Here is a 230,686-nt window from a genome sequence, read left to right as displayed (position 1 = left end):
TTCTAGTGTGGATCTACCAAGCACAGTTTAAAAAGGAAAAACAGGAGTTTGTCGCACGTAAACTGGATGGCAAGGGTTGGACCAAGTATCTTTCTATTAGTGTTCTTTGGTGGTTGGCCTTTGGGTTTATTTATCAGTCTATCGGAGCTAATCGTCCCTATCGTGATTCTATCACTGATGCGACCAATGGGGTTGGGCAAATCCTCATGACAGCTGTTTACCGTGAACAATGGATATTCTGGGCAGCTACCAATGTTTTTTTATCTATCTCTGGTGGGGAGAAAGCCTGCAAATTCAAGGGAAATACCTGATTTACCTGATCAATAGTCTAGTTGGGTGGTATCAGTGGAGCAAGGCAGCAAAGAGTGTTTAAAAAGTAAAAAAGGATCGGATGATCCTTTTTTATGTTAGAGCAAAATGAATAATACCGTAATGATAATAGCGCTCGTTATACGAACGATGTGGTGCGATATATGTTGGTTTTCTTGCTGTCGTCCGTTCCAGTAGGCACCATAGCAGACGATACTCGAACCCACAATCCATAGTAGAATGGTTGCCAGTGGGACGAAGTAAAAGATAGCTAGAGCCAGAGAAGTGATGCAACTGCCGACCAAGATGCACGTGTTTCCCAAACTGTAGTTCTTTTGTTTCATGGCTGCGAAAGCAGCAGCGAGATGGAGAAGTGAAAAACCGAGAGCTAGTACAATCGTCAGTATTCCTAGGATAATAGAATTTAACATGGTTGATTCCTTTCTTCGTAACAGGATTAAATCTCGAGTGATTTTGTAGAAGTCATCTCAATCACATCTAAGTAAAATCTCACTACTTGGTCTTCTGTATAAGATTTTCCTTTTTTTAGCCACCAGGTCAGGGTTTCGATAAAATTAGTTACTACAAAATGTTTGAGGTAGGAGGATGGTATGTTCGGATAGGCCACTTGCAAATCCTCCGCTACCATGGGGTAAACATGGTGTTCAAGTTCCTTGTGTAGTTGGCGGAGAAAGTAGTCGTTTTTTGAAAAAAGAAGACTAGTGACATGGTCCTGGTTTTTCTGAAAATGTAAAAAGATATGTGCGAGGTAGTCCTCGGTAGTAAAGTGTCCTTCCCTTTCAAAGAGATGATGAAAGAGGTAGCGACAGAGTTCATCTAAAAGCAGCTCCTTGCTCTCGTAGTGACAGTAAAAGGTCGAGCGCCCAACATCTGCCAAGTCAATGATATCTTGGACAGTAGTAGCATCATAGCCCTTGTCGTTCAAAACTTGTAGAAAAGCTTGATAAATGGCTTTTTTCGTCTTGCTAACCCGACGATCTCTTTTTTGCATATAGACACTTGAGGCTAACTGTTCAGAACTGAATAAGACTGACAGTTTGCTTCTATCCTTTCTTTGGATTTTATTAGATAATACAAATGAAAGAAGTATGTATATACCCATTATACCAAAGGAGGGAGAGAAATGAGTTCTAAAACATCTATCTGGCTAGCCTTTTTCTTGAATCTATCATTTTCTGTTGTCGAATTTATTTTTGGGGTCATCTTCAATTCAAGCGCTGTATTAGCGGATGCGGTTCATGATTTGGGTGATGCCCTTGCCATAGGCGTATCAGCTTGCTTGGAAACTATTTCCAATCGTCAGGAAGACAAACGTTACACTCTTGGTTACAAACGTTTCAGCCTGCTAGGTGCCATGCTGACTGCCTTGATCCTTTTGACAGGATCTGTCATGGTGCTCTTGGAGAATATTCCTCGCCTCCTATCCCCACAACCTGTCAACTACCAAGGGATGCTGTGGTTGGGGATTATCGCGATTTTTATCAATCTCTTGGCTAGTTTGGTCGTTCGTAAGGGTCAGACCAAGAACGAAGCTATCCTGACCTTACATTTTCTAGAAGATATTCTAGGTTGGCTAGCGGTCATTCTGGTTGCTTGTGTTTTGTATGTCGCTGACTGGTACTTTCTTGATCCGCTTTTATCGCTCTTGATTTCTTGCTTTATTCTCTGGAAAGCCATTCCTCGCTTTTGGTCTACTCTTAAGATTTTCTTAGATGCTGTACCTGAAGGTATCGAGACTGCTAAGCTAGAGAAAGAGTTAGCAAGGCTAACTAATGTTAAAAGTGTAAATCAACTCAGTATTTGGTCCATGGATGGTCTGGAAAATGACGCCATTATTCACCTCTGTATCGAGGACTGGGAGCAGATGATGGAAACCAAAGAAGCAGTCCGTCAATTTTTAGAAGAGAGAGGCGTGCAGAATATTACTATCGAAGTGGATGCTAGTCAAAGCAACCATGCGCAACATAAGCGGAGGGTAACAGCCTTAGAGCAGAACCATGGGCATCATCATTAGAAAAGACGACCTCTTATTGAGGTCGTTTTGATATCCTATTCATTCCGTGTACTTTCTCTCAGAGTCAGTCTAGTTCCCAGCATAGTCAGACTAGGAATTTTCCGACCGTGGAGAACCTCCTTATTAAGAATATCCATACCGGCTCGGCCCATTTCTTCGGTATAGACGGTAATGCTAGAAAGAGGAGGATAGACCTGCTTGGTCAGGCTAGTATCGTTAAAAGAAATGAGACTGACACGGTTTGGTAGGCTGATTCCAGCTTCTTGGAGGGCACGGAGGGCACCGATGGCTAAACTATCGCTGGCTGCGAAAAATGCTGGAGGGAGCTGATCCCCCAACTTGTGAATAGCCTCCTTCATCAAGTCATAGCCAGACTGGGCAGTAAAGCTACCTTGAAAGACCAGTTTATCATTGTAGATACCTTTTGATAGAGAGTAGTTTTTAAAATGTTCTAGACGTTTATCCTCAATGATTTCTTCTTGGTCGGTTGTTTCCTCAAGGCCTGTGAGAATTCCGATACGGTTCATACCTTGGCTGAGGAAATGGTCTACAACTTGTTTCACAGCAGTGTAAAAGTCCGTGATAATACAGGTATGGCCTAGTGAGAGGGTATCGCTGTCTATAAAGACTAAAGGTTTTTGGTATTCTTCAAAGGCAGAAATCTGTGCTCGGCTGAACTTTCCGATGCAGAGAATGCCTATCACTTCCTCGCTCAGAGTAAAAGGGTGGTCGTTGAAGTAGCGCAAGATATCATAGTCCAACTCTTGGGCTCTTTTTTCAATACCGAGACGAATCTGATAGTAGTAGAGGTCGTCTAGCTCCCCCTGCTCGCTGACCCATTGGATAATGGCAATCTTTTGCTTGGGTTTGTGGGATTCGCCTGTCTTGAGGTGCTTGGTGTAGCCCAGTTCTTCAGCGACAGTTAAAATACGGTGTCTGGTTTCTTCTGTGACAGATAGACTCTGGTCGCGATTGAGGACACGGGATACGGTCGCGATAGAGACAGAGGCTAGCTGTGCAATGTCTTTTAAGGTAGCCATAAATCCTCCTCCTTTCAAGTTAGTATATCATATTTTTCTTCTTTTTACCGATAGTTTAGTAAAACTTTAGTAAAAAGGATTGACCTTGGTAAAAGCCTTGGATACAATAGAAGAAAACGATTACACGTTAAGATGACTTAACGGACAGTCAAAGGAGAATTCATATGACACAACATCTTACTGCTGAAGCCCTTCGCAAAGACTTTCTTGCCGTTTTTGGTCAAGAAGCAGACCAAACCTTCTTTTCACCAGGCCGTATCAACTTGATTGGGGAACACACAGACTACAACGGTGGACATGTTTTCCCTGCAGCCATTTCCTTGGGAACTTATGGGGCGGCTCGCAAGCGTGACGATCAAGTTTTGCGTTTCTACTCAGCCAACTTTGAGGACAAGGGCATTATAGAAGTTCCTCTAGCTGACCTCAAATTTGAAAAAGAGCACAACTGGACCAACTATCCAAAAGGTGTCCTTCATTTCTTGCAAGAAGCAGGCCATGTCATTGACAAAGGTTTTGATTTCTATGTCTTTGGGAATATCCCAAATGGTGCTGGCTTGTCATCATCAGCATCATTGGAACTCTTGACAGGGGTCGTGGCAGAGCATCTCTTTGATTTAAAACTAGACCGTTTGGATTTGGTTAAAATCGGAAAACAAACAGAAAACAACTTTATCGGAGTCAACTCTGGTATCATGGATCAGTTTGCTATCGGTATGGGTGCAGACCAACGTGCTATTTACCTAGATACCAACACTCTGGAATACGACTTGGTGCCACTTGATTTAAAAGACAATGTCGTTGTTATTATGAACACCAATAAACGTCGTGAATTGGCAGATTCCAAATACAATGAACGCCGTTCTGAGTGTGAAAAAGCTGTGGAAGAATTGCAAGTTTCCTTGGATATTCAGACCTTGGGTGAACTAGACGAGTGGACCTTTGATCAATACAGCTACCTGATTAAAGACGAAAATCGTTTGAAACGAGCTCGCCATGCTGTGCTTGAAAACCAACGTACCCTTAAAGCTCAAGCAGCCCTTCAAGCAGGTGATTTGGAAACATTTGGTCGCTTGATGAATGCGTCACACGTTTCTCTTGAGCATGATTATGAAGTAACTGGCTTGGAATTGGATACTCTTGTTCACACAGCTTGGGATCAAGAAGGTGTTCTCGGTGCTCGTATGACAGGAGCAGGTTTTGGTGGCTGTGCCATTGCCTTGGTGCAAAAAGATACTGTTGAGGCCTTTAAAGAAGCTGTAGGCAAGCATTACGAGGAAGTAGTTGGATACGCTCCAAGCTTCTATATCGCTGAAGTTGCAGGTGGCACTCGCGTCCTTGATTAGTCAAAAGGAGGCTCTATAGTGACCTTAGTAGATAAATTTGTAACACATGTCATTCCTGAAAGTTCATTTGAAGAAATGGATCGAATCTACCTGACCAATCGTGTCTTAGCACGAGTAGGCGAAGGTGTTTTAGAAGTTGAGACCAATCTGGATAAAGTGATTGACCTCAAGGACCAACTGGTAGAGGAGGCTGTTCGATTAGAAACGATTGAGGATAGTCAGACAGCGCGTGAAATCCTTGGTGCTGAACTGATGGACTTGATAACGCCTTGTCCAAGTCAGGTCAATCGTGACTTTTGGACAACCTATGCCCACTCTCCTGAGCAAGCGATAGATGATTTTTACCAACTTAGTCAGAAGAATGATTATATCAAACTAAATGCTATTGCAAAGAATATTGCTTATCGTGTACCGTCTGACTATGGAGAGCTTGAGATTACCATCAATCTCTCTAAGCCTGAAAAGGATCCAAAGGAGATTGCGGCAGCCAAGTTGGTTCAAGCTAGCAATTATCCCCAGTGTCAACTCTGTCTAGAGAATGAGGGCTACCATGGTCGGGTCAACCATCCAGCTCGCAGCAACCACCGTATTATTCGTTTTGAAATGGCTGGTCAGGAGTGGGGTTTCCAGTATTCACCCTATGCTTATTTTAATGAGCACTGTATTTTCTTAGATGGTCAGCATCGTCCGATGGCGATTAGTCGGCAGAGCTTTGAGCGTTTGTTGGCCATCGTAGAGCAGTTTCCAGGCTATTTTGCAGGGTCTAATGCGGACCTGCCAATCGTCGGTGGTTCTATCCTAACCCATGACCACTATCAGGGAGGGCGTCATATCTTTCCTATGGAATTGGCTCCTCTGCAAAAGGCCTTCCGATTTACTGGTTTTGAACAGGTCAAGGCTGGGATTGTCAAGTGGCCAATGTCAGTGCTCCGTTTGACTTCGGATTCCAAGGAGGATTTGATCAACTTGGCGGACAAGATTTTGCAGGAATGGCGCCAGTATTCAGATCCTAGTGTGCAGATTTTAGCAGAGACAGACGGGAGACCGCATCACACTATCACACCCATTGCGCGTAGGCGAGATGGACAGTTTGAGTTGGACTTGGTTTTGCGGGACAATCAGACATCCTCAGAGCATCCTGATGGTATCTATCATCCTCACAAGGATGTCCAACATATCAAGAAGGAAAATATCGGCTTGATTGAGGTCATGGGCTTGGCTATCCTTCCACCACGTCTGAAAGAAGAAGTGGAGCAAGTCGCTAACTACCTAGTCGGAGAAGATGTCTCAGTTGCCGCTTATCATCAGGAATGGGCAGACCAACTCAAAGTCCAACATCCAGATCTGACGGATAAAGAAAAAGCCCTTGAAATCGTTAAGGACTCTGTGGGTACTATCTTTGCCCGTGTACTTGAGGATGCAGGAGTCTACAAGCAAACGGAACAGGGACAAGCATCCTTTATGCGCTTTGTAGAACAAGTCGGAATTTTACCAGACTAAGAATTTTTTCTTGCCTAGTCTTGTAAAAAGTAGTAGTATGATATAGTGTTTGAAATTTAGGAGGAAAATATGAAAGATTTTCATTTTGACGCTATATCAGCTTTTGAAAATTATGAAATTAAAGAGATGAAAGATGGCCACGTTGAGGTGACGACCAAAGTAGTGGACTCGTCGCTCAACTACTATGGCAATGCCCATGGTGGCTATCTCTTTACCCTCTGTGATCAGATTAGTGGATTGGTGCTCATCTCGCTAGGACTAGACGTAGTGACGCTCCAATCCTCCATCAACTACCTCAAGGCAGGGAAACGCGAAGATGTGTTGACCATAAAAGGAGAATGTGTCCATCAAGGCCGTACAACCTGTGTCGTGGATGTAGATATCAGCAATCAAGAGGGTAAAAATGTCTGTAAGGCAACCTTTACCATGTTTGTCACAGGCAAGCGGTCAGATGAGAGACAGGTAAGGATATAGATAAACAAAAAAGAGGCTCACACCTCTTTTTTGTTTATTTCTTTTTCCGATTTAATACGGCATTGAGAACAATGGCGAGTAGGCTGGCTACGACAATTCCATTTGAGAAGAACATTTGGAAGGCTGTTGGCATGCTGACAAAGAGATTACTGTTATTTAGACCTACACCAGCGGCGATTGATACAGCTGCGATAAGGAAGTTGTGTTCATTGTTAGCAAAATCAACGCGCGCTAGGATTTGCATCCCTTGAAGGGAAACAAAACCAAACATGACTAGCATGGCACCACCAAGGACAGGACTCGGAATGATTTGGGCAAGGGCACCAAACTTAGGAAGGAGCCCAAGAAGGACTAGGAAACCAGCTGCATAATAGATTGGCAGACGGGTCTTGATACCAGACAATTTGACCAAGCCAACGTTTTGTGAAAATCCTGTGTAAGGGAAGGTGTTAAAGATTCCTCCGAGAAGTACGGCCAAACCTTCTGCGCGGTAACCGTTGCGCAGGCGCGTGCTGTCGATTGGGTCATTGGTAATATCTGACAAAGCTAGGTAAACACCAGTCGACTCCACCATGGAAACCGTTGCGATGATACACATCATGACGATAGAAGAGATTTCAAAGGTTGGCATCCCAAAGTAGAGGGGAGTAGGAACATGGACAAGTGGTGCTGCCGCAACAGGGGAGAAATCAACCAAGCCCATGGTAGCGGCAATAGCAGTCCCAACGACCAAGCCAATCAAAATAGAGATAGATTTGATAAATCCTTTGGTAAAGATGTTGATCAAGAGGATGATCAGAACAGTGATAGCTGCAAGCAAGAGACTTTGACCAGTTGGCTCTGGAACATTATTTCCCATATTTCCGATAGCGACAGGAATCAAAGTTAGTCCGATGGTCGTAATAACAGATCCTGTTACGATAGATGGGAAGAGATTGGCCACTTTTGAGAAGATGCCTGAAATCAGAACCACATAGATTCCTGATACGATAAGGGCACCAAACATGGCCCCACTACCGTGGCTCTGACCAATCATAATCAAAGGAGCGACTGACTGGAAAGCAACTCCAAGAACGACTGGTAGTCCAACACCAAAGTGTTTGTTGAGTTGGAGTTGGAGGAAGGTGGCTACCCCACACATGAAGATATCTGTGGAGATTAGGTAGGTCAACTGTTCAGCTGAATAGCCAAGAGCTGTCGCAATCATGATAGGAACTAGGATAGATCCTGAGTACATGGCTAGTAAGTGCTGCAAGCCAAGAACGGCTGCTTGTGAGTGTTTTTCTTGTTGTTGCATTAGAGATCTGCCTCCTTAAATACGACCTGACCGTTTTCAAAACGTTCCAAACGAGCGAGTGATAGAACTGGATAGCCAGCTTTCTCAAGCAAATCACGACCATCCTGGAAGGATTTTTCGATAACAATACCGATGGCTTCGACTTTAGCTCCGGCCTGTTCGATGATGTGGATCAAGCCTTTGGCAGCTTGTCCATTGGCTAGGAAATCATCGATAATCAAGACCTTGTCCTCAGGTGAGAGGAATTTTCCAGCGATGGAAACCGTGCTGGTCACTTGTTTGGTAAAGGAGTAAACCTCAGCAGTTAAGATGCCTTCGTTCATGGTGATGTTTTTAGCTTTCTTTGCGAAAATCATGGGAACGTCTAAGGCTTCAGCTGTAAAAACAGCTGGGGCGATCCCTGAAGCTTCAATCGTTACAACCTTGGTAATTCCAGCAGATGCGAATTTTTCCGCAAAAACTTTACCAATCTCCCGCATCAAACGATAGTCAACTTGGTGGGTTAAAAAGGAATCTACCTTGAGGATGTTGTCACCCAAGATATGCCCATCCTGAAGGATGCGCTCTTCTAATAATTTCATAAGACCTCCTGAAGTCTAAACTCTTTTGTGTTTTTCTATCGCCTTTATCATCTCAAAAAGGGCTAGAAAAAAGGACCTACTTAACAGATAAGCAAGCCCTCAAAATAGGTATGTCTAAAAACATACCCTCAACAGACTTACTCATTGTTAGGTGTTCCGGCACCTTGTAGAAACGTCGTGCCAATTCACGACATAAACAAGTGAAATGATATTCAATTTTAAATAGGCTGTTGCCAATGTTTTTATTTTACACCAATTAACTTTATAAATCAAATATTTTGTTAGTAAATAGATCATAAAAGCGAACGAATAAAAGGCTGCAACGCTAGAAAGTATTGTAGCCTTTTGTTCTTCTATTCGCTAAATCTTAAAAAATAGCCATCGGGATCCAAGACTGCAAATTCATGAGGATAGATGTAATGATCCCCAACACGAAATGTTCTCTTGGTCAGCGGACGATGGATAGGATAGTCAGCTTCCAGCAGTTTTTGGTGGAGCTGAGGGACATCTTCAATGCCAAAGGAAATATTGACACCGCGCCCGAAAGGATAGGTTAGTTGGGCTAATTCTTCTGTGCTGCCTTCTTCTAGCATAAGTTGGCAGTCTTCAAGCGAGAGGAAGAGAAATTTCTCCTCTGGACGCTCGTATTCGATAGAAAATCCCAGCAAGTCGCAGTAGAAGTGGCGTGACTTTTCGAGGTCAGATACTACAAATTCAGGAATGACAGCTTGATAGTCCATTTGTTTTCTCCTTAGAGTTCAATCTCCATGACAATCGGCGTGTGGTCTTGACGAGCACCTGAGTTAATCATGTCAGACTTGGTCACCTTGTCAGCCACGCGGTTGCTAGTGAGCCAGTAGTCGATTCTCCAGCCTGTATTGTTGATTTTAGAAGTCTTGCTGCGCTGTGCCCACCACGTGTAACGCTCAGGGACATCACCGTGAATGTGGCGGAAGGTGTCGGTAAATCCAGTTGCCAAAAGGTTGGTAAACCCAGCACGTTCCTCGTCTGTAAATCCAGGTGAACGGTGATTGCTGGCAGGATTTGCAAGGTCGATTTCCTTGTGGGCTACGTTGTAGTCACCCGTCGCAAGGACTGGTTTTTGTTGATCTAGTGTTGCCAAGTATTCAGCGTATTTAGCGTCCCAGACTTGACGATCATCCAAGCGTTTGAGTCCATCACCAGCATTAGGTGTATAGACCTGAGTGACGAAGAAGTCGTCAAATTCCAGCGTAATGATGCGACCTTCGACATCCATGGTTGATGGAGCGCCGATTTCTGGGAAAGTTATGGTTGGTGTCAGCTCTTTTTTATAGAGGAACATGGTTCCAGCATAGCCTTTGCGGGCAGGTTCTTGGGAAGAACGCCAAGTATTTTCATACCCTGGAAAGAGTTCTTCGAGAACTTCCAGATGTTTTTTTGTAGGACCCTTGGCAGAAAGTTTGGTTTCTTGGATAGCGATAATATCGGCATTTTCAGCTACTAAGGTTTGTAGAACTTCCTGTGACAGTTTGGCGCGAGCAGAGTCGCTCGTTAGGGCTGCGTTGAGGGAATCAATATTCCATGAGATGAGTTTCATAACATTACCTTTTTCATTGAGATTATAGACTATATTATACCAAAAAAAGCTCTATTTCCCCAACGTATGGTTTGAAAAATTACTCTCTTTCGTTTATAATGAAGAATGATTTTATGAAAGGGAGTGAAAATACATGAAATTCTATTCTTATGACTATGTACTCAGCCAAATCAGTCAGCAAAATGGGATCATGATTGGCTTTGGAATCGTCTTATTAGCTGTTACAGGATTTTTTGCTTTTAAGGCTTACCATGATAAAAAGGGCACCAAGTTTCGTGAGTTGGTCATGATTTCAGCCTTGACCTTACTGGCTCTCCTTTTGATTAGTATCTCGACTTACCAAAACAATCAAGTTTCTAACAATAAATTTCAGGCTTCACTTCATTTCATCGAGGTTGTTTCCAAAGACTTGGGAGTAGACAAGTCAGAGGTCTATGTCAATACTTCTGCAGACACGGATGGAGCACTCCTCAAGGTGGGAGATCGCTATTATCGTGCCCTAAACGGAAGTGAGCCAGACAAGTATCTCTTAGAGAAAGTCGAATTGTATAAAACAGATGCGATTGAACTGGTGGAGGTGAACAAATGACACTCAATTATATGGAAATTTTAATCAAACTAGTCTTGGGTCTCTTTTCGCTGGTTTTCGTGATCAATGTGACCGGAAAGGGCAATCTAGCGCCTAACTCAGCGATAGATCAAATCCAGAACTATGTACTCGGGGGCATCATCGGTGGGGTGATTTACAATAGCTCCATCAGTATCCTTCAGTATGCAGTTATCCTGATTATATGGACCATTCTGGTCTTGACTCTTAAATGGCTCAACAACAATGTTCACTTTGTGAAACGCTTGATTGATGGGAAACCAACCCTGCTCATCAAAAATGGGAAGATTGATCCAGAAGCCTGTCGTTCGGTTGGTTTATCTGCAGCGGACGTAGCTCTTAAGCTCCGTAGCCAAGGAATTTTCCAAATGAAACAAGTCAAACGCGCTATGCAGGAGCAGAACGGTCAACTCATCGTAGTCCAAATGGGAGATGAGAATCCCAAGTATCCTGTTGTCACAGACGGTGTGATCCAAGTCGAAGTTTTGGAATCAATAGGCCGTAGTGAGGAATGGCTGCTTGATAACCTCAGCAAACAAGGTCATGACAATGTTGCCAATATCTTTATCGCTGAGTATGACAAGGGTGCCGTCACAGTCGTCACCTACGAATAAGAAAAACCTGAGGTCTTGTACTCTTCAAAAATCAAATTCAAACTGCGTCAACGTCGCCTTGCCGTATGTAGGTTACTGACTTCGTCAGTTCTATCTACAACCTCAAAGCAGTGCTTTGAGCAGCCTGCGGCTAGTTTCCTAGTTTGCTCTTTGATTTTCATTGAGTCTTGGCCTCAGGTTTCCATTTGCAATCAGAAAGGGATTTTATGTCCATTATTCAAAAACTTTGGTGGTTTTTCAAGTTAGAAAAACGCCGTTATCTAGTCGGAATTGTGGCCTTGGTCTTGGTTTCCGTCCTCAACCTTATTCCCCCCATGGTCATGGGACGGGTGATTGATGCCATTACATCAGGGCGATTAACCCAGCAGGACCTCCTTCTTAATCTATTTTATCTACTGCTGGCAGCCTTTGGGATGTACTATCTGCGCTATGTTTGGCGCATGTATATCCTTGGAACTTCCTATCGTTTGGGGCAGATCATGCGGTCTCGCTTGTTTAAGCATTTCACAAAAATGTCGCCAGCCTTTTATCAGACCTATCGGACCGGGGACTTGATGGCACACGCCACCAATGATATCAATGCTTTAACTCGTCTTGCAGGTGGAGGAGTCATGTCAGCAGTGGATGCTTCCATCACGGCGCTGGTGACTTTGCTGACCATGCTTTTTAGCATTTCGTGGCAGATGACTCTGGTTGCTATTCTTCCCTTGCCTTTTATGGCTTATGCGACCAGTCGTCTAGGGAGAAAGACTCATAAGGCTTTCGGAGAATCCCAAGCAGCCTTTTCTGAACTCAATAATAAGGTACAGGAGTCTGTATCAGGTATCAAAGTAACCAAGTCTTTCGGTTATCAGGCGGATGAGTTGAAGTCCTTTCAAGCAGTAAATGAATTGACCTTCCAAAAGAATCTCCAAACCATGAAGTACGATAGTCTCTTTGACCCCATGGTTCTCTTGTTTGTTGGTTCCTCCTATGTTTTAACCCTTTTGGTCGGTTCCTTGATGGTTCAGGAGGGGCAGATTACAGTTGGGAATCTGGTCACCTTTATCAGCTACTTGGATATGCTGGTCTGGCCTCTTATGGCTATTGGTTTCCTCTTTAATATCACTCAGCGAGGAAAGGTTTCTTACCAGCGAATTGAGGAACTCTTGTCTCAGGAATCACTTGTACAGGACCCTGAGTTTCCTCTGGACAGTATTGAAAATGGGCGCTTGGAATATGCTATTGACAGCTTTGCCTTTGAAAATGAAGAAACACTGACGGATATTCATTTTAGCTTGGAAAAAGGACAAACTCTGGGCTTGGTAGGACAGACAGGCTCTGGGAAAACGTCCTTGATCAAACTTCTTCTACGTGAATACGATGTGGATAAGGGAGCCATTTATCTAAACGGGCATGACATTCGGAACTATCGTCTGACAGACCTTCGCAGTCTCATGGGCTATGTTCCTCAGGATCAGTTTCTCTTTGCGACCTCTATCTTAGACAATATCCGTTTCGGCAATCCGAACTTGCCCCTTTCAGCAGTCGAGGAAGCCACCAAACTAGCCCAAGTTTACCAAGATATTGTTGACATGCCTCAGGGATTTGATACGTTGATTGGTGAAAAAGGAGTCAGTCTCTCAGGTGGTCAAAAGCAACGTCTGGCCATGAGTCGGGCGATGATTTTAGACCCTGATATCTTGATTCTAGATGATTCCTTGTCCGCCGTGGATGCCAAGACAGAGTATACGATTATTGACAATCTCAAGGAGACGCGGAAGGACAAGACAACTATTATTACGGCTCATCGTCTCAGTGCGGTTGTCCATGCAGATCTAATCTTGGTTCTGCAAAATGGTCAAATTATCGAACGGGGTAGACACGAAGACCTGCTAGCTATGGATGGCTGGTATGCCCAAACCTATCAGTCTCAGCAGTTGGAAATGAAAGGAGAAGAAGATGCAGAATAAGCAAGAACAATGGGCTGTGCTGAAACGCTTGATGTCCTATCTCAAGCCTTATGGCCTCCTGACCTTTTTGGCACTTAGTTTTCTCCTTGCGACTACGGTCATTAAAAGTGTCATTCCCCTCATGGCTTCCCACTTTATCGACCAGTACCTCAGCAATCTTAACCAACTGGCCGTTACCGTTTTGCTGGCCTACTATGGTCTTTATATCCTGCAAACTCTGGTCCAGTATGTCGGCAATCTTCTCTTTGCGAGGGTGTCCTACAGTATTGTCAGAGATATTCGTCGCGATGCCTTTGCCAATATGGAGAAGTTAGGCATGTCTTATTTTGATAAGACACCAGCTGGCTCTATCGTCTCTCGTTTGACCAATGACACCGAGACCATCAGCGAAATGTTTTCAGGGATTTTATCCAGTTTTATCTCAGCAGTTTTTATCTTTCTGACAACCCTTTATACCATGTTGGTGTTGGATTTTCGTTTGACAGCTTTGGTCTTGCTCTTTCTTCCTTTGATTGTCCTTTTGGTCAATCTCTATCGGAAAAAGTCAGTTAATATTATTGAGAAAACTAGAAGTCTCTTATCAGATATCAATAGTAAGCTAGCAGAAAGTATCGAAGGAATCAGAATTATTCAAGCCTTTAATCAAGAGAAGCGCCTGCAGGCAGAATTTGATGAAATCAACCAAGAACACTTGGTCTATGCCAACCGTTCTGTAGCCTTGGATGCCCTCTTTTTGAGACCTGCCATGAGTTTGCTGAAACTCCTAGGCTACGCCGTTTTGATGGCCTACTTTGGTTACCGTGGGCTTTATCTGGGAATAACAGCAGGAACTATGTATGCCTTTATCCAGTACATCAACCGTCTCTTTGATCCCTTGATTGAGGTGACGCAAAACTTTTCAACCCTTCAAACTTCTATGGTTTCTGCAGGCCGTGTTTTTGCCTTGATTGATGAGAGGACCTATGAACCCCTTCAAAAGGATAGCCAAGCAAATATTACAGAAGGCAATATTCGGTTTGAACATGTGTGTTTCTCATATGATGGCAAACACCAGATTCTGGATGATATTTCCTTTTCTGTTAACAAGGGCGAAACCATTGCCTTTGTAGGTCATACAGGTTCCGGGAAATCTTCGATTATCAATGTCCTCACGCGCTTTTATGAATTTCAGTCAGGCCGCGTTCTCTTGGATGGTGTGGATATCAGGAACTACAGTCAGGAAGAGCTGAGAAAAAATATCGGTCTGGTATTGCAGGATCCCTTTCTCTATCACGGGACTATCAAGTCCAATATCGCCATGTACCAAGTTCTCAGTGATGAAGAGGTCCAGGCTGCGGCTGCCTTTGTTGATGCAGATTCCTTTATTCAGGACCTTCCGCAGGGCTATGATGCCCCCGTTTCTGAGCGTGGTTCGAGCTTTTCTACTGGCCAGCGTCAGCTTCTTGCCTTTGCCAGAACAGTCGCCAGTCAGCCTAAAATCCTGATTTTGGATGAAGCGACAGCCAATATTGACTCGGAGACAGAAAGTCTGGTTCAGGATTCTCTGGCTAAAATGAGAAAAGGACGGACAACCATTGCCATCGCTCATCGTCTTTCAACTATTCAAGATGCCAACTGTATCTACGTTTTGGACAAGGGGCGTATCATTGAGAGTGGAACCCATGAGGAACTCTTGGCCTTGGGAGGAACCTATCACAAGATGTATAGCTTGCAGGCAGGGGCCATGTCATAAAGAAGAATTCCTCTAAATAACAGATTTCTTGCACCGCCTTTTCTATTTTGTGGTATAATGAAAAATGTTGACAAATAGTATACTAAAAACAAAGGAGAAACAGCATGCTGAAATGGGAAGACTTACCCGTGGAAATGCAATCAAGCGAGGTTGAGTCTTACTACCAGCTTGTCTCTAAAAGGAAGGGTTCGCTGATTTTCAAGCGTTGCCTGGACTGGGTTCTGGCCTTGTTTTTGCTAGTTTTGACTTCTCCCATCTTTCTTATCTTGAGCATTTGGATCAAGTTGGATAGCAAGGGACCTGTCATTTACAAGCAAGAGCGCGTGACCCAGTACAACCGTCCGTTCAAGATTTGGAAGTTCCGTACTATGGTGACGGATGCGGATAAAAAAGGAAGTCTGGTGACTTCTGCTAACGACAGCCGCATTACCAAAGTGGGGAATTTCATCCGCCGTGTGCGCTTGGACGAACTGCCTCAGTTGGTCAATGTCCTTAAAGGTGAAATGTCCTTTGTCGGTACAAGACCTGAAGTGCCGCGCTATACAGAGCAATATAGTCCTGAAATGATGGCGACCTTGCTCTTACCCGCAGGGATTACCTCTCCAGCAAGTATCAACTACAAGGATGAGGACACGATCATCAGTCAAATGACGGAGAAAGGCCTATCGGTTGACCAAGCCTATGTCGAACATGTCCTCCCTGAAAAGATGCGCTATAACCTCGCCTATCTCCGAGAGTTTAGTTTCCTTGGAGATATCAAAATCATGTTTCAAACCGTGTTTGAGGTACTAAAATAAAGTAGTCATGAGAAAATGAGTACAGATAAAAGGAGCAAATCAATGCCAAATTACAATATTCCATTTTCACCACCTGATATCACAGAAGCAGAAATTGCTGAAGTAGCAGATACCCTGCGTTCTGGTTGGATCACAACAGGTCCTAAGACAAAAGAACTGGAGCGCCGCTTGTCTCTTTACACACAGACACCTAAGACTGTCTGCCTCAACTCTGCGACAGCCGCTCTTGAGTTGATTTTACGTGTTTTGGAAGTGGGACCAGGTGATGAAGTTATCGTTCCAGCTATGACCTATACAGCTTCTTGTAGTGTTATCACTCACGTAGGAGCAACCCCTGTCATGGTGGATATTCAAGCAGATACGTTTGAGATGGACTATGACTTGCTTGAGCAAGCCATTACTGAAAAGACTAAGGTGATTATTCCAGTAGAGCTTGCAGGGATTGTTTGCGACTATGACCGTTTGTTCCAAGTCGTGGAGAAAAAACGTGACCTCTTTACAGCTGCTAGCAAGTGGCAAAAGGCCTTTAACCGTATCGTGATTGTCTCTGATAGTGCCCATGCTTTGGGATCTACTTACAAAGGACAACCAGCTGGTTCTATCGCTGACTTTACTTCCTTCTCATTCCATGCCGTTAAGAACTTTACAACAGCTGAGGGAGGAAGTGCGACTTGGAAAGCCAATCCAGCGATTGACGACGAAGAAATGTACAAGGAATTCCAAATCCTTTCCCTTCACGGGCAAACTAAAGATGCTCTTGCCAAGATGCAACTGGGCTCATGGGAATACGATATCGTTACACCAGCCTACAAGTGCAACATGACGGATATCATGGCTTCCCTTGGTTTGGTACAATTGGATCGTTACCCAGCTTTGCTACAACGTCGTAAGGACATCGTGGACCGCTATGATCGTGGTTTTGCGGGTACTCGTATTCACCCACTGGCACACAAGACTGATAGTGTCGAATCTTCACGCCACCTCTATATCACCCATGTAGAAGGAGCAAGTTTAGAAGAACGCAACCTCATTATCCAAGAATTGGCCAAAGCAGGAATTGCAAGTAATGTACACTACAAACCGCTTCCTCTCCTGACAGCCTATAAGAACCTTGGTTTCGATATGGCAGATTATCCAAGATCCTATGCCTTCTTTGAAAATGAAATTACGCTTCCTCTTCACACTAAATTAAGCGATGAAGAAGTTGATTACATCGTTAAGACTTTGGTGAGAATTTCCGAAGAAATCCTCGGTTCTGGAAAAAAATCATAAAAAAATCTTGACAAAGATAGAACAATAACATATAATATTCTCAATAAATCAGAAAAGTAACTATATTTGATCTTCAGGGAGCCTGTGGGAATTGTGAACAGGTGGTTGGAAGTAGTGAAAGTGGGCTGATTTTAAAAATGAATTTGAAACAATGAAAATTCGGTGTGCACACCTTACAGTGCAACTTGTTGTTAGACAAGGCAGAGATGTAAAGGGGAATAGTCCCTTTATAATTGAGGTGGCACCGCGTTACCAACGCCCTCACACAGATTGTTTTCTGTGTGTGGGCTTTTTTCATATCTTTAAATTAATACTGAAAGAGGAAAAATTTATGACAACTAAAGGTTATTTTGGACAATTTGGTGGTAGTTTTGTACCGGAGCCGATTCAGGCTTTGTTGGATGAGTTGGAAGTGACATTTGACAAGTACAAGGATGATCCAGAATTTTTGGCAGAATTTCGTCATTACTTGAAGGATTATTCTGGTCGCGAAACACCGCTTTATTTTGCGGAAAGTTTGACAGACCACCTAGGTGGAGCTAAGATATATCTCAAGCGCGAAGATCTTAACCACCTTGGTTCTCACAAGCTCAACAACGTTTTAGGACAAATCCTTCTTGCCAAACGTATGGGCAAAAAACGAGTGATCGCAGAAACAGGAGCTGGTCAGCACGGTGTTGCGACAGCAGCAGCTGCAGCCAAGTTTGGTATGGCCTGTGATGTCTACATGGGGGCAGAAGATGTAGAGCGTCAACGTCTCAATGTTTTCCGTATGGAGATGATGGGAGCGACCGTTCACGCAGTTGAAACGGGGACACGAACTCTTAAGGATGCGGTTGATGCAGCCTTTGGAGCATGGATGAATGACCTTGAAGCCTTCTACGTTTTGGGATCTGCTGTAGGCCCTCATCCTTATCCTACAATTGTTCATGAATTCCAAAAGGTTATCAGTGAAGAATCTCGTCGTCAAATCTTAGAAAAAGAAGGCCGTTTGCCAGACTACGTTATTGCCTGTGTAGGTGGTGGTTCCAATGCCATCGGTGCCTTTTCACAGTATGTAGCTGATGAAGAAGTCAAATTGGTTGGGGTAGAAGCCGCTGGTCATGGACTGGATACAGACAAGCATGCAGCCACTATGACAAAAGGTAGTGTCGGAATTGTCGATGGTATGAAGACCTATGCAGTCTTTAAGGAAGACGGAGAGCTGGCGCCAGTTTACTCTATCTCAGCTGGTTTGGACTATCCAGGGGTTGGTCCAGAACACGCCTACTTTAAAGATTCTGGCCGCGTAGAATATGTGGCAGCTACAGATGAAGAAGCGGTTCAAGCCTTGCTCCTTCTTAGTAAGACAGAAGGGATTATCCCAGCGATCGAAAGTTCGCACGCTATCGCAGAAGCGGTTAAACGTGCACCGAAACTAAGTAAAGATGAGGTTATCATCATCAATGTCTCTGGTCGTGGAGACAAGGACGTAGCTGCTATTGCAGACTACCTAGAAGCTAAAAAATAAGAGATGGAAAAATTACAGTCTTTTCTTTCCCAGAGAGCTTGTGGTTGCTGGAAACAAGCAGAGAAAGCTGTAAGGTTGGGTCCATCTGAAACGAGAGAAGAAAACATAATTCTCAAGGGAGTGCCCTTTATCGCACAGCCTGTTACAGGAAGGTTCTGAGACAGGAATGAGAGATAGGAGAAATCCTATAATTGAGGTGGCACCGCGAATTTCGTCCTCACGCAAGTTATTTTGCGTGGGGATTTTTCATACAATCGCCACGGACTAGAAGTAGAACTGAAAGGGAAATTACAATGGAACGAATCATTCATGGAGATGTTTTATCACCAATCTTGGCTTATATGCGTCTAAAGGGGCAACACAAGGTTATTTTAGAGAGTATTCCGAGAGACAAGGAAACCGCTCGTTTTTCTATCCTAGCCTATAATCCTGTTTTTGAGATTCAGTTTGAAAATGGAGTCCTTTATCAAAATGGTCAAGTGATTGATCGGGATCCCTTGGATTTTCTTTATGAAGTGACTCATAAGAGCCAGCACCACTCAGATCTACCTTTTGGTGGGGGAGCCATTGGCTTTGTGGGTTACGATATGATTTCGCTCTATGAAGAAATTGGTCAAATCCCTCAAGATACCATTGGGACGCCAGACATGCATTTCTTTGTCTATGAGAGCTATATGGTCTTTGACCACAAGAAGGAAAAAATCCATGTCATCGAGGATGCTCTCTATAGCGAGCGCAGTCCAGAAGATTTGGAAGAAACCTTGAACCAAGTGCTTGAGGAATTACGCATTCCTGCTTCAAATGAATTTGAAGACTTGGATCTATCTCCGCTGGACTTCAAACCCCATATCGCTCCTCGGAAGTTTGAGCAAATGGTCGAAACCGCTCGCGACTTGATTCGTAATGGCGATATGTTCCAATGCGTGCTCAGCCAGCGTTTCTCAGCAGAAGTTACTGGAAATCCATTTGACTTCTACAGAAATCTCCGCGTGACCAATCCTTCTAATTACCTCTATTTCTATGACTTTGGTGATTATCAGATCATCGGCGCCAGTCCAGAAAGTTTGGTTTCTGTAAAAAATGGCATCGTGACAACCAATCCGATTGCGGGTACACGACCAAGAGGAGCTACAGATGAAGAGGACAAGGCCTTAGCGACAGACTTGCTTTCGGATGAAAAGGAAACGGCAGAACACCGAATGTTGGTGGACTTGGGACGAAATGATATCGGTAGAATGGCTGAAACAGCAAGTGTTCAAGTAACCAAGTATATGGAAGTGGAGCTCTTCCGCTATGTCATGCATTTGACCAGCGTGGTCAAGGGACGTTTGCTTCCCGAACTCACTGCCATGGATGCCTTGAAAGCTACACTTCCAGCTGGAACAGTTTCAGGAGCTCCAAAGATTCGAGCTATGAGACGCATCTATGAACTGGAAACAGAAAAACGTGGTGTATACGCAGGAGCAATCGGCTACTTGTCTGCGACGGGCGATATGGATTTGGCCATTGCCATCCGAACTATGATTCTCAAGAATCAAACAGCCTATGTGCAGGCTGGGGCAGGGATTGTCTACGACTCCATCGCCCAAAACGAATACCAAGAAACCATTAACAAGGCTAAATCTATGACTAGAATTGGAGAACTAAGACCATGATTTTATTGATTGATAACTATGATTCTTTTACTTATAACTTGGCGCAGTACATTGGGAATTTCGCAGAAGTGCAGGTCTTGAGAAATGATGATCCCAAGCTGTATGAAGAAGCTGAAAAAGCAGATGGTCTGGTCTTTTCTCCCGGTCCTGGTTGGCCAGTTGATGCGGGAAAGATGGAAGATATGATTCGAGACTTTGCAGGGAAGAAGCCAATTCTAGGTATTTGTTTGGGTCACCAAGCTATCGCAGAAGTCTTTGGTGGGAAGCTAGGCTTGGCACCAAAAGTTATGCACGGGAAACAAAGCCATATCAGCTTTGAAGCGCCATCTGTTTTGTATCAAGGCATTGAGGATGGTCGTCCAGTCATGCGTTATCACAGTATTTTGATTGAAGAAATGCCAGAAGGCTTTGAAGTGACAGCTCGTTCGACTGATGACCAGGCTATTATGGGAATTCAACACAAAACCCTTCCAATTTATGGCTTCCAGTACCATCCAGAAAGTATCGGAACGCCAGATGGCTTGTCTTCTATTCGGAATTTTATCGAGAAGGTTGTAAAGTGAGGAAACTAGGATGAAAGAGATTATTGAAAAACTAGCAAAATTTGAAAATTTATCAGGTGTGGAAATGACGGATGTCATCGAGCGTATCGTAACTGGGCGTGTAACCGAAGCGCAGATTGCTTCTCTCCTCTTGGCACTTAAGATGAAGGGGGAAACACCTGAAGAACGCACAGCCATTGCACAAGTCATGAGAGGCCATGCCCAACACATACCTACAGAGATTCATGACGCCATGGACAACTGTGGTACAGGTGGAGACAAGTCCTTCAGCTTTAATATCTCAACAACTGCAGCCTTTGTCTTGGCTGGTGGCGGCATTCATATGGCAAAACACGGTAACCGCTCGATTTCTTCTAAATCGGGTTCGGCAGATGTCCTTCAAGCCTTGGGCATCAACCTAGATCTCAAACCAGCTGAACTCGGTAAGGTTTTCGATAAAACTGGAATCGTTTTTCTCTTTGCTAAAAATATGCACCCAGCAATGAAATACATCATGCCAGCTCGTTTGGAGTTGGGAATTCCAACGATTATGAACTTGACTGGTCCACTGATTCATCCAATGGCCTTGGAAACACAGTTGCTTGGAATTAGTCGTCCAGAACTGCTAGAAAGTACCGCTCAGGTTTTGAAAAATATGGGTCGCAAACGTGCTATCGTGGTTGCTGGACCAGAAGGGCTAGATGAAGCTGGCTTGAACGGAACAACCAAGATTGCTCTTCTTGAAAATGGTGAAATCACCTTATCAAGCTTCACTCCAGAGAATTTAGGAATGGAACGCATTGCTATTGAAGACATTCGAGGAGGAAACGCTCAGGAAAATGCAGAAATTTTGCTTAGTGTTCTTAAAAATGAACCAAGTCCATTCTTGGAAACTACAGTTTTAAATGCTGGTCTTGGTTTCTATGCTAATGGTAAGGTAGATAATATCAAGGAAGGAGTTGCTTTGGCTCGCGAAGTCATTGCTAGTGGCAAGGCCCTTGAAAAACTTAGACTGTTACAGGAGTACCAAAAATGAGTCAGGAATTTTTAGCACGAATTTTAGAGCAGAAGGCGCATGAAGTCGAGCAAATGGAGCTGGAGGAAATCCAGCCCTTGCGCCAGACCTATCGCTTATCTGACTATTTAAAACAACATCAAGACCGTTTGCAGGTAATCGCTGAGGTCAAGAAGGCTAGCCCTAGTCTGGGAGATATCAATCTCGATGTGGATATTGTGCAACAGGCCCAGACTTATGAAGCAAACGGCGCAGTGATGATTTCGGTGTTGACAGATGAAGTTTTCTTTAAAGGGCATTTGGATTATCTGCGTGAGATTTCCAGTCAGGTAAACATTCCAACGCTCAACAAGGACTTTATCATCGATGAAAAGCAAATCATCCGAGCTCGGAATGCAGGGGCGACAGTTATCTTGCTCATTGTGGCAGCCTTGTCAGAAGAACGCCTCAAAGAACTGTACGACTATGCGACAGAGCTTGGTCTGGAAGTCTTGGTGGAGACTCACAATCTAGCTGAACTAGAGGTGGCCCACAGACTGGGTGCTGAGTTTATTGGGGTTAACAACCGCAACTTGACCACCTTTGAAGTCGACTTGCAGACCAGTGTAGACTTGGCCCAGCACTTTAAGGAAGATCGTTATTACATTTCTGAATCTGCTATTTTCACAGGGAAGGATGCAAAACGCGTTGCACCATACTTTAACGGAATTTTGGTTGGGACAGCTCTCATGCAGGCAGAAGATGTAGCCCAGAGAATCAAGGAGTTGCAGATTGACAAAGGTTAAAATTTGTGGACTATTGACCAAAGAAGCGGTTGAGACAGCCGTTTCAGCAGGGGCAGACTACATCGGTTTTGTCTTCGCACCCAGTAAGAGACAGGTGACCTTGGAAGAGGCTACTGAGCTGGCAAAACTCATTCCTTCCGATGTAAAAAAGGTTGGCGTATTTGTTTCACCAAGTCGGGCAGAATTGCTAAAAGCGATTGACAAAGTTGGCTTGGACTTGGTACAAGTTCATGGTCAGGTAGGGGATGATTTGTTTGAGGATTTACCTTGTGCCAGCATTCAGGCCGTGCAGGTGGATGGAGAGGGGCATGTACCCAATTCTCAGGCAGACTATCTACTCTTTGATGCCCCTGTGGCTGGGAGTGGCCAGACCTTTGACTGGGGACGATTGGATACGACAGGACTAGCTCAGCCCTTCTTTATCGCAGGTGGCCTTAATGAAGATAATGTAGTAAAAGCAATTCAACACTTTACTCCCTATGCAGTAGATGTATCGAGTGGAGTGGAGACAGATGGACAAAAAGATCATGAAAAGATTAGAAGATTTATAGAGAGGGTAAAGCATGGCATATCAGGAACCAAATAAAGATGGATTTTACGGAAGATTTGGCGGACGTTTCGTCCCAGAAACACTGATGACAGCAGTTTTGGAGTTGGAGAAGGCCTACCGTGAAAGTCAGGCAGACCCAAGTTTCCAAGAGGAATTAAATCAGCTCTTGCGCCAGTATGTAGGGCGTGAAACTCCCCTTTACTATGCAAAAAACTTGACTCAGCATATCGGCGGAGCCAAGATTTACCTCAAACGGGAAGACCTCAACCATACAGGGGCCCACAAGATTAACAATGCCTTAGGACAAGTTCTTCTGGCTAAACGCATGGGCAAAAAGAAAATTATCGCTGAAACTGGTGCTGGTCAGCACGGTGTGGCAACTGCAACAGCTGCGGCCCTCTTCAACATGGAATGTACCATCTATATGGGTGAGGAAGATGTCAAACGCCAAGCCCTTAATGTCTTTCGTATGGAGCTTTTGGGAGCAAAGGTTGAAGCCGTGACAGATGGTTCGCGCGTGCTTAAGGATGCGGTCAATGCAGCCCTTCGTTCATGGGTGGCAAATATCGATGATACCCACTATATCCTTGGTTCTGCCTTGGGGCCTCATCCTTTCCCAGAAATCGTTCGTGACTTCCAAAGTGTCATCGGTCGAGAGGCTAAACAACAGTACCGTGACTTGACAGGTCAAGATTTGCCAGATGCCCTAGTAGCCTGTGTTGGTGGTGGTTCTAATGCCATCGGTCTCTTCCATCCCTTTGTAGAAGATGAGTCTGTAGCCATGTATGGGGCTGAAGCAGCTGGACTTGGTGTGGATACAGAGCACCATGCAGCTACCTTGACCAAGGGGCGTCCGGGTGTCCTTCACGGTTCCCTCATGGATGTGCTCCAAGATGCTCATGGTCAAATTCTTGAAGCTTTCTCTATCTCAGCAGGTTTGGACTATCCTGGTATCGGTCCAGAACATTCTCACTACCACGATATCAAACGTGCCAGCTATGTTCCTGTGACGGACGAGGAAGCCTTGGAAGGATTCCAGCTCTTGTCTCGTGTGGAAGGGATTATCCCAGCCTTGGAATCTAGCCACGCTATCGCCTTCGCAGTGAAATTGGCCAAAGAACTTGGACCAGACAAGTCTATGATTGTCTGCCTATCTGGACGTGGGGACAAGGATGTGGTTCAAGTCAAAGACCGCTTGGAAGCAGATGCAGCAAAGAAGGGAGAAGCTCATGCCTAAGACATTAACAGAAAAATTAAATGCTATAAAAGCGACTGGAAAGGGAATTTTCGTTCCTTATATCATGGCTGGGGACCATGAGAAAGGTTTGGATGGTCTCGCTGAAACAATCCACTTTTTAGAAGATTTGGGTGTTTCAGCTATTGAAGTGGGCATTCCCTTTTCAGACCCTGTTGCTGATGGACCTGTGATCGAAGAAGCAGGCTTGCGAAGTCTAGCTCATGGGACTTCTACCCGGGCTTTGGTTGAAACCTTGAAAACCATTCAGACTGAGGTGCCACTGGTCATCATGACCTACTTCAACCCCCTCTTTCAGTACGGTGTGGAGAAATTTGTCAAAGATTTGGCAGATACAGCAGTTAAGGGCTTGATTATCCCAGACCTGCCTCATGAGCATGCCAACTTTATAGAGCCCTTTTTGGTAGACACAGATATTGCCTTGATTCCCCTAGTTAGTTTGACCACAGGACTTGAACGTCAGAAAGAGTTGATCAAGGGAGCGGAAGGCTTTGTCTATGCCGTTGCCATCAATGGGGTGACAGGGAAATCTGGCAATTACCGCGCAGACTTGGACAAGCACCTGGCACAATTGCACCAAGTAGCAGACATCCCAGTCTTGACAGGCTTTGGCGTATCTAGTCAAGTCGATGTAGAACGTTTCAATGCGGTGTCAGATGGCGTTATCGTCGGTTCAAAAATTGTAAAAGCTCTCCACCAGGGAGAGCCGATTGAGGACTTTATCAAACAAGCAGTAGCTTACCAAAAATAATCAAACAAGCAGCAAGTAAGAGGAAAGGGACAAAAGGAAGTCTTTCCTTTTTCTTTTGAGGGTATAAGTTCATGAATGACAGTTGAATATTAGTTTGGGTATTGCTTATGAATGGTATCTATATAGTTGGTGAAATGTTTCAGGAAATACTTAGGAGATATAACAGTGATGTATTTTCCAAAAGCAAGCAAGGTATTGTATCCCCAATCATTGTCGTTTAACGGATAAGTAATCTCGTAAATATCGCTATTAATAGGTTTTATGGCATTATAGCCTAAGAGTTCCACAAATCGATCAAGAACAATTTTCTGGACGTGCAGGATGACAGGTACTTTGTTTTCATTCATCCAAGCACCACCATCATAGGGAAGTGGAGTAAAATGTCTTTTTGAAAAAGTATCGGAGAGAGTAAGTTCACTAATTCTAGCAACTTTAAAAACAGAAAAACGCGCTTTATCAGTATCGTAGGCATCCATATACCAACTCCGGTCCTTATAGACAATACGATAAGGCTCACAATTTTTTTGACTCATCAGTCCTTGTGAATTAATATAGGAAAATTTTATTTTTACTCTACCTCTGATAGCTTCCAATAACTTAAAAATCAAAGTTCGTATTTCCAAGTTCCCTTGAGATAGAGATAAATCAATTTCGAAATCAGAGTATGTATTGGTAGCATTTAATTTCAATATAGCATTGAAAGTAGAGGCATCTTCCAATACTTGATAACGGCTTTTTAAACCAGATTCGATCGAAAGCCTTTCGGATTGAGTCAGGGGAGGTTTATCAGTTTGGAAGTCTTCCATAAGAAAAATGCCTCCATTCTTTCCTTTCATTACATAGAGAGGAATGCCTGCAAGAGATAAATCATCAATATCTCTCATAATAGTTCGTGTGCTGACTTTAAAAAGTTCTGATAATTCTTTAGCTGTTGTTTTTCGTTTATTTACTAAATGAGAAATAATCCCCATTTGACGGTCGATTTTCATAATTTTCTCCTAAAATATGACAGATAGTTGTCATATTACTTTTGTTATGATTATACCATAAAGAAAGGAGTTCATATAATGAAACATCAAACTAAACCATCGTTTACCTTAGTTGGCAAGAGTATTTTGATAGAAGGAACTACAGTTCATGAACATCACTATTCTAAAGAGAAAACGGCATTCTATACTCAGTTATTTAAAGAAGGAATGCTAGGAAAATTGATGCCCCATTCCATAGATAAAAGAGGCTATGCTTTGATAGTTCCTCATAAAGATGGTATACAATACTACGCAGGAGTTGCGGCAAATAATGCTGTGGCATGTTACGAAAGCATTCTTGTCCCAGAAAAAGATTATTTAGTAAGTTCAGCCAGTGGTGATAAATCAAGACTATTGTTTGATAAATTGGAGGATAACTTTTTTGAGGGAGAATATAGCTCGCTTTACAATGATGGAATTATCTTAGAAATACTTTTAAACGGTAATCCTATGGATGCAGAAGTTGAGCTTTGGGTTCCCAATTCAACAAACTAATAAGAACTGATAGAAAATTATTATAGTCGCAGCAAGTAAGAGGAAAGGCACAAAAGGAAGTCTTTCCTTTTTCTTTTGGAGGAGAAAGGCTAGGATCCCCGTCGCAGAAGCGAACTGGATCAAAATCAGTAATTCTGTCGCGCTAAAGATGAGAGCACAAGAAGCCAGAAAGAGAAAATCCCCTGCTCCCATGCGGATATTGATAAAATGGGCCATGATTCCAAGAGTAAGAAAGAAGACCATAACCAGATTCCAGCCAGAGCAGGCCATGAGGATTAGGTGGAAAGTTAGCCAAACCATTAAGGGATATTCCTGATGGCGAAAGTCATAGATTCCCAAGGTCAAGCCAGCAGTGATTAGGATGACTTGCCCCAAGGAAATAAAGCCCCAAGACCAAGACAGAAAAAGTAACCCCAAGCCCAATTCAAAGAGGGCATACCAGAATGGATAGCGAACCTTGCAGTAGCGACAGCGAAAGCGACCAATCACTTGAGAGATAATCGGAATCAAATCTAAGGGACGCAAGCGAGTCTGACAGGAATCGCAGTGGCTAGCTGGTCGAATAATGGATTGCTCAGGGAAACGGTCAATGACCAAACCGAGAAAGGAAGCGAGAATGCTCCCAACAAGAAAAAAATAAAGATCAATCATACTTATCTATTCGTAAAAAATAGGAGAAGTAGTATAATGGAGAAACATAGATAAGATGGTGAGGAAAATATGACAATTCGTTTTGAAGAAAAGGTGAGTATAGAAAACGCTCAATTCGTATGCCAATGGTCCAACTCCCTTGGCAAATCTTTTCAAGAACAATGGATGGGACCAATGATTCCTTTTCCCTTGACAATTCAAGTCTTGCAAGATTTGGAAGGGATCTTTTCAATCTTTGATGGACAAGAGTTTGTGGGGCTTATCCAGAAAATCAGGCTAGAAGACAGGAATCTTCATATCGGGAGATTTTTTATCAACCCCCAGAAGCAGGGGCAAGGCTTAGGTAGCCAGGCTTTAAGGAAATTTGTTAGTTTGGCATTTGAAAATGAAGACATAGATACTGTCTCTCTAAATGTCTACGAGGCAAATCAAAAAGCTTACAATCTTTACCAAAAAGAAGGATTTGAAATCGTTCAAATGGTTGAAAAACCTATACGAAAATACATCATGAAAAAGGGTAGATAGCAGTCACTTGAGTTAGAGTTCCAAGGATATCCGGGGATAAAACAGTTACCTTTCAAAGTTGGAAACAAGATTATTATGATTTCTTAGATAGAGGAGATAAACATGTCGAAATGTAGAAAAATACGAATCTTGCTCGCTTCTGTACTTGCCTTAGTTGTTGGTATCACTCTTTATTTTCAGTATCAAAGCCACCAAAACAGTTCCAACTAAAGGCTTCCTTTGAAGAAAAGGATAATATAGCAGTCTTACAACATTTAATGGCGTCAGAAAAATATGCGTCTGACATGCGAAAAGCAGGCTATATTGTTCCTCCCGACGGTGCTATCCGCTTGGATGGAGGGATTGACTCCGTAGGGATAAAAGGAGACATCGATTTGGATATCTCAAATCCGGGACGGAATGGGGTAACTGCTTATTTTAGAATAGAGATAGATGGTAAAATAACTAGTGTACTATATGAATTGGATAAGAACTTTGATTTAGTTTCTAGTAGCTACTTTCAAGTTAATGAAAACAATATAAAAGAAAGTGTGACCGTCTCTCAAGCCGAAGAAGAACGCCTATTAAAGATTGTTCGAAAAGAGTTGAAAGCTTTTCTAGATAAGATGTATCAGACTTTGTATGGTTGATGTTACCAGTGAGAAATGAACACGAGACCTTGTTCAGGATGTCAACGATGATGAGAAAGGAGGGACAAGAATGTTTACAGAATTGCTCTTTATTGTCTCTTTTGTCTTACTTTTACGTTTGTTTAAAAGTAGGCGCTCACGAATAATTATAGGAGTCTTGTATAGTTTGCTGCTAGTCTGGTTTGTCTTTTCCGTTTTGAACTATGGCAAATACACTCTTCAACCAGGTCAATCCGTCAACTTAAGAGTAAATCCCAGAACACAAGATTTGGAATACTATTCACTCTTCATCTTGAAGAAAAACGATTCAAGTAAAATTAAATTAACTGACTCTAGTGTTTGGAGTGAGAGTAATGGAGATGTTTACTATGAAGTAGAGGGACAAAAAATTATAAAAAGCCATGGTTTGGACGAGGAGGATGAAGAACTTCCAAACAAGCAACCAGATATTTATTTAGTAAAAGATGGAGTTGTTTTGAGTTACCAAGGTGAAAAAGTCTTTGATGCACCAATAACAAGCCCTACACGATCACCATTACCAATGTAGACAAGAAACCAGCCCAATTTGAAGCTCAGGTGGTGGATAAATAAGCCAGTCTAGTAGTGTGTAACCTTTTCAATTTTGTTTCTTTTAAAAGGGAGCTATTATTTTAAACAAGCAAAAAGCCCTGAAAACAGAGCTTTTCCTGTTAAGAATTTCTTTTAACGAAAATTGGGAAGCGTGTTTAGAATCCGATGTACAAAAAAAGAGGACATTTACGGTCCTCTTTTTGACTACTATAGATAAAAAGGTCAATTAACGTTTAGCCTTATTTTTCATCTTTGTGAAGCATGTTTTTCACACCTTCAATAGCGCCTTCGACAGCATCTTTAGCATCTTCAGCAACTTCTTTTACTTTAGAAACAACTTTTTCAGCTGCTCCTTCTTTTTCCATTTTTTCATCGCCGATCATTTTGCCGACACCTTCTTTAATGGAACCTTTTGCTTGGTTTAATTTTTCTTCTGTTGACATGATTCTGCCTCCTTTAAATTGATTGATTTTGATCAGATGAATTAGTGTACGCGAGCATTTTCCTTTGCTTCGCCCTTAACGGCTTCAACACCTTCGCCTACTTTTTCTTGAACAGCAGCAACACCTGAACCGATACCAGATTTCACTTTTTCAAATTGTTCTGAAGCAAATTCTCCTGTTGAAGAAGCCACGTCAGTTACTCGGTCTTGGAGGCTTACTGAATCTGCTTCATGCTGTTCTTTCGTTTTGATATCAACAACATTCACATTGACTTCAACAACTTCTAGATCAGTCATTTTTGTAACTTGTGATACGACAACATCTTTGATTTCTTTGTACAAAGCAGGGACATTCTTTTGGTATTCAACAACAATGTTCAAGTCAACTGCAACTTGCTCTTTCCCAACTTCAACATTGACACCATGAGTGACATTATCTGTATTGATAATTTTTTCTGTTAGATTAGAGAAGAATCCTCCATCCACATCCAAAAGTCCAGGTACTTTTTCAAGTGAAAGACCAATGATTTTTTGGATTACTTTATCCTCATAAGTGAGTTCCCCTTTAACATCTTGAGAAACAACAGCAATATCTTTTTTTTCTACATTTTTATCTACGTTTGACATACGAGACTCCTTTATTTATTTAAATATTTTTCCTTAACATAGTATCCAGCAAATGCTCCTAGGGCTCCACAAATTAGTACAAATAGTGTTTTGAAAAAGCCAAAGGATAGGATAAAGCAAGCGAGAATGACACCTACTAAACCTGCAATGATTGGATACTGATATTTTTTAAACCATTCCATTTTTACTTCCTTACTTTACACGACTAACAGTCTTTTTGGTCGTTTTTCGAGGTTCAAATTCTTTTACTTTAACTTCAAGTTTTACCTCACGTTCAATACCAAAGAACTGCTTTAATCCATGAGTTATTTCATTCTGAATGACTAGACATCGATTTGAGATGTTGTCTGAAGGAAGAATTTTCCCTTCTACAGTAACGAAACATTTATTTTTGCGGCTATTTACATGGACCGTTGGTTCTTTCATCAACTGATGATCAATAACCAAACATCGAACAAAGCCTTCGATAGCTGAATTTTTTAGTTTTAATGTATCTTCTTGAGTTTCTAATTGAATCTCTAGATATTGTTTAGGATAAAAGAGTATCACTAACATTGAAATTAAAACTAAAACAGATAGGACAAGTGTCCCCCAAAAGACATATCTAGCAATCAGGAATTCAGCGTAGAGTTCTCTCCAACTGAATAAGTGGATCCCTAAATCACTGACCTGATGATAATCTATGAGAATAGGAAGGAAAATAGTCAAGATTAAGATACAGAAAATAAGTAACAATATTTTCTTTGATTTTGACATATTAAATCCTTTCAATTGAAAAGCTTTAAACCATAATTTTACCCGTCTACAGTATTCAAAATTATGGCTTATCACTTTTAATTTCTTATTAGGTAATGCTTATTTTTTACCAAATAGAAATGAAACGACTGCAACAACAATCACAGCACCAACGATTGACGGAATAATAGCCATTCCAGCCAATGAAGGTCCCCAGCTTCCTAGAAGTGATTGCCCTACAGACGAACCGATAAGACCTGCAAAGATATTTGCAATCAATCCCATTGAACCACCTTTTTTAGTGATTGCACCTGCGATGAGACCAATAAGACCTCCTACAATAATGGACCACAACATAGTGTATCCTCCTTTTCTATTTCTAAATCAAAGAGTCAATTTCTTTGATTGAACTAATTATATAGTATTTCAACTTGGAAACATAATAGTTCGTCTTAAAAACCGTACTGTAAACATGTACTTTAGATACAAATAAATAAGAAAATCTTGAAGCTACTGGGTTTCTAAGGGATTAGACTAGTCTTTTTATGACAAGCAAAAGTCGTTGTAAGAGGATAAATACACTCCATGTGGTATAATTGCATGAAGATTGAAAGACAATCCTTCAGTTTATTATAAAGAAAGAAAAGCTATCCATGAGAGATTTATTATCGAAAAAAAGTCACAGACAATTAGAATTATTAGAATTACTATTTGAAAACAAACGCTGGTTTCATATTTCAGAACTAGCAGAATTATTGCACTGTACAGAACGTTCTGTAAAAGATGACTTGTCCCATGTCAGGTCTTCTTTTCCTGACTTGATATTTCATTCCTCAACAAACGGCATCCGTATCATTAATACTGATGATAGTGATATTGAGATGGTCTATCATCATTTTTTTAAGCATTCAACCCACTTTTCAATTTTAGAATTTATCTTTTTTAATGAAGGATGTGATACTGATAGTATTTGCAAAGAGTTTTATATCAGTTCTTCCTCACTTTACCGTATCATCAGTCATATTAATAAAATTATTAAGAAGCAATATCGTTTTGAAATTAGCCTCAATCCAGTTCAAATCACTGGAAATGAAATCGATATCCGTTACTTTTTTGCCCAGTATTTTTCAGAGAAATATTATTTCCTTGAATGGCCCTTTGAAGATTTTTCTGTAGAACCTTTGTGTAAACTGTTGGCACTGGTCTATAAAGAAACTGCATTTCCTGTCAATTTCGCCACTCAACGAATGTTAAAGTTACTCCTCGTAACAAATTTATACCGAATAAAGTTTGGTCATTTTATGGAAGTTGAGAAAAATTCTTTTAACAATCAATTGTTAGAGTCTTTCATGCAGGCAGAAGGCATCGAAGAGATTGTAGCGAGCTTTGATTCTGAATATCGTATCTCTCTGAATAAAGAAGTGATAGGTCAACTGTTTGTATCCTATTTTCAAAAAATGTTTTTCATAGATGAAGAAGTATTCTTGAACCATGCAAAAACAGACAGCTATGTAAAAAAATCGTATCAGTTATTGGGAGATTTAGTGGATCAGGTATCAAGAGACTATAATCTTCAAGTAGACAATAAAGACAATCTGATTTGGCATCTGCATAATACGGCACATCTGCATCGCCAGGAATTATCGACAGAGTTTATCCTATTTGATCAAAAGGGCAATACAATCAAGAACTTTCAAAATATTTTCCCTCGCTTCGTTTCAGAGGTGAAGGAAGGGATTGAACACTATCTAGAGGCTTTGGATATGGATCGTAATTCAATGAAAGTCAATCATTTGTCCTATACTTTTATCACTCATAGCAAACACTTGGTGTTAAATCTTTTACAAAATCAACCTAAATTAAAGGTTTTGGTCATGAGTAATTTTGATCAGTATCATGCAAAATCAGTAGCTGAGACACTTTCTTACTATTGCAGTAACAATTTTGAACTGGAAGTTTGGAGTGAATTAGAGTTATCACTTGATGCTCTAAAAGAATCACCTTACGACATCATTATTTCTAATTTTATTATTCCGCCTATTGAAAATAAGAGACTGATCTATTCCAATAATGTCAATACAGTCGCTCTCATCTCTTTGCTTAACGCAATGATGTTTATTCGATTAGACGAGTAACTAAGAATAACAAAAAACGCTAGATAGCGTTTTTTCTTATAAGAAAAGAATTTCATATATATTAGACTCAGAATATCCTAACAATCCTGTCATTTTTTAGTTCAGAACAACAAAAAGCCTTGGTTCCCAAAGCTTTTTTTATGTTATAAACTCATTAAAATAACTCCCAGTTAGATGTGGAATATTTTTTATTCTGTGTCATATAAAAATAAATAAAATGAATGGCTATAGCTAGAGCTAAAATGGTTGTTATACTCACTACTATTATAGGATTAGAAGCAAAGATTAAAGAGAGAATCAAGGCAGCCAGATAGAGTGTCGCTTGGACACAGTAGTAACTTTTCGAATAGCGAAGATAGTGTTTGTTATAGGGCCCATTTACTAGGACAGCAACTTGGAAGAGGCCAAATCCGATATAAGAGAAGCTGGTTGCAAAAAGAAGATTAGCTTCAGGATTCAGAAGAAAACTCATCGAAACAGTCATCATCATAAGTCCAATGAAAATAGGATAGTGACTGTAAATTAGAAATAGTCCCTTTTGATTAGATTTTTCATCAATAGCATGGTCGAATTGACCAAAATAAAACATGAACAGAGAAAGTATAATAATGAAATAAAGAACCGAATAAATCGAGAAATTCTCGATTGTAAAGAAGTTAGCTAGCCCCATAATCACCTCTCCAAACGTAATAATGACAAGAAGGGAGATGCGCTCGATTAAATGGGGGAGATTTACCTGGAAATGCTCATCTTTACTAAGCGAGATAATTGGCATAATAAATGTTAGCAGAGTACTAGCAATAAAGATATAGACTCCAACGTAAATAGGAAGAAGAGCTGCTAGATAGACTCCTAAACTTCCTAGACCTGTTATCCATAGAAAACCTTTGATACTTTTCCGATTAACATTATCGGTTGATTTTCTAAAAAATTCAACCAAATATTGAAAAAATAAGGTAAGGGTTAATGTACCAATAGCCCAACAGAAATAATGAAAATATTGTTGCCAACCATGTCCAATCATATTGGATACAAAGAGTAAAAGTCCCATGTTGATAAACATGATTAGCATGTTAAATAAAGAGTTCTTTCCATAGCGATTGGTATAAACGGTTTGAATCATCCAGGAATTGATGATAACCAAGACAGATATGAAAAAATCAAGTAAAGAATTCCAAGTCAAAATACCGTTATGAAGATGGTGAATTAAAGCAGTTGCTTTTGAAATTGCAAAAACAAAAACTAGGTCATAAAAAAGTTCTGAAAATTCTACACGTTTATGTTTAATAAGAGTTGTCATCTTAAGGCCTTTCTACTTTAGAAGTACAATTTATTATAACAGAAAATGGTAATGAGAGAAAAGGAGATGCTTAAATGACTTCATGTGGCGCGAATTGTCAAAACCTTGACTTCTTTTGTCATTACTTGTCGGTTTCTGTTTTGTAAAATAGTCTCATAAATCAAATGAAATAAAGAGTAAATCATTATGTCAAATAAAAGTCACTCAAATTCGTGCGAGTGAATACCAAAGAATTATGAATAAGTATGGACAAACAGTTGGTAGAAATTTTCTTAGTAGATTGAATACTGGGATTCATCAGAGCATCCAAATGGCAATTGTCGACAAAGTTCTAATAGATGATTTTACACAACATGTCGAGTTATTTTCATCCAAAGAACAACAGATGACAGAAGAGAAATATTTACATACAGAAAAGGACTATCTGGATTTACTTTTAGCAGTAAGGAGAAAATTTTTGAAGAATTTAATCAAATTAGAGATGTCTGGAAAGATTGCTCATAAAAAATGTGGGGCAAATCAGTTATAGACAAGCAAAAAAGCCTTGGTTCCAAGGCTTTTCCTGTTGTATTTAGATGCCCCCTGCAGGGCTCGAACCTGCGACCCATAGATTAAGAGTCTACTGCTCTACCAACTGAGCTAAGAAGGCAAATAAAAAGCTGTATTGGTGCCGAAACTTCACGGTTTGTATTGAACCCGCGCAATTAAGCAGGTGGGCAACTCGCTCTAACTGAAGCTGTTTCCGTGTGAGACGGCCTACATGCTGTTAGAAGACTTTTGTTTCCCTAATAATACAAAAAATAGTCGGTCAACACTTAAGTGTGAAGTCGTACACCACAGCGTTTCTATATTTATATGATACCACTTTTTTAAAAAAATTCAAGAGGAAAAATTATTTTTTTTGAAAAGGATTTCACAAGTTTCTTAATTTATCAATGGTTTCCTTGCGTTGCGCCAAAGCCCGTTCGTACTTGCCAGTATCTTCCGGAGTGAAGTAGCGCTGGTCTTTGATTTTTTCTGGCAGATAGTCTTGCTTGACCCAGTTTCCAGGATAGTTGTGCGGATAGAGATAGTTTTGCGCATTCCCTAGTTCCTTGCTTCCACTGTAGTGGCCATCGCGCAGGTGTCGAGGGATAGGCAAATGCCCTGATGTTTTGAGATCAGCAAGGGCCTTGTCCATGGCCACATAGGCTGAGTTGGATTTTGGAGAAAGGGCCAAGTCAATCACGACATTGGCAATGAGAATGCGAGCTTCTGGGAAGCCAATCTTTTGAGCAGCATCTAGAGCAGTTACAGTATGGATCTGAGCTTCAGGATTGGCCAAACCGATATCTTCATAAGCGATGACGGTCAAACGACGAGCGAGACTAGGAAGATCCCCAGCCTCAATCAAGCGGGCCACGTAGTGGAGACTGGCATCGACATCCGAGCCACGGATAGACTTTTGCAGGGCTGAGAGGACATCGTAGTGCCCATCCCCGTCCTTGTCCATAGTAATATAGCTTCGCTGGAGGCTATTTTCCATAATATCAAGCGTGATATGGCGAATGCCCTTGTCATTTTCGGGAGTAGAGAGAACAGCCAAATCTAGTGAATTAAAGGCAGAACGGAGGTCTCCATTGGTAGAGGTTGCGATGAAATCCAGCGCATCCTCATCTAGCTCAACTGGGAAATCAAAACCACGCTCAGGGTCAGTTAGAGCGATCTGAATCGCCTCTTTGACGTCTTGATTGGACAAGGGTTCTAACTCAAAAATCTGAACACGGCTACGAATGGCAGGAGTGACAGAAAAGAAGGGATTTTCAGTCGTAGCGCCAATCATGACAACCAGACCACTTTCCAAGAGTGGCAGAAGAAAGTCTTGCTTTGTTTTATCCAGACGATGAATCTCGTCCAGTAACAGGACTAATCCTCCAGAGAATTTCGCCTCTTCCGCGATTTCTTGGAGACGTTTTTTGCTATCAACAGTGGCATTAAAGGTCCGAAAGGCATACTTGGTCGTTCCAGCGATGGCAGAGGCGATACTGGTTTTGCCGATTCCTGGAGGTCCGTAGAGAATCATGGAGGACAGGCGGTTGGCCTCCACCATGCGGCGGATGATTTTTCCAGGTCCGACCAGATGTTCCTGACCGATGACCTGGTCAATGGTTTTTGGGCGCATGCGAAGCGCGAGATTGTCAGGCATAGCAGTCCTTTCTAACATGGATTTTCTGATGTATATGTGGTAAGATGGTAGTATCTATTTTAGCATAATTTCGAGTAATCGGGGCGATTTAAGAGTCGCATAGAAAGAGGACAAAATGGCAACATACGGATTTTTAGATGTTTTAGAGGAAGAATTGGACAAGAACTTTCCCTTTGACTTTGAGATTAGCTGGGACAAGCGCAACCACGCGGTTGAAGTGAGTTTTTTATTGGAAGCACAAAATGCTGCGGGAGTAGAGATGCTGGACGAGGACGGAGAGGTCTCATCAGACGACATTCTCTTCGAGGAAGCAGTCCTTTTCTACAATCCTGCCAAGTCAACAGTCAATGAGGAAGACTATTTGACAGCTATCCCTTACCTACCTAAAAAAGGTTTTTCTCGTGAGTTTTTAGCTTATTTTGCTCTATTCCTCAAAGACACTGCAGAGGTTGGGCTAGATGCACTCATGGACTTTTTGGAAGACCCAGAAGCAGAAGAATTTGTCATGGAATGGAACCAAGAAGTCTTTGAAGAAGGAAAAGTTGGCTTGGAGGAAGGGGAGTTTTATCCTTATCCGAGGTATTAGAAACTAGCGAGGAAGTATATGAAGAAAATAGGTTTGTATCTTATTTCTGGTCTGTCCTTTGTTTTTTTGATGCTAGGATTTGCTTTTGGAACAATTGCCTTTAAAGAGTTAGATTTTTCGTTTGTCTTTGTTCCAGGCTACCTATTTACTTTTTTCAGCATCTATCTGATATTTATCCTTCATGAGCTGGGACACGCATTTTGCGGTTACCTGACAGGCTATCGCCTGGTGGCTTTTGGATTAGGGAATTTTCTTCTAACCAAAAAGTCAGGCAAGTTTTCTCTTAGCCGAACAGCTGTTCTGAAAAATGTTGGCGCCCAGTATATTGGATTGAAAGAAGATGAAAGCGACCAAAGAATCATCCTGATGCTTGCAGGCGGCTTGATAGTTCATCTTAGCTTGATTTTATTGGCGATATTGTATGGATTTTTGACAAGAAGCTGGTATTTTGCGGCTACTTGGATTTGTCTAAATCTATCTTTTCTTCTCATCAATGCTAAGCCAGTTGGGATTACCGATGGAGCGAAAATCTGGGAATTGCTACACCACCCTAAAAATACCAAATACGCCTACTTGGTGTTGAGGCATTCTGCCCAGACCTTGCTAGCTCCTCAAGAATATGATTTGAAAGACTTTATCATGCCTGTTGCTGAAGATGCGAGAGGGAGTTTTGCAGAAAGTGTTCAGACTCTTCAGGGCTTGGTATTCCTATTGGATGATAATATAGAGCTTGCAAAGCAACAGTTTCAGTCTATGCTAGAGAAAACAGATAATCCAATGTCTAAAACTATTTCTCAATTATACCTTCTTCACATTGCCTTGCTAGAAGGAGATCATGAAAAAGCGGAGGAGTATGCAAGTAATCGAGGAGTTAAATCCTTTTTGTCTCTAAAAATGGCAGACATGCAGATCATTCAAGCCTGGTATCAATTTAAGGTAAGGAAAGACATGGCTCAAACTCGCAAGGCTATAAAGATTGCTAGACAGAAAATGAATACTAGTCGAATGTTGCGAGATGAGAAAGGCTACTATGCAAACTGGTTAGAGGAGCTGGAGAAGGCATTAGCTGAAGGAGTTTGATATGGAAATAGAAATTTCTGATTTTACAGGTTGCAAAATTGCCCTCTTTTGTGGTGATAAGCTCTTAACTATCTTACGTGATGACAAATTAAACATTCCATACCCTAATACCTGGGAATTGCCAGGTGGCGGACGAGAGGGTGATGAAAGTCCTTTTGAGTGCGTGGCGCGTGAAGTTTATGAAGAACTAGGCATTCATCTGACTGAGGATTGTCTGCTTTGGAGTAAGGTGTACCCAAGTATGCTTTTTGAGGGGAAGGAATCCGTCTTTCTAGTTGGCAAGTTAAGGCAGGAACAGTTTGATAGTATCGTCTTTGGCGATGAAGGGCAGGGCTATAAACTGATGAGAATTGAGGAGTTTCTTGGCTCAGATAGGGTTGTACCCCAGTTGCAAGATAGAGTGAGAGATTATTTGGAGAGTAACTATGATTAGACTAGAACGAGCAGGAGCAGAGGATTTAGAAGCGATTATTGCGATTCAAAGAGCCAGTTTTAAGGCAGTCTATGAGAAATACCAAGATGAGTATGATCCTTATCTGGAGGACCGCGAACGAATCAAGTGGAAATTGGTTGAGCGTCCTAATAGCTATTACTACTTTGTAAAAGAAAAGGACGAAATTATCGGTTTTTTACGAATTCAGACCAATAAAGAGTTGACGGAGGCTTGGTTGGGAACGGCAGCGATTTTGCCTCAGCATCAAGGAAAAGGTTATGGTTCTGAAGGATTGAGATTGCTGGAAAAGGAATTTCTGACGATTAAGCAGTGGGATTTGTGTACGGTATTACAGGATGCGGGGATGGTCGCCTTTTATGAGAAAAATGGTTACCATCAAACCCATATCGAGCCTGAAAAAGAAGGCATGGATATGGTATACATGAAAAAATGCATAGAGGAATAGAAAGGATAGTTCAGTTACATTTCTAAACTGAACCCGCCCTAAACACTGTGCCAAAAAGATAAACTTCTCTTAGACACAAGCGTCTTCAGAGAGTTTCCTATTTTGACTTTGTGTTTTACGGGCTTGGTATCTTAATTATGGAAACATGGCAAGAGTTAAAAGTTACAGTTAAGCGCGAGGGGGAGGAGTTGGTTTCCAACCTCTTGATTGAACTAGGAGCGCAAGGTGTTGCGATCGAAGACAGTATGGACTATGTGGGGAATGTCGACCGTTTTGGTGAAATTTTTCCTGAGGTTGAACAGCAGGAAGAAATCGTGGTGACAGCCTATTATCCCGAAACGATTGATGTAGCGGCAGTTGAGGCAGATTTACAGGCTCGTCTCCTAGAATTAACAGATTTTATGGACTTAGGAGAAGTCAAGATGGGGACGACTGCCTTGGCTGAGGAAGACTGGGCAGACAACTGGAAGAAATATTACGAACCAGCTCGCATCACTCATGATTTGACCATTGTACCGTCCTGGACGGACTATGAGGCGACTGCGGGAGAAAAGATTATCAAGCTAGATCCTGGTATGGCCTTCGGAACTGGAACCCATCCAACCACTAAGATGAGCCTTTTTGCTTTGGAGCAGGTCCTTCGTGGTGGAGAAACAGTATTAGATGTGGGTACTGGTTCAGGAGTACTTTCCATTGCTAGCTCTCTTCTTGGTGCCAAGGAAATTTTCGCCTATGATCTTGATGATGTGGCGGTTCGTGTGGCTCAGGAAAATATTGAGCTCAACCCTGGCATGGAAAACATCCACGTTGCTGCTGGAGATTTGCTCAAGGGTGTTGAGATTGAGGCAGATGTGATTGTGGCTAATATCTTAGCGGATATTCTCATTCATCTGACGGATGATGCTTATCGCTTGGTCAAGGATGAAGGCTACCTGATCATGAGTGGCATTATCAAGGACAAGTGGGACATGGTGCGCGAGTCGGCTGAGTCAGCTGGATTTTTCCTTGAAACTCACATGATTCAAGGGGAATGGAATGCCTGTATCTTTAAGAAAACCAAGGATATTTCAGGTGTGATTGGAGGCTAGCATGCAGCAGTATTTTGTCAAGGGTAATGCTACCTCGCCAGTCACCATTGAGGACAAGGAAACCAGCAAGCATATGTTTCAGGTTATGCGCTTGAAAGAAGGTGATGAGATTACTTTGGTCTTTGATGATGGAATTAAGCGCTTGGCGCGCGTGTTGGATGTGGAAACTCGTCAGTTTGAGTTGGTTCAAGAATTGGCTGACAATGTGGAACTACCTGTCCAAGTGACCACCGCATCAGGCTTTCCCAAGGGAGACAAGCTGGAGTTTATTACTCAAAAAGTGACCGAACTGGGTGCTAGCCAAATCTGGGCCTTTCCTGCTGATTGGTCGGTCGCCAAGTGGGATGGCAAGAAATTGGGCAAAAAGGTTGAAAAACTAGAAAAAATCGCCCTTGGAGCAGCCGAGCAAAGCAAACGAAATCTGGTGCCGAGTGTCAAACTTTTTGAGAAAAAAGCAGATTTTCTAGCTCAGTTTGACCAGTTTGACTCAATTGTGGTGGCTTATGAAGAATCAGCAAAAGAGGGAGAAGCCGCTGCTCTCATACAAGCTGTAAGTGGTCTTGAAAAGGGAAGCAAAGTTCTCTTTATCTTTGGTCCAGAAGGCGGTCTTTCACCAGCAGAAATCAAAAGTTTTGAAGCTAAAGGAGCCGTCTTGGCAGGCCTAGGCCCTCGCATTCTAAGAGCAGAAACAGCGCCACTTTACGCCGTATCAGCCCTTAGTGTTTTATTAGAATTAGAGAAATAAGAGGAAGAAAATGGAACAAAAACACCGTTCAGAATTTCCAGAAAAGGAACTTTGGGATTTAACCGCCCTATACCAAGACCGTGAGGATTTTTTGCGTGCAATCGAGAAAGCTCGCGAAGACATTAACCAATTTAGCCGTGACTACAAGGGCAATCTTCACACTTTTGAGGATTTTGAGAAGGCCTTTGCGGAATTGGAGCAAATCTATATCCAGATGAGTCATATCGGCAATTATGCCTTTATGCCTCAGACGACAGACTATAGCAATGAAGATTTTGCCAACATTGCCCAAGCTGGAATGGAATTTGAAACAGATGCCAGTGTAGCCTTGACCTTCTTTGACGACGCCTTGGTGGCAGCAGACGAGGAAGTCTTGGATCGTTTGGGTGAATTGCCTCACTTGACGGCAGCTATTCGTCAGGCCAAAATCAAAAAAGCCCACTATCTTGGGGCAGATGTGGAGAAGACCTTGACCAATCTCGGTGAAGTTTTCTACAGTCCACAGGACATTTATACTAAGATGAGAGCTGGGGATTTTGAAATGGATGATTTTGAAGCCCATGGCAAGACCTACAAAAACAGCTTTGTTACCTATGAGAATTTCTACCAAAACCACGAGGATGCGGAGGTACGTGAAAAATCCTTCCGTTCTTTCTCAGAAGGACTCCGTAAGCACCAGAATACGGCAGCTGCAGCCTATCTAGCTCAAGTCAAGTCTGAAAAACTACTGGCAGATATGAAGGGCTACGACTCAGTTTTTGATTATCTTTTAGCTGAGCAGGAAGTAGACCGTGCCATGTTTGATCGTCAGATCGACCTCATCATGAAGGACTTTGCGCCAGTAGCTCAGAGATACCTCAAGCATGTTGCCAAGGTCAATGGTCTTGAAAAGATGACTTTTGCAGACTGGAAGCTAGACTTGGACAGTGCCCTCAATCCTGAAGTGAGCATTGATGATGCCTACGATTTGGTCATGAAGTCAGTAGAACCTTTGGGAAAAGAATATTGTCAGGAAGTTGCTCGCTATCAAGAAGAACGCTGGGTGGACTTCGCTGCCAATAGTGGCAAGGATTCTGGTGGTTATGCGGCGGATCCATATCGCGTGCATCCATATGTCCTCATGAGCTGGACAGGTCGTTTGAGCGATGTTTATACCTTGATTCATGAGATCGGGCATTCTGGTCAATTTATCTTTTCTGACAATCATCAGAGTTACTTTAATGCCCACATGTCTACTTACTATGTCGAAGCGCCATCAACCTTCAATGAATTGCTTTTAAGTGATTATTTGGAGCACCAGTCTGACGACCCTCGTCAGAAACGCTTCGCTCTTGCTCATCGTCTGACAGACACCTACTTCCATAACTTTATCACCCACCTCTTGGAAGCAGCCTTCCAGCGTAAGGTTTATACATTGATTGAAGAAGGAGAAACCTTCGGAGCAAGCAAGCTCAACAGCATTATGAAGGAAGTCTTGACGGATTTCTGGGGAGATGCCATTGAAATTGACGACGATGCGGCTTTGACTTGGATGCGTCAAGCTCACTACTATATGGGCTTGTATAGTTACACCTACTCAGCTGGACTAGTCATCTCGACAGCGGGTTACCTTCATCTGAAACATTCAGAAACTGGAGCTGAAGATTGGCTCAATCTCCTCAAATCAGGTGGCAGTAAGACACCGCTCGAGTCAGCCATGATTATCGGAGCCAATATTTCAACAGACAAACCACTCCGTGATACTATCCAATTCTTGTCTGATACAGTTGACCAGATTATCGCCTACAGTGCTGAGTTGGGAGAATAAATTAAAAGAGTCTGGGACAAAAGTCTAACCTTAAATATAAAAAGCGAACAAAACGAGTTATCTGACACTCAGAATACTGTCTTGTTCGCTTTTTTTCTAATCTATCGATTTTAAAAATTTATAATAAAGAATTCCTAAAATCAAAATTTTTTGTCCCGGCCTCTTAAATTATCCCCAAAAGCTATCTTCTTCAGCTTGATCTGAAGAGAAGAGCCAAACTTCTTTGATTTTTCCGTCTTCAATACGGAAGAGGTCAATCCCGTTCATATTGAGTTCAGTACCATCAGCACGTGTTCCGAGAAAAGTAACATTAGCTGCGATTAAATCCTTATTGTCAGAAACCCAATTTGTTATCACCTTAAAGGTTCCATTAGTTTTCTCAGCAAATGTAGCTAGGTGAGTTCCTAGCTTGTCCTTACCAACAACTGTACCAGATATACTATGAGTACCAGGTTGATGCCAGATAATATCGTTTGCCATCGTTTCAAAGACACCAGGAAAGTCACCAGCAATTAAAGCTTGGTTATAAGCATTAAAAATTTCTAAGTTTGTTGACATATCTATTCTCCATTTCTTTTTTATGATATAATTGTAACAGTTACAATCTAAAAAACAAGTAGACACTTTTTCGATAGCTGGTATCAAAACTAGTACTATTGTTGCTACTAAAAGATAAATTTTTTTTAAAAAAATAGAAAGAAGATATTTTATGCCAAATAAAGTGAGTGAGTATGGTATTTGTCCATTTGCGACAACGCAGAGGGTTTTAACAGGGAAATGGGCACTGGTAATCATTTATCAGTTGAGTACGGGTACAAAACGATTTAAAGAATTGCAGAGATTATTGCCTGGGATTACTCAAACTATTTTGACCCGTCATCTCCGTCAATTAGAAAAGGATAAGATTGTTCAACGAAAGGTCTATGCCGAAGTTCCCCCACGAGTTGAGTACAGCTTAACCGAAATGGGGCAGAAATTCAGAGTTGTTTTAGATGCTGTCGAAAACTGGGGTCTGGATTATATTAAGTTGCTAAATGCTAATGAGATAGGCAACTGATAAGTCCCATAGAGGGAATGTATTTTTTATCGAATCCCTCAATTAAAAGACAGTAAGGCAAACCAGTAAATTTCCAATCAATTTTCTTGAAACCCTTTCCTTCTTTTGATAGACTAATACGTAGTTTAAAAAAAGGAGACTTATCATGAAAAAATTTGTTGCTGAATTAATCGGTACATTTATGCTTGTGTTCATCGGAACAGGAGCTGTTGTTTTTGGGAATGGTGTTGAAGGTCTTGGACACCTTGGAATTGCTTTTGCCTTTGGTTTGGCAATTGTAGTCGCAGCTTTCTCAATCGGAACTGTTTCAGGTGCTCACTTGAACCCAGCTGTTTCGATCGCTATGTTTGTAAACAAACGTTTGTCATCTTCAGAACTTGTAAACTACATCCTTGGACAAGTAGTTGGAGCTTTCCTTGCGTCAGCTGCGGTATTCTTCCTCTTGTCTAACTCAGGCATGTCAACTGCTAGTCTTGGTGAAAATGCCTTGGCAAACGGTGTCACTGTCTTTGGTGGATTCTTGTTTGAAGTCATCGCAACTTTCTTGTTTGTCTTGGTTATTATGACTGTAACATCAGCAAGCAAAGGAAATGGCGCGATTGCTGGTTTGGTAATCGGTTTGTCCTTGATGGCTATGATCCTTGTAGGATTGAACATCACTGGACTTTCAGTAAACCCAGCTCGTAGTTTGGCTCCAGCTGTCTTGGTTGGTGGCGCAGCTCTTGAACAAGTTTGGATTTTTATCCTTGCTCCAATCGTTGGTGGTGTACTTGCAGCTCTTGTTGCAAAAAACTGCCTTGGAACAGAAGAATAAGAAACGAAAAAAGAGTCCTGTTCTCAGTTTGAGGAACAGGGCTTTTTCTATGCAAACAAAAAAGCACTCCCTTTTTGAATGGGAGTGTTTCGTGATTAGCTCAATTCAGCAACGATAGCCTTGATTTGTTCTGCAGTGTGTACTCCAGCAACCTGTTTCACAACTTGGCCATCTTTTTTGAAGAGAAGGGTTGGGATAGACATGATTCCAAAAGCACGAGCTGTGTTTGGATTTTCATCAACGTCCATTTTAACGATTTTCAAGACATCTTCTGAAAGTTCTTCAGACAATTTGTCCAAGATTGGACCTTGCATACGACATGGACCACACCAAGTTGCCCAGAAGTCTACCAAGACCAAACCGTCTTTTGTTTCTTGTTCAAATGTTGCATCTGTAATTGCTTTTGCCATTGTATTTCTCCTTTTTTAGTTATATTGGCTTAAATCTTGTTTCATGAGATAGAAGAAGACATCTCCATAAGTCCCATGGTAGTCCAAATCATGACCATTGTAGGTTAATTTTTGGACAGTATAGTAATCCGCGACGCCGATAAGGCAGGCGTGTTGAGAACGTTCAAAGTCTTGGTAAGACTCGAAAGTCATGGTTCTCTCTTGCTTGCTGGCATCTAGGTAGGTAATTTCGATCATATAAAACTCCTTTGTTGTTTGATCTTGACTTTATTGTACTCCTTGGAAAGAGGAATGTCAAGAAAAATGATTGCGCACGCAACTTTTTTAAAAAATCTGATTACGAAATGAATTCAAGACTCGTTTCCAGTCTTTCTTCGACAGCCTTTTGCAGGTAAGCTAGAGTTGTCTGTCCCTCGTCAGTCAGGCAGATAAAGCTAGCCCGTCTATCCTGATCGCAACATCGGCGACTAAGCAGACCACAGTTTTTCTCTTCTAGGCGAGCCACCATTCGAGAAACAGCGCTCGGGCTGAGATGGAGTTTATCTGGCAGGTCAATCTGTCGTAAAGATTTTTCATCAGCTAGGTCCAGATAGTAGAGCAGGTAAAACTCCTTCAAGGTCAACCTTTGTTCACTCTGCTGGGCGATGGTTTCTTCTAACAAGGCTTCCATTTCTTTTTGACGGCGGTTGTAGTCAAACCACTTTTCCAGATAGGTCATTGCTTTCTCCTTTCTTTTCAAAGTAAAAATAGCAAAGTCATGACTGACTGTTCTTGCAACACAAGATGATTGCGCATGCAATGATTATACTACTTTTAACTAATCCTTGCAAGCAAGAAGAATTCCAATATTTCCTTGAAATTTTCTGAAAAAAGAGTAAACTGGTATGCAAGAAGTCTATTTCATGGAGTTTAGGATGAAATTATATGTTCAATTAATGATTCTCTTTGTGATTTCTCTAATCGGAGAGGGAATTTCTAGTTTCTTTCATCTGCCCATCCCAGGCAGTATTATCGGGTTGATTATTCTCTTTCTAGCCCTACAGTTCAAGTGGCTACGGATCAGGCATGTCAATATGGTGGGGAATTTTCTGCTGGCCAATATGACCATTCTCTTTTTGCCGCCAGCAGTGGGAATCATGGAAAAGTTTGATGTCATTGCCCCCTATCTCTTGCCCATTGTCTTGATTGTCTTTTTTGCGGCTGTTATCAATATTATCCTTATAGCCCTAGTGGTTCAGTTCATCAAACGACGGTTTGAGGGAGATTATGAGAAAGGAGACGCCAAATGAGTGAATTTGTTTCCAATCCCCTATTTGGGATTGCATTATCTATCCTAGCTTATCTAGTAGGGATGTTGATTTACAGACGTTTTCCCCATCCTTTGACAACGCCCTTGCTTTTGTCAGCTGTTTTTATCATTATTTTTCTCAAGGTGACTGGTATTTCTTACCAAGACTACTATCAAGGTGGGGTTTATCTGAACAACTTGATAGTCCCATCGACCGTGGCTCTAGGGATTCCGCTTTATAAGAGTTTTCACCTGATGAAGCACCATGCTCGGAGTATTCTCTTTGGTAGTCTGTTAGCAGTAGTTGTCAATACTTGCTTTACTGCCATAGTAGCGAAAATATTTGGTATGGACTTTTTCCTAGCCATTTCTCTCTTTCCCAAGTCAGTAACAACCGCCATGGCAGTGGGGATCACAGAAAAATTGCAAGGTTTGACGACTGTGACCTTGGTCGTCGTAGTGGCGACTGGGATTTTGACCAGTGTTATCGGACCAACCATTTTGAAGTGGTTGAAAATTGATGATCCAGTTGCGGTGGGACTTTCCCTCGGTGGGACAGGTCATGCTGTCGGAACAGGAACGGCCCTTCGCTACGGCTCTGTAGCAGGAGCTATGGGTGGCTTAGCTATCGGTATCACTGGTATTCTTTATGTCTTTGTCAGCCCCCTTGTAGCCAGCTTGATATTGAGTTAAAGAAAAACCCAGCTTTCTAGCTGGGCATTTTTTATTGCAAGTTAACCTTGTTTTTCAAGATATAGTAGGTTCCGAGATAGTAGATAGCTGATAAAAAGAGATTGCGCAGAATTTCTGTACCAGCTATCACGTTAAAGTCATTGTCAACTCTGAAGAAGAAAGTGATATAACCAATAACGATGGAAATGACGATATAGGCCAGAATTCCCATAGCTGTTCGATACTCATTAAAGAGTTGCCCGATTGAGATTGCGAGGTAAATGGACAAGATCCAGGAGATCGAGCTGACAAGTAGTGAGACCGCATAAAGTCCACCGTGGCTGAGGTAAGGAGAAATGAAGTTATAGAGGGAAGTGAAGTCTTTTTCTATTGGTGTTAAGAAAATGATAATCAATATACTTAAGATAAAGACGATATAGCTTAAGATGGACCAGACAAGGGCACTGAAGAGTTTTGCAGTAATAATTTGGTGTTCAGAGACAGGCAAAGTCAAGGTCAAGTATCCTTGGCGGTCATAGACACTACCCTTAAATCTTCGGATGATTAAAAAGATTGTTGCAATCCAAAGAGTGACGCTGAGTCCCCCGAAGACTAAAATCAAAAAGAAAATGAGATAGCCTGTATTATCAGGGTTGTAACTAGGACTAAGACTGCTAATAAAAATTCCAATCAAAACTGAAATTGCAAGCACAGCACCGTAGAGTGCCAGATACCATTTATTGATATTTTTAAATTCATAGCGAACTAAATTCCAAAACATAATAATCTCCTTTAACTAAGCCTTGAACACTTGACGGAAGAGCTGGTCAATGGATTCACCTGACTCGTAACGAATATCATCAACATTGCCTTGGCGGACGACTTTTCCGTCTTTGAGGAAGATAATCTCATCCAAGATTGGTTCAATATCTGAAATTAAGTGGGTTGAAATCAGTACCGTTGAGGTTGGTGAGTAGTTGTTGATGATGGTATTGAGGATATAATCACGGGCAGCTGGATCCACTCCACCGATCGGTTCATCGAGGACATAAAGACGAGCTTCGCGGCTCATAACCAGGATGAGTTGAACTTTTTCCTTGTTCCCTTTTGATAGTTTCTTGAGGCGGTTGTTCTCATCAATGCCAAGATCAGCTAACAGGTGTTGGGCTCTTTCGAGATTGAAATCTTGATAGAAGGTTTTAAAATAGGTTAGAGCATCCTTAACCTTCATCTCTTCATTGAGATAAGTTGTGTCAGGCAGATAAGAGACAATCGCCTTGGTGGCTGGACTTGGATCCTGTCCGTTAATGAGAACACGTCCTTTATCAGGCTGAAGGAGGCCATTGATCAGTTTGATTAAGGTCGTTTTTCCAGATCCATTTGGGCCGAGGAGACCAACAATTTTGCCAGCCGAAATCTCAAGTGAGATATTTTCAAGAGCAATAGTGCCTCCATAAGATTTTGATACATTCTCAAGTGCTAATAATGTCATAGTCTTAAACTCCTTTGATATAATCACTTAATACATTTGGCAGTTCTTCTTTTTTGTAGCCAAATTGAAGCATACAAGAGACGAAGTGTTGCAGTTGCTCCTCGGAAAGTTGTTTGCGGGACTGAACAATGAGGTCCAAATCCTCGGTGACAAAACGACCAGTTGTTCGCTTGCTGTATACAAATCCTTCACGTTCAAGGTCAGATAAGGCGCGCTGGATGGTATTGGGATTGACCCCAGCCTGGCTCGCCAGTTCTCTCACGGTTGGGAGCTGTTGGTTGGGTTCCAGTTCATGGGAAACAATCTGTAATTTGATTTTTTCCATAATCTGTAAATAAATCGGTTTTGTATTATCAAATGACCAGGACATCATAGTCTCCTTTCTTTGCCTTTATTGTTCTAATTAAATAATACAATAAAACAAAAAACTTGTCAAGTAAAAATAAGAATTGTTTTGGGAATTGCTCAAAAAATGGTATAATGAAAAGAAAACGACAAGGAGGGAAATGCATGCGTTGTCCAAAATGTGGGGCTACCAAGTCTAGTGTTGTTGATAGTCGACAAGCCGAAGAAGGAAATACCATCCGTCGAAGACGTGAGTGCGATGAGTGTCAGCATCGTTTTACAACCTATGAACGAGTAGAAGAAAGAACGCTGGTTGTCGTCAAAAAAGACGGTACGCGAGAGCAGTTTTCGAGAGATAAAATCTTTAATGGGATTATCCGCTCAGCCCAGAAACGCCCTGTTTCGAGTGATGAAATCGGCATGGTGGTCAATCGCATCGAGCAAAAACTCCGTAGTCGCAGTGAGAATGAGATCCAAAGTGAGTATATTGGGTCTTTAGTCATGGAAGAATTGGCAGAGCTTGATGAGATTACCTATGTTCGTTTTGCCAGTGTTTATCGTAGCTTTAAGGATGTGAGTGAGTTGGAGAGCCTGCTCCAGCAGATCACCCAGTCCTCTAAGAAGAAAAAGGAAAAATAGATGAAGCCAAATGACCGTTTTTCTTTTCTAAAGAATAATCGGGTGTCGCAAGATACCTCTTCTCTGGTGCAGTGCTACCTCCCGATTATCGGTCAGGAGGCACTGAGCCTCTATCTATATGCCATTACCTTTTGGGATGGTGGACAAAAGGAATATCTCTTTTCCCACATCCTCAACCACTTAAACTTTGGCATGCCGACCTTGCTCCAATCCTTCAAAGTCTTATCTGCTTTGGATTTGTTGACCCTTTATCAGAAGGGAGAAACCTATGAATTGCAGCTTCATTCTCCCCTCTCCAGTCAGGAATTTCTAAGTCATTCTGTCTATAGCAGATTATTAGAGAAAAAGATAGGGGATACAGCTGTTTCTGTTATGAAACAGGCACCAAGTGAGGGAGAAGCCCTCTCTGTTTCTTTGAGTCAAGTCTTTCCAACCCTGACTGAAGAAGTGACACCAAGCGAGTCTAAAAGCAAGTTAAAAAATGATTTTGACTTGGAACATTTCCAGCGTCTGATGGCTCGAGATGGCTTGCGTTTTGAAGACGAGCAGGTGGATGTTTTAGAATTGTTCGCCATCGCAGATGAAAAAAAATGGACCTGGTTTGAAACCTATCAATTAGCTAAGGCGACAGCGGTGGCTCAGGTTATTTCAGTCAAACGCATGCGTGAAAAGATTGCGCAAAAGCCAGCATCTTCTGACTTTAGCCCCAAAGAAATGACCATTATCAGGGAAGCCAAAAATAAAACTCCCCTAGAATTTTTAGCCGAAATCAAGCAAACGCGCAAGGGGAACATCACCCAAAGTGAAAGAGAACTCCTTCACCAGATGGCGTCTTTAGGCTTGTTGGACGAAGTCATCAATATCGTCTTACTTTTAACCTTTAACAAGGTTGATTCGGCCAATGTCAATGAAAAATATGCTATGAAAGTCGCAAACGACTATGCCTATCGCAAGATTCGGACAGCAGAGGAAGCCGTGCTTCGGATTCGAGAGCGTCAGCAAAAAGGTCAGGAAGAACAGAAATCGAAAACTAGCTCGACTAAGACAAATGTTCCTAAGTGGAGTAATCCAGAATACAAGAATCAAACCAGTGAGGAAACTCGTCTGGAACTAGAACGCAAAAAACAAGAAATGTTAGCCCGATTAGAAGAAGGAGGAGACTAGATGGAAAGTGTTGGCGACGTTATCAAGCGTCAGACAAGTCGTTTTCAGTATCAGGACCTAGTCCAGCAGATCATGAAGGACCCAGATGTAGCGGCTTTTATCCAGAAAGAATCCCTCAGTCCAGAGGAATTAAATCGTAGTATCTCCAAGTTTAACCAATATATCACAGAGCGGGATAAGTTTCTTCGTGGGGATGCTGACTATATAGCGCGTGGTTACAAGCCTATCTTGGTCATGAATCACGGCTATGCAGATGTATCTTATGAAGAAACTCCAGAACTAATCGCGGCTGAAAAAGAGGCGGCTATCAAGAATCGTCTCAAGTTGATCAACCTACCAGCAAGTCTCAAGAAAGCGAAATTGGCTCAGATTGACCTAGATGATCTAGGTCGTTTGCCGATTTTTGAGAGACTCTATGCCTTTGTTGACCTTTACCCAAGTATCCGAAAAGGTCTCTATCTTTACGGAGATTTTGGTGTCGGTAAGAGTTTTATGATGGCAGCTTTGGCTCACGACCTATCTGAAAAACGTGGGGCATCAACGACGATTCTCCACTATCCAAGTTTTGTCATTGATGTGAAAAATGCTATCGGTGAAGGATCTGTCAAGACCTTGGTGGATGACATCAAGTTAGCAGAAGTCTTGGTCTTGGATGATATTGGTGCAGAGCAGTCGACCCCTTGGGTGCGTGATGAGATTCTCCAAGTTATTCTCCAGTATCGTATGCAGGAAGATTTGCCGACCTTCTTTACTTCCAACTTTAATTTCCAAGATTTGGAAAAACATTTTGCCAAAGGAAAGAATGGAAATGATGAGACTTGGGAAGCTAGACGGGTCATGGAACGAATCCGTTATTTGGCTGAGGAGACAAGACTAGAAGGAGAAAATCGCCGATGACAGAAACCATTAAACTGATGAAAGCTCATACTTCAGTTCGTCGCTTTAAGGAGCAAGAAATTCCTAAGGCAGACTTGGAAGAGATTTTGACTGCTGGACAAATGGCGTCATCTTGGAAAAATTTCCAATCCTACTCTGTGATTCTTGTACGTAGTCAAGAGAAGAAAGATGCCTTATATGAATTGGTTCCTCAGGAAGCCATTCGCCAGTCAGCTGCTTTCCTGCTTTTTGTTGGTGATTTGAACCGAGCTGAAAAGGGAGCAAACCTTCATACGGACACTTTCCAACCCCAAGGAGTGGAAGGTCTCCTCATCACGTCTGTCGACGCTGCGCTTGCTGGACAAAATACCTTGCTTGCGGCTGAGAGTCTGGGATATGGTGGTGTGATTATCGGTTTGGTTCGTTACAAGTCGGAAGAAGTGGCAGCGCTTTTTAACTTGCCTGACTATACCTACCCTGTTTTTGGGATTGCCCTTGGCGTACCAGATCAACAACATGATGTCAAACCAAGACTGCCTTTGAAGCAAGTGGTATTTGAAGAAGAATACCAAGAACAGCCAGTTGAAGCGATTTTGGACTATGACCAAGTACAGGCAGACTATGCTGGTGCACGTGCGACGACCTCTTGGAGTCAGCGTTTGGCAGAGCAGTTTGGCCAAGCCGAACCTAGTTCAACTCGGAAGAATCTAGAACAGAAAAAGTTATTTTAGAAAGTGAGAAAACATGGCCTTACCAACTGTTGCCATTGTAGGGCGTCCCAATGTTGGGAAATCGACCCTCTTTAACCGAATCGCTGGTGAGCGAATCTCAATCGTAGAAGATGTCGAGGGTGTGACACGTGACCGTATCTATGCAACGGGTGAGTGGCTCAACCGTTCTTTCAGTATGATTGATACTGGAGGGATTGACGACGTCGATGCTCCCTTCATGGAGCAAATCAAACACCAGGCAGAAATTGCCATGGAAGAAGCAGATGTCATCGTCTTTGTGGTGTCTGGTAAAGAAGGGATTACAGATGCGGATGAGTACGTAGCTCGCAAACTCTATAAAACCCTTAAGCCTGTTATCCTAGCAGTTAACAAGGTTGACAATCCTGAGATGCGAAATGATATCTTTGATTTCTATGCACTAGGCTTAGGTGAACCGTTGCCAATTTCATCTGTCCACGGTATTGGTACGGGTGATGTACTGGATGCCATCGTGGAAAATCTACCACATGAAGTCGAAGAAGAAAATCCAGACGTCATTAAATTCAGCTTAATTGGTCGTCCAAACGTTGGAAAATCAAGTTTGATCAACGCCATTTTGGGAGAAGACCGTGTGATTGCTAGTCCAGTAGCTGGAACAACGCGCGATGCCATTGACACTCATTTTACAGATGCTGATGGACAAGAGTTTACCATGATTGATACAGCTGGTATGCGTAAGTCTGGTAAAGTCTATGAAAATACAGAAAAATATTCTGTCATGCGTGCCATGCGTGCCATTGACCGTTCTGACGTGGTTTTGATGGTCCTCAATGCAGAAGAAGGTATCCGTGAGTATGACAAACGTATCGCAGGATTTGCCCACGAAGCTGGTAAAGGAATGATCATCGTGGTCAACAAGTGGGATACTCTTGAGAAAGACAATCATACCATGAAGAACTGGGAAGAAGACATCCGTGAGCAGTTCCAATACCTGCCTTACGCACCGATTGTCTTTGTTTCAGCTTTGACCAAGCAACGTCTTCACAAACTGCCTGAGATGATCAAGCAAATTAGCGAAAGTCAAAACACGCGTATTCCGTCTGCGGTGCTCAACGATGTCATCATGGATGCCATCGCTATCAATCCAACACCGACAGATAAAGGGAAACGACTCAAGATTTTCTACGCAACCCAAGTGGCAACCAAGCCACCAACCTTTGTCATCTTTGTCAACGAAGAAGAACTCATGCACTTCTCTTACCTGCGTTTCTTGGAAAATCAAATCCGCAAGGCCTTTGTCTTTGAAGGAACACCGATTCATTTGATTGCAAGAAAACGCAAGTAAACCTTGCTTATTTTTCAATAAGAATAACTGAAAAGAAGACTGGTATGTCTTCTTTTTTCTATAAAATAGGTGAAAAAATCCTGTTAAAACGAAGGAAAAATCTGTCATCAAAATTCAATCATTTTCCTAGCTTTTGTAATCTATTTGTAATGAAAATGCACTTTTTTTGTAAAAATCAAAATGCTATAATTCCTTAAATCAATTTTCCTTTATCAGGGAGGTTATTATGAAAAGAAGCAGATTATTTAAACATAGTTTGTTGGTTCGCTTGCTTGGGTTGCTGATGGTTTTTCTCTTCTTGTCAGCATTCACAGCACCTGAAAAACCTGAGTACGGGATCTATGACCCGGATCATTATTTAACGGATGAGACTATAAGTCAGATTTGGGAATTGAATAATGTCAATAGTAAAAAATCAGAAAAATTCCAGATGGGTGTTTACGTTGTGAAAAACCTAGATGGAGAAACAATCGAAACAGTCGCCAATGAAACAGCTAGAGCTTGGAAGATTGGCTACTCGGGAGACAAAAACGGCGCCTTGATTGTGGTTGCTGTTGAGGATAGAAAATCACGGATTGAAACCAGTAATAATGTGGCCAGTAAGATCACTGACTATCAGACTCACAGGTTCTTGACAACAGCACGCCCTTACTTTAAAAATGGTGACTATAACAAGGGAGTTCTCTCGATAGTAAACAATCTCAACTACATGTTCTATAGTGGATCGAGTACGACTGCTTCAAGTTCTAAAAGTAGTTACGACTATACCACCAACTCCAGTCGCTTAAGGGAACTTGAAAGGTATGCTGGTGAGAGCAGTTCTTCGAGACGTCATCGAAAAAGCAGTTCGAGTGACGGAGTTATCGGATTTGGAATTCTCATTTACTTCATCGTGATGATCATTGGATTTATATCTGGAGGCCGTGGTGGCGGTTCACATGGAGATGATTCTGGCGGTGGCTGGTGGGGCGGTGACTCATCAGATTCAGGATCCTCTTGGTCTGACTCGGGCTCCGATTCATCTGGAGGCTGGGACGGCGGTGGCTTTGATGGCGGCGGTTCGTCTGATAGCTGGTAACTCATCACAGATAGATACGAATAGGATGAGGTTACTCTAAAGTTGGCACAACTGATTCTTTAATCAAGAGTAAGATACTAAACCTTTGGGAAATTGATTTAAAATAGGAAACTAGTCTTAAGAGATCTAGTTTGAGTCTTCTGAGATAGGATTTAATTGAGTTAATTCTCAGAAAAGTTGATAAAAGAAAGTGTTAAGGTTTTGATATGAAACAAAATAAAGTAATTCTCTCAATAGTGGCGATTATCTTTGGACTACTAGTTCTGGGAAGTTGTTCCGCAGTGACGACCTATAACGGTTTGGTAGCTGAGCAAACCAAGGTGGAGCAGGCACAGGCAGATGTCTCGACAGCCCTTCAACGTCGTTCAGATTTGATTGGTAACTTGGTGGAGTCCGTTAAAGGACAAATGAATCATGAAACTGAAGTCTTTACCAAGATTGCGGATGCTAGAGCTAAAATCGGTAGTAGCTCAGTAACTTCGGAAGAAAACCAAAAGGCTCAGGGAGAATTGAGCTCCGCTCTTTCCCGCTTGATTTCCTTGACGGAGAATTATCCAGAACTCAAGAGCAATCAAAATGTTGAGCAACTAATGGTCGAACTTTCAGGAAGTGAAAATCGAATATTTGTAGCACGTAAGGATTATAACAAGGTCGCAGCCGAGTACAATCAAAAACTGAGAAGTTTTCCAACTGTGCTCTTTGCGAATATGATGAACTTTAAAGAAGCTGAAACCTTCAAAGAAACAGAAGAAGCCAAGACAGTTCCTAAGGTCGATTTTGGAACATCTTCATCTAGCCAATAAAGTGAATCAGTCTATGAATAAAGGGATTTCTCTAGCATGACTAGTGATTTCAAACTCAAACCTGGAAAGCCTTTTCCAGGTTTTTTTGGTATAATAAAATAAAATGAAATCTTGGAGAAAGCTATGCTAGAAAGACTTTTTCAACTTTTGGTCTTGTCACCATACTTTTATTTTTTTCATTGGATTGAGAAGGCGGATAAAGATAGTAAATATTTCGTGTTTTTCTATTACTTTTATTGGATTTATCTCCCTTTTTGGGCTTTATTCAGTATCGCTTTTACAATTTTTTCTTTGTTGATTTTCAATTTTATCTTGAAAAATCCCATGGATCTAACAAGATGGGGGATATGGATTCTTTTAGTCTTTTTGTCTCTTGTGAATGACTGGAAAGTCTATGTCTGCCTGAAGAGAATGTTCAAGCTGAGACAGATCAATAACAGAGACTCATCACAGAATAGCTAATTTTTAGAGGAGGTTTAAGATGTCAAAGGTAAGGCAGTTTATGTATAGCTATTACAAAATCTACATTCTTACGTTTTGCATCCTCTGGTTGCTCGTATTTTTTCTTCCTTGGAGTTGGCAAATAGCAGGGGTTTCGGTATATTATTTCGTTATGAAAAAACTCTTCGTGGTCTTTGGTGTTTTATCCATTCTATACTCCATACTTATTAAAAAGATCAGTCTCTTTATCTTTGGAGTCCTATTTTGCATGGCCTTCTGGATCAATCTCTTTTTGTACTTTGGTTTATTGCCAGCATTTTTGGGAAATTAAACATTAAAAATTGGTGGACTAGACGAGCTTCTAGTCCTTTTTACTTTCTTGACAAAATAGTTTGAGAAGTGAAAATGATTTTGTTGATGGGCTATCTGTATGATATAATAAGTCCCGTAAAAAGAAGATTAAGGGATTTAAAAAATGGCGAAAAAAGTAAAGGATTATTATGACTTGGCTTATGCTAGGGATTTGAGTCGACGGTTGCAAGAAGCGTCCCCTGCCTTTGATGGACAAAAATTCAGCTTGTTGCTAGAAAAAGACTTGGAAGAGTTGGAGTTTAGCCAGCGTCAAGAACTCTTGGCTAAAAGCATCAAAGAATCTCTCCCCCTATCTTATCAGGACTCTCTCAAGGTTTTTGAGAAAATTTTAGGTCCTGAGCTAGAGGGTGGTTTAGGCATGTTTTCAGAAGGGTATTGGCTTTGGCCAATCGGCAAATATGTAGAGCTATATGGAGACAAGGAATTTGAATTGAGCGCGGCCTTTAGTAAGGAACTCACCAAGCGGTTTACGGGAGAATTTTCCATGAGGCCCTTACTGGCTCGCTATCCTAAGGCTACAATGGCCTTGCTGTTAGAATGGAGTCAGGATGAAAATTTGCGCGTTCGCAGACTTGCCAGCGAATGTATGCGTATCCGTCTACCTTGGGCTAAGAGACAAACCGTGGTGTTAGATTATCTTGAGGATTTCACCACGATTCTGACCAATCTAAAGGATGATGGAGACAAGTCCATTCAAAAAAGCGTAGCCAATAATTTAAATGATTTATACAAGGAAGCTCCTGATAAGTTTGAAAGGATACTTCAAACTTGGCAGAAGGAGGATGTAAGCTCAGGTTGTGCCTGGATCATCAAGCATGCCTCACGAACAAAAAACAAAAAAATAGCAACAGAAGATTTATGCAAAAAAAGCTGAATTTTGACTGGTCTTTTCCGTTGTAAATTAAGGATTCTTTCTTGAAAAATAATGGTAAATATGCTAAAATTAAAAGAACATTCTAAAATATTCAGAATAAAAAGTAAGGAAAATCATGGCTAATATTTTAAAAACGATTATTGAAAATGATAAAGGAGAACTTCGTCGTCTGGAAAAGATGGCTGATAAGGTTCTTAACTATGAGAGCCAAATGGCTGCAATGTCAGACGAAGAACTAAAAGCGAAAACTGACGAATTTAAAGAACGATACAACAAGGGTGAATCACTTGATTCATTGCTATATGAGGCTTTTGCGGTAGTTCGTGAAGCTGCAAAACGTGTCCTTGGACTTTTCCCTTATAAGGTTCAGGTCATGGGTGGGATTGTTCTTCACCATGGTGACGTTCCAGAGATGCGTACCGGTGAAGGGAAGACCTTGACAGCGACCATGCCAGTGTACCTCAATGCCCTTGCAGGTAAAGGGGTTCACGTAGTTACAGTCAACGAATACCTAACAGAACGTGACGCGACTGAAATGGGTGAATTGTACTCATGGCTCGGTCTGTCAGTAGGGATTAACTTGGCAGCTAAATCTCCAATGGAGAAAAAAGAGGCTTACCTTTGTGATATTACCTACTCAACCAACTCAGAGATTGGTTTCGACTACCTTCGTGACAACATGGTCGTTCGTGCAGAAAACATGGTGCAACGTCCACTCAATTATGCCTTGGTCGATGAGGTTGACTCAATTTTGATCGACGAAGCTCGTACACCATTGATTGTTTCAGGTGCCAACGCAGTTGAAACAAGCCAACTCTACCATATGGCGGATCACTTCGTGAAATCCTTGGACAAGGACGACTATATTATTGACGTTCAGTCTAAGACAATCGGTTTGTCAGACTCTGGTATTGACAAGGCTGAAAGCTACTTCAAACTAGAAAATCTCTATGACATTGAAAATGTAGCTCTTACTCACTTTATCGACAATGCCCTCCGTGCCAACTATATCATGATTCTCGATATCGACTATGTGGTTAGTGAAGAGCAGGAAATCTTGATTGTCGACCAATTTACGGGTCGTACCATGGAAGGTCGTCGTTACTCTGATGGCTTGCACCAAGCGATTGAAGCAAAAGAAGGTGTGCCAATCCAAGACGAGACCAAGACTTCAGCTTCTATTACCTACCAAAACCTCTTCCGTATGTATAAGAAATTGGCAGGGATGACAGGTACTGGTAAAACAGAAGAAGAAGAATTCCGTGAAATCTATAACATTCGTGTTATCCCAATCCCTACTAACCGTCCAATCCAACGTATTGACCATTCAGACCTTCTCTATGCAAGTATCGATGCCAAATTCAAGGCTGTTATTGAGGATGTGAAGGCGCGTTACCAAAAAGGTCAACCAGTCTTGGTTGGTACTGTTGCCGTTGAAACCAGTGATTATATTTCTAAGAAATTGGTAGCAGCAGGCGTTCCTCACGAAGTCTTGAATGCGAAAAACCACTATAGAGAAGCTCAAATTATCATGAACGCTGGTCAACGTGGTGCGGTTACTATTGCAACCAACATGGCCGGTCGTGGTACCGATATCAAGCTTGGTGAAGGGGTTCGTGAACTTGGTGGGCTTTGCGTCATCGGTACTGAGCGTCACGAAAGTCGCCGTATTGATAACCAGCTTCGTGGACGTTCAGGACGTCAAGGAGATCCAGGTGAGTCACAATTCTACTTGTCTCTTGAAGATGATTTGATGAAACGTTTCGGTTCAGAACGTTTGAAAGGTGTCTTTGAACGCCTCAATATGTCTGACGAAGCCATCGAATCTCGCATGTTAACGCGTCAGGTTGAAGCAGCTCAAAAACGTGTCGAAGGAAATAACTACGACACTCGTAAACAAGTCCTTCAATACGATGACGTTATGCGAGAACAACGTGAGATCATCTATGCACAACGTTATGATGTCATTACTGCAGATCGTGACTTGGCACCTGAAATCCATGCTATGATCCGTCGTACCATTGGCCGTATCGTGGATGCACATGCTCGTTCGAAAGAAGATGAAAAATTGGAAGCAATCTTGAACTTTGCTAAGTATAACTTGCTTCCAGAAGATTCAATTAGCCGTTCAGATCTTGCAGGTCTGTCAGACCAAGCTATCAAAGATGAACTTTTCCAACGCGCCTTGAAAGTCTATGACAGCCAGGTTGCTAAGCTTCGTGACGAAGATGCAGTGAAAGAATTCCAAAAAGTTTTGATTCTACGTGTTGTAGACAACAAGTGGACAGACCATATCGATGCTCTTGATCAGTTGCGAAATGCTGTTGGTCTTCGTGGATATGCCCAAAACAACCCTGTTGTAGAATATCAAGCAGAAGGTTTCCGCATGTTTAACGACATGATTGGATCAATCGAATTCGATGTGACCCGCTTGATGATGAAAGCACAAATCCATGAACAAGAACGTCCGCAAGTTGAACACAATATCAGTACAACTGCGACTCGTAATATCGCAGCTCAGCAGGCAAATCTTCCAGAAGATTTGGACTTGAGCCAAATCGGACGAAACGACCAATGTCCATGTGGATCTGGTAAGAAATTCAAGAACTGTCATGGTAAGAGACAATAATATGAGATAAGATACAGGCGGATACCTGGTGAAAATCATTTTTTACTTGGTGTCCGTTTGCTTTATAAGGAGATGAATCATGGTATTTACAGCTAAAAGCCCCAAAATTAATATTGAAGAAGTTCGTGCCTTGTCAAAACTAGATGATTTGGCTTATGAGAAAAAATACCAACGTGATCAAGAACTAGAAGCCATCATCCGTGGAGAAGACCAGCGTATTCTTTTGGTGATTGGACCATGTTCATCTGATAATGAGGAGGCAGTCCTCGAGTATGCCAAGCGTCTATCTGCTTTGCAAGAAGAAGTCAAAGATCGTATCTTTATGGTCATGCGGGTCTATACAGCCAAACCTCGTACCAATGGAGATGGCTATAAGGGCTTGATTCACCAGCCAAACGCGACAGAAGCCCCTAGTTTGATCAATGGAATCAAGGCTGTTCGCCAACTGCACTATCGTGTAATTACCGAGACGGGAATGACAACTGCTGATGAGATGCTCTACCCAGAAAACCTTCCTTTGGTGGATGATTTGATTTCTTATATGGCTGTTGGGGCTCGTTCAGTTGAGGACCAGCAACACCGTTTTGTAGCGAGTGGAGCAGGGTTTTCGACAGGTTTTAAAAATCCAACATCTGGAAATCTCAATGTTATGTTTAACGGGATTTATGCAGCGCAAAATAAACAGAGTTTCCTTTTCCTCGGTAAAGAGGTGGAAACAACAGGGAATCCATTGTCCCATGCCATTCTTCGTGGAGCCTTGAATGAATACGGGAAAAATATTCCCAACTACTACTATGACAATTTAGTGGATACCATTGATCAGTATGAAAAGATGGGCTTGGAAAATCCCTTTATCATCATTGATACAAATCATGACAATTCAGGCAAGCAGTACATGGATCAAATCCGTATCGTTCGCCAGACCTTGATCAACCGTGACTGGAATGAGAAAATCAAGAAATACGTTCGTGGTTTTATGATTGAGTCCTATCTAGAAGATGGACGTCAAAATGAGCCAGAAGTTTTTGGCAAGTCTATCACGGACCCTTGTCTAGGCTGGGACAATACGGAAGCACTTGTTCGCGAAATCTACCAAACGCTAGGAGAATAAGATGGCATTTATCGAAAAAGGTCAAGAAATAGATATTGAAGCAATCAAGGCTGCAACTCAGCTGTCACCTGAAGTCTTGCGTTATAAGGAAGCGCGAGATCGAGAGTTGGCAGCTATCATCTCGGGTGAGGACGACCGAATTCTTTTGGTGATGGGACCTTGCTCTTCTGACAACGAAGAGGCTGTTTTGGAATATGCCCGCCGTTTAGCTGACTTGCAGAAAAAAGTTGCGGATAAAATCTTTATCGTCATGCGAGTCTATACAGCTAAACCTCGCACCAATGGAGATGGCTATAAGGGCTTGATTCACCAGCCAAATGCTAGCGAGGCTCCTAGTCTCATCAATGGTTTGCAAGCTGTTCGTCAGCTGCACTACCGTGTGATTACCGAAACGGGCTTGACGACTGCTGATGAGATGCTCTATCCGTCAAATCTCATTTTGGTCGATGACCTGGTCAGCTATCATGCGGTTGGAGCTCGCTCAGTGGAAGACCAGGAACATCGCTTTGTAGCCTCTGGGATTGATGCTCCAGTTGGGATGAAAAATCCGACATCAGGCAACCTTGGGGTCATGTTTAATGCTATCTATGCAGCTCAAAACAAGCAAACCTTCCTTTACCATGGCCAAGAAGTGGAGACTTCAGGAAATCCCTTGGCCCACGTGATCCTTCGTGGTGCCATGAATGAATACGGAAAAAATGAACCCAACTTCTACTATGAGACCCTCTTAAACGCTATCAACCGTTATGAGACCATGGGACTTGAAAATCCCTTTATCATTATCGATACCAATCATGACAATTCGGGCAAGCAGTATATGGAACAAATCCGCATTGTTCGTCAAGCCTTGCTGAATCGTGATTGGAATGAAAAGATTAAAAAGACGGTTCGAGGCTTTATGATCGAATCTTACCTAGCAGATGGTCGCCAAAACCAACCAGAGGTCTTTGGTTGCTCTATTACTGACCCTTGTCTAGGTTGGGAAAATACAGTGGCCTTGGTAGACGAAATTTATACTACCTTAACAAAATAAGTGAAAAGGATGGAGTTGGGGGAATCTCAACTCCTTTTGATGAAAATGATAGTTGGACATGGAATTGACATCGAAGAGTTGGCTTCGATAGAACGCGCAGTTACACGGCATACAGGATTTGCCAAGCGGGTGCTGACCACTAAGGAAATGGAGCGATTTACCAGTCTCAATGGTCGCAGACAAATCGAATATTTGGCAGGTCGTTGGTCGGCTAAGGAAGCCTTTTCCAAGGCTCTGGGAACGGGTATTGGCAAACTGGCCTTTCAGGATTTGGAAGTCTTGAACAATGAAAAAGGGGCTCCCTATTTTAGTCAGGCACCATTTTCAGGAAAGATTTGGCTATCGATCAGCCACACAGATCAGTTTGTGACAGCCAGTGTCATTTTGGAGGAAAATCATGAAAGCTAGTCCACATAGACCGACCAAGGCTCTGATTCATCTGGGAGCTATTCGAAAAAATATCCAACAGATGGGGAATCATATCCCTAAAGGGACGCTCAAGTGGGCAGTGGTCAAGGCCAATGCCTATGGACATGGTGCTGTAGCTGTTGCGACAGCTATCCAAGACGATGTCGACGGCTTTTGCGTTTCCAATATTGATGAAGCTATTGAACTTCGTCAGGCTGGAGTTAGCAAGAAAATCCTTATCTTAGGAGTTTCTGAAATAGAAGCTATTGACCTAGCTAAAGATTACGACATCACTTTGACGGTGGCTGGACTGGAGTGGATTCGAGTATTGCTTGCCACTGGGGCTGATTTATCTGGCTTATCGGTTCACCTCAAGATTGACTCAGGAATGGGACGAATTGGTTTTCGAGAAGCTAGTGAAGCTGAAGAGGCTCAAGACTTGCTCAAGCAAGAGGGTGCTCGTGTTGAGGGAATCTTTACCCACTTTGCAACTGCAGATGAAGCTTCAGACACCTACTTTAATGCCCAGTTGGAACGATTTAAGACTATTCTGTCAAGCATGAAGGAAGTGCCAGAGCTGATCCATGCCAGTAATTCTGCCACGACCCTCTGGCATGCAGAGACTATTTTCAATGCAGTCCGTATGGGAGATGCCATGTATGGCCTGAATCCTAGTGGAGAGGTCTTGGACTTGCCCTATGATTTGACACCAGCCTTGAGTTTGGAGTCTGCCCTTGTTCATGTCAAAACAGTGCCAGCTGGAGCTTGCATGGGCTATGGAGCAACTTATCAGACGGATAGCGAACAAATCATCGCCACTGTGCCAATCGGCTATGCGGATGGTTGGACACGAGACATGCAGAATTTCTCCGTCTTGGTGGATGGGCAAGCTTGCCCAATTGTTGGGCGGGTTTCGATGGACCAAATCACTATTCGCTTGCCTAAGGTTTACCCGCTAGGGACCAAGGTAACCTTGATTGGCTCCGACGGAGATAAGGAAATCACAGCAACTCAGGTAGCGACCTACCGTGGAACCATTAACTATGAGGTGGTTTGTCTCCTCAGCGACCGCATTCCGAGAGAGTATGATTAAAACAAAGAAAGGAGGGGGAGCATGAATCTACATCAACCCTTGCATGTCTTGCCTGGTGTGGGACCGAAGTCAGCAGAGAAATATGCCAAACTAGGAATTGAAAATTTGCAAGACCTCTTGCTCTACTTTCCTTTCCGTTATGAAGATTTCAAGACCAAGCAAGTATTGGAACTAGAAGATGGCGAAAAGGCTGTCCTGTCTGGTCAGGTAGTGACTCCTGCCAGTGTCCAGTATTATGGTTTTAAGCGTAATCGTCTACGCTTTAGTCTCAAACAGGGAGAAGTCGTTTTTGCGGTGAACTTCTTTAACCAGCCTTATCTAGCAGATAAGATAGAATTGGGAGCAACGCTTGCCGTTTTTGGCAAATGGGATCGTGCTAAGGCCAGTCTGACTGGGATGAAGGTTCTTGCTCAGGTGGAAGATGACCTCCAACCTGTCTATCGTCTGGCTCAAGGAATCAGTCAGGCAGGGCTGGTCAAGGTCATCAAGACAGCCTTTGATCAGGGACTGGACCTCTTGATAGAGGAAAATCTTCCCCAGTCTTTGCTGGACAAATACAAACTCATGTCCCGTTGCCAGGCAGTTCGTGCTATGCATTTTCCTAAGGATTTGGCAGAATACAAGCAGGCCCTTCGTCGTATCAAGTTTGAGGAACTTTTTTACTTCCAAATGCAGTTGCAGACGCTCAAGTCTGAAAATAGAGTTCAGGGAAGCGGTCTGGTTCTGAATTGGTCCCAGGAAAAAGTGACAGTCGTTAAAGAAAATCTGCCTTTTGCCCTGACCCAAGCTCAAGAAAAGAGTTTGCAGGAAATTTTAACTGATATGAAGTCCGACCATCACATGAATCGTCTCCTGCAAGGAGATGTGGGTAGCGGAAAAACGGTGGTCGCTGGCTTAGCCATGTTTGCGGCGGTGACGGCTGGCTACCAGGCAGCTCTCATGGTGCCAACAGAAATCCTTGCTGAGCAACACTTTGAGAGTTTGCAGAACCTTTTTCCAGACTTGAAACTAGCTCTCTTAACAGGTTCTTTAAAAGCTTCAGAAAAGAGAGAAGTTTTAGAGACCATTGCCAAGGGTGAGGCTGATTTGATTATCGGAACCCATGCTCTGATTCAAGATGGGGTTGATTATGCTCGTCTTGGTTTGATTATCATCGATGAGCAGCACCGTTTTGGTGTGGGCCAAAGGCGTATTTTACGGGAAAAAGGGGACAATCCTGACGTTCTCATGATGACAGCGACGCCCATTCCGCGAACACTGGCTATCACAGTCTTTGGAGATATGGATGTTTCCATTATTGACCAGATGCCAGCAGGGCGGAAGCCTATTGTGACTCGCTGGATTAAGCATGAGCAGCTGCCTCGGGTCTTGACTTGGTTAGAGGGAGAAATTCAAAAAGGTTCGCAAGCCTATGTCATCTCTCCCTTGATTGAAGAATCTGAAGCTCTGGATCTGAAAAATGCCATTGCCTTATCAGAGGAGTTGACGGCTCATTTTGCCGGCAAGGCTGAAGTAGCTCTTCTACATGGTAAGATGAAGAGTGACGAAAAAGACCAGATTATGCAGGATTTCAAAGAGAGAAAAACAGATATTCTGGTTTCGACAACGGTTATCGAGGTTGGGGTCAATGTTCCCAATGCGACTGTCATGATTATCATGGATGCCGATCGCTTCGGTCTCAGCCAACTTCACCAACTCAGAGGTCGTGTGGGTCGGGGGGATAAGCAGTCCTATGCGGTTCTCGTTGCTAATCCCAAGACTGACTCTGGGAAGGACCGCATGCGTATCATGACAGAAACTACAAATGGATTTGTCCTCGCTGAGGAAGATTTGAAAATGCGAGGTTCTGGTGAGATTTTTGGAACCAGACAATCAGGACTACCAGAGTTTCAAGTGGCTGATGTTATCGAAGATTTTCCGATTTTAGAAGAAGCCAGGAAGGTTGCCAGCTACATTAGTTCGATAGAAGGTTGGAAAGAGGATCCAGAATGGCGCATGATTGTTCTTCATCTAGAAAAGAGAGAACATCTAGATTAAGCCTTTCCTAAGAAATCTATAAGCTAGCTTTTAGGTTTGGGTCTTATACTAGAGTCATCAAAAAGAAACGAGGATTCTTATATGACGATTAAAGTAACCTACCAAAAGAAATTCCAAACCGTCAAACTAGAGAAAGGAGCTAGAACCTATTGATACACAAAGAGCGGAAACGCTCTTTTTATTTTTATAAAATGGTCGGCTATAAATCAAACTTAGTCGAGTGATAAAAAGATATTAGTCTCCAAGCCTATTTACTCTTTGACTGAAGCTTGATATAATTGCCCCATCTGAGTAAGGAGGAGTGAAAAGAATGTTAGAAACCAGAACGATTGCTATCCAAGATAGGTATGGAGAACGATTTCAGCATTGTTGGGGATGTGGTCCCAAGAATGATTTAGGCTTACATTTAAAAACCTATCCAAGTATAGATGGAAAGAGTTGTATTAGTCGGATAAAGCTTGAAAATGCTTATACTGGTGGAGTTCCATCAAATGTCTTTGGAGGAATGATAGCCACTATTTTTGATTGCCATGGCACGGCCTCAGCAGCTTGGTTTGCCCATCATCAAAAAGGGTTGGAACTGACGGAATCTACTGTGATAGGACGTTTTATTACAGCTCGCTTGGAAATTGATTACCTTAGTCCTAGTCCAATTGAAGATGAAATTGTGGTCACTTCTACTCTGGAGGAATTAGGGGAAAGAAAAGCAATTATTGCTATGGAGATGACAGTGGCTACTAAAGTCCGTGCCAAAGCCAAAATGGTAGCAGTTGCTGTGAAGGATCATATGTAAAACGGAAGATTAGAAGTTTAAGATTTTAAAACTACTTTCAGACGATCGGTTTGAGGGAGGAGAATCTAAAATCACTTTCTGTTTATACTCAATGAAAATCAAAGAGCAAACTAGGAAGCTAGCCGCAGGCTGTACTTGAGTACGGCAAGGCGAAGCTGACGTAGTTTGAATTTGATTTTCGAAGAGTATTACCCTTCTTTCTTGCATTGCTTTCCCAGATATGCTACAGTTATGATAGCGATTACAAATCAAAAGGAGCATGCTATGAAAAATCCAGCTTTGCTAGAAGAAATCAAGACTTATAAAGGAAGGGATGAGGTTCCAGAAGACTTTGATGCTTTTTGGGATGAAGAGGTCAAAAAAGTTTCAGTCCTTCCTACCTACCAGCTGGAGGAAAGAGATTTCCATATTCCTCAAGTCAAGTGTTATGAGCTGACCTTTGAAGGAAGGAATGAAGGCAAGGTCTATGCACGCGTCGTCCTTCCAAAGACTGAGGAGAAGGTTCCGCTAATCTTCCATTTCCATGGATACATGGGGCGTGGTTGGGATTGGGCTGACATGCTGGCCTATACTGTGGCTGGTTACGGCGTTGTTTCTATGGACGTTCGAGGCCAGTCGGGCTATTCACAAGATGGCTTGCGCTCTCCTTTGGGAAATACCGTTAAGGGCCATATCATCCGTGGTGTTGTGGAAGGTCGAGACCAGCTCTTTTATAAGGATGTCTATCTGGATATTTACCAGTTGATCGAAATTGTTGCTAGTCTGCCACAAGTAGATGAGGAAAGACTTTCTAGCTATGGTGCCTCACAAGGAGGAGCTTTAGCTCTGGTTGCAGCAGCGCTCAATCCTCGGATTCAGAGAACAGTTGCCATCTATCCCTTCTTGTCTGACTTTAGAAGAGTGCTTGAGATTGGCAATACCAGTGAAGCCTATGACGAACTTTTCCGTTATTTCAAGTTTCACGATCCCTTCCATGAAACAGAGGAGGAAATTATGGCGACCCTTGCCTATATCGATGTGAAGAACCTTGCCCATCGTATCAAGGGAGAGGTCAAGATGATTACGGGCTTGGATGACGATGTTTGCTATCCCATTACCCAGTTTGCGATATACAACCGTTTGACTTGCGACAAGGCCTATCGCATCATGCCAGAGTATGCTCACGAAGCCATGAATGTTTTTGTAAATGACCAGGTTTATAACTGGCTCTGTGGAAGTGAGATTCCTTTTTCTTATGTAAAAAAATAACTTTGAGAGGGCAGTAGCTCTCTTTTTTGTCACAAAATTCTGAAAGTACTTTCAGAAAATTTAAAATATTAAAATATTCTTGAAATTGAAATCTATTCTGTGGTAACATAGATATAAATATAAGACTTTATTGTATAATAAAGGAAAAGTCACTTATGAAAGGAGGGAGATGGCTACTGGGTGATTAAAGGTATGACCTAGTAGAAAATGAGAGAGGAACGGGAGCTCTCATTTAGTTGTTACTTTCTTGTTAAATCTTGTCTCTCTTAAGAGGCAATAAAAATTTTTAAAGAAAAAAGAAAGCGCTTTATTTTATGAAAAATGAAAGGACAAACATGAATTACAACTCTTTACATCGGAAACAGCGATACGGAATTCGAAAATTTGCAGTCGGTGCGGCATCGGTAGTGATTGGTACAGTAGTATTTGGAGCAAATCCAGTCTTAGCCCAAGAGCAAGCCAATGCAGCAGGGGCCAGTACAGAAACTGTCGAACCTGGTCAAGGATTATCAGAATTGCCAAAAGAAGTGTCCTCGGGAGATCTTGCTCATTTGGATAAGGATTTGGCTGGTAAATTGGCAGCAGCTCAAGACAATGGCGTTGAGGTGGACCAAGATCATTTGAAAAAAAATGAGAGTGCAGAATCAGAAACCCCATCCTCTACGGAAACCCCTGCAGAAGAAGCAAATAAGGAAGAGGAATCAGAGGATCAGGGAGCGCTTCCTCGTGACTATTACTCAAGAGATTTAAAAAATGCTAATCCTGTCCTTGAAAAAGAAGATGTTGAAACCAATGCAGCAAATGGTCAGAGAGTCGATTTATCAAATGAACTAGATAAACTAAAGCAACTAAAAAATGCTACAGTTCACATGGAATTCAAACCGGATGCATCAGCTCCACGCTTTTACAATCTCTTCTCTGTATCCAGTGACACCAAGGAAAATGAGTATTTTACTATGTCGGTCCTTGATAATACAGCTCTTATTGAGGGGCGTGGCGCTAAAGGGGAGCAGTTCTATGATAAGTATACAGATGCTCCTTTGAAAGTTCGCCCTGGACAATGGAATTCCGTGACCTTTACTGTCGAACAACCGACAGCGGAGTTACCTCATGGTCGAGTTCGTCTCTATGTGAACGGTGTCTTATCCCGAACAAGTCTAAAATCTGGTAACTTTATCAAAGATATGCCAGATGTTAATCAAGCTCAACTTGGAGCAACCAAACGGGGCAATAAAACAGTTTGGGCATCAAACCTACAAGTCCGAAACTTAACCGTTTACGATCGTGCTTTAAGCCCAGATGAAGTTCAAACACGGAGTCAACTATTTGAAAGAGGTGATTTGGAGAAGAAACTTCCAGAAGGTGCAAAAATCTCTGAGAAAGAAGACGTCTTTGAAGGCGGAATGCATAACCAACCAAACAAAGATGGTATCAAGAGTTATCGTATTCCAGCTCTGCTCAAGACAGATAAAGGAACTTTAATCGCTGGTGCAGATGAACGCCGTCTCCATTCAAGTGACTGGGGAGATATCGGTATGGTCATCAGACGTAGTGAAGATAATGGTAAAACTTGGGGTGACCGAGTAACCATTACTAACTTACGTGACAATCCAAAAGCTTCTGACCCATCAATCGGTTCACCAGTGAATATCGATATGGTCTTGACCCAGGATCCTGAAACCAAACGGATTTTTGCCGTGTATGACATGTTCCCAGAAGGGAAAGGAATCTTTGGAATGTCTTCTGAAAAAGAAGAAGCCTATAAAGAAATCGATGGCAAAACCTATCAAATCCTCTACCGAGAAGGAGAACGAGAAGCCTATACTATTCGAGAAAATGGTACAGTTTACACTCCAGATGGCAAGGCAACGGAATACCGCGTTGTTGTAGATCCTGTCAAACCAGCTTACAGCGACAAGGGTGATCTATACAAGGGTGACCAGCTACTAGGCAATATCTACTTCACAACAAACAAAACTTCTCCATTTAGAATTGCCAAGGATAGTTATCTATGGATGTCCTACAGTGATGATGACGGGAAGACTTGGTCAGCTCCTCAAGATATTACTCCAATGGTCAAAGCCGATTGGATGAAATTCCTAGGAGTAGGTCCTGGAGTGGGGATTACCCTTCGTACCGGACCACATAAAGGTCGAATCGTCGTTCCTGTCTATACAACTAACCGTACCAACCACCTCAACGGTTCCCAATCATCTCGAATCATCTACTCAGACGACCATGGTAAGACTTGGCATATGGGCGGTGGTGTCAACGACAATCGTACACTTTATGATGGTACAGTGGTTGATTCAAGCACCATGAACAACTATTATGCTCAAAATACAGAGGCTTCTGTTGTTCAGTTGAACAATGGGGATCTCAAACTATTTATGCGTGGTTTGACAGGTGATCTACAGGTTGCAACCAGTCATGATGGTGGTCTAACTTGGGATAATAACGTTGAACGCTACGATGTGCCAGATGTTTATGTTCAAATGGCTGCGACTCATACAGTTCAAAATGGTAAAGAGTATATTCTCTTGGCGAATGCGAACGGTCCAGGTCGTAAAAATGGTTATATTCGAGTGGCTCGTGTTGAAGAAGATGGCCAGTTAACTTGGTTGCACCATCATTTGATTCAGGAAGGAGAATATGCTTATAACTCTCTCCAACAAATTGGACCAGATGAATTTGGACTTTTATATGAGCACCATGCTCCTGGAGGTGTTCCATATACACTTTCCTTCAAGAAATTCAACTGGGATTTCTTGACCAAGGAAAGAATTTCTCCTAAAGAAGCAAAAGTAAAATATGCTATTCAAAAATGGCCAGGTATTATTGCCATGGAGTTTGATTCGGAAGTATTGGTAAATAAGGCTCCGACCCTTCAGTTGGCAAATGGTAAAACAGCAACCTTCATGACCCAGTACGATACAAAAACTCTCTTATTTACAGTGGATCCAGAAGATATGGGTCAAAGGATTACAGGTCTAGCTGAGGGTGCAATTGAAAGTATGCACAATTTACCAGTCTCTTTAGCTGGATCTAAATTAAGCGATGGTATTAATGGTAGTGAAGCTGCTATCCATGAGGTTCCGGAGTACACAGGTGGTGTCAATGCTGAGGAAACAGCAGTTCATGAAGTTCCGGAGTATACAGGTCCTTTGGCAACAGTGGGTGAAGAAGCGGCTCCAACGGTTGAAAAACCTGAATTTACAGGTGGTGTTAATGCTGAGGAAGCCCCAGTGGCAGAAATCCCAGAGTACACAGGTCCTTTGGCAACAGTAGGCGAAGAAGCAGCTCCAACGGTTGAAAAACCTGAATTTACAGGTGGGGTCAACGCTGTTGAAGCGGCAGTCCATGAACTGCCAGAGTTTAAAGGTGGCGTTAATGCGGTTCTAGCTGCATCTAACGAGCTTCCTGAATATACTGGAGGCGCTAACTTTGTCTTAGCAGCTTCAAATGACCTACCAGAGTACGTAGGTGGCGTCAATGGCGCTGAGGCGGCAATCCATGAACTTCCAGAGTATAAGGGAGAAATCAAACCAGTCTTAGCGGCTGCAAGTGACAAACTATCTCTAGGAAAAGATGTTACCTATCAAGCTCCAGCAGTTAAACAAACGGGTCTACCAAATACTGGAAGCAAGGAAACAAGCTCACTGATTTCCCTTGGTCTTGCAGGTATTCTTTTATCCTTGTTTGCATTTGGCAAGAAGAGAAAAGAATCGTAAGTAAAAGTATTTGAATAAGTCTCAGAAGAGATAGCAGGTTTTTCAGCCTGCTATCTTTCTTTATTACATTCAGGTTGATTCGAAATCATAAGAAGTCTGAAACTACTTTCAGGATAGTCTGTTCTATAAAATAGTTTTGAAACTGAAATCTATTCTATCACAATCTATTGAAAGCGCTTAACAAATGATATATAATAAGCCCATAGAAGAAAGAAAGGGAGGAAAGAGGATGCCACAGATCAGCAAAGAAGCCTTGATTGAACAGATCAAAGATGGAATCATTGTCTCTTGCCAGGCACTTCCTCACGAACCGCTTTATACAGAAGCGGGAGGGGTTATCCCCTTGCTAGTCAAAGCGGCTGAGCAAGGTGGAGCAGTCGGTATCCGAGCAAACAGTGTTCGTGATATCAAGGAGATCAAGGAGGTTACGAAACTACCGATTATCGGGATCATCAAACGTGACTATCCACCACAGGAGCCATTCATTACAGCGACTATGAAAGAAGTTGATGAGTTGGCTGAACTAGACATTGAGGTTATTGCTCTGGATTGTACCAAACGTGAACGTTACGACGGTTTGGAAATTCAGGACTTCATCCGACAAGTCAAAGAAAAGTATCCAGATCAACTCTTAATGGCTGATACTAGCACTTTTGAAGAAGGAATAGAAGCAGTCGAAGCAGGGATTGATTTTGTGGGAACAACCCTATCAGGTTACACTTCTTATAGTCCAAAAGTAGATGGTCCAGACTTTGAACTAATCAAAAAACTTTGTGAAGCAGGAGTGGATGTCATCGCTGAAGGGAAAATTCATACACCAGAACAAGCCAAACAAATCCTTGAATATGGGGTACGAGGCATCGTTGTTGGTGGAGCAATTACTAGACCAAAAGAGATTACGGAGCGCTTTGTTGCCGGTCTTAAATAACACAATCTCAAAACAGAGGAGAGTGGTTGATGCGTCGGAGAAAATGAAAACGTATACAAATATAAACTTGCTCATTATCCAATATGGATACGCTTATCAATTAGGAGAATACAAATGAAATTTAGAAAACTAGCTTGTACAGTACTTGCAGGTGCTGCGATTCTTGGCCTTGCTGCTTGTGGTAACTCTGGTGGAAGTAAAGATGCTGCAAATTCTGGTAGCGATAGCGGAAAAACAGAAATCACTTGGTGGGCATTCCCAGTCTTCACACAAGAAAAAACTGGTGACGGTGTTGGAACTTATGAAAAATCAATCATCGAAGCTTTTGAAAAAGCAAATCCAGATGTAAAAGTGAAATTGGAAACCATCGACTTTAAGTCAGGTCCAGAAAAGATCACAACAGCTATCGAAGCAGGAACAGCGCCAGACGTACTCTTTGACGCACCAGGACGTATCATCCAATACGGTAAAAATGGTAAATTGGCTGAGTTGAACGACCTCTTCACAGACGAATTCGTCAAAGATGTTAATAACGAAAACATCGTACAAGCAAGTAAGGCTGGAGACAAAGCTTACATGTATCCAATCAGTTCAGCTCCATTCTACATGGCTATGAACAAGAAAATGTTGGAAGATGCTGGAGTTGCAAACCTTGTAAAAGAAGGTTGGACAACTGATGACTTTGAAAAAGTTTTGAAAGCGCTTAAAGATAAAGGCTATACACCAGGTTCATTGTTCAGTTCTGGTCAAGGGGGAGACCAAGGAACACGTGCCTTCATCGCAAACCTTTATGGCGGTTCTGTAACAGACAAAGACGTAACCAAATATACAACAGACGATCCTAAATTCGTCAAAGGTCTTGAAAAAGCTGCTAGCTGGATCAAAGACGGTTTGTTGAACAATGGTTCACAATTTGACGGTGGAGCTGACATCCAAAACTTTGCTAACGGTCAAACTTCATACACAATCCTTTGGGCACCAGCTCAAAACGGTATCCAAGCGAAACTCTTGGAAGCAAGTAAGGTAGATGTGGTAGAAGTACCATTCCCATCAGACTCTGGTAAACCATCTCTTGAATACCTTGTAAACGGATTTGCAGTATTCAACAACAAAGACGATAAGAAAATCGCAGCTGCTAAGAAATTCGTTCAATTCATCGCTGACGACAAAGAATGGGGTCCTAAAGACGTTGTTCGTACAGGTGCCTTCCCAGTTCGTACTTCATTTGGCAAACTTTATGAAGACAAACGTATGGAAACAATCAGTGGTTGGACTAAATACTACTCACCTTACTACAACACAATTGACGGTTTTGCTGAAATGAGAACACTTTGGTTCCCAATGTTGCAATCTGTATCTAATGGTGACGAAAAACCAGCGGATGCTTTGAAAACCTTCACTGAAAAAGCTAACGAAACAATCAAAAAAGCTACAAAACAATAAGCACTAAGTCAGATTGATTCCCCCTTTTCCCTGTGCACTAAGGTGTAAGAAAAGGGGGACTTTTATTTGAAATGGTAGGAACTGTCACGAAATTAAAATGAAGTTCTTACATAAGCGAATCTTAAAAAATTTCATTTTGATTTTAAAACAGTTTAAGAAAATCAAAAAATATTCTATTTGAAAGAGAGGTGCCGACTGTGAAAGTCAATAAAATTCGCATGCGGGAAACAGTGATTTCCTATGCTTTCCTAGCACCAGTATTATTCTTCTTTGTGATCTTTGTCTTGGCTCCTATGATTATGGGATTCATTACAAGTTTCTTTAACTACTCCATGACGAAATTTGAGTTTGTAGGCTTGGACAACTACATTCGTATGTTTAAAGATCCTGTCTTTACCAAGTCTTTGATCAATACCGTTATCCTGGTTATTGGATCTGTTCCGATTGTAGTTCTCTTCTCGCTCTTTGTAGCATCTCAAACCTATCATCAAAATGCCATTGCCCGTTCTTTCTATCGTTTCGTCTTCTTCCTACCAGTTGTAACAGGTAGTGTTGCCGTAACGGTTGTATGGAAATGGATCTATGACCCCCTATCAGGGATTCTAAACTTTGTCCTTAAGTCAAGTCATATCATCAGCCAAAACATTTCTTGGTTGGGTGATAAAAACTGGGCCTTGCTAGCGATTATGATCATCCTTTTGACAACATCTGTTGGTCAACCGATTATCCTTTATATCGCTGCCATGGGGAATATTGACAACTCACTTGTTGAAGCAGCGCGTGTTGATGGTGCGACTGAATTTCAAGTCTTCTGGAAAATCAAATGGCCTAGCCTTCTTCCAACAACTCTTTACATCGCAATTATTACGACTATCAACTCATTCCAATGTTTCGCCTTGATTCAGCTCTTGACATCTGGTGGTCCAAACTACTCTACAAGTACTCTCATGTACTACCTTTACGAAAAAGCCTTCCAATTGACAGAATACGGCTATGCAAACACTATCGGTGTCTTCTTGGCAATTATGATTGCGATCGTAAGTTTTGTTCAATTTAAAGTACTTGGAAACGACGTAGAATACTAAAGAAAGGAGACAGCTATGCAATCTACACAAAAGAAACCCTTAACAGCTTTCACTGTTATTTCAACGATTATCTTGCTCTTGTTGACCGTGCTGTTCATCTTTCCATTCTACTGGATTTTGACAGGGGCCTTCAAATCACAACCGGATACCATTATGATCCCACCACAATGGTTCCCTAAAGCTCCAACAATGGAAAACTTCCAACAACTCATGGTGCAAAACCCTGCCATGCAGTGGATGTGGAACTCTGTATTTATTTCATTGGTAACTATGTTCTTGGTTTGTGCAACCTCTTCTCTAGCAGGTTACGTACTAGCTAAAAAACGTTTCTATGGTCAGCGTATTCTCTTTGCAGTCTTTATCGCTGCCATGGCTCTTCCAAAACAAGTTGTCCTTGTACCATTGGTACGTATCGTCAACTTCATGGGAATTCACGATACTCTTTGGGCAGTTATCCTGCCTTTGATTGGATGGCCATTCGGGGTCTTCCTCATGAAACAGTTCAGTGAAAATATTCCAACAGAATTGCTTGAATCAGCTAAAATCGACGGTTGTGGTGAAATTCGTACTTTCTGGAGCGTAGCCTTCCCTATTGTGAAGCCAGGATTTGCAGCCCTTGCAATCTTTACCTTCATCAATACTTGGAACGACTACTTCATGCAGTTGGTTATGTTGACTTCACGTCAAAACTTGACCATCTCACTCGGGGTTGCGACCATGCAGGCCGAAATGGCAACCAACTATGGTTTGATCATGGCTGGTGCAGCTCTTGCAGCCGTACCAATCGTAACAGTCTTCCTTGTCTTCCAAAAATCCTTCACTCAGGGTATCACTATGGGAGCTGTTAAAGGATAATACTCTGCGAAAATCGAATTCAGACAATGTCAGCATCACCTTGCCATACTTAAGTATTGCCTGCGGTTAGCTTCCTAGTTTGTTCTTCGATTTTCATTGAGTATAAGAGAATACAGAGTTATAAGTGTCTACAAAATGTTGGGTATTTGTATGCCATAGAGATTTTGTCAGACACTTATGAACTTAAGAATGAACTCTTTTCATGATACTAGTTAGAGTAGGTTCGTTTTATGGTATCTATTTCCCGCTTTAGTGGTATCTAAGATAAGCAACTTACGCTTTATCTTAGACGGAATTTTTGAGACTGACGATGAAAGAGCAACAGGCTCAAAAATTAGGAATGAAATTCCTAAGGAATTTGCTTCCGTCCGCACTATTACAGGGAAATAGAAAAAGGAACATTCGGAACTGAAAAACAGTAACTATCAGAAACGAAGGAAACAGTATGATTTTTGACGATTTGAAAAACATCGCCTTTTACAAGGGTATACATCCCAATCTAGACAAGGCTATCGACTATCTCTATCAGCACCGTAAGGATTCTTTCGAACTCGGTAAGTATGAGATTGACGGGGACAAGGTCTTTCTAGTTGTGCAGGAAAATGTCCTCAATCAAGCTGAAAATGATCAGTTTGAGCACCATAAACACTATGCAGATTTGCATTTACTGGTAGAAGGACATGAATATTCGAGCTACGGTTCACGTATCAAAGACGAAGCGGTAGCATTCGATGAAGCGAGTGACATTGGTTTTGTCCATTGTCATGAACGCTACCCACTCTTGTTGGGTTATCACAATTTTGCGATTTTCTTCCCAGGAGAACCGCACCAGCCAAATGGCTATGCAGGTATGGAAGAGAAGGTTCGCAAATATCTCTTTAAAATTTTGATTGATTAAAAGAATCAGGAGGAGCAAACATGGCACAAAAAGGAGTAAGCCTGATCAAGGCAGCATTTGATACAGATAATTTTCTCATGCGTTTCAGTGAGAAGGTCTTGGATATCGTGACAGCCAATCTTCTTTTTGTTGTCTCTTGTTTGCCTATCGTGACGATTGGAGTGGCAAAAATCAGTCTCTATGAGACTATGTTTGAGATTAAGAGAAGCAGACGGGTACCAGTCTTTAGAACTTATATAAGGGCCTTCAAGCAAAATCTGAAACTGGGTTTCCAGTTAGGTTTGCTAGAGTTGGGCATTGTTTTGCTGAGTCTTTTAGACCTCTATCTTTTTTGGGGCCAGACAGCTTTACCTTTCCAGATTGTGAAAGCTATTTGTTTGGGGATTCTCATCTTCCTCACTCTTGTGATGTTGGCTAGTTATCCCATCGCTGCGCGCTATGATTTGTCTTGGAAAGAAGTGCTGCAAAAAGGGCTTATCTTGGCAAGTTTTAACTTTCCGTGGTTCTTCCTCATGTTAGCCATTCTCTTTCTCATTGTGATGGTTCTTTATCTATCCGCCTTCACTCTCCTATTGGGTGGATCAGCTTTTATCCTCTTTGGTTTTGGTTTGCTAGTCTTTCTCCAAGCAGGTTTGATGGAGAAAATCTTCGCCAAATACCAGTAGGATGAGGTGTTTCTGAAACTACTTTCAATCGTTACAGTTTCTAAAATACAAGTAGAAACTAAAATCTAAGTGTATACAAGATATTGAAAGCGATTTTCACAAGGTGTATACTAAACTTGTAAAAAATAGAACTGCTCTCAGCAGAAAAAAGAAATCTTAGGAGAAAATCTATGTCAGATTTGAAAAAATATGAAGGTGTCATTCCAGCCTTCTACGCATGTTATGATGATCAAGGAGAAGTCAGTCCAGAGCGTACGCGCGTCTTGGTTCAATACTTCATTGATAAGGGAGTTCAAGGCCTCTATGTCAACGGTTCTTCTGGTGAATGTATCTACCAAAGTGTAGAGGACCGCAAGTTGATTTTAGAAGAAGTCATGGCAGTTGCTAAGGGTAAATTGACTATCATCGCTCACGTAGCTTGCAACAATACTAAAGACAGTATGGAACTTGCTCGCCATGCGGAAAGCTTGGGAGTAGATGCCATTGCAACGATTCCACCGATTTACTTCCGTTTGCCTGAGTACTCAGTTGCTAAATACTGGAATGACATTAGTGCTGCAGCACCAAACACAGACTATGTGATCTACAACATTCCTCAACTAGCAGGAGTTGCTTTGACCCCAAGTCTTTACACTGAAATGTTGAAGAATCCTCGTGTTATCGGTGTTAAGAACTCTTCTATGCCAGTTCAAGATATCCAAACCTTTGTCAGCCTTGGAGGAGAAGACCGTATCGTCTTTAACGGTCCAGATGAACAGTTCCTAGGAGGACGCCTCATGGGTGCTAAAGCTGGTATCGGTGGTACTTATGGTGCTATGCCAGAACTCTTCTTGAAACTTAATGAGTTGATTGCTGAGAAAGACTTGGAAACAGCTCGTGAATTGCAATACGCTATCAATGCAATCATTGGTAAATTGACTGCTGCACATGGAAATATGTACGGTGTCATCAAAGAAGTTTTGAAGATCAATGAAGGTTTGAACATTGGTTCAGTTCGTTCACCATTGACACCAGTAACCGAAGAAGATCGCCCAGTTGTAGAAGCAGCAGCGCAATTGATTCGTGAAACCAAGGAGCGCTTCCTCTAATCCATAAGGAGGTATTTATGACACACTACGTTGCAATTGATATTGGCGGAACCAACATCAAATATGGTTTGATTGACCAAGAAGGCCAACTTGTTGAATCGCATGAAATGCCAACTGAGGCGCATAAGGGTGGACCTCATATCTTACAAAAGACCAAAGATATCGTAGCTAGTTATTTAGAAAAAAGCCCAGTAGCAGGTGTTGCTATCTCTTCTGCAGGAATGGTGGATCCTGACAAGGGTGAGATTTTCTATGCTGGCCCGCAAATCCCTAACTATGCAGGAACCCAGTTCAAGAAGGAAATCGAGACTAGCTTTGCGATTCCTTGCGAAATTGAAAATGATGTCAACTGCGCAGGTCTTGCTGAGGCAGTATCTGGTTCTGGAAAGGGAGCGAGTGTGACACTCTGCTTGACCATTGGAACAGGTATCGGTGGTTGCTTGATTATGGATGGGAAAGTTTTCCATGGATATAGCAATTCTGCCTGTGAGGTGGGTTATATGCATATGCAGGATGGGGCTTTCCAAGATTTGGCTTCTACGACATCCTTGGTAGAGTATGTAGCAGCAGCTCATGGAGATCCAGTTGATCAGTGGAATGGGCGACGCATTTTCAAGGAAGCTACTGAAGGAAACAAAATCTGTATGGCTGGCATTGACCGCATGGTAGATTATCTTGGAAAAGGTTTGGCAAATATTTGCTACGTTGCCAATCCAGAAGTAGTCATTCTCGGTGGCGGTATCATGGGACAAGAGGCTATCCTCAAACCAAAGATCCGCACAGCCTTGAAGGCAGCCTTGGTACCAAGTCTAGCTGAAAAGACACGATTAGAATTTGCCCATCACCAAAATACAGCAGGTATGTTGGGAGCTTATTATCATTTTATACTCAATGAAAATCAAAGAGCAAAGTAGGAAGCAAGCCGTAGGCAGTACTTGAGTACGGCAAGGTGAAGCTGACGTGGTTTGAATTTGATTTTCGAAGAGCATCAAAACAAAACAATCCTAGTTTGGAACTATAGAATTAAGAAGAACACTTAATCACTAGTCGAGTGAAAAATGTTCTGCTTAATTCTTTTTTTGATGATAGAAAAACTGTCCAGTATATGAAAACTAGCGGAAAGACAAATATGAATTACAAAAAAAGTAGGATAGGAGGAGAATTCCTACCATCGAAAAATATATGAGAGGAGATAGCTCTAGAAGACGGTACAAGCACTCTACTTTGTTTCTAAATACTAAACCCAAGCCAAGAAGAAAAAAGTGATATAATGGGATGGATGAGAAATTGATAAAATAGAAGTTGTAGCGGTGAGAAAAATGTAATGGCAGCTCATCCAACTTAAATCGAATAGTATAACATTACGAGGAGATTATCAGATGAACAATTATATAAAATGTAATCAAGATAGATGGAATAATGTAAAAAATGATTATACTGAGCCGTTGACACATGAAGAATTAGAAGAAGCTAGAAAGCATCCAATTTCTGTTGCCTTAACTGTTGGGAAAAAAGTGCCCACAGAATGGTTTGAAAAAGCCAAGGGAAAAAAGATATTAGGGTTAGCTTGTGGTGGTGGACAGCAGGGTCCCGTTTTTGCTACAAAAGGTTATGATGTCACCATTATGGATTTTTCTAAATCACAATTAGAAAGAGATGAGTTGGTTGCTAAAAGAGAAGGTTTAAAAATCACTACCGTTCAAGGTGATCTGACAAAACCATTCCCATTTGAAGATGAAATCTTTGATATTATTTTTAATCCGGTTTCAAATGTATACATAGAGGATTTAGAGAACATGTATAAAGAAGCCTCTCGCGTATTGAAAAAGGGTGGACTCTTAATGGTCGGATTTATGAATCCTCGGATATACATGTATGATGCTGACATTGTATGGGACAAACCCAATGATGAATTACTGATACAGTTTTCACTACCTTTTAATTCAAGAGAGCTTGAAGCGGAAGGCAAAATAACCATAGATCCAGAGTATGGCTATGAATTTAGTCATACCTTAGAAACTCAGATTAGAGGACAACTGAAGAATGGTCTCGCTATGATCGATTTTTATGAATCATGTGATAAAAGAAATAGATTATCGCGTTATGGAAATGACTATATAGCTACACTTTGCATTAAACTATAATGTTAAAGAACATACTTCAGGAGAGTAGCTCGTTTCATTTTCCTGAAGGGTTAAAATCTAAATCCCAGTTTGTCGAAGTAAAACAATTAAATAAAATTAGAGAAAGGAAGTAAAAACAGATAGCCGATACTTCCTTTTTGTTGTCAAAAATTCAAAAACGGAAAGGAGACTTTATAGAAAAGTTGAAAAACATAGATAAAAAGCATTGGTGCAAAGAGACAGATAGGAAAGACCACCTATGAGCCTATTATCATTTTATACTCAATGAAAATCAAAGAGCAAAGTAGGAAGCGAGCCGTAGGTTGCTGAAAGCACAGCTTCGAGGTTGCAGATAAAACTGACGAAGTCAGTTACATACGTACGGCAAGGTGAAGCTGACGTGGTTTGAAGAGATTTTCGAAGAGTATTAAAACAAAACAATCCTAGTTTGGTTGGACCAAACTAGGATTTTCTAGCGCGTTTTTGTCTACGATAGCCGTTGAGTTTTTTATTTTCCCAATAGCTATTAAAGATTTTTTCTTTGCTCTCACGATTGATTTCTAAAAAGTAGGCATAAATCAAATCTGTTAAAAAGAGCATAGGGAGTTGAGCGGAAATACGCTGGATGTAAGAAGATTGGCTATGACTTGCGACTAGGACTGTTTCGGTGTAGGCCTGACAGTCTTTGCTAGGAGAACTGGTAAAGAGAATAGTCTTGGCCCCCATATCCTTGGCATCAAGCAAACTATCTAGAACGGATTGGGTAGTGCCAGACAGGGAAAAACCTAGGACCAAACAGTTTTCATCCATGATACTGGTCGTCCAAGCAAAGCCATCCTGATCGGTCAAAGCTTCACAGACAACACCTAGACGCATAAAGCGCAGTTTCATCTCACGGGCAATCAGACCAGAACTTCCCGTCCCAAAAAAGTAAACCCGTTCCGCATCATCGATTAGCTGGGCAACTCGTTCAAGCTGCGCTTCATCAATCAAATCCTGCGTGTGTTCTCGCATGATGCTGTAGCTTCGCAAAACACGTTTGGTCAAGGGACTGTGTTTGTGTGAATGGATGTCCTGTTTACTAGCTTGGTGTTGGTATTGAAAAACAAATTCTCGGTAGCCTGTAAAACCACACTTTTTGGCAAAGCGAGTCAGAGCTGCTTGGGAGATATGTAATTTTTGGGTAACTTGCTGAGAAGAAAGATCATCTTGGATCGTATCAGACTGCAAAAAATAGCGAGCGATTTCTTGCTCGAGCTCAGTTAATTCTTCAAAATGGAGGTCGATTATGGTTGCGATATCTGGCTTGTTCATGAGGCTCCTTTTTATGAGTCAAAGTCTTAAAAGTTGACGCTTCCTTAACTATTACTATCATTATATCATAGAAGGTAGGATAACCAAATAAAAAGGCGCTTTGGATGAAATCTCAAAAAAGAGATAGACTTTTCCAAGAGTTTCTCCATAAAATATGGTACAATGAAAAGTACTGGTCTTCGGTCAAATCCTAGCAATTTTTAGCTGAAATTTATCCGGAAGATCTGCAATTTTCTAGAAAAGAGTCTTAGTTGTATGAGAAAATTCAATAGCCATTCGATTCCGATTCGGCTTAATTTACTGTTTGCGATTGTCATTCTGCTCTTTATGGCCATTATTGGTCGATTGTTATACATGCAGGTACTGAATAAAGACTTCTATGAGGCAAAGTTGGCATCAGCCAGCCAGACTAGGGTGACAACCAGTTCGGCTCGTGGCCAAATCTACGATGCAACAGGCAAACCCTTGGTAGAAAACACACTCAAGCAAGTTGTTTCTTTCACACGAAACAATAAGATGACGGCAGCAGAGTTAAAGGAGACGGCTAAAAAACTGCTGACGTATGTGAATGTCACTTCCCCTGAACTCACAGACCGTCAGATTGCGGACTACTACTTGGCGGACCAGGATATTTACAAAAAAACAGTCGAATCCTTACCAAGCGACAAACGCCTGGATTCAGATGGAAATCGCTTATCAGAAGCGACCCTCTATAATAATGCGGTTGAAAGTATCAACGTGAGTCAACTCAATTATACAGATGAGCAAAAAAAGGAAATCTATCTGTTTAGCCAGCTCAATGCAGTTGGAAATTTCGCAACTGGAACCATTTCAACAGATGCCTTGGATGATACGCAAGTTGCACTTGTAGCTTCTGCGTCCAAGGAATTACCGGGCATTAGCATTTCAACCTCATGGGACCGAAAAGTACTGGACACTTCTTTATCGTCTATCGTCGGTAGTGTTTCCAGTGAAAAGTCAGGTCTTCCAGCAGAGGAAGTTGACGCTTATCTCAAGAAAGGATACTCTCTCAATGACCGAGTGGGGACTTCCTATCTTGAAAAGCAATATGAAGACGTCCTTCAAGGCAAACGCTCCGTCAAGGAAATCCACCTCGACAAGCACGGAAATATGGAAAGTGTGGAAAATGTCGAAGAAGGAAGCAAAGGAAACAATATCAAGTTAACGATTGACCTAGCTTTCCAGAATAGTGTGGATGACCTACTCAAGAGCTACTTCAACTCAGAGTTGGGTAACGGTGGAGCCAAATATTCTGAAGGAGTCTACGCTGTAGCCCTCAATCCTAAAACCGGTGCAGTTCTGGCGATGTCAGGTGTCAAGCATGATGTCGAATCCGGGAAATTAAGTTCAGATTCGCTTGGAACGATAACCAATGTCTTTGTACCAGGATCTGTTGTTAAAGCAGCGACCATCAGCTCTGGTTGGGAAAATGGAGTCTTGTCAGGCAATCAAACCTTGACAGACCAGCCGATTGTTTTCCAAGGTTCGGCCCCTATCAATTCATGGTACACCTTGTCCTATGGCTCTTTCCCGATCACAGCAGTTGAGGCTCTAGAGTACTCTTCTAATACCTACATGGTTCAAACCGCGCTAGGAATCATGGGACAGACCTACACGCCAAACATGGTGGCTGCAACGGGACAGTTAGAGACTGCAATGGGCAAATTGCGATCAACCTTTGGGGAATACGGACTCGGAGCTTCAACAGGGATTGACCTCCCAGATGAATCCACAGGATTCACGCCAAAAGAATTTGATTTGGGGAACTATATCAATAATTCCTTTGGTCAGTTTGATAACTACACACCGATGCAGTTAGCCCAGTATGTCGCAACCATTGCAAACAATGGTGTGCGTTTAGCTCCTCACATCGTTGAAGGAATCTATGGCAACAATGACCAAGGTGGCTTAGGCAGTCTAGTTCAGGAAACAGCTGCCAAGGAAATGAACAAGGTCAATATCTCAGAAGCCGATATGGCTATCTTGCACCAAGGTTTCTATCAAGTTTCGCATGGAACGAGTGCCCTTACGACAGGTCGTGCCTTTTCAAATGGCGCAGCCGTATCCATCAGTGGGAAAACGGGTACTGCCGAAAGTTACGTTAATGGCGGTCAAAAAGCTAATAACACCAATGCCGTCGCCTATGCACCGTCGGATAATCCCCAAATTGCGGTCGCAGTCGTCTTTCCTCATAACACCAATCTAACAAACGGTGTTGGACCTTCCATTGCGCGCGACATTATCAACCTTTATAACCAACACCATCCAATGAATTAGAAAGGAACTTATGCTGTATCCAACACCTATTGCCAAGCTGATTGATAGCTATTCCAAGCTTCCGGGTATCGGGATCAAAACGGCTACCCGCCTCGCCTTCTATACCATTGGAATGTCTGATGACGATGTCAATGAATTTGCCAAGAATCTCCTATCTGCCAAGCGGGAATTAACCTATTGTTCCATCTGTGGCCGTTTGACCGATGATGATCCTTGCTCGATCTGTACGGATCCGACTCGAGACCAGACAACCATCTTAGTGCTAGAAGATAGTCGCGATGTGGCTGCTATGGAAAACATCCAAGAATACCACGGACTCTATCATGTCTTGCATGGACTCATTTCTCCGATGAATGGCATTAGCCCAGATGATATCAATCTCAAGAGTCTCATGACTCGTCTCATGGATAACGAGGTTTCAGAGGTTATTGTGGCAACCAATGCTACGGCAGATGGGGAAGCGACCTCTATGTATCTCTCTCGTCTCCTCAAGCCAGCTGGTATTAAGGTCACTCGCCTGGCACGAGGCCTGGCCGTGGGGGCAGATATCGAATATGCGGATGAAGTCACACTCTTACGAGCCATTGAAAATCGGACAGAGTTGTAAGTTTGGACAAATTTACGAACTTCAATTCATTTAGTTAAAAACCAAGGAGACCGAATTTGATGTTAACGGTCTCTTTTTATCTCTCTGAAATTCTAGTACCATGTTCAAGTTTCAAAAAAGAAGCAAATATGATATACTAAAGAACGAGTATTCTATTAGAATTAGGACAAGCAATATGAAACAAACGATTATTCTTTTATACGGTGGACGAAGTGCAGAGCGTGAAGTCTCTGTCCTTTCAGCTGAGAGTGTGATGCGTGCGGTCAACTACGATCGTTTCACAGTCAAGACTTTCTTTATCAGTCAGTCAGGTGACTTTATCAAAACGCAAGAATTTAGCCAGACTCCAGGTCAAGAGGATCGTCTTATGACCAATGCGACCATTGACTGGGACAAGAAAATCGCGCCAAGTGCTATCTACGAAGAAGGCGCTGTGGTTTTTCCAGTTTTGCATGGTCCGATGGGAGAAGACGGTTCTGTTCAAGGATTTTTAGAAGTTTTGAAAATGCCTTATGTCGGTTGCAATATCTTGTCATCCAGCCTTGCCATGGATAAAATCACAACCAAGCGTGTGTTAGAATCTGTTGGGATTGCTCAAGTTCCTTATGTGGCTATCGTCGAAGGGGATGATGTGACTGCTAAAATCGCTGAAGTTGAAGAAAAATTGACTTATCCAGTCTTCACTAAGCCGTCAAACATGGGTTCAAGTGTCGGTATTTCTAAGTCTGAAAACCATGAGGAACTCCGTCAAGCTTTGGAACTTGCCTTCCAATATGACAGCCGTGTCTTGGTAGAACAAGGGGTGAATGCGCGTGAAATTGAGGTTGGTCTCTTAGGTAACTATGATGTTAAGAGCACTTTGCCAGGTGAAGTGGTCAAGGATGTTGCCTTCTATGACTACGATGCCAAATATATCGATAACAAGATTACCATGGACATCCCAGCCAAGATTAGTGATGATGTAGTAGCTGTCATGCGTCATAATGCAGAAACTGCCTTCCGTGCGATCGGTGGCCTCGGTCTGTCTCGTTGTGATTTCTTCTATACAGATAAGGGCGAGATTTTCCTAAACGAGCTTAACACCATGCCAGGTTTTACCCAGTGGTCTATGTATCCACTACTTTGGGACAATATGGGAATCAGCTACCCAGACCTAATCGAGCGTTTGGTTGACCTTGCCAAGGAAAGCTTTGACAAGCGCGAAGCCCATTTGCTATAAAAATGAAAGAGAGGGTAGGAGTTAGAACCATCACTGTTAGGTGAGTCGAGTTCGTGGACTTCACCCCTTTTTAAAGGAGTAGAAATGAAATTAACAATTCATGAAGTGGCACAAGCTGTTGGGGCTAAAAATGATGTCAGCATCTTTGAGGACACCCAGATAGAAAAAGCTGAGTTTGATAGTCGCTTGATTGCGAAGGGAGATTTGTTTGTTCCGCTCAAGGGAGCGCGTGACGGTCATGACTTTATCGAAACAGCTTTTGAAAATGGTGCAGTTGTAACCTTGACTGAGAAAGAGGTTGCAAATCATCCCTACATTCTAGTAGACGACGTGCTGTCTGCCTTTCAAGCCCTCGCAGCCTACTATCTTGAAAAAACGGCTGTTAATGTCTTTGCTGTTACGGGTTCAAATGGTAAGACAACGACCAAGGATATGCTGGCGCATTTACTGTCAACAAGATACAAGACCTACAAAACACAAGGCAACTACAATAACGAGATCGGGCTTCCTTATACAGTTCTTCATATGCCTGATGATACTGAAAAGTTGGTCTTGGAGATGGGGCAGGATCACTTGGGAGATATCCATCTCTTGTCTGAATTAGCTCACCCCAAGACAGCCATCGTGACCTTGGTTGGAGAGGCTCATTTGGCCTTTTTCAAAGACCGTTCGGAAATCGCTAAAGGGAAAATGCAAATTGCAGACGGTATGGCTTCAGGTTCTTTGCTTTTGGCACCAGCAGACCCGATTGTAGAGGCCTACTTGCCAGCTGATAAAAAGGTGGTTCGTTTTGGGCAAGGAGCAGAGCTGGAAATCACCGACTTGATTGAGCGCAAGGACAGTCTGACCTTTAATGCTAATTTCTTGGAACAAGACCTTGATTTGCCAGTGACTGGCAAGTACAATGCAACCAATGCTATGATTGCTGCTTATGTGGCTCTACAAGAAGGAGTTTCAGAGGAACAAATTCGTTTAGCCTTCCAAAATCTTGAATTGACGCGTAACCGTACCGAGTGGAAGAAAGCAGCCAATGGAGCAGATATTCTGTCTGACGTATACAATGCCAATCCAACTGCTATGAAGTTGATTTTGGAGACTTTTTCGGCTATTCCAGCCAACAAAGGAGGCAAGAAAATCGCTGTCTTGGCAGACATGAAGGAACTCGGCGACCAGTCAGTCCAACTCCATAACCAGATGATTTTAAGCCTATCGCCAGATGTGCTGGATACCGTTATTTTCTACGGAGAAGATATTGCGGAATTAAGCCAGCTGGCTAGTCAAATGTTTCCAATCGGCCACGTTTTCTACTTCAAGAAAACAGCTGACGAGGACCAATTTGAAGACCTAGTCAAGCAGGTTAAGGAAAGCCTCGGTGCCAATGACCAAATCTTGCTCAAAGGCTCTAACTCCATGAATCTAGCCAAGTTGGTAGAAAGCCTAATGTAGTTTAGTGATTTCCATATGAAACTGTAGATTTCAAATCAGTGCATTTCTACAATACAAATGATATAATAGGTTGCGAATTTAAGACGCAAGTATTCTATGCATGGCATGGAATCAAGTTTTTCAAAAAATTTAAAAGCTGGGGAAAGTGAATTTTTTACTGCCTCTAGCTAGATGAACGAGGAATAGAATATGAATTTGTGGGATAAATTATTTACCACACAGATATCAGAACCGCCCCAGTTTGAACTCCACTGGTACATTGGTTTGTTAAGTTTACTGGCTCTTACTTTCTATGCTTCTTATCGTTTTCGCGATAAAGTGGCTTACCAGCGTTTTATTCAGATCCTTCAGTCTGTTCAACTGATTGTTCTGTATAGCTGGTATTGTGGCAATCTCATGCCTCTGTCAGAAAGTTTGCCCTTCTATCATTGCCGTATCGCCATGTTTGTGATGCTCTTGATTCCAGGGACATCCAAGTACAAACAGTACTTTGCCCTTTTAGGAACTTTTGGAGCAACAGCAGCACTGGCTTACCCACTCTTTGATCCTTACCCATTTCCACACGTGACCATTTTGTCCTTCATTATCGGACATGTTGCCCTTTTAGGAAATGCGCTCCTATACTTGTTTAGGAACTATCAACCTTCTCTTCTTGATTTGAAGAATGTGGCGGTGATTACCTTTGCCTTAAATGGCTTGATATGGGTTGTCAACTTAGTTGTAGGTGGGGATTATGGCTTTTTAAACAAACCACCACTTGTTGGAAGTTTCGGCCAGCCCTTAAATTATCTCATTGTTTCGACTGTTATCGTGATAGCAATTCGCTTAACAGGGAAATTAGTAGAAAATTTTTTACAACAAAAATCAGAAGAATTTATTCAAGAGAAGATCTAAAATGATCTTCTCTTTTTTGGATTTTTAAGAAACAAAAAGGAAATTGTGAACGTTAACTTCAAATAATCTCTTAGAAGAAGAATTTTTCTAGAATTTTCTCAAAAAACATGCAGGAATTTTATCAAAAACTAAGCACGATTGGATTTTTTGTGTTATAATATTCTTTGAATAGCTATGCCCAAACATAGTTATTAAATAGAAGTGAGAAACTTGGAAGACAGAGAGGATGCGATGTAATGACTAGAGATGGTTTTTTTACAGGCTTAGATATCGGAACTAGCTCGATTAAAGTGCTAGTAGCTGAGCATAGAGATGGCGAAGTAAATGTAATTGGTGTAAGTAACGCCAAAAGTAAAGGTGTCAAAGACGGAATTATTGTTGATATTGAAGCAGCTGCTTCAGCGATCAAATCCGCAATCACACAGGCAGAAGAGAAAGCTGGTATTTCTATTAAGTCTGTTAACGTTGGACTTCCAGCAAACCTCTTGCAGGTCGAACCAACACAAGGAATGATTCCTGTTACTTCAGATACCAAAGAAATCACAGACCAGGATGTTGAGAATGTTGTCAAATCAGCTTTGACAAAGAGCATGACCCCTGATCGTGAAGTGATTACCTTTATTCCAGAAGAATTCATCGTGGATGGATTCCAAGGCATCCGTGACCCTCGTGGTATGATGGGTGTCCGTTTGGAAATGCGTGGTCTGCTTTACACAGGACCTCGTACAATTCTACACAATCTCCGCAAGACAGTGGAGCGTGTAGGTATCCATGTTGACAATGTGATTATCTCACCATTGGCAATCGTAAACTCAGTTCTCAATGAAGGTGAACGTGAATTTGGTGCGACTGTCATCGATATGGGTGGAGGTCAAACTACTGTAGCGACTATCCGTAACCAGGAATTGCAATTCACCAACATCTACCAAGAAGGTGGAGATTACGTTACAAAAGACATTTCTAAAGTCTTGAAAACATCTCAAAAAATTGCTGAAAGTTTGAAACTGAACTATGGTGAAGCTTATGTTCCACTAGCAAGTAACGAAACTTTCCAAGTTGAAGTAATTGGTGAAGTAGAGCCTGTTGAAGTGACAGAAAGCTACTTGGCAGAAATTATTTCAGCACGCATCAAACATATCTTTGACCAAATCAAACAAGAGTTGGAAAGAAGACACTTGTTAGATTTGCCAGGTGGTATCGTCCTTATCGGTGGAAATGCAATTTTGCCAGGAATTGTTGAATTAGCCCAAGAAGTATTTGGTGTTCGAGTAAAACTTCACGTACCAAACCAAGTGGGAATTCGCAACCCTGCATTTGCTCATGTGATTAGTTTGTCTGAGTTTGCTGGTAAATTGACAGAAGTGAATCTTCTTGCTCAAAAAGCGGTTAAAGGAGATGAATTTCTTCGTCAAAAACCAATCAACTTTGGTATTCCAAATCAACGTTTGAATCCAGTAGCGCAACCAAGTCCAACACAAGCAGCTCCAGCTGAAACTGTGACGGAAGCTCCAGTTGCTCCTAAGGAAGAATTCCAAGCAAGTTCTCAAAGTAAACCGAAGCTAACAGAACGTTTCCGTGGTTTGATCGGAAGCATGTTTGATGAATAAAAGAGGATAAGAAATTATGACATTTTCATTTGATACAGCAGCAGCTCAAGGCGCAATTATTAAAGTAATTGGTGTCGGTGGCGGTGGTGGTAATGCCATCAACCGCATGGTTGACGAAGGTGTTGCTGGTGTAGAATTTATCGCAGCCAACACTGATGTACAAGCTCTTAGCAGTACGAAAGCAGAAACAGTTATCCAACTTGGTCCAAAATTGACTCGTGGTTTGGGTGCTGGAGGTCGTCCAGAAGTTGGACGTAAGGCTGCAGAAGAAAGCGAAGAAGCTCTGACTGAAGCAATCAGCGGTGCAGACATGGTCTTCATCACTGCTGGTATGGGTGGAGGATCTGGAACAGGTGCTGCCCCAGTGATCGCACGTATTGCTAAAGATCTTGGTGCCCTTACAGTTGGTGTTGTGACTCGTCCTTTCGGATTTGAAGGAAGCAAACGTGGTCAGTACGCTGTAGAAGGAATCAACGAACTTCGCGAGCATGTTGATACTTTGTTGATTATCTCAAACAACAACTTGCTAGAGATTGTTGACAAGAAAACGCCACTTCTTGAAGCACTTAGTGAAGCAGATAACGTTCTTCGCCAAGGTGTTCAAGGAATTACAGACTTGATTACTAACCCAGGATTGATTAACCTTGACTTTGCTGACGTGAAAACTGTAATGGCAAACAAAGGAAATGCCCTTATGGGTATCGGTATTGGTAGTGGTGAAGAGCGTGTCGTCGAAGCGGCTCGTAAAGCGATTTACTCACCACTTCTTGAAACAACTATTGACGGTGCTGAAGATGTCATCGTTAACGTTACGGGTGGTCTTGACTTGACTTTGATTGAAGCGGAAGAAGCTTCAGAAATCGTCAACCAAGCAGCTGGTCAAGGAGTGAACATCTGGCTTGGAACATCAATCGACGAAAGCATGAAGGATGAAATCCGTGTAACCGTTGTAGCTACAGGTGTTCGTCAAGATCGAGTTGAAAAAGTAGTTGGTTCTCATGCGCCATACACAACAGGTCGTCCATCAGCTAAAACTCCACAGTCTCATACTTTTGACCGTCAATTCGATTTGGAGGAAACAGCAGAATTGCCTAAATCAAGTCCACGTCGCTTTGAAACGAACCAAGCTTCTGCTTTTGGAGACTGGGACTTGCGTCGTGAGTCTATTGTTCGCCAAACAGATTCAGTAGTTTCTCCGGTAGAACGTTTTGAGACACCAGTTTCACAGGATGAGGATGAGTTGGATACTCCACCATTCTTCAAAAATCGTTAATCAATGAATTTGAAAAAAAATACTGAATTAGTATTTCAGCAGATTGCTGATGCTAGTCTAGAAGCAAACCGTGCTTTAGATGCTGTTTCAGTTATTGCAGTGACAAAATATGTAGACATACAAACAGCGGAAGCCTTGCTTCCGCTTGGTGTCCGTCATATAGGTGAAAATCGAGTTGATAAATTCTTAGAAAAATATCAGGCCTTGAAAGATTATCCAGTCACTTGGCATTTAATAGGAACACTACAAAGACGGAAAGTAAAAGAAGTAATCCCATATGTGGATTACTTTCATGCTTTAGACTCCCTGAAGTTAGCCCAGGAAATTCAAAAGAGAACAGATCATGTTATCAAGTGTTTCTTGCAGGTCAATATTTCTGGGGAAAAAAGCAAGCATGGGTTTTCAAAAGAAGAATTGCTAGAACTTTTGCCAGAATTGGCTAAGTTAGATCAGATTGAGTATGTTGGTTTAATGACCATGGCTCCTTTTGAGGCAGATAGTGAGAAATTGAAAGAAATTTTCAAAGAAACACAAGCTCTGCAGGCAGAAATTAGAGAAAAACAAATCCCTAATATGCCGATGACAGAACTCAGCATGGGAATGAGTCGTGATTTCAAAGAAGCTATTCAGTTCGGCTCGACCTTTGTTCGAATCGGTACAGCATTTTTTAAATAGGAGAGAGCTATGTCTTTAAAAGATAAATTCGATAAATTTATAGATTATTTCACAGAAGATGGAGAGGAAACAACTAACTACCAGCCTCAACAAGAGGAAACAGTTCGTCCGGCCGTCTCAACTTCTAAGGAATTACCAGCACCTGCTCAGTCAGGACCAGCAAAAGATGCAAACATTACTCGCTTACATGCTCGTCAACAAGAATTGGCAATGCAAAGCCATCGTTCTGATGAGAAAGTGACAATCGACGTTCGCTATCCAAGAAAATATGAAGATGCAACTGAAATTGTAGATTTGTTGGCTGGAAATGAAAGTATCTTGATCGATTTCCAATATATGACAGAAGTACAAGCCCGTCGTTGCCTTGATTACTTGGATGGAGCTCGTCATGTCTTGGCTGGAAATATGAAAAAAGTTGCGAGCACAATGTATCTATTGACTCCTGTTAATGTCATTGTGAATATTGAAGATATCAAACTTCCAGATGAATCACAAAGCGCTGAGTTTGGTTTTGATATTAAACGAAATAGAGCAAAATAATGATTTTCTTAATCCGTTTAATCCAAAATGCGGTTAGCATTTACTCTATCATTCTCGTTGCATTTGCTCTTCTTTCATGGTTTCCAAATGCTTATGAAAGTCAACTAGGTCGCTTAGTTATCAGACTTGCTCGTCCAGTTATCGAGCCTCTTCGTAAGCTCAATTTGCAATTTGCGGGGCTTGATTTTACTGTTTGGGCTGCGCTTATTCTAATCCAGTTTGTTGGAAATCTCTTAACACGACTAGTCCTATTACTATGACAGCAAATCGAGCCATTTATCAGCATTTTTCCCATGAAGATATTCCTTTTATTGATAAAGGATTGGAGTGGATCAAGCGGGTGGAAGATACCTATGCACCGGTGCTTAGCCCTTTTATCAATCCCCATCAAGAACAGATCTTGAGGGTGCTGGCTGGGACACATGGACTGAGTTGTCAAAGTAGTGGTGATTTTTTTCCGACTGAGTCGGTTCGTGTTCTTCTCTATCCAGATTACTTTGAACCGGAAATATCAGATTTTGAAATGACCTTGTTAGAAATTTGCTATCCGAGTAAGTTTGAACAACTGAGTCATGGAAAAATATTGGGAACAATCATCAACCAGCTAGGAATTGACCGTAAATTATTTGGTGATATCTTGGTAGATGAAAAGAGAGCACAGATTTTTGTCAATCGTGATTTTATTCCTCTTTTTCAAGATGGGATAATAAAAATTGGCAGACTTCCTGTATCGCTGGAGGAACGTCCTTTTACCGATAGGATTAAATCTAAAATTGACTATAGAGAACGAGAAATTTTAGTTTCGAGTTTTCGATTGGATGCCCTCTTATCAAGTGCCTTGAAATTATCTAGAAATCAAACTAGTCAACTGATTGAGAAAAAATCTGTCCAGGTAAATTATCATGTGGTTGAAAAAACTGATTACCAGGTCGCAGTTGGAGATTTGATCAGTGTGAGAAAGTTTGGTCGTTTGAAAGTTGTCAAAGACAATGGTCAGACCAAAAAGGATAAGAAAAAACTAACAGTCCGGCTACTTTTAAGCAAGTGAGAAAAAATATGTCGATTACACCACAAGAAATAAGTGATAAAGCTTTCTCAAGAACATTCAGAGGCTACAATCAGGAAGAAGTTGACCTCTTTCTTGATAAGATTTACTTTGAATTAGAGGAGATGATTCGATACAAAGATGAAACTGAACTCTATATCAAAAAACTAGAAGAGCGTCTTTCCTATTATACGAATGATATTCCTAAGAGAACAGTAACAAGCGAGCAAGAACCAGAAGCAATTAATGATTCTATTTTTTATTAAGTAAGTGAGGAAAAGTATGCCAATTACATCGTTAGAAATTAAAGATAAAACCTTTGGTACAAGATTTAGAGGTTTTGACCCAGAAGAAGTAGACGAGTTTCTTGATATCGTTGTTCGTGATTATGAAGACTTGGTTCGTAGCAATCACGAAAAAGAAACACGCATCAAGAATTTGGAAGAACGTTTGTCTTACTTTGATGAAATGAAGGATTCCTTGAGCCAATCAGTTTTGATTGCACAGGATACTGCTGAACGTGTCAAACAAGCTGCTCAAGAACGTTCAAACAATATTATTCAACAAGCTGAACAAGACGCTCAGCGTTTGCTCGAAGAAGCGAAATACAAGGCAAACGAAATTCTTCGTCAGGCTACAGATAATGCTAAGAAAGTTGCTGTTGAAACTGAAGAATTGAAGAACAAGAGCCGTGTATTCCATCAGCGTCTTAAATCAACGATTGAAAGTCAGTTAGCTATTGTCGAGTCATCTGATTGGGAAGATATTCTTCGCCCGACAGCTACTTATCTTCAAACAAGTGATGAAGCCTTTAAAGAAGTAGTTGGTGAAGTTCTTGGTGAATCCGTATCTTTACAACCAGAGGAAGAACCAATTGATATGACTCGTCAATTCACTCCAGAAGAGGTAGCAGAGTTGCAAGCTCGTATCGAGGCTGGCAATAAAGAATTGGCTGAATTTGAAGCCCAACAAAATCAACATACAGAAGAACTTGTCCAGCATGAAGAGTCAGTTGAATTAGAAGCTACTGCAGCAACTGAGGAAGATGCAAACAAAGAATCTGTTCTTATCCTATAAGAAAATGTGAGAACAAGATCGAACCAACTATATTTTCAGCGAGCGGGAGATGGTGAGAGTCCTGCAATCCCTAGTGGTTAGATTATCCTCTCAAGCAATCCAGTCTGAAAGCAGTAAGACTGGACGTTCCCCACGTTACGGGAAAAGAGGAAAAGAGACGCTGTCTTTTTTCGAACAAAGGTGGTACCACGATTTTCGTCCTTTTTTGCGAGTCGTGGTTTTTATTTTGTCTATATAATAAAGGAGATATAATGAAACTCAAAGATACCCTTAATCTTGGAAAAACAGACTTTCCTATGCGTGCTGGTCTTCCAACTAAAGAACCAGTTTGGCAAAAAGAATGGGAAGAAGCAAAACTTTACCAACGTCGTCAAGAATTGAACCAAGGAAAACCGCATTTCACCTTGCATGATGGACCTCCGTATGCAAACGGAAATATCCACGTTGGACATGCCATGAACAAGATTTCCAAAGATATCATTGTTCGTTCTAAGTCTATGTCAGGTTTTTATGCACCTTATATCCCAGGTTGGGACACTCATGGTTTGCCAATCGAGCAAGTCTTGGCAAAACAAGGTGTCAAACGCAAAGAAATGGACTTGGTTGAGTACTTGAAACTTTGCCGCGAGTACGCTCTTTCCCAAGTTGATAAACAACGTGAAGACTTTAAACGTTTGGGTGTTTCTGGTGACTGGGAAAATCCTTATGTGACTTTGACTCCAGGCTATGAAGCAGCTCAAATCCGTGTCTTTGGTGAAATGGCTAAGAAAGGCTACATCTATCGTGGGGCCAAGCCAGTTTACTGGTCATGGTCATCTGAGTCAGCTCTTGCAGAAGCGGAAATTGAATACCATGACTTGATTTCAACTTCCCTTTACTATGCTAACCGTGTCAAAGATGGAAAAGGTGTCCTAGATACAGATACGTACATCGTTGTTTGGACAACAACTCCATTCACCATCACTGCTTCTCGTGGGTTGACTGTTGGTGCAGATATTGATTACGTAGTCGTACAACCTGCTGGTGAATCTCGTAAGTTTGTGGTTGCTTCAGAATTGTTGAACAGTTTGTCTGAGAAATTTGGCTGGGCTGATGTTCAGGTCTTGGCGACTTATCGTGGGCAAAAATTGAATCACATCGTAACAGTCCACCCATGGGATACGGCTGTAGATGAGTTGGTAATCCTTGGTGACCACGTTACGACTGACTCTGGTACTGGTATTGTCCATACAGCCCCTGGTTTTGGTGAGGACGACTACAATGTTGGTGTTGCCAACGGCCTTGAAGTTGCTGTAACAGTCAACGAACGCGGTATTATGATGGCCAATGCAGGTGCTGAGTTCGAAGGTCAATTCTACGACAAGGTGGTACCAACTGTTATCGAAAAACTTGGTAATCTTCTCCTTGCTCAAGAAGAAATCTCTCACTCATACCCATTTGACTGGCGTACCAAGAAACCAATCATCTGGCGTGCAGTGCCACAATGGTTTGCCTCTGTATCTAAATTCCGCCAAGAAATCTTGGATGAAATTGAAAAAGTGAAGTTCCACTCAGAATGGGGTAAAGTTCGTCTTTACAACATGATTCGCGACCGTGGCGACTGGGTTATCTCTCGTCAACGTGCTTGGGGAGTTCCCCTTCCTATCTTCTATGCTGAAGACGGAACACCAATCATGACAGCTGAAACGATTGAGCACGTGGCTCAACTCTTTGAGGAACACGGTTCTATCATCTGGTGGGAACGTGATGCCAAAGACCTCTTGCCAGAAGGATTTAGCCACCCAGGTTCACCAAATGGCGAGTTCAAGAAAGAAACAGACATCATGGACGTATGGTTTGACTCAGGTTCATCATGGAATGGCGTAGTGGTCAACCGTCCAGAGCTCAAATATCCAGCAGACCTCTACCTAGAAGGTTCTGACCAGTACCGTGGTTGGTTCAACTCATCACTTATCACATCTGTTGCCAACCATGGCGTAGCGCCATACAAACAAATCTTGTCACAAGGTTTTGCCCTTGATGGTAAGGGTGAGAAGATGTCTAAATCTCTTGGAAATACCATTGCACCAAGCGATGTTGAAAAACAATTTGGTGCGGAAATCTTGCGCCTCTGGGTAACAAGTGTTGACTCAAGCAACGACGTGCGTATCTCTATGGATATCTTGAGCCAAGTCTCTGAAACTTACCGTAAGATTCGTAACACACTTCGTTTCTTAATTGCCAATACATCTGACTTTAACCCAGCTCAAGATGCAGTCGCTTACGATGAACTTCGTTCAGTTGATAAGTACATGACCATTCGCTTTAACCAGCTTGTGAAGACAATTCGTGATGCCTATGCGAACTTTGAATTCTTAACCATCTACAAGGCCTTGGTGAACTTTATCAACGTTGACTTGTCAGCCTTCTACCTTGACTTTGCTAAAGACGTTGTCTACATCGAAGGTGCCAAATCACTCGAACGCCGTCAAATGCAGACTGTCTTCTATGACATTCTTGTTAAAATCACCAAACTCTTGACACCAATCCTTCCTCACACAGCAGAGGAAATCTGGTCCTATCTTGAGTTTGAAGCTGAAGACTTCGTTCAATTGTCAGAATTACCAGAAGCTCAAACCTTTGCTAACCAAGAAGAAATCTTGGATACCTGGGCAGCCTTCATGGACTTCCGTGGACAAGCTCAAAAAGCCTTGGAAGAAGCTCGTAATGCAAAAGTTATCGGGAAATCGCTCGAAGCCCATTTGACAGTTTATCCAAATGAAGTGGTGAGAACGCTTCTTGGAGCATTGGATAGCAATGTGGCTCAACTTTTGATCGTGTCAGAATTGACCATCGCTGATGGTACAGCTCCAGAGAGTGCAGTAAGCTTTGAAGATGTAGCCTTTACAGTTGAACGCGCTGCAGGTGAAGTTTGTGACCGTTGCCGTCGTATCGATCCAACTACTGCAGAACGTAGTTACCATGCAGTTATCTGTGACCACTGTGCAAGCATCGTAGAAGAAAACTTTGCGGATGCAGTTACAGAAGGATTTGAAGCTAAATAATCAGATTAGAAATATGTCTTCTCATAGTTTAAGATGAGATGAAAAGGAAAAAGAGAGGAAATCATTTCTCTCTTTTTTGCTGGATTCTAGTCTTCTTATATCTGAAATAGAATTGCATGAAATACGATTTTAAGTATATTTTTGGAATTTTTTATAATAATCATGAAAATCTTTAGTGCTTGATAAAAATGCTTTTAGAAGCATTGGTTTCCTTAAAAATTGTGACAAATAAATTGAATAATCTAGTAAATTTCGGTAGAATAGAGGGGATTCAAATCATGATGAAGGAAAGATTAGGAATGAAAAGAAGTTATTTAGGAGAAAAGCACCAGCGTTTTTCACTGAGAAAAGTTTCGGTTGGTTTAGTTTCTGCTCTGGTAGGGACTTTCTACCTTTTTAGTGGAGGAGGTTCTCTTGTAAGTGTAGCAGCTAGTGAACAGACAACATCCGTCACAAAACAGATCCACTATAAGTACGTGACAGAGAGTGAACTCACGGACCAAGAAAAGCAGTTGGTAGTCAAAGAATTGCCACAGTTTGCTGAGGAAACAGATGATACTTACTATTTGATTTATCGTCCGACGAGACAGTTGCCTGCAACTGGTCATAGCCAACTCATTAGCTCAATTGCAGCGGGGGCAGGCATAGTTTTACTGGTCGTAGCAATTAAACTGGGCAGAGATGATCGCAAGAAACTAGCTTCATTTATGCTTTTGACCAGTTTAGGAAGTCAGCTGATTGCGCCAACTTCCTTGGCTTTGACAAATCAAATGCTGGCAGACTATAATCAGGAATTGACTGTACAGGTTGGAGAAGCATTGCAATCACCTCTTGCGATTGAAGGTTACCAATATGTAGGGTATTTGAAATCTCAAAAAGCAGTAAAATCTCCAGTTGATGGCAAGAAAGAGTTGAATCATTCGGCTCCTATTGATACTCCAGTTCAAACTTCAAACGGAAGTCAAGCGCAGGAAGAGTATCGTGCTCAGAAACCAAGTGATGCTCCTGTATTTGAACAACCAGAGTTAAAGGTTGATAGTAAAGATACGAGTCGTACAGAGATCATTCCTTTCCAAGTGGAGGAAGTAGAGGCAGCTGATTTGCCACAAGGTCAAACTGAGGTGATTCAGGCAGGGAAAAATGGTAGTCGTACCATTGTGACCCGCAGCTACATTTTAAATGGTCAGGTAATCCATACAGAGGAGGTTTCCAATCAGGTAACGACTGAGCCGACTTCTGAGATTAGAAAAGTCGGAAGCAAGGTCCTTTCTCCTACAAAACCAAACACAGGGGAGTCCGTTAGTGAAAAACCAACAAACGCTCCAATAAATGAAGTTCCAAGCTTAAACGTTGAAGAAAAAGATGTTACCACAACGATAGCAGAACCCTACACTCGAGAACGAGTAGAGAGTGATAGTTTGCCAGTTGGCCAAACCAAGATAACCCAAGCTGGTCAAGATGGAGTGCGTACGATTGTCACCCGTCAGTACATGGTGGATGGCAAAGTAGAGAGAAGCCAGGAAATCTCCAACGAAGTGACAACTCCAGCAGTCTCAGAGATCGTAACAGTCGGAACAGGTCCTGTTAGTGACAAACCAACAGACGCTCCTGTAAATGAAGTTCCAAGCTTAAAGGTTGAAGAAAAAGATGTTACCACGACGGTAGCAGAACCCTACACTCGAGAACGAGTAGAGAGTGATAGTTTGCCAGTTGGCCAGACCAAGATAACACAAGCTGGTCAAGATGGCGTGCGTACGATTGTTACCCGTCAGTACATGGTAGATGGCAAAGTAGAGAGAAGCCAGGAAATCTCTAACGAAGTGACAACTCCAGCAGTCTCAGAGATCGTAACAGTCGGAACAGGTCCTGTTAGCGAGAAACCAACAGACGCTCCAATAAATGAAGTTCCGAGCTTAAACGTTGAAGAAAAGGAAGTTACCACAACAGTTGCCGAACCCTATCCAACCAAGGAAGTGGAAAGTGCAGAACTGCCTTTGGGGCAAAGGGAAGTTAGCCAAGCTGGTCAAGATGGAGTGCGTACGATCGTCACCCGTCAGTACATGGTAGATGGAAAAATTGAAAATACAGAGGAAATCTCTAACACTATCACAAAAGAAGCGGTTCCTCAGATTATCAAAGTCGGTACAAAACCAATTTCTACAAATGCGGATCACGCTCCTGTGGAACCAGAAAAAGGAACACTCGACCTCGAACCCTTACACCAATTAGTGGAAGAGGCCGATAGCATTCAGAAAACGCATCAGTATTTCAATGATACTACTGCAGATCAAGAGTCTTATAAACAGGCAGTCGCAAATGCCCAAGCTCTCTTTGAGGCATCTCATGCTAGTCAAGAACAGGTTGATTCTTTGAAAAAGGCCCTTGAAACTGCTAAGAAAAACCTAGACGGCCAACCTGTTGATAAGAAAACTCTCGGAGTTGAATTTGAGATGAAGGATGTGACTCAGTCTACAGTTGCTTACCAGTATGCTGATGAACAAGCCAAACTCCGCTATCGCCGTGCTCTAGATCAGGCCAAGCTCGTTTTGGACAATCCTTTCGCCAATCAAGCCTTGGTCGATCAAGTTCGGACGGATCTCGAGGCAGCTCGTCAAGCTCTGGATGGTGTCAAGAGAAAACCAACCCTCTCTCTAGTCCGTGTCGAGAAGGAAGAAGACAAACGCCAAGTTTCTCTTAGATATCACTTGACGGATGCTACAGCTAGCTATCAATCAGCCAAAGTGCAGCTATACAAGGGTGAAACGTTAATTAAGGAAGTCGACCTTGTGGACCTCACTCAAAAATTGACGCTTGATGACTTGGACTACTATACTCCTTATACCCTCAAAACTGTCATGAAATATGACCTGGGTCAAGGGGAACAAACTAGTATAGAGGATCAACGCCTAGTTCAGCTAGATTATAAGAAGGTTGAAATCAAAGACATCGACCGCATCGAACTGTACGGTAAAGATGGTAGTCACTACCGACGTTACCTATCCTTGTCAGAAGTGCCGTCTGATTTGGACAACTACTATGTCCGCATTCAGTCAGACAAGTTCAAGGATATGCTCTTGCCTGTTTCTAAGATTACAGATAAGGGCAATGCCTACTCCGTAACAGTATCAGCCGATCAGCTCGTTGAGGGAGAAGGGGACCATTATCGTCCAGATTACTCCTTTGATCTTCCGAAAACGCCTCTTAGCCAAGAAGGTGTCTATACGTCCTTCAAAGCGCTCGTAGAGGCCATGAAGTTAAACCCGACTGGAAACTTCAAACTAGGAGCGGATGTTTCAGCAGATGAACTCCAGTTAGAACATTCTGCGACAAGCTATGTACCAGAAGAATTTTCAGGTAGCTTAACGAGTCGAGTGGATGGCAAAGATTATACCATCTACAACTTGGCAAAACCACTCTTTGCAACCTTGAAAAATGCCACCATCCAGCAACTGACCTTGAAATCTGCTAAAGTTTCAGGTAAGGAATCTATTGGGGCCTTGGCTAGCAACGCTCAGAATGCAACGATTACGGATGTTTCTGTAAGTGGTAGTCTATCTGGTAACAAGCATATCGGTGGACTCGTAGGAGTTGCCCAAAACACAAAACTAACCAATGTTGCCTTTAAAGGGTCCATCACCAGCACCCAAGATGGGGGGCAGGAGTACAATATTGGTGGCCTGGTCGGTAATTTCAACGGGAACCAATCACTGGCGCAGAAGAGTCAGGCGGATGTATCTATCCAAGTAACGGGTCGAAATGGAGACCAGCGTGTTGGAGGCTTGATTGGTCGCATTCAGAATGGAGCTAGATTAGAAACTTCTTACGTGTCTGGTTCTATCCAAAATACTGGTCATTCTGGCCAAGTCGGTGGAGCGATCGGGTCTACTTGGAACAATGGACAGGTCCGAAATGTCTTGACCAGTGTCAAGGTTCAAAATGGTCATGCCATGACAGGAGATCCCTATCCGGAGGCTTCTGTTCGGGATTCACATGTTCTTGAAGGGACTACAGCAAATCGAAAAGACGAGCGTTTTGTCCGTTCTATCTCAGAGGTAGATGGACAAGCCAAACGTCAGTCTTTTGGAATCACTTCGAACTTGACGGACCAGGACCCATTGCAGCAAGCTTACCAGCATCAAACAGACTATAGTCGAGTGAGGGGAGCCCAAGAGTCCAGAAAGCAAGCCTACGAAAATGTAGAAAAACTATTACCATTCTACAACAAAGACTTTATCGTTCATACAGCTAACCAAATAGCTGAAGACGATAAACTCAACAAAGTAGCCTTGCTAGATGTGGTTCCGATGAAAGATGGGACACTGATAACGGATGTCAATAGCCATAAGGGTGAAATCAATAGACTGATGCTGCATTATGCAGATAAGACCATTGCTTATCTTGATTTGACCTACAAGGGAGATTTTGCCAATGGTCAGATTGCTGAATATAGCATCGCTGATAAGAATTTGCTCTATACACCAGAGGCCTTTCTATCGGACTATCAGACCATTAAAGAGAGTGTCTTGGATGAACTCAAAGCTGTGACTTATGACTCAGCTGCTGTTCGTAAGGTACTGGGAATTGGTGAAACAGCTTCCTTAGATGATCTTTATCTGGAAAAAGCCTTTGAACAAATCAAAGCTGACCTAGGTCAGGAGCTCCTCAAGGTACTTTCAGTTGATAAGTCGATTAACACTCTAGGTTCTGCCGTAGCGGATGCGATTAGCCAAAAGATTCTGAAGAACAAAGAGGCTTTCATGCTTGGTCTGACCTATCTCAATCGTTGGTACAATGTCAACTATGGAACGTTCAACACCAAGGATCTTAATGCCTATAAGTTTGATTTCTTTGGTAATCAAGCTGCTTCGACACTTGATACCATTATCGCTCTCGGTAACTCTGGAATGGGCAATCTTCGAGCACAAAACAACTTCAATACTTACCGACAATCTCTAGCCAAGGAAAAAGGCAAAGGGGACCTCTTTGCTTACTTAGAAAGTCTGCGTGAACTCTTTTTGCCACACAAAACCAATAGTGAATGGTTTAAGGAAAATACCAAGGCTTATATCGTAGAAGCTCGTTCAAGTCTGCCAGAAATTCAGGCTAAGCAGGACAATGCAGATCGTAAGAGTAAGTATACAATCAAGGTCTACGACAGACTGACTCAGGGAGATTGGGGCTTCAAGCAAATGGTCCTCCAACTTCTGACCTTACCTGAAAGAGATGTCTTTATCATCAGCAATATGTCGACCATTGCCTTTGGTAGCTTTGGAAGCTACAGGAAAGAAGGTGGCAGAGTTCTCTCAGGCGAGGAACTCCATCGACACGTTGAAAAACTTGTGGATCAATCAGCTGAATGGCAACGAAACCACTATGATATGTGGTACAACATTCTAAGTCCAAACAGGAAAGACACTCTATTCAGACGGGTGATCGTTACAGACGGTTTCTTTGTTTACAATGATAAAGGCCAGCAATATTGGGCTCCGCGTAATGATAAGACATCTGTTGCTATGTACAATTTCTTTGGCCCTGCTGGCAAGTATCACGGAGACAATGGACTAGGGGCCTTTGCTAATGGTTATGAAGTCTTTTACGTCTATGACCAGATGCTGGGAGCTTCTGGAACCATGGTCTATACCCATGAAATGACCCACAACTCGGATGGTTCTGTCTATTTTGAAGGACATGGTCGTCGTGAGGGTGAAGGACCTGAGAGCTTTGCTACAGGAATGTTAGAGTCTGTAACCAATGTTAGCGAAAAAGGTCTCGTTCTCAATAGCTTCTATCAGGGAGATAAAGATTCGACCTCGCGTTACCATACCTATGATCCTGTTGCCCGATTCTCCTCAGCAGACGCTTTGCGGGAATACATGCATGGAGTCTTTGATGTGCTAAATCTTCTGGATTATGTTGAAGGGGATATTGTTACTGGTGTCCTAACTGATCAGCAGAAAATGAAATGGTACCGTAAGGCTGAAAATTATAAATTTGAGAATACGTCTTATGGTAAGAAAGCCCATGCTGATGATCGAATTGTACCAATAACAGCCGAAGAAGCAGCTAAACTAAAATCCGTTGAAGACCTTGTTGATCATAATATCATTGGTCGTCGCGATGGTTGGGATACAGCTAGCTTTGGACGAAATGGCTACTATGTCATCAATATGTTTGCTTCCTTCTATGCAGCTCTGGACAATCCAACTGGTGCACCTGGGGGACTTATGTTCCGCCGTAGAGCCTATGAATTGCTCGGAGACAAGGGTTACCAGCAAGGATTTGTCCCATATGTATCTGGTCAATACTCTGGCCAAGCGCTTAAAGAAGGTAATAAGACCTACTCAATCTGGAACAGAGGAGATGTCGGTGTAGTTGGAGATGATCTGGTTTTCAAAAATCTCTATGGTAGCCAGTATGAATCATGGAAGGATTTGAAGAAAGCTATGTTGAATGAGCGATACAACAAGGCTCAAAACTTCCTTCGTCCTATCACCATCGAGTTTGAAGCCGGAAAACTAGATAGCAAACGACAAATTACGATTTCTTCTTATGAGGAATTGCAAGATTATATGTACTTAGCAGTACAAGCGGATGCTTCAGCTAAGAACATCGATCGGGCCTTATCAGACAGCTCTAAGAGTAGTGTCGCCCAGCTCAAGTATCGTATTTTCAACGCTTATCTTCGCGCTACAGATGACTTCAGACAGTCCATCTTTGAAAAATAAACTTCTTACAAAGATAGATACGAAAAAAGAAGATCCAAGTGATCTTCTTTTTCTATGAAAATTGCTAGCTTACTACTAAAAACGAATGGATTTACAAACCAATCTGTAGATTTTTTTATTTCCTTCTTAGCATGTTTAGATAGAAATTTGAAATCATTCATCGTCTAGTATCCTCATTTTGAAATTTCTTTTGTTTTTCATGAAAATATGATAAAATGATAGCTATACAAATTTTTAAGGAGATTCGGATGAAAACAAATACACTTGCTCGCGTAAATGCGATTTTTGGTCTTATTTCAGGTATTGTCTTGCTGTTGGCTCCAGTTGTTATGTTTATGATAGCTGTCGGTGCTGCTGCGGCAACGGAGGACTCAGATGCAACAGTTGGGGTATTGACGATTTTTTCAATTATTTTATCATTGGTGAAAATTGCAATCTTGGTTTTAGGAATTGTAGCTATTGTTTATTACAAGGATGATGAGCGTGTGACTCCTGCACCGTCTGTCTTGTTTATCGTGGGTGGTGCTGTTGGATTGATCCCATTCTTGGGCTGGGTAGGAGGAATTTTGACAATCATTGGTGGCTCCCTCTACTTTGGACTTTTGAAAAAATTCGATGTTCAAGAATAATGACTTTTTGTTAGGAATATTTTTAAATAAGAGAAGGCGATTAGCCTTCTTTTTTCTTACCAAGTAAGGGATAAATTTAACAGGATAAATAAACTTTCAAATTCGTAAAATCAAAGCATTTATTTGAGACAAGGAACTCTTTTTATAGTATAATGATGAATGTAAATTACCTATATCAAAATATAATTCTAGTTATTTTCTTGATAGAGGTTAAAAAGCGAGAGGATTTAGAATGAAAAAGATTTTTGGAGAGAAGCAGCATCGTTTTTCCTTACGAAAATTAGCAATTGGTCTTGTATCAGCTTCGATTTCAAGCCTATTTTTTGTGTCCATTGCGAGCAGTGGAACTGTATTTGCTCAAGAAAATGTAGCTGTTCACTACAAATATGTGACGGATACGGAGTTGAGTGGGCAAGAGAAAGATTTGATTGTAAAGGACATTCCTAAAATTGCTGAAGATAGTGAGAGCACCTATTATCTAGTCTACCGTATGGATGAGAAAGCTCAGCTAGGTCAGTTGCCCAATACAGGTGGACAGAATAGCATTACTAGTGTTTTAACTGGTGGAGCCCTGGCTTCGATTGGTCTCCTTATTTTTGTTGTATCCAAAAAGAAAGGCAAAAAGAAAGCCCTCTTGAATCTTATTTTAGTAACAGGGATGAGCAGTGGTTTGGCTTCTTCGGTTCAGGCTATTGAAAATCAGCTTTTGCTACAATACAATCAGGAATACCAATTATCCCAAGGAGATAGTCTGCCTTTGCCACGCACCCTATCGGGTTATACCTACCTAGGCTATATTAAGCAAGACAAGGACGCCAGTCTGCAAGAAACTGCTGCTAGGGATCAGAAACTTGACTACACGGTTCAACCTCGTTTTCAGACCAATGAAGGTGGGCAAAAGGTAGGAGATGAGCAGAAAACTCCGTCTCCAACAAGCCCTGCTGACAAGCCAATCCCATCTCAAGATTCATCCAATCAAAAACCATCTGGTATTTCTAGTGTAGATCCTCAAGACGAAGTCTTGGCAGGTCGCGTGAACAAACCAGAGCTCCTATACAAAGACCAAGAGATTGTAACCAAACTAGATGTTTCAGAAGTGGTTCAGGAAAATCCCGAACTAGCAGAGGGGACCATCCATGTCAAACAAGAAGGTCGTCCTGGGAAGAAGGTTGAAGTCGTTCGCATTTTCACTGTTGAAAACCAAGAAATTTCCCGAGAAGTTCTCTCAACCAAGGTAGAAGAAGCCTTGCCACGTATAGTAGAAAAAGGGACTAAGAAGGCAGTTGTACCGAGTGAGGCACCTCAGTCTGCAAGAAAAGGAGAGCCTGAGACTCAGGCTCCATTACCAGAATACAATGGGAATCAAGCGGGAGCGATTGTAGCCCCAGAGACAGCTGAAAAACCAGAATATACTGGCACCCAAGCTGGAGCAGTCGTTGAACCCGAGCAAGTATCTCCATTACCTGAGTATCAGGGGACTCAAGCTGGTGCCATCGTCGAGCCAGAACAAGTTGAGCCAGAGGTTGGGGGTGTCCAGTCTGGTGCTTTGGTGGAACCAGAAACGGCTGAGAAACCATCCTATACAGGCGAGCAGTCTGGAGCAATCGTAGAGCCTGAACAGGTGCCACCGACACCAGAGTATACAGGAACTCAAGCGGGAGCGATTGTAGCCCCTGAGACAAGCGAAAAACCAGAATATACAGATACTCAATCAGGTGCCATAGTGGAACCAGAGCAAGTCGCTCCACAAGCTGAGTATCAGGGCACCCAGGCTGGTGCTATCGTTGAACCAGAAATCCAGTCTTCCCTTCCAGAGTATAAAGGCACCCAATCTGGAGCCATTGTTGAACCCGAACAAATTGCTCCTCTTCCAGAGTATACGGGTAATACCGAGCAAGTAAAACCGGAAACTCCAACAGAAAAACCAAAAGAAAAAGATCCAGAGAAGACGCTTGAGCTAAGAAATGTTTCGGATCTGGAGTTGTATAGTCAGATCAATGGCACTTACAAACAACATGTTTCTTTAGACAGTGTTCCAAAGAATACAGAAACTTACTTTGTCAAAGTCAAATCTTCGTCATTTAAAGATGTCTATCTACCAGTCGCTTCAATAACGGCTGAAACGAAAGATGGTCAGTCAGTTTATAAAATTACAGCCAAGGCCGAGAAACTCCAGCAAGAGCTAGAAAATAAATATGCTGACAATTTCACCTTCTACCTAGCTAAGAAGGCTAGAGAGGAAACGACAACCTTTACTTCCTTCAGCAACCTGGTCAATGCTATCAAGCAGAATCTCTCTGGAACCTATCATTTAGCAGCTAGCTTGAACGCCAACGAAGTAGAGTTGGGTCCTGATGAAAGATCCTATATCAAAGGCACCTTTACTGGTCAGTTGATCGGTCAAAAAGATGGCAAGCAGTATGCTATTTATAACTTGAAAAAGCCTCTGTTTGAAACCTTGAGTAGTGCCACAGTAGAAAAATTGAGTCTGAAAAATGTCACCATTTCTGGAAAGGATGATATCGGTGCACTGGCATATGAAGCCCAGAATAACACAAAGATTCAGCAAGTTCATGTCGATGGTGTTCTAGCAGGTGAACGTGGTATCGGTGGTTTGCTGGCAAAGGCTGAGCAATCAAGTATCACAGAGAGCAGTTTCAAGGGAAGAATTATCAACACTTATGAAACGACTGCTGCTTACAATATCGGTGGTCTGGTCGGTCATTTGACAGGTGACAAGGCTTTACTTACTAAGTCAAAAGCGACAGTAGCCATTTCATCCAACACAAATAGTTCAGATCAGACTGTGGGTGGTCTTGCAGGTCTAGTAGACCGAGATGCGAAAATCCAGCATAGCTATGCTGAGGGGGATATCAACAATTTCAAGCACTTTGGTAGAGTCGCGGGAGTAGCAGGCTATTTGTGGGACCGAACTTCTAATCTAGAAAAGCATGCTGGAAGTTTGACCAATGTTCTCAGCGATGTTAATGTAACCAACGGAAATGCCATCACTGGTTACCACTATAACGGAATGAAGGTGAAGGACACATTCAGCAGCAAGGCCAACAGAGTCTACAATGTCACCTTGGTTAAGGATGAGGTCGTCAGCAAGGAATCCTTTGAAGAAAGAGGAACCATGCTAGATGCTTCTCAAATTGCAAGCAAGAAAGCAGCAATCAATCCTCTCGCTCTACCAACAGTGGAGCCACTCTCAACAAGTGGCAAAAAAGACAGTGATTTTTCTAAGGTTGCCCATTATCAAGCTAAGCGCGCCTTGGCTTATAAAAATATTGAAAAATTGCTACCTTTCTACAACAAGGCAACTATCGTCAAATACGGAAATCTGGTCAATGAGAACAGCCTTTTATATCAAAAAGAACTCTTGTCAGCAGTCATGATGAAGGATAACCAAGTCATCACAGACATTGTTTCCAACAAAGAGACTGCAAACAAACTCTTGCTTCACTACAAGGACCATTCATCTGAGAAACTGGATCTCAAGTACCAGGCTGATTTTGCCAAATTAGCAGAATATAGTCTAGGAAATACTGGACTTCTCTATACGCCAAACCAATTCCTGTATGACCAATCTTCTATCATCAAGCAAGTCTTACCTGACTTACAAAAGGTTGACTATCATTCAGAAGCCATCAGAAAGACGCTGGGTATTTCTCCAAACGTCAAGCAAACTGAGCTCTATCTAGAAGACCAGTTCGCCAAAACAAAACAACAACTGGAAGACAGTTTGAAAAAGCTCTTGTCAGCAGATGCTGGACTTGCCGGTGATAACCCAGTCACCAAGGGCTATCTTGTAGATAAAATCAAGCACAACAAGGAAGCCTTGCTACTTGGCTTGACCTATCTGGAGCGTTGGTACAACTTCAGCTATGGTCAAATAAACGTCAAAGACCTGGTTCTGTACCATCTGGACTTCTTTGGTAAGGGAAATGCTTCACCACTAGATACTCTGATTGAGTTGGGTAAATCTGGCTTTAACAATCTTCTAGCTAAGAATAATGTCGATACTTATGGTATCAGTCTTGCCAGCCATCATGGAACGACAGATTTGTTTAGCACGCTGGAACATTACCGAAAAGTCTTTTTACCAAATACAAGTAACAATGACTGGTTTAAATCACAAACCAAGGCTTACATTGTCGAAGAAAAATCCACTATCGAAGAGGTGAAAACGAAGCAAGGACAAGTTGGGACTAAGTATTCTATCGGTGTCTATGACCGCATCACTAGTTCCACATGGAAATACCGCAATATGGTCTTGCCACTCCTAACCTTGCCAGAAAGATCAGTATTTGTCATCTCAACTATATCTAGTCTAGGATTTGGAGCTTATGATCGCTACCGCAATAGCGAGCATAAAGCGGGCAAGGCTCTCAATGATTTTGTAGAAGAAAATGCACGTGAAACAGCCAAACGTCAGCGTGATCACTACGATTATTGGTATCGTATTTTAGATAATGAGGGACGTGAAAAACTCTATCGTACGATTCTCCTTTATGATGCTTATAAGTTTGGCGATGATACAACATCTGGAAAAGCTACAGTGGAGGCTAAGTTTGATAGCTCCAATCCAGCTATGAAGAACTTCTTTGGCCCAGTTGGCAATAAGGTAGTACACAACCAGCATGGAGCCTACGCAACAGGGGATGGCGTCTACTATATGTCTTACCGTATGCTGGACAAGGATGGAGCCATTACTTATACCCATGAAATGACCCATGATTCCGATCAGGATATCTACCTTGGCGGCTATGGTCGAAGAAGTGGTTTGGGACCAGAGTTCTTCGCAAAAGGCTTATTGCAAGCCCCTGACCAACCAAGTGACGCAACCCTCACCATCAACTCCATCTTGAAACACTCAAAATCAGATAGTACAGAGGACTCCCGTCTGCAAGTCTTGGATCCGACAGAGAGATTCCAAAACGCTGCAGATCTTCAGAACTATGTCCATAATATGTTTGACCTCATCTACATGCTGGAATATCTCGAAGGGCAGTCAATTGTTAAGAAACTGAATGTTTACCAGAAAATGGCGGCTCTCAGAAAAATTGAGAACAAGTATGTAAAAGATCCAGCAGATGGAAATGAGGTTTATGCCACTAACGTAGTCAAAGAATTGACAGCAGAAGAGGCCCAAAAATTGACCAGCTTTGAGAGTTTGATTGACCATAACATCTTGTCAGCTCGTGAGTACCAGTCTGGCGACTATGAACGAAATGGCTACTATACCATTAAACTCTTTGCCCCAATCTATTCAGCTCTCAGCAGTGAGAAAGGAACGCCAGGTGACCTTATGGGACGTAGGATCGCTTATGAACTTTTGGCTGCCAAAGGCTTTAAGGATGGAATGGTACCTTATATCTCAAACCAATACGAAGAAGCTGCCAAACAAAAAGGTAAAACCATCAATCTCTATGGTAAAGAACGCGGATTGGTGACAGATGAACTTGTATTGGACAAGGTATTTGAAGGCAAGTATTCATCTTGGGCTGCCTTCAAGAAAGCCATGTATAAAGAACGTGTGGATCAGTTTGGGAACTTGAAGCAGGTGACCTTTAAAGATCCGACAAAACCATGGCCAAGCTATGCGACAAAGACCATCAATAGTGTGACTGAATTGCAAGCCCTCATGGACCAAGCTGTTCTCAAGGATGCTGAAGGTCCACGTTGGAGTAATTATGATCCAGAAATCGACAGTGCCGTTCATAAGTTGAAGAGAGCAATCTTTAAGGCTTATCTTGACCAAACAAAAGACTTCAGAACCTCTATTTTTAAGAAATAAGGGTTAGAAAATGAAAAGGGAGGATCAGCAGATCTTCTCTTTTTATGTCCGGCTGTCTGAAAGCTGGTAGGCGATTTGTTTGTGACGGAGTAGGTCTTTTGTTTCTGGAGCAAATATGGTAGAATGATAGCTACGAGAGAAGGAGGTTTTTATGGAGAGAGATAGATTGGTTCGACTCAATTGGAGACTGGGCATGGTGGCAGGAGCGACCTTACTTTTGGGACCTGTCCTACGATTTTTGCTATCCTATACTGGGGCTCTCATCTATAAAGATCCTTCAAAGATGTTGGTCGTCACGGTTGCCTTTTCCCTGCTCCTGACATTTTTTAAAATTCTGGTAATCGCATTAGGCACTTTTATGCTAATCTATTTCGAAGAAGATCAACAACTTCGAAAGTTGCCTTCTATTTTATATATCATTGGTGGCGTGATGGGATTTCTTTCAGCGACCGAGTGGATAGGAGGATTGCTAATCATTAAAGGAGCTGTTTCTTTTGCCAAATTTTTGAAAGAAGTCTATGGCCTTGTCTGATAATTTAGTGAAACAATCCGTTGGAGGGTTGTTTTTTTCATTTAAAGAATTATCTGGTGAAAGAATATGTTGGCAAAATGCTTTTTTTATAAGAAAACATAATGTAACTAAGAATACTGATCGTTTAATTGATGCTTTAAATAACAAATAATTGCAATCGTTTCTTGATTGAATATCGCGAATTAATAATAACTAGATGAGAGGACACTGTTCTCTCTTTTTAGTTGATTTTAACTAGCTTTTTTGTGAAAAATTGTGTAAAATAGAATAGATAAACGAGGGAAACCTCAAAAAATAAAAGGAGAATCCATCTAATGGTAAAATTGGTTTTTGCTCGCCACGGTGAGTCTGAATGGAACAAAGCTAACCTTTTCACTGGTTGGGCTGATGTTGATTTGTCTGAAAAAGGAACACAACAAGCGATTGACGCTGGTAAATTGATCAAAGAAGCTGGTATCGAATTTGACCAAGCTTACACTTCAGTATTGAAACGTGCGATCAAAACAACAAACTTGGCTCTTGAAGCGGCTGACCAATTGTGGGTTCCAGTTGAAAAATCTTGGCGCTTGAACGAACGTCACTACGGTGGTTTGACTGGTAAAAATAAAGCTGAAGCTGCTGAACAATTTGGTGATGAGCAGGTTCACATCTGGCGTCGTTCATACGATGTATTGCCTCCTGCAATGCCTCGTGATGACGAATACTCAGCACATACTGACCGTCGTTACGCTTCACTTGACGACTCAGTTATTCCAGATGCTGAAAACTTGAAAGTGACTTTGGAACGTGCCCTTCCATTCTGGGAAGACAAAATCGCTCCAGCACTTAAAGATGGTAAAAACGTATTCGTAGGAGCTCACGGTAACTCAATCCGTGCCCTTGTAAAACACATCAAACGCTTGTCAGACGACGAAATCATGGACGTGGAAATCCCTAACTTCCCACCATTGGTATTCGAATTCGACGAAAAATTGAACGTCGTTTCTGAATACTACCTTGGAAAATAATCTATAAACAGAAAGCCTAGGATTCCTAGGCTTTTTTGTATCTAAGTTTAAAAAAAGGCAATTTAGCTAATTGAAAAAGTATAAAATGAGAGGATAGAGCTTATGCTGTAGTGGGTTGTATGAATTAATCCTCTTTTGATGCGTAGCTCCAGTATTCGTAGTTATAGGTTGATAAGATTATATCCGTGATTTCTTCCGGTTCTTCTTGAGCTCCCCCTGCAATCCAAAGAGAAATAATCCCCTCAATACTTGATAAGAAGATTTCCAAAGCATATTTGTGAGGAATTTGGAAGTTTTCTGATAAGAAATGGCGAGTCGTTTCTTTTTTATTTTCATTCAGAATAATGCTACTTAGAAATTCACGAATTGCACCACGAAAGTCTATGTAATGACTTTGGGACAAGGCGTTGATAAGGCGTTCGTTCGAACGTAATATATAGAAATTTGCTGACATAACCTTTCTAGGCGATTCTCTTTCTTTTTCTAAAAAAATGTAGAGCTGGGAAATGATTTCACTTTTAAAACTGTCAATCATTTGATATTTGTCTTCATAGTGTAGATAGAAAGTTCCCCTATTAATTCCTGCCCGTTTACAGAGCTTACTAATTGATATATTTTCAAATTTCTCCTCTGATAGCAACTGAATCAAAGCTTCCTTGATGTCTTCCTTAGTAGTAGTTTTTCGTTTCTGAACCATTTTATCTTCCTTTTTATTAAATCAACACTTTGTTGATTTTTGATTATTGCTTTTTGACTTAGTCCATTATATAATATTTGTGATTTAGAATCAACATCTTGTTGATTTAAGAAAACGAGCTTTGAAAAGGAGATAAACGATATGGCTTATATTGAAATGAAACACAGCTACAAGCGTTACCAGGTTGGAGATACGGAGATTGTGGCTAATCGTGATGTGAATTTTGAAATTGAAAAGGGGGAGTTGGTCATTATCCTTGGTGCTTCAGGTGCTGGAAAATCAACCATTCTCAATCTCCTAGGAGGTATGGATACCAATGATGAGGGGGAGATTTGGATTGATGGTGTTAATATCGCTGACTACAATTCCCACCAACGAACAAACTATCGTCGAGATGATGTGGGGTTTGTTTTTCAATTTTACAATCTGGTCTCCAATCTGACAGCCAAGGAAAATGTGGAACTGGCTTCAGAAATCGTGACAGGTGCCTTAGAACCTGAGCAGGTCTTGACAGATGTAGGTTTGGCTCATCGCCTCAATAACTTTCCAGCCCAGCTTTCTGGAGGGGAGCAACAGCGAGTGTCCATTGCACGCGCTGTAGCCAAGAATCCTAAAATTCTCCTTTGTGATGAACCGACAGGTGCCTTGGATTACCAGACAGGGAAGCAAGTCTTGAAAATTCTCCAAGACATGTCTCGTCAAAAAGGAGCGACGGTGATTATCGTGACCCACAATGGCGCGCTAGCCCCTATTGCAGATCGCGTGATTCATATGCGTGATGCAACGGTTAAGAGTGTGACGATTAATGAGAATCCACAGGACATCGATATATTGGAGTATTAGAATGAAAAAAACATATCGGAAAGACCTATTTCAGTCAGTGACGACTTCAAAGGGACGCTTTGTTTCTATCTTGACCTTGATGATGCTGGGTTCTTTAGCCCTAGTAGGTCTTAAAGTAGCCAGTCCAAACATGGAACGCACGGCAGGGGATTATCTCCGTAAAGCCAATACCCTGGATCTGGCCGTAATAGCTGATTATGGCTTGGACAAAGAAGATCAGGACGAACTAAAGACCCTTCAAGGAGCAAGTGTTGAGTTTGGCTATATGGCAGACCTAACCGTTGAAAAAAGTGAAGAAGCAATTCGACTTTATTCCAAACCAGAGAGCATTTCAACCTTCCAAGTGATAGAAGGGCGACTTCCAGAGGCTGATGGGGAAATTGCCTTAGCTGATTTCTGGAAAGACCGCTATCAGATTGGACAGACAATCACCTTTAGCAAGAAAGAAGAAAAGTCCATCGTAAAATCTCAAACTTTTACAATTACTGGATTTGTTCAGTCGGGTGAGATTCTTTCTAAAGAAGATTTAGGAAGTGCTAGTAGTGGAAATGGAAGTTTGGCTGGCTATGGAGTGCTTGTAGCCAGTCGGTTTGATACAGAAGTGTATAGTATTGCGCGTGTGCGCTATGATGATTTAAAAAATCTGGATACTTTTTCATCAGACTATAAGACCAAACGAGCCCAACATCAGGAAGAGTTGCAAGACTTACTTGCTGATAATGGTCAAAAAAGATTGGCAAGTATCAAATCAAATGGGCAAAAGAGCTTGGAAGAGGGCAAAGAACAGCTCCAAACTGCTGAAAGCAACCTTGAAAATGGCAAGAGTCAGTTAGAGCAGGCTGAAAGTCGCTTGAAAACGCAAGAAGAACAAGCGACCGCTTTACCAGAACCGCAAAAGAGTCAAATCGAGGGACAGCTGATAAAAGCTAAGGAAGAATTGGCTACAGAAAAAGAAAAACTGGCTCAGACAGAGAGTAATCTAGCCAAGGAAAAAGAGAAGCTTGAACAGCGTCAGAAAGACCTTGATGAAGTGGCAGAGCCGAAATACCACGTATACAATCGCCAAACCATGCCAGGTGGTCAAGGCTATCTCATGTACAGTAACGCTTCAGCAAGCATTCGTTCTGTTGGGAATATCTTCCCCGTGGTGCTTTATATGGTTGCTGCAATGGTGACCTTTACAACGATGACTCGCTTTGTGGATGAAGAACGCACCAATGCAGGTATTTTTAAGGCCTTGGGTTACAGGAACCGAGATATAGTTGCAAAGTTTGTCCTCTATGGTTTTCTTGCAGGAACTGTGGGAACCATTATAGGAACGCTTCTTGGACATTATCTCCTTGCAGGCGTCATTTCGGATGTTATAACAGCTGGAATGGTCGTTGGGAAAAGCCAGGAGTTTTTTTACTGGTCTTATAGCCTCCTTGCCCTAGCCTTGAGTTGGGTATCCAGTGTCTTGCCAGCTTATCTGGTGGCGCGGAGGGAATTACACGATGAAGCAGCCCAACTTTTGCTTCCCAAACCTCCCGTTAAGGGATCAAAGATTTTGCTGGAACGCCTGAGCTTTATTTGGAATCGTCTGAGCTTTACTCATAAGGTTACGGCAAGAAATATTTTCCGTTATAAGCAACGGATGTTGATGACCATTTTTGGAGTTGCAGGTTCGATGGCTCTCTTATTTGCCGGTCTTGGCATTCAGTCTTCTGTAGGAGGAGTTTCCGAGCGCCAATTTGAACAAATCCAGCAATACCAGATGATTGTAGCAGAAAAGAGCAGTGCGAGTGAGCAAGAAAAAGCAGATTTAGAAAGTGCCTTGCAAGCTGAATCGATCCATGCTTATCAAAAGATTTACTCTAAAACCATTGAAAAAGATTTCAAAGGAAAAGCAGGACTTCAGACTATCACCATAATGGTCACAAGAAGAGAAGACTTCAAACCTTTTATCGCATTAGAGGAAAATAGGCGAGAGTTGCAGGTCACTGATGGAGCGGTCGTGAGTCAAAAATTAGCTCAACTAGCAGGTGTTACGATTGGAGACAAGTTGGAGCTTGATGGGAAGGAAATCAAGGTCGCGGCTATTTCTGAAAACTATGTTGGGCACTTTGTTTATCTCAACCGAGCGACATACGAACAAGTCTACGGTACCAGTCCGAAAGACAATACCTACCTAGTAAAATTAAAAGAGCCAACACCATCCAATACGGAGAAAGAAGCTGCGGCCTTTATGAAAAAAACTGCTGTTTCTGGGGTGGTCCAAAATGCAACGGCTATCCACCTCTTTGAATCTGTAGCCAATTCTCTCAATAAAACCATGGCAATCCTTGTCCTTGTTTCCGTCTTACTAGCCATTGTCATTCTTTACAATCTCACTAATATCAATGTAGCAGAACGTATCCGTGAACTTTCCACTATCAAGGTTCTCGGTTTCCACAATAAAGAAGTGACCCTCTATATCTACCGCGAGACCATAGTGCTATCCCTTGTGGGGATTGTTCTCGGTTTGGTAGCAGGCTACTATTTACATCAATTTTTGATACAAATGATTTCACCTGCCACCATACTTTTTTATCCACGAGTCAGCTGGGAAGTCTATGCTCTTCCAATCGTCGCAGTGACTGTAATCTTAGCCTTACTGGGCCTCTTTGTCAATCACCACTTGAGAAAAGTGGATATGCTCGAATCCCTGAAATCAGTAGAGTAATTCACGGTTTTAAACAGTAAATCAGTTGACAAAGTCTCTGCTTCTTGGTAGAATAAGAACTGTCGTAAAGACAAATAACTTCTTCTTGGTTGCAGGCATGCCAACCTGTCACTCGGATGAAGCCAAATAAAAAGGAGAAACATCATGGCAATCTCAAAAGAGAAAAAAAATGAAATCATTGCACAATATGCACGTCACGAAGGTGATACAGGTTCAGTAGAGGTTCAAGTTGCTGTCCTTACTTGGGAAATCAACCACCTTAACGAACACATCAAACAACACAAAAAAGACCACGCTACTTACCGTGGATTGATGAAGAAAATCGGTCGCCGTCGTAACTTGCTTGCATACTTGCGTAAAAACGATGTTAACCGTTACCGTGAGTTGATCAACTCTCTAGGACTTCGTCGTTAATCTTGCGTCTAAAACGTTTCTATACTTCGTTGGCTTCGGCTCGATGTACCATTAGTACAATCTTTGCCTCGTCGCCTAGTCTATAAACGTTTTATCCAGCAAGAATTATGATGCTAAGGGCTCCAAAAATCCGTATGAAAATAGGGAAAGGAAACAGTGTTCGATGAACACAAGGAGTTTCATCTTTTTCACTAGGATTTTAGCCCGAGCTCAAATCAGCTCTCTGACTTCAGAGAGCTTTTTTATTGAGGTTTTATCGGTCACAATTTTGGAGACTACAAAAACTAATCTTATTTTGTGGAAATACAGTAACAGGTTTTATCGGTCACAATTTTGGAGACTACAAAAACTTATGATCATCTCATAAATCTGTGGCGCGTGTTTTATCGGTCATAATTTTGGAGACTACAAAAACTTGCTAGTGTTGGGCTTGTCACGAAAGCTGATTTTATCGGTCATAATTTTGGAGACTACAAAAACTAGTTCTTGAGCTACTTTGCTGAATTTTTCGTTTTATCGGTCATAATTTTGGAGACTACAAAAACTTCAGAGACAGAAACAACTACTGAGACTATGTTTTATCGGTCATAATTTTGGAGACTACAAAAACCTTCTTGGACCTGACCTTGAAGGCCTTCTGGTTTTATCGGTCATAATTTTGGAGACTACAAAAACCCATCTGACGAATGCCATCAGATAAGTTCTGTTTTATCGGTCATAATTTTGGAGACTACAAAAACCTCAAATGGTATCAGCTAATGACACCATGAAGGTGCGCAGTTACTCGGCTTTTCAAGCCGAGTAACTGTCTGCAAGCCCCCTCGGAGAGCCCACACTTTACGAAGTAAAGTATAGTATGTTATACTTTACATGGAAGTAGTCACCGAATTCCAGTTAGAAATTACTTTGTAACTACGTTTTGAGGAGGAGTAAAATGCTTTCCTACGTTCGACATTACCCACTAGCGATAGCTAAATTAATGTGTCTGTGCTCTCCTAAAATCTACTGATTTATTACTGACTAATACAGGAGGTTTTTATGGGACAGACAATCATATCTGCTATTGGTGTTTATATTTCCACCAGTATCGATTATTTAATTATTTTAATTATTTTATTTGCACAGCTATCACAGAATAAACAGAAATGGCATATTTATGCGGGGCAATATCTAGGAACAGGCTTACTTGTAGGGGCGAGTTTAGTTGCTGCTTATGTCGTTAATTTCGTGCCTGAAGAATGGATGGTTGGATTGCTTGGTTTAATCCCTATCTATTTAGGGATTCGCTTTGCAATTGTTGGAGAAGGTGAGGAAGAAGAGGAAGAAATTATTGAAAGATTAGAACAAAGCAAGGCAAATCAACTGTTTTGGACAGTTACATTGCTGACAATTGCGTCTGGCGGAGATAATTTAGGTATCTATATACCTTATTTTGCTTCGTTAGATTGGTCACAGACCCTCGTGGCGTTGCTTGTGTTTGTAATCGGCATAATTATCTTTTGCGAGATTAGTCGGATGTTATCCTCTATTCCGTTAATATTCGAGACAATTGAAAAATACGAGCGAATCATTGTGCCCATAGTATTCATTCTACTTGGACTATACATCATGTATGAAAATGGCACGATAGAGACTTTTCTGATCGTGTAGATTTTTTTGTTTCACTAGGATTTTAGCCCGAGCTCAAATCAAGCTCTCTGATATTCAGAGAGCTTTTTTACTTTTGTCACCCTACCTCGATATACTCAAGTATAATCTTTGGTTACGGTTCCTAGCACTGTAAGGTAAAATAAACCAGATCATCTCCCTTCGTGTAGATTTTTTGTTTCACTAGGATTCTGGCTCTAGTTCAAATCAGCTCTCTGTTATCAGAGGGATTTTTCTATATATGTCCCTATCCTTGTTCATTTAATAGAAATATGGTATACTTTTTATGAGAATTTTCTAAATTTTTAATTTTGTATAAGGAGGTTTTCATGCTTTCCAAATTTTCTGGAAGCCGACAAGATTTGCAATTTGTGTTGTTTTTGGTTATTTTGCTAAGTGTTTTAGGGATTTCACTTTTTCTAGCTGTTTCTATGGGGTCCGTAGCGATTGACTTAGGAGATACCTATCGGATCATTTTGAGTAGGTTGGGTTTTCCTCTTGAGATAGGAGAGGTTTCCAAGTCTACTCTTGCCATTGTATGGAACATGAGATTCCCCCGAGTATTGTTAGGTCTGATAGTAGGAGCTGGTCTTTCTATGTGTGGTAGCGTGATGCAGTCTACAGTGAACAATCCCATAGCAGAGCCTTATGTCTTAGGAATTTCTGCGGGTGCAACTCTAGGGGCAACCTTGAGCATCATTCTTGGTTTAAAAGTGGTGATTAGCCTTGGAGCTTTTCTTGGAGCTATTTTGGCAACCATTGCTGTCCTCATCATTGCCTCTATGCAGGGAAGGATGACGACTTCTAGTCTGATCTTATCAGGAACGGTGGTCAATGCTCTCTTTCTAGCTTTTTCCAATTTTATTATCTCAGTCGGAGCTAATGCGGACAGTGTGATGACCATTAAGTTTTGGACCATGGGCTCGCTTGCAGGGACTACTTGGTCTGACTTAGTCCTGCCAACTATAGTAGTAGGATTGGCCTTTCTATTTTTCGCTACCCAGTATCGTGTTTTTAATGCGATGATGATGGGAGATGAGGCTGCTTTAACTTTGGGAATTCCCTTACGCTTCTATTGGTATCTTTACGTGACCGTGGTGGCTGTGCTGACAGCTGTCTTGGTGGCGACTTGTGGGATTATTGGATTTGTTGGTCTCATTACTCCTCACTTAGCTCGAGGGTTAGTAGGAACGAATTACAGGAGGCTTTTTCCTATTGCGACCTTACTGGGTGCCCTCTTTGTGGTCTGGGCAGATGTACTCTCTCGTATCATCATTCCAAACGCTGAGTTGCCGATTGGCATTTTCACAGCCTTAGTAGGTGCTCCCTTCTTTATCTACATTGTTGGAGGTAGGCGAAGGGAGGTGAGGGCCTGATATGGACTTGATTTGTCAGGATGTCCACTTTGGACTAGGAGAGAAAAAAATCCTCAAAGGAGTTTCTCTTAAGGTTGAGGGGCATCAATTTCACACGATACTAGGGCCAAATGGAAGTGGAAAAACCAGCCTGCTTAAACTCCTCTATCGTCAGGAAAAGGCGGACAAAGGCTTGATAAGCCTAGATGGAAAGTCTCTGGAGCATTGGTCACTCAAAGAAACAGCCAAGCAAATGGCAGTTGTAACCCAGTTTAATCAATTGCAGTTTGATTGTACAGTTGAGGAAATCGTCTTGCTGGGAAGAACTCCCCACCTCTCTTTTTTACAGAAGGAAAAGGAAAGAGATTATGCCCTCGTTCAAGATGCTCTCGTCAAGGTGGATATGCTTGAGAAGAAAACTCGTCTCTATTCGTCTCTGTCAGGGGGGGAGAAACAACGAGTCTTATTAGCCCGCGCCTTGGCGCAAGAACCGACTCTCTTGCTCCTGGATGAACCTACCAATCACCTGGATATCAAGTATCAGCTAGACTTGTTGGCCATTGTGAAGAATCTCAAGGTCAATGTTCTAGCTGTCCTGCATGATATTCAACTTGCTTGTCGCTATTCGGATTATCTCTATCTGATGAAGGAGGGGGAAATCCTTTACCAAGGTACTCCAAAGGAGACCATCACCCCTGAGTCATTGCAAACTGTATACGGAGTTCAAAGTCAGGTGACTTGGACCGAGGATCAGCAAGCTATGATTCACTATTTATAAGAAAGAAAAGGAAATCAAAATGAAAAAAACACTCAGTATTTTACTCGTAACAGTAGCTACCCTAACCATGGCAGCTTGTGGCAACACTACCACTGAAAAAGCTACCTCACAATCTAGTACAGAAACAAGTCAAAAGGCCAGCACAGAGACGACTTATCCGTTAACGGTCAAAACCTATGACGCTAAAGGGAATGAAGTCGAACAAGTCTTTGACAAGGCACCTGAAAAAGTTATCACTAACAATCTGTCAACCACTGAAATCTTATTGGAGTTAGGCTTGAAGGATAAAATTGCTGGCATGCTTAACCCTGATAATGCTGTGACGGACAAATACAAGGACGCGATTGCGACGATTCCTCAAATTGGGGACAAAAAAACAGTCTCACAAGAGACAGTTCTTTCTTATGAGCCGGACGCAGTAATGGGTCGAAATATGATGTTTTCTGAAAAATCCTTGGGGACAGTTAGCACTTGGAATGAAAATAAAATCCCAGTCTATACACAAAAAGCATCTCTTTCAACGATTCAGCAAGATTTGGGAAATATCGTAGAAGATGTCAAAAATCTTGGAATGATTTTTAATGTGCAGGACAAGGCTAATGAATACGCAGCCCAATTGCAAGCTAAAATTGATGCTGTTAAGAAAGCAAACCCAGCAAGCCAAGGTGAAAAGAAAAAGGCTTTGATTATGGTTGCTTATAATGACGAAACCTTCGGTGCTTACAAGTCTGCTTTGCAAGAGAGCTTGTTGAATCAACTTGGTTATACAAATGTTGCAACAGGAACATCAGGCTTGACCTTGGAAAATCTCGTGTCAATGGATCCTGAGTTGATTATCTATGTAACCAGCGACCGCAATAAAAAATTGGATGCCAATGCAGTAGAGTTGATGAAGGCAAATGAAGTTTTAGAAAACGTTCCTGCAATTAAGAATCAAAAAATCATGACCATCTCTTACGATGAGTTGATGGACTATGGTCCAGCAGTGATTGATTCCCTTGAGAAAATCAATGACTTTATCAATAAATAATGAGTTTGATTGGGAAGGGATCCAAGTCAAGATCAGCCTTCCTTCGACCTATGATCCCAATCAAACCTATCCAGCGATTCTCTTGAATGATGGAAACTTGGATTTTCTATCTTCCCTTTCAGAATCTGTGATTTTAGTGGGCTTGACCTCTAAAAATCGCCTAGATGACTACACTCCATGGAAGGCCTCTGCTCTGAGAGATGGAGCTCCAGATTTTGGTGGTCAGGCAAATGTCTATCATGGTCATTTATTTGGAGGTCTTTTAGACAAGTTGCAGGCGCTTTATCGCCTGGACAAAAATCGCCTTGCCTATGGAGGTTACTCACTAGGTGGTTTGGCGGCCGTTTACAGTCTTTTCCGTTTTGATAAGGTCTCTTGTATCTTCTCTATCTGTGGTTCCTTTTGGTATCCTGATTTTGTGACTTATTGCAGGGAAGAAAAGGTGAAAAATTGGGACTGTTTGCTGTATTTACAGAACGGTCAAACAGAAGGAGCCCATCATACCAATCGCTTGGCTCAAGCACCAGTCTATGCTGAGCAGGTTCATACCAGCCTTCAGCAACGCTATCCAACTGGTCAGTTTGTCTTTGACCCTTACGGACATCATGAGCAAGTGGCTGAGCGCTTTCTAGCCTTTTCCAACTGGTTAGCCCAAAAATGGCAAATCGAATAAAAGAATTATCCCTTGGAAAAAGCCAAGGGATAATTGTATTTCTTAACCAAGAGACTCTCTCTTCTTATCTGGATTCCAGATAAAGCTTGCGATGAAGGTAAAGATAATCGTTAGGATACCAACAATCACAGCAAGGAAGAGGGCAGGGATGCGGACAAACCACCAGAGTGGATTTGGTTTTTTATCATTGTGCCATTGCTTGGTTTCTTCGTCCAAACGTTGGAATTCTGCTTGGATACGGTCTGCAACCATTTCAATCCCTTCATCATTCATTTTCTTGATGTCTGAGATATCGATAGGATTTCCAAAGTTCATATCCACACGTTCACGGCTAACCAAACCCTTCAAGGTCATGGGACCTGTGTAGGTGACAGGCATGATACGGACCTTAGCCATTTTGGCAATCAGAGCAACTCCGCCTTTGACATCTGTCGAGTGACGGCTCCCACTTGGAAACATGATGAGAGAGCGGTCGCTTTTTTTGAGGACGTTGATAGGGTACTTGATGGCAGAGGCACTAGGTTTTTCCCGGTCAATAGGAAAGGCGCCACACATACGGATCCACCAGCCAAAGATGCGGTTGTTAAACAGCTCTTTTTTGGCCATAAAGATGAACTGTTTTGGTTTGGTCGCAAAAGCCATGTAAACTGGATCCCACCAGGTACGATGAGGTGCGACCAGGATATAGTTTTCATCTTTACTAGGGATTTTATCCGTATTGTGATAGTGGGCATTGCCATTGATGGACCACAAGATCAGCATGACTAGTCCACGCAAATAAGTATAAAACATGAGAACTCCTTCGATTGTATTGCTTTTATTATTATACCTTATCGAAAGACTACTGGCAAACTTTTTCAGTTGACAGTGGACAGTTTTAGATGGGATTAGAATTCTTTAAAAAAAAATGATATGATAGAATTTATGGATAAAAAAAGATAATGGGATTAACCCAAAGAGAAGTCAAGGAAAGACAGGCTCAAGGTTTGGTCAATGACTTTACCGCATCAGCCAGTACTAGTTCTTGGCAAATCATCAAACGAAATGTTTTTACACTTTTTAACGCGTTGAACTTTGCCATTGCCTTGGCGCTAGCTTTTGTGCAGGCTTGGAGCAATTTGCTCTTCTTTGCTGTTATCTGCTTTAACGCTTTTTCTGGAATTGTGACCGAACTACGGGCCAAACACATGGTGGACAAGCTCAATCTCATGACCAAGGAAAAGGTCAAAACCATCCGTGAGGGTCAGGAAATTGCCATCAATCCAGAAGAATTGGTCCTAGGAGATGTGATTCGTCTGTCGGCTGGAGAGCAGATTCCTAGTGATGCGCGGGTTCTGGAAGGATTTGCGGAAGTCAATGAAGCCATGTTGACGGGGGAGAGTGATTTAGTACAAAAGGAAGTGGATGCCTTGCTTTTATCAGGGAGTTTCCTAGCCAGTGGCGCAGTTTTGGCTCAAGTCCACCATGTCGGGGCAGAAAACTATGCTTCCAAACTCATGCTGGAGGCCAAGACCGTTAAACCCATCAACTCTCGCATTATGAAATCGCTGGACAAGCTAGCAGGTTTTACTGGGAAGATTATCATTCCCTTTGGTCTGGCCCTCTTGCTAGAAGCCTTGCTTTTAAAAGGCTTGCCCCTCAAGTCATCCGTTGTAAATTCGTCAACAGCCCTTTTGGGAATGTTGCCCAAGGGAATTGCTCTTTTGACCATCACTTCGCTCTTGACTGCGGTGATTAAGCTGGGCTTGAAAAAGGTCTTGGTTCAGGAGATGTACTCTGTTGAGACCTTGGCGCGCGTGGATATGCTCTGTCTGGACAAGACGGGAACCATCACCCAAGGAAAGATGCAGGTGGAGGCGGTTCTTCCTTTGACCGAAGAGTATGGTGAACATACGATTGCCAGCATTTTGACCAGCTACATAGCTCACAGTGAGGATAAAAATCCAACAGCCCAGGCTATTCGCCAACGTTTTGTGGGAGAAGTTGCTCATCCTATGATTTCCAATCTGCCTTTTTCTAGCGACCGCAAGTGGGGGGCTATGGAGTTGGAAGGGCTAGGGACAGTTTTCTTAGGGGCGCCTGAGATGTTGTTGGACTCTGAAGTACCAGAAGCCAGAGAGGCCTTGGAGAGAGGGTCACGTGTCTTGGTCTTGGCACTCAGTCAGGAGAAACTAGACCACCACAAACCACAGAAACCATCTGATATTCAAGCCTTGGCACTGCTGGAGATCTTGGATCCGATTCGAGAGGGAGCAGCAGAGACGCTAGACTATCTCCGTTCTCAGGAAGTGGGGCTCAAAATCATTTCTGGGGATAATCCGGTCACTGTATCCAGCATTGCCCAGAAAGCTGGATTTGCAGACTATCAAAGCTATGTTGATTGCTCAAAAATCACAGATGAGGAATTGGTTGCCATGGCGGAGGAGACTGCGATTTTCGGACGTGTTTCTCCTCATCAAAAGAAACTACTGATCCAAACCCTGAAAAAAGCGGGTCATACAACAGCGATGACAGGGGACGGAGTCAATGATATCCTGGCCCTTCGTGAGGCGGATTGTTCTATCGTGATGGCTGAGGGAGATCCGGCGACGCGTCAGATTGCCAATCTGGTTCTCTTGAACTCAGACTTTAATGATGTTCCTGAGATTCTCTTTGAAGGTCGTCGTGTGGTCAATAACATTGCCCATATTGCCCCGATTTTCTTGATTAAGACCATCTATTCCTTCTTGCTCGCAGTCATCTGTATCGCCAGTGTTCTGCTGGGACGGTCTGAGTGGATTTTGATTTTCCCTTTCATTCCGATTCAGATTACCATGATCGACCAGTTCGTGGAAGGTTTCCCGCCATTCGTTCTGACTTTTGAGCGAAATATCAAACCTGTTGAGCCAAATTTCCTCAGAAGATCCATGCTTCGTGCCCTACCAAGTGCCCTTATGATCGTCTTCAGCGTTCTTTTTGTCAAAATCTTTGGGGCTAGCCAAGGTTGGTCAGAGTTAGAAATCTCAACCCTCCTCTATTATCTCCTTGGGTCTATCGGTTTCTTATCCGTATTTAGAGCCTGCATGCCATTTACCCTCTGGCGTGTCCTCTTGATTGTTTGGTCAGTAGGAGGTTTCCTAGCTACAGCTCTCTTCCCAAGAATCCAGAAACTGCTTGAAATTTCGACACTTACAGGACAAACATTCCCTGTTTACCTTGTCATGATGGCTGTCTTTACTGTGATATTTATCTTAACCAGTCGTTATCAAGCTAGAAAATAAAGAAAGGCTGCAATCTGTCGATTGTGGTCTTTTTAGGTGCAAGATTGCCAGCTGAAATATGGTATAATAAGAGGTAACAGAGTTTTGGAAAGTGAGAGAAGATGATTTCAAAGAGATTAGAATTGGTGGCGTCCTTTGTGACACAGGGAGCCATTTTACTTGATGTGGGGAGTGACCATGCTTATCTGCCTATCGAGTTGGTCGAGAGAGGTCAAATTGAAGGCGCCATTGCAGGCGAGGTGGTGGATGGTCCCTACCAGTCTGCGCTTAAGAATGTTGAAGCTCATGGTCTAAAGGAGAAAATCCAAGTCCGTTTAGCCAATGGCTTGGCAGCCTTTGAAGAGGAAGACCAAGTGTCGGTTATCACCATTGCTGGTATGGGAGGGCGTTTGATTGCGACCATATTAGAAGAAGGCTTGGACAAGTTGTCTGATGTAGAACGTTTAATCCTCCAGCCCAATAATCGTGAAGACGACTTGCGTCTCTGGTTACAAGAGCACGGATTTCAGATTGTAGCCGAAAGCATCCTAGAAGAAGCTGGCAAGTTTTATGAAATTCTAGTGGTGGAAGCAGGACAAATGAAGTTATCAGCCAGTGATGTCCGCTTTGGTCCTTTCTTGTCCAAAGAAGTCAGCCCAGTCTTTATCAAAAAATGGCAAAAAGAAGCTGTTAAGCTAGAGTTCGCTCTTAGCCAAATCCCAGAAAAAAATCTGGAGGAACGTCAAGTTCTAGTAGATAAAATTCAAGCCATCAAGGAGGTGCTCCATGTTAGCAAGTGAAGTGATTAAACGTTATGAAGACTTTTGCCCTCAAGAATTTTCCATGGAGGGGGACAGTCGTGGCCTGCAAATCGGGACTCTAGACAAGGATATCCAAAGGGTCATGGTTGCTCTGGATATTCGTGAAGAAACGGTGGCGGAAGCCATTGAAAAGGGTGTGGATTTGATTATTGTTAAGCACGCGCCCATTTTCCGTCCGATTAAGGATTTGGTAGCCAGCCGTCCGCAAAATCAGATTTACATTGATTTGATTAAGCATGATATCGCAGTTTATGTCAGCCATACCAATATTGATATTGTTGAGAACGGCCTTAATGATTGGTTCTGCCAGATGCTAGGCATTGAGGAGACGACTTATCTGCAGGAAACAGGCCCTGAACGTGGGATTGGGCGGATTGGGAATATTCAGCCTCAGACTTTTGGGGTATTGGCCCAGCATGTTAAGCAAGTCTTTGGTCTAGATAGCCTTCGAATGGTGCATTATCAAGAAAGTGATTTGCAGAAGGAAATTTCAAGAGTTGCCATTTGCGGTGGTAGTGGTCAGTCTTTCTATCCTGATGCTTTAGCTAAGGGGGCAGATGTCTATATTACTGGTGACATTTACTACCACACAGCTCAGGATATGTTGTCTGATGGTCTGATGGCATTGGATCCAGGACATTATATCGAAGTGCTTTTTGTCGAAAAAATTGCTGACCTCCTTAATCAATGGAAGGCAGAAAAGGATTGGACCATTGATATCATACCTAGTCAAGCATTAACCAATCCTTTCCACCATATCTAGTTAGGAAGTGAAGACAATGAAAAAAGTTGCCATTATTGGAGCAGGGATTGTAGGGGCAACTGCTGCCTACTACCTCTCGAAAGAAAGTGACCTAGAGGTGACCGTTTTTGATCATGAACAGGGTCAGGCAACCAAGGCAGCAGCGGGAATTATCAGTCCTTGGTTTTCCAAACGCCGTAATAAAGCCTGGTACAAGATGGCGCGCTTGGGAGCTGACTTTTATGTGGGTTTGTTGGCTGATTTAGAAAAGTCTGGTCAGGAAATCGACTTTTACCAACGCTCAGGAGTTTTTCTCTTGAAAAAGGATGAATCAAAGCTGGAGGAGTTCTATCAACTAGCTCTTCAGCGCAGAGAAGAATCTCCCTTGATAGGCCAGTTAGCTATTCTGGATCAAGCATCTGCTAATAACTACTTTCCTGGTCTGCAAGGGTTTGACCGCTTGCTCTATGCTTCTGGTGGAGCGAGAGTAGATGGTCAACTCTTAGTGACTCGTTTGCTGGAAGCCAGTCAAGTCAAGCAGGTCAAAGAAAAAGTGAGTCTGACTCCTGTATCATCAGGCTACCAGATTGGTGAAGAGGTGTTTGAACAGGTTATTTTGGCGACGGGAGCTTGGTTGGGGAACATTTTGAAACCTTTAGGATATGAGGTAGATGTTCGTCCTCAGAAAGGGCAACTCCGAGATTATCAACTTACCCTAGATATGGAATCTTACCCTGTTGTTATGCCTGAGGGTGAGTGGGATTTGATTCCTTTTGCAGGTGGGAAATTGTCCCTAGGTGCTACCCATGAAAATGATATGGGATTTGACTTGACGGTGGATGAAACCTTGCTCCAACAAATGGAGGAGGCAGCCTTACCCCACTACCCAGCCTTGGCTGAAGCTACTATAAGAGGTGAGCGTGTGGGAATTCGCGCCTATACCAGTGATTTTTCACCATTTTTCGGTCAAGTCCCAGGCTTAGCAGGTGTCTATGCGGCTAGCGGACTAGGGTCATCAGGTCTGACAACGGGGCCTATCATTGGTTACCACTTAGCTCAACTAATCCAAGACAAGGAGTTGACCTTGGACCCAATAAATTATCCAATTGCAAACTATGTCAAACAAGTAAAAAGAGAATAGAATTTTACTGAAATTTTAGCCTTCCCTCTAGGATGGCAAATGACATTCCCTATCAAAAATGGTAAAATAAGAAAAAATAATCCGAGAATCGAGGAAAAAAGATGCAAGAAAAGATTTTGGTAACTGGCGGTGCCGGATTTATCGGAACCCACACTGTTATTGAATTGATCCAAGCAGGTCATCAAGTGGTTGTGGTGGATAATCTTGTCAACAGCAATCGTAAGAGTTTAGAAGTTGTTGAAAAAATTACAGGAGTTGAGATTCCTTTCTATGAGGCAGATATCCGTGACACAGATACCCTCAGAGATATTTTAAAGCAGGAAGAGCCGACTGGTGTCATTCACTTTGCGGGTTTGAAGGCTGTTGGCGAATCAACCCGTATCCCTCTTGCCTACTATGACAACAATATCGCTGGAACTGTCAGCCTTCTAAAAGCCATGGAAGAAAACAACTGTAAGAACATCATCTTCAGTTCTTCTGCGACAGTTTACGGAGATCCTCATACAGTGCCAATCCTAGAAGATTTCCCACTTTCAGTGACCAATCCATATGGCCGTACCAAGCTCATGCTAGAGGAAATTTTGACCGATATCTACAAGGCAGACTCAGAATGGAACGTGGTCTTGCTTCGTTACTTCAACCCAATCGGAGCACATGAGAGCGGTGACTTGGGAGAAAATCCTAATGGAATTCCAAACAACCTCTTGCCTTATGTTGCACAAGTAGCCGTTGGTAAGCTAGAGCAAGTGCAAGTTTTCGGTGATGACTATGAAACTGAGGACGGAACAGGTGTTCGTGACTATATCCACGTTGTAGACCTAGCCAAAGGTCACGTTGCAGCTCTACAAAAGATCCAAAAAGGTTCAGGCCTTAACATTTACAACCTTGGAACAGGTAAGGGCTACTCAGTTCTTGAAATTATCCAAAACATGGAAAAAGCGGTGGGACGTCCCATTCCTTACCGCATCGTAGAACGCCGCCCAGGTGATATCGCTGCCTGCTACTCAGACCCTGCAAAAGCTAAAGCAGAACTGGGCTGGGAAGCAGAACTCAGTATCACGCAAATGTGTGAAGACGCATGGCGTTGGCAAAGCAAGCATCCAAATGGATTTGAAGACTAAGATGATGATCTCAATCATTGTCCCATGTTTAAACGAAGAGGAAGTACTTCCTCTTTTTTATCAGTCTGTTGAAGCACTGCTTCCAGAATTGGGAGCAGAGATCGAGTATGTCTTTGTAGACGATGGCTCAAGTGATGGGACCTTGGAGCTTTTGAAGACCTATCGGATGCAAAATCCTGCGGTACATTACATTTCTTTCTCACGAAATTTTGGGAAAGAGGCGGCCTTATACGCAGGTTTGCAGCATGCAAGTGGAGACTTGGTGGTCGTGATGGATGCAGACCTTCAGGATCCTCCTAGTATGCTACTTGAGATGAAAGCCTTACTAGACCAGAATGTAGACTTGGACTGTGTTGGGACACGGAGAACTAGTCGGGAGGGAGAACCCTTTTTCCGTAGTTTCTGTGCGGACCTCTTTTACCGCCTTATGAAAAAAATTAGCCCAGTGGCTCTACCCTCGGGTGTCCGTGATTTTCGGATGATGAGAAGGTCTGTGGTGGATGCTATTTTAGCCTTGACCGAATCCAATCGTTTTTCTAAGGGTCTCTTTGCCTGGGTTGGTTTTCGAACGCACTATCTTGACTATCCAAATGTCGAAAGACAGGCTGGCAAGACCAGTTGGAGTTTTAGGCAGCTCTTTTTCTACTCGATTGAAGGGATTCTCAACTTTTCAGATTTTCCCTTAAGTATAGCCTTTGTAGCGGGACTCCTATCTTGTTTTATTTCTTTTATGATGACTGTTTTTGTGGTGTTTCGGACTCTTATTCTGGGAAATCCGACATCTGGCTGGACCTCTCTGATGGCTGTCATTCTCTTTCTTGGAGGGATTCAACTCCTGACCATTGGGATTCTAGGCAAGTATATTAGTAAGATTTATTTAGAGACCAAAAAAAGACCACTCTATCTGGTCAAAGAAAAAAGTGATCTTTCTATTTTTGAAGGAAAAAATAACCGGAAAAGACTATAATTTTACCTAGAAATATGCTAAACTAGTAGATGAAGGGATTAAAGTGATAAAAAGAATCTACAATATCAATCTCCCTTTTAAACTATGACCGATCTTTTAGAAGTGCACGTGTAGGACAATTTTTGATGGCCTCCAGAACATCGCTGGTCTCAGTGATTTCTCTTTGTAATTCAACTGGATCATCATAAAAGCGAACGATTCCATTATCGTGATAATCAAAGAGTTCAGAATAGGTTTGGCAAAGCCCACAGGCGATGCATCGTTCAGGTATAAGTGTGAGTTTCATATTTATATTGTAATAAGAAAGTTTAAAAAATACAAGGAGTAAGGTATGGAAAAAGAACCATGGCAAGAAGATATTTATGAAAACAATGAGGAAGAATCAAGATCGGAACGTCGTCACCGTAAACAAAAGGGAAAAGGCGTTGTTGCCAATCGTGTCTTGACAGTTCTAGCTAGCCTCTTCTTTGTAATCGTTGTAGCAATGGTTGTCGTATTGATTTACCTTTCTACTGGAGGAAGCAACCGTACGGCTGCCTTGAAGGATTTTTATGATCCTTCAGCACCTGCTAGCAGTTCCACTTCAAAAGTGGAAGAATCATCCTCTTCAAGTAGCAAGGTAGAGGAAACAGCTTCTTCTGAATCAACACCTTCACAGAGCAGTTCGGAAGAACATACTACAGAGGGTGAAGGAACACTTACAGTACAGCCTGGAGAGGGAGAAGCAGCTCTTGCACAACGTGCAGGGATTTCCATTGCCCAGTTGGAAGCTTTGAATCCTTCTCATATGTCATCGGGCTCTTGGTTTGCTAATCCAGGTGATGTCATCAAGACAAGATAGGAGTCGGGAATGAAGACAATTCAAATTGCTATTGATGGTCCAGCTTCCAGTGGTAAGAGTACGGTCGCAAAGATTATTGCTAAGGATTTTGGTTACACTTATCTCGATACAGGTGCCATGTATCGTGCTGCGACTTATATAGCACTCAAGCACCAGTTGGATGCAGGAAAAGTAGAGCAACTTTTGGAATTGCTTGATCAACATCCCATTAGTTTTGGACGTTCAGAAACAGGTGATCAACTTGTTTTTGTAGGGGATGTGGATATCACTCATCCTATTCGTGAAAATGAAGTGACCAACCAGGTTTCAAGCATTGCGGCTATTCCAGAAGTGCGTGAGAAACTGGTCTCTCTCCAACAGAAGATTGCTCAGCAAGGTGGCATCGTGATGGATGGGCGTGATATCGGGACAGTTGTTTTACCACAAGCTGAACTTAAGATTTTCCTAGTAGCTTCTGTTGAAGAAAGAGCAGAGCGTCGTTATAAGGAAAATATTGCTAAAGGGATTGAAACAGACCTTGAAACGCTGAAAGAAGAGATTGCGGCGCGTGACTACAAGGATAGTCATCGTGAAACCTCACCTCTCAAACAGGCTGAGGATGCAGTTTACCTTGACACAACTGGACTAAGTATCCAAGAAGTAGTCGAAAGAATTGAATCAGAAGCAAAAAAATATATGTCCTAGGGACGAGAGGAGCAGGCTAAATGAAGCCTGCTCCTTTTCTCTCTTTTGCGCGCGTTTCAAAACAGCCTTTTTGGGAGAATTTTGATAAAATAGTAGTATCAATAAAAAGGATGGAAGCATGACAAAGAAAATCGTAGCCATTTGGGCCCAAGATGAAAAAGGTGTGATTGGTAAAGAAGACCGTCTTCCTTGGCATTTGCCAGCAGAATTACAACATTTTAAGGAAACAACTTTGAACCACGCCATCTTGATGGGACGAGTGACTTTTGATGGAATGGGGCGTCGTCTGCTTCCCAAACGCCAAACCTTGATTTTGACACGAAACAGTGACGAAGTCGTGGATGGTGCGCTAGTGTTTCAAGATGTGAAATCTGTTTTAGCTTGGTATCAGAGTCAGGAAAAAAATCTCTATATCATTGGTGGGAAACAGATTTTTCAGGCTTTTGAGCCCTATTTAGATGAAATCATCGTGACGCAGATTCATGCTCAGGTGGAGGGAGATACCTATTTCCCTGAGGAGTTTGACTTGTCTCCTTTTGAGACAGTAGCAAGAAAATCTTATGAGCGAGATGAGAAAAACGACTATGATTTTACCATCGAATACCGAGATAGAAAGGAAGTCTAATGGAGCGCAGTATATTTGGATTTTTTACAGCCTTTTTGTGTGTAATCTGTATTTTGGCGGGAGCACAGGCTTTTCGTAAGAAGCGCTATGGACTGTCTGCCTTACTCTGGTTGAATGCTTTTACCAATCTAGTAAACAGCGTCCATGCTTTTTATATGACCTTATTTTAGATAGAATGAAAATATAGAACGGAAGGAAATCATGCCTACAAATAGGAAAAATGATATGATGGTTTATTGCTCATTTTGTGGCAAAAGCCAAGAAGAAGTAAAGAAAATAATCGCTGGGAACAACGCTTTTATCTGTAATGAATGTGTGGAGTTGGCCCAGGAAATCATTCGGGAGGAGTTGGCTGAGGAAGTCTTGGCAGACTTGTCTGAAGTACCAAAACCAATCGAGCTCCTCAATATCTTGAACCACTATGTTATCGGTCAAGATCGTGCCAAACGTGCCTTGGCAGTAGCTGTATACAACCACTACAAACGCATCAATTTCCACGATACGCGTGAAGAGTCAGAAGATGTGGATTTGCAGAAGTCAAATATCTTGATGATTGGTCCAACTGGTTCTGGGAAAACTTTCTTGGCTCAGACTTTGGCTAAGAGCTTGAATGTACCTTTTGCTATTGCAGATGCGACAGCTCTTACTGAGGCTGGGTATGTGGGTGAGGACGTGGAAAATATCCTCCTCAAACTCTTGCAGGCCGCTGACTTTAACATCGAACGTGCAGAACGTGGGATTATCTACGTAGATGAAATTGACAAGATTGCCAAGAAGAGCGAGAACGTGTCTATCACACGTGACGTTTCTGGTGAAGGAGTGCAACAAGCCCTTCTTAAAATCATCGAAGGAACCGTAGCTAGTGTACCGCCTCAAGGTGGACGCAAACATCCACAACAAGAGATGATTCAGGTAGATACCAAGAATATCCTCTTCATCGTGGGTGGTGCTTTTGATGGCATTGAAGAGATCGTTAAACAACGTTTGGGTGAAAAAGTCATCGGTTTCGGACAAAATAACAAGGCGATTGATGAAAATAGCTCCTACATGCAAGAAATCATCGCGGAAGACATTCAAAAATTCGGTATTATTCCAGAGTTGATTGGACGCTTGCCTGTCTTTGCGGCTCTCGAGCAATTGACGGTCGATGACTTGGTTCGCATCCTGAAAGAACCAAGAAATGCCTTGGTCAAACAATACCAAACCTTGCTTTCTTATGACGATGTTGAGTTGGAATTTGACGATGAAGCCCTTCAAGAAATTGCCAATAAGGCCATCGAACGCAAAACGGGTGCGCGTGGTCTTCGCTCCATCATTGAAGAAACCATGCTGGATGTTATGTTTGAGGTACCGAGTCAGGAAAATGTGAAATTGGTCCGCATCACTAAAGAAGCTGTTGATGGAACGGATAAACCGATCCTAGAAACAGCCTAGAGGTGACTATGGAAATCAATACACATAATGCAGAAATCTTGCTCAGTGCGGCCAACAAGTCCCACTATCCGCAGGATGACCTGCCAGAGATTGCCCTTGCAGGGCGCTCCAATGTTGGGAAGTCCAGCTTTATCAACACCATGCTCAACCGCAAAAATCTTGCCCGTACATCAGGGAAACCTGGGAAGACCCAGCTCCTTAACTTTTTTAACATTGATGACAAGATGCGCTTTGTGGATGTGCCTGGGTATGGCTATGCCCGCGTTTCCAAAAAGGAACGTGAAAAGTGGGGCCGCATGATTGAGGAGTACCTGACAACTCGGGAAAATCTCCGTGCAGTGGTCAGTCTGGTTGACCTCCGTCATGACCCATCAGCAGATGATGTGCAGATGTACGAATTTCTCAAGTATTATGAGATTCCGGTCATCATTGTTGCAACTAAGGCAGATAAGATTCCTCGTGGTAAGTGGAACAAGCACGAATCTGCAATCAAAAAGAAATTAAACTTTGATCCAAGTGACGACTTCATCCTCTTTTCATCAGTCAGCAAGGCAGGGATGGATCAGGCTTGGGATGCTATTTTAGAAAAATTGTGAGGGAAAGAAATGGCAAAAACAATTCATACAGACAAAGCTCCAAAAGCAATCGGACCTTATGTTCAAGGGAAAATCGTTGGCAATCTTTTGTTTGCTAGCGGTCAAGTTCCTCTATCTCCTGAAACTGGAGAAATTGTAGGAGAAACGATCCAAGAACAGACAGAACAAGTTTTGAAAAATATCGGTGCTATTTTGGCAGAAGCGGGAACGGATTTTGATCACGTTGTCAAAACAACTTGCTTCTTGAGCGATATGAACGACTTTGTTCCTTTTAACGAGGTTTACCAGACTGCCTTTAAAGAGGAATTTCCAGCTCGTTCAGCTGTGGAAGTTGCACGTCTTCCTCGTGATGTAAAAGTCGAAATTGAAGTGATCGCAGAGATTGGATAAGCTAGTTGAAGTTTGGCTCTGCCAAACTTTTTTTGATATAAGGAGAGATAGATGACAAAGAAACAACTTCACCTGGTGATTGTGACAGGTATGAGTGGTGCAGGGAAAACGGTAGCCATTCAGTCCTTCGAGGATTTGGGATATTTCACTATTGACAACATGCCACCAGCCCTCTTGCCAAAGTTCTTGCAGTTGGTAGAGACCAAGGATGATGACCATAAGTTAGCTCTGGTGGTGGATATGCGGAGCCGTTCCTTCTTTTCAGAGATTCAGGCCGTTTTGGATGAATTGGAAAACCAAGATGATTTGGATTTCAAAATCCTCTTTTTAGACGCAGCAGATAAGGAATTGGTGGCACGCTATAAGGAAACTAGAAGAAGTCACCCTCTAGCAGCGGATGGTCGGATTTTAGACGGCATCAAGCTGGAGCGTGAACTCTTGGCACCTTTGAAAAACATGAGCCAAAATGTGGTGGATACGACAGAACTCACTCCGCGTGAATTGCGTAAAACCATTGCTGAGCAGTTTTCGGACCAAGAACAAGCACAGTCTTTCCGTATCGAGGTCATGTCTTTTGGATTCAAGTATGGGATCCCTATCGATGCAGACTTGGTCTTTGATGTCCGTTTCTTGCCAAATCCCTATTACCTACCAGAACTGCGCAATCAAACGGGAATGGATGAGCCTGTCTACAACTATGTCATGAAACATGCAGAATCGGAAAGTTTCTATCAGCACTTACTCGCTTTGATTGAACCCATTTTGCCAAGTTACAAAAAAGAAGGCAAGTCCGTCTTGACCATTGCAGTAGGATGTACAGGTGGACAGCACCGTAGTGTTGCCTTTGCCAAACGAATCGCAGAGGACCTTGCTAAAAATTGGCCTGTCAATGAAAGCCATCGTGACAAAGACAGAAGAAAGGAAACGGTAAACCGTTCATGAGAAAACCAAAGATAACGGTGATTGGTGGAGGAACGGGTATCCCCGTCATTTTGAAAAGTTTGCGAGAAAAGGATGTTGATATCGCAGCCATCGTAACGGTAGCTGATGATGGTGGCTCTTCTGGTGAACTAAGAAAGAATATCCAACAGCTGACACCACCAGGTGATCTTCGTAATGTCCTGGTAGCCATGTCGGATATGCCTAAGTTTTATGAGAAGGTTTTTCAGTACCGTTTTTCAGAAGACGCTGGTGCTTTTGCGGGTCATCCTCTAGGAAATATCATTATAGCAGGGCTTTCTGAAATGCAAGGGTCCACTTATAATGCCATGCAGTTGCTAAGTCTCTTTTTCCACACAACAGGAAAAATCTACCCATCAAGCGATCAGCCTTTGACACTGCATGCAGTCTTTAAAGACGGTTCTGAGGTGGCAGGTGAGAGCCACATTGCTGATCATCCAGGCATGATCGACCATGTCTATGTGACCAATACCTTGGATGATGAAACACCACAAGCCAGCCGTCGAGTAGTCACTACTATTCTCGAGAGTGACATGATCGTCTTGGGTCCTGGTTCCCTCTTTACATCGATTTTACCCAATATCGTGATCGAAGAGATTGGACAAGCTCTCTTGGAGACCAAGGCAGAGATAGCCTATGTCTGCAATATCATGACCCAGCGTGGGGAAACAGAGCACTTTTCAGACAGTGACCATGTGGAAGTCCTCCATCGCCATCTAGGTCGGCCTTTTATTGATACGGTCTTGGTCAATATTGAGAAGGTTCCTAGAGAATACATGGATACCAACCGTTTCGATGAATATTTGGTACAGGTAGAGCATGACTTTGCTGGTCTTTGCAAGCAGGTTCCTCGTGTGATTTCATCCAACTTCCTTCGTTTGGAAAATGGAGGAGCCTTCCACGATGGGGATTTGATTGTGGATGAATTGATGCGAATTATACAGGTGCGAAAATGAGTTTTACAGTTGCAGTAAAAGAAGAAATTCTTGGTCAGCACCATCTCAGTCGCCATGAACTATCAGCCATCATCAAGATGTCTGGCAGTATTGGTCTCTCGACTTCGGGTTTGACCTTGTCTGTTGTGACTGAAAATGCCAAGTTAGCTCGGCACCTTTATGAGTCCTTTCTCCATTTTTATGAAATTAAGTCAGAGATTCGTCACCATCAGAGAAGCAATCTTCGCAAGAACCGTGTCTATACGGTCTACACTGATGAGAGGGTACAGGAGCTTTTAGCTGATTTGCGGCTTGCGGATTCCTTCTTTGGTTTGGAGACGGGCATCGATCCTGATATTTTAGCAGATGAAGAAGCAGGTCGTGCTTATTTATGTGGGGCCTTTCTGGCAAATGGAAGTATCCGGGATCCTGAGTCTGGCAAATACCAGTTGGAGATTAGTTCCGTTTATCTGGACCACGCCCAAGGACTGGCCTCTCTCCTCCAGCAATTTTTACTGGATGCCAAGGTTATTGAGCGAAAGAAAGGTGCGGTTACCTATCTCCAGCGTGCAGAGGACATCATGGATTTCTTGATTGTGATTGGGGCCATGCAGGCGCGTGATAATTTTGAGCGCGTCAAGATTTTGCGTGAAACACGTAACGATCTCAATCGAGCCAATAACGCTGAAACAGCCAATATTGCTCGAACGGTTTCTGCTAGTATGAAGACTATCAATAATATCAGTAAAATCAAAGATAGGATGGGCTTGGAAAATTTACCAGTGGATTTGCAGGAGGTGGCTCGCTTGCGGATCCAACACCCAGACTACTCTATCCAGCAGTTGGCAGATAGCCTCAGCAATCCCCTGACCAAAAGTGGTGTCAACCACAGACTGAGGAAAATTAACAAAATTGCAGATGAATTATGAAGAGAGCACATAAGATAAGCGGATTTTAAGCTTCTATATATGCTTACGGGTATGAATTTGATAAAGAAGGGTGTACTCATGTTTTGAATTCTGGGGATATGAAAATAGTTGTAAAACCCTTTAATTCTTGGTACAATAGAACTAAATAAGTAGGTAGTAGTTTACGAGTGAAAACGTGGTATAGAACCTTTGAAAGAAGATGGATTTAGCGAGGATACACTGAGTATAGTAGTATCTAGCTATTGAAGCTTGTGCTATTATCAAGACGACGGTTGAAATCCGTCCACCTATAATGATTAGCCTCAATTTAATGTTGGGGCTTTTGTCTTAATTCAGTCTTTTTTTCTACAATCAAATTAGCCTTTATAATATTTCTAGAGGATTTACACGTTGCGAATAATATAATTCCATTATAAAACCACGAATCAGTTGATTCGTGGTTTCTTTCTTATAAACTGGTCGAGTGTTTGGGTTGTACTTTTTGGTCAGGGTCGATGTAGTTTATGGCATTGTTAACAGCTGTTGGAGCTTCACCTAGTCCAGTAGCAATCAAATCAATCTTCCCTTCATAGTAGCAGCAGTCTCCGATAGCATAGATACCTGCTTGGCTAGATTCTTGCTTGCTATTGACGATAATCTTGTGGCGGTTGAGATCCAGACCCCAATTTTTAAGATTGCCAACAGATGATTTGAAACCATAGTTGACAAAGAGGTGGTCTACTTCGATAGTTTCGGTTTCATCTGCTTTGACTTTGGTGATTTCTAGTTTGTCGAGTGTTTTTCCATCTCCGATAAGTTGGCTAGGAACGAACGGTGTCTTGATGGTTACAGATGATTCTTGTAGAGCCTGCACACTATGTTCCAAGGCGCGGAAGTTATCTCTGCGGTGAACGAGAGTAGTTGGGGCAATCTTTTCAAAAGCCAGAGCCCAATCCACTGCTGAGTCCCCGCCACCAAGGATGGTCACTTTCTTGCCAGAGTATTGCTGAATGTTGGAAACGTGGTAGTGGATATTTTCATAATTTTCGACGTCATCTAGTTCGAGCGGACGCGGTTTAAAGGCACCGCCACCCATGGCAATGATGACTGTTTTAGTCAGGTGTCTTCCCTTGTTGGTTGTAATGGTAAAACCTTGATCTTGTTTCTCAATCTCAAGAACTGTTTCATTGAGATGAATAGGGGTATCAAAGCCGTTTAGCTGTTCAATCAAGCGATTGGTCAATTCTTCTCCAGTTAAGTTTGGGAAACCTGGCACATCAAGGATTTGCTTTTCAGGGTAGAGGATGGCAGGCTGACCACCGAGCTGGGGAAGAGAGTCGATGATTTGAACCTTGGCTTGGCGTAGGTGGGCGTAAAAGGCAGCAAAGAGCCCGACTGGACCACCGCCTACAATGGTAATATCATAGAGTTGAGACATGATTTCTCCTTCGTTTTTTCTAGTCAGTTTATTTTATCATATTTTTGCTTAATTTAAAATGAAGTAGGATGGGGAAAAAATGAGCAGAAAATGGTATAATAGTACGGAAAGTGTTTTGACAGGGAGGAGGCCAGGGATGAATTTTCAACAATTATCCAATTTGCAATACTGGACGAGTTTGTTTTCAAGTCCTTGGACGATAGTCATCAATCTGATTGATATTTTGATTGTGACTTATATTTTGTATCATTTTACCAAAGCGATTGCAGGGACCAAAATCATGATCTTGGTGCGGGGAGTTTTGGTCTTTATTCTAGGTCAGATTCTGTCCAATATGATTGGCTTAACGACCATTTCATGGTTGATCAATCAGATTATCACCTACGGGGTCATCGCTGCGGTGGTTATCTTCTCACCAGAGATTCGGACTGGTTTGGAGAGATTGGGTCGAGCTACTGATTTCTTCTACAATGCCCCTATTAGTGCGGAAGAGCAAATGGTTCGTTCCTTTGTCAAATCAGTCGAGTACATGAGTCCGCGTAAGATTGGTGCTCTGGTTGCTGTTCAGCGAGTGAGAACCTTGCAGGAATATATCTCAACTGGGATTCCTCTAGATGCGAAAATCTCCTCTGAGTTATTGATTAATATCTTTATCCCCAATACTCCCTTACACGATGGAGCGGTCATTGTCAGAGAAGATCGGATTGCCGTAACTTCAGCCTACCTACCCCTGACTGAAAATACTGGAATTTCCAAGGAGTTTGGAACACGTCATAGGGCGGCGATTGGTTTGTCAGAAGTATCGGATGCTCTTACCTTTGTGGTTTCTGAGGAAACAGGTGGAATCTCAATCACCTATAATGGAGTCTTTAAGCATGATTTGACCTTGGAAGAGTTTGAATCGGAGTTAAGAAGAATCTTGCTTCCAGCATCAGAGAAAAAACAAGGTATGAAAGAGCGTTTGCTAGGAGGATTGAAACATGAGAAAAAATAGTCTTTATATTATTTCTTCCTTCTTTTTCGCCTGCATCCTCTTTATCTATGCGACTTCAACAAACTATCAGAATAGCAACAGTGCCAGACAAGTGCGGACAGAAACTTATACCAACACGGTCCTTAATGTCCCAATCGATATTCAGTATGACAGTGATCAGTATTTTATCAGTGGTTTTACATCTGAAGTTACTGTCTTCCTAACTGGATCAAATAGAGTTGCATTAGCGAGCGAGATGCAGGAAAGCACTCGAAAATTCAAGGTCAAAGCTGACTTAACCAATGCCAGTGTAGGGACCATCGAAGTTCCTCTAACCATTGAAAATTTACCGAGTGGTTTGACGGCTGTTGCAACTCCGCAAAAGATAACAGTCAAGGTCGGTAAAAAAGCAAAACGAGATAATGTAATCGTTGTGCCAGAGATTGATCCTAGCCAGATTGATTCTCGTGTGAAAATTGATACAGTAACTGTTTCAGATGAAAAAGTAACGGTTATTAGTGACGAGGAGACTCTCTCTAGAGTAGATCGTGTCATTGCCATCTTGCCGACAAGTGAACGGATAACAGGTAACTACTCGGCCTCTGTTCCACTACAAGCAGTTGATAAAAATGGGAATGTCTTGCCAAGCGTCATTATGCCATTTGACACTACAATGAAAATCACAACCAAAACATTATCGTCTAGCTCGAGTTCTTCGTCAACGACCTCATCAACAGGATCCTCGACTAGCAGCTCGTCTTCAACGAGTTCAGAAACAAAACCAGACTCGTCTAAACAAGAATAAATAAAAAAGTAGAAAAGGATGATTAACAAAATGGGTAAATATTTTGGGACCGATGGAGTCCGTGGAGAAGCAAACGTAGAACTGACACCAGAATTGGCCTTTAAATTGGGACGTTTTGGTGGTTATGTTCTTAGCCAACATGAAACGGAAGCCCCTAAAGTCTTTGTAGGACGTGATACACGTATCTCAGGAGAAATGCTAGAATCTGCCTTGGTGGCAGGTCTTCTATCAGTAGGGATTCACGTCTACAAACTCGGTGTCCTTGCAACACCAGCAGTAGCTTATTTGGTTAAAACTGAGGGAGCTAGTGCGGGTGTCATGATTTCAGCGAGTCACAACCCAGCCCTTGATAATGGAATTAAGTTCTTTGGTGGGGATGGTTTCAAACTTGATGATGAAAAAGAAGCAGAAATCGAAGCCTTGCTAGATGCTACAGAAGACACTCTTCCTCGTCCAAGTGCCGAAGGCTTGGGAACCTTAGTGGACTATCCAGAAGGCTTACGTAAGTATGAAGGCTACCTTGTTTCAACTGGAACTCCTCTTGAAGGCATGAAAGTGGCCTTGGATACAGCTAATGGTGCAGCGTCTACAAGTGCTCGTCAGATTTTCGCTGATCTGGGTGCTCAATTGACTGTTATCGGGGAAACACCAGATGGTCTTAACATCAACCTAAATGTTGGTTCAACTCACCCAGAAGCTCTCCAAGAACTAGTCAAAGAAACCCAGTCAGCTATTGGTTTGGCCTTTGACGGTGATAGTGATCGCTTGATTGCTGTTGATGAAAATGGCGATATCGTCGATGGTGATAAGATCATGTACATCATCGGGAAATACCTTTCTGAAAAAGGCCAGTTGGCTCAAAACACCATCGTGACAACGGTTATGTCTAACCTTGGCTTCCATAAGGCTTTGGAGAGTGCTGGCATTAACAAAGCAGTCACTGCAGTTGGAGATCGATATGTTGTCGAAGAAATGAGAAAATCAGGCTACAACCTTGGTGGTGAACAGTCTGGTCACGTTATCTTGATGGATTACAATACAACTGGTGATGGTCAATTATCAGCTGTCCAATTGACCAAAATCATGAAAGAAACAGGTAAGAGCTTGTCTCAACTGGCATCAGAAGTGACGATTTACCCACAAAAATTGGTCAATATCCGAGTGGAAAATGCCATGAAAGAAAAGGCCATGGAAGTACCAGCAATCAAGACAATCATCGAAAAGATGGAAGAAGAGATGGCAGGCAACGGCCGTATCCTTGTCCGCCCAAGTGGAACAGAACCCCTCTTACGTGTCATGGCAGAAGCACCTACAACAGAAGAAGTCAACTACTATGTAGATACGATTGCTGCTGTGGTTAAAGATGAAATCGGAATTGACTAAGGCCTAGAAAAACTAGATGAAATGATAAAAATGTGGTACAATTGCATAGTAAATTGTAGCAAAGGGAGAGAAAAATGAATCTTAAAAGAGAACAAGAATTTGTTAGTCAGTATCACTTTGATGCTCGTAACTTTGAATGGGAAAATGAAAATGGCGCTCCTGAAACCAAGGTAGACGTGAACTTTCAGTTACTCCAACACGACCAAGAAAACCAAGTGACTTCTTTAGTCGTTATCTTGAGCTTTATGATTGTCTTTGACAAATTTGTCATCAGCGGGACGATTTCTCAAGTGAACCACGTGGAAGGTCGTATTGTCAACGAACCAAGCGAATTTAACCAAGAAGAAGTCGAAACCTTGGCACGTCCATGCTTGAACATGCTCAACCGTTTGACATATGAAGTAACAGAAATCGCCTTGGATCTTCCAGGGATCAATTTGGAGTTTTAGTCATGAAATTAGCTGTCATTACAGATTCTTCCGCCTATTTAGAGGAGAAGACGCTGCAAAGAGAGAATCTATTTATCTTGGATATTCCTGTCAATATTGATGGGGAAGAGTATGTCGAAGGTGTCAATCTGACTGCTGAGGAATTTTATCAAAAAATGGCTCAGTCTGCTGAATCGCCTAAGACCAGTCAACCAAGTATTGCCAAATTGGATGAGACTCTAAGTTCCTTGAAAGAAAAGGGCTATACCCATGTCTTGGGACTCTTTCTTTCGTCAGGAATTTCAGGTTTTTATCAGAATATCCAATACATGTTGGACGAGTATGAAGGTTTGACTATTGCCTTTCCAGATACCCATATCACAAGTTCTCCTCTAGGATTTATGGTAGAGAGTGCCTTTGAATGGGCAGAACAGGGCGATGATTTTGCTCAGATTCAGGAGAAATTGGCTATCCAAATCGCTGATAATTCAGCCTTTATCATAGTAGATGACCTTGATCACTTGGTTAAGGGAGGACGTCTGTCAAATGGTGCAGCCATCCTAGGAAATCTTCTCAGTATCAAGCCCATTCTTTACTTCAATGACCAAGGTGTGATTGAAGTTTACGAAAAAGTTCGTACAGAGAAAAAAGCAACCAAACGTTTGGTGGAAATCATCAAAGAGTTGACAAAAGATGGGGACTACCGTATTACAGTCATTCATGGGAACGCTCCTCAAAAGGCGGCAGATTTGCGCCAACTTTTAATTGAGAGTGGTGTGACTGCTGAGATTCCAATTGTCAGCTTTGGTAGTGTCATTGGGACCCACCTTGGAGAAGGTAGTATCGCCTTGAGCTATACGCCAGTTGTCTAGATTGTTCTGGGCAGGCTTTGTATCTTAGAAATTGAACATGGACTACCTGCCTCTTGAAAAAAGATGCCTGTCTTGCCTTTCATGGAAAGTCAGCGCCATTCCCTATTTTTCATGGGCAGCTAACGTCCTTTGTATCTTAGTCAGGAGTAGTGATGAGTATTCGAGTGATTATTGCTGGGTTTAAGGGAAAGATGGGCCAAGCTGCTTGTCAGATGGTCTTGGCTGATCCAGACTTGGACTTGGTGGCAGTTTTGGATCCTTTTGAGTCTGAATCAGAATGGCAGGGAATTCCTGTCTTCAATGATAAGGCTGCCTTGGCTGGTTTTGAAGCGGATGTCTGGGTAGACTTTACTACACCAGCTGTTGCCTACGAAAATACGCGCTTTGCCCTTGAAAATGGCTTTGCTCCTGTCGTAGGAACAACAGGCTTCACTAGTGAAGAAATTGCAGAACTAAAAGCATTTTCCCGTGAACAAGATTTGGGTGGCTTGATTGCCCCTAACTTTGCCTTGGGAGCTGTCTTGCTTATGCAATTTGCGTCCCAGGCTGCCAAATATTTCCCAAATGTGGAGATCATCGAGCTTCATCATGACAAGAAAAAAGATGCTCCGAGTGGAACAGCCATTAAAACAGCTGAGTTGATGGCAGAAGTTCGAGAGTCTATCCAGCAAGGTGCGCTAGATGAGGAAGAGTTGATTGCAGGAGCTCGTGGTGCTAATTTTGATGGCATGCGCATCCATTCAGTCCGTCTACCAGGCTTGGTAGCCCATCAGGAAGTCATCTTTGGCAATCAGGGAGAAGGATTGACCCTCCGTCATGACTCCTATGATCGCAGCTCCTTCATGACAGGGGTGAATTTGGGAATTAAAGAAGTTGTCAAGCGTCATGAGCTTGTCTATGGATTAGAATACTTATTATGAGATTAACGCAAATGCCTTCTGAATTTCAGAAGGCTTTACCAGTATTAGAAAAAATTAAAGAAGCAGGCTTTGAAGCCTATTTTGTTGGGGGTTCCGTCAGAGATGCTCTACTCAATCGTCCCATCCACGATGTGGATATTGCGACTTCTTCTTATCCAGAAGAGACCAAGCAGATTTTCTCTCGTACAGCCGATATCGGAATCGAGCACGGAACCGTCCTGGTTTTAGATGGAGACGAGGAGTATGAGGTAACCACTTTTCGGACAGAGGATGTCTATGTAGACTATCGCAGACCCAGTGCGGTTTCCTTTGTGCGTTCGCTAGAAGAAGACCTCAAACGCCGTGATTTCACAGTCAACGCTTTTGCCTTGGATGAGACAGGTGAAATTATTGATTTGTTCCATGGTCTCAAGGACTTGGAAAACCAAGTTTTGCGAGCAGTTGGAGTGGCTAGTGAGCGTTTCAACGAAGACGCTCTGCGTATTATGCGTGGTTTTCGTTTTCAGGCCAGTCTCGGTTTTGAACTTGAGCAAGAAACATTTGAAGCGATGAAGACTTTGACACCACTCTTGGAGAAAATCTCTGTGGAACGCACCTTCGTTGAGTTTGACAAACTCTTGCGGGCACCTTTTTGGCGAGTTGGTCTGTCTTCCATGATTGAGAGTCAAGCTTATGATTACCTCCCTGATATGGCAGACAGTCGAGAAAAGCTCCAAAAATTGTTTGATTTAGAGGCGGATTTCACCTTTGAGTCTTCTGAACAAGCCTGGGCGGATCTCTTGTGGGCTTTGGAGATTAAGGATGCACAGTCATTTTTGAAGCATTGGAAAACCTCACGTCAATTTGCCAAGCAGGTTCAGGATTTACTGACTATTTTGGCTTTGCGAGAAGAAGGAGAGTTGAGCAAGCGTGATTGTTACCGTTTTGACTTGGATTCCCTTCTACAAGCTGAACGTCTTCGTCAAGCCCAAGGAAAAGAGGTCAACCCCCAACTTATCACAGAAACTTACCAGAGTTTGACCATTCATGACAAGAAAGAAATCCAGATTAACGGTGGTATTTTAATCAAGGAATATGGTTACCAGCCAGGTCCAGATTTGGGAGATATTTTAACTGAGATTGAGTTTGCCATTGTCGATGGTGACTTGGAGAATGACCGTGATGCCATTCATACTTACCTGAGGGAGAAAAAATGAGTGATTTTATCGTTGAAAAACTAAGTAAATCCGTTGGTGACAAGACCGTTTTTAAGGATATTTCTTTTATCATCCATGATTTGGACAGAATCGGTCTGATTGGTGTCAATGGAACGGGAAAGACCACCCTTTTAGATGTTTTATCAGGTGTTTCAGGCTTTGATGGGGATGTCAGTCCTTTTTTGGCTAAGAATGATTACCAGATTGGCTACTTGACCCAGGATCCAGAGTTCGATGATAGCAAGACAGTTTTGGATACGGTCCTATCCAGCGACCTCAAGGAAATCCAGTTGATTCGTGAGTATGAACTCCTCATGCTAAACTATAGCGAGGACAAGCAGGCTCGTTTGGAACGAGTCATGGCTGAGATGGATTCTCTCCAAGCGTGGGAAATCGAAAGTCAGGTCAAGACCGTTCTCAGCAAGTTGGGTATTCAGGATTTGTCAACTCCAGTTGGTGAATTGTCAGGTGGTCTGAGAAGACGGGTTCAGTTGGCGCAAGTTCTCCTAGGAAACCACGACCTCTTGTTACTGGATGAGCCGACCAACCATCTGGACATTGCGACCATCGAGTGGCTGACCCTCTTTTTGAAAAATTCCAAGAAGACGGTTCTCTTTATCACCCATGATCGCTATTTCCTAGATGCACTGTCAACGCGGATTTTCGAGTTGGACCGCGCAGGCTTGACCGAGTATCAAGGCAATTATCAGGACTATGTTCGCCTCAAGGCCGAACAAGATGAACGCGATGCCGCTCTCCTTCACAAAAAAGAACAACTCTACAAACAAGAACTGGCCTGGATGCGCAGACAACCGCAAGCGCGTGCGACCAAGCAACAGGCTCGTATCAATCGTTTCCATGACTTGAAAAAAGAAGTTTCGGGTGGCGTTGCTGAAACAGACTTAACCATGAACTTTGAAACTAGCCGTATTGGAAAGAAGGTCATCGAGTTTAAAGATGTTTCCTTCGCTTATGAGAACAAGCCCATTTTACAAGATTTTAATCTCTTGGTGCAAGCTAAAGACCGTATCGGTATCGTTGGGGACAACGGTGTTGGGAAGTCAACCCTGCTTAACCTCATCGCAGGAAGTCTTGAGCCGACTGAAGGTCGAGTTATCATCGGTGAGACTGTTCGCATCGCCTATTTCTCTCAACAAATCGAAGGCTTGGATGAAAGCAAGCGCGTTATCAATTACCTGCAGGAAGTAGCAGAAGAGGTTAAGACCAGTGGTGGTTCTACAACTTCCATCGCTGAGTTGCTAGAGCAATTCCTCTTTCCACGTTCGACGCATGGAACCTTGATTGAGAAATTGTCTGGTGGAGAGAAAAAACGCCTCTATCTCCTCAAACTGCTCTTGGAAAAACCAAATGTTCTCCTTTTGGACGAGCCAACCAATGATCTGGATATTGCGACCTTGACAGTTTTGGAGAATTTCTTGCAAGGCTTTGCGGGGCCTGTCTTGACAGTTAGCCATGATCGTTATTTTCTGGATAAGGTAGCGACTAAGATTCTCGCCTTTGAGGATGGTAAGATTCGTCCTTTCTTTGGCCATTACACTGATTACCTTGACGAAAAAGCTTTTGAAGCAGAAACAGCAAGTCAAGTTCAAAAGGCAGAAAAAGAGAAAGTGGTCAAAGTCCGTGAAGACAAGAAGCGAATGACCTATCAAGAAAAGCAGGAGTGGGCAAGCATTGAAGGCGATATTGAAGCCTTGGAAAATCGTATCGCTGCTATTGAAGAAGAAATGCAGGCAAATGGCTCCGACTTTGGTAAACTAGCGACTCTTCAAAAAGAGCTAGACGAGAGAAACGAAGAACTTCTTGAAAAATACGAACGCTATGAATACCTAAGTGAGTTGGCATGATGGAAGAAAAAGTCATTAAACGTAGTCCCAAGAAAATCATTTGGAATGCCTTGTTTGGCCTAGCTTCGGTGCTTTTCTTCTTGTTACCTCTCTATTATCTCCATTCGTATTCGCAAAAGGGGCCGGGACTTCATACGATAAGTCTTTTGTTGATGCTGCTTGTACTTTTTTGCGCTGGAATAGTCATTTATCAGACATACAGACTGTTAAGTTCCGATAAGGAATATTTGAGATGTACAGTTAAGGGGTTTTACTACAAACCGAATCCAAAGAAACCCAGTCATTTCTACGCTTGGGCTGATGTAGAGGAATTTTCCTTCTCTCGGATTCGAGGGAAGTATAGGGATTCCTATCGGATTGAAGTTTATTTTAAAAACAAGGAAAATGCGAAATCCCAATCACCTCTAGCCCTACTGAAGAGAAGGTGTTTCCCTTTTCATCAGTCAGCAGATTTGATCATCCCTATCTTTCTACTAGATGTAGGTCTTCCTGAAAGGGTATACGAGACCATGAAGTACTATGAAAGAGAATGGCGTATCGAACAAAATCGTCAAGCAAGAAAAGAGGCAAAACAAGCTTTGAAAACCAAATCTTCCAAACAGCTATAAGACAGTTTAGTATAAAGAGAATCAATCAAAAAAGCCCTATCCACTGGATAGGGTTACTCTTTGTCCTCTTTTTTTGTTTCCTGGTGGAAGATATTTTGCCAAGTTTCATGGCGACGCCAGATACTGGTGTGGACGATGCCATCTAGCTCATAGCAAATGAGCTTGGTTTTCTGACTAATGGAGGTAATCTGAATGTCCTTAATAGCAGCACTAAGTTCTTTTTCAGACTTATAAGCCTCTTTATTCATCTGCTCTCCATCTTGACGGATATAGAGAAAGTCCTCAGCAAGGAGTTCTTCTAATTGATTGCCTTGGTCAATCAATTGCTCGCGCATGAGTAGTTTTTTATAGACATTGTCCAAAATTTCGTCCTCAGGTATGGGAGCTGGCTCGATATGAACATCGGTATCAAAGACTCCAAAACGCTCTTCCAGCATGGATTCGACCTGGTCTGCAATTTCGTGACTTTCATAGACTGATAGATCAGGATTCATCTCTAGCGTGATATCAAGGTAGATATTGCTACCATAGGTACGCCCTCTTTGGGACTTAACCTTGCTGATTTTGGGAATTTCCATGATAGCCTTTTGGTAGTCCTCTAGCAGACGGTCATCAAAACCATCTGAAAGACTGAAGGAAGACTCAATAAAAATATCGTAGGCTGTCTTTAAGATAAAGAAAGTGATGATGATAGCGACCAATTTATCCACGATAGGATAATTGAAACTGCTGGCTAGGATAGCAATGGAAGTTCCAAGTGAGGTGACAGCATCGGAAAGATTGTCCTTGGCAGCTGCCTTGAGAGCCTTGGATTTGGATTTCTTACTGAGGCGTGTGTTATAGAGATAAACAGCAAACATGACTGCCGCAGAGACGACTCCGAGAGTTGCACCCAGAGGGTCGATAACTGTCTGTTCCCGACCGAGAATTTTTTGAATGGTGTCCCGAAGAACATCAAAACCAACATAGAACATGATGATGGAAGTGATCAAGCTAGCCAAATCTTCAATCTTCCAGTGACCAAAGCGATGGTCACGGTCTGCAGGTTGGCGGGCCATTCGAATCCCAATCAAGAGAGCAACATTTCCGATAATATCGGATACGTTGTTGAAACCATCCGCCACCAAACTGGAAGAATGCAGGAGGTGACCAGTTGCCAATTTTGCTGCAGACAAGAGGAGGTAGGTTGAAATACTGATAATAGCTCCACGTTCTGCCAATTTGAGATTTGACATGGATTGGTTCATCGGGCTTCCTTTCTAGTGCTGAGATTCTGTTTTCATTATACTGGTTTTCATGGGAAAATTCAAATTTAGTCTTGTTTCATCGGATTTTAATTCTTGAAAATTGTTCAAATTTTGATATAATAGTACTACTCAAGGGAGTAGCTGGCAGAAACCTGTGATAGTGTCGTCATTCCGAATTTTATACTGCAAAGTATGTTTTCCGGCGCTATCTTAAACAGCGAGACTTGTTATGATTAACAAGTCTCTTTTTGTTTGTCATAAAACAAAAGAGAGCTTGTTTTGCACACAATGTCAAGGAGGAGACACATGTCAAAAGAACAAAAACGGCAAGCGTTTTATACTCAAAGTCCTGAAGAGGTCTTGAAGTCGGTTGAAGCAACTGAGCAAGGTCTTTCGTCAAGCGAAGCGCAGAAACGCCTAGCTGAATATGGGCGCAATGAACTCGAAGAGGGTGAGAAAAAATCTCTCTTGGTTAAATTTATCGAACAGTTTAAGGATTTGATGATTATTATTTTGGTGGCTGCAGCCATCTTGTCTGTCATAACTTCTGGTGGGGAAGATATTGCAGATGCCATCATTATTCTAGCCGTTGTTATCATCAACGCAGCCTTTGGTGTTTACCAAGAAGGAAAAGCAGAAGAAGCCATCGAAGCCCTCAAATCGATGTCTAGTCCAGCTGCGCGCGTTCTTCGTGATGGGCACATGGCTGAGATTGATTCCAAAGAATTGGTACCAGGTGATATCGTTTCCCTTGAAGCAGGTGACGTCGTACCAGCGGACCTACGTTTGCTAGAAGCTAATTCACTTAAAATCGAAGAAGCAGCCTTAACAGGTGAATCTGTTCCAGTCGAAAAAGACTTGACCGTCGAGCTCTCTGGAGATGCTGGTATTGGTGACCGTGTCAATATGGCCTTCCAAAACTCAAACGTGACTTATGGTCGTGGTCTTGGTGTTGTTGTCAATACAGGTATGTACACGGAAGTTGGTCATATCGCTGGCATGCTCCAAGATGCGGATGAGACGGATACACCACTCAAACAAAACTTGAACAACCTTTCTAAGGTCTTGACCTATGCAATTTTGGTCATTGCCCTTGTTACTTTTGTAGTTGGAGTCTTCATTCAAGGAAAAAATCCACTTGGTGAGTTGATGACCTCTGTTGCGCTTGCTGTTGCAGCCATTCCAGAAGGACTTCCTGCTATCGTAACCATCGTTCTTGCCCTCGGTACTCAAGTTTTGGCTAAACGAAACTCTATCGTTCGTAAGTTGCCAGCGGTAGAAACACTTGGTTCAACTGAAATCATCGCTTCTGATAAGACTGGTACGCTTACCATGAATAAGATGACGGTTGAAAAAGTCTTCTACGATGCAGTCCTACATGACTCTGCTGATGACATTGAACTTGGCTTGGACATGCCACTACTTCGTTCTGTTGTTTTGGCTAATGATACTAAGATTGATGCTGAAGGAAACCTGATCGGGGATCCAACGGAAACAGCCTTCATCCAGTATGCCTTGGACAAGGGCTACGATGTTAAAGGGTTCTTAGAGAAATATCCTCGTGTAGCTGAGTTACCATTTGACTCAGATCGTAAGCTCATGTCAACGGTTCACCCATTGCCAGATGGTACATTCCTTGTGGCGGTTAAGGGAGCTCCAGACCAACTTTTGAAACGTTGTGTTGCTCGTGATAAAGCTGGAGATGTTGCTCCGATTGATGAGAAAGTCACTGAATTAATCCATACAAACAACTCGGAAATGGCTCACCAAGCCTTGCGTGTCCTTGCAGGTGCTTATAAGATTATCGAAAATATTCCAGAAAATCTTACTTCTGAAGAGCTTGAAAACAACTTGATCTTTACTGGTTTGATTGGGATGATTGACCCTGAGCGTGCCGAAGCGGCAGAAGCCGTTCGTGTCGCTAAGGAAGCGGGAATCCGTCCAATCATGATCACGGGTGACCACCAAGATACAGCAGAAGCTATTGCTAAACGTTTGGGAATTATCGACGACAATGACTCGGAAGACCATGTTTTGACTGGTGCTGAGCTTAACGAACTTTCAGATGAAGAATTTGAAAAAGTCGTTGGTCAATACTCTGTTTATGCGCGTGTATCTCCAGAACACAAGGTTCGTATCGTGAAAGCTTGGCAAAACCAAGGTAAGGTCGTTGCCATGACAGGTGACGGTGTTAATGATGCGCCAGCTCTGAAAACAGCCGACATCGGTATCGGTATGGGAATCACTGGTACAGAGGTTTCTAAGGGTGCTTCTGATATGATTCTTGCGGATGATAACTTTGCGACCATTATCGTCGCAGTTGAAGAAGGACGTAAGGTCTTCTCAAACATTCAAAAGACAATTCAATATCTTCTTTCTGCCAATACGGCTGAAGTTTTGACCATTTTCCTAGCAACCCTCTTTGGATGGGATGTTTTGCAACCAGTTCATCTTTTGTGGATCAACTTGGTAACCGATACCTTCCCAGCTATCGCTCTTGGTGTTGAACCTGCTGAGCCAGGTGTTATGACCCACAAACCACGTGGACGTAAGTCTAGCTTCTTCTCAGGTGGTGTCTTGAGTTCTATCATCTATCAAGGTGTACTCCAAGGGGCACTGGTCTTGACCGTTTATGGTCTAGCTCTTGCCTATCCAGTCCATGTAGGAGACAACCAAGCTATTCACGCAGATGCCCTTACAATGGCCTTTGCAACACTCGGTTTGATTCAGCTCTTCCATGCCTACAACGTTAAGTCTGTTTACCAATCCATCTTGACAGTTGGACCATTCAAGTCTAAGACCTTCAACTGGTCAATCTTGGTATCTTTCATTCTTCTTATGGCAACCATCGTTATAGAACCGCTTGAAGGTATCTTCCACGTAACCAAACTAGACTTGTCACAATGGGCTATTGTTCTAGCTGGAAGCTTCTCAATGATACTTATCGTCGAAATCGTTAAGTTTATTCAACGTAAGCTTGGTCTTGACAAGAACGCAATTTAAAAAGAAAGTCATCTTCGGATGGCTTTTTTTGCATTTGAGGGAAAGGACTAGAAGTTGCCCCCTTTTGTGCTATAATAAAGTAAAGTTGTAAGGAGCGTAAGAGAATGGAAAAGAGAATTGTCCGAGATGTCTTATTCTTGTCGCAGGTCTCGAAACCTGCAAGTCAGGAAGACCTTTATCTGGCTAAGGATTTGCAGGATACCCTGCTGGCTAATCGAGAGACCTGTGTTGGTCTGGCGGCTAATATGATTGGGGAGCAGAAGCGCGTGATTATCTTTAATCTTGGCCTAGTTCCCATGGTTATGTTTAACCCCATTCTCCTTTCCTATAAAGGACCTTATGAGACAGAGGAAGGTTGTTTGTCTTTGACTGGGGTACGACCAACAACTCGTTATGAAACGATTAAGGTTTCCTATCGCGATAGTAAGTGGCAGGAGCAGACCATTACGTTAACAGGTTTTCCAGCTCAGATCTGCCAGCATGAACTGGATCATTTGGAAGGACGGATTATTTAGGAGGAACGCAGATGAAACGCATACTTTTTGAACTTGTTTTTATCGCAACGACTTGGTATATCTTTTTGCCTCCCTTCAATCTGACTAGTTGGGAATTCATCTTCTTTCTCTGTGGGCATCTGGTGGTGATGGGGATTTTGTTTAGTTTCAGCAAGGAGACCAATCTCCTCAAAACGGTTCATGTACGACATGGCAAGCCTGCCAATGAGCTCAATCTAGAAGGACTTCATTTTACCAAACTCAGTAGAGGATTGTTACTGGCTGCAGGCCTTATCTTTGCCCTTGCTGGTCTGGTTAGCTTAGTGACATCAAGCTTTTTCCAAGCAAAAAACTATGCTAATGTGGTCTCTATCACAGAAAAAGACTTTAAAGATTTTCCTAAGAGTGATACCAGTAAGGTTCCAATTTTGGATCGGAGCACTGCAGAAAAGATTGGAGACCGTTATCTGGGCTCTCTGACAGATAAGGTATCCCAGTACGTAGCAGCAGATACCTATACTCAGCTGACGGTTGATGGCAAACCCTATCGAGTTACACCCTTGGAGTATGCCGATCCCATCAAATGGTTCAATAATCAAGCCAAGGGAATTGGCGAGTACATCAAGGTTGATATGGTGACAGGAAATGCGGAATTGGTGGATTTAAAAACGCCAATGAAGTATTCGGACTCCGAGTACTTTAACCGCGACGTCAAACGTCATCTTCGAATCAAGTATCCGACCAAGATTTTTAAAACGCCATCCTTTGAGGTGGATGATGAAGGCGATCCTTTCTATGTAGCAACCGTTTATCAAAAACAGTTTGGTCTAGGAGTACCTCGCCCTTCATCTGTTATTATCTTGGACGCTACTAATGGAGAAACCAAGGAATACAGCTTGGATGAAGTGCCAGAGTGGGTAGACCGTGTCTATCCAGCCGAAGAAACCATCGAACAAATCAACTACAACGGCAAGTATAAAGACGGTTTCTGGAATGCCTTGATTTCTAAGAAAAATGTTACCCAAACGACAGAGGGCTATAACTATCTTTCTATCGGAAATGACATTTATCTCTACACGGGGGTGACTTCAGCAAATGCTGACGAAAGTAATTTAGGATTTATCCTTGAAAACATGCGCACTGGTGAAATCACCAAGTACAATCTAGCATCAGCAACCGAAGAATCTGCCCGTGCTTCCGCAGAAGGAGCCGTGCAGGAGAAGGCCTATAAGGCTACCTTCCCTATTCTTGTCAATCTTAACGACAAACCGCTCTACATCATGGGCTTGAAGGATAATGCAGGCTTGGTCAAGGAGTATGCTTTGGTTGATGCAGTAGAGTACCAAAACGTCATCGTAGCAGCTACGGTAGATGAACTCCTCAGCAAATATGCCAATAAAAATGACCTCGAGCTAGATAATGAATCGGTAGAAAACATCAAGGGTGTAGTTGCGGATCTGAAATCAGCTGTCATCAAGGGAGACACTGTCTACTTCTTTAAAGTTGATGGAAAGATTTATAAGGTCAAGGCTTCCGTGTCAGACGACCTTCCTTACCTTGAAAATGGGCAATCCTTCGAAGGTCAAGTTGGAAAAGATAATTATCTCAAGACCTTTAAAGTACAATAATACTCTTCGAAAATCAAATTCAAACTACGTCAGCGTCGCCTTGCCGTACTCAAGTACAGCCTGCGGCTAGCTTCCTAGTTTGCTCTTTGATTTTCATTGAGTATAAAAATAGGTTTTCTCAGTTCAAGGAGAAAAAAGATAAATTCTTATCTATCTTAACAAGCTTAGCTGGCACAGCCCTTGTTCTCGTGGCTATCTGGTAAGGATGGCCAAAATAAACAGAGAAACCTCGGTATGAACCGAGGTTTTTAAGATGAAATTCTTGGTCGTGGTTGAAAAATATGCTACACTAACAATATGAAAATTTTAATCCCAACAGCAAAAGAAATGAACACAAACCATCCTTGTATCGAAGCGCTCCCCTTGAGTGAAGAAAGTCAGGCAGTCCTTGACTCACTGGCGCATTACTCAGCTAGTGAATTAGAGACTTTTTATAAGGTATCTGCCGAGAAAGCAGAAGAAGAGTACGGCCATATTCAAGCTTTAAAAGATCGAAGGGCTAAGAACTATCCAGCCTTGAAACTCTTCGATGGTCTCATGTACCGCCACATTAAGAGAGATAAATTGACCGAGAATGAACAAGCCTATCTTGAAGATCATGTCCTGATTACCTCAGCTTTGTATGGTGTTGTTCCAGTCCTATCACCTATGGCTCCTCACCGCTTGGACTTCTTGATGAAGTTAAAAGTGGCTGGAAAAACCCTGAAGAGTCATTGGAAATCAGCCTACGATGAGGCGCTAGAGGATGAGGACTTGATATTCTCCCTCCTATCATCTGAGTTTGAGACCGTATTTTCGAAGGAAATCAGAGAAAAGATGGTGACCTTCAAATTTATGGAGGACAAGGCTGGTCAGTTGAAAATCCACTCTACTATTTCAAAAAAAGCTCGCGGCGCCTTTTTGACCGCCTTGATAGAGGGGCAAGTTCAAACTGTTGAACAAGCTCGCAAGCTCAGTTTCGCCGGTTTTGACTATCGACCTGATTTATCAAGTGACTTAGAACTCGTCTTTGTGAAACAAGCATAAAACCAGCTCGAATGAGCTGGTTTTTACTAGATTAGTTGATGGCTGCAAGTAGGTCGTCAGCTTGTTTTTCAAGTGATGAAGCAGTTGCTTCTTCTAACACCAATTTTCCGTCAGCCCAAGCAGAGTCATTGACGCGAGCAGCTGTAAAGTCACCAACGACTTGTGTACGGATAAATGGCAAGAGGTCTTTGTAAATCGCAAAGAGTTGATCGTGACCGGCATTGGCTACAGATGAGACAGTAACAAACTTGTCTTGGAGGGCAGAAGCACCACGTGTATCAGACAAGTCAATGGCGCGAGAGAGCCAGTCAAGCAAGTTTTTCACTGTTCCAGGGATAGAGAAGTTGTAGACTGGAGAGAAGATCCAGATGGCATCCGCAGCAAGGACTGCTTCACGAGCAGCAGCTACAGCTGGATGGGTTGGAACTTCCAAATCTTGGCTGAAGAGAGGAACAGCTGAATAATCAAGATAGCTAACTTCCGCTTTTCCAGCAAGTGCTTTTTCAGCTTCGAGGGCCATTTGGTGGTTGAAAGAACCTTGGCGAAGTGAACCGACGATAAATAATACTTTTTTAGACATGTTGTGTCTCCTTTAGTTTAAAATTCAAAGAGCGAACCCTTTTGTTACCATTTATGTTACAACAAAAAAACTAATTAGCAATAATTTTGCTCACAAATTTTTAAATTTTTTTAAAATGTGGATTAAGTCTTCCTTTTCGCTATCTTCCAAGATGCTGAGTGCTTCTACGATAGAATCTATATGGTCAGGAAGAACCTCTTCGATTTTTCTACGTCCTGCAGGTGTTAGTTTCAGGAAAAAAGAACGACGATCTTTTGGGTCACAAGTTTTAGAAATCCACCCATCTCGAACCATATTTCGAATAACAACAGTCATGTTTCCAGAAGTGGCCAACATTTTTTCAATCAAATCCTGAATGCGCAGTTCTCCCTTGCTATAGAGAGTTTCCAGAACGGAAAATTGAGTAGGGGTTAGTCCGTGTTCTTTGGCAGCCTTGGTTTCATAAGGTTTAAAAGTTCGTATGGCTTTATTGATAACGATAGCCGTTTTTAAGTCTAGTTGATTATCGGAAATTTTCTTTTTCAAATATTGTTTCATAAGGGTATTCTATCAATAAATAAATAGAAATACAATAGGCATGGATTTCATAGGGAAATTATCTCAGAAAGTTCCTATATTCACTTGTAATAAAGGAAGAGAGATGGTAAAATAGACGAGTGAAACAAAGACAGAAAAAAGCAAAAAACAAGCTACTTTTACAGTATGGAATCGGTATTTCTCTGGTACTGCTAGTCATGACGACTTCCTTCCTTTATCTGATATCACTCAGCATGAAACCCTATCAAGATGCTAGGGTTGAAGGAGAAAAACTAGCCAAGCAGTATGCAGAATTGGAACAGGCAGATCAGGTTGATTTTTATAATGGACTAGAAGGTTATTACAGCGTTTTAGGACATAATAAAAAGCAAGAGGCCATTGCCGTACTGATTGAAAAGAATGACCATAAAATTTATGTCTATCAGCTAGATAAGGGGATTTCTCAAGACAAGGCAGCGACGATTTCGAGGGAAAAAGGAGCTAGCGACATTGACAAAGTCACCTTTGGTCGCTATCAGGACAAGCCGATTTGGGAAGTTAAGTCAGGAAACCAGTACTATCTGATCGACTTTGAAACTGGAGCAGTAATCCAATAAGGAGGACATATGAAACTATCCAAACGTGTACTAGAAATGGAAGAAAGCGTTACTCTAGCCAGTGATGCAAGAGCCAAGGCATTAAAAGCTCAGGGAAAAGATGTTCTTTTCTTAACCTTGGGACAGCCTGATTTTCATACTCCTGAAAATATTCAGGATGCAGCGATAGAAGCGATTCGAGATGGACGCGCTTCCTTCTATACAGTTGCTTCAGGCCTACCAGAGTTAAAAGCGGCGGTTAATACCTATTTTGAACGCTACTATGGGTATTCCGTAGCGGCTAACGAGGTTACCTTTGCCACTGGTGCCAAGTTTTCTCTCTATACCTTTTTTATGGCTGTGGTCAATCCAGGTGATGAGGTCATTATCCCTACACCATACTGGGTCAGTTATGGGGACCAAGTCAAGATGGCAGAAGGTGTGCCGGTCTTTGTCCAAGCCAAGGAAGACAATCACTTTAAAGTAACGGTCGAGCAGCTAGAAGCGGCCCGAACAGATAAGACCAAGGTCTTGGTTCTCAATTCGCCATCGAATCCGACCGGTATGATTTACACTCGTGAGGAATTGATGGCTATCGGAAATTGGGCGGTTGAACATGATGTCCTCATCCTAGCAGATGATATCTATGGTCGCCTAGTTTATAATGGAAATGAATTTGTTCCAATTTCTAGTCTGTCAGAAGCGATTCGCAAGCAAACCATCGTGATCAACGGTGTATCTAAGGCCTATGCCATGACCGGTTGGCGGGTAGGTTATGCTGTAGGAAATCCTGAAATTATCGCTGCTATGAGCAAATTGACAGGACAAACAACCTCAAACCTAACTGCTGTATCACAATATGCTACCATTGAAGCCCTAACTGGACCACAAGACTCTGTCGAAACCATGCGCCAAGCATTTGAGGAACGGTTGAATACCATCTATCCTCTTTTGTGCCAAGTGCCAGGATTTGAAGTAGTCAAGCCCCAAGGAGCTTTCTATCTTTTCCCAAATGTAAAAAAAGCGATGGAGATGAAGGGCTATACCGATGTGACGGACTTTACAACAGCTATTCTTGAGGAAGTCGGTCTGGCCTTGATTACAGGAGCAGGATTTGGGGCGCCAGAAAATGTTCGTCTCAGTTATGCAACTGACTTGGACACCTTGAAAGAAGCCATTCGCCGTTTGCATCAATTTATGGAAAAATAAAACTTAGAATCTTCGTCATTTTGACGAAGATTTTTTGTATCGAAAATCTCGCGATTTTTCTCTAGTCGAACCTAGCTATCGCAGTCTATTTATGGTAAAATAGTGAGTAATGACGTCTTCGGACAAGTTAAACGAAAAAAGGAAGATAGATTATGACAAAACGTGTAACAATTATCGATGTAAAAGACTACGTTGGTCAAGAAGTGACCATTGGAGCCTGGGTTGCCAACAAATCAGGAAAAGGGAAAATTGCCTTCTTGCAATTGCGTGATGGAACAGCCTTCTTCCAAGGTGTAGCCTTTAAACCAAACTTTGTAGAAAAATTTGGTGAAGAAGTGGGACTTGAGAAGTTTGATGTCATCAAACGCTTGAGCCAAGAAACTTCTGTTTATGTGACAGGAATTGTCAAAGAAGACGAACGTTCTAAGTTTGGTTATGAGCTCGATATCACAGATATCGAAGTCATCGGTGAATCTCAAGATTATCCAATCACACCAAAAGAACACGGAACAGACTTCTTGATGGACAACCGTCACTTGTGGCTCCGTTCTCGTAAGCAAGTAGCGGTCATGCAAATCCGTAACGCTATCATCTATGCAACCTATGAGTTTTTTGACAAGAACGGCTTCATGAAGTTTGATAGCCCAATCCTTTCAGGAAATGCGGCTGAAGATTCAACCGAACTCTTTGAAACAGACTACTTTGGGACACCAGCCTACTTGAGCCAATCAGGGCAGCTTTACCTTGAAGCAGGTGCTATGGCCCTTGGTCGTGTCTTTGACTTTGGACCAGTATTCCGTGCGGAGAAATCAAAAACACGCCGTCACTTGACTGAGTTCTGGATGATGGATGCGGAGTACTCTTACTTGACACATGATGAGTCACTTGACTTGCAAGAAGCATATGTTAAAGCCCTTCTTCAAGGTGTTCTTGACCGTGCTCCTCAAGCCTTGGAAACCTTGGAACGTGATACAGAGCTTTTGAAACGCTACATTGCAGAACCATTCAAACGTATCACTTACGATCAAGCTATTGACCTCTTGCAAGAGCATGAAAATGATGCCGATGCCGACTACGAGCATTTGGAACATGGAGATGACTTCGGTTCACCGCATGAAACTTGGATTTCAAACTACTTTGGTGTGCCAACTTTCGTTATCAACTATCCAGCAGCTATCAAGGCCTTCTACATGAAACCAGTCCCTGGAAATCCAGAGCGCGTGCTTTGTGCAGACTTGCTTGCACCAGAAGGTTACGGAGAAATCATCGGTGGTTCTATGCGTGAGGAAGACTACGATGCCCTTGTCGCTAAGATGGAAGAACTTGGTATGGATCGTACAGAATACGAATTCTACCTTGATCTTCGTAAATACGGTACTGTACCACACGGTGGATTTGGTATCGGGATCGAGCGTATGGTAACTTTCGCAGCTGGTACAAAACACATCCGAGAAGCGATTCCATTCCCACGTATGTTGCACCGTATCAAACCATAAGAAGACTAAAACGCCATAATAGGCGTTTTTTCAAAACACTATCATACTTGAAGGAAGAGGTGAGGAACATGTAAAGTTAGGATTAACAAGTGACAGACACAAAGATATATACACTTGTTAAAGGAGAAATGATGTTTAAACCAAGTTATCGGAAGAATATCGGTCTCATGGCTGGTGTGGAATTTTTTGCCTTTCTAGGCATTACCAGCTTTTGGATTTTATTTCTCAGTCAAAATGGGATGTCACTTTGGCAGATTGGCTTATTGGAAAGTATTTTTCATGCCACCAGTGTCATTTGTGAAATTCCATCTGGAATGTTAGCTGACCGCTATTCCTATAGAACCAATCTATATTTAAGTCGGATTGCTGGGATTGCGTCGTCTATTCTCATGTTACTAGGGCAAGGTAATTTTTGGTTTTATGCACTCGCAATGGTGGTGAGTGCCTTGTCTTATAATTTTGATTCGGGGACGAGTGCAGCTATGGTTTATGATTCGGCCGTGGAGGCTGGATTAAAAGAGCGCTACTTGTCTATCTCAAGTTTTATGTCAGGAGTAGCAGAAGGAACTCGGTCTATGGGGACCGTTTTAGCGGGATTTTTTGTCCATGGTCAATTGCACTTGACCTACTATATCATGATTGCCACTTCTATAATCGTCCTATTCTTAACTTGGATGCTAAAAGAGCCTAGTGTTAAAGCGCAAAAATCTGAGCGTCTGACCATGAAAAAGATTATGTTGACTGTCAAAGTGGAGCTGCAGAGAAATCCCAGTCTTTTTGGTTGGATGATTCTGTCCCAAATCATTGGGACAGTGATGTGCATGTTTTATTTTTACTATCAAAATCAACTGCCGGACTTAGAAGGTTGGCAGATTTCGATGGTCATGTTAATCGGCAGTGTTTTGAATATCTGGGCAATTTATCTAGCGAGTAAGATTGGAAAGAAGTATGCAGCCTTAAAGCTCTTTCCAATTCTTGTACTCTTAACGGGAGTGACCTACTTACTTTCCTACTTTGGTACGCCGCTGATTTATATTTTGATTTATTTGATTAGTAACGCCTTATATGCTCTCTTTCAACCGATTTTTGACAACGATTTACAAAAGCGACTCCCAAGTGAGGTACGTGCAACCATGCTAAGTGTCTACTCCATGATGTTCAGCCTGAGTATGATTGTTATTTTTCCTCTAACGGGTTGGCTGATTGATGCTCTAGGTTTTGTTGAAGCCTTCCTTTACTTAGGATTCTTTTTAGTAATAGTCGGCTTTTCACTATTTTTCATTTTGAAAGAGATGGCCAGAGCTGTAGAACTGAAAGAGAATGTTATTTCTAAGCAATAAAGTTATTTTTCATTTTTATCTTTTTTTCTTGCTATCCACTAGTATTTCTAGTATAATAGTTAATTGTGAGCAAACCTCACTTACCCCTTGCAAAGTCTTGGGGTCATTAGACCAAAAGGAGGAACATATCAATGGCTAAATACGAAATTCTTTATATCATTCGTCCAAACATTGAAGAAGAAGCGAAAAACGCTTTGGTAGCACGTTTTGACTCTATCTTGACTGACAACGGTGCAACTGTTGTTGAATCAAAATCATGGGAAAAACGTCGTCTTGCATACGAAATCCAAGATTTCCGTGAAGGACTTTACCACATCGTTAACGTTGAAGCAAACGACGACGCAGCTCTTAAAGAGTTTGACCGTCTTTCAAAAATCAACGCTGACATTCTTCGTCACATGATCGTCAAACTTGACGCGTAAGAAGGTAAATTATGATTAACAATGTTGTACTTGTAGGGCGTATGACACGTGACGCTGAGTTGCGTTATACCCCATCAAATGTAGCAGTTGCGACTTTTACTCTTGCAGTAAACCGTACATTCAAGAGTCAAAATGGCGAACGTGAGGCTGATTTTATCAATGTCGTTATGTGGCGCCAACAGGCTGAAAATCTTGCTAACTGGGCTAAAAAAGGCTCTCTTATCGGGATCACAGGTCGTATCCAGACTCGTAGTTACGATAACCAGCAAGGACAACGTGTCTACGTAACAGAAGTCGTGGCTGAGAATTTCCAAATGTTGGAAAGCCGCGGAGTGCGTGAAGGACATACAGGTGGGGCTTATTCTGCACCAACTGCTGGTCAATCAGCACCTGCAAACCCAGTACCAGACTTTTCACGTTCTGAAAATCCATTTGGAGCAACAAATCCATTGGACATTTCAGATGATGATTTACCATTCTAATGGACAATTAATACTATAAAGGAGAAAAAACATGGCTCAACAACGTCGTGGCGGATTCAAACGCCGTAAAAAAGTTGATTACATCGCAGCAAACAAAATTGAATATGTTGATTACAAAGATACTGAGCTTCTTAGCCGTTTCGTTTCAGAACGTGGGAAAATCCTTCCTCGTCGTGTAACAGGAACTTCAGCTAAAAACCAACGTAAAGTAACAACAGCTATCAAACGCGCTCGCGTAATGGCTTTGATGCCTTTCGTAAACGAAGATTAAAGAAAAGACCCTTACGGGTCTTTTTTTCACGAGCCTTGAAATGAGAGAGCAAGTTGAGGTCCAGTGGACCTCTTTTTCATGAGCTCGAAAATAAGAAAGCGAGTCAAGACCCCAACGGGTCTTTTTTTCACGAGCATGGAAATGAGAGAGCGAGTTGAGGTCCGGGGGGCCTCTTTTTCATGAGCTTGAAAATAAGAAAGCAAATTAAGACCCCAACAGGTCTTTTTTTCACGAGCTTTGAAATGAGAAGGCGAGTTCGGTCTGGGTGGACCCTCTTTTTCAGATTTTTATAGGACTTTGTTAGAAAGGATTCCCTGTTGACCTAGTAAGATTCTTTTGTCTTACTAGGTTTTTTCTTTTAATCTTTATTATCGTGCTATAATGGTAGGAGAAAGCTTTAAAGGAGCAACTTATGAAGACGACATGTTCAATTAGAAAAATGCAAGAATCAGACATTAAAGATCTATCTCGAGGATTTATCAGCCAAGGTTGGCCAGGTAGAGAGGAGATTTTAACTCGATACTTCAAGGAGCAGGAAAGTGGAGAGAGGGAAGTGTTAATTGCTGACCTTACTAGTGCTGTAGCGGGCTACATTACTATTTTACCCGATGCGAAGCAGGGCCCCTTTGCTGGAATGGGTCCAGAACTTTCAGATTTCAATGTCTTTGAGCCCTTTCAAAATCAAGGTATTGGAAACTTCTTGATGGAAGAGTCAGAAAATCGAGTTAAGCTTTTTTCAGACAAAGTGACGTTGGGTGTAGGTTTGCACTCAGGCTATGGACCTGCTCAGAGATTGTACATCAAACGAGACTATATTCCAGATGGTTCAGGCGTTTGGTATCGAAATCAGCCCTTGGAAATGAATGCGGTTTGTGAAGATATCGGAGAATTGGTCTTGTATCTGTCGAAAAATTTGTTTTAAGACAGATTTTATAAGGTTTAAGTTTAAAATATAGTAAACACTCACAATCCCTTTTTCATCTGAAAGAGGGATTATTTGTTTCACATTAATTGCTCTATTCTTCAAAATGGTAAAATATAATTGTTTGAAATATCAAAATAAAAATAAATATTAAAAAAAATATATAATTCATTCCTTTAGAAATAAAGGTTGTTTTCAAAGAAAGCTTAAAAAAACCTTTAAAAACCCCGTAAACAAAAATATTTACACAGTGTAAACTATATTGTTACAAAAAGATTACAGTTTGTTAAAATTAAATTAAATGCAAGACTATACTTTGGAAAAAATTTGACATATAAATTAATTGACGGTAAAATAATTAAGGATATTCAAATTAATTGATTTTTGAATAATTCGATAGTCAAATTAATATCACGTATCAAATTTTATGATAGTAAAAGGATACCATAATGAAAAAACTGAAAGTGATGGTTGTTTTTGGAACACGACCAGAAGCTATTAAAATGGCCCCTTTAGTGTTAGAATTACAAAAACATAGTGACAGCATTGAGACGATCACAGTTGTGACAGCTCAACATCGTCAAATGCTAGATCAAGTTCTTGAAACATTTCGAATTCAGCCTAACTATGATTTAGATATTATGGGGAAAAATCAATCCCTTTTAGATATTACTGGAAAAATTTTAGAAAAGTTTGATCCAGTTGTTAAGCAAGAACTTGCAGATATCATTCTTGTTCATGGTGATACTACAACGACCTTTGTAGCCAGTTTAGTAGGTTTTTACAATCAGGTTCGAATCGGGCATGTTGAAGCTGGATTGAGAACATTTGATAAGTATTCTCCTTTCCCAGAAGAAATGAATCGCCAGATGACTGACAATCTTGCTGATCTTTATTTTGCTCCAACTAGTGAGAGTAGAGATAATCTCCTCAAGGAAAATCATCCTGAGTCTGCGATTGTTATTACGGGAAATACGGCTATCGATGCATTGAAACTCACTGTTCAATCAGACTACCATCATGAAGTTCTAGATCAATTGGATCCTTCCAAAAAGCTTGTTTTAGTAACTATGCACCGTCGTGAGAATCAAGGTCAACCAATGAGAAATGTCTTTGCAGCTTTACGTGAAATGGTCGATCTTCATCAGGAAATTGAAGTTGTTTATCCTGTCCACCTTAGCCCTGCTGTGCAAGAAGCAGCAAAGGATATTCTAGCTGGTCATGACCGCATTCACTTGATTGAACCTTTAGATGTACTTGATTTTCATAATTTGGCGTCTAAAAGTTATTTTATTATGACCGACTCAGGTGGTGTCCAAGAAGAGGCACCTTCCCTCGGCAAACCTGTCCTTGTCCTTCGTGACACAACGGAACGTCCAGAAGGAGTAAGAGCAGGTACATTGAAGCTAGTTGGTACGGATCCAGTACGTGTGAAAGAAGCAATGGCGGCACTCTTAACAGATGAAACTCTTTATAGACAAATGTCTCAGGCACCAAATCCTTATGGAGATCGCAGAGCCTCTGAACGAATCGTACAATCCATTCGACAGTACTTTGGGGCAGCGACTTCTGTATCTGAATTCAAAGAGGGAGAAATAAGATAATATGAAAAATTGGAGTCAATTTAAAAACTGGCTTATGGCTTTGCTTGCTTGTGAGGTCATTCTTTTGGTGCTTTGTTTTTTGTATGCTCGAGCAATCATTTTAGAACAAATCTTGTTTTTAGCTTTAGCCTTGTTTGCAGTGTTGGTATTATCTGACCTTTTGCTTACTTGGACCCTTATCTTAGCATTTGGTTTTGGACTTATCGTTTTGGTTGCGGGTGTGGTTTATATCCCAATCATTCAACTGATCTTCTTATTAATCAGTTTTCCTCTTTTGATTGGGATTCTACTTAAGGTTCGTTATTATTTCTTCAAGGTGGCCTCAAAGGTCCAAGAACAGGAAGACGAAGCTCGAGTAGATTACCAAGCTATGGTAACTGAACAAAGTGATGTGATGGTACAGTCCTTATTAGTTCATTGGTCCCATGAAGATTTGTTTTTCCAGATTAAACCTAAAGAACATAATCTGATGCTCAGTCGCATTCAAGAGGTAATTTCTCAGGAATTGAGTTACAACGATAAACTCTATTACGTTTCAGATGGGAATTTTCTTGTTTTATCTAATAGTAGTCAAGATTCTTTGAAGCAACTTTATTTGAATGGTTTGCAGGAGAAACTAAGCAGTTTAGTTTTTCATGGAGAAGATGGAAACCAAGGAATTCAATTCCAAACAGGTTACCTGATGATTAACTCTGAGCATAGAAGTAAATATAAAGACTACTCAGATGTTGCTAGTCATTTAAAGCGTCAACTCGAGACGGATGTAATTGTAGAATATTAGGAGGAAAACATGACTTTGACCGAACTATTTTTTGGTATTGCTTTGGGACTCAGTCTCTTTTTTGGCATTTGTTTTGTCATACTATTTACTGCTTACAATGTACTTTACCATCGAGTGAATAAAAATTTTAAGGCGGTGAATCATGATTAGTCAAATCTTAATGATTTTTACTCTGCTTACTATTTGGATTTCTCTGGCTTGGGGTTTGGTAATTCTCTTTTCAGCAGTACACTTTTGGTTTAAGCACAGTGATTTTCGTGTAGATACTTCGCCACTACCTTATTATCCTAAGGTTACCATTGTTGTACCTGCCCATAATGAGGATGTGGTTATTGCTCAAACGGCAAAAGCTATTCTGGACATGAATTATCCTCACGATCGTGTGGAGTTACTCCTGTTTGCGGATAACTGTTCGGACAATACCTATGCAGAGTGTTTGTCTGTACAAGCCATGCCTGAATATGCAGGAAGAAATCTGACTATTATCGACCGTACTGGTACGGGAGGAAAAGCAGGAGTTCTAAACGATGCTTTGGAGATGGCAACAGGTGAATACATCTGTGTCTATGATGCGGATGCCATGCCCGAAAAAAATGCCCTATATTTCCTTGTCAAAGAAGTGATGAAGGATCCAGAACGTCATGTGGCATCTTTCGGTCGAAACAAGACTCGAAATGCCAATCAAAATTTCTTGACACGTTGTATCAACCAAGAAATCGTTGTTACCCAGCGGGTGCACCATGTTGGGATGTGGCATCTCTTTAAAATTGGTCGTATCCCAGGAACCAACTTTATCATTCAAACCGACTTTGTAAAGAGTATCGGTGGTTGGAAAAATGGTGCCCTGACTGAGGATACCGATATTTCTTTCAAAATCATGCAGAGTGGTAAATTGATCGCCCTTGCCTATAATTCAGAGGCTTTCCAACAAGAACCTGAGACTTTAAAGAGTTACTATATGCAACGTAAACGTTGGGCGAAAGGAAACTACGAAGTTGTTCTATCAAACTTTAAGCATTTATTTGGCAGAGCAAACTGGCGTGTTAAATTAGAAGTTTTTAACTATTCGTGTGTTTTCTTTTGGTTTAACTTTGCCATTGTTTTATCAGATTTGATTTTCCTTGCGAATGTGCTAGCCATCTGTCTTAACCTATTCTTCCCAGATATCAGGATTCCGTTCGCTTTTGATGCGGACAATATCTACATTGCCCAGCTCATGCTTTTCAACTGGATTCTCATGATTGGTCTCTATTTGATGCAAATTATGACAGCATTAGCAAGTCAGTTTGGACAAGCGACGACAAAACAAATCTGGTTAGCCTTGGCAGCCTATTTCTCTTACGCACAGATGTTTATCGTTGTATCCATTGATTCCATTTCTTCAATCGTGCTGGACAAAGTACTCAAACGAAAAGAAACCAAGTGGGTTAAAACCAAGCGATTTGCAGGATAGGAGGATTTATGAAAACGAATAAATTAAAATATGTATGGTTTGTGCTCATCCTTTCTATCTTTTGTTTAACCTTGTTTTTGGCAAGAGGAAGGAGTAAAGTCGAGATGCGCAATCGTATTTACCGCCAATGGAGCCAACAGTTTCTTGTGACTAAGGGAAATCAGTCCTATGTCCGTACGACGAATGATTCTGAGGAGACAACAGTTCTATCAGAAGCTCAAAGTTACGGCATGCTCATAACAGTTTTAGCTGCCCAAAAAGGGCAAGCAAGTCAAGCAGATTTTGAGAGTCTTTATCGTTATTACCAAAATCATCGTATCGAGGGAACGCAGTTGATGTCTTGGAAGCAAGTGATCAAAAATGATAGCGAAACGATCGAGAAACAAAATGCAACTGATGGTGATCTCTATATCGCTTATTCTTTAATTGAAGCTGCCAAACAGTGGCCAGATAAAGCACAAGAATACCAAGAGCAAGCTAAAAAAATCTTGGCTGATATCCTTCAATACAATTACAACGAAGAGACAGGTGTTCTGACAGTAGGGAACTGGGCCAACAAGGATTCCGATTACTATTACTTGATGCGAACGTCTGATACCCTACCTCACTATTTCCAGTCTTTCTATGACCTGACTGGAAACAAACAGTGGTTAGATGTTAAGGATAAGATGCTTGGGCAATTGGAGCAAATCAGTTCTCATTCTGATACCGGTCTCTTGCCAGACTTTATCTGGGCTGAGAAGTCAGGGGCGCGTCTTGTTGATGCCAACACTATCGAATCTCAATACGATGGAGCTTATTCTTATAATGCTTGTCGTTTGCCTTATCACTTGTCACAGAGCCAGGATGAAAGAAGCCAAAAACTCGTTCAAAAGATGATGAATTTCTTTATGAAAGAGCAGCGCATTTATGCTGGCTATGACTTGAACGGAGCGGCCCTCAACCAATACCAGGCAGGTAGTTTTTTGGCCCCGATTACCTATGCATCTGACAAGGGAGAAGGCTATCTGAAACTTCTTCAGCAAAATAAATACATTTTCACACAAGATTTACCTTTAGAGAGCTACTATGATGCAACGATGATTACCATGATTGCTCTAGAGATGTTCTAGGATGAAAAGAGAGGGCTAGTTCAACTGGCTCTCTTTTTGATAGGTTTTCATCTTTTTTCAAAAAAGGAATTTCCTAAGGTTTATGGTATAATGGAAAGAGTGATGGAAAAGAGGTAGAGAGATGGATGCAAAATTAAAATACAAGGCAAAGAAGATTAAAATCGTCTTTTTTGATATCGATGATACCTTGCGTACGTCAAAGACGGGCTTTATTCCGGCGACAATTCCCACTGTTTTTAAGCAGTTGCGAGAGAAAGGGATTTTAACAGGTATTGCCTCTGGGCGAGGTATTTTCGGTGTTGTTCCAGAGATTCGAGACCTCAAGCCGGATTTTTTTGTAACCCTGAATGGGGCCTATATAGAAGATAAAAAAGGTCAAATCATTTATCAGCATCAGATTGCTAAAGAAGATGTGGAAGAATACATTTCTTGGACAAAACAAGAGGGGATTGAGTACGGCTTGGTTGGCAGTCATGACGCCAAACTCTCCACTCGAACAGAACTGATCAGTGAGGCAATTGATCCGATTTATCCAAACTTGGATGTGGATCCAGGTTTTCATGAAAAAGTAGAGATTTATCAGATGTGGACCTTTGAGGAGAAAGGGGACGACTTGCGGTTACCAGATAGTCTCTCTGGTAAACTTCGCATGGTGCGTTGGCATGAACATTCATCTGATATCGTGCCTATTTCAGGTTCAAAAGCCACAGGTGTAGCCAAGGTGGTGGAGCATTTAGGCTTGAAACCAGAGAATGTCATGGTCTTTGGAGACGGTCTCAATGACTTGGAACTCTTTGATTATGCAGGAATTAGCATTGCCATGGGAGTTTCCCATGAAAAAATCAAAGAAAAAGCAGATTATATTACAAAAACAGTAGAAGAAGATGGCATTTTTGATGCCTTAGAAGGATTTGGTATGGTAGAAAAAGAATTGCATTTCCCACAAGTAGACATTGAAACAGTAGAAGGTCCTCTCGCGACCATTAAGACAAATTACGGAGACTTGCGTATCAAGCTCTTCCCTGAACAAGCTCCCAAAACAGTAGCAAACTTTGTTGCGCTTTCAAAAGACGGTTACTATGATGGTGTGATTTTCCACCGTATTATCAAGGACTTTATGATTCAAGGTGGAGACCCAACTGGTACTGGTATGGGCGGAGAGTCAATTTATGGTCAAGCGTTTGAAGATGAATTTTCAGAAGAACTCTATAATGTTCGTGGCGCTCTTTCTATGGCCAATGCTGGTCCAAATACAAATGGGAGTCAGTTCTTTATCGTGCAAAACCAACACTTGCCATACTCTAAGAAAGAGATTGCGCGTGGTGGTTGGCCAGAACCAATCGCTGAGATTTATGCAGAGCAAGGTGGAACTCCTCACCTTGACCGCCGCCATACTGTTTTTGGGCAATTGGTAGATGCAGCATCTTTTGCTGTCTTAGATACCATTGCAGCTGTTGAGACTGGTGCAATGGACAAGCCAGTTGAAGATGTGGTAATTGAAACGATTGAAATTGAGGACTAGAATGAAAATTGGTGATAAGCTAACTGGGCGTATTACAGGAATTCAGCCCTATGGTGCCTTTGTCGAGTTAGAGACAGGGGTGACAGGGCTGATTCACATCTCGGAAATCCGAACGGGATTTATTGAGAATATCTATGATATTTTAAAAATTGGTGATGAGGTTCAAGTACAGGTGGTGGATTTTGACGAATACACTGGGAAAGCCAGTCTTTCTATCCGTACTTTGGAGGAAGAAAAACATCAATTGCCAAGACGGAGACGTTTTTCAAATGATCGTATCAAGCATGGTTTTGCGCCACTTGCTCGAATGATGCCTGTTTGGACGCGTGAAGCATTAGAGCATTTAAAAAAGAAGCCGTAAATACAATTATCTAAATCATTTGTGATGTTAACATAATTTGATATAATGAAAGTATGAAAGAAGAACAATTATTAAAATCAGGAGAGCGAATCAACCAGCTCTTTTCGACAGATATCAAGATCATTCAAAATAGAGAAGTGTTTAGCTATTCGGTGGATAGTGTTCTCTTGTCACGCTTTCCTCGCTTTCCTAAAAATGGCTTAATTGTGGACTTTTGTGCTGGCAATGGTGCAGTTGGACTTTTTGCAAGTAGTCGTACCAAGGCAAAAATTCTCTCTGTGGAGATTCAGGAGCGCTTGGCGGATATGGCAGAGCGTTCGGTTCGGTTGAATGGCTTGGAAGAGCAGATGCAGGTTATTTGCGATGATTTGAAAAATATGCCTGCTCGCGTTCAGGGAAGTAAGGTGGACATGATTTTGTGTAATCCGCCTTATTTTAAGGTGGATCCGCATTCCAATCTGAACGAGAGTGAACACTACCTTCTGGCCAGACACGAAATTACTACTAACCTAGAAGAAATCTGCCGAAGTGCTCAGAGTATTCTCAAGTCTAATGGCCGTTTGGCCATGGTTCATCGTCCAGATCGACTTTTGGATATTCTAGATATGCTTCAACGCCACAATTTAGCACCCAAGCGCCTGCAATTTGTCTATCCTAAACGAGAAAAGGAAGCCAATATGCTTTTAATCGAAGCTATCAAAGATGGGTCTATTAGTGGCTTCAAGGTCTTGCCACCGCTCATTGTTCACAATGACGATGGCTCCTATACGCCAGAAATTCAAGAGATTTACTATGGATCATAAGGCCTATATGTATGTGGTGGAGTGCCGTGACGGTTCTTACTATACAGGCTATACAACGGATGTGAAGAGGCGCCTTGCCGTTCATAATAGTGGTAAGGGAGCCAAGTATACCCGAGCTCGCTTGCCAGTCAAACTCATCTATGTAGAGGGTTTTACCAGCAAAGAAGAAGCCATGTCTGCCGAAGCTCTCCTCAAACGAAAGAAACGTCCACAGAAAGAACGATTTTTATCCGAAAATCAAGAAAAAAATCTAGTTAACGATATTGATGTCTAATGAGGAGTCCTTTGACTCCTCTTACTTTTGTCAAAAGAGGAAAAAAGTGCTAAAATAAGATGAATAAATTTAAAGAGGTATTATCATGTCTAAGATTCTAGTATTTGGTCACCAAAATCCAGACTCAGATGCCATCGGGTCATCTGTAGCCTTTGCTTATCTTGCAAAAGAAGCTTATGGATTGGACACAGAAGCAGTAGCACTTGGAACTCCTAATGAAGAAACAGCCTTCGTTTTGAACTATTTTGGTGTAGAAGCACCACGCGTCATCACATCTGCTAAATCAGAAGGTGCAGAGCAAGTTATCTTAACAGACCACAATGAATTCCAACAATCTGTTTCAGATATCGCTGAAGTAGAAGTTTACGGTGTTGTAGACCACCACCGTGTAGCTAACTTTGAAACTGCAAGCCCACTCTACATGCGCTTGGAACCAGTTGGATCTGCGTCTTCAATCGTTTACCGCATGTTCAAAGAACACGGTGTAGCAGTTCCTAAAGAAATTGCAGGTTTGATGCTGTCTGGTTTGATTTCAGATACCCTTCTTTTGAAATCACCAACAACTCACCCATCTGATAAAGTCATTGCTCCTGAATTGGCTGAATTGGCTGGTGTCAACTTGGAAGAGTACGGTCTCGCTATGCTGAAAGCTGGTACAAACTTGGCTAGTAAATCTGCTGAAGAATTGATTGACATCGATGCTAAGACCTTTGAACTCAACGGAAACAAGGTTCGTGTAGCCCAAGTAAACACAGTTGATATCGCTGAAGTCTTAGAACGTCAAGCAGAAATTGAAGCAGCAATGCAAGCGGCCAATACAGCAAATGGCTACTCTGACTTTGTCTTGATGATTACAGACATCGTCAACTCAAACTCAGAAATTTTAGCTCTTGGATCAAACATGGACAAGGTAGAAGCAGCCTTCAACTTCAAACTTGAAAACAACCATGCTTTCCTTCCAGGTGCCGTTTCACGTAAGAAACAAGTGGTGCCTCAGTTGACAGAAAGCTTTAATGGTTAATAGTCTGAGTGATAATTGAAATGAGGAAACGTTAGTTTCCTTATAGCTAAAGGGGTTTCGGCTCCTTTTTTTCTAGGAGAGAAAGATGTTAGAAAATGGTGACTTGATTTTTGTGAAGGACCTTTCAGATATGGGGCAGGCCATCCAGACTTCTACTGGGAACTATAGTCATGTAGCCATCTTTTTGGACGGTTTCATTTACCATGCTAGTGGGCAAGCTGGTGTCATTTGTCAAGAACCGGCTGAATTTTTTGAACCAACTCATCTCTACGATCTTTATGTCTATCCAGAGCTGGAAGCTGACTTGGTAAAGGAGAGAGCTAGCAAACATTTGGGTGCACCCTATAATGCCTCGTTTTATCCAGATGGGTCTGGCTTTTACTGCTCCCAGTACATCGCTGAAATCCTACCGATTTTTGAAACTATTCCCATGAAATTTGGGGATGGGGAGCAGGAGATTAGTGATTTTTGGAGAGAATACTACAGGAAACTCGAACTTCCTGTGCCTCTGAACCAGCCGGGGACCAATCCCAGTCAGTTGGCAGCATCTCCTCTTTTAGAATGTAAAGAAAGGAATCTTCATGATTCAGATTTTTAATCCATCACGTTTGACGCGACAGCCACTTTTTATAGATTTGGTGGACTATCTGGACCAGCATGATGATGTAATCCTCCGGGAAATCAAGGCTCAGTTTCCAGATGTGGCAGTTGATAAACTCATGGAAGAGTATATTAAGGTAGGCTTGATCCGAAGGGAAAACAAACGCTATTTTCTCAATCTCCCTTTTTTAGAATCTACGGATGATTTAGCCCTTGACCAAGAAATTTTTATCAGAGAGGACAGTCCAGTCTATCAAGCCTTGCTAGAGAAGACTTTTGAGACAGAATTGCGCAATCAAACCAATGCAGCTATTTTAGTCGAATCTACGGATTTTGCTAGAGAAAAGATGACCCTGTCTAATTATTTCTATAAGGTCAAGAATCAATATCCTTTAACAGAAAAACAGCAGGAACTCTATGCCATTTTGGGAGATGTCAATCCTGAGTATGCTCTCAAATATATGACGACTTTTTTACTGAAATTTCTCAAAAAAGATCAATTAATTCAGAAACGGCGTGATATCTTCGTTGAGAGTTTAGTCGTCTTGGGTTATATTGTTCAAAACGAAGAAGGAAAGTATGAGTTGGCAGTTGATTTTGACAAGGAACGGTTGACTTTCTATTTGACTTAATTATTTGCTTTTGAGCAGATTGTTTGACTTTACTAAAGAATAAGCATAAACTTAATGTAAGCGATAACCATTATCGTATTAAAACAAAAGGAGACAGAGCTATGTCACTTGAAAATAAATTGGAACAAGCAACTGGTGCTATCAAAGAAGGATTTGGTAAAGTTACTGCCGATAGCAAAACAGAAGCAGAAGGTGCTGTAGAAAAAACAGTTGCCAAAGCAAAAGAAGTTGTTGAAGATGCTAAAGGTGCTGTAGAAGGTGCCGTTGAAGGTCTTAAAAACTCATTTAAGAAAGAAGACTAAAAAAATCAAGGGAAAACTTCCCTTGATTTTTTGATTTTATAGGTAACGTTCTGCGACAGCTGCGTCACCAGGGTAGGATTCTTTCACTCCATTGACGATTTGGTAGCGATCAGCACCCTTACCCGCAATAATCACGGCATCGAGTTCTTGGTCAGTGATGGCCATTGCCGCTTGGATGGCTTGTTCGCGATCGGCAATCTTTTCAACAGGATGGCTGATATAGCTACTGATTTCCTCTGCAATCGCCATAGGATCTTCATAGTTGGGGTCATCAGCTGTGAGAAAGACTTGAATCTCAGGATGTTGATTGAGGAGGAGACCAAAGTCTTTGCGACGACTCTCCCCCTTGTTTCCAGTCGAACCGAGAACCAGAGCGATTTTTCCAGTCTGATGAGTTTCAACTACATTGATGAGTTTTTTCAGACTGTCCCCGTTGTGGGCATAGTCGATGAAGACTTTAGCACCATTTTTCTGTGTGAGGACTTCCATACGTCCAGGAACTCGGGTTGCAGCGATTCCTTTTTGGATGTCCTCTAGACTAGCACCTAGACGAAGGCAGGCAAGTCCAGCAGCGACTGCATTTTCTTGATTAAAGTGACCGATGAGTTGGATATCATAATCGCCAGCGAGTTTTCCTGTAGCTGAGAAGCCAAAGGCTTTGGAGTTCTCGATTTGGTTACTTGACTGGTTACCATAGAAGTCATGTTCTTGATCTTCAACTTGCTCTTTCAAGACAGAAAAGTGGTCCATGTCGCTGTTAATGACAACTGCTCGGCTATTTTCCATCAAGAGACGCTTGTGGTAGAAGTAGTCTTCAAAACTAGGATGCTCAATCGGACCGATATGGTCAGGACTGATATTGAGAAACACTCCTACATCGAAAGTGAGGCCGTAGACTCGCTTAACCAAGTATGCTTGACTGGAGACTTCCATGATGAGATGGGTTCTTCCGTTATGAACAGCTTGAGCCATCATATCAAAGAGATCGATACTTTCAGGAGTTGTGAGTGCAGACTTAAAGAAGGTCTTACCATCTAATGTTGTATTCATAGTAGACAACATAGCAGGGCGATGATGTTGAGCCAAGATGTTATAGGCAAAATAGGCTGCAGTTGTCTTCCCCTTGGTTCCTGTGAAGGCGAGAATTTTGAGTTTCTCTTGTGGATTACCATAAAATTCCATGGCAATCAAACTCATGGCTTTCTTAATGTCGTTCACGATAATAGCAGGAATACCGACCTCGTAGTCTTGCTCAGCTATATACCAATCCAGCCCTTGTGAGATAGCGGAGAGGAGGAATTCTTTTTTGAAAGAAGCTCCCTTAACAAAAAATAGGCTTCGCTCTTTAACTTTACGGCTGTCGTAACTGATACTATCAAAATCGACATCACTGTAATTGTAGTAGTAGCTTCCCTGATTGATAATCTCACGGAAGAGACCATTTTTCTTTAAAATATTTAATACGGTTTCAATCTTTATCATACTTTCTATTGTAAACCGAAAGTCTGAATTTTACAAGTAACAAGGAAAAGTTTATAATGGAAGATAAGGAACTTTTCCTAGTTATCAAAATTGAATGAGGAAGCTATGTCTAACGAAAACAATCACCAGCAAGCCCAGATGTTGCGAGGGACTGCTTGGCTAACAGCTAGTAACTTTATTAGTCGCCTCCTTGGTGCTATCTACATTATTCCCTGGTATATCTGGATGGGGACCTATGCTGCCAAGGCCAATGGTCTCTTTACCATGGGCTACAATATTTACGCCTGGTTCTTGCTGATTTCGACAGCGGGTATCCCCGTTGCGGTCGCCAAACAAGTGGCTAAGTACAATACCATGCGAGAAGAAGAGCATAGCTTTGCCTTGATTCGGAGTTTCCTAAGCTTTATGACGGGCTTGGGCCTAGTCTTTGCCTTGATCTTGTATCTCTTTTCTCCCTGGTTAGCAGATTTGTCAGGTGTGGGGAAAGACCTGATTCCCATCATGCAGAGCTTGGCTTGGGCGGTCTTGATTTTCCCATCTATGAGTGTCATCCGAGGTTTCTTCCAAGGGATGAATAACCTCAAACCCTATGCTATGAGTCAAATCGCCGAGCAGGTGATCCGTGTTATCTGGATGTTGATGGCAACCTTCTTCATTATGAAGATGGGTTCTGGTGACTACTTATCAGCCGTTACCCAATCGACCTTTGCGGCTTTTGTGGGGATGGTGGCTAGTTTTGCAGTCTTGATCTACTTCCTAGTCCAAGAAGGTTTGCTCAAAAGAGTATTTGAAACACGGGATAAAATCAATAGCAAGCGACTCTTAGTCGATACTATCAAGGAAGCCATTCCCTTCATCCTGACAGGATCAGCCATCCAGCTTTTCCAAATCCTGGACCAGATGACTTTTATCAGAAGCATGACTTGGTTTACCAACTATAGCAATGAAGACTTGGTTGTTATGTTTTCTTATTTCTCTGCCAATCCGAATAAAATTACCATGATTTTAATCTCTGTAGGAGTTTCCATTGGTAGTGTTGGCTTACCACTTTTGACGGAGAACTATGTAAAAGGTGACTTGCAGGCAGCAGCTCGCCTAGTTCAAGATAGTATGACCATGCTCCTCTTATTCTTGCTGCCAGCAACGGTTGGAGTTGTCATGGTAGGGGAACCGCTCTACACAGTCTTTTATGGTAAGCCAGATAGTCTGGCCATGGGATTATTTGTCTTTGCAGTTTTGCAGTCTACTATCCTAGGCTTGTATATGGTCTTGTCTCCTATGCTTCAGGCCATGTTCCGCAACCGCAAGGCAGTTCTTTACTTTATCTATGGTTCCATTGCTAAGATCGTCTTGCAACTTCCAAGCATTGCTATTTTCCACAGCTACGGTCCTTTGATTTCAACAACTATCGGCTTGATCATTCCGAATGTCTTGATGTACCGAGATATCTGCCAGGTAACGGGTGCTCGTCGAAAGATTATCTTGAAGCGAACTATCTTGATTACCATCTTGACCCTTGTCATGTTTATCCTAGTTGGCTTCTTGCAGTGGCTACTCGGTTTTGTCTTCCAGCCAAGTGGACGTCTCTGGAGTTTCCTTTATGTAGCTCTCATCGGAGGGCTTGGAGGAGGTCTTTATGGCTTGATGAGTCTACGGACACGACTCTTGGACAAGATAATTGGCCAAGCTCAAGCAGATCGACTACGGACACGATTGAAAATATCGTAAATGATTTATAAATAAAAGTTATAATTACAACCTTTCTATTAAAGAAAGGTTGTTTTATTGTTAAAAATATTAAAAAAGTAGAACTTTTTCTAAATTTAGTAGCAAAAAAATATGTTTTTTGACTTTTTCTTCAAAAAAACCTTGACTAAATAAAACTAAAGCTGTATAATAAGACAAAACTTTTAAACAGGAGGTTCTGGAAATGAAAAAGTCTAAGGCCAAGTATCTGACACTGGCAGGTGTCGTGTTAAGCGCAGGTATCCTACTAAGCGCATGTGGGAACTCAGCAAGTTCATCTAAAACATACAACTATGTTTACTCTAGTGATCCATCTAGTTTGAACTATCTGGCTGAAAACCGTGCAACAACCAATGATATTGTTACCAATTTGGTTGATGGTTTGATGGAAAATGACCAATATGGAAACTATGTTCCATCTTTAGCGGAGGACTGGACCGTTTCTCAGGATGGTTTGACCTATACCTATAAACTTCGTAAGGACGCTAAGTGGTATACGTACGAGGGTGAAGAATATGCCCCAGTTACTGCTCAAGACTTTGTGACAGGTTTGAAATATGCTGCTGATAAAAAATCCGAAGCCTTGTACCTTGTTCAAGACTCTGTAGCAGGTTTGGATGACTATATCAACGGGAAAACAACTGACTTTTCAACTGTCGGTGTTAAGGCGATTGACGACCAAACAGTTCAGTACACTTTGACTCGTCCAGAATCTTATTGGAATTCTAAAACAACTTCAACCATTCTCTTCCCTGTCAATGCAGATTTCTTGAAATCAAAAGGGGATGACTTTGGTAAGGTAGATCCTTCTAGCATTTTGTACAATGGACCTTTCTTAATGAAATCTTTTGTTTCAAAATCTGTGATCGAATTCAAGAAAAATCCAAATTACTGGGATGAAAAAAATGTCTTTGTGGATGATGTGAAATTGTCCTATTATGATGGTAGTGACCAAGATGCACTAGCACGTAACTTTGTAGAAGGAGTCTATAGCTACGCGCGTCTCTATCCAAATAGCTCAAGCTTTGAAGGAATTAAAGAGAAGAACAAGGATAACATCATCTATAGCATGCAAAATGCAACTTCTTATTACATAAACTTCAACTTGGATAGAAAATCATATAACTTCACGTCTAAATCATCAGATATCGAAAAGAAATCAACCCAAGAAGCAGTTTTGAATAAAAACTTCCGTCAAGCCTTCAACTATGCATATAACCGTACAGCCTATGGAGCACAATCTCAAGGGGAAGAAGGAGCAACAAAGATTATTCGTAACTTGGTTGTACCTCCAACATTTGTAAGTATCAACGGAAAAGACTTTGGCGATGTTGTTTCAGAAAAGATGGTCAACTATGGCCAAGAATGGCAAGGAATCAATTTTGCAGATGCACAAGACCCATACTACAATCCTGATAAAGCTAAAGCTAAATTTGCAGAAGCTAAGAAAGAATTGGAAGCTAAGGGTGTACAATTTCCAATCCACTTGGATGTATCAGTTGACCAATCAGCTAAAAAAGGTGTACTTGAAGCAAGTTCTTTGAAACAATCCATCGAATCTGTTCTAGGAGCTGAGAATGTGGTTATCGATATCCAACAGCTATCAACAGATGACTTTGACAACTCTACTTACCTAGCTCAAACTGCAGCTCAAAAAGACTTTGATATCTATAATGGGGGTTGGAGTGCGGACTACTTGGATCCATCAAGCTATCTTGATATATTAAATGTCAATAACGGCGGTATGTTGCAAAACATTGGTCTAGAACCAGGTGAGGTCAATGACAAGGCTAAGGCAGTTGGTCTGGATACTTACACTCAAATGCTAGAAGAAGCGAACAAGGAGCAAGAACCAGCAAAACGTTATGAAAAATATGCTGAAATTCAAGCTTGGCTCGTTGATAGCGCCCTTGCTATTCCAAACGTTTCTCAGGGTGGAACACCGACCTTGAGAAAGACAGTTCCATTCTCATCGCCATTCTCACAAGCTGGAAATAAGGGTGTCGAATCATACAAGTATCTCAAGTTACAAGATAAGACTGTAACGGCTGATGAGTATGAAAAAGCTAAAGAAAAATGGCTAAAAGAAAAAGAAGAATCAAATAAAAAAGCCCAAGAAGAACTGGCAAAACACGTTAAATAACCAGTCTATTCAACAGGAAAAACGATAGTTTCTCAAGGAACTATCGTTTTTATATAGTTTGAAACTATAACTAGCTCTTGAAAACAAGAAAATGAGTTAGTAAAAATAAGTGGTACAATAGTTACTATAGATTTGGAGGTATTGTATGAGCAAAGAACTACACATCAACACAATTTTGGCCCAGGCTGGGATCAAGTCAGATGAGGCTACAGGTGCCTTGGTAACACCGCTTCATTTTTCAACCACTTATCAGCATCCGGAGTTCGGTCAGTCTACGGGATTTGACTATACCCGTACCAAAAACCCAACTCGCAGTAAGGCGGAGGAGGTCTTGGCGGCAATCGAATCAGCAGACTATGCCCTAGCGACAAGCTCAGGTATGGCTGCGATTGTACTAGCTTTTAGTGTTTTTCCAGTAGGAAGTAAAGTCTTGGCTGTGCGAGATCTTTATGGGGGTTCTTTCCGTTGGTTTAACCAAGTCGAGCAGGAAGGCCGTTTCCATTTTACCTATGCCAATACAGAAGAAGAGCTGATTGCTGAGTTAGAGAAAGATGTGGATGTTCTCTATATCGAAACACCAACAAATCCCTTGATGTTGGAATTTGATATTGCCAAACTAGCCAAACTAGCTCATGCCAAGGGTGCCAAGGTAGTAGTGGACAATACCTTCTACAGTCCGATTTACCAACGTCCGATTGAAGATGGTGCGGATATCGTTCTTCATTCAGCCACCAAGTATCTAGCAGGGCACAATGATGTCTTGGCTGGGGTAGTTGTGACTAATAGTTTAGAACTATATGAGCAACTGTTCTACAATTTGAATACGACTGGTGCGGTCTTGTCACCATTTGATAGTTATCAGTTGATTCGTGGTCTTAAAACTCTACCTCTTCGTATGGAGCGTTCTACAGCCAATGCCCAAGAAGTCGTTGCCTTTTTGAAGGATTCACCTGCAGTTAAGGAAGTGCTCTATACTGGACGTGGAGGCATGATTTCCTTTAAAGTAGTGGATGAAAAGCGTATTCCTCATATTTTAAATAGCTTAAAGGTCTTCTCATTTGCAGAAAGTTTGGGTGGGGTAGAGAGTCTGATTACCTATCCGACAACTCAGACTCATGCGGATATTCCAGCAGAAGTGCGCCATTCCTATGGCTTAACAGATGACCTCCTGCGCTTGTCAATTGGGATTGAAGATGCTAGAGATTTGATTGCGGACTTGCGCCAAGCTTTGGAAGGATAAGATAGATATGGGAAAATATGATTTTACAAGCCTGCCCAATCGTTTTGGGCACCATACCTATAAATGGAAAGAAGCAGAAGCTGACCGAGAAGTTCTACCAGCCTGGATAGCAGATATGGACTTTGTGGTTTTACCTGAGGTTCGACAAGCCGTACAAGCCTACGCAGATCAGTTGGTCTATGGCTATACCTATGCTAGTGATGCTTTGATTGAGTCGGTTCAGAACTGGGAAGCCAGTCAACACGGCTATCACTTTGACAAGGATGCCCTCGTCTTTATCGAGGGAGTGGTACCGGCTATTTCAACAGCTATTCAAGCCTTTACAAAAGAAGGAGAGGCTGTTCTGATTAACACACCGGTCTATCCACCTTTTGCCCGCAGTGTCAAACTCAACCATCGCCGATTGATTACCAATCCTTTGGTGGAAAAGGATGGGCTGTTTGAGATTGACTTTGACCAGTTGGAGAAGCAATTGGTAGAAGAGGATGTGAAGCTTTATATCCTTTGCAATCCCCACAATCCTGGTGGACGTGTTTGGGAAAAGGAAGTGTTAGAAAAGATTGGGCATCTCTGCCAAAAACATGGTGTTTTGTTGGTTTCAGATGAGATTCACCAAGATTTGGCACTCTTTGGTCACAAACACCAGTCTTTTAATACCATTGATCCTGCTTTTATAGACTTTGCCCTTATCTTGAGTAGTGCCACTAAGACATTTAATATTGCTGGGACCAAGAATTCCTATGCAGTTATTGAAAATCCCAAGCTTCGTGTTGCTTTCCAAAAACGCCAGTTGGCCAATAACCAGCATGAAATCTCAGGCTTGGGTTATTTGGCGACAGAAGCTGCCTACCGTTATGGTAAGGACTGGCTAGGAGAGTTAAAGGAAGTCATCGAGGATCACATTAACTATGTAGTGGATGTTTTGGGCAACGAAACCAAGATTAAGCTCATGAAACCGCAAGGTACCTACTTGATCTGGCTTGATTTTTCAGCCTATGACCTAACGGATGACCGCTTGCAAGAGCTTTTGAAGAATGAAGCCAAGGTTATCTTGAACCGAGGTTTGGACTTTGGAGAGGAGGGAACTCTTCATGCCCGCCTCAATGTGGCTATGCCGAAGTCAGTACTGGAAGAGGTTTGCCAACGCATCGTGACTACTTTTGCTACTCTTTAAGAATCGAGCCTTCTAGGAGAAAAGTCTTCCTGGAAGGCTATTTTCATAGGGGATAATATGGTATAATGAGGAGATAAGATAAAGGGGTAACTATGGCTAAATTGATTCCAGGAAAATTGCGCATGGAGGGGGTCACCCTCTATGAGACGGGCAAGATTGAGATCATCAAGGAAAAAGGGAATCGCCTCTATACACGTGTAGCTGGAGAAGACTTGCGCTACAGTTTAGAGGATGATCTTGTTTTTTGCGCTTGCGATTTTTTCCAAAAAAGAGGTTACTGTATTCACCTAGCAGCGCTCGAGCATTATCTGAAAAATGATGAAGAAGGTCAGGTGATTTTACAAACCTTAGAAAAAGGACATGAAGAGCAAGAAGAAGTTGAAACCAAGGTTAGTTTTGGTGGAAGTTTTTTGGAGCGTGTTCAACCTCAACAACGAGAAGAGACTTACACTTTGTCGGCTCTAGGCCAGGTGGAAGCTGGAACCAATCGCCTCCTTTGGACTCTGCGAATCGGTTTGCTTGAGAGTCAAAAATATTACGTCATCCGTGATATTCCACTCTTTTTAAAGGTCTTGGCCCAAAGCAAATCTTACATGATTGGGAAACACTATGAGAATAACTTGTCTTGGGAGGTTTTTGACGAATCGAGTCAAGAAGTTCTTACTTTTTTACGAGGGTTGATTGAGGAGGGGCTCAGTCAGGAACTCTTTTTCCCAAATCAAGGTCGTCACCTCTTTTTTCCTCTGACCTTTTTTGAGCAGGGTGTGGGTTTATTGATGAACTTGGAAGATTTTCATTTTGACCACCAGCTTGATAGCTATGAGAATCTCCTCTTTCATGATTTAGATCCTGATGCAGACCTTTTCTCTTTTTACGTGCAGGAGTACCCAGATTATTTTGAGATGGAGATTTCTGAAAGTGAGCGAGTCAACGTATTCTATGGAGGGGCAGTTCTCTTTCGTAAGGGCAATGTTTATCTCTTAAATCCGAAACAAATGAGTCTTTTAAAGGAAATCAATGAACTTCCTCAGGAAACAAAAGGGAGAAAATGCCTCCAGTTTGATACTGGCGATCGGGATCGATTGGCTTCCTGTCTTCCTTTGTTTGGGCAACTGGGCAAGATTTCTGCTCCAGAATGTTTACAAATACGCCCCTTTTCACCGATCTTTTACTTTGACAAGGAGAAGGATGGTCGTATCCGCTTGGATATCGAGTTTGATTATGGAGATATTCAGGTGACTAGTCGTCAACAGCTGGAAGAATTACCTTTCGCTAGCGATGCTGCTGTAGAAAGCCAGATATTTCAAGTTAGTTTAGGGGCTGGTTTTGAGGCTGATTTTCAGTCTTGGAGACAGGCTTTGAAGCCTGAGGCAGTTTACTCTTTCTTTCACCATACGATTCCTGCTTTTGAGAAGTTGGGTCAAGTTTTCTTGTCTGATGAGATAAATCAGCTCTACAGCCTTCAAACTCCTCAGGTTCAGATCGAGTCCAAAGGAGGACTGCTGGAAATCCAGTTTGACTTCCAAGGGATTGGGCAAGAAGAGATTGATCAAGCTCTTAAAGCCTTAACCAGCAATCAGGATTTCTATATCAGTTCTTCTGAACAAGTATTCTTTTTTGATGAGAAAACCAAGCAGATTCGTCAAAATTTGCAGGAACTGGGTGTTGAGCTAAAAGATGGTTGTTTTCAGGCTCGAAAATCCTTAGCTTATAGTCTGTCCCAGCTTTTTGAAGGTCAAGACAGGATCTCCTTTTCGGAGGAATTTAAGCATTTAGCCCATGATTTGACCCATCCTGAGGACTTTCCTTTAGGAGAGGTACAGGTTCAAGCGAGTTTGAGAGACTATCAAGAAAAGGGTGTGCGTTGGCTACAGATGCTCCATCATTACGGTTTTGGAGGCATCTTGGCAGACGATATGGGACTGGGTAAAACACTGCAGACCATTGCTTTTTTGACAAGTCAGGTTACAGAAGATAGTCGTGTCTTGATTTTGGCGCCGTCAGGTTTGATCTACAACTGGGCAGATGAATTCAGAAGATTTGCACCGCAATTGGATTTGGCAGTTGTTCATGGTTTGAAAGCGAATCGAGAAGAGATTCTTTCTCAAAATCATCAAATCTATGTGACTAGCTATGCGAGCTTTCGTCAAGACAGTGACCTCTATCAAGAGATGTCCTTTGATTTTCTCTTTTTAGATGAAGCCCAGATCATGAAAAATGCTCACACCAAGATTGCCCAGAGTTTGCGCCAGTTTGTGGTGCCAGCAGTCTTTGCCTTGTCAGGTACGCCCATAGAAAACCATCTAGGAGAGTTGTGGTCTATCTTTCAAATTGTGCTACCCGGTCTTTTACCGAACAAGAAAGAGTTTATGAAATTACCAGCTGAGCAGGTGGCGCAATTTATTAAGCCCTTTGTCATGAGACGTAAGAAAGAAGAAGTTCTAACAGAACTGCCTGATCTGATTGAAGTCGTCTATAAAAACGAACTGGAAGACCAGCAGAAGGCCATCTATCTGGCCCAGTTGCAACAGATGCGAGAGCGTCTAGCGCAAGTGACAGATCAAGAATTCCAGAGAAGTCGCGTAGAAATCTTATCTGGTCTCATGCGTTTGCGCCAGATCTGCGATACGCCAGCTCTCTTTATGGACGATTACCAAGGTGCCAGCGGTAAACTCGATAGTCTCCGAGATTTATTGCTACAAGTGGCTGATGGTGGGCATCGTGTCTTGATTTTCTCACAATTCAAAGGAATGTTGGAAAAAATTGAGCAAGAACTTCCAGACTTGGGTTTGACTTCTTTCAAAATCACAGGCTCAACTCCTGCTCAAGACAGGCAAGAGATGACCAAGGCCTTTAATCAGGGAGAAAGAGACGCCTTTCTCATCTCTCTGAAGGCAGGAGGTGTCGGTCTTAATCTAACGGGTGCTGATACCGTCATCCTAGTGGACCTCTGGTGGAATCCTGCGGTTGAAGCCCAAGCTATCGGACGTGCCCATCGTATGGGACAGGAGCAGAAGGTAGAGGTTTATCGCTTGATTACGAAAGGAACCATTGAAGAAAAGATTCAGGAACTTCAAGAACAGAAAAAGCATTTGGTTTCTCAGGTTTTAGATGGTACAGAGTCGCGTTCGAGCCTCAGTCTGGCAGAAATTCGAGAAATTTTAGGGATTTCTGAAGCCAACACTTGAAAAATCAAGACAATACGCTATAATGAAGAGTTGAAAGGAAATACAAAATGAAACAAGATCGATTTCCATTGGTGTCAGATGACGAGATCATGCTGACCGAAATGCCAGTCATGGACTTGTATGATGAGTCTGACTTTATCAGCAATATCAAAGGCGATTACCGAGATAAAAACTATTTAGAATGGTCCCCTATTGTTGAGGAAGCTAGTGTAGTTGCTCCTGTGGTTAGCAAAAAGCCAGAACCAGCTCCAGAGGTAAAAAAAGTTGAAAAGACTTATGCAGAGTTGGCTCGAGAAGAGGCGCGTGCGGATCTAAAAAAGAAACGTTCAGCCAAATACCTGACCCAAGATGTTAGCCATACCAGACGACACAATGGTTCAACACTTGTTCGTCAGGGAAATCAACCCACAGCGCCATTTCAAAAGGAAAATCCAGGTGAGTTTGCTAAATTTAGCAAAAACTTGAGCCAGTCCCACTATATTTTAGCTGAAGAAGTTGGACAAGTAGTGACTCCGAGTCTTGAAAATCAAGCTGGAAAAGCTAAAAAGAACAACTATGATTTTCTGAAGAAGAGCCAGATTTATAATAAAAAGAATAAGCAATCAGAACAGGAACGTCAGGTTGCCCAAGAGTTGAATCTGACAAGAATTACTGAGTAAGGGAGAAAAGCATGTCAAAGACATATCATTTTATTGGAATTAAAGGATCAGGGATGAGTGCCTTGGCCTTGATGTTGCACCAAATGGGGCATAAGGTTCAAGGGTCAGACGTTGAAAAGTACTACTTTACACAACGTGGTTTAGAGCAAGCAGGAATTACCATTCTTCCGTTTGATGAAAAGAATCTGCAAGGCGATCTAGAGATTATCGCTGGAAATGCCTTTCGTCCAGATAATAATGTTGAAGTTGCCTACGCGGATCAAAATGGCCTCAGCTACAAACGTTACCATGAATTTCTAGGAAGCTTTATGCGTGACTTTGTCAGCATGGGAGTTGCTGGAGCACATGGGAAAACCTCAACAACTGGTATGTTGTCTCATGTCTTGTCTCACATCACGGATACCAGCTTCTTGATTGGGGACGGGACAGGTCGTGGTTCAGAAAATGCTAAATATTTTGTCTTTGAATCAGACGAATACGAGCGCCATTTCATGCCTTATCATCCAGAATACTCTATCATCACCAACATTGACTTTGACCACCCAGACTACTTCACTAGTCTAGAAGATGTTTTCAATGCCTTTAACGACTATGCCAAACAAATTACCAAAGGTTTGTTTGTATACGGTGAGGATGCTGAGTTGCGTAAGATCACAGCCAATGCTCCGATTTACTATTATGGTTTTGAAGCTGAAGGCAATGACTTCGTAGCCAGTGACCTCCTTCGTTCAACGACTGGTTCAACCTTTACCGTTCATTTCCGTGGACAAGAATTGGGTCAATTCCACATTCCAACCTTTGGTCATCACAATATCATGAATGCGACAGCTGTTATTGGTCTTCTTTACACAGCTGGCTTTGATTTGAACTTGGTCCGTGAACACTTGAAAACTTTTGCAGGTGTTAAGCGTCGTTTCACTGAAAAAATAGTCAATGATACGGTAATCATCGATGACTTTGCCCACCATCCAACAGAAATCATCGCGACCTTGGATGCGGCTCGCCAGAAATACCCAAGCAAGGAAATCGTGGCAATCTTCCAACCGCATACCTTCACTCGAACTATTGCCTTGTTAGATGATTTTGCACAAGCCTTGAATCAGGCAGATGCCGTTTACCTAGCTCAAATCTATGGATCTGCTCGTGAAGTGGACCATGGTGATGTCAAGGTAGAAGACCTAGCAAGCAAGATCACGAAGAAAAATCAAGTTATCACCGTTGAAAATGTATCGCCACTCCTTGACCATGACAATGCTGTTTACGTCTTTATGGGAGCAGGAGACATCCAAACCTATGAGTACTCATTTGAACGTCTCTTGTCTAACCTGACAAGCAACGTCCAATAGGAAAAACAAATGGAAATTCCAATCACTATAAGGCAAGCTACCCTATCAGATTTAGAAGAAATGTTGGCGATTAAAGAAGCCAATTTTTCAGCAGAAGAGACCCTTAGCCGCCAATCCTTAGAAGAAAGTATCCGCAAGTCTGCGGGTACCTTTCTTGTAGCTGGGGATGAAAATCAGCTCCTAGGCTATGTTTTAGGAGAAGCTCAGTATCTTCATCCCAAGTGGATAGAAATAAAATCATTGACTATTCATCCTGACCATTGGAGACAGGGACTGGGAACTCTTCTTCTTGCAGCCTTGAAACAGGTGACAGTCGAACTAGATTATCAAGGTATTCTTTTGCAGAGTCCTGATGAATTACTATCTTATTTTGAAATGAATGGCTTTGTTGAAGAAGAAGTGACAGGGATTCAATATGACAGTGGTTCTGAATGGTATATGACTTGGGCTAATCCCTTTTATCAGGAGGAAATATGAAAATCAGACAAGCGAGATTTTCAGATTTAGATCGAATTATAGAGATAGAGCTAGAGAATTTCTCCCTTGAAGAAGCGATTCCTCGTTCGGTCTTTGAGGCCCATTTACGTGAAATTCAGACCAGCTTTCTCGTCGCTGAAAAAGAAGGACGTGTCCTTGGCTACATTGAAGGTCCAGTCGTCCCACACCGCCATCTCCAAGATCAGTCCTTTACAGAAGAAATAGCGGACCATAGTCACAAATCTGGAGGTTATATCTCTGTAACCTGTCTATCCATTGCTAAAGAAGCACAAGCTTTGGGTGTCGGTAAGAGATTGCTGACGGCCCTAAAAGAAGTGGCTTTAGAGCATGAAAGGGAAGGTATCAATCTAACTTGCCATGACTACTTGATTCCCTATTATGAAAAGCACGGCTTTGTTAATGAAGGATTATCCCAGTCAAGCTTTGCTGGGGAAACATGGTATGATATGGTTTGGCAGCCTGAAAATAAAGAAAACTAGCTAGGGAATGCCCTAGTTGGTTGCTTTTCTGCGACTTTTAAGATATAATATTATGGATTGTCAACAAGGAGGTAATGCTTTTGACTGAAAAATCAAGAGAAGAAGAAAAATTAAGTTTTAAAGAGCAGATTCTACGTGATTTAGAAAGAGTAAAAGAACAAGATAAAAGAGAGAAAGAAGTAGAGATTCCAAATCTGACGGCTTCATCATCTCCAGCTAGTTCAGCAACTCCTTCAGATCTTGAACCAGAAACGTCAACAGAAGAGTTGATGGCTGATTCCCTATCTGTGGTCGATAGAATTCTAAAAAATGCACCAAGTGTTCCTCCACTTTCAAGTTCTGAAATTGAGGAAAAAGATGCACCAGAAGCTAAAGCGGATAGACTGCCAATCATTGACAAGATTGAAGTTGTAGAATCTGAAGAACCTCTAGTAGAGCCGAGTCATGTTCTTGAAGAACCTGTTGTGGAACCTGTTCAACCTAAGGTTGAACCAGTTGAGCTTAAACCCGAAGAAAAAGAATTTAACGATACTCCAACCAAGGTTGCCGTAACCTATAAAACAGAAGACAAGAAAGAGGAAATCACCCCAGGAATGCCTGAAAGAGTTGAGCCTGTTTCTACAGAATCTAGCAGTGGATTAGCTGATGCTCCACGTCGTAGTCGTCGTCAAGGTGCAACACCAACTAAGAAAAAGAAAAAATCAAAAGCTAAAGGTTGCCTATTGACCCTTCTAGTTTTCCTAGTTCTTGTGGCAGTTGGTGGATATTTTGGTTATGGTTATGTTCAAGATTCCTTGAAACCAGTTGATGCAAGTTCTAAAGAATATGTAACAGTTCAAATCCCAGACGGTGCAAATGTTCAAGAAATTGGAAGCACCTTGGAAAAATCTGGTTTGGTTAAACATGGACTTATCTTTAGTCTTTATGCTAAATACTATAGCCATGCTAACTTGAAGTCAGGTTATTACAACTTGAAGAAGAGTATGAGTACGGATGAGTTGATTCAAGAATTGGAAAAAGGTGGGACTCCTGAAGCTCAGGCACCTGTTCTTGCAAACTTGACCATTCCAGAAGGCTATACATTAGAGCAAATCGCTCAAACAGTAGGACAACTTCAAGGGGAATTTAAAGAACCTCTTACAGCGGATGCCTTCTTGGCAAAAGCTCAGGATGAGACCTTTATTTCCCAATTAGTAGCTAAGTATCCAAACCTACTTGGAAGCCTCCCAACAAAAGACAGTGGCGTTCGCTATCGTCTTGAAGGATACCTTTTCCCAGCAACCTACACTATCAAAGACAGCACAACTGTTGAAAGCTTGATTGATGAAATGGTTGCGGCTATGGACAAGGCTATGTCACCATACTACGCAACGATTAAAGAAAAGAATCTGACAGTTAATGAATTGCTCAGCATTGCTTCTCTTGTCGAAAAAGAAGGTGCTAAGACCGAAGACCGCAAGAAAATCGCAGGTGTCTTCTATAACCGTTTGAATGTCGGCATGCCACTTCAAAGCAACATTGCTATCTTGTATGCTGAAGGCAAGCTTGGTCAAAAGATTAGTCTAGCTGATGACACTGCAATTGATACAAATATCGACTCACCATACAATGTCTATACGCACCTTGGCCTCATGCCTGGACCAGTTGATAGTCCAAGTCTGGATGCTATTGAAGCAAGTGTAAATCAGACAAAGAGTGACTACTTGTACTTTGTAGCCAATGTAGAAGATGGTAAAGTATACTTTGCAACAACCAAAGAAGAACATGATCAAAATGTTGCAGAGCATATCAATAGCAAATTACCCCAATCAAGTAGTTCAAACTAAAATTATGTGGTTTTCCACATAATTTTGTTTTAAAAACCTAATAGAAAAAGAAAGTTGAGAAAAATGGCAGAAAAAACTTACCCAATGACCCTTGAAGAAAAGGAAAAACTTGAAAAAGAATTAGAAGAATTGAAACTCGTTCGTCGTCCCGAAGTTGTAGAGCGTATCAAAATCGCTCGTTCATACGGAGACCTTTCAGAAAACAGTGAATATGAAGCAGCAAAAGATGAACAAGCCTTTGTTGAAGGACAAATCTCTAGTTTGGAAACAAAGATTCGCTATGCTGAAATCGTCAATAGCGATGCAGTTGCACTGGATGAAGTTGCGATTGGTAAGACTGTAACTATCCAAGAAGTCGGTGAAGACGATGAAGAAGTTTACATCATCGTTGGTTCTGCGGGTGCAGATGCTTTTGCTGGTAAAGTATCAAATGAGAGTCCTATTGGACAAGCTTTGATTGGTAAAAAGACTGGAGATACAGCAACCATCGAGACACCAGTTGGCAGCTATCAAGTAAAAATCTTGAAGGTTGAAAAAACAGCTTAATGAGAATAAAAAGGAGTAGGGGAGGCTTTTCGCCTTGTTCAACTCCTTTTTGGTTTTTTAGATGAAATGGGGGACTATATGAGTGAATACAAGAAGAAAAATAAAATGGAGCGTGGATTAACCAATCGCCATGTTCAGGTGATGGCCATTGCGGGAACAATCGGAACAGGACTTTTCCTAGGTGCTGGTCGCTCTATCAGCCTTACAGGACCTTCGATCATCCTGATTTATATGATTACAGGAGCCTTTATGTTTTTGATGATGAGAGCTGTTGGGGAGATGCTGTATCAGGATCCAGAACAGCATACCTTTATCAACTTTATCACCCGTCATTTGGGGAAAGGCTGGGGCTATTTTTCAGTTTGGTCTTATTGGTTGTCTGTTGTCTTTATCGGTATGGCAGAAATCACTGCCATCTCAGACTATGTCCGCTTCTGGTTCCCTACCTGGCCTAGCTGGATGATTCAGCTTGTCTTTTTAACGATTTTGGCTTTGGTCAACTTGATTGCGGTTAAGCTCTTTGGAGAAGTCGAGTTTTGGTTTGCTATGGTCAAGATTGTGGCGATTTTAGCCATGATTGCCACTGGGGTCTTTATGGTTTTGACGGGCTTTAAGACACCTCATGGTGTTGCAAGTTTGGCAAATATCAGCGACCAGTTCTCTCTTTTTCCAAACGGAGTTATGAACTTTGTCATGGCCTTTCAAATGGTATTTTTTGCCTATCTGATGATTGAGTTTATCGGGGTGACAACTTCTGAAACAAAGAACCCTCGTCAGGTCTTGCCCAAAGCTGTTAAGGAAATTCCTCTCAGAATTATCTTCTTCTATGGGGGAGCTCTTATTGCGATTATGGCCATTATTCCTTGGTCCTATCTTAATTCTTCAGATTCTCCATTTGTAACGGTTTTTGAACTGGCGGGGATCAAGTGGGCAGCAGCTCTAATCAACTTTGTTGTCTTGACCTCAGCAGCGTCTGCGCTTAACTCAACTCTCTACTCAACAGGGAGACACTTATATCAGATTGCCCATGATTCGCCCAATCGTTTCTTAAAGGCCATCAAGGTCGATACCCTTTCTCGTCACAATGTTCCACAAAATGCTATCATCGCCTCAGCAATCTTGATTGCTCTCGCCGCCTTTATCAACGTGCTACCAGGTGTTTCAGATGCTTTTGCTTTGATCACAGCATCCTCATCAGGTGTTTATATCGCGATTTATATCTTGATTATGGTGGCCCATCTCAAATACCGCAAGTCACAAGATTTCATGGCGGATGGCTACCTCATGCCTCAGTATCGCTTGCTTAATCCCCTAACCATTCTCTTTTTTGTCTTTGTTTTTGTGACTCTCTTTTTGCAAGAGTCGACTTTCATGGGGGCAGTTGGTTCTGCTATCTGGATCCTTGTTTTTGGGATTTATAGTCAGTGGAAATTTAGAAAATAAATCATGAACTCATCAACTCTGTTTGGTGAGTTTTTCTAGTTTGACAGTCTATTGAAATAGGATTATAATCAAGCTGTAGCAGTTTATTAGGAGGTTTGAATGCACGTTAGATTGGAAAATAAGGAATCGCTTAAAGCGCAAGAAATAGGGAATTTGATTCGTGCTTATAATCGTTCTAAAAGAGAAGAGGCTGAAAGTAAGCCACTGAACCTTTATGTCGAAGACGAAAAGGGCAATCTCATGGCGGGTTTAGTAGCTGAGACTTTCGGAAATTGGTTGGAAATCGAATATTTATTTGTGAAAGAGGAATTGAGGGGACAAGGAATCGGTTCAAAACTATTGCAGCGAGCAGAAAATGAAGCCAAGAAACGAAACTGTCGTTTTGCTTTTGTAAATACTTACCAGTTTCAAGCACCAGATTTTTATAAAAGGCATGGCTACAAGGAAGTCTTTACCTTGCAAAACTATCCCTATACAGGACAAAGATACTATTACCAAAAAGATTTGTGACCTAGACTTCTTTCTTTTGGAGAGGAACTTAGCTAAGTATCAAAAAAGAACGAATACTCTTTATCATGTAAGATGGTAGAGAGTTTTTTGTTAATAAAATCTTACAAAATGACATTTATATATTGCATTAAGTTGGATATATGGTATAATGTTATTGAAAAGAAGCGCAACTTTTTAAAAATGTGAAGGAGGACGCTAGTGGCTAAAAATTTAAAATTAAAATTAGCTCGTGTGGAGCGTGATTTAACACAAGGGGATTTGGCAGAGGCTGTGGGTGTTACTAGGCAGACTATAGGCTTGATTGAAGCTGGGAAATACAATCCTAGTCTCTCCCTTTGCCAGTCTATTTGCAGATGCTTAGGAAAAACATTAGATCAATTATTTTGGGAGGAAGAAGATGAAAAATAGATTTTTTTATTATCAATTATTAGACGAAAGAGAAGAACAACTGTTTAACAAAGCTGGGACAGAGTCTTTTTATATGTTTATCGGGCTCATTCTGCTAAGTTATTTGGTGGCTTTATTAGCACCTGATCTTTTTAATACTAATATTCTTCTGGTTACCCTTCTTTTAGGAATTTTCTTCTTTTTCAATCGTGCACGACAACTTGGAGTGACCTACTATAGCCGTTTTCATTTTACGATTGTAGGGTGTTTGCTGGTAACTCTCGCTATTACGACTCTCTTGATGTTGCAAAATTATCAATTCAATATCGAAATTTATCAGCACAATCCTCTGAACGTTAAATACTTGTCTGCTTGGGTTATTACCTATCTACTTTATCTTCCTTTTGTCTTTATTGGAAACTTAGGCTTGAAAAGTTATGGTCAATGGGCTCAGAAAAAGTTTGAGCAAGATATGGATGAACTTGAGAGTATGGAATAGCTTGTTAACTTTTTATCCATCTCGGTAAAATGTGTTATAATAGTACTAATTTATGAGAAAAGAAGAAATATTTTCATCTTTTTACAAATAGGGAAGAAGGACAGTATATGTACCCAGATGACAGTTTAACATTGCACACGGACTTGTACCAGATCAATATGATGCAAGTTTACTTTGACCAAGGAATTCACAATAAAAAGGCGGTCTTTGAAGTTTATTTCCGCCAGCAACCGTTTAATAACGGCTATGCGGTTTTTGCTGGTTTGGAACGAATTGTGAACTACTTAGAAAACCTGCGCTTTTCTGATAGCGATATTGCTTATTTAGAATCACTGGGTTACCATGGAGAGTTTTTAGAATATCTGCGTAATCTCAAGCTAGAGTTGACTGTACGTTCTGCTCAAGAAGGGGACTTGGTATTTGCCAATGAACCGATTGTGCAGGTTGAAGGACCTCTAGCCCAATGTCAATTGGTCGAAACGGCTCTCTTAAACATCGTTAACTTTCAAACCTTGATAGCGACCAAGGCAGCACGTATTCGTTCAGTCATTGAAGATGAGCCTTTGATGGAATTCGGGACACGTCGTGCGCAAGAAATGGATGCAGCTATCTGGGGAACACGCGCAGCTGTGATTGGTGGAGCCAACGGGACTAGCAATGTGCGAGCAGGGAAGCTCTTTGACATTCCTGTCTTGGGTACTCATGCCCATGCCTTGGTACAGGTTTATGGAAACGACTATGAGGCCTTTAAGGCCTATGCTTCAACCCATCGTGACTGTGTCTTTCTAGTAGATACATATGATACGCTTCGCATCGGTGTGCCAGCTGCCATTCAGGTTGCTCGTGAACTGGGAGACAAGATTAATTTTAAAGGCGTTCGTATTGACTCGGGGGATATAGCCTATATTTCCAAGAAAGTTCGCCAACAGTTAGATGAGGCTGGATACCCAGATGCCAAAATTTACGCTTCCAATGACCTCGATGAAAATACTATTCTTAACCTCAAAATGCAACACGCTAAGATTGACGTTTGGGGGGTGGGTACCAAGCTGATTACGGCCTATGACCAGCCTGCTCTTGGCGCAGTTTATAAGATTGTAGCTATCGAAGATGAAACTGGTAAGATGCGCAATACCATCAAGCTTTCAAGCAATGCTGAAAAAGTATCGACACCAGGTAAGAAGCAGGTATGGCGGATTACCAGTCGTGAAAAAGGCAAGTCAGAAGGTGACTACATCACCTATGACGGTGTGGATGTTGTCAGCATGACTGAAATCAAAATGTTCCATCCGACCTATACTTACATTAAGAAGACCGTTCGAAACTTTGATGCTGTTCCTCTCTTGGTGGACATCTTCAAAGCAGGGAAATTAGTTTACGATTTGCCTAGTTTGACAGAAATTCAGGCATATGCTCGCAAGGAATTTGACAAGCTATGGGATGAGTACAAGCGCGTGCTCAATCCGCAGCACTATCCAGTGGACTTGGCGCGTGATATTTGGCAAGATAAGATGGATTTGATTGATAAGATGCGCAAGGAAGCTCTTGGTGAAGGAGAAGAAGAATGAGTTTGCAAGAGACTATTATCCAGCAACTGGGTGTCAAGCCAGTGATTGACGCTCAGGAAGAAATCCGTCGTTCAATTGACTTCTTAAAGAGATACTTGAAAAAACACCCCTTCCTTAAAACTTTTGTACTAGGGATTTCTGGAGGTCAGGACTCAACCTTGGCAGGGCGTTTGGCGCAATTAGCTATGGAAGAAATGCGAGCAGAGACAGGAGATGACAGCTACCAATTTGTCGCTGTTCGCCTACCTTATGGAGTCCAAGCTGACGAAGAGGATGCTCAAAAAGCCCTTGCTTTCATCCAACCAGATGTCAGTGTGGTAGTCAATATCAAGGACTCTGTTGATGCTATGGCCTTAGCGGTAGAAGCTACAGGCAGTCCAATGACAGATTTTAATAAAGGAAATATCAAGGCTCGTAGTCGTATGATCGCTCAATATGCGCTTGCTGGAGCCCATAGCGGAGCGGTCATTGGAACAGACCATGCTGCGGAAAATATCACAGGTTTCTTTACTAAGTTTGGTGATGGCGGTGCGGATATTCTTCCTCTTTACCGCCTCAATAAACGCCAAGGGAAACTACTCTTAATCGAGCTTGGAGCAGATCCAGCACTTTATGAAAAGGTTCCTGTCGCTGACCTTGAAGAAGATAAGCCGGGCTTGGCTGACGAAGTCGCTCTTGGAGTCACTTATGCAGAAATTGATGACTACCTAGAAGGCAAAACCATCAGCCCAGAAGCCCAAGCAATCATTGAAAACTGGTGGCATAAAGGCCAACACAAACGCCACTTACCAATCACCGTATTTGATGACTTTTGGGAGTAAAAAGGTCCTGTGGACCTTTTTACCCTGAGCCTAGAAATGAGAAAGCGAGGAAGGTCCTATGGACCTTTTTAGCCCGAGTCTAGAAACGAGAAAGCGAGGCAGATTCGGTAACTCGAAGAGTTCGATTTTCCTTGTCTCACCCCCGCAACGATGATTAGGTTTGAAAAAGCTTGGTAAAGCGCATTTCAAACCAGACAGCGACTGCGTCAAGTAACTAGATGAAAAACTTGTTTTCTAGCTGTTACTGAGTATAGTCTTTTTACCCTGAGCCTAGAAATGAGAAAGCGAAGAAGGTCCGGGGGACCTTCTTCGCTTCTCGTCTTGAATAGAGAAGTAAGGTAGAACAATAGGAATGCAGCTCTAGTACGAAAGATAGAAAGCGAGGTGGCGTCATGAAATCTATTGGTACGCAAATGTTACAGACAGACCGTTTGATCTTGAGAAGATTTGTGGAGAGTGATGCGGAAGCCATGTTTCAAAATTGGGCTTCGTCTGCTGAGAATCTGACCTATGTCACCTGGGATCCTCATCCTGATGTTGAGGTGACTCGGAATTCGATTCGAAATTGGGTTGCTTCTTATGTCAATCTCAACTACTACAAATGGGCCATTTGTCTCAGAGAAAACCCTGAGCAAGTGATAGGAGATATCAGCATCGTTGAGATGAATGAGCCTGATTCAAGTTGTGAAATTGGGTATGTTTTAGGAAAAAATTATTGGGGTCGTGGTATGATGACGGAGGCCTTGAAAGCTGTGTTAGACTTTTGTTTTACTCAAGCAGGTTTTCAAAAGGCAAGAGCTCGATATGCTAGTCTCAACCCAGCTTCAGGCCGTGTGATGGAAAAAGCGGGAATGTCTTATCTAAAAACCATTGCCAATGGTGTGGAGAGAAAAGACTACGTTGCGGACCTTATTTATTACCAGATAAGTAGGGAAGACAGGTGATTTCTTTTCTGTTTCTATCAAAGTCAGACCTTGTCTGGCTTTTTTTGTGCAAAATTTCTAAATAAACTGATTAAATTCCTATTTTTCCCTATCATTGTCCCTGTTTTTTCTGGAGTTTTAGGACTATAATAGACCTATCAAATCAAAGAATGGAGGAAGGCAATGGACAATGCAATCTTTTTTATCAGCGTTTTTCTTGCTGGAATTCTTTCCTTCTTTTCTCCTTGTATTTTACCCTTGTTGCCAGTCTATGCAGGGGTTTTACTTGATGACAAAGATGGTGCTCAGGCTTCCAGCGGAAAATTTTCAATCTCAGTTGTTAGTCTATTGCGAACTATGGCCTTTATAGCGGGGATTTCCTTTGTTTTTATCTTACTGGGCTATGGAGCTGGTTTTTTAGGCAATTTGCTGTATGCTTCTTGGTTTCAATATGTGACGGGTGCGGTTATCATTCTCTTGGGCCTACACCAGATGGAAGTCTTACATTTGCAGGGACTCTACAAGGAAAGAAGGCTACAATTAAAGAGACAGGATCAAAACGCTAACGGCTATAGTCAGGCATTTTTACTGGGGTTGACCTTTAGTTTTGCTTGGACGCCATGTGTAGGGCCGGTTCTGGGGTCTGTTTTGGCCTTAGCGGCTTCAGGTGGTTCAGGTGCTTGGCAGGGAGCTGGTCTCATGTTGGTTTACACGCTGGGTTTGGCGCTACCATTTTTGGTTCTAGCTCTCGCCTCCAGCTATGTTTTGAAACATTTCCGAAAACTCCATCCTTACCTCGGAATCCTCAAAAAAGTAGGTGGTTTCCTCATTATCGTGATGGGAATCTTGGTGCTTTTGGGAAATGCTTCCATTTTGACTACATTATTTGAATAGAGAGGAAAAAGAAATGAAAAAATGGCAAACATGTCTCCTTGGAGTAGGCTCAATCTGTTGTTTGGCAGCCTGTTCGGCTAAAAATATGTCAGACGAGTCTACTATGAAGGAGCAATCCAAAACAGAACAAGTCAGTTCACAAACTGCCACCAAGGGTCAAGCAGTCGCTGATTTTGAACTGACAGGTGTAGATGGTAAGACCTATCGTTTGTCTGATTACAAGGGCAAGAAAGTCTATCTCAAATTCTGGGCTTCTTGGTGTTCCATCTGTCTAGCCAGCCTTCCAGATACGGACGAAATCGCTAAAGAAGCTGGTGATGACTATGTGGTCTTGACAGTGGTATCTCCTGGGCACAAGGGGGAACAAGCGGAAGCTGAATTTAAGAACTGGTACAAGGGCTTAGATTATAAAAATTTTCCAGTTCTAATTGATCCGTCAGGCAAACTTTTGGAAAGTTATGGTGTTCGTTCTTACCCGACTCAAGCCTTTATAGACAAGGAAGGCAAGCTGGTCAAAACGCAACCAGGTTTTATGGATAAGGATATGATTTTAAAAACATTAAAGGAAATGGGGTAGAGAAAGGCTATGAATGATAAAGTAAAATTGTTTGTCTTGGCAGGGGTCATTCTCCTAGTCCTAACCGGTTTCTATTTTCTATTGATGCGAAATGCAGGGCAGACAGATAGCTCGCAAATTGAGAAAGCATCAGTTAGCCAAGGAGGAAAAACAGTGAAAAAAACAGAAGTTAGTAAAGATGCAGACTTGCACGAAATTTATCTAGCTGGCGGATGTTTCTGGGGAGTAGAGGAATACTTCTCACGCGTGTCTGGAGTGACAGATGCCGTTTCAGGCTATGCGAACGGTAGAGGGGAAACAACCAAGTACGAATTGATCAATCAAACAGGACATGCGGAAACCGTCCATGTCACCTATGATGCTAATCAAATTTCCCTCAAGGAAATCCTGCTTCATTACTTCCGCATTATCAATCCAACCAGCAAAAATAAACAAGGAAATGATGTGGGGACCCAGTACCGTACTGGTGTCTATTACACAGATGACAAGGATTTGGAAGTAATCAACCAAGTCTTTGATGAAGTTGCTAAAAAATATGACCAACCTCTGGCAGTTGAAAAGGATACCTTGAAGAATTTTGTGGTGGCTGAGGATTACCACCAAGACTACCTCAAGAAAAATCCAAATGGCTACTGTCATATCAATGTCAATCAGGCTGCCTATCCCGTCATCGATGCCAGCAAATATCCCAAACCAAGCGATGAAGAATTGAAAAAGACCTTGTCACCTGAGGAGTATGCCGTTACCCAGAAAAATCAAACAGAACGGGCTTTTTCAAACCGCTACTGGGATAAATTTGAATCTGGTATCTATGTGGATGTGGCAACTGGCGAACCCCTCTTTTCATCAAAGGACAAGTTTGAGTCTGGTTGCGGATGGCCTAGTTTCACCCAACCAATTAGTCCAGATGTTGCCACCTACAAGGAAGATAAGTCTTACAATATGACACGCATGGAAGTGCGGAGCAGAGTTGGAGATTCTCACCTTGGCCATGTCTTTACGGATGGACCACAGGACAAGGGGGGCTTGCGCTACTGTATCAATAGTCTTTCTATCCGCTTTATTCCCAAAGACCAAATGGCAGAAAAAGGCTATGCTTATTTACTAGATTATGTTGATTAAGAGGGCTTTCCTAAGCAGTTAGAGGAGAATTTTGCTATACTGATACTAGTAAGTGACAAAGGAGCCGAGCATGACCTACACAATCTTAATCGTAGAAGATGAGTATCTGGTTAGACAAGGGTTGACCAAGCTGGTCAATGTAGCAGCCTACGATATGGAAATCATCGGTCAGGCTGAAAATGGAAGACAGGCTTGGGATTTGATTCAAAAGCAGGTGCCAGACATCATTTTAACCGATATCAACATGCCTCAGCTGAATGGCATCCAGTTGGCCAGTCTGGTCCGAGAAACCTATCCTCAGGTGCATTTGGTCTTTTTAACGGGCTACGATGATTTTGATTATGCCTTGTCTGCTGTCAAACTAGGTGTCGATGACTATCTGCTCAAGCCCTTTTCTCGTCAGGATATCGAGGAAATGTTGGGGAAAATCAAGCAAAAACTAGACAAGGAAGAAAAGGAAGAGCAGTTACAAGATTTACTGACCGATAAGTTTGAAGGAAACATAGCCCAGAAGATCCAGTCCCATCTAGCTGATAGCCAATTTAGTTTAAAGTCTTTGGCCAGTGAATTGGGCTTTAGTTCGACTTATCTGAGCTCCTTGATTAAGAAAGAGCTGGGCCTACCTTTTCAGGATTATCTGGTGCGAGAGCGTGTCAAACAAGCCAAGCTCTTGCTTTTGACCACGGATTTAAAGATTTATGAGATTGCAGAAAAGGTTGGTTTTGAAGATATGAACTACTTTACCCAACGCTTTAAACAGATTGCAGGTGTGACACCTCGTCAGTTTAAGAAGGGAGAAGGTCGATGAAGCGTTCTTCTCTCTTAGTCAGAATGGTTATTTCTATCTTTCTGGTCTTTCTCATTCTCCTGGCTGTGGTTGGGACTTTCTACTATCAATCGAGTTCATCAGCCATTGAGGCTACTATTGAGGGTAATAGCCAAACGACCATTAGCCAAACTAGCCACTTTATTCAGTCTTATATCAAAAAATTAGAAACCACCTCTACCAGTTTGACCCAGCAGAAGGATGTCCTAGCCTATGCTGAGAATCCTAACCAAGACCAAGTCAAGGGAATCCGAGATCTGTTTTTGACCATCTTAAAGGCAGACCAGGACTTGAAAACGGTGGTACTGGTCACCAAATCCGGTCAGGTTATTTCTACAGATGATAGTGTGCAGATGAAAACTTCCTCAGATATGATGGCTGAGGATTGGTACCAAAAGGCCATTCATCAGGGAGCTAAGCCAGTTTTGACACCAGCTCGTAAATCAGACAGTCAGTGGGTCATTTCTGTTACTCAGGAACTGGTTGATGCAAAGGGAGCCAATCTTGGGGTGCTTCGTTTGGATATTTCCTACGAAACTCTGGAAGCCTATCTCAACCAACTCCAGTTGGGCCAGCAGGGTTTTGCCTTTATCATCAATGAAAAGCATGAATTTGTATACCATCCTAAACGTACTGTCTATAGCTCAGCGAGTGAAATGGAAGCCATGAAACCCTATATTGAGACAGGGCAGGGCTATACTCCAGATCACCAATCCTACGTCAGTCAGGAAAAGATAGCAGGAACTGATTGGACGGTTATAGGCGTGTCTTCGCTGGAGAAGTTAGACCAGGTTCGGAGTCAGCTCTTGTGGGCCTTGCTTGGGGCCAGTGTGACATCTCTTCTTGCCTGTCTCTGCTTGGTGTGGTTCAGTCTCAAGCGCTGGATTGCCCCTTTGAAGGATCTGAGAGAAACCATGCTGGAAATTGCTTCTGGTACACAAAATCTGCGTGCTAAGGAAGCTGGTGCCCATGAACTGAGAGAAGTGACTCGCCAGTTCAATGCTATGTTGGATCAGATTGATCAGTTGATGGCAGCTATTCGCAGGCAGGAAGAAACGACTCGTCAGTATGAACTTCAAGCCTTGTCAAGTCAGATCAATCCACATTTTCTCTATAATACTTTGGACACTATCATCTGGATGGCTGAATTTCAGGATAGTCAGCGAGTGGTTCAGGTGACCAAGTCCTTGGCAACCTATTTCCGCTTGGCGCTCAATCAAGGCAAGGACTTGATTTGCCTGTCTGATGAAATCAATCATGTTCGCCAGTACCTCTTTATCCAGAAACAACGTTATGGGGAAAAGCTGGAGTATGAAATTTCTGAAGATCCTGACTTTGATAATTTAGTCTTGCCTAAACTGGTGCTACAACCCCTTGTAGAAAATGCCCTTTATCACGGCATCAAGGAGAAAGATGGACAGGGACATATTAAAGTTTCCGTCCAGAAAAAGGATTCAGGACTAATCATCCGCATTGAGGATGATGGTGTTGGTTTCCAAGCTACTAGCGATAGCAGTCAAAGTCAGCTCAAACGTGGGGGAGTTGGCCTTCAAAATGTTGACCAACGGCTCAAACTTCATTTTGGAAACAATTACCAGATGAAGATCAATTCTGCACCCGAAAAAGGGACGACGGTTGAAATATACATAAATAGAATGGAAACTAGCTAACTCCCAGTCAATTCTGGGAGTTTTATGCGTAATTGGGCAAGCTTTCTAGGTTGTCTATCTTGCTAAAACGTAGAAAAAACGATATGATAGATAATGACAAAAGAGGTATCAAGTATGAAGGAAAAAGACATTCAAAGAGCAACAAGCCAGATTGTAGAAGATGTAATAGACAAGGCTAATTTGAAGCAAGGAGCTATCTTTGTTTTGGGCCTTTCTTCTAGTGAGGTGATAGGTGGTCAGATTGGCAAGGAATCCAGCCAAGAAATTGGCGAAATCATTGTGAAGACCATCCTAGATATTCTTGAGGAAAAAGGAATTCATCTAGCTGTTCAAGGTTGTGAACATGTCAATCGGGCCCTCGTCGTTGAACGTCAGGTGGCAGAGCAGTTTGGTCTGGAAATGGTCAGCGTCCTTCCTAGTCTCCATGCAGGAGGTTCAGGTCAGTTGGCAGCCTTCAAGTTTATGCAAGATCCAGTTGAAGTTGAATTTATCAAGGCTCATGCTGGATTGGATATCGGAGACACTGCAATTGGTATGCATGTCAAGCATGTTCAGGTTCCGATTCGCCCTGTACTGCGTGAAATTGGGTATGCCCATGTAACGGCTCTAGCTAGCCGTCCAAAACTCATTGGTGGTGCGCGTGCGCAGTATCCAGAAGATTCTATCAGAAAGTCATGAGAATGAAAAAAACAAAACAACAACTAGAAAAAATTACCAAATATTCCATTCGTAAGCTAACTGTTGGGGTAGGTCCTGTAGCCATTGGTGCCTTCCTTTTTGGTGCCAGTACCCTTTCAGTAGATAAGGTGCACGCCAATGAAGTCGGTGGTGCTCATAGTGTTCATTACCGTTATTTGGCGGAGCAGGAATTGACCGAGTCTGATAAAGCCTTGATTCATCATGAGGTTCCTACAGAATTTCAAGATGAAGATATTATTTATGTAGTTTATCGCAAGAAGGAGACTAACAGTCAACAACTTCCATACACAGGAAGTAAGGAGCTTGCTTTGGCAGGTCTTGGATTGGCAACAGCCTCACTAGCGGTTCTATTAGTTTCTAAGAAACACCGTAGTAAAGTACTTGGGATTCTGTTAATCAGCTCTATCGGCATCAGCAATTTTGTACCTTTTACTGCCTTTGCATTTGAAAATAAAGAATTGCTTTCTTATAACCAAACTATTTCTGCATCTACACATGAAGGTTTGGCTAAAGGTGTTATTCATATTGAAGGATATGAGTATGTTGGTTACTTTAAAGAATCAAAATCGACTATCAACACAAGCAGTAAAAAAGGCGAATCTTTAGTTCAAGAACCGCAAGCAGCATATACTGGAAAGGTTGAGGCTAAAGGCACTCAAGAACCTGGTAAAGAGGGCGAGTCTTTAGTTCAAGAACCACAGGAAGCATATACTGGAAAAGTTGAGGCTAAAGGTACTCAGGAACCAGATAAAGAAGGAGAATCCTTAGTACAAGAACCACAGGCGGAATATACAGGCAAGCTTGAAGCTAAAGGTACTCAGGAACCAGATAAAGAAGGAGAATCCTTAGTACAAGAACCACAGGCGGAATATACAGGCAAGCTTGAAGCTAAAGGTACTCAGGAATCAGGAAAAGAGGGTGAGTCTTTAGTTCAAGAAGTACAGGCGGAATATACAGGCAAGCTTGAAGCTAAAGGTACTCAGGAACCAGGCAAAGAGGGAGAATCCCTAGTTCAAGAGTCACAGGCGGAATATACAGGTAAGCTTGAAGCTAAAGGTACTCAGGAGCTAGGAAAAGAGGGCGAGTCTTTAGTTCAAGAACCACAGGCAGAACATACAGGAAAGATTGAAGCCAAAGGTACTCAGGAAACGGGTAAAGAAGGTGAGTCGATAGTTCAAGAAAAGTTACCTGAATATAAAGTAGCTGAGGGTGCGGTTACGAAAGAAACCACTACGGAGATTGACTATAAGATAGAAATTATCGAAGATCCAACCAAGTATACGGACGAAGAAACTGTCATCCAAGATGGAGAAAAGGGTAGTCAAATTACCAAAACGACTTATAAGGCTCTCGACGGTATTGAGACCGATCAAGTTTTAAATACAACAACCATTGTCATCAAAGAACCAGTCATTAAAAAAATAAGCCGTGGTACAAAACCAATTGAAGGAACTCTGGTAGAAGAAAGTCTTGAAAAGATTCCATTTAAGGAAGTTGTTAAAGAAGATGACCAACTGAAAAAAGGTGAAAGAATTACTGTCAAAGAAGGAAAAGACGGACAGAAAAAGGTTATAAAGACCTATAAGACAATTAAAGGGCTGAAGACTGAAGAAGCACCGAAAGTTGTCGAACAGGTTTTGGAGTTGGATCAAGATCGTATCGTCAAATTAGGAACTAAAAACTTTGAAAAACCAGTATTGACCATCACAGCAGTTGAGTCTAAGGATTTGAAGCGTACTTCAGATGTTAAGTATAGTCTAGAAAATCCAAGTAAAGCAGCCATTAAATCTATCACCTTAACTCTGAAAAAAGGTGATGAGATTGTCAAAACCTTGACTATTTCACCAGACAACTTAACAGCTAGCCTGACAGATTTGCAGTACTACAAGGATTATAAACTCGAAACCAAAATGGTTTATGACCGTGGTGAAGGTGATGAAGAAGAAGTTCTAAGGGAAGAACCGCTAAGAATTGACCTCAAAAAAGTTGAAGTCAAAAATATTAAAGAAACAAGCTTAATAAGTGTTGATACTGATGGTGTTGAAACGGATAGTAGCTTCTTAACTTCTGTTCCAACTGATGTAAAACCATACTATCTAAAAATCGCTACGCATGATAATAAGGTGACCCGTCTTGCTGTGGATAAAATCGAAGAAGTTACTGTCGATGGAAAAACACTATATAAGGTCACTGCTAAAGCTCCTGATCTAGTTCAGCATACTAATGGTAATGAACTCAGTGAAGAATATGTTCATTATTTTGCCAAGCCAAAATCTCATGAAGAGAATGTCTACTACGATTTCAATGAATTGGTAAAAGCAATGCATGCTAATCGTAAGGGGACGTTTAAGCTTGGTGCAGATTTGAACGCAGCAAATGTTCCAACTCCAAATAAACAATATGTACCAGGTGTATTTAATGGTCATTTAACAAGTATTGATGGAAAACAGTATACCATTCATAATATCGCTCGACCATTGTTTGAGCGTATTGAAAATGCTTCTGTGAAGAATATCAATCTTGGCAATGTGAATATTAATATGCCTTGGGCAGAAAATATTGCACCCGTTGCAAGAATTGTTAAAAATGCTGTAATCGAAAATGTCAAAGTTATAGGCCATATTATTGCGAAAAATGATATTGCTGGTGTGGTTAATAAATTAGATGGTGAGGGCGCTAAAGTTAATAATGTTGCTTTCATTGGTAAAATTGATGGTGTTGGGGATAAAGGATGGAATCTTGCTGGTATTGTGGGTGAGATTTGGAAAGGCCATGCGAATAAAACATATGTAGAAGCTGATATTACAGCAACTAAGGCGCGGGCTGCTGGTCTTGCGTCTACTGTTGACAATAGTTCGGACCCTAATGGCATCGGTAAATATGGGACTGTACGAAATTCAGTCGCTAAAGGAACAATTAAAGTTAAATCACCTGTAGATGTTGGAGGTTTCATCAGTAAGAACTGGGTATGGGGCAAACTTGAAAATAATGTTTCAATGATGAAAGTTGAGAACGGTGAAGAATTCTATGGTTCCGGTGATATTGATTACGATGGGGGATACTTCACGAATAACTCTCTTGAAAGAAACTTTGTTGTAAAAGATGTTAGTGCAGGTAAACATTCGTTCAAATATTCTCGTTCACATAGAATTAGAGAAATTAGTCTCGAAGAAGCTAATACCAAGATTGATGCAATGGGAATCACTGCTGATAAGTTTGAAATTAAACCTCTAATTGAGGACACTCTTAACAATACGAACTCATTAGATGAGACCTATAAAGATATTCAAGATTACAGAATTGACCGTGAACTTGCTTATCGTAATATCGAAAAATTACAACCTTTCTATAATAAAGAGTGGATTGTCAATCAGGCCAATAAATTGGAAGATAGTTCAAACTTGGTTACGAAAGAAGTTCTTTCTGTTACAGGTTTGAAAAATGGACAGTTTGTAACTGACTTGTCAGATGTTGATCATATTATGATTCATTATGCTGATGGCACTAAGGAAGAAAAAGTTGTCACACGTAAAGCTGATTCTCAAGTCCAACAAGTTCGTGAATATAGTATCGAAGGTCTTGGTGACGTCGTTTATACACCGAATATGGTTGTTAAAGATAGAACACAATTAATCAACGATATTAAAGCAAAATTAGCAGGTGTTGAATTGATTTCACCTGAAGTGCGTGCGTTAATGGACAAACGTGGTAAAGCTGAAGAAAATACTGATGGTCGTAAAGATGGTTATATTAAAAATCTATTCCTTGAAGAAAGCTTTGAAGAAACTAAAGCTAATTTGGATAAATTAGTCAAAGCTTTAGCCGAAAACGAAGACCATCAATTGAATAGTGATGAAGCTGCCATGAAAGCTCTTCTTAAAAAAGTAGAAGACAACAAAGCTAAAATTATGATGGCTCTTACTTATTTAAATCGTTATTATGGATTTAAATACAATGATATGAGCATTAAAGACCTTATGATGTTCAAGCCTGATTTTTATGGTAAGAACGTTAGCGTTATCGATAGATTGATTCAAATTGGTTCACGTGAACATTTCTTGAAAGGGGACCGAACTCAAGATGCTTATCGTGATGTGATTGCGGGAGCAACAGGTAAAGGTAATTTAAATGACTTCTTAACATATAACATGAAACTCTTTACAGAAGATACTGATATGAATGTATGGTATAAGAAAGCTATTTCTCATACTAACTATGTAGTTGAGAAACAATCATCTAACCCTGATTTTGCTAATAAGAAATATCACTTATATGAAAATTTAAATAACGGTGAACATGGTCGATACATTTTACCACTTCTTAATACGAAGAAGGCTCACATGTTCTTAATTTCAACGTACAATACGCTAGCGTTTAGTGCATTTGAGAAATATGGTAAGAATACAGAATCTGAACGTGAAGCGTTCAAGAAAGAAATTGACTTACGTGCTCAAGAGCAAATCAATTACCTAGACTTCTGGTCTCGTTTAGCCGCTGATAATGTACGTAATCAATTGTTGAAATCTGAAAATATGGTTCCATCAGCAATTTGGGATAACCAAGATGTTCCAGGTAATGGATGGGCTGACCGAATGGGTCATAATAAGAATGGTGACTATGCTCCAGTTCGTGAGTTCTATGGACCTACAGGTAAATGGCATGGATATAACGGTATGGGTGCGTATGCTTATATCTTTTCTAACCCACAAAATTCAGAAGCTGTATACTACATCATCTCTAGCATGATTAGTGATTTTGGTACATCTGCATTCACTCACGAAACGACTCATATCAATGACCGTATGGCCTACTTAGGAACATGGCGTCACCGTGAAGGGACAGATATAGAATCATTTGCTCAAGGTATGCTACAATCACCATCTCTTACAAACTATAATGGTGAATATGGTTCACTTGGATTAAATATGGCGTACGAACGTAAAAATGATGGTACACAAATTTATAACTATGATCCTAATATGTTAAGTAGTCGTGAGAAGATTGATCACTACATGAAGAACTATAACGAATCAATGATGATGCTTGATTACTTAGAAGCAGAATCTGTCATCAAGAAAAATACTGGAACTAACGATAAGTGGTTCAAGAAAATCGATAAGAAATATCGCGAAAAAGCGAGCTATAATAAGTTAGAAGGTGCACCACACCAATGGGATTTAGTTCGTGATTTAAATGATGATGAGAAGAGTATGAAACTGACAGCTATTGATCAACTTGTAGATAATAACTTCGCTACTAAACACGGGCTACCAGGTAATGGTCATTACCGTACTGAAGGATTCGATTCTGCTTATACTGTTGTGAATATGATGACTGGTATTTACGGTGGTAACACAAGTAAGAGTACGGCTGGCTCAATCTCATTCAAACACAATACATTCCGTATGTGGGGCTACTACGGTTACCTTGATGGATTCTTAGGGTATGCATCTAACAAGTATAAACAAGAATCTAAAGCAGCCGGTAACGTAGGTCTAGGTGATGACTTTATCATCCAAAAAGTTTCTAAAGGTAGATTTAATACATTAGAAGAGTGGAAGAAAGAATGGTATAAAGAAGTCAGAGCTAAAGCTGAGAAAGGTTTTGTAGAAATTGAAATTGATGGTCAAAAGATTTCAACATATGAAAAACTTCAAGAGCTATTCGATGCTGCAGTTGAAAAAGACCTTCAAGGTAATAAATTTGATAATACAGTGAATCTTAAATGGAAAGTTTACAAACAACTCTTGCAGAAATCAGACGGATTTACTGGAGATTTATTCACTAAATAGTAGATAGGACTAGTAAAATGAAAAAAGGTAGATCAGCTTTGTCTGTATCTGCCTTTTTGTGCTATACTTAAGATATGCATAGAAAAACAGTGATTGATTTTAGGGCTTTGGGGGAGAGATACATCTTTACCCAGCCGATCAGAGAGTTAAAAACGAGAGATTTATCAGAAGTGGCAGATTTGCTGGCGCAAGTGGAAAGCTACCAAGAGCAAGGCTATTATGTCGTGGGCTATGTCAGCTATGAGGCTGCACCTGCTTTTGAGGAGAAATTAGCAGTTCACAAGCTTCCTCTACTGGGCGAGTATTTGCTTTACTTTACCGTTCACGATAGGGTGGAAACATCCCCTATTCCTCTGACTTATGAGGAAGTAGATCTGCCTTCAAATTGGCAGGAAGTAACGTCTGCAGCAGACTATGAAAAAGCTATTGCCCAGATTCACCATCATTTGCGTCAGGGGGACACCTATCAGGTCAACTACACTGTTCAACTCAAGCAAGACTTGAGTGCCAATCCTTTTGCCATCTACAATCGCATGGTGGTAGAGCAGGAGGCGGGTTACAATGCCTATGTTGAACATGATGAGATGGCAGTGATTTCCATGAGTCCAGAACTCTTTTTTGAGCAAAATGACCGAGAATTAACGACTCGTCCAATGAAGGGAACAACCCAGCGGGGAGTGACTGACCAAGAAGACCTTGCCCAAGCTAGTTGGCTAGAACAGGATCCTAAAAATCGCTCTGAAAATATGATGATTGTGGATCTCTTGCGAAATGATATGAACCGTATTTCTGAAGTGGGCAGTGAGCATGTAGAGCGTTTATGCCAAGTAGAGCAGTATTCTACAGTTTGGCAGATGACTTCAACTATCAAGAGTCAGTTGCGAGAGGATGTGGACTTGGTTGCCATTTTTCGCTCTCTCTTTCCTTGTGGATCCATAACGGGAGCTCCGAAAATTGCGACCATGGAAATCATCAAGGACTTGGAACCTCAACCTAGAGGGGTTTACTGTGGAACTATTGGTCTCTTGCTTCCAAATGGGCGACGGATTTTTAATGTCGCCATTCGGACCATTCAACTCTACAAGGGCCAAGCCATTTATGGAGTTGGCGGAGGGATTACTTGGGATAGCACCTGGGAGTCTGAATACCGTGAAGTGCATCAAAAGGCGGCTGTTCTCTATCGTAAACAAGCTCGTTTCAAATTGATTACTACAGGAAGAGTCAGCCAGAAGAGCCTGCTATTTGAAGATCAACATCTGGAAAGACTGACAAAGGCGAGTCGTTATTTTGCTTATCCTTTTGATCTAGAAGAACTGAGACAAAAGATAGAGGAAGAGTGTCAAGCTTGTGATTCCCACCAAGACTACCGTTTACGAATTAGTCTCAGCAAATCTGGAGAGATAGAACTCAGTCGCCAAATCTTAGCACCTCTCAGTCCGACCTTCTGCAAAGCCAAACTTTGTCTGCAAGAAGCTGATTTGCAAACGCCATTTACCTACTTCAAAACCACTCACAGACCGCACTTGAGCTTAGGGGAACAGGAAATCATTTACCATAATGTGGCAGGAGAGCTATTGGAAACGTCTATCGGGAATCTAGTTCTGAAAATTGCTGGAAAACTTTACACACCGCCTACCAGTCTAGGAATTTTACCAGGAACTTATCGTCAGCATTTGTTGGAAACAGGACAGGTAGAGGAAAAAGTTTTGACTTTGGCAGACTTGAACCAAGCGGAGACTATCTATGGCTGTAACGCAGTCAGAGGTTTGTATGAGTTGGAAGTGAATCCTAAATGATCCTTTAAATTTAAAAACAACATGATAAATATGTTAAATAATTTGAATTGTTGAATTAAGTTTGATAAAATAAAAAGAAAACGATGTCCTTTTAAAGGAGGAAATGATGAAAAAAACTTTTCTTTTAAAAACGAGTCTAGCTAGCTTATCTGTTTTGACAATACTTGCTCAACCGACTTTTGCTAATGATACAATTCACTTTTCTAGTTGCACAGAAGCATGGCAAAATGGCTACTCTGATATTCATAGAGGAGAGCCTGGATATTCTTCTAGACTAGACAAAGATGGTGACGGAGTTGCCTGTGAACGCTCAAAAGCCCCTCGAGGTGTTTTTAAACCACGTCAATCTCATTCTCAATCTAGTCGAACAACTAGTGGTTGGGTGAATCGTGACGGTGCTTGGTATTACCTCAAATCCGACGGATCATATGTTACAAACAGCTGGCAAGGAAATTACTATTTCAAGTCAGACGGTAAGATGGCTAAAAATGAATGGCTTTATGACAACGTCTACCAGGGGTGGTATTACCTCAAATCAGATGGTACTTATGCAAAGAATAGCTGGCAAGGTGATTATTATCTCAAGTCCAATGGTAAGATGGCTAGTAGCGAGTGGGTGTATGATGGAGGCTACCAAGGCTGGTATTACCTCAAATCAGATGGTACTTATGCAAAGAATAGCTGGCAAGGAAATTACTATCTCAAGTCCGATGGTAAGATGGCTAAAAGCGAGTGGATTTATGATGGAGGCTACCAAGGCTGGTATTATCTCAAATCTGATGGATCATATGCTAAGAACAGTTGGCAAGGAAATTACTATCTCAAGTCCGATGGTAAGATGGCTAAAAGCGAGTGGATTTATGATGGAGGTTACCAAGGCTGGTATTATCTCAAATCTGACGGATCATATGCTAAAAGCAGTTGGCAAGGTAATTACTATCTCAAGTCCGATGGTAAGATGGCCAAGAATGAATGGGTTGATGGTGGACGTTACTTTGTAGGTTCTGATGGCTTATGGCAAAATCAGTCAGTTAGCCAGTCCAGCTCTAACCAGACTAAAACAGACTATGCAAATGCTCTTGAGAAAGCAAAAAATTACAATTCGTGGGCAAATATGTCTAAGAAGCGTTTGTACAAACAATTGACTTCTCAATATGGAGAAAAATTTACAAGTGATGCCGCACAATATGCCATCGATCATTTGAATGCAGACTATAAGGCAAATGCCTTAGCAAAGGCTAAAATTTACCAAAAACAATTTAATAAATCGAAAGATGCAATATACGATCAGTTGGTTTCGCCTTATGGTGAAGAATTTACAGAAGAAGAAGCCAATTATGCCATTCAACATCTTGACGACTAATTATTTAGAATAACTATTTTTAACACTGATTGACAAGTCAAGTGTAACAAAGTTGTTCCTCTAATTAAGAGAGTATCTTTAAAGCTGTTTGAGTTCACTCAAACAGCTTTTTTGCGGACTATAGCCAAGTTCAAAATAGAAGGTTCTCCTATTGTCTTTCCACTCAGAACAGAATGGATTTTCCAATTTCAAAAAGGGGTTGAAGTTTATAGGTGTGAACAAAGGCATCTATGCTATGTCCCGTTGGTTTCTCTCCCATTACTTCTGTAAATTCTTTCAGAAAGTCGTCCGATAAACGATCTAGTTTCAAATAATAGCTGGCTTCTCTAGCATAATGATAACGGTTATGGGTAGCATCTGCATAATGGTGTAGGTAATAGATATTCTGCCCATTGACTTATTTCACTTGTGTTATGGAACCACGATTCATTTTATGAGTAATAGAAGAGCAGTTTCCCCCAGTCTACGAGCAAACTCAGCAGGTTTGAGTTCTATGTTTAAATAAGCTTCAATTTCTAGTCGCTCAGCTTCAGATAAGTGCTTGTATGAGAATAATGAGTGGACATGTTCATCTTCCTTTATACTGTTTTTCGTAACTCTAGTATATCAGATGAACATGTCTTTTGTGTTGCACTTCATTTTAAAATAGGGCTTTCATAAATAGTTATTATTTGAGTGTAAAAAAATTAAGCATATGGTATACTATAGGTATAAATCATTAAAACAATGGAGATTTTTATGAAAAAATCAAAAAAATTTTTAGTAACCAGCTTAGCAACTGCAACACTGGGACTCATTTCACTTACAGATACAACTGGAGCCTTTCCTTTTTCGGCTCAGCATGTTTCTGCTCAAGAAAAGGATGTGTCTAAAAATGGTAAGGTTGTAAAAGAGAATACAACTTCGGCGCCAAATCAAGCTGAAAAATCAAAAACACCAGCACCGAAACCAGAACCAAAACCAGCGCCAAAGCCAGCGCCGAAACCAGCACCAAAACCAGCACCAAAACCAGCTGAGAAACCGAAAACACCAGCTCAAAAACCTGCTGAGAAACCTAAAAATACAAGTCCTAAAGAGGATAAGTCCAAATCTACAGCTCAGTCTGGTTGGGTAGGCTCATCGTACTATGAAAATGGTACTAAAGTTACTAATAAGTGGATTTTTGATAAAAAAGCTAATTCTTATTTCTATCTAAATTCTTCGGGAAACTATGTCCAAAATGCTTGGGTAGGCAATTACTATCTTAAATCAGATGGCAAGATGGCCAAGAATGAATGGATTTATGATAAAAACTATGGGTCATACTATTATCTAACAGGAGAAGGCAGCTACGCTCGCAACACATGGGTAGGTAATTACTATCTCAAATCAAATGGGAAGAGAGCTAAAAATGAATGGATTTATGACAATAACTATGGGTCATACTATTATTTAACAGGAGAAGGCGGCTACGCTCGCAACACATGGGTAGGCAATTACTATCTTAAATCAGATGGTAAGATGGCTAAAGCTGAGTGGATTTATGACAAAAACTATGGATCCTATTATTATCTAACAGCAGAAGGAAGCTACGCTCGCAACAAATGGGAAGGTAATTACTATCTAAAATCAGATGGTAAGATGGCCAAAAATGAATGGGTAGATGGTGGTCGTTATTATGTAGGAGACGATGGTGTGTGGCAACCAAAACCAGCGCCAAAACCAGCACCAAAACCAGCACCAAAACCAGCACCAAAGCCAGCACCAAAACCAGCTCCAAAGCCAGCACCAAAACCAGCTGAGAAACCGAAAACGCCAGCTCAAAAACCTGCTGAGAAACCGAAAACACCAGCACCAAAACCTGCTGAGAAACCAAAAACACCAGCACAAAAACCTGCTGAGAAACCGAAAACACCAGCACCAAAACCAGCTGAGAAACCGAAAACGCCAGCTCAAAACCCCGCTGAGAAACCGAAAACACCAGCACCGAAACCCGCTGAGAAACCAAAAACACCAGCACAAAAACCGACTGAAAAAGCTAAAGAAACAACTCCTAAACAGGATAAATCACAATCTAAAGTTCAGTCTGGCTGGGTAGGAAATTACTACCTCAAATCAGATGGAAAGAGAGCTAAAAATGAATGGGTAGATGGTGGTCGTTATTATGTTGATTCTGATGGAAAAAAGGTTAAAAGTGACTGGATTTATGATAAAAACTATGGTTCATATTATTATTTAACAGCAGAAGGCAGCTACGCTCGCAACAAATGGGTAGGAAATTATTATCTCAAATCAGATGGTAAGATGGCCAAGAATGAATGGGTAGATGGTGGCCGTTACTATGTTAATTCTGAAGGCAAAATGGTAAGGGGTAAATGGGTAGATGGTGGCCGTTACTATGTAGGAAACGATGGTGTGCGACAACCAAAACCAGCAGCCGGGAATCCATACTCAGCATCTTTAAAGACAGCACAAGATTATAATAGGATTCATTTGTCAAAAAAAAGAATTTATGAGATGTTAATTTATGAAGGTTTTAATAGTGACACTGCACAATATGCTATCAATCATTTGCAAGCAGACTATAAGGCGAATGCCTTAGCTCAAGCAAGAGAATACCGAAAGAATGCCAATTTATCAAAGACAGAAATTTATGAGAGGCTAACTTCTCCTTATTTTAGAAAATTTACAAAAGAAGAAGCAGACTATGCCATTCAAAAACTAGATTTAACACCAGAAGGAAGCATTGCCCGCAATAAATGGGTAGGGGACTATTATTATAAATCAGATGGAAAGTTGGCCAAGAATGAATGGGTAGATGGTGGCCGTTACTATGTTAATTCTGAAGGCAAAATGGTAAGGGGTAAATGGGTAGATGGTGGTCGTTACTATGTAGGAAACGATGGTGTACGACAACCAAAACCAGCAGCCGGGAATCCATACTCAGCAGCTTTAAAGACAGCACAAGATTATAATAGGATTCATTTGTCAAAAAAAAGAATTTATGAGATGTTAATTTTTGAAGGTTTTAATAGTGACACTGCACAATATGCTATCAATCATTTGCAAGCAGACTATAAGGCAAATGCCTTAATTCAAGCAAGAGAATACCGAAAGAATGCCCATTTGTCAAAGACAGAAATTTATGAGAGGCTAACTTCTCCTTATTTTAGAAAATTTACAAAAGAAGAAGCAAACTATGCCATTCAACATTTAGGTGACTAATTTTTACAAATAGTGAAGCAAATGAGATGTTTTAATTTTGGCTTGTAGCCTGCAAACCTTTGCACAAAAGAGACGATTTTGTTATACTATATCTGTAAGCATTTTCAATTAAAAAGGAGAAGACGATGAGTCAAAAGATTATTGGGATTGACCTTGGTGGAACTTCTATCAAGTTTGCAATTTTAACTCAAGAGGGAGAAATCCAAGAAAAATGGTCTATTAAGACCAACATTTTGGATGAAGGAAGCCATATTGTAGATGATATGATTGAGTCTATTCAGCATCGTTTGGACTTGCTTGGATTGTCAGCGACGGATTTCCGAGGCATTGGAATGGGATCACCTGGTGTGGTTGACCGTGAAAAAGGGACTGTTATCGGTGCCTACAACCTCAACTGGAAAACCCTTCAACCAATTAAAGAAAAGATTGAAAAAGCCTTGGGGATTCCATTCTTCATCGATAATGATGCCAACGTAGCTGCTCTTGGTGAGCGCTGGATGGGGGCTGGTGAAAACCAACCAGACGTTGTCTTTATGACACTTGGTACAGGTGTTGGTGGCGGTATCGTGGCAGAAGGCAAATTGCTTCACGGTGTTGCTGGTGCAGCAGGTGAGCTTGGCCACATCACTGTTGACTTTGACCAACCAATCGCATGTACTTGTGGTAAAAAAGGCTGTCTTGAGACAGTTGCTTCTGCAACAGGGATTGTCAACTTGACTCGTCGCTATGCAGATGAATACGAAGGCGATGCGACCTTGAAACGCTTGATCGACGACGGTGAAGAAGTAACTGCTAAAACTGTTTTTGACTTGGCTAAAGAAGGGGACGACCTTGCTTTGATCGTTTACCGTAACTTCTCACGTTACTTGGGAATCGCTTGTGCCAATATCGGTTCAATCCTCAACCCTTCAACAATCGTTATCGGTGGTGGGGTGTCAGCGGCGGGAGAATTCCTTCTCCAAGGTGTTCAAAAGGTTTATGACGAAAATACCTTCCCACAAGTACGCACAACAACTAAACTAGCTCTTGCAACTCTAGGAAATGACGCTGGAGTTATTGGAGCAGCATCACTTGTATTGCAATAAGATAATAAAAGGGGAAAAACACTACTTTAAAGCTAGTAATTTTCCTCCTTTCTTTTTTATGCTATACTAGTTAGGACAATAAATGAGGTGAGAGTAAATGACAAAAGCAGATACGATTTTTAAAGAGAATATTGAACGAATCCTCAAAGACGGTGTCTTTTCTGAGCAGGCACGTCCCAAGTACAAGGATGGAACTGTTGCCAATTCCAAGTACATAACGGGTGCCTTTGCGGAGTATGATTTATCTAAGGGGGAATTTCCCATCACAACCTTGCGCCCGATTGCGATCAAATCTGCCATCAAGGAAGTGCTCTGGATTTACCAAGATCAGTCTAATAGCCTAGAAGTACTGAATAGCAAGTACAATGTTCACTACTGGAATGACTGGGAGGTGGGGGATACAGGAACCATCGGTGAGCGCTATGGGGCAGTCGTTAAGAAACACGACATCATCAATAAGATTCTCAAACAGTTGGAAGCCAACCCTTGGAATCGTCGTAATATCATCTCACTATGGGATTACCAAGCATTTGAGGAGACAGACGGCCTCCTTCCATGCGCCTTTCAAACCATGTTTGATGTCCGTCGGGTTGATGGGGACATCTATCTGGATGCGACTTTGACCCAGCGCTCTAATGACATGCTAGTGGCCCACCACATCAATGCCATGCAGTACGTAGCTCTTCAAATGATGATTGCCAAGCATTTTGGCTGGAAGGTTGGGAAGTTTTTCTATTTTATCAACAACCTTCATATCTATGATAATCAGTTTGAACAAGCAGAGGAATTGCTTGGTCGTGAGCCGTCAAACTGCCAACCTCGTTTGGTCTTGAATGTGCCAGATGGGACCAATTTCTTTGATATCAAAGCGGAAGACTTTGAGTTGGTCGACTATGATCCGGTCAAGCCACAGCTGAAGTTTGATTTGGCTATTTAAGAAAATAAAAAGAAGTTGAGATTTCTCAACTTCTTTTGTGTATTAATGTGATACGCGACGGCGAGCTGCTTTTTTACGGTTTTCTTCGATGAAAGCTGCTTTTTGCTCTTCTGGCTCAATCACTTTCTTTTTAATTGCGTATACTGCACCTGCAACGGCAGCGACAGTTCCTGCGACACCTGTTACAAGACCTTTAGCGAATCCTTTAGCCATGAGTCTTCCTCCTTTATCTTCCCGATCAGCCAGGCTCCTCAAGAGGTAGCATTTTTCTGACCGACCTTTTTGTGATATAATAATAGTAACGAAAAAATGGGAATTTTTCAAGGAAAAAAGATGAAAACAAAAATAATTGTGATTGTTGGACCGACTGCTGTTGGGAAAACTGCCCTTGCTATTGAAGTGGCCAAGCGCTTTGGTGGAGAGGTGGTCAGCGGTGACAGTCAGCAAGTATACAGAAGGCTAGATATTGGGACGGCCAAGGCTAGTCCAGAGGAACAAGCTGCTGCTCCTCATCATTTGATTGATGTCAGAGAGGTGACCGAGTCTTACTCGGCTTTTGATTTTGTTTCGGAAGCTAAGAGGGCTATTGAGGATATTCAAAGCCGTGGCAAGCTAGCCATTATTGCTGGTGGAACAGGGCTTTATATCCAAAGCTTGCTGGAAGGCTACCATCTAGGTGGGGAGACACCTCATGAGGAGATTGTAGCCTACCGGGCTAGTTTGGAGCCTTACTCAGATGAGGAATTAGCCTATCTCGTGAAGCAAGCAGGTCTTGAAATTCCCCAGTTTAACCGTCGTCGTGCCATGCGTGCCTTGGAAATTGTCCATTTTGGTCAGGATTTGGAAAATCAGGAAAGTCCTTATGAACCACTGATTATCTGCTTGGATGATGAGCGAAGTCAGCTTTATGAACGTATCAACCACCGAGTGGATCTGATGTTTGAGGCCGGGCTTTTGGCCGAGGCTAAGTGGCTTTTTGACCATTATCCAGATGTGCAGGCTGCCAAAGGAATTGGCTACAAGGAACTTTTTCCTTATTTTCGTGGGGAGCAGACTCTCGAGGAAGCCAGCGAGAGTCTCAAACAGGCAACGCGTCGTTTTGCTAAGCGTCAGCTGACCTGGTTCCGTAATCGCATGCAGGTGACCTTTTATCAGATCGGAGAGTCTGGCGTGAAGGACCGCATTTTAAGTCAGATTGAGGAGTTTTTAAATGATTGAAACGGAGAAAAAAGAGGAACGAGTCCTGCTGATTGGTGTTGAGCTGCAGGGCATGGATAATTTTGACCTCTCCATGGAAGAGTTGGCCAGTCTGGCTAAGACTGCTGGAGCAGTCGTAGTAGATAGTTACAGACAAAAACGTGAAAAATATGATTCCAAGACTTTTGTTGGATCTGGTAAGTTGGAAGAAATTGCTCAAATGGTGGATGCAGAAGAAATTACGACTGTCATCGTCAACAACCGTCTGACACCTCGTCAAAATGTCAACTTAGAGGAAGTGTTGGGTGTTAAAGTTATTGACCGTATGCAGTTGATTTTGGATATCTTTGCCATGAGAGCTCGAAGCCATGAAGGAAAACTCCAAGTTCATTTGGCTCAGCTTAAATACCTCCTACCTCGTCTAGTCGGTCAAGGGATTATGCTTAGCCGTCAGGCAGGGGGAATTGGTTCCCGTGGTCCAGGTGAAAGCCAGCTGGAACTGAATCGTCGTAGTGTTCGCAACCAAATCACAGATATCGAACGCCAACTCAAAGTGGTTGAGAAAAACCGGGCGACAGTTCGAGAAAAACGCTTGGAGTCAAGCATCTTTAAGATTGGCTTGATTGGTTATACCAATGCTGGGAAATCGACCATTATGAATACTCTGACCAGTAAGACCCAGTATGAGGCAGATGAGTTGTTTGCGACTTTGGATGCGACGACTAAAAGCATCCATCTGGGAGGCAATCTTCAGGTAACCTTGACAGATACTGTTGGATTTATTCAAGACCTGCCAACTGAGTTGGTGTCAAGTTTCAAGTCTACCTTGGAAGAAAGCAAGCATGTTGATCTCCTGGTCCATGTCATCGATGCCAGCAATCCTTACCACGAAGAGCATGAAAAAACGGTTCTGTCTATTGTGAAAGACTTAGACATGGAGGATATTCCTCGCCTGACTCTTTATAATAAAGCGGATTTGGTGGAGGACTTTATGCCTACTCAAACGCCATATGCTCTGATTTCAGCAAAGTCTAAAGATAGTCGAGAACAGTTGCAGGCTTTACTGCTAGATAAAATCAAGGAAATTTTTGAATCATTTACCCTGCGCCTGCCTTTTTCTAAATCTTACAAGATTCATGATTTGGAAAGTGTTGCGATTCTTGAAGAACGTGACTACCAAGATGATGGAGAAGTCATCAGAGGCTACATTTCCGAGAAAAATAAATGGAGATTAGAAGAATTTTATGACTGATATCAAATCATTAGCTCTCAAGTATGGTGGCTATACAAGTTTAGACAAGGTCTATCTGGACCAGCTTTTAGCTGGTAGGTCTGAAGAGGAGCAACTAGTTCTCATTACACCTCCACCCAGCGTAGTGAATGCCTACTTTGCCGAGCTGTACCAGAAAAAGAGCCCAGAGGCTGCGACCGATTATTTTGCGGAAGTCAGTAAAGAACTAAATCTTTACAATGTTGAACCAAGTTTCACGGAAGAAAGCAAGCCCTTTATTCGCCTCAATCTATCTGGTAAATCCTTTGGATTTTGCTACGAGAAAGAAGGACTAGGTCGCATTTTCTCAGAGACTGAGGAAGCAATTACGGATGAATTACTCTTTGAGATAGCGCAAATTTTTCCCCATCAGCTAGTTTTTGTGGAGTCTGGTAAGATTTACATGAAGGATGCCGGAGACGAAGAAGTTGTTAGCGTAAAAAGTCTCACAGCTTTGACTGATTTGGAAAGTTTAGCAGATGGTCGCAAGCGTCTCAAAGGCTACAGTCAAGAGGATTTACTGCAAGAAGCTGTTGCTTTTTCTGGCAAGCGCTATTTCCGATCGGAAAATCGCACAGCCATGTTATATATTGATTAATTAGAAAGTATCGAATGGATATTCAATTTTTAGGAACAGGGGCTGGTCAGCCCTCTAAAGCCCGCAACGTCTCAAGTCTCGCCCTGAAACTCTTGGACGAGATTAACGAAGTCTGGCTTTTTGACTGTGGAGAAGGGACGCAAAATCGCATTCTGGAAACCACGATTCGACCACGTAAGGTCAGCAAAATCTTTATCACCCACCTGCATGGAGATCATATCTTTGGCTTGCCAGGATTTCTCTCTAGCCGTGCCTTTCAGGCCAATGAAGAGCAGACAGATTTGGACATCTACGGACCTCAAGGGATCAAGTCCTTTGTCTTAACCAGTCTTCGTGTGTCAGGTTCTCGTCTGCCTTACCGCATTCATTTTCATGAGTTTGACCAAGATTCTCTAGGGAAAATCCTTGAGACCGATAAATTCACTGTGTATGCAGAGGAGCTGGACCACACTATTTTCTGCGTTGGTTATCGTGTCATGCAAAAGGACTTAGAAGGAACCTTAGATGCTGAAAAACTCAAGGCAGCTGGTGTCCCATTTGGCCCGCTTTTTGGAAAAATCAAAAACGGTCAGGATGTTGTTCTCGAAGATGGAACTGAAATCAGGGCAGTTGACTATATCTCAGCTCCCCGTCCGGGTAAGATTATCACCATCCTTGGTGACACCCGAAAAACCAATGCCAGTGTGCGTCTAGCTGTCAATGCTGATGTCCTTGTCCATGAGTCTACTTATGGCAAGGGAGATGAAAAAATTGCTCGCAATCACGGTCACTCAACCAATATGCAGGCAGCACAAGTAGCAACTGAAGCAGGTGCTAAGCGCCTCCTGCTCAATCATATCAGTGCTCGTTTCCTCTCAAAAGATATCAGTCAGCTCAAGAAAGATGCGGCAACTGTTTTTGAAAATGTCCATGTGGTTAAAGACTTGGAAGAAGTGGAAATTTAGAAGATTGAGAAAGGATAAGTATGCGTACTATTCTGATTACCGGTGCTAGCGGTGGCTTAGCCCAAGAAATGGTCAAACTTTTGCCAGATGACCAACTCATCTTACTAGGTAGAAACAAGGAAAAATTAGCTCAACTCTACGGAAATCATCCTAATGTGGAATGGATTGAAATCGACATTACTGATGACTCAGCCCTAGAAGCTCTGGTAGCTGACCTCTATCTCCGTTATGGCAAGATTGATGTCTTGATTAACAATGCTGGTTACGGAATTTTTGAAGAATTTGACAAGATTTCTGACAAAGACATTCACCAGATGTTCGAGGTCAATACCTTTGCCTTGATGAACCTGTCTCGTCTTATTGCTCGTCATATGAAGAAGAGCCGAAAAGGGCATATCATCAATATCGTTAGCATGGCAGGCTTGATGGCTACAGGGAAATCCAGTCTCTACTCAGCGACTAAGTTTGCGGCTATTGGTTTTTCCAATGCTCTACGCCTTGAACTGATGCCCTATGGTGTCTATGTGACGACTGTTAATCCAGGTCCTATCCGTACAGGATTTTTTGACCAGGCAGACCCAGATGGAAGCTACCTCAAGTCTGTTGACCGATTCCTCTTAGAACCAGATACGGTTGCTAAAAAGATTGTCAAAACCATAGGGAAAAATAAACGAGAACTCAATCTTCCTTTTTTACTCAATTTAGCTCACATATTTTATACTATCTTTCCCAAGCTAGCTGATAAGTTGGCAGGGGGAATCTTTAATTATAAGTAAAAGGAGTTCCTTACAAAAGGAACTTTTTTATAATATTGAACTGAGTGTCAAACATTTGTTTGTTTTTGTTCTAAATCTACATTCACATTTTTTGAATCTTCTACAAATTTTAGAAAAAACAATCAAAAATATGATTTTTTGTGTTTAGGGTATTGAAATTTCCTATATTATTTTATAAAATAAGGATAAAAGGCTATGGAAAAGTAATGCGCTTACAAAGAAATGGAAGCGGTTACTAAAGGAGGATTTTATGGAAAAAGGCTTTTGGAATCATAAAAGAGTATACAGTATTCGTAAGTTTGCTGTAGGAGCTTGCTCTGTCATGATTGGAACCTGTGCGGTTCTATTTGGAGGAAGTGTCATTGGAGAATCACCAGTTTTCGCGGATGAAACTCCGATTACTCACACTGTGGAACAAGCAAAAGAGGAAAGTCCGGCAGTGGAGGAGAAAGAAGATCAAACTGTAGCAGAGCACAAGGATGTTGCAAGTGTTGATCAAAGTCAAGCTGCTCAAATTGAAGCAAGCAAACCAGAGAAGAAAGAAGATGAACCTGTAGCTCCAAAAGAGGAGAAAGCGTCACTAAAACCTGAAGAAACAGCTCCAAAGGTAGAATCTCAAGCTTCAAGTCAAGAAAAGCCTGTCAAGGAAGAGTTGAAAGCTGCGACAAATGAAGAAGTTAATCAAATGATTGAAGATAGAAAAGTGAATTTTAATCAAAATTGGCACTTTAAACTCAATGCGAATCCTAAAGAAGCTGTGAAATCAGATGCAGATGTATCAACATGGCAAAAATTGGATCTCCCACACGACTGGAGTATCTTTAACGATTTTGACCATCAATCACCTGCCCAAAACGAAGGTGGACAGCTCAATGGTGGTGAAGCTTGGTATCGTAAGACCTTTAAACTTGATGAAAAAGATCTCAAGAAAAATGTTCGTGTGACCTTTGATGGTGTCTACATGGACTCTCAAGTCTATGTCAATGGCCAGTTGGTGGGACATTATCCAAATGGTTATAACCAGTTCTCATACGATATTACCAAATACCTTCACAAAGATGGTCGTGAGAATGTGATTGCTGTCCATGCAGTCAACAAACAACCAAGTAGTCGTTGGTACTCAGGTAGCGGTATTTACCGTGATGTGACCTTGCAAGTGACAGATAAGGTTCATGTTGAGAAAAATGGTACAACCATCTTAACACCAAAACTAGAACAACAGCAACATGGCAAGGTTGAAACGCATGTAGCCAGCAAAATCGTCAATACAGATGATAAAGACCATGAATTGGTGGCAGAGTATCAAATCGTTGAACGTGGTGGTCAGGCTGTAACAGGCTTGGTTCGTACAGCGAGCCGTACCTTGAAAGCACATGAGTCAACAAGTCTTGATGCGATTTTAGAAGTTGAACAACCAAAACTCTGGACCGTTTTAAATGATAAACCTGCCTTGTACGAATTGATTACGCGTGTTTACCGTGACGGTCAATTGGTTGATGCTAAGAAGGATCTGTTTGGTTACCGTTACTATCATTGGACTCCAAATGAAGGTTTCTCTTTGAATGGTGAACGCATTAAATTCCATGGTGTTTCCTTGCACCATGACCACGGAGCGCTTGGAGCAGAAGAAAACTATAAGGCAGAATACCGTCGTCTCAAACAAATGAAGGAGATGGGCGTTAACGCCATCCGTACAACTCATAACCCTGCAAGTCCACAGACCTTGCAAATCGCAGCAGAACTTGGTTTGCTGGTTCAGGAAGAGGCCTTTGATACTTGGTATGGTGGCAAGAAACCTTATGACTACGGACGTTTCTTTGAAAAAGATGCCACTCACCCAGAAGCCAGAAAAGGTGAAAAATGGTCTGACTATGATCTTCGTACCATGGTCGAAAGAGATAAAAATAACCCAGCTGTCTTCATGTGGTCTATCGGGAATGAAATCGGTGAAGCAGATGGAAAGGCTCACTCTCTTGCAACAGTTAAACGCTTGGTAAAAGTGATTAAAGATGTTGATAAAACTCGTTATGTTACCATGGGAGCAGATAAGTTCCGTTTCGGTAATGGTAGTGGTGGACATGAGAAAATTGCTGATGAACTGGATGCGGTTGGATTCAACTATTCTGAAGACAACTACAAAGCTCTTCGTGCAAAACATCCTAACTGGTTGATTTATGGTTCTGAGACATCTTCAGCTACCCGTACACGTGGAAGTTACTATCGCCCTGAACAGGAATTGAAACATAGTAACGGACCTGAGCGTCATTATGAACAGTCTGATTATGGAAATGACCGTGTTGGTTGGGGTAAAACGGCAACAGATTCATGGACTTTTGACCGTGACAATGCTGGTTACGCAGGACAATTTATCTGGACTGGTACAGACTATATCGGAGAGCCTACACCATGGCACAACCAAAACCATACACCAGTTAAGAGTTCTTACTTTGGTATTGTAGATACAGCGGGTATTCCAAAACAGGACTTCTACCTCTACCAAAGCCAATGGGTTTCTGTTAAGAAGAAACCAATGGTTCACCTTCTTCCTCACTGGAACTGGGAGAATAGAGACTTGGCCTCTAAAGTAGAAGATGCACAAGGAAAGATTCCAGTTCGCGCTTACTCTAATGCTGCAAGTGTTGAATTGTTCTTGAACGGTCAATCTCTCGGAGTTAAGACCTTCAACAAAAAACAAACTAGCGATGGACGAACTTACCAAGAGGGTGCCAATGCCAAGGAACTCTACCTTGAGTGGAAGGTTGCTTACCAACCAGGTACTTTAGAAGCAGTAGCTCGTGATGAAGCTGGTAAAGAAATTGCACGTGACAAGATTACCACTGCAGGCCAACCAGCAGGTGTTCGTCTCATCAAGGAAGAACACGCAATCGCTGCAGATGGAAAAGACTTGACTTACATCTACTACGAAATTGTAGACAGCCAAGGTAATGTAGTCCCAACTGCTAATAATCTGGTTCGCTTCCAATTGCATGGTCAAGGTCAACTTGTCGGTGTCGATAATGGGGAACAAGCCAGCCGTGAACGTTATAAGGCACAACCAGATGGTTCTTGGATTCGCAGAGCCTTTAACGGTAAAGGTGTTGCCATTGTCAAATCAACTGAACAAGCAGGTAAATTCACATTAACAGCCCATTCAGATCTCTTGAAATCTAGTCAAGTAACGGTCTTTACTGGTAAAAAAGAAGACCAAGAAAAGACCGTTCTCGGGACAGAAGTACCAAAAGTACGTACTGTTATTGAGAAAGAGCCAAAAATGCCGAAGACAGTCGGTTTTATCTACAGTGATGGCAGTCATGAAAAACGTCCAGTAACTTGGTCTTCAGTTGATGTGAGCCAAGCAGGAGTTGTGACTGTTAAAGGTATGGCAGACGGACGCGAAGTTGAGGCCCGTGTCGAAATTCTAGCAATCGCAAATGAGCTTCCAACTGTTAAGCGTGTTGCTCCAGGAACAGACTTGAGCGCTGTTGACAAATACGTTTCTATTGCTGTTACGGATGGAAGCGTACAAGAATACGAAGTTGATAAGTGGGAGATTGCGGAAGCAGATAGAGCTAAACTGTCAGTTGCAGGATCACGTATTCCAATGACTGGCCAACTAGGTGGTGAGACTATTCACGCTACCCTTGTAGTAGGAGACGGTGATGTTGCAGCACCTGTAACACCAAATGTAACTGTAGGTGGCGAATCTGTCACTGGTCTTACTACTCAAAATCCAATGCAATACCGAACTCTTGCTTATGGAGCTGAGTTGCCTAAAGTCACAGCAAGTGCTGAAAATGCATCTGTTACAGTGGTGCAAGCAAGCGCAGCAAACGGTATGCGTGCAAGCATCTTTGTTCAACCAAATGATGGTGGCCCTCTTCAAACCTATGCTATTCAGTTCCTCGAAGAAGCACCAAAAATTGACCACTTGAGCTTACAAGTAGAGCAAGCTGACGGTCTTAAAGAAGACCAAACAGTGAAATTGTCTGTACTCGCTCACTATCAAGACGGAACACAAGCAGTTTTACCAGCTGATAAAGTAACCTTCTCTACAAGTGGTGAAGGGGAAGTCGCAGTTCGTAAAGGAATGCTTGAGTTACATAAGCCAGGAGCAGTCACTCTGAAAGCGGAATATGAGGGAGCTAAAGGCCAAGTTGAACTCACTATCCAAGCCAATACTGAGACGAAGGTTGCGCAATCTATCCGTCCAGTAAATGTAGTGACAGACTTGCATCAAGAACCTACTCTTCCAACAACAGTAACTGTTGAGTATGACAAAGGTTTCCCTAAAACTCATAAAGTCATTTGGCAAGCTATTCCGAAAGAAAAACTAGATCACTATCAAACCTTTGAAGTTCTAGGTAAAGTTGAAGGAATTGACCTTGAAGCGCGTGCTAAAGTCTCTGTAGAAGGTATCGTTTCAGTTGAAGAAGTCAGTGTGACAACACCAATCGCAGAAGCGCCACAATTACCAGAAAGTGTTCGTACCTACGATTCAAATGGTCACGTTTCAGCTGCCAAGGTTACTTGGGATACGATTCGTTCAGAGCAATACGCCAAGGAAGGTGTCTTTACAGTTAATGGTCGCCTAGAAGGTACGCAATTAACTACCAAACTTCATGTTCGTGTGTCTGCTCAAACTGAGCAAGGAGCAAATATTTCTGACCAATGGACAGGTTCAGAATTGCCACTTGCCTTTGCTTCAGACTCAAATCCAAGCGACCCTGTTTCAAATGTCAACGATAAATTGATTTCCTTTAATGACCGACCAGCCAACCGTTGGACAAACTGGAATCGTACTAATCCAGAAGCTTCAGTCGGTGTCCTATTCGGAGATTCAGGTATCTTGAGCAAACGTTCTGTTGATAATCTAAGTGTCGGATTCCACGAAGACCACGGAGTTGGTGTACCTAAGTCTTATGTGATTGAGTATTATGTTGGTAAGACTGTTCCAACAGCTCCTAAAAATCCTAGCTTTGTAGGTGAGGAAAACCATGTCTTTAACGATCCTGCAAACTGGAAAGAGGTAAGCAATCTCAAAGCACCAGCTCAATTAAAAGCTGGAGAAATGAATCATTTCAGTTTTGATAAAGTTGATACCTATGCGGTTCGCATACGTATGGTTCGACTTGATAGCAAGAAAGGAACATCTATCACAGAGGTACAAATCTTTGCGAAACAAGTCGCAGCAGCCAAACAAGGACAAACGAGAATCCAAGTTGACGGTAAAGACTTAGCAAACTTCAACCCTGATTTGACAGACTACTATCTTGAGTCTGTAGATGGAAAAGTTCCTGCAGTAACAGCCAGTGTTAGCAACAATGGTCTTGCGACGGTTGTTCCAAGCGTTCGTGAAGGTGAGCCAGTTCGTGTCATCGCGAAAGCTGAAAATGGCGACATCTTAGGAGAATACCGTCTACATTTCACTAAGGACAAAGACTTACTTTCTCGTAAACCTCTTGCTGCGGTTAAACAAGCACGTTTGGTACAAGTAGGTCAACCACTTGAATTGCCAACTAAGGTTCCGGTTTACTTCACAGGTAAAGATGGTTATGAAACAAAAGACTTGGCAGTTGAATGGGAAGAAGTTCCAGCAGAAAATCTGACAAAAGCAGGTCAATTTACTGTTCGAGGCCGTGTCCTTGGTAGCGACCTCGTTGCGGAATTCTCTGTACGAGTGACAGACAAACTTGGTGAGGCCCTCTCAGAAAACCCTAACTATGATGAAAATAGTAACCAAGCCTTTGCCTCAGCAACTAATGATATTGACGACAGTTCTCATGACCGTGTTGACTATATCAATGATAGAGATCATTCTGAAAATCGTCGTTGGACAAACTGGTCTCCAACACCATCTTCTAATCCAGAAGTATCAGCGGGTGTGATCTTCCGTGAAAATGGTAAGATTGTAGAACGGACTGTTGCTCAAGCTAAACTTCACTTCTTTGCAGATAGTGGTACGGATGCACCATCTAAACTCGTTTTAGAACGCTATGTCGGTCCAGAGTTTGAAGTGCCAACCTACTATTCAAACTACCAAGCCTACGACGCAGACCATCCATTCAACAATCCAGAAAATTGGGAAGCTGTTCCTTATCGTGCGGATAAAGACATTGAAGCCGGTGATGAAATTAACGTTACCTTTAAAGCTGTCAAAGCCAAAGCCATGAGATGGCGTATGGAGCGCAAAGCGGATAAGAAGGGTGTTGCGATAATTGAGATGACCTTCCTTGCTCCAAGCGAATTGCCTCAAGAAAGCACTCAATCGAAGATTCTTGTAGATGGAAAAGAACTTCCTGATTTCGCTGAAAACCGTCAAGACTATCAAGTAACTTATAGCGGACAACGTCCAAAAGTTTCAGTTGAGGAAACAGACCAAGTGGCTTCAACAGTTGTAGATAGCGGAGATGATAGCCTTCCAGTACTTGTTCGTCTTGTTTCAGAAAGTGGAAAACAAGTCAAGGAATACCGTATCCAGTTGACCAAGGAAAAACCAGTTTCTGAGAAGACAGTTGCTGCTGTACAAGAAGAACTTCCAAAACTCGAATTTGTTGAAAACGATTTGGCCTACAAGACAGTTGAGAAAAAGGATTCAACGCTGTATCTAGGAGAAACTCGAGTAGAACAAGAAGGAGTAGTTGGTAAGGAACGTATCTTCACAGCGATGAATCCTGACGGCACTAAGGAAGAAAAACTTCGTGAAGTGGTAGAGACTCCGACAGACCGCATCGTCTTGGTTGGAACAAAACCAGGAACTTCTCTTCCAGAAGACGAAGTGAAGAACCTAGTCCTTAACAGACCAGAACTTGTAGTTGAAGAAGAAACCATCGACTTCAAGGTTCAGGAGCGTAAGTCTGATAAGTTGTACCTAGGAGAAACTCGTGTTGTCCAAGAAGGTCAAAAAGGTATCCGTCTTCACTTGATTGAAGTGGAAAATGGAAAACGTCAGCTTAAAGAAACTTACGATAAAGTCGCTGTTCAAGATCGTATAGTAGAAGTTGGTACTAAACCAGGAACTTCTCTTCCAGAAGACGAAGTTAAGAACCTCGTTCTTAATCTTCCAGAGCTTATCTCAGAAGAAGAAATCATTGATTTCAAAGTTCAGGAACAAAAGAATGATAAACTTCCAGCAGGTCAAACTCGTGTTCTCAAAGAAGGTCAAAAGGGTATCCGTGTTCACTTGATCGAAGTTGAAAATGGCAAGCGAACTGAAAAAGAAAGCTATGATAAAGTTATGGCTCAGGATCGCATCGTCGAAGTCGGTACAGCTGGTGAAATGACCAAACCAGTACCTCAAGAAGCAACAAAACCACAAGTATCAGAAAAAGCAGATACAAAAGAAATTGCTTCAAGTAAAGCTAATCAAGCTCAAAAAGAGCAGTTGCCAAATACAGGAAGTGCAGCAAGCCAAGCAGCAGTAGCAGCAGGCCTAGCTCTTCTCGGTTTGGGTGCAGGATTAGTCGCCACTAAAGGCAAAAAAGAAGATTAGAGGAACTAGCTAGAATATGAATCTAGCGGTGACTAAGAAAGACCAGGTTTTCCTGGTCTTTTTTGTGACAGAATTAGTAATGTTAGCATAAACAATGCCATTCTAAAAGACGTATTTAAATAAGTGAAAATGCATTTTTAAAATAAAATATGCAAAAATATACTGTTTATCGTATTGGTTTTTAACTGGTATATACTAGCTTGTCAACGAGTAAATTTAAAGGAAAAGGATCATTTCTTAATAGAGAGAAAAAATAAATTATTCTGTAAAAATTTGTTTGATAGTCCTAGCCTTTTTCTTCATAGTATGATAAAATGTGTATGTAATGTGGCTAATAATTTTCGCTTGAAAAAGGAGAATGGTGATTAGTTGGGGACAATCAATTAGCTTACAATTACATTGTACATTTACAACTGAATATTATAAGAAAGGAAGATTAAATGAACAAGAAAATAAGATCTTGGATTCAGATCCTTATTCTTTGTTTGGGAGTTATTCTCCAATCATTTGCCCCTCTGACGCAAGTACATGCGACAGAGTATAATGATGTGATCACTAGTGTTGGTGTTGAAAACAGATCTGGTGAAGCATTAACGCAAGGATTGGATATTTGGCAAGAATTCCGTCTTACTGCTGATTTTGTTTTGCCAGATAATACGGTGCATGAAGGTGATACAACAACACTTCAATTGCCATCAGAGATTACATTTTCAAACTCTTCAGACATTGAATTACGAGATGCTTCTAACAATCTTGTAGCTACTGGTCGTTTAGATGCAGCTAGCAAAACAATTACTCTCACTTATACAAAATTTGTTGAGAATAATTCTGGCGTTAGGGGGAAATTCTTTGTCTATGTCCGAGTTGACCATGACGTTGTTTCAGAAGAAAAAGACCTTGATGTCAATATTACTGTAGGACATAGAGTTCTATTTGCAGGAAAGATCCGTTATAACGGCCCTCCAGGAAAATATGACTCGAAAATCGAAAAGAGTTCATTTCAACAGGGAGGAGATCCTAACAATGTAATTCGTTACAATATTACTGTAAACCGAAATATGGCTGATTATAGTAATGTCACTATCAAAGATGCCTTCTCTTCTCCAAATATGACATTCCTACCAGATACTTTTCGTATTTATAAAGTAAACTGGAGCTGGAATAACGGAGTCTGGAATTGGTCCAATGCTCAGGATATGACCGAAACCTTTAAAAACCAACTAGTAGTAAATGCGAATGGTGATGGTTTCACCCTTCCTTTAGGAGATACTAATGGTTTTGGTTATATGATCGAGTATCGAGCTAAAGCGAATTATGATCTAGTCGATGGTGAGGAAATTACGAACGTAGCCAACATGAGCTACAATGGTAGTGAGAATGAACAATCAACTAGCACACGTATCTACCAGATTGCAGGTGGTGTTGCGGAAGGATATGTTTTCACCATTAAAATTCATAAGGTAGACGAAGCAGGTCAACCATTGCAAGGCGCAGTTTTTGAAGTAATTCGTGATCGTAACCAAGCTGTTGTTGGACGATTGACAACAGATTCTGATGGTAACGCTAGTGTAGGCAAATTGTTGCGAGACAACTATACAATTCGTGAAGTAACTGCTCCTCTTGGCTATGACAAATTAACTGAAGATATTAAAATTTCTCCAGATGAGTTTGGTTCAGACAAATCAGTAGAACGTCGAATTGAAAATAAGAAGACACCTCCGAAGACTCCAATTGAAAAAGAGATTACTTTCAAAAAGGTGGATCCAAATGGAAAAGAAATTCCAGGAGCGGAACTGAAAATCTATAGTGGAGATACAGTCAATCTTGAAGAGGCACCTGTTGCAGACTGGACTACTGTAGTTGACACTTCTAAAGTGATTAAGCTGGCACCAGGGACCTACACTCTAAGAGAGTTCAATGCTCCAGAGGGATATCAAATTGTAGGAGATATTACTTTTACTGTTAATGCTGACGGTTCTATCACTATTAAGAATAAGGGAGCTGATGACACTGTTCTTGCAGCTGGTCCAGTTCTGACTATTACCGATAAAGAGGATACTAGTCCAAAACCAATTACCTTCAGTAAGGTAAACCTTGGAGGAAATGAAATCGCTGGTGCACAGATTAAGATCTACAAGGGCGACAAGGCAGAAGGCACAGCTGTAGAAAGCTGGACTTCAACTGACCAACCTAAGCAATTGAATCTTGAACCAGGGATCTACACTTTCCATGAGGAAGCA

Annotated in this window: 207 protein-coding genes, 1 tRNA gene, 6 pseudogenes, 1 CRISPR repeat array and 1 riboswitch (1 of these 216 cut by a window edge); of the genes and pseudogenes, 178 read left to right on the top strand and 36 right to left on the bottom strand. The window is 41.9% G+C overall.

Annotated features, from left to right (window positions below; translation table 11 throughout):
• Nucleotides 1–373, top strand: a pseudogene (pnuC, locus tag HMPREF8571_RS11155) (nicotinamide riboside transporter PnuC) (its annotated part extends 133 nt beyond the left edge of the window); the annotation flags it as partial.
• 34 nt (nt 374–407) lie between these two features.
• Here the strand turns inward: pnuC and HMPREF8571_RS09635 are convergent.
• Both HMPREF8571_RS09635 and HMPREF8571_RS09630 read right to left on the bottom strand, forming a co-directional pair.
• The gene (locus tag HMPREF8571_RS09635) at nt 408–740 is read right to left on the bottom strand and encodes a hypothetical protein (RefSeq protein WP_000935022.1); all 333 of its coding nucleotides are present in this window, start codon (nt 738–740) and stop codon (nt 408–410) included.
• 26 nt (nt 741–766) lie between these two features.
• Nucleotides 767–1,321 carry a TetR/AcrR family transcriptional regulator gene (locus HMPREF8571_RS09630; RefSeq protein WP_001171909.1) on the bottom strand — a complete coding sequence of 185 codons (555 nt, stop codon included), beginning with the start codon at nt 1,319–1,321 and terminating at the stop codon, nt 767–769.
• A 132-nt stretch (nt 1,322–1,453) separates the two neighbouring features.
• On the opposite strand from HMPREF8571_RS09630, the gene HMPREF8571_RS09625 reads away from it, so the two are divergent.
• On the top strand, nt 1,454–2,344 hold the full coding sequence (locus tag HMPREF8571_RS09625; protein WP_000095920.1) for a cation diffusion facilitator family transporter: 891 nt from the start codon (nt 1,454–1,456) through the stop codon (nt 2,342–2,344).
• Nucleotides 2,345–2,379: 35 nt separating this feature from the next.
• Here HMPREF8571_RS09625 and galR read toward each other — a convergent pair whose 3' ends face one another.
• Nucleotides 2,380–3,384, bottom strand: a complete 1,005-nt coding sequence (gene galR, locus HMPREF8571_RS09620) for a DNA-binding transcriptional regulator GalR (protein ID WP_000212501.1) — start codon at nt 3,382–3,384, stop codon at nt 2,380–2,382.
• A 164-nt stretch (nt 3,385–3,548) separates the two neighbouring features.
• Here galR and HMPREF8571_RS09615 point away from each other — a divergent pair, with 164 nt between their 5' ends.
• The 3 genes from HMPREF8571_RS09615 to HMPREF8571_RS09605 all read left to right on the top strand — a co-directional run bounded on the left by HMPREF8571_RS09615 (nt 3,549) and on the right by HMPREF8571_RS09605 (nt 6,701).
• Complete coding sequence (locus HMPREF8571_RS09615) at nt 3,549–4,727, top strand: galactokinase (RefSeq protein WP_000191954.1); 1,179 nt, start codon at nt 3,549–3,551, stop codon at nt 4,725–4,727.
• An 18-nt stretch (nt 4,728–4,745) separates the two neighbouring features.
• Nucleotides 4,746–6,227 carry a UDP-glucose--hexose-1-phosphate uridylyltransferase gene (locus HMPREF8571_RS09610; protein ID WP_000176974.1) on the top strand — a complete coding sequence of 494 codons (1,482 nt, stop codon included), beginning with the start codon at nt 4,746–4,748 and terminating at the stop codon, nt 6,225–6,227.
• 69 nt (nt 6,228–6,296) lie between these two features.
• Nucleotides 6,297–6,701, top strand: a complete 405-nt coding sequence (locus HMPREF8571_RS09605) for a PaaI family thioesterase (RefSeq protein WP_000651226.1) — start codon at nt 6,297–6,299, stop codon at nt 6,699–6,701.
• A gap of 34 nt (nt 6,702–6,735) precedes the next feature.
• Here HMPREF8571_RS09605 and HMPREF8571_RS09600 read toward each other — a convergent pair whose 3' ends face one another.
• From HMPREF8571_RS09600 to HMPREF8571_RS09585, 4 genes are all read right to left on the bottom strand, one after another.
• A complete protein-coding gene (locus HMPREF8571_RS09600; protein WP_001187276.1) occupies nt 6,736–7,998 on the bottom strand; it encodes a nucleobase:cation symporter-2 family protein in 1,263 nt (420 codons plus the stop codon).
• A complete protein-coding gene (locus tag HMPREF8571_RS09595) occupies nt 7,998–8,579 on the bottom strand; it encodes a xanthine phosphoribosyltransferase (protein ID WP_000770432.1) in 582 nt (193 codons plus the stop codon). The genes HMPREF8571_RS09600 and HMPREF8571_RS09595 overlap by 1 nt, the downstream gene beginning before the upstream one ends.
• 124 nt (nt 8,580–8,703) lie before the next feature.
• Nucleotides 8,704–8,799, bottom strand: a riboswitch (purine riboswitch).
• Nucleotides 8,800–8,932: 133 nt separating this feature from the next.
• Nucleotides 8,933–9,319, bottom strand: a complete 387-nt coding sequence (locus tag HMPREF8571_RS09590; RefSeq protein WP_000386228.1) for a bleomycin resistance protein — start codon at nt 9,317–9,319, stop codon at nt 8,933–8,935.
• Between the two features lie 11 nt (nt 9,320–9,330).
• Entirely contained in the window at nt 9,331–10,158 is an 828-nt protein-coding gene (locus HMPREF8571_RS09585) for an exodeoxyribonuclease III (protein ID WP_000767462.1), read from the bottom strand.
• Between the two features lie 133 nt (nt 10,159–10,291).
• Here HMPREF8571_RS09585 and HMPREF8571_RS09580 point away from each other — a divergent pair, with 133 nt between their 5' ends.
• The 14 genes from HMPREF8571_RS09580 (at nt 10,292) to trpA (ending at nt 25,195) form a co-directional block, all read left to right on the top strand.
• Nucleotides 10,292–10,747 (top strand): DUF3290 family protein, encoded by a 456-nt coding sequence (locus HMPREF8571_RS09580; protein ID WP_000675338.1) that lies wholly within the window; start codon nt 10,292–10,294, stop codon nt 10,745–10,747.
• Nucleotides 10,744–11,379, top strand: a complete 636-nt coding sequence (locus tag HMPREF8571_RS09575) for a DUF421 domain-containing protein (protein WP_000174460.1) — start codon at nt 10,744–10,746, stop codon at nt 11,377–11,379. The genes HMPREF8571_RS09580 and HMPREF8571_RS09575 overlap by 4 nt, the downstream gene beginning before the upstream one ends.
• A 206-nt stretch (nt 11,380–11,585) precedes the next feature.
• Complete coding sequence (locus HMPREF8571_RS09570; RefSeq protein ID WP_000022634.1) at nt 11,586–13,331, top strand: ABC transporter ATP-binding protein; 1,746 nt, start codon at nt 11,586–11,588, stop codon at nt 13,329–13,331.
• Nucleotides 13,321–15,063 (top strand): ABC transporter ATP-binding protein, encoded by a 1,743-nt coding sequence (locus tag HMPREF8571_RS09565; RefSeq protein ID WP_001180125.1) that lies wholly within the window; start codon nt 13,321–13,323, stop codon nt 15,061–15,063. Before HMPREF8571_RS09570 ends, HMPREF8571_RS09565 begins: the two co-directional genes overlap by 11 nt.
• Nucleotides 15,064–15,167: 104 nt before the next feature.
• Nucleotides 15,168–15,860 carry a sugar transferase gene (locus HMPREF8571_RS09560; protein ID WP_000922225.1) on the top strand — a complete coding sequence of 231 codons (693 nt, stop codon included), beginning with the start codon at nt 15,168–15,170 and terminating at the stop codon, nt 15,858–15,860.
• 42 nt (nt 15,861–15,902) lie between these two features.
• Complete coding sequence (locus HMPREF8571_RS09555) at nt 15,903–17,132, top strand: DegT/DnrJ/EryC1/StrS family aminotransferase (protein WP_001134503.1); 1,230 nt, start codon at nt 15,903–15,905, stop codon at nt 17,130–17,132.
• A gap of 331 nt (nt 17,133–17,463) precedes the next feature.
• The gene (gene trpB, locus HMPREF8571_RS09550; RefSeq protein WP_000208444.1) at nt 17,464–18,642 is read left to right on the top strand and encodes a tryptophan synthase subunit beta; all 1,179 of its coding nucleotides are present in this window, start codon (nt 17,464–17,466) and stop codon (nt 18,640–18,642) included.
• A 293-nt stretch (nt 18,643–18,935) separates the two neighbouring features.
• The gene (gene trpE / locus HMPREF8571_RS09540) at nt 18,936–20,297 is read left to right on the top strand and encodes an anthranilate synthase component I (RefSeq protein ID WP_000439667.1); all 1,362 of its coding nucleotides are present in this window, start codon (nt 18,936–18,938) and stop codon (nt 20,295–20,297) included.
• Nucleotides 20,294–20,860 (top strand): aminodeoxychorismate/anthranilate synthase component II, encoded by a 567-nt coding sequence (locus HMPREF8571_RS09535; protein ID WP_000601901.1) that lies wholly within the window; start codon nt 20,294–20,296, stop codon nt 20,858–20,860. Before trpE ends, HMPREF8571_RS09535 begins: the two co-directional genes overlap by 4 nt.
• Nucleotides 20,861–20,870: 10 nt before the next feature.
• Nucleotides 20,871–21,875, top strand: a complete 1,005-nt coding sequence (gene trpD, locus HMPREF8571_RS09530; RefSeq protein ID WP_000658692.1) for an anthranilate phosphoribosyltransferase — start codon at nt 20,871–20,873, stop codon at nt 21,873–21,875.
• Nucleotides 21,872–22,639, top strand: coding sequence for an indole-3-glycerol phosphate synthase TrpC (trpC, locus tag HMPREF8571_RS09525; protein ID WP_000076509.1), 768 nt, complete (start codon nt 21,872–21,874; stop codon nt 22,637–22,639). Before trpD ends, trpC begins: the two co-directional genes overlap by 4 nt.
• Nucleotides 22,626–23,225, top strand: a complete 600-nt coding sequence (locus HMPREF8571_RS09520; protein WP_000169864.1) for a phosphoribosylanthranilate isomerase — start codon at nt 22,626–22,628, stop codon at nt 23,223–23,225. The genes trpC and HMPREF8571_RS09520 overlap by 14 nt, the downstream gene beginning before the upstream one ends.
• On the top strand, nt 23,203–24,426 hold the full coding sequence (gene trpB, locus HMPREF8571_RS09515) for a tryptophan synthase subunit beta (protein ID WP_000331307.1): 1,224 nt from the start codon (nt 23,203–23,205) through the stop codon (nt 24,424–24,426). The genes HMPREF8571_RS09520 and trpB (HMPREF8571_RS09515) overlap by 23 nt, the downstream gene beginning before the upstream one ends.
• The gene (trpA, locus tag HMPREF8571_RS09510; RefSeq protein WP_001127033.1) at nt 24,419–25,195 is read left to right on the top strand and encodes a tryptophan synthase subunit alpha; all 777 of its coding nucleotides are present in this window, start codon (nt 24,419–24,421) and stop codon (nt 25,193–25,195) included. The genes trpB (HMPREF8571_RS09515) and trpA overlap by 8 nt, the downstream gene beginning before the upstream one ends.
• On the opposite strand, the pseudogene HMPREF8571_RS11575 reads toward trpA, so the two are convergent.
• Together HMPREF8571_RS11575 and HMPREF8571_RS09505 are read right to left on the bottom strand one after the other, a co-directional pair.
• Nucleotides 25,167–25,253, bottom strand: a pseudogene (locus HMPREF8571_RS11575) (prepilin peptidase); the annotation flags it as partial. The gene trpA and the pseudogene HMPREF8571_RS11575 sit on opposite strands and share 29 nt — an antisense overlap.
• A 31-nt stretch (nt 25,254–25,284) precedes the next feature.
• Nucleotides 25,285–26,184, bottom strand: a complete 900-nt coding sequence (locus HMPREF8571_RS09505; RefSeq protein WP_000687277.1) for a helix-turn-helix transcriptional regulator — start codon at nt 26,182–26,184, stop codon at nt 25,285–25,287.
• A gap of 78 nt (nt 26,185–26,262) precedes the next feature.
• Here HMPREF8571_RS09505 and HMPREF8571_RS09500 point away from each other — a divergent pair, with 78 nt between their 5' ends.
• A complete protein-coding gene (locus HMPREF8571_RS09500; protein WP_000682681.1) occupies nt 26,263–26,718 on the top strand; it encodes an effector binding domain-containing protein in 456 nt (151 codons plus the stop codon).
• Here the strand turns inward: HMPREF8571_RS09500 and HMPREF8571_RS09495 are convergent.
• Nucleotides 26,707–27,369: a prepilin peptidase gene (locus HMPREF8571_RS09495; RefSeq protein WP_000566515.1), complete on the bottom strand. Its 663-nt coding sequence runs from the start codon at nt 27,367–27,369 to the stop codon at nt 26,707–26,709. The two genes, HMPREF8571_RS09500 and HMPREF8571_RS09495, sit on opposite strands and share 12 nt — an antisense overlap.
• A 69-nt stretch (nt 27,370–27,438) precedes the next feature.
• Between HMPREF8571_RS09495 and HMPREF8571_RS09490 the strand changes: the two genes are divergently transcribed.
• From HMPREF8571_RS09490 to HMPREF8571_RS09480, 3 genes and pseudogenes are all read left to right on the top strand, one after another.
• Entirely contained in the window at nt 27,439–27,894 is a 456-nt protein-coding gene (locus HMPREF8571_RS09490) for a GNAT family N-acetyltransferase (RefSeq protein WP_000155398.1), read from the top strand.
• A 102-nt stretch (nt 27,895–27,996) separates the two neighbouring features.
• A pseudogene (locus tag HMPREF8571_RS09485) lies at nt 27,997–28,523 on the top strand (thiol-disulfide isomerase).
• 70 nt (nt 28,524–28,593) lie between these two features.
• Nucleotides 28,594–29,114 (top strand): annotated as a pseudogene (locus tag HMPREF8571_RS09480) (hypothetical protein).
• Nucleotides 29,115–29,332: 218 nt separating this feature from the next.
• Here HMPREF8571_RS09480 and HMPREF8571_RS09475 read toward each other — a convergent pair.
• From HMPREF8571_RS09475 to HMPREF8571_RS09455, 5 genes are all read right to left on the bottom strand, one after another.
• Nucleotides 29,333–29,536, bottom strand: a complete 204-nt coding sequence (locus HMPREF8571_RS09475; RefSeq protein WP_000102420.1) for a CsbD family protein — start codon at nt 29,534–29,536, stop codon at nt 29,333–29,335.
• Between the two features lie 41 nt (nt 29,537–29,577).
• The gene (locus HMPREF8571_RS09470; protein WP_000072928.1) at nt 29,578–30,162 is read right to left on the bottom strand and encodes an Asp23/Gls24 family envelope stress response protein; all 585 of its coding nucleotides are present in this window, start codon (nt 30,160–30,162) and stop codon (nt 29,578–29,580) included.
• An 11-nt stretch (nt 30,163–30,173) separates the two neighbouring features.
• On the bottom strand, nt 30,174–30,344 hold the full coding sequence (locus tag HMPREF8571_RS09465) for a DUF2273 domain-containing protein (RefSeq protein ID WP_000454669.1): 171 nt from the start codon (nt 30,342–30,344) through the stop codon (nt 30,174–30,176).
• Nucleotides 30,345–30,354: 10 nt separating this feature from the next.
• Nucleotides 30,355–30,918 carry an alkaline shock response membrane anchor protein AmaP gene (gene amaP, locus HMPREF8571_RS09460; RefSeq protein ID WP_025168468.1) on the bottom strand — a complete coding sequence of 188 codons (564 nt, stop codon included), beginning with the start codon at nt 30,916–30,918 and terminating at the stop codon, nt 30,355–30,357.
• 99 nt (nt 30,919–31,017) lie between these two features.
• Entirely contained in the window at nt 31,018–31,254 is a 237-nt protein-coding gene (locus HMPREF8571_RS09455; RefSeq protein ID WP_000964741.1) for a GlsB/YeaQ/YmgE family stress response membrane protein, read from the bottom strand.
• A 296-nt stretch (nt 31,255–31,550) separates the two neighbouring features.
• On the opposite strand from HMPREF8571_RS09455, the gene HMPREF8571_RS09450 reads away from it, so the two are divergent.
• Nucleotides 31,551–33,032 carry a M protein trans-acting positive regulator PRD domain-containing protein gene (locus tag HMPREF8571_RS09450; protein ID WP_001205295.1) on the top strand — a complete coding sequence of 494 codons (1,482 nt, stop codon included), beginning with the start codon at nt 31,551–31,553 and terminating at the stop codon, nt 33,030–33,032.
• A 154-nt stretch (nt 33,033–33,186) separates the two neighbouring features.
• Here HMPREF8571_RS09450 and HMPREF8571_RS09445 read toward each other — a convergent pair whose 3' ends face one another.
• The gene (locus tag HMPREF8571_RS09445) at nt 33,187–34,332 is read right to left on the bottom strand and encodes a low temperature requirement protein A (RefSeq protein WP_000209241.1); all 1,146 of its coding nucleotides are present in this window, start codon (nt 34,330–34,332) and stop codon (nt 33,187–33,189) included.
• A 151-nt stretch (nt 34,333–34,483) separates the two neighbouring features.
• On the opposite strand from HMPREF8571_RS09445, the pseudogene HMPREF8571_RS09440 reads away from it, so the two are divergent.
• A pseudogene (locus HMPREF8571_RS09440) lies at nt 34,484–34,789 on the top strand (site-specific integrase); the annotation flags it as partial.
• A gap of 119 nt (nt 34,790–34,908) precedes the next feature.
• On the opposite strand, the gene HMPREF8571_RS09435 reads toward HMPREF8571_RS09440, so the two are convergent.
• Both HMPREF8571_RS09435 and HMPREF8571_RS09430 read right to left on the bottom strand, forming a co-directional pair.
• Nucleotides 34,909–34,981 (bottom strand) — tRNA-Lys (locus HMPREF8571_RS09435).
• A gap of 264 nt (nt 34,982–35,245) precedes the next feature.
• Nucleotides 35,246–36,517 carry a replication-associated recombination protein A gene (locus tag HMPREF8571_RS09430; RefSeq protein WP_001113202.1) on the bottom strand — a complete coding sequence of 424 codons (1,272 nt, stop codon included), beginning with the start codon at nt 36,515–36,517 and terminating at the stop codon, nt 35,246–35,248.
• Between the two features lie 115 nt (nt 36,518–36,632).
• Here HMPREF8571_RS09430 and HMPREF8571_RS09425 point away from each other — a divergent pair, with 115 nt between their 5' ends.
• From HMPREF8571_RS09425 to pepF, 7 genes are all read left to right on the top strand, one after another.
• On the top strand, nt 36,633–37,103 hold the full coding sequence (locus HMPREF8571_RS09425) for a DUF3013 family protein (RefSeq protein ID WP_000257091.1): 471 nt from the start codon (nt 36,633–36,635) through the stop codon (nt 37,101–37,103).
• A gap of 18 nt (nt 37,104–37,121) precedes the next feature.
• Nucleotides 37,122–38,183: a site-2 protease family protein gene (locus tag HMPREF8571_RS09420; protein WP_000719640.1), complete on the top strand. Its 1,062-nt coding sequence runs from the start codon at nt 37,122–37,124 to the stop codon at nt 38,181–38,183.
• A gap of 1 nt (nt 38,184) precedes the next feature.
• Complete coding sequence (locus HMPREF8571_RS09415; protein ID WP_000401996.1) at nt 38,185–38,616, top strand: NUDIX hydrolase; 432 nt, start codon at nt 38,185–38,187, stop codon at nt 38,614–38,616.
• Complete coding sequence (locus tag HMPREF8571_RS09410; RefSeq protein WP_000620151.1) at nt 38,609–39,082, top strand: GNAT family N-acetyltransferase; 474 nt, start codon at nt 38,609–38,611, stop codon at nt 39,080–39,082. Before HMPREF8571_RS09415 ends, HMPREF8571_RS09410 begins: the two co-directional genes overlap by 8 nt.
• Nucleotides 39,083–39,219: 137 nt before the next feature.
• Nucleotides 39,220–40,170 (top strand): 50S ribosomal protein L11 methyltransferase, encoded by a 951-nt coding sequence (prmA, locus tag HMPREF8571_RS09405; RefSeq protein WP_000451156.1) that lies wholly within the window; start codon nt 39,220–39,222, stop codon nt 40,168–40,170.
• A gap of 1 nt (nt 40,171) precedes the next feature.
• Nucleotides 40,172–40,915, top strand: a complete 744-nt coding sequence (locus tag HMPREF8571_RS09400; protein WP_001188176.1) for a 16S rRNA (uracil(1498)-N(3))-methyltransferase — start codon at nt 40,172–40,174, stop codon at nt 40,913–40,915.
• Nucleotides 40,916–40,925: 10 nt separating this feature from the next.
• The gene (gene pepF / locus HMPREF8571_RS09395; RefSeq protein ID WP_000435560.1) at nt 40,926–42,722 is read left to right on the top strand and encodes an oligoendopeptidase F; all 1,797 of its coding nucleotides are present in this window, start codon (nt 40,926–40,928) and stop codon (nt 42,720–42,722) included.
• Nucleotides 42,723–42,890: 168 nt separating this feature from the next.
• On the opposite strand, the gene HMPREF8571_RS09390 is transcribed toward pepF, so the two are convergent.
• Nucleotides 42,891–43,280 (bottom strand): nuclear transport factor 2 family protein, encoded by a 390-nt coding sequence (locus HMPREF8571_RS09390; protein WP_000106206.1) that lies wholly within the window; start codon nt 43,278–43,280, stop codon nt 42,891–42,893.
• Between the two features lie 151 nt (nt 43,281–43,431).
• Between HMPREF8571_RS09390 and HMPREF8571_RS09385 the strand changes: the two genes are divergently transcribed.
• Both HMPREF8571_RS09385 and HMPREF8571_RS09380 read left to right on the top strand, forming a co-directional pair.
• On the top strand, nt 43,432–43,779 hold the full coding sequence (locus HMPREF8571_RS09385) for a winged helix-turn-helix transcriptional regulator (RefSeq protein ID WP_001133066.1): 348 nt from the start codon (nt 43,432–43,434) through the stop codon (nt 43,777–43,779).
• Between the two features lie 145 nt (nt 43,780–43,924).
• Nucleotides 43,925–44,593 carry an MIP/aquaporin family protein gene (locus HMPREF8571_RS09380; protein WP_000714829.1) on the top strand — a complete coding sequence of 223 codons (669 nt, stop codon included), beginning with the start codon at nt 43,925–43,927 and terminating at the stop codon, nt 44,591–44,593.
• Between the two features lie 95 nt (nt 44,594–44,688).
• On the opposite strand, the gene trxA is transcribed toward HMPREF8571_RS09380, so the two are convergent.
• The 3 genes from trxA to HMPREF8571_RS09365 form a co-directional block, all read right to left on the bottom strand.
• Entirely contained in the window at nt 44,689–45,003 is a 315-nt protein-coding gene (gene trxA, locus HMPREF8571_RS09375; protein ID WP_001029581.1) for a thioredoxin, read from the bottom strand.
• Nucleotides 45,004–45,018: 15 nt separating this feature from the next.
• Nucleotides 45,019–45,240: a DUF4649 family protein gene (locus tag HMPREF8571_RS09370; protein ID WP_000570263.1), complete on the bottom strand. Its 222-nt coding sequence runs from the start codon at nt 45,238–45,240 to the stop codon at nt 45,019–45,021.
• Nucleotides 45,241–45,340: 100 nt separating this feature from the next.
• Nucleotides 45,341–45,721, bottom strand: a complete 381-nt coding sequence (locus HMPREF8571_RS09365) for a MarR family winged helix-turn-helix transcriptional regulator (protein WP_000221646.1) — start codon at nt 45,719–45,721, stop codon at nt 45,341–45,343.
• A 196-nt stretch (nt 45,722–45,917) separates the two neighbouring features.
• Between HMPREF8571_RS09365 and HMPREF8571_RS09360 the strand changes: the two genes are divergently transcribed.
• Together HMPREF8571_RS09360 and HMPREF8571_RS09355 are read left to right on the top strand one after the other, a co-directional pair.
• Nucleotides 45,918–46,292 (top strand): CidA/LrgA family protein, encoded by a 375-nt coding sequence (locus tag HMPREF8571_RS09360; protein WP_025168467.1) that lies wholly within the window; start codon nt 45,918–45,920, stop codon nt 46,290–46,292.
• Nucleotides 46,289–46,984, top strand: a complete 696-nt coding sequence (locus HMPREF8571_RS09355; protein ID WP_001288940.1) for an LrgB family protein — start codon at nt 46,289–46,291, stop codon at nt 46,982–46,984. Before HMPREF8571_RS09360 ends, HMPREF8571_RS09355 begins: the two co-directional genes overlap by 4 nt.
• 31 nt (nt 46,985–47,015) lie before the next feature.
• On the opposite strand, the gene HMPREF8571_RS09350 is transcribed toward HMPREF8571_RS09355, so the two are convergent.
• The 3 genes from HMPREF8571_RS09350 to HMPREF8571_RS09340 are packed head-to-tail and all read right to left on the bottom strand — an operon-like array spanning nt 47,016 to nt 48,825.
• Complete coding sequence (locus HMPREF8571_RS09350; RefSeq protein ID WP_000498752.1) at nt 47,016–47,744, bottom strand: hypothetical protein; 729 nt, start codon at nt 47,742–47,744, stop codon at nt 47,016–47,018.
• A 15-nt stretch (nt 47,745–47,759) separates the two neighbouring features.
• Nucleotides 47,760–48,455, bottom strand: a complete 696-nt coding sequence (locus tag HMPREF8571_RS09345; RefSeq protein WP_000173185.1) for an ABC transporter ATP-binding protein — start codon at nt 48,453–48,455, stop codon at nt 47,760–47,762.
• A 4-nt stretch (nt 48,456–48,459) separates the two neighbouring features.
• Complete coding sequence (locus HMPREF8571_RS09340) at nt 48,460–48,825, bottom strand: GntR family transcriptional regulator (protein ID WP_000119123.1); 366 nt, start codon at nt 48,823–48,825, stop codon at nt 48,460–48,462.
• Nucleotides 48,826–48,965: 140 nt separating this feature from the next.
• Between HMPREF8571_RS09340 and nrdR the strand changes: the two genes are divergently transcribed.
• The 28 genes from nrdR (at nt 48,966) to HMPREF8571_RS09200 (ending at nt 80,291) form a co-directional block, all read left to right on the top strand.
• Complete coding sequence (nrdR, locus tag HMPREF8571_RS09335) at nt 48,966–49,439, top strand: transcriptional regulator NrdR (protein ID WP_001203676.1); 474 nt, start codon at nt 48,966–48,968, stop codon at nt 49,437–49,439.
• Nucleotides 49,440–50,603 carry a DnaD domain protein gene (locus tag HMPREF8571_RS09330; protein ID WP_000803925.1) on the top strand — a complete coding sequence of 388 codons (1,164 nt, stop codon included), beginning with the start codon at nt 49,440–49,442 and terminating at the stop codon, nt 50,601–50,603.
• Nucleotides 50,604–51,500: a primosomal protein DnaI gene (dnaI, locus tag HMPREF8571_RS09325; RefSeq protein WP_000446484.1), complete on the top strand. Its 897-nt coding sequence runs from the start codon at nt 50,604–50,606 to the stop codon at nt 51,498–51,500.
• Nucleotides 51,497–52,210, top strand: a complete 714-nt coding sequence (locus tag HMPREF8571_RS09320; protein ID WP_000140826.1) for an NADPH-dependent oxidoreductase — start codon at nt 51,497–51,499, stop codon at nt 52,208–52,210. Before dnaI ends, HMPREF8571_RS09320 begins: the two co-directional genes overlap by 4 nt.
• Before the next feature lie 13 nt (nt 52,211–52,223).
• On the top strand, nt 52,224–53,534 hold the full coding sequence (der, locus tag HMPREF8571_RS09315) for a ribosome biogenesis GTPase Der (protein ID WP_001207712.1): 1,311 nt from the start codon (nt 52,224–52,226) through the stop codon (nt 53,532–53,534).
• A 226-nt stretch (nt 53,535–53,760) separates the two neighbouring features.
• On the top strand, nt 53,761–54,612 hold the full coding sequence (locus HMPREF8571_RS09310; protein ID WP_000830955.1) for a TPM domain-containing protein: 852 nt from the start codon (nt 53,761–53,763) through the stop codon (nt 54,610–54,612).
• A gap of 206 nt (nt 54,613–54,818) precedes the next feature.
• Nucleotides 54,819–55,415, top strand: a complete 597-nt coding sequence (locus HMPREF8571_RS09305) for a LemA family protein (protein WP_000812475.1) — start codon at nt 54,819–54,821, stop codon at nt 55,413–55,415.
• Nucleotides 55,416–55,538: 123 nt separating this feature from the next.
• Nucleotides 55,539–55,877 carry a hypothetical protein gene (locus HMPREF8571_RS11520; RefSeq protein ID WP_000893495.1) on the top strand — a complete coding sequence of 113 codons (339 nt, stop codon included), beginning with the start codon at nt 55,539–55,541 and terminating at the stop codon, nt 55,875–55,877.
• Between the two features lie 19 nt (nt 55,878–55,896).
• Complete coding sequence (locus tag HMPREF8571_RS11535; protein ID WP_000049298.1) at nt 55,897–56,187, top strand: hypothetical protein; 291 nt, start codon at nt 55,897–55,899, stop codon at nt 56,185–56,187.
• A 144-nt stretch (nt 56,188–56,331) separates the two neighbouring features.
• Entirely contained in the window at nt 56,332–57,102 is a 771-nt protein-coding gene (locus tag HMPREF8571_RS09290; RefSeq protein ID WP_001085880.1) for a DNA alkylation repair protein, read from the top strand.
• A gap of 115 nt (nt 57,103–57,217) precedes the next feature.
• Complete coding sequence (gene secA / locus HMPREF8571_RS09285; protein ID WP_001284112.1) at nt 57,218–59,731, top strand: preprotein translocase subunit SecA; 2,514 nt, start codon at nt 57,218–57,220, stop codon at nt 59,729–59,731.
• 79 nt (nt 59,732–59,810) lie between these two features.
• Nucleotides 59,811–60,842, top strand: a complete 1,032-nt coding sequence (locus tag HMPREF8571_RS09280; protein ID WP_000232178.1) for a 3-deoxy-7-phosphoheptulonate synthase — start codon at nt 59,811–59,813, stop codon at nt 60,840–60,842.
• A 1-nt stretch (nt 60,843) separates the two neighbouring features.
• Entirely contained in the window at nt 60,844–61,875 is a 1,032-nt protein-coding gene (locus HMPREF8571_RS09275; protein ID WP_000864036.1) for a 3-deoxy-7-phosphoheptulonate synthase, read from the top strand.
• A gap of 45 nt (nt 61,876–61,920) precedes the next feature.
• Complete coding sequence (acpS, locus tag HMPREF8571_RS09270) at nt 61,921–62,283, top strand: holo-ACP synthase (protein ID WP_025168466.1); 363 nt, start codon at nt 61,921–61,923, stop codon at nt 62,281–62,283.
• Nucleotides 62,273–63,376 (top strand): alanine racemase, encoded by a 1,104-nt coding sequence (gene alr / locus HMPREF8571_RS09265; RefSeq protein WP_000648057.1) that lies wholly within the window; start codon nt 62,273–62,275, stop codon nt 63,374–63,376. The genes acpS and alr overlap by 11 nt, the downstream gene beginning before the upstream one ends.
• Before the next feature lie 21 nt (nt 63,377–63,397).
• Nucleotides 63,398–65,413: an ATP-dependent DNA helicase RecG gene (recG, locus tag HMPREF8571_RS09260; RefSeq protein ID WP_001048738.1), complete on the top strand. Its 2,016-nt coding sequence runs from the start codon at nt 63,398–63,400 to the stop codon at nt 65,411–65,413.
• A 310-nt stretch (nt 65,414–65,723) separates the two neighbouring features.
• On the top strand, nt 65,724–66,206 hold the full coding sequence (locus HMPREF8571_RS09255) for an acyl-CoA thioesterase (protein ID WP_000894824.1): 483 nt from the start codon (nt 65,724–65,726) through the stop codon (nt 66,204–66,206).
• A 264-nt stretch (nt 66,207–66,470) separates the two neighbouring features.
• The gene (locus HMPREF8571_RS09250; RefSeq protein WP_000795100.1) at nt 66,471–67,454 is read left to right on the top strand and encodes an acetylxylan esterase; all 984 of its coding nucleotides are present in this window, start codon (nt 66,471–66,473) and stop codon (nt 67,452–67,454) included.
• A 335-nt stretch (nt 67,455–67,789) separates the two neighbouring features.
• A complete protein-coding gene (locus tag HMPREF8571_RS09245) occupies nt 67,790–71,185 on the top strand; it encodes an SIALI-17 repeat-containing surface protein (protein WP_001108828.1) in 3,396 nt (1,131 codons plus the stop codon).
• A 229-nt stretch (nt 71,186–71,414) separates the two neighbouring features.
• The gene (locus tag HMPREF8571_RS09240; RefSeq protein WP_001135643.1) at nt 71,415–72,113 is read left to right on the top strand and encodes an N-acetylmannosamine-6-phosphate 2-epimerase; all 699 of its coding nucleotides are present in this window, start codon (nt 71,415–71,417) and stop codon (nt 72,111–72,113) included.
• Between the two features lie 114 nt (nt 72,114–72,227).
• Nucleotides 72,228–73,556: an ABC transporter substrate-binding protein gene (locus tag HMPREF8571_RS09235; protein WP_000672101.1), complete on the top strand. Its 1,329-nt coding sequence runs from the start codon at nt 72,228–72,230 to the stop codon at nt 73,554–73,556.
• Nucleotides 73,557–73,774: 218 nt separating this feature from the next.
• On the top strand, nt 73,775–74,641 hold the full coding sequence (locus HMPREF8571_RS09230) for a carbohydrate ABC transporter permease (RefSeq protein WP_001209416.1): 867 nt from the start codon (nt 73,775–73,777) through the stop codon (nt 74,639–74,641).
• A gap of 15 nt (nt 74,642–74,656) precedes the next feature.
• Complete coding sequence (locus tag HMPREF8571_RS09225; protein ID WP_001192118.1) at nt 74,657–75,496, top strand: carbohydrate ABC transporter permease; 840 nt, start codon at nt 74,657–74,659, stop codon at nt 75,494–75,496.
• A 445-nt stretch (nt 75,497–75,941) separates the two neighbouring features.
• Nucleotides 75,942–76,394: a YhcH/YjgK/YiaL family protein gene (locus tag HMPREF8571_RS09220; protein ID WP_000575428.1), complete on the top strand. Its 453-nt coding sequence runs from the start codon at nt 75,942–75,944 to the stop codon at nt 76,392–76,394.
• Between the two features lie 20 nt (nt 76,395–76,414).
• Complete coding sequence (locus HMPREF8571_RS09215) at nt 76,415–77,059, top strand: YesL family protein (protein WP_000057481.1); 645 nt, start codon at nt 76,415–76,417, stop codon at nt 77,057–77,059.
• A gap of 170 nt (nt 77,060–77,229) precedes the next feature.
• Complete coding sequence (locus HMPREF8571_RS09210) at nt 77,230–78,147, top strand: dihydrodipicolinate synthase family protein (protein WP_001281518.1); 918 nt, start codon at nt 77,230–77,232, stop codon at nt 78,145–78,147.
• 17 nt (nt 78,148–78,164) lie between these two features.
• The gene (locus tag HMPREF8571_RS09205) at nt 78,165–79,061 is read left to right on the top strand and encodes an ROK family protein (protein ID WP_000150259.1); all 897 of its coding nucleotides are present in this window, start codon (nt 78,165–78,167) and stop codon (nt 79,059–79,061) included.
• Between the two features lie 465 nt (nt 79,062–79,526).
• The gene (locus tag HMPREF8571_RS09200; protein WP_001067283.1) at nt 79,527–80,291 is read left to right on the top strand and encodes a class I SAM-dependent methyltransferase; all 765 of its coding nucleotides are present in this window, start codon (nt 79,527–79,529) and stop codon (nt 80,289–80,291) included.
• Nucleotides 80,292–80,732: 441 nt separating this feature from the next.
• Here the strand turns inward: HMPREF8571_RS09200 and HMPREF8571_RS09195 are convergent, their stop codons facing one another.
• Entirely contained in the window at nt 80,733–81,584 is an 852-nt protein-coding gene (locus HMPREF8571_RS09195) for a MurR/RpiR family transcriptional regulator (protein ID WP_001039487.1), read from the bottom strand.
• A gap of 255 nt (nt 81,585–81,839) precedes the next feature.
• Between HMPREF8571_RS09195 and pbp2b the strand changes: the two genes are divergently transcribed.
• The 20 genes from pbp2b to HMPREF8571_RS09100 all read left to right on the top strand — a co-directional run bounded on the left by pbp2b (nt 81,840) and on the right by HMPREF8571_RS09100 (nt 112,002).
• The gene (pbp2b, locus tag HMPREF8571_RS09190; RefSeq protein WP_001224834.1) at nt 81,840–83,882 is read left to right on the top strand and encodes a penicillin-binding protein PBP2B; all 2,043 of its coding nucleotides are present in this window, start codon (nt 81,840–81,842) and stop codon (nt 83,880–83,882) included.
• A gap of 10 nt (nt 83,883–83,892) precedes the next feature.
• Complete coding sequence (gene recR / locus HMPREF8571_RS09185) at nt 83,893–84,489, top strand: recombination mediator RecR (RefSeq protein ID WP_000966752.1); 597 nt, start codon at nt 83,893–83,895, stop codon at nt 84,487–84,489.
• A gap of 175 nt (nt 84,490–84,664) precedes the next feature.
• Nucleotides 84,665–85,708, top strand: a complete 1,044-nt coding sequence (locus HMPREF8571_RS09180; protein WP_000814660.1) for a D-alanine--D-alanine ligase — start codon at nt 84,665–84,667, stop codon at nt 85,706–85,708.
• An 84-nt stretch (nt 85,709–85,792) separates the two neighbouring features.
• Nucleotides 85,793–87,154, top strand: a complete 1,362-nt coding sequence (locus HMPREF8571_RS09175; protein WP_000778724.1) for a UDP-N-acetylmuramoyl-tripeptide--D-alanyl-D-alanine ligase — start codon at nt 85,793–85,795, stop codon at nt 87,152–87,154.
• A 189-nt stretch (nt 87,155–87,343) separates the two neighbouring features.
• Complete coding sequence (locus tag HMPREF8571_RS09170; protein ID WP_001055271.1) at nt 87,344–88,048, top strand: TIGR02206 family membrane protein; 705 nt, start codon at nt 87,344–87,346, stop codon at nt 88,046–88,048.
• A 236-nt stretch (nt 88,049–88,284) separates the two neighbouring features.
• Nucleotides 88,285–89,655, top strand: coding sequence for a cell division protein FtsA (gene ftsA, locus HMPREF8571_RS09165; protein ID WP_000196343.1), 1,371 nt, complete (start codon nt 88,285–88,287; stop codon nt 89,653–89,655).
• Between the two features lie 16 nt (nt 89,656–89,671).
• Nucleotides 89,672–90,928, top strand: a complete 1,257-nt coding sequence (gene ftsZ / locus HMPREF8571_RS09160) for a cell division protein FtsZ (protein WP_000144251.1) — start codon at nt 89,672–89,674, stop codon at nt 90,926–90,928.
• A gap of 3 nt (nt 90,929–90,931) precedes the next feature.
• On the top strand, nt 90,932–91,603 hold the full coding sequence (locus HMPREF8571_RS09155) for a YggS family pyridoxal phosphate-dependent enzyme (protein WP_001049613.1): 672 nt from the start codon (nt 90,932–90,934) through the stop codon (nt 91,601–91,603).
• Nucleotides 91,604–91,612: 9 nt separating this feature from the next.
• Entirely contained in the window at nt 91,613–92,143 is a 531-nt protein-coding gene (locus tag HMPREF8571_RS09150) for a cell division protein SepF (protein ID WP_000053351.1), read from the top strand.
• Nucleotides 92,143–92,403 (top strand): YggT family protein, encoded by a 261-nt coding sequence (locus tag HMPREF8571_RS09145; RefSeq protein ID WP_000576501.1) that lies wholly within the window; start codon nt 92,143–92,145, stop codon nt 92,401–92,403. Before HMPREF8571_RS09150 ends, HMPREF8571_RS09145 begins: the two co-directional genes overlap by 1 nt.
• Nucleotides 92,400–93,191, top strand: a complete 792-nt coding sequence (locus tag HMPREF8571_RS09140) for an RNA-binding protein (RefSeq protein ID WP_000126360.1) — start codon at nt 92,400–92,402, stop codon at nt 93,189–93,191. The genes HMPREF8571_RS09145 and HMPREF8571_RS09140 overlap by 4 nt, the downstream gene beginning before the upstream one ends.
• A gap of 8 nt (nt 93,192–93,199) precedes the next feature.
• The gene (locus tag HMPREF8571_RS09135) at nt 93,200–93,454 is read left to right on the top strand and encodes a DivIVA domain-containing protein (RefSeq protein WP_000028988.1); all 255 of its coding nucleotides are present in this window, start codon (nt 93,200–93,202) and stop codon (nt 93,452–93,454) included.
• A 16-nt stretch (nt 93,455–93,470) separates the two neighbouring features.
• A complete protein-coding gene (locus tag HMPREF8571_RS09130) occupies nt 93,471–94,265 on the top strand; it encodes a DivIVA domain-containing protein (RefSeq protein ID WP_001123194.1) in 795 nt (264 codons plus the stop codon).
• A gap of 251 nt (nt 94,266–94,516) precedes the next feature.
• Nucleotides 94,517–97,309, top strand: coding sequence for an isoleucine--tRNA ligase (gene ileS / locus HMPREF8571_RS09125; RefSeq protein WP_000768064.1), 2,793 nt, complete (start codon nt 94,517–94,519; stop codon nt 97,307–97,309).
• Nucleotides 97,310–97,608: 299 nt separating this feature from the next.
• Nucleotides 97,609–104,034 (top strand): ZmpA/ZmpB/ZmpC family metallo-endopeptidase, encoded by a 6,426-nt coding sequence (locus HMPREF8571_RS09120; RefSeq protein WP_000831273.1) that lies wholly within the window; start codon nt 97,609–97,611, stop codon nt 104,032–104,034.
• Between the two features lie 248 nt (nt 104,035–104,282).
• Complete coding sequence (locus HMPREF8571_RS09115; RefSeq protein ID WP_000856382.1) at nt 104,283–104,663, top strand: hypothetical protein; 381 nt, start codon at nt 104,283–104,285, stop codon at nt 104,661–104,663.
• Nucleotides 104,664–104,895: 232 nt separating this feature from the next.
• Entirely contained in the window at nt 104,896–110,463 is a 5,568-nt protein-coding gene (locus HMPREF8571_RS09110; RefSeq protein WP_000718004.1) for a ZmpA/ZmpB/ZmpC family metallo-endopeptidase, read from the top strand.
• A 151-nt stretch (nt 110,464–110,614) separates the two neighbouring features.
• Complete coding sequence (locus HMPREF8571_RS09105) at nt 110,615–110,995, top strand: hypothetical protein (RefSeq protein ID WP_000439019.1); 381 nt, start codon at nt 110,615–110,617, stop codon at nt 110,993–110,995.
• On the top strand, nt 110,982–111,146 hold the full coding sequence (locus HMPREF8571_RS11415; protein WP_176601553.1) for a hypothetical protein: 165 nt from the start codon (nt 110,982–110,984) through the stop codon (nt 111,144–111,146). The genes HMPREF8571_RS09105 and HMPREF8571_RS11415 overlap by 14 nt, the downstream gene beginning before the upstream one ends.
• A 163-nt stretch (nt 111,147–111,309) precedes the next feature.
• Entirely contained in the window at nt 111,310–112,002 is a 693-nt protein-coding gene (locus HMPREF8571_RS09100) for a phosphoglycerate mutase (RefSeq protein WP_000240125.1), read from the top strand.
• A 124-nt stretch (nt 112,003–112,126) separates the two neighbouring features.
• On the opposite strand, the gene HMPREF8571_RS09095 is transcribed toward HMPREF8571_RS09100, so the two are convergent.
• Complete coding sequence (locus HMPREF8571_RS09095; protein WP_000250303.1) at nt 112,127–112,699, bottom strand: TetR/AcrR family transcriptional regulator; 573 nt, start codon at nt 112,697–112,699, stop codon at nt 112,127–112,129.
• Nucleotides 112,700–112,840: 141 nt separating this feature from the next.
• Between HMPREF8571_RS09095 and HMPREF8571_RS09090 the strand changes: the two genes are divergently transcribed.
• From HMPREF8571_RS09090 to HMPREF8571_RS09055, 8 genes are all read left to right on the top strand, one after another.
• The gene (locus tag HMPREF8571_RS09090) at nt 112,841–113,542 is read left to right on the top strand and encodes an ABC transporter ATP-binding protein (RefSeq protein ID WP_000323381.1); all 702 of its coding nucleotides are present in this window, start codon (nt 112,841–112,843) and stop codon (nt 113,540–113,542) included.
• Nucleotides 113,538–116,243 carry an FtsX-like permease family protein gene (locus tag HMPREF8571_RS09085; RefSeq protein WP_176601558.1) on the top strand — a complete coding sequence of 902 codons (2,706 nt, stop codon included), beginning with the start codon at nt 113,538–113,540 and terminating at the stop codon, nt 116,241–116,243. The genes HMPREF8571_RS09090 and HMPREF8571_RS09085 overlap by 5 nt, the downstream gene beginning before the upstream one ends.
• Nucleotides 116,244–116,387: 144 nt before the next feature.
• Complete coding sequence (rpsO, locus tag HMPREF8571_RS09080; protein ID WP_001018251.1) at nt 116,388–116,657, top strand: 30S ribosomal protein S15; 270 nt, start codon at nt 116,388–116,390, stop codon at nt 116,655–116,657.
• Nucleotides 116,658–116,908: 251 nt separating this feature from the next.
• A CRISPR array of direct repeats spans nt 116,909–117,398; the repeat unit is 35 nt; unit sequence TTTTATCGGTCATAATTTTGGAGACTACAAAAACT.
• A 297-nt stretch (nt 117,399–117,695) separates the two neighbouring features.
• Nucleotides 117,696–118,307, top strand: coding sequence for a CadD family cadmium resistance transporter (locus HMPREF8571_RS09075; protein WP_000531728.1), 612 nt, complete (start codon nt 117,696–117,698; stop codon nt 118,305–118,307).
• A gap of 326 nt (nt 118,308–118,633) precedes the next feature.
• On the top strand, nt 118,634–119,680 hold the full coding sequence (locus HMPREF8571_RS09070; protein WP_000949304.1) for a FecCD family ABC transporter permease: 1,047 nt from the start codon (nt 118,634–118,636) through the stop codon (nt 119,678–119,680).
• A 1-nt stretch (nt 119,681) separates the two neighbouring features.
• A complete protein-coding gene (locus tag HMPREF8571_RS09065; RefSeq protein WP_000364124.1) occupies nt 119,682–120,437 on the top strand; it encodes an ABC transporter ATP-binding protein in 756 nt (251 codons plus the stop codon).
• Between the two features lie 19 nt (nt 120,438–120,456).
• Complete coding sequence (locus HMPREF8571_RS09060) at nt 120,457–121,467, top strand: ABC transporter substrate-binding protein (RefSeq protein WP_000753249.1); 1,011 nt, start codon at nt 120,457–120,459, stop codon at nt 121,465–121,467.
• The gene (locus HMPREF8571_RS09055) at nt 121,448–122,140 is read left to right on the top strand and encodes an alpha/beta hydrolase-fold protein (RefSeq protein WP_000175766.1); all 693 of its coding nucleotides are present in this window, start codon (nt 121,448–121,450) and stop codon (nt 122,138–122,140) included. Before HMPREF8571_RS09060 ends, HMPREF8571_RS09055 begins: the two co-directional genes overlap by 20 nt.
• Before the next feature lie 42 nt (nt 122,141–122,182).
• On the opposite strand, the gene HMPREF8571_RS09050 is transcribed toward HMPREF8571_RS09055, so the two are convergent.
• The gene (locus HMPREF8571_RS09050; protein ID WP_000500167.1) at nt 122,183–122,932 is read right to left on the bottom strand and encodes a lysophospholipid acyltransferase family protein; all 750 of its coding nucleotides are present in this window, start codon (nt 122,930–122,932) and stop codon (nt 122,183–122,185) included.
• Between the two features lie 149 nt (nt 122,933–123,081).
• On the opposite strand from HMPREF8571_RS09050, the gene HMPREF8571_RS09045 reads away from it, so the two are divergent.
• The 6 genes from HMPREF8571_RS09045 (at nt 123,082) to HMPREF8571_RS09020 (ending at nt 130,171) form a co-directional block, all read left to right on the top strand.
• A complete protein-coding gene (locus tag HMPREF8571_RS09045) occupies nt 123,082–125,400 on the top strand; it encodes a cation-translocating P-type ATPase (RefSeq protein WP_000524724.1) in 2,319 nt (772 codons plus the stop codon).
• Between the two features lie 101 nt (nt 125,401–125,501).
• Nucleotides 125,502–126,179, top strand: a complete 678-nt coding sequence (locus tag HMPREF8571_RS09040) for a tRNA (adenine(22)-N(1))-methyltransferase (protein WP_000624100.1) — start codon at nt 125,502–125,504, stop codon at nt 126,177–126,179.
• Nucleotides 126,166–126,963 carry a Nif3-like dinuclear metal center hexameric protein gene (locus HMPREF8571_RS09035; protein WP_000881138.1) on the top strand — a complete coding sequence of 266 codons (798 nt, stop codon included), beginning with the start codon at nt 126,166–126,168 and terminating at the stop codon, nt 126,961–126,963. Before HMPREF8571_RS09040 ends, HMPREF8571_RS09035 begins: the two co-directional genes overlap by 14 nt.
• Before the next feature lie 16 nt (nt 126,964–126,979).
• Nucleotides 126,980–128,083, top strand: a complete 1,104-nt coding sequence (locus HMPREF8571_RS09030) for an NAD(P)/FAD-dependent oxidoreductase (RefSeq protein ID WP_000754629.1) — start codon at nt 126,980–126,982, stop codon at nt 128,081–128,083.
• A 101-nt stretch (nt 128,084–128,184) separates the two neighbouring features.
• Complete coding sequence (gene galE / locus HMPREF8571_RS09025) at nt 128,185–129,204, top strand: UDP-glucose 4-epimerase GalE (RefSeq protein ID WP_001156521.1); 1,020 nt, start codon at nt 128,185–128,187, stop codon at nt 129,202–129,204.
• A gap of 1 nt (nt 129,205) precedes the next feature.
• Nucleotides 129,206–130,171 (top strand): glycosyltransferase family 2 protein, encoded by a 966-nt coding sequence (locus tag HMPREF8571_RS09020; protein WP_025168464.1) that lies wholly within the window; start codon nt 129,206–129,208, stop codon nt 130,169–130,171.
• 82 nt (nt 130,172–130,253) lie between these two features.
• Here the strand turns inward: HMPREF8571_RS09020 and HMPREF8571_RS11135 are convergent, their stop codons facing one another.
• Entirely contained in the window at nt 130,254–130,457 is a 204-nt protein-coding gene (locus HMPREF8571_RS11135) for a ferredoxin (RefSeq protein ID WP_004240353.1), read from the bottom strand.
• Nucleotides 130,458–130,502: 45 nt separating this feature from the next.
• Here HMPREF8571_RS11135 and HMPREF8571_RS09015 point away from each other — a divergent pair, with 45 nt between their 5' ends.
• From HMPREF8571_RS09015 to whiA, 9 genes are all read left to right on the top strand, one after another.
• Complete coding sequence (locus HMPREF8571_RS09015) at nt 130,503–131,012, top strand: SAG1386/EF1546 family surface-associated protein (RefSeq protein ID WP_000410182.1); 510 nt, start codon at nt 130,503–130,505, stop codon at nt 131,010–131,012.
• A gap of 9 nt (nt 131,013–131,021) precedes the next feature.
• Entirely contained in the window at nt 131,022–131,696 is a 675-nt protein-coding gene (gene cmk / locus HMPREF8571_RS09010) for a (d)CMP kinase (RefSeq protein ID WP_000849391.1), read from the top strand.
• Nucleotides 131,697–131,814: 118 nt separating this feature from the next.
• Complete coding sequence (locus HMPREF8571_RS09005) at nt 131,815–132,321, top strand: dihydrofolate reductase (protein ID WP_000162499.1); 507 nt, start codon at nt 131,815–131,817, stop codon at nt 132,319–132,321.
• A 201-nt stretch (nt 132,322–132,522) separates the two neighbouring features.
• The gene (gene clpX, locus HMPREF8571_RS08995; RefSeq protein ID WP_004240351.1) at nt 132,523–133,755 is read left to right on the top strand and encodes an ATP-dependent Clp protease ATP-binding subunit ClpX; all 1,233 of its coding nucleotides are present in this window, start codon (nt 132,523–132,525) and stop codon (nt 133,753–133,755) included.
• An 8-nt stretch (nt 133,756–133,763) separates the two neighbouring features.
• Nucleotides 133,764–134,351: a ribosome biogenesis GTP-binding protein YihA/YsxC gene (gene yihA, locus HMPREF8571_RS08990; RefSeq protein ID WP_000405196.1), complete on the top strand. Its 588-nt coding sequence runs from the start codon at nt 133,764–133,766 to the stop codon at nt 134,349–134,351.
• A gap of 9 nt (nt 134,352–134,360) precedes the next feature.
• Entirely contained in the window at nt 134,361–134,741 is a 381-nt protein-coding gene (locus tag HMPREF8571_RS08985) for a RidA family protein (RefSeq protein ID WP_001140420.1), read from the top strand.
• A gap of 51 nt (nt 134,742–134,792) precedes the next feature.
• Nucleotides 134,793–135,683, top strand: a complete 891-nt coding sequence (gene rapZ / locus HMPREF8571_RS08980; protein ID WP_000163043.1) for an RNase adapter RapZ — start codon at nt 134,793–134,795, stop codon at nt 135,681–135,683.
• On the top strand, nt 135,680–136,657 hold the full coding sequence (locus HMPREF8571_RS08975; protein WP_001231055.1) for a YvcK family protein: 978 nt from the start codon (nt 135,680–135,682) through the stop codon (nt 136,655–136,657). Before rapZ ends, HMPREF8571_RS08975 begins: the two co-directional genes overlap by 4 nt.
• Nucleotides 136,654–137,565 carry a DNA-binding protein WhiA gene (gene whiA / locus HMPREF8571_RS08970; protein ID WP_000011290.1) on the top strand — a complete coding sequence of 304 codons (912 nt, stop codon included), beginning with the start codon at nt 136,654–136,656 and terminating at the stop codon, nt 137,563–137,565. The genes HMPREF8571_RS08975 and whiA overlap by 4 nt, the downstream gene beginning before the upstream one ends.
• A gap of 448 nt (nt 137,566–138,013) precedes the next feature.
• Here the strand turns inward: whiA and HMPREF8571_RS08965 are convergent, their stop codons facing one another.
• Entirely contained in the window at nt 138,014–138,982 is a 969-nt protein-coding gene (locus HMPREF8571_RS08965) for an NAD(P)/FAD-dependent oxidoreductase (protein ID WP_000081023.1), read from the bottom strand.
• Between the two features lie 136 nt (nt 138,983–139,118).
• Here HMPREF8571_RS08965 and cdaA point away from each other — a divergent pair, with 136 nt between their 5' ends.
• From cdaA to HMPREF8571_RS08915, 9 genes are all read left to right on the top strand, one after another.
• Complete coding sequence (gene cdaA, locus HMPREF8571_RS08955) at nt 139,119–139,976, top strand: diadenylate cyclase CdaA (protein ID WP_001011084.1); 858 nt, start codon at nt 139,119–139,121, stop codon at nt 139,974–139,976.
• Nucleotides 139,963–140,760 (top strand): YbbR-like domain-containing protein, encoded by a 798-nt coding sequence (locus tag HMPREF8571_RS08950; protein ID WP_001230930.1) that lies wholly within the window; start codon nt 139,963–139,965, stop codon nt 140,758–140,760. Before cdaA ends, HMPREF8571_RS08950 begins: the two co-directional genes overlap by 14 nt.
• 30 nt (nt 140,761–140,790) lie before the next feature.
• Complete coding sequence (glmM, locus tag HMPREF8571_RS08945) at nt 140,791–142,143, top strand: phosphoglucosamine mutase (RefSeq protein ID WP_025168463.1); 1,353 nt, start codon at nt 140,791–140,793, stop codon at nt 142,141–142,143.
• Between the two features lie 74 nt (nt 142,144–142,217).
• Nucleotides 142,218–142,592 carry a DUF1149 family protein gene (locus HMPREF8571_RS08940; RefSeq protein WP_001050092.1) on the top strand — a complete coding sequence of 125 codons (375 nt, stop codon included), beginning with the start codon at nt 142,218–142,220 and terminating at the stop codon, nt 142,590–142,592.
• Nucleotides 142,593–142,594: 2 nt separating this feature from the next.
• Nucleotides 142,595–143,443, top strand: coding sequence for a DegV family protein (locus tag HMPREF8571_RS08935; RefSeq protein WP_000762159.1), 849 nt, complete (start codon nt 142,595–142,597; stop codon nt 143,441–143,443).
• 152 nt (nt 143,444–143,595) lie between these two features.
• The gene (dapB, locus tag HMPREF8571_RS08930) at nt 143,596–144,363 is read left to right on the top strand and encodes a 4-hydroxy-tetrahydrodipicolinate reductase (RefSeq protein WP_000027877.1); all 768 of its coding nucleotides are present in this window, start codon (nt 143,596–143,598) and stop codon (nt 144,361–144,363) included.
• Nucleotides 144,360–145,559, top strand: a complete 1,200-nt coding sequence (locus HMPREF8571_RS08925; protein ID WP_004240347.1) for a CCA tRNA nucleotidyltransferase — start codon at nt 144,360–144,362, stop codon at nt 145,557–145,559. The genes dapB and HMPREF8571_RS08925 overlap by 4 nt, the downstream gene beginning before the upstream one ends.
• Nucleotides 145,556–147,424 carry an ABC-F family ATP-binding cassette domain-containing protein gene (locus HMPREF8571_RS08920; RefSeq protein WP_001279091.1) on the top strand — a complete coding sequence of 623 codons (1,869 nt, stop codon included), beginning with the start codon at nt 145,556–145,558 and terminating at the stop codon, nt 147,422–147,424. The genes HMPREF8571_RS08925 and HMPREF8571_RS08920 overlap by 4 nt, the downstream gene beginning before the upstream one ends.
• Complete coding sequence (locus HMPREF8571_RS08915) at nt 147,421–148,032, top strand: hypothetical protein (protein ID WP_000969659.1); 612 nt, start codon at nt 147,421–147,423, stop codon at nt 148,030–148,032. The genes HMPREF8571_RS08920 and HMPREF8571_RS08915 overlap by 4 nt, the downstream gene beginning before the upstream one ends.
• Nucleotides 148,033–148,085: 53 nt before the next feature.
• Here HMPREF8571_RS08915 and mntE read toward each other — a convergent pair whose 3' ends face one another.
• Nucleotides 148,086–149,279 carry a CDF family manganese efflux transporter MntE gene (mntE, locus tag HMPREF8571_RS08910; RefSeq protein WP_001076578.1) on the bottom strand — a complete coding sequence of 398 codons (1,194 nt, stop codon included), beginning with the start codon at nt 149,277–149,279 and terminating at the stop codon, nt 148,086–148,088.
• 306 nt (nt 149,280–149,585) lie between these two features.
• On the opposite strand from mntE, the gene HMPREF8571_RS08905 reads away from it, so the two are divergent.
• From HMPREF8571_RS08905 to yaaA, 5 genes are all read left to right on the top strand, one after another.
• Nucleotides 149,586–152,282, top strand: a complete 2,697-nt coding sequence (locus HMPREF8571_RS08905) for a cation-translocating P-type ATPase (protein ID WP_000032430.1) — start codon at nt 149,586–149,588, stop codon at nt 152,280–152,282.
• 104 nt (nt 152,283–152,386) lie between these two features.
• Nucleotides 152,387–152,797, top strand: a complete 411-nt coding sequence (locus tag HMPREF8571_RS08900) for a peptide deformylase (protein ID WP_000415396.1) — start codon at nt 152,387–152,389, stop codon at nt 152,795–152,797.
• 11 nt (nt 152,798–152,808) lie between these two features.
• Nucleotides 152,809–154,404 (top strand): hypothetical protein, encoded by a 1,596-nt coding sequence (locus HMPREF8571_RS08895; RefSeq protein WP_000821460.1) that lies wholly within the window; start codon nt 152,809–152,811, stop codon nt 154,402–154,404.
• A gap of 86 nt (nt 154,405–154,490) precedes the next feature.
• Complete coding sequence (locus HMPREF8571_RS11340; RefSeq protein ID WP_084849169.1) at nt 154,491–154,607, top strand: DUF3953 domain-containing protein; 117 nt, start codon at nt 154,491–154,493, stop codon at nt 154,605–154,607.
• A 94-nt stretch (nt 154,608–154,701) separates the two neighbouring features.
• Nucleotides 154,702–155,430, top strand: a complete 729-nt coding sequence (yaaA, locus tag HMPREF8571_RS08890) for a peroxide stress protein YaaA (RefSeq protein ID WP_000697800.1) — start codon at nt 154,702–154,704, stop codon at nt 155,428–155,430.
• Nucleotides 155,431–155,461: 31 nt separating this feature from the next.
• Here the strand turns inward: yaaA and HMPREF8571_RS08885 are convergent, their stop codons facing one another.
• Both HMPREF8571_RS08885 and HMPREF8571_RS08880 read right to left on the bottom strand, forming a co-directional pair.
• Nucleotides 155,462–156,010: an NADPH-dependent FMN reductase gene (locus tag HMPREF8571_RS08885; RefSeq protein ID WP_000039628.1), complete on the bottom strand. Its 549-nt coding sequence runs from the start codon at nt 156,008–156,010 to the stop codon at nt 155,462–155,464.
• A gap of 90 nt (nt 156,011–156,100) precedes the next feature.
• Nucleotides 156,101–156,547 (bottom strand): MarR family winged helix-turn-helix transcriptional regulator, encoded by a 447-nt coding sequence (locus HMPREF8571_RS08880; RefSeq protein ID WP_000816323.1) that lies wholly within the window; start codon nt 156,545–156,547, stop codon nt 156,101–156,103.
• Between the two features lie 119 nt (nt 156,548–156,666).
• Here HMPREF8571_RS08880 and HMPREF8571_RS08875 point away from each other — a divergent pair, with 119 nt between their 5' ends.
• The 20 genes from HMPREF8571_RS08875 (at nt 156,667) to HMPREF8571_RS0101960 (ending at nt 173,729) form a co-directional block, all read left to right on the top strand.
• Nucleotides 156,667–157,143, top strand: coding sequence for a DUF5590 domain-containing protein (locus tag HMPREF8571_RS08875; protein WP_000813704.1), 477 nt, complete (start codon nt 156,667–156,669; stop codon nt 157,141–157,143).
• Between the two features lie 9 nt (nt 157,144–157,152).
• Complete coding sequence (locus HMPREF8571_RS08870) at nt 157,153–158,331, top strand: pyridoxal phosphate-dependent aminotransferase (protein WP_000777441.1); 1,179 nt, start codon at nt 157,153–157,155, stop codon at nt 158,329–158,331.
• Between the two features lie 152 nt (nt 158,332–158,483).
• A complete protein-coding gene (asnS, locus tag HMPREF8571_RS08865) occupies nt 158,484–159,827 on the top strand; it encodes an asparagine--tRNA ligase (protein ID WP_000167157.1) in 1,344 nt (447 codons plus the stop codon).
• A gap of 131 nt (nt 159,828–159,958) precedes the next feature.
• Nucleotides 159,959–161,167 carry an MFS transporter gene (locus HMPREF8571_RS08860; protein ID WP_000476149.1) on the top strand — a complete coding sequence of 403 codons (1,209 nt, stop codon included), beginning with the start codon at nt 159,959–159,961 and terminating at the stop codon, nt 161,165–161,167.
• Between the two features lie 131 nt (nt 161,168–161,298).
• Nucleotides 161,299–161,589, top strand: a complete 291-nt coding sequence (rpsF, locus tag HMPREF8571_RS08855) for a 30S ribosomal protein S6 (protein ID WP_001151782.1) — start codon at nt 161,299–161,301, stop codon at nt 161,587–161,589.
• 11 nt (nt 161,590–161,600) lie between these two features.
• Nucleotides 161,601–162,071, top strand: a complete 471-nt coding sequence (ssbA, locus tag HMPREF8571_RS08850) for a single-stranded DNA-binding protein SsbA (protein ID WP_000609596.1) — start codon at nt 161,601–161,603, stop codon at nt 162,069–162,071.
• A gap of 31 nt (nt 162,072–162,102) precedes the next feature.
• Nucleotides 162,103–162,342 carry a 30S ribosomal protein S18 gene (gene rpsR / locus HMPREF8571_RS08845; protein ID WP_000068664.1) on the top strand — a complete coding sequence of 80 codons (240 nt, stop codon included), beginning with the start codon at nt 162,103–162,105 and terminating at the stop codon, nt 162,340–162,342.
• A 412-nt stretch (nt 162,343–162,754) separates the two neighbouring features.
• The gene (locus tag HMPREF8571_RS08840) at nt 162,755–163,264 is read left to right on the top strand and encodes a GNAT family N-acetyltransferase (RefSeq protein ID WP_000858584.1); all 510 of its coding nucleotides are present in this window, start codon (nt 162,755–162,757) and stop codon (nt 163,262–163,264) included.
• A gap of 449 nt (nt 163,265–163,713) precedes the next feature.
• Nucleotides 163,714–164,868 (top strand): non-hydrolyzing UDP-N-acetylglucosamine 2-epimerase, encoded by a 1,155-nt coding sequence (wecB, locus tag HMPREF8571_RS08835; protein WP_000734433.1) that lies wholly within the window; start codon nt 163,714–163,716, stop codon nt 164,866–164,868.
• A 1-nt stretch (nt 164,869) separates the two neighbouring features.
• On the top strand, nt 164,870–165,649 hold the full coding sequence (locus HMPREF8571_RS08830; RefSeq protein WP_000800620.1) for a hypothetical protein: 780 nt from the start codon (nt 164,870–164,872) through the stop codon (nt 165,647–165,649).
• A gap of 142 nt (nt 165,650–165,791) precedes the next feature.
• Nucleotides 165,792–167,102, top strand: a complete 1,311-nt coding sequence (locus HMPREF8571_RS08825) for a glycosyltransferase family 2 protein (protein WP_000625363.1) — start codon at nt 165,792–165,794, stop codon at nt 167,100–167,102.
• Between the two features lie 8 nt (nt 167,103–167,110).
• On the top strand, nt 167,111–168,214 hold the full coding sequence (locus HMPREF8571_RS08820) for a glycosyl hydrolase family 8 (RefSeq protein ID WP_000856187.1): 1,104 nt from the start codon (nt 167,111–167,113) through the stop codon (nt 168,212–168,214).
• Nucleotides 168,215–168,335: 121 nt separating this feature from the next.
• A complete protein-coding gene (locus HMPREF8571_RS08815; RefSeq protein WP_000338985.1) occupies nt 168,336–169,736 on the top strand; it encodes a bifunctional Cof-type HAD-IIB family hydrolase/peptidylprolyl isomerase in 1,401 nt (466 codons plus the stop codon).
• Between the two features lies 1 nt (nt 169,737).
• Nucleotides 169,738–170,097: a S1 RNA-binding domain-containing protein gene (locus tag HMPREF8571_RS08810; RefSeq protein WP_000689618.1), complete on the top strand. Its 360-nt coding sequence runs from the start codon at nt 169,738–169,740 to the stop codon at nt 170,095–170,097.
• Nucleotides 170,098–170,150: 53 nt separating this feature from the next.
• A complete protein-coding gene (locus HMPREF8571_RS08805; protein WP_000657023.1) occupies nt 170,151–170,900 on the top strand; it encodes a tRNA1(Val) (adenine(37)-N6)-methyltransferase in 750 nt (249 codons plus the stop codon).
• Nucleotides 170,890–171,174, top strand: coding sequence for a GIY-YIG nuclease family protein (locus HMPREF8571_RS08800; protein WP_000349633.1), 285 nt, complete (start codon nt 170,890–170,892; stop codon nt 171,172–171,174). The genes HMPREF8571_RS08805 and HMPREF8571_RS08800 overlap by 11 nt, the downstream gene beginning before the upstream one ends.
• Before the next feature lie 85 nt (nt 171,175–171,259).
• Nucleotides 171,260–172,195 carry a manganese-dependent inorganic pyrophosphatase gene (locus tag HMPREF8571_RS08795; RefSeq protein WP_000036060.1) on the top strand — a complete coding sequence of 312 codons (936 nt, stop codon included), beginning with the start codon at nt 171,260–171,262 and terminating at the stop codon, nt 172,193–172,195.
• Between the two features lie 85 nt (nt 172,196–172,280).
• Entirely contained in the window at nt 172,281–172,793 is a 513-nt protein-coding gene (locus HMPREF8571_RS08790) for a YiiX/YebB-like N1pC/P60 family cysteine hydrolase (protein WP_000892234.1), read from the top strand.
• Complete coding sequence (locus HMPREF8571_RS08785; RefSeq protein ID WP_000614494.1) at nt 172,777–173,427, top strand: DUF1803 domain-containing protein; 651 nt, start codon at nt 172,777–172,779, stop codon at nt 173,425–173,427. The genes HMPREF8571_RS08790 and HMPREF8571_RS08785 overlap by 17 nt, the downstream gene beginning before the upstream one ends.
• A 101-nt stretch (nt 173,428–173,528) precedes the next feature.
• The gene (locus tag HMPREF8571_RS0101960) at nt 173,529–173,729 is read left to right on the top strand and encodes a CsbD family protein (RefSeq protein ID WP_000051181.1); all 201 of its coding nucleotides are present in this window, start codon (nt 173,529–173,531) and stop codon (nt 173,727–173,729) included.
• Nucleotides 173,730–173,765: 36 nt separating this feature from the next.
• Here the strand turns inward: HMPREF8571_RS0101960 and HMPREF8571_RS08780 are convergent, their stop codons facing one another.
• Nucleotides 173,766–175,211 carry a UDP-N-acetylmuramoyl-L-alanyl-D-glutamate--L-lysine ligase gene (locus HMPREF8571_RS08780; protein WP_000590331.1) on the bottom strand — a complete coding sequence of 482 codons (1,446 nt, stop codon included), beginning with the start codon at nt 175,209–175,211 and terminating at the stop codon, nt 173,766–173,768.
• A gap of 105 nt (nt 175,212–175,316) precedes the next feature.
• Here HMPREF8571_RS08780 and HMPREF8571_RS08775 point away from each other — a divergent pair, with 105 nt between their 5' ends.
• The 27 genes from HMPREF8571_RS08775 (at nt 175,317) to HMPREF8571_RS08645 (ending at nt 210,946) form a co-directional block, all read left to right on the top strand.
• A complete protein-coding gene (locus tag HMPREF8571_RS08775) occupies nt 175,317–176,939 on the top strand; it encodes a putative polysaccharide biosynthesis protein (protein WP_000064196.1) in 1,623 nt (540 codons plus the stop codon).
• Between the two features lie 202 nt (nt 176,940–177,141).
• Nucleotides 177,142–179,100 carry a peptide ABC transporter substrate-binding protein gene (locus HMPREF8571_RS08770; protein WP_000748533.1) on the top strand — a complete coding sequence of 653 codons (1,959 nt, stop codon included), beginning with the start codon at nt 177,142–177,144 and terminating at the stop codon, nt 179,098–179,100.
• Between the two features lie 145 nt (nt 179,101–179,245).
• Nucleotides 179,246–180,340 carry a cystathionine gamma-synthase gene (locus HMPREF8571_RS08765; RefSeq protein WP_000031946.1) on the top strand — a complete coding sequence of 365 codons (1,095 nt, stop codon included), beginning with the start codon at nt 179,246–179,248 and terminating at the stop codon, nt 180,338–180,340.
• A gap of 7 nt (nt 180,341–180,347) precedes the next feature.
• Nucleotides 180,348–181,514 carry a MalY/PatB family protein gene (locus HMPREF8571_RS08760; protein WP_000521340.1) on the top strand — a complete coding sequence of 389 codons (1,167 nt, stop codon included), beginning with the start codon at nt 180,348–180,350 and terminating at the stop codon, nt 181,512–181,514.
• 92 nt (nt 181,515–181,606) lie between these two features.
• Nucleotides 181,607–184,702, top strand: coding sequence for a DEAD/DEAH box helicase (locus tag HMPREF8571_RS08755; protein ID WP_001096257.1), 3,096 nt, complete (start codon nt 181,607–181,609; stop codon nt 184,700–184,702).
• A 47-nt stretch (nt 184,703–184,749) separates the two neighbouring features.
• The gene (locus tag HMPREF8571_RS08750; protein ID WP_000806740.1) at nt 184,750–185,361 is read left to right on the top strand and encodes a hypothetical protein; all 612 of its coding nucleotides are present in this window, start codon (nt 184,750–184,752) and stop codon (nt 185,359–185,361) included.
• 11 nt (nt 185,362–185,372) lie between these two features.
• Nucleotides 185,373–186,707: a UDP-N-acetylmuramate--L-alanine ligase gene (gene murC / locus HMPREF8571_RS08745; RefSeq protein WP_000048099.1), complete on the top strand. Its 1,335-nt coding sequence runs from the start codon at nt 185,373–185,375 to the stop codon at nt 186,705–186,707.
• Between the two features lie 9 nt (nt 186,708–186,716).
• Nucleotides 186,717–187,184 (top strand): GNAT family N-acetyltransferase, encoded by a 468-nt coding sequence (locus HMPREF8571_RS08740; protein WP_000405317.1) that lies wholly within the window; start codon nt 186,717–186,719, stop codon nt 187,182–187,184.
• Nucleotides 187,181–187,684: a GNAT family N-acetyltransferase gene (locus HMPREF8571_RS08735; protein WP_000702424.1), complete on the top strand. Its 504-nt coding sequence runs from the start codon at nt 187,181–187,183 to the stop codon at nt 187,682–187,684. The genes HMPREF8571_RS08740 and HMPREF8571_RS08735 overlap by 4 nt, the downstream gene beginning before the upstream one ends.
• Before the next feature lie 74 nt (nt 187,685–187,758).
• Nucleotides 187,759–189,510 (top strand): endolytic transglycosylase MltG, encoded by a 1,752-nt coding sequence (gene mltG / locus HMPREF8571_RS08730; RefSeq protein ID WP_000927554.1) that lies wholly within the window; start codon nt 187,759–187,761, stop codon nt 189,508–189,510.
• 63 nt (nt 189,511–189,573) lie between these two features.
• Nucleotides 189,574–190,056: a transcription elongation factor GreA gene (gene greA, locus HMPREF8571_RS08725; protein ID WP_000818752.1), complete on the top strand. Its 483-nt coding sequence runs from the start codon at nt 189,574–189,576 to the stop codon at nt 190,054–190,056.
• A 78-nt stretch (nt 190,057–190,134) separates the two neighbouring features.
• A complete protein-coding gene (locus tag HMPREF8571_RS08720; protein WP_000006111.1) occupies nt 190,135–191,499 on the top strand; it encodes an amino acid permease in 1,365 nt (454 codons plus the stop codon).
• Between the two features lie 99 nt (nt 191,500–191,598).
• Nucleotides 191,599–192,009 carry a GNAT family N-acetyltransferase gene (locus tag HMPREF8571_RS08715; protein WP_000558481.1) on the top strand — a complete coding sequence of 137 codons (411 nt, stop codon included), beginning with the start codon at nt 191,599–191,601 and terminating at the stop codon, nt 192,007–192,009.
• Between the two features lie 198 nt (nt 192,010–192,207).
• The gene (locus tag HMPREF8571_RS08710) at nt 192,208–192,417 is read left to right on the top strand and encodes a helix-turn-helix transcriptional regulator (RefSeq protein WP_001107502.1); all 210 of its coding nucleotides are present in this window, start codon (nt 192,208–192,210) and stop codon (nt 192,415–192,417) included.
• Nucleotides 192,407–192,895 (top strand): DUF6773 family protein, encoded by a 489-nt coding sequence (locus tag HMPREF8571_RS08705; protein ID WP_000797141.1) that lies wholly within the window; start codon nt 192,407–192,409, stop codon nt 192,893–192,895. Before HMPREF8571_RS08710 ends, HMPREF8571_RS08705 begins: the two co-directional genes overlap by 11 nt.
• A gap of 107 nt (nt 192,896–193,002) precedes the next feature.
• The gene (locus tag HMPREF8571_RS08700) at nt 193,003–194,463 is read left to right on the top strand and encodes a nicotinate phosphoribosyltransferase (protein ID WP_000283144.1); all 1,461 of its coding nucleotides are present in this window, start codon (nt 193,003–193,005) and stop codon (nt 194,461–194,463) included.
• Nucleotides 194,460–195,284, top strand: coding sequence for an ammonia-dependent NAD(+) synthetase (gene nadE / locus HMPREF8571_RS08695; RefSeq protein ID WP_000058063.1), 825 nt, complete (start codon nt 194,460–194,462; stop codon nt 195,282–195,284). The genes HMPREF8571_RS08700 and nadE overlap by 4 nt, the downstream gene beginning before the upstream one ends.
• Before the next feature lie 392 nt (nt 195,285–195,676).
• Nucleotides 195,677–196,228 carry a GNAT family N-acetyltransferase gene (locus tag HMPREF8571_RS08690; protein WP_000835672.1) on the top strand — a complete coding sequence of 184 codons (552 nt, stop codon included), beginning with the start codon at nt 195,677–195,679 and terminating at the stop codon, nt 196,226–196,228.
• Between the two features lie 162 nt (nt 196,229–196,390).
• Nucleotides 196,391–197,101 carry a thiol-disulfide oxidoreductase-associated membrane protein CcdA2 gene (gene ccdA2 / locus HMPREF8571_RS08685; protein ID WP_000367927.1) on the top strand — a complete coding sequence of 237 codons (711 nt, stop codon included), beginning with the start codon at nt 196,391–196,393 and terminating at the stop codon, nt 197,099–197,101.
• A gap of 13 nt (nt 197,102–197,114) precedes the next feature.
• Entirely contained in the window at nt 197,115–197,678 is a 564-nt protein-coding gene (locus HMPREF8571_RS08680) for a redoxin family protein (RefSeq protein ID WP_000759255.1), read from the top strand.
• A 9-nt stretch (nt 197,679–197,687) separates the two neighbouring features.
• Nucleotides 197,688–198,800, top strand: coding sequence for a peptide-methionine (R)-S-oxide reductase MsrB (gene msrB, locus HMPREF8571_RS08675; protein ID WP_000998592.1), 1,113 nt, complete (start codon nt 197,688–197,690; stop codon nt 198,798–198,800).
• A 70-nt stretch (nt 198,801–198,870) separates the two neighbouring features.
• Nucleotides 198,871–199,608 carry a response regulator transcription factor gene (locus HMPREF8571_RS08670; RefSeq protein WP_000222607.1) on the top strand — a complete coding sequence of 246 codons (738 nt, stop codon included), beginning with the start codon at nt 198,871–198,873 and terminating at the stop codon, nt 199,606–199,608.
• A complete protein-coding gene (locus tag HMPREF8571_RS08665) occupies nt 199,605–201,296 on the top strand; it encodes a cache domain-containing sensor histidine kinase (protein ID WP_000831101.1) in 1,692 nt (563 codons plus the stop codon). The genes HMPREF8571_RS08670 and HMPREF8571_RS08665 overlap by 4 nt, the downstream gene beginning before the upstream one ends.
• Nucleotides 201,297–201,410: 114 nt before the next feature.
• Nucleotides 201,411–201,974, top strand: a complete 564-nt coding sequence (locus HMPREF8571_RS08660; RefSeq protein WP_000659498.1) for a TIGR01440 family protein — start codon at nt 201,411–201,413, stop codon at nt 201,972–201,974.
• 2 nt (nt 201,975–201,976) lie between these two features.
• On the top strand, nt 201,977–207,787 hold the full coding sequence (locus HMPREF8571_RS08655; RefSeq protein WP_000751575.1) for a ZmpA/ZmpB/ZmpC family metallo-endopeptidase: 5,811 nt from the start codon (nt 201,977–201,979) through the stop codon (nt 207,785–207,787).
• 74 nt (nt 207,788–207,861) lie between these two features.
• Complete coding sequence (pabB, locus tag HMPREF8571_RS08650; protein WP_004240307.1) at nt 207,862–209,583, top strand: aminodeoxychorismate synthase component I; 1,722 nt, start codon at nt 207,862–207,864, stop codon at nt 209,581–209,583.
• Nucleotides 209,584–209,686: 103 nt separating this feature from the next.
• Nucleotides 209,687–210,946: an Ltp family lipoprotein gene (locus tag HMPREF8571_RS08645; protein ID WP_004240306.1), complete on the top strand. Its 1,260-nt coding sequence runs from the start codon at nt 209,687–209,689 to the stop codon at nt 210,944–210,946.
• 199 nt (nt 210,947–211,145) lie between these two features.
• On the opposite strand, the pseudogene HMPREF8571_RS11130 reads toward HMPREF8571_RS08645, so the two are convergent.
• A pseudogene (locus HMPREF8571_RS11130) lies at nt 211,146–211,528 on the bottom strand (IS30 family transposase); the annotation flags it as partial.
• Between the two features lie 156 nt (nt 211,529–211,684).
• On the opposite strand from HMPREF8571_RS11130, the gene HMPREF8571_RS08640 reads away from it, so the two are divergent.
• The 3 genes from HMPREF8571_RS08640 to HMPREF8571_RS08630 all read left to right on the top strand — a co-directional run bounded on the left by HMPREF8571_RS08640 (nt 211,685) and on the right by HMPREF8571_RS08630 (nt 216,172).
• A complete protein-coding gene (locus HMPREF8571_RS08640) occupies nt 211,685–214,150 on the top strand; it encodes an Ltp family lipoprotein (RefSeq protein WP_000748588.1) in 2,466 nt (821 codons plus the stop codon).
• A gap of 125 nt (nt 214,151–214,275) precedes the next feature.
• Nucleotides 214,276–215,235, top strand: a complete 960-nt coding sequence (locus HMPREF8571_RS08635) for an ROK family glucokinase (RefSeq protein ID WP_000078552.1) — start codon at nt 214,276–214,278, stop codon at nt 215,233–215,235.
• A 97-nt stretch (nt 215,236–215,332) separates the two neighbouring features.
• On the top strand, nt 215,333–216,172 hold the full coding sequence (locus HMPREF8571_RS08630) for a thymidylate synthase (protein WP_000158609.1): 840 nt from the start codon (nt 215,333–215,335) through the stop codon (nt 216,170–216,172).
• 42 nt (nt 216,173–216,214) lie between these two features.
• Here the strand turns inward: HMPREF8571_RS08630 and HMPREF8571_RS08625 are convergent, their stop codons facing one another.
• On the bottom strand, nt 216,215–216,385 hold the full coding sequence (locus HMPREF8571_RS08625; protein WP_001051782.1) for a DUF3042 family protein: 171 nt from the start codon (nt 216,383–216,385) through the stop codon (nt 216,215–216,217).
• 120 nt (nt 216,386–216,505) lie between these two features.
• Between HMPREF8571_RS08625 and miaA the strand changes: the two genes are divergently transcribed.
• From miaA to HMPREF8571_RS08590, 7 genes are all read left to right on the top strand, one after another.
• Nucleotides 216,506–217,390 (top strand): tRNA (adenosine(37)-N6)-dimethylallyltransferase MiaA, encoded by an 885-nt coding sequence (gene miaA, locus HMPREF8571_RS08620; protein ID WP_000850174.1) that lies wholly within the window; start codon nt 216,506–216,508, stop codon nt 217,388–217,390.
• Entirely contained in the window at nt 217,383–218,621 is a 1,239-nt protein-coding gene (gene hflX / locus HMPREF8571_RS08615; protein ID WP_000573172.1) for a GTPase HflX, read from the top strand. Before miaA ends, hflX begins: the two co-directional genes overlap by 8 nt.
• Nucleotides 218,614–219,237, top strand: a complete 624-nt coding sequence (locus tag HMPREF8571_RS08610) for a hypothetical protein (protein WP_000129684.1) — start codon at nt 218,614–218,616, stop codon at nt 219,235–219,237. Before hflX ends, HMPREF8571_RS08610 begins: the two co-directional genes overlap by 8 nt.
• Nucleotides 219,238–219,251: 14 nt before the next feature.
• Nucleotides 219,252–220,181, top strand: a complete 930-nt coding sequence (gene rnz / locus HMPREF8571_RS08605; protein WP_000354321.1) for a ribonuclease Z — start codon at nt 219,252–219,254, stop codon at nt 220,179–220,181.
• A gap of 20 nt (nt 220,182–220,201) precedes the next feature.
• Complete coding sequence (locus tag HMPREF8571_RS08600) at nt 220,202–220,957, top strand: SDR family NAD(P)-dependent oxidoreductase (RefSeq protein WP_001259181.1); 756 nt, start codon at nt 220,202–220,204, stop codon at nt 220,955–220,957.
• 250 nt (nt 220,958–221,207) lie between these two features.
• The gene (gene bgaA, locus HMPREF8571_RS08595) at nt 221,208–228,446 is read left to right on the top strand and encodes an LPXTG-anchored adhesin/beta-galactosidase BgaA (protein ID WP_000410687.1); all 7,239 of its coding nucleotides are present in this window, start codon (nt 221,208–221,210) and stop codon (nt 228,444–228,446) included.
• 440 nt (nt 228,447–228,886) lie between these two features.
• On the top strand, nt 228,887–230,686 hold a 1,800-nt coding region (locus HMPREF8571_RS08590), incomplete at its 3' end, for a SpaA isopeptide-forming pilin-related protein (RefSeq protein ID WP_001035131.1).

The organism is Streptococcus mitis ATCC 6249, assembly GCF_000146585.1.
Lineage (GTDB): Bacteria > Bacillota > Bacilli > Lactobacillales > Streptococcaceae > Streptococcus > Streptococcus mitis_AZ.
This window is presented reverse-complemented; position numbering and strand designations above follow the sequence as displayed.

Excerpts from the sequence above, each read along its gene's own strand:
- HMPREF8571_RS09635 (WP_000935022.1), bottom strand. The coding sequence starts at position 740 with ATGTTAAATTCTATTATCCTAGGAATACTGACGATTGTACTAGCTCTC.
- HMPREF8571_RS09630 (WP_001171909.1), bottom strand. The coding sequence starts at position 1,321 with ATGCAAAAAAGAGATCGTCGGGTTAGCAAGACGAAAAAAGCCATTTAT.
- HMPREF8571_RS09625 (WP_000095920.1), top strand. The coding sequence starts at position 1,454 with ATGAGTTCTAAAACATCTATCTGGCTAGCCTTTTTCTTGAATCTATCA.
- galR (WP_000212501.1), bottom strand. The coding sequence starts at position 3,384 with ATGGCTACCTTAAAAGACATTGCACAGCTAGCCTCTGTCTCTATCGCG.
- HMPREF8571_RS09615 (WP_000191954.1), top strand. The coding sequence starts at position 3,549 with ATGACACAACATCTTACTGCTGAAGCCCTTCGCAAAGACTTTCTTGCC.
- HMPREF8571_RS09605 (WP_000651226.1), top strand. The coding sequence starts at position 6,297 with ATGAAAGATTTTCATTTTGACGCTATATCAGCTTTTGAAAATTATGAA.
- HMPREF8571_RS09600 (WP_001187276.1), bottom strand. The coding sequence starts at position 7,998 with ATGCAACAACAAGAAAAACACTCACAAGCAGCCGTTCTTGGCTTGCAG.
- HMPREF8571_RS09595 (WP_000770432.1), bottom strand. The coding sequence starts at position 8,579 with ATGAAATTATTAGAAGAGCGCATCCTTCAGGATGGGCATATCTTGGGT.
- HMPREF8571_RS09590 (WP_000386228.1), bottom strand. The coding sequence starts at position 9,319 with ATGGACTATCAAGCTGTCATTCCTGAATTTGTAGTATCTGACCTCGAA.
- HMPREF8571_RS09585 (WP_000767462.1), bottom strand. The coding sequence starts at position 10,158 with ATGAAACTCATCTCATGGAATATTGATTCCCTCAACGCAGCCCTAACG.
- HMPREF8571_RS09580 (WP_000675338.1), top strand. The coding sequence starts at position 10,292 with ATGAAATTCTATTCTTATGACTATGTACTCAGCCAAATCAGTCAGCAA.
- HMPREF8571_RS09575 (WP_000174460.1), top strand. The coding sequence starts at position 10,744 with ATGACACTCAATTATATGGAAATTTTAATCAAACTAGTCTTGGGTCTC.
- HMPREF8571_RS09570 (WP_000022634.1), top strand. The coding sequence starts at position 11,586 with ATGTCCATTATTCAAAAACTTTGGTGGTTTTTCAAGTTAGAAAAACGC.
- HMPREF8571_RS09565 (WP_001180125.1), top strand. The coding sequence starts at position 13,321 with ATGCAGAATAAGCAAGAACAATGGGCTGTGCTGAAACGCTTGATGTCC.
- HMPREF8571_RS09560 (WP_000922225.1), top strand. The coding sequence starts at position 15,168 with ATGCTGAAATGGGAAGACTTACCCGTGGAAATGCAATCAAGCGAGGTT.
- HMPREF8571_RS09555 (WP_001134503.1), top strand. The coding sequence starts at position 15,903 with ATGCCAAATTACAATATTCCATTTTCACCACCTGATATCACAGAAGCA.
- trpB (WP_000208444.1), top strand. The coding sequence starts at position 17,464 with ATGACAACTAAAGGTTATTTTGGACAATTTGGTGGTAGTTTTGTACCG.
- trpE (WP_000439667.1), top strand. The coding sequence starts at position 18,936 with ATGGAACGAATCATTCATGGAGATGTTTTATCACCAATCTTGGCTTAT.
- HMPREF8571_RS09535 (WP_000601901.1), top strand. The coding sequence starts at position 20,294 with ATGATTTTATTGATTGATAACTATGATTCTTTTACTTATAACTTGGCG.
- trpD (WP_000658692.1), top strand. The coding sequence starts at position 20,871 with ATGAAAGAGATTATTGAAAAACTAGCAAAATTTGAAAATTTATCAGGT.
- trpC (WP_000076509.1), top strand. The coding sequence starts at position 21,872 with ATGAGTCAGGAATTTTTAGCACGAATTTTAGAGCAGAAGGCGCATGAA.
- trpB (WP_000331307.1), top strand. The coding sequence starts at position 23,203 with ATGGCATATCAGGAACCAAATAAAGATGGATTTTACGGAAGATTTGGC.
- trpA (WP_001127033.1), top strand. The coding sequence starts at position 24,419 with ATGCCTAAGACATTAACAGAAAAATTAAATGCTATAAAAGCGACTGGA.
- HMPREF8571_RS09505 (WP_000687277.1), bottom strand. The coding sequence starts at position 26,184 with ATGAAAATCGACCGTCAAATGGGGATTATTTCTCATTTAGTAAATAAA.
- HMPREF8571_RS09500 (WP_000682681.1), top strand. The coding sequence starts at position 26,263 with ATGAAACATCAAACTAAACCATCGTTTACCTTAGTTGGCAAGAGTATT.
- HMPREF8571_RS09495 (WP_000566515.1), bottom strand. The coding sequence starts at position 27,369 with ATGATTGATCTTTATTTTTTTCTTGTTGGGAGCATTCTCGCTTCCTTT.
- HMPREF8571_RS09490 (WP_000155398.1), top strand. The coding sequence starts at position 27,439 with ATGACAATTCGTTTTGAAGAAAAGGTGAGTATAGAAAACGCTCAATTC.
- HMPREF8571_RS09475 (WP_000102420.1), bottom strand. The coding sequence starts at position 29,536 with ATGTCAACAGAAGAAAAATTAAACCAAGCAAAAGGTTCCATTAAAGAA.
- HMPREF8571_RS09470 (WP_000072928.1), bottom strand. The coding sequence starts at position 30,162 with ATGTCAAACGTAGATAAAAATGTAGAAAAAAAAGATATTGCTGTTGTT.
- HMPREF8571_RS09465 (WP_000454669.1), bottom strand. The coding sequence starts at position 30,344 with ATGGAATGGTTTAAAAAATATCAGTATCCAATCATTGCAGGTTTAGTA.
- amaP (WP_025168468.1), bottom strand. The coding sequence starts at position 30,918 with ATGTCAAAATCAAAGAAAATATTGTTACTTATTTTCTGTATCTTAATC.
- HMPREF8571_RS09455 (WP_000964741.1), bottom strand. The coding sequence starts at position 31,254 with ATGTTGTGGTCCATTATTGTAGGAGGTCTTATTGGTCTCATCGCAGGT.
- HMPREF8571_RS09450 (WP_001205295.1), top strand. The coding sequence starts at position 31,551 with ATGAGAGATTTATTATCGAAAAAAAGTCACAGACAATTAGAATTATTA.
- HMPREF8571_RS09445 (WP_000209241.1), bottom strand. The coding sequence starts at position 34,332 with ATGACAACTCTTATTAAACATAAACGTGTAGAATTTTCAGAACTTTTT.
- HMPREF8571_RS09430 (WP_001113202.1), bottom strand. The coding sequence starts at position 36,517 with ATGCCTGACAATCTCGCGCTTCGCATGCGCCCAAAAACCATTGACCAG.
- HMPREF8571_RS09425 (WP_000257091.1), top strand. The coding sequence starts at position 36,633 with ATGGCAACATACGGATTTTTAGATGTTTTAGAGGAAGAATTGGACAAG.
- HMPREF8571_RS09420 (WP_000719640.1), top strand. The coding sequence starts at position 37,122 with ATGAAGAAAATAGGTTTGTATCTTATTTCTGGTCTGTCCTTTGTTTTT.
- HMPREF8571_RS09415 (WP_000401996.1), top strand. The coding sequence starts at position 38,185 with ATGGAAATAGAAATTTCTGATTTTACAGGTTGCAAAATTGCCCTCTTT.
- HMPREF8571_RS09410 (WP_000620151.1), top strand. The coding sequence starts at position 38,609 with ATGATTAGACTAGAACGAGCAGGAGCAGAGGATTTAGAAGCGATTATT.
- prmA (WP_000451156.1), top strand. The coding sequence starts at position 39,220 with ATGGAAACATGGCAAGAGTTAAAAGTTACAGTTAAGCGCGAGGGGGAG.
- HMPREF8571_RS09400 (WP_001188176.1), top strand. The coding sequence starts at position 40,172 with ATGCAGCAGTATTTTGTCAAGGGTAATGCTACCTCGCCAGTCACCATT.
- pepF (WP_000435560.1), top strand. The coding sequence starts at position 40,926 with ATGGAACAAAAACACCGTTCAGAATTTCCAGAAAAGGAACTTTGGGAT.
- HMPREF8571_RS09390 (WP_000106206.1), bottom strand. The coding sequence starts at position 43,280 with ATGTCAACAAACTTAGAAATTTTTAATGCTTATAACCAAGCTTTAATT.
- HMPREF8571_RS09385 (WP_001133066.1), top strand. The coding sequence starts at position 43,432 with ATGCCAAATAAAGTGAGTGAGTATGGTATTTGTCCATTTGCGACAACG.
- HMPREF8571_RS09380 (WP_000714829.1), top strand. The coding sequence starts at position 43,925 with ATGAAAAAATTTGTTGCTGAATTAATCGGTACATTTATGCTTGTGTTC.
- trxA (WP_001029581.1), bottom strand. The coding sequence starts at position 45,003 with ATGGCAAAAGCAATTACAGATGCAACATTTGAACAAGAAACAAAAGAC.
- HMPREF8571_RS09370 (WP_000570263.1), bottom strand. The coding sequence starts at position 45,240 with ATGATCGAAATTACCTACCTAGATGCCAGCAAGCAAGAGAGAACCATG.
- HMPREF8571_RS09365 (WP_000221646.1), bottom strand. The coding sequence starts at position 45,721 with ATGACCTATCTGGAAAAGTGGTTTGACTACAACCGCCGTCAAAAAGAA.
- HMPREF8571_RS09360 (WP_025168467.1), top strand. The coding sequence starts at position 45,918 with ATGAAATTATATGTTCAATTAATGATTCTCTTTGTGATTTCTCTAATC.
- HMPREF8571_RS09355 (WP_001288940.1), top strand. The coding sequence starts at position 46,289 with ATGAGTGAATTTGTTTCCAATCCCCTATTTGGGATTGCATTATCTATC.
- HMPREF8571_RS09350 (WP_000498752.1), bottom strand. The coding sequence starts at position 47,744 with ATGTTTTGGAATTTAGTTCGCTATGAATTTAAAAATATCAATAAATGG.
- HMPREF8571_RS09345 (WP_000173185.1), bottom strand. The coding sequence starts at position 48,455 with ATGACATTATTAGCACTTGAGAATGTATCAAAATCTTATGGAGGCACT.
- HMPREF8571_RS09340 (WP_000119123.1), bottom strand. The coding sequence starts at position 48,825 with ATGTCCTGGTCATTTGATAATACAAAACCGATTTATTTACAGATTATG.
- nrdR (WP_001203676.1), top strand. The coding sequence starts at position 48,966 with ATGCGTTGTCCAAAATGTGGGGCTACCAAGTCTAGTGTTGTTGATAGT.
- HMPREF8571_RS09330 (WP_000803925.1), top strand. The coding sequence starts at position 49,440 with ATGAAGCCAAATGACCGTTTTTCTTTTCTAAAGAATAATCGGGTGTCG.
- dnaI (WP_000446484.1), top strand. The coding sequence starts at position 50,604 with ATGGAAAGTGTTGGCGACGTTATCAAGCGTCAGACAAGTCGTTTTCAG.
- HMPREF8571_RS09320 (WP_000140826.1), top strand. The coding sequence starts at position 51,497 with ATGACAGAAACCATTAAACTGATGAAAGCTCATACTTCAGTTCGTCGC.
- der (WP_001207712.1), top strand. The coding sequence starts at position 52,224 with ATGGCCTTACCAACTGTTGCCATTGTAGGGCGTCCCAATGTTGGGAAA.
- HMPREF8571_RS09310 (WP_000830955.1), top strand. The coding sequence starts at position 53,761 with ATGAAAAGAAGCAGATTATTTAAACATAGTTTGTTGGTTCGCTTGCTT.
- HMPREF8571_RS09305 (WP_000812475.1), top strand. The coding sequence starts at position 54,819 with ATGAAACAAAATAAAGTAATTCTCTCAATAGTGGCGATTATCTTTGGA.
- HMPREF8571_RS11520 (WP_000893495.1), top strand. The coding sequence starts at position 55,539 with ATGCTAGAAAGACTTTTTCAACTTTTGGTCTTGTCACCATACTTTTAT.
- HMPREF8571_RS11535 (WP_000049298.1), top strand. The coding sequence starts at position 55,897 with ATGTCAAAGGTAAGGCAGTTTATGTATAGCTATTACAAAATCTACATT.
- HMPREF8571_RS09290 (WP_001085880.1), top strand. The coding sequence starts at position 56,332 with ATGGCGAAAAAAGTAAAGGATTATTATGACTTGGCTTATGCTAGGGAT.
- secA (WP_001284112.1), top strand. The coding sequence starts at position 57,218 with ATGGCTAATATTTTAAAAACGATTATTGAAAATGATAAAGGAGAACTT.
- HMPREF8571_RS09280 (WP_000232178.1), top strand. The coding sequence starts at position 59,811 with ATGGTATTTACAGCTAAAAGCCCCAAAATTAATATTGAAGAAGTTCGT.
- HMPREF8571_RS09275 (WP_000864036.1), top strand. The coding sequence starts at position 60,844 with ATGGCATTTATCGAAAAAGGTCAAGAAATAGATATTGAAGCAATCAAG.
- acpS (WP_025168466.1), top strand. The coding sequence starts at position 61,921 with ATGATAGTTGGACATGGAATTGACATCGAAGAGTTGGCTTCGATAGAA.
- alr (WP_000648057.1), top strand. The coding sequence starts at position 62,273 with ATGAAAGCTAGTCCACATAGACCGACCAAGGCTCTGATTCATCTGGGA.
- recG (WP_001048738.1), top strand. The coding sequence starts at position 63,398 with ATGAATCTACATCAACCCTTGCATGTCTTGCCTGGTGTGGGACCGAAG.
- HMPREF8571_RS09255 (WP_000894824.1), top strand. The coding sequence starts at position 65,724 with ATGTTAGAAACCAGAACGATTGCTATCCAAGATAGGTATGGAGAACGA.
- HMPREF8571_RS09250 (WP_000795100.1), top strand. The coding sequence starts at position 66,471 with ATGAAAAATCCAGCTTTGCTAGAAGAAATCAAGACTTATAAAGGAAGG.
- HMPREF8571_RS09245 (WP_001108828.1), top strand. The coding sequence starts at position 67,790 with ATGAATTACAACTCTTTACATCGGAAACAGCGATACGGAATTCGAAAA.
- HMPREF8571_RS09240 (WP_001135643.1), top strand. The coding sequence starts at position 71,415 with ATGCCACAGATCAGCAAAGAAGCCTTGATTGAACAGATCAAAGATGGA.
- HMPREF8571_RS09235 (WP_000672101.1), top strand. The coding sequence starts at position 72,228 with ATGAAATTTAGAAAACTAGCTTGTACAGTACTTGCAGGTGCTGCGATT.
- HMPREF8571_RS09230 (WP_001209416.1), top strand. The coding sequence starts at position 73,775 with ATGCGGGAAACAGTGATTTCCTATGCTTTCCTAGCACCAGTATTATTC.
- HMPREF8571_RS09225 (WP_001192118.1), top strand. The coding sequence starts at position 74,657 with ATGCAATCTACACAAAAGAAACCCTTAACAGCTTTCACTGTTATTTCA.
- HMPREF8571_RS09220 (WP_000575428.1), top strand. The coding sequence starts at position 75,942 with ATGATTTTTGACGATTTGAAAAACATCGCCTTTTACAAGGGTATACAT.
- HMPREF8571_RS09215 (WP_000057481.1), top strand. The coding sequence starts at position 76,415 with ATGGCACAAAAAGGAGTAAGCCTGATCAAGGCAGCATTTGATACAGAT.
- HMPREF8571_RS09210 (WP_001281518.1), top strand. The coding sequence starts at position 77,230 with ATGTCAGATTTGAAAAAATATGAAGGTGTCATTCCAGCCTTCTACGCA.
- HMPREF8571_RS09205 (WP_000150259.1), top strand. The coding sequence starts at position 78,165 with ATGACACACTACGTTGCAATTGATATTGGCGGAACCAACATCAAATAT.
- HMPREF8571_RS09200 (WP_001067283.1), top strand. The coding sequence starts at position 79,527 with ATGAACAATTATATAAAATGTAATCAAGATAGATGGAATAATGTAAAA.
- HMPREF8571_RS09195 (WP_001039487.1), bottom strand. The coding sequence starts at position 81,584 with ATGAACAAGCCAGATATCGCAACCATAATCGACCTCCATTTTGAAGAA.
- pbp2b (WP_001224834.1), top strand. The coding sequence starts at position 81,840 with ATGAGAAAATTCAATAGCCATTCGATTCCGATTCGGCTTAATTTACTG.
- recR (WP_000966752.1), top strand. The coding sequence starts at position 83,893 with ATGCTGTATCCAACACCTATTGCCAAGCTGATTGATAGCTATTCCAAG.
- HMPREF8571_RS09180 (WP_000814660.1), top strand. The coding sequence starts at position 84,665 with ATGAAACAAACGATTATTCTTTTATACGGTGGACGAAGTGCAGAGCGT.
- HMPREF8571_RS09175 (WP_000778724.1), top strand. The coding sequence starts at position 85,793 with ATGAAATTAACAATTCATGAAGTGGCACAAGCTGTTGGGGCTAAAAAT.
- HMPREF8571_RS09170 (WP_001055271.1), top strand. The coding sequence starts at position 87,344 with ATGAATTTGTGGGATAAATTATTTACCACACAGATATCAGAACCGCCC.
- ftsA (WP_000196343.1), top strand. The coding sequence starts at position 88,285 with ATGACTAGAGATGGTTTTTTTACAGGCTTAGATATCGGAACTAGCTCG.
- ftsZ (WP_000144251.1), top strand. The coding sequence starts at position 89,672 with ATGACATTTTCATTTGATACAGCAGCAGCTCAAGGCGCAATTATTAAA.
- HMPREF8571_RS09155 (WP_001049613.1), top strand. The coding sequence starts at position 90,932 with ATGAATTTGAAAAAAAATACTGAATTAGTATTTCAGCAGATTGCTGAT.
- HMPREF8571_RS09150 (WP_000053351.1), top strand. The coding sequence starts at position 91,613 with ATGTCTTTAAAAGATAAATTCGATAAATTTATAGATTATTTCACAGAA.
- HMPREF8571_RS09145 (WP_000576501.1), top strand. The coding sequence starts at position 92,143 with ATGATTTTCTTAATCCGTTTAATCCAAAATGCGGTTAGCATTTACTCT.
- HMPREF8571_RS09140 (WP_000126360.1), top strand. The coding sequence starts at position 92,400 with ATGACAGCAAATCGAGCCATTTATCAGCATTTTTCCCATGAAGATATT.
- HMPREF8571_RS09135 (WP_000028988.1), top strand. The coding sequence starts at position 93,200 with ATGTCGATTACACCACAAGAAATAAGTGATAAAGCTTTCTCAAGAACA.
- HMPREF8571_RS09130 (WP_001123194.1), top strand. The coding sequence starts at position 93,471 with ATGCCAATTACATCGTTAGAAATTAAAGATAAAACCTTTGGTACAAGA.
- ileS (WP_000768064.1), top strand. The coding sequence starts at position 94,517 with ATGAAACTCAAAGATACCCTTAATCTTGGAAAAACAGACTTTCCTATG.
- HMPREF8571_RS09120 (WP_000831273.1), top strand. The coding sequence starts at position 97,609 with ATGAAAAGAAGTTATTTAGGAGAAAAGCACCAGCGTTTTTCACTGAGA.
- HMPREF8571_RS09115 (WP_000856382.1), top strand. The coding sequence starts at position 104,283 with ATGAAAACAAATACACTTGCTCGCGTAAATGCGATTTTTGGTCTTATT.
- HMPREF8571_RS09110 (WP_000718004.1), top strand. The coding sequence starts at position 104,896 with ATGAAAAAGATTTTTGGAGAGAAGCAGCATCGTTTTTCCTTACGAAAA.
- HMPREF8571_RS09105 (WP_000439019.1), top strand. The coding sequence starts at position 110,615 with ATGGAGAGAGATAGATTGGTTCGACTCAATTGGAGACTGGGCATGGTG.
- HMPREF8571_RS11415 (WP_176601553.1), top strand. The coding sequence starts at position 110,982 with ATGGCCTTGTCTGATAATTTAGTGAAACAATCCGTTGGAGGGTTGTTT.
- HMPREF8571_RS09100 (WP_000240125.1), top strand. The coding sequence starts at position 111,310 with ATGGTAAAATTGGTTTTTGCTCGCCACGGTGAGTCTGAATGGAACAAA.
- HMPREF8571_RS09095 (WP_000250303.1), bottom strand. The coding sequence starts at position 112,699 with ATGGTTCAGAAACGAAAAACTACTACTAAGGAAGACATCAAGGAAGCT.
- HMPREF8571_RS09090 (WP_000323381.1), top strand. The coding sequence starts at position 112,841 with ATGGCTTATATTGAAATGAAACACAGCTACAAGCGTTACCAGGTTGGA.
- rpsO (WP_001018251.1), top strand. The coding sequence starts at position 116,388 with ATGGCAATCTCAAAAGAGAAAAAAAATGAAATCATTGCACAATATGCA.
- HMPREF8571_RS09075 (WP_000531728.1), top strand. The coding sequence starts at position 117,696 with ATGGGACAGACAATCATATCTGCTATTGGTGTTTATATTTCCACCAGT.
- HMPREF8571_RS09070 (WP_000949304.1), top strand. The coding sequence starts at position 118,634 with ATGCTTTCCAAATTTTCTGGAAGCCGACAAGATTTGCAATTTGTGTTG.
- HMPREF8571_RS09065 (WP_000364124.1), top strand. The coding sequence starts at position 119,682 with ATGGACTTGATTTGTCAGGATGTCCACTTTGGACTAGGAGAGAAAAAA.
- HMPREF8571_RS09060 (WP_000753249.1), top strand. The coding sequence starts at position 120,457 with ATGAAAAAAACACTCAGTATTTTACTCGTAACAGTAGCTACCCTAACC.
- HMPREF8571_RS09055 (WP_000175766.1), top strand. The coding sequence starts at position 121,448 with ATGACTTTATCAATAAATAATGAGTTTGATTGGGAAGGGATCCAAGTC.
- HMPREF8571_RS09050 (WP_000500167.1), bottom strand. The coding sequence starts at position 122,932 with ATGTTTTATACTTATTTGCGTGGACTAGTCATGCTGATCTTGTGGTCC.
- HMPREF8571_RS09045 (WP_000524724.1), top strand. The coding sequence starts at position 123,082 with ATGGGATTAACCCAAAGAGAAGTCAAGGAAAGACAGGCTCAAGGTTTG.
- HMPREF8571_RS09040 (WP_000624100.1), top strand. The coding sequence starts at position 125,502 with ATGATTTCAAAGAGATTAGAATTGGTGGCGTCCTTTGTGACACAGGGA.
- HMPREF8571_RS09035 (WP_000881138.1), top strand. The coding sequence starts at position 126,166 with ATGTTAGCAAGTGAAGTGATTAAACGTTATGAAGACTTTTGCCCTCAA.
- HMPREF8571_RS09030 (WP_000754629.1), top strand. The coding sequence starts at position 126,980 with ATGAAAAAAGTTGCCATTATTGGAGCAGGGATTGTAGGGGCAACTGCT.
- galE (WP_001156521.1), top strand. The coding sequence starts at position 128,185 with ATGCAAGAAAAGATTTTGGTAACTGGCGGTGCCGGATTTATCGGAACC.
- HMPREF8571_RS09020 (WP_025168464.1), top strand. The coding sequence starts at position 129,206 with ATGATGATCTCAATCATTGTCCCATGTTTAAACGAAGAGGAAGTACTT.
- HMPREF8571_RS11135 (WP_004240353.1), bottom strand. The coding sequence starts at position 130,457 with ATGAAACTCACACTTATACCTGAACGATGCATCGCCTGTGGGCTTTGC.
- HMPREF8571_RS09015 (WP_000410182.1), top strand. The coding sequence starts at position 130,503 with ATGGAAAAAGAACCATGGCAAGAAGATATTTATGAAAACAATGAGGAA.
- cmk (WP_000849391.1), top strand. The coding sequence starts at position 131,022 with ATGAAGACAATTCAAATTGCTATTGATGGTCCAGCTTCCAGTGGTAAG.
- HMPREF8571_RS09005 (WP_000162499.1), top strand. The coding sequence starts at position 131,815 with ATGACAAAGAAAATCGTAGCCATTTGGGCCCAAGATGAAAAAGGTGTG.
- clpX (WP_004240351.1), top strand. The coding sequence starts at position 132,523 with ATGCCTACAAATAGGAAAAATGATATGATGGTTTATTGCTCATTTTGT.
- yihA (WP_000405196.1), top strand. The coding sequence starts at position 133,764 with ATGGAAATCAATACACATAATGCAGAAATCTTGCTCAGTGCGGCCAAC.
- HMPREF8571_RS08985 (WP_001140420.1), top strand. The coding sequence starts at position 134,361 with ATGGCAAAAACAATTCATACAGACAAAGCTCCAAAAGCAATCGGACCT.
- rapZ (WP_000163043.1), top strand. The coding sequence starts at position 134,793 with ATGACAAAGAAACAACTTCACCTGGTGATTGTGACAGGTATGAGTGGT.
- HMPREF8571_RS08975 (WP_001231055.1), top strand. The coding sequence starts at position 135,680 with ATGAGAAAACCAAAGATAACGGTGATTGGTGGAGGAACGGGTATCCCC.
- whiA (WP_000011290.1), top strand. The coding sequence starts at position 136,654 with ATGAGTTTTACAGTTGCAGTAAAAGAAGAAATTCTTGGTCAGCACCAT.
- HMPREF8571_RS08965 (WP_000081023.1), bottom strand. The coding sequence starts at position 138,982 with ATGTCTCAACTCTATGATATTACCATTGTAGGCGGTGGTCCAGTCGGG.
- cdaA (WP_001011084.1), top strand. The coding sequence starts at position 139,119 with ATGAATTTTCAACAATTATCCAATTTGCAATACTGGACGAGTTTGTTT.
- HMPREF8571_RS08950 (WP_001230930.1), top strand. The coding sequence starts at position 139,963 with ATGAGAAAAAATAGTCTTTATATTATTTCTTCCTTCTTTTTCGCCTGC.
- glmM (WP_025168463.1), top strand. The coding sequence starts at position 140,791 with ATGGGTAAATATTTTGGGACCGATGGAGTCCGTGGAGAAGCAAACGTA.
- HMPREF8571_RS08940 (WP_001050092.1), top strand. The coding sequence starts at position 142,218 with ATGAATCTTAAAAGAGAACAAGAATTTGTTAGTCAGTATCACTTTGAT.
- HMPREF8571_RS08935 (WP_000762159.1), top strand. The coding sequence starts at position 142,595 with ATGAAATTAGCTGTCATTACAGATTCTTCCGCCTATTTAGAGGAGAAG.
- dapB (WP_000027877.1), top strand. The coding sequence starts at position 143,596 with ATGAGTATTCGAGTGATTATTGCTGGGTTTAAGGGAAAGATGGGCCAA.
- HMPREF8571_RS08925 (WP_004240347.1), top strand. The coding sequence starts at position 144,360 with ATGAGATTAACGCAAATGCCTTCTGAATTTCAGAAGGCTTTACCAGTA.
- HMPREF8571_RS08920 (WP_001279091.1), top strand. The coding sequence starts at position 145,556 with ATGAGTGATTTTATCGTTGAAAAACTAAGTAAATCCGTTGGTGACAAG.
- HMPREF8571_RS08915 (WP_000969659.1), top strand. The coding sequence starts at position 147,421 with ATGATGGAAGAAAAAGTCATTAAACGTAGTCCCAAGAAAATCATTTGG.
- mntE (WP_001076578.1), bottom strand. The coding sequence starts at position 149,279 with ATGAACCAATCCATGTCAAATCTCAAATTGGCAGAACGTGGAGCTATT.
- HMPREF8571_RS08905 (WP_000032430.1), top strand. The coding sequence starts at position 149,586 with ATGTCAAAAGAACAAAAACGGCAAGCGTTTTATACTCAAAGTCCTGAA.
- HMPREF8571_RS08900 (WP_000415396.1), top strand. The coding sequence starts at position 152,387 with ATGGAAAAGAGAATTGTCCGAGATGTCTTATTCTTGTCGCAGGTCTCG.
- HMPREF8571_RS08895 (WP_000821460.1), top strand. The coding sequence starts at position 152,809 with ATGAAACGCATACTTTTTGAACTTGTTTTTATCGCAACGACTTGGTAT.
- yaaA (WP_000697800.1), top strand. The coding sequence starts at position 154,702 with ATGAAAATTTTAATCCCAACAGCAAAAGAAATGAACACAAACCATCCT.
- HMPREF8571_RS08885 (WP_000039628.1), bottom strand. The coding sequence starts at position 156,010 with ATGTCTAAAAAAGTATTATTTATCGTCGGTTCACTTCGCCAAGGTTCT.
- HMPREF8571_RS08880 (WP_000816323.1), bottom strand. The coding sequence starts at position 156,547 with ATGAAACAATATTTGAAAAAGAAAATTTCCGATAATCAACTAGACTTA.
- HMPREF8571_RS08870 (WP_000777441.1), top strand. The coding sequence starts at position 157,153 with ATGAAACTATCCAAACGTGTACTAGAAATGGAAGAAAGCGTTACTCTA.
- asnS (WP_000167157.1), top strand. The coding sequence starts at position 158,484 with ATGACAAAACGTGTAACAATTATCGATGTAAAAGACTACGTTGGTCAA.
- HMPREF8571_RS08860 (WP_000476149.1), top strand. The coding sequence starts at position 159,959 with ATGTTTAAACCAAGTTATCGGAAGAATATCGGTCTCATGGCTGGTGTG.
- rpsF (WP_001151782.1), top strand. The coding sequence starts at position 161,299 with ATGGCTAAATACGAAATTCTTTATATCATTCGTCCAAACATTGAAGAA.
- ssbA (WP_000609596.1), top strand. The coding sequence starts at position 161,601 with ATGATTAACAATGTTGTACTTGTAGGGCGTATGACACGTGACGCTGAG.
- rpsR (WP_000068664.1), top strand. The coding sequence starts at position 162,103 with ATGGCTCAACAACGTCGTGGCGGATTCAAACGCCGTAAAAAAGTTGAT.
- HMPREF8571_RS08840 (WP_000858584.1), top strand. The coding sequence starts at position 162,755 with ATGAAGACGACATGTTCAATTAGAAAAATGCAAGAATCAGACATTAAA.
- wecB (WP_000734433.1), top strand. The coding sequence starts at position 163,714 with ATGAAAAAACTGAAAGTGATGGTTGTTTTTGGAACACGACCAGAAGCT.
- HMPREF8571_RS08830 (WP_000800620.1), top strand. The coding sequence starts at position 164,870 with ATGAAAAATTGGAGTCAATTTAAAAACTGGCTTATGGCTTTGCTTGCT.
- HMPREF8571_RS08825 (WP_000625363.1), top strand. The coding sequence starts at position 165,792 with ATGATTAGTCAAATCTTAATGATTTTTACTCTGCTTACTATTTGGATT.
- HMPREF8571_RS08820 (WP_000856187.1), top strand. The coding sequence starts at position 167,111 with ATGAAAACGAATAAATTAAAATATGTATGGTTTGTGCTCATCCTTTCT.
- HMPREF8571_RS08815 (WP_000338985.1), top strand. The coding sequence starts at position 168,336 with ATGGATGCAAAATTAAAATACAAGGCAAAGAAGATTAAAATCGTCTTT.
- HMPREF8571_RS08810 (WP_000689618.1), top strand. The coding sequence starts at position 169,738 with ATGAAAATTGGTGATAAGCTAACTGGGCGTATTACAGGAATTCAGCCC.
- HMPREF8571_RS08805 (WP_000657023.1), top strand. The coding sequence starts at position 170,151 with ATGAAAGAAGAACAATTATTAAAATCAGGAGAGCGAATCAACCAGCTC.
- HMPREF8571_RS08800 (WP_000349633.1), top strand. The coding sequence starts at position 170,890 with ATGGATCATAAGGCCTATATGTATGTGGTGGAGTGCCGTGACGGTTCT.
- HMPREF8571_RS08795 (WP_000036060.1), top strand. The coding sequence starts at position 171,260 with ATGTCTAAGATTCTAGTATTTGGTCACCAAAATCCAGACTCAGATGCC.
- HMPREF8571_RS08790 (WP_000892234.1), top strand. The coding sequence starts at position 172,281 with ATGTTAGAAAATGGTGACTTGATTTTTGTGAAGGACCTTTCAGATATG.
- HMPREF8571_RS08785 (WP_000614494.1), top strand. The coding sequence starts at position 172,777 with ATGATTCAGATTTTTAATCCATCACGTTTGACGCGACAGCCACTTTTT.
- HMPREF8571_RS0101960 (WP_000051181.1), top strand. The coding sequence starts at position 173,529 with ATGTCACTTGAAAATAAATTGGAACAAGCAACTGGTGCTATCAAAGAA.
- HMPREF8571_RS08780 (WP_000590331.1), bottom strand. The coding sequence starts at position 175,211 with ATGATAAAGATTGAAACCGTATTAAATATTTTAAAGAAAAATGGTCTC.
- HMPREF8571_RS08775 (WP_000064196.1), top strand. The coding sequence starts at position 175,317 with ATGTCTAACGAAAACAATCACCAGCAAGCCCAGATGTTGCGAGGGACT.
- HMPREF8571_RS08770 (WP_000748533.1), top strand. The coding sequence starts at position 177,142 with ATGAAAAAGTCTAAGGCCAAGTATCTGACACTGGCAGGTGTCGTGTTA.
- HMPREF8571_RS08765 (WP_000031946.1), top strand. The coding sequence starts at position 179,246 with ATGAGCAAAGAACTACACATCAACACAATTTTGGCCCAGGCTGGGATC.
- HMPREF8571_RS08760 (WP_000521340.1), top strand. The coding sequence starts at position 180,348 with ATGGGAAAATATGATTTTACAAGCCTGCCCAATCGTTTTGGGCACCAT.
- HMPREF8571_RS08755 (WP_001096257.1), top strand. The coding sequence starts at position 181,607 with ATGGCTAAATTGATTCCAGGAAAATTGCGCATGGAGGGGGTCACCCTC.
- HMPREF8571_RS08750 (WP_000806740.1), top strand. The coding sequence starts at position 184,750 with ATGAAACAAGATCGATTTCCATTGGTGTCAGATGACGAGATCATGCTG.
- murC (WP_000048099.1), top strand. The coding sequence starts at position 185,373 with ATGTCAAAGACATATCATTTTATTGGAATTAAAGGATCAGGGATGAGT.
- HMPREF8571_RS08740 (WP_000405317.1), top strand. The coding sequence starts at position 186,717 with ATGGAAATTCCAATCACTATAAGGCAAGCTACCCTATCAGATTTAGAA.
- HMPREF8571_RS08735 (WP_000702424.1), top strand. The coding sequence starts at position 187,181 with ATGAAAATCAGACAAGCGAGATTTTCAGATTTAGATCGAATTATAGAG.
- mltG (WP_000927554.1), top strand. The coding sequence starts at position 187,759 with ATGCTTTTGACTGAAAAATCAAGAGAAGAAGAAAAATTAAGTTTTAAA.
- greA (WP_000818752.1), top strand. The coding sequence starts at position 189,574 with ATGGCAGAAAAAACTTACCCAATGACCCTTGAAGAAAAGGAAAAACTT.
- HMPREF8571_RS08720 (WP_000006111.1), top strand. The coding sequence starts at position 190,135 with ATGAGTGAATACAAGAAGAAAAATAAAATGGAGCGTGGATTAACCAAT.
- HMPREF8571_RS08715 (WP_000558481.1), top strand. The coding sequence starts at position 191,599 with ATGCACGTTAGATTGGAAAATAAGGAATCGCTTAAAGCGCAAGAAATA.
- HMPREF8571_RS08705 (WP_000797141.1), top strand. The coding sequence starts at position 192,407 with ATGAAAAATAGATTTTTTTATTATCAATTATTAGACGAAAGAGAAGAA.
- HMPREF8571_RS08700 (WP_000283144.1), top strand. The coding sequence starts at position 193,003 with ATGTACCCAGATGACAGTTTAACATTGCACACGGACTTGTACCAGATC.
- nadE (WP_000058063.1), top strand. The coding sequence starts at position 194,460 with ATGAGTTTGCAAGAGACTATTATCCAGCAACTGGGTGTCAAGCCAGTG.
- HMPREF8571_RS08690 (WP_000835672.1), top strand. The coding sequence starts at position 195,677 with ATGAAATCTATTGGTACGCAAATGTTACAGACAGACCGTTTGATCTTG.
- ccdA2 (WP_000367927.1), top strand. The coding sequence starts at position 196,391 with ATGGACAATGCAATCTTTTTTATCAGCGTTTTTCTTGCTGGAATTCTT.
- HMPREF8571_RS08680 (WP_000759255.1), top strand. The coding sequence starts at position 197,115 with ATGAAAAAATGGCAAACATGTCTCCTTGGAGTAGGCTCAATCTGTTGT.
- msrB (WP_000998592.1), top strand. The coding sequence starts at position 197,688 with ATGAATGATAAAGTAAAATTGTTTGTCTTGGCAGGGGTCATTCTCCTA.
- HMPREF8571_RS08670 (WP_000222607.1), top strand. The coding sequence starts at position 198,871 with ATGACCTACACAATCTTAATCGTAGAAGATGAGTATCTGGTTAGACAA.
- HMPREF8571_RS08665 (WP_000831101.1), top strand. The coding sequence starts at position 199,605 with ATGAAGCGTTCTTCTCTCTTAGTCAGAATGGTTATTTCTATCTTTCTG.
- HMPREF8571_RS08660 (WP_000659498.1), top strand. The coding sequence starts at position 201,411 with ATGAAGGAAAAAGACATTCAAAGAGCAACAAGCCAGATTGTAGAAGAT.
- HMPREF8571_RS08655 (WP_000751575.1), top strand. The coding sequence starts at position 201,977 with ATGAAAAAAACAAAACAACAACTAGAAAAAATTACCAAATATTCCATT.
- pabB (WP_004240307.1), top strand. The coding sequence starts at position 207,862 with ATGCATAGAAAAACAGTGATTGATTTTAGGGCTTTGGGGGAGAGATAC.
- HMPREF8571_RS08645 (WP_004240306.1), top strand. The coding sequence starts at position 209,687 with ATGATGAAAAAAACTTTTCTTTTAAAAACGAGTCTAGCTAGCTTATCT.
- HMPREF8571_RS08640 (WP_000748588.1), top strand. The coding sequence starts at position 211,685 with ATGAAAAAATCAAAAAAATTTTTAGTAACCAGCTTAGCAACTGCAACA.
- HMPREF8571_RS08635 (WP_000078552.1), top strand. The coding sequence starts at position 214,276 with ATGAGTCAAAAGATTATTGGGATTGACCTTGGTGGAACTTCTATCAAG.
- HMPREF8571_RS08630 (WP_000158609.1), top strand. The coding sequence starts at position 215,333 with ATGACAAAAGCAGATACGATTTTTAAAGAGAATATTGAACGAATCCTC.
- HMPREF8571_RS08625 (WP_001051782.1), bottom strand. The coding sequence starts at position 216,385 with ATGGCTAAAGGATTCGCTAAAGGTCTTGTAACAGGTGTCGCAGGAACT.
- miaA (WP_000850174.1), top strand. The coding sequence starts at position 216,506 with ATGAAAACAAAAATAATTGTGATTGTTGGACCGACTGCTGTTGGGAAA.
- hflX (WP_000573172.1), top strand. The coding sequence starts at position 217,383 with ATGATTGAAACGGAGAAAAAAGAGGAACGAGTCCTGCTGATTGGTGTT.
- HMPREF8571_RS08610 (WP_000129684.1), top strand. The coding sequence starts at position 218,614 with ATGACTGATATCAAATCATTAGCTCTCAAGTATGGTGGCTATACAAGT.
- rnz (WP_000354321.1), top strand. The coding sequence starts at position 219,252 with ATGGATATTCAATTTTTAGGAACAGGGGCTGGTCAGCCCTCTAAAGCC.
- HMPREF8571_RS08600 (WP_001259181.1), top strand. The coding sequence starts at position 220,202 with ATGCGTACTATTCTGATTACCGGTGCTAGCGGTGGCTTAGCCCAAGAA.
- bgaA (WP_000410687.1), top strand. The coding sequence starts at position 221,208 with ATGGAAAAAGGCTTTTGGAATCATAAAAGAGTATACAGTATTCGTAAG.